This is a genomic window from Apilactobacillus waqarii (genome assembly GCF_019061205.1).
GTDB lineage: Bacteria > Bacillota > Bacilli > Lactobacillales > Lactobacillaceae > Apilactobacillus > Apilactobacillus waqarii.
Genome location: NZ_JAHQYH010000002.1, coordinates 1 through 230,686 on the forward strand (window position 1 = coordinate 1; position 230,686 = coordinate 230,686).

Sequence of the window (230,686 nt, forward strand, 5' to 3'; positions counted from 1 at the left end):
GTGCGGTCATCGGTAAAAAAGAAATTATCGAATCACTTCAAGCACCAGCAAACGTGTACACAACCGCCGGAAACCCTGTTACCACAGCGGCTGCCATGGCCACAATCGACGTCATCGAAGACGAACATCTACTAGAACGTAGTGAGCGTTTAGGCGTTAAATCCAAAGTATTCTTTGATAGAATGAAAGAGAAGTACAGTTTTGTCGGTGACGTTAGAATGTACGGACTTGACGGTGGAATTGATATCATTAATCCTAAGACCGGAAAAGCTGACGTTAAAGTAGCGACAAAACTAATCTATCGTATGTTCGAACTAGGGGTAATCATGATTACCGTTAAGGGAAACGTACTTAGATTCCAACCACCTTTGGTAATTACCGAAGAACAACTAGAAAAGGCCTTTGACGTTATCGACCAAGCGATGGATGATGAAGAAAATGGTCGCATTCAATTCGATAAGACTATCGGTTGGAGTACTGATTAATAAGCTAATTAGGGGTGTAATTAATGGCTCATACTAAGTTAACGCAAGAGTTCTTTGATGCAATGCGCGAAAAATATGACAATGATCCAAAAAACAAGGTATTACAACGTTCCGTTATGAAGAACGGCATTAACAATACCGCCAAAGATAACCGAGTAGTGGCTAAATTAAACCACACATACTCCGTAGAAATCGATACTGGTAAGGTATCAAACCAAAAACGTTCTGGTCGTTGCTGGCTATTCTCATTGTTAAACGTTTTAAAACATGACTTTGCGAAACGCTACGACGTAAAGGACTTTGAACTATCACAAAGCTACCTATTCTTCTGGGATAAGGTAGAACGTGCCAACATCTTTTACGACCGCATTATCGATACTGCTGACAAGCCTTTCGACGATCGTGAACTTCGCTGCTACTTAGCTGCACCGGGTGCAGATGGTGGTGAATGGGGCATGGCAGTTGCGCTAGTTCAAAAGTACGGTGTAATGCCAACTTCTGCCTTTCCCGAAAGCAATGTAACCGAAGATACCTCCGATTTAAAGGAAGTATTGAACCGTAAGTTACGTCGTGACGCAATGGTGTTACGTGACATGATTCATGCCGGAAAAAGTGATGCCGAAATCGCCGAAAAACGTAAGGAAATGCTAAAAGAAGTTTACAAAATTGCTGGTTTCGCATGTGGTGTTCCACGTGAAACATTTACCTTTGAATACCGTGATGACAAGCAAAACTACCATGTAGATGCAGACATTACACCTAAACAATTCTTTGATAAATACTTCGAAATTGATTTAGATGATTACGTCGTTTTAGGTAATTATCCTAACCGTAAGATGGAACAATTATTCCGTAACAAGGCCGGTCAAAACGTCGTTGGCGGTCGCCAAGTTGAATTCTTAAACATGCCAATGGATGTGTTAAAGGATGCTGCGATTGCACAATTAAAGGATGGTGAAACTGTCTGGTTTGCCAACACCGTGACTGAACAATCAGACCGCCAAAACGGTCTATTAGACGACGATTTATACCGTCGTGCTGAATTATTTGATATCGACATGAACATGGATAAGGCCCAACGTTTGGATTACTACGACAACATTCCTAACCACGCGATGACACTTACTGGTGTCGACATTGTCGACGACAAACCAACTAAGTGGAAGGTCGAAAACTCTTGGGGTGAAAAGGTCGGCGAAAAGGGTTACTTCGTAATGGCAGATAACTGGATGGACAATAACGTCTTCGAAGTAATCGTCAACAAGAAGTACCTAACCGATTCACAAAGACAATTATTAGAACAAACCCCAGTCGATTTAGAACCTTGGGCAGCAGTATAAGGAGGACGTAGATAATGACTGAAACAAAAATTACCGAACAAAATCTAAAAGAATTACGTGCGGCCTACGAAAAAAATCCTACCAATGCAATTTTGGAAAGAACCGTAACACAAAATGGAATTGGCAATGTTTCATACGATGAAACAGCCACTGAAAAACTAAATCCCGTCTTTTCTGTTGAAGTGAAGACGGGTAAGGTGTCAAACCAAAAACAATCAGGTCGTTGCTGGATGTTTGCGTTATTAAACACCTTAAAGCACCAATTTGGCGCTAAATACAACGTTAAAGATTTCGAATTATCCCAAAACTATCTATTTTTCTGGGATAAGATTGAACGTGCTAACATCTTTTACGACCGCATCGTAAACACTGCGGACAAGCCACTAGATGACCGTACCGTTCAATACTTCCTAGAAGTTGGACCAGGTGCAGATGGTGGTCAATGGGCAATGGCCGTAGCATTAGTCCAAAAATACGGGGTTGTGCCAACCACTGCGTTTAGTGAAACCAACGTTTCTGAAAGTACCGGTGATTTGAAATCAATTTTGAATTACAAACTAAGAAACGATGCGTTCAAATTACGTAACATGGTAAACGACGGTGTGTCTGAAGAAGACGTCCATGACGCTAGAGAACAAATGCTAGCTGAAGTTTACAAGATTGCTGCGTACTCACTTGGCGTGCCGCCAAAGACCTTTGACTTTGAATACAGGGATGATAACGACAACTATCATATTGATCGTGACTTGACCCCTAAGGCATTCTATGAAAAGTACCTATCAGATGCTGATTTAGACGATTACGTCGTCCTAAGTAACTCTCCTGACAAGGAATACGACAAGATGTATCGCTTATCAGCGCAAGAAAACGTGGTTGATGGAAGAAAGATTGAATTCTTGAATCTACCAATGGAAGACCTAAAAAATGCTGCAATTGCGCAATTAAAAGATGGTCAAGCTGTTTGGTTTGCTAACGACATTGCTCGTCAATCTGACCGTAAAAAAGGCTTTCTAGCTGAAAACCTATACCATTACGATGAACTTTTTGATGTTGACTTATCAATGAGTAAAAAAGAACGTCTACAATACCATGAAGCTAACGTTTCACATGCCACTGCATTAACCGGTGTCGATTTAGTTGATGATAAACCAACTAAATGGAAAGTGGAAAATTCATGGGGATCAAAGAATGGTGTCAACGGATATTTCATCATGGATGATGGTTGGATGAACGAATATGTATACGAAATTGTAATAAATAAAAAATATTTATCTAATGATAAAACCGCGCTATTAAGCCAATCTCCGGTCGAATTAGACCCTTGGGATTCATTAGAATAAAATTAAAGCATTGCAATTTTTCTGAGAAGGTATTAACATAAGTGACAATCAAATAAGACGTTGAACAGGAATTTTAATTATTGAGTGTTTCACAGGGAGCTCACGGTTATGAGAGTGAGTAACACGGTAGTTAAATCGTACCTGAGAGTCATTTTTCGAAATGAGTAGAAAAAATCGTAGGCGGCGTTAACGCTGAAGTTATTATAACTTCTCGAGCTAGTATTCGTGAGAATACTAGGAATTGAGGTGGCACCGCGATTTTATTCGTCCTCTTGGATATCTTATCCAAGAGGATTTTTTTATACCCAAAAATAAATATCAATTTTAAAAACAGTGATTAGGAATTTTAGTTAATTCAGCCATTTACAGAGAACTTAGCAAAGCCGGGTGAGAGCTAAGGATGACATTAATTAAATCGTACCTATGAGTTTGAATTCGAAATGAGTAGAATTCACCGTTAACGCGTTATCGTTAAAGTTTGTATGAACTTTATGAGCTGATGTTCGTGAGAATGTCAGAAACTGAGGTGGAACCACGATTAGTCGTCCTCTAGGATTTATTCCTAGGGGACTTTTTTTATATAAATATTTGCATGATGATCAAGAATTTAATCAAACCAATCATTTACAGAGAAATTAACGTTGATGAGAGTTAATAATGACATTTGATTAATCGTACTTGTGAGTGAGCTTCGAAACGAGTAGAAGCACACGTTGGCGGCGTTAACGCGGAAGTCATTGACTTTATGAGCTAGCATTCGCGAGGGTGTTAGAAAGTGAGGTGGTACCGCGAATACATCGTCCTCTATAGAAATTAAAATTTCATTGTTTATATACAAAAAAGGAGGATGTTTCACATGAAACAATCAAAGAAAATCGTTTTAGCATATTCCGGAGGATTAGATACATCAGTTTCAATCGCATGGTTAATCGAACAAGGTTTTGACGTAATTGCCTGCTGCATTAACGTAGGTGAAGATTACGGGGAACATAAAGATTTAAACCAAATTAAAGAAAAAGCATTAAAGGTTGGTGCCATCAAGTCATACGTTGTTGATGCACTAGACGAATTCGCTGAAGACTTCCTACTAACTGCATTAGACGCTAACGCAATGTATGAAGGGCAATACCCATTGAGCTCAGCGCTATCTCGTCCTTTAATGAGTCAAAAGCTAGTTGAAATTGCTCACCAAGAAGGTGCCGAATACATCTGTCATGGTTGTACCGGTAAAGGAAACGACCAAGTTCGTTTCGACGTAGCTATCCATTCTCTAGATCCAAAATTGACAGTGGTTACTCCAGTTCGTCAATGGCACTGGAACAGAGAAGAAGAAATCGAATTTGCTAAGAAACACAACATCGATATTCCAATTGATTTAGATTCTCCATATTCAATCGACGCCAACATCTGGGGACGTGCTAATGAATGTGGTGTCCTAGAAAATCCATGGAACCAAGCTCCAGAAGACGCCTTCGATATTACTAAACCAATCGAAGAAACTCCAGACCAACCAGAATTTATGGACATCACCTTTAAACAAGGTAAGCCAGTCGCAGTTAACGGCGTTGAAATGAACTTCGTTGACGTTATCAAAAAGGTTAATATCGTTGCCGGCGAACACGGCGTCGGTCGTATCGATCACATCGAAAACCGTCTAGTAGGAATCAAATCCAGAGAAGTATACGAAGCACCAGGTGCTACCGTATTACTAAAGGCCCACAAGGCAATGGAAGACCTAACTATGGAAAGAGATTTAGCTCACTTCAAGCCAATGATTGAACAACAAATCGCTAACCTTACCTACAACGGTTTATAGTTCTCACCATTGATGAAGTCACTAAAGGCATTTATCCAATCATCACAAGACACTGTGAGTGGAACAGTTAAAGTGAAGTTGTTCAAGGGTAACGTTTACGTAGTCGCTTCTAAGTCAGAAGAATCACTATACGACGAAGACCTAGCTACTTACACTGCAGCCGATTCATTCGATCAAAATGCTTCAGTTGGTTTCATCAAACTATGGGGACTACCTACTCAAGTTGCATCACAAGTAAAACAAAAGAATTTACAAAAGAATTTTATGAAAGATGTTATGAAGACTCAAACAAAGGAAAAGGTTCTAGTTGAAAACAAGTTAGAAGGTGAATCTGATGAGTGAGAAACTATGGGGCGGTCGTTTTAATGGCGATGCCAATGACTTATTCTTGAGGCTCGGCGCCTCAATCAATGTTGATATCAAGATGGCAAACGAAGACATCGAGGGATCAATTGCTCATGCCACAATGTTAAGCCACGTTGGTATCATCACAGAGGCCGAAAAAGACCAAATCGTGAATGGTTTAAAAGCAATTAAGGAAGAATTTAATGAAGGAAACCTTCATTTTAGCTACCAAAACGAAGACATTCATATGAATGTCGAAACAGTGCTAACCGAAAAAATCGGTGCTGTCGCTGGAAAACTCCACACCGCACGTTCAAGAAACGATCAAGTGGCACTAGACTTTCATTTATACCTAAAGAAACGTCTACCACAAATCATGGCACTAATTAGGAGTTTTCAAAGTGAATTGGTTAACCTAGCCGATGAAAATTTAGAAACCATTATGCCAGGATATACCCATTTACAACACGCTCAACCAATCTCATTTGCCCATTACCTAATGGCCTACTACGAAATGTTAGACCGTGATTACGACAGGTTCGAATTCAACCAAAAGCATACCAATATGTCACCAATTGGTGCTGCCGCTCTTGCGGGAACAACGTTTCCAATCGATCCTCATTTCACCGCCGACGAGTTAGGTTTAGATGCACCTTACAACAACTCCATCGATGCTGTATCAGATAGGGACTTCGCCATTGAATTTCTAAGTAATGCTTCCATTCTAATGATGCACTTATCAAGACTCTGCGAAGAAATTTGCTTATGGTCTAGCTACGAATTCAAGTACGTCGAACTATCAGACGCATTCAGTACTGGAAGCTCAATCATGCCACAAAAAAAGAACCCTGACATGTGTGAACTAATTAGAGGTAAAACCGGAGTGGTATACGGTCACCTAAATGCATTACTAGCAACGATGAAATCATTGCCACTGGCATACAACAAGGATTTACAAGAAGACAAGGCTGGCGTGTTTGATACAGTCGAAAATATCGAACCCATCCTACAATTAATGACCGAAATGATTGCGACAATGCAGGTCAATAAAGACCTGATTCTACAAGCGGTCGAAAAGGACTTTTCAAACGCAACTGAATTAGCTGATTACCTATCAGCCAAAGGATTACCATTTAGGCAAGCTCACCGTATCGCCGGTGAATTAGTTGCCAAATGCATAACCGAAAATTGTTACTTACAGGATCTATCATTAGAACAACTACATAACTATTCAGACTTGTTTGAAGAAGACATCTACGAAGATTTGAAACCACATGTCGCAATTCAAAGAAGAAAGAGTTATGGGTCAACTGGTTTTAATGAAGTCAATAAACAGATTGAAAAAGCGAAAGAAAAACTAAAGGGAGAAATGAATCATGAAGAATAAAATGAAACATTCCGTGTTAATTACCATGTTGCTAATGATTGCAACACTATTCGTAACAGCATTCACTGTTCCAAGTGTTCAAGCATCAGCTTCTGATAACTCACTACAACAAATTAAGCAAAAAGGTTACATCGTAATGGGAACTGCACCAGATTATCCTCCATACGAATTTATTGGAAAAGATAACGGTGGTTCAAAGGTTTACGGTGCCGATATCGAATTAGGTAAGGCCATCGCCAAGGACTTAGGAGTAAAACTAAAGGTTAAATCAATGGGATTTGACTCACTACTAGTTGCGCTTCAAACTAAAAAAGTTGATATGGTTATTGCAGGGATGAACGAAACCCCTGAAAGAGCCAAGAGTGTCGACTTCAGTAAGACTTATTACTCATCTGGATTGAGTTTGGTATTAAACAGTGCCGACGACAAGAAAATCAAGTCATACAAGGACTTACAAGGTAAGACTATCGGTGCTCAAATCGGATCAGTACAATACGACGCTGTGAAGAAGGGTATCAAGAACATTAACCTAAAGGGAATGGAAAACATCAACGATTTAATTCTTGCTTTGAAGTCGGGAAAAATTCAAGCCATTCCACTAGATACTGCTGTAGCTCAAGCTTACGCAGCCCACAACCCAGGTCTAAAGATTATTGACGCTAAGATGCCTGGTCAAGAAAGCTCAAACAAGATTGCATTCTTCAAGGGTGCTACTAGCCTAGAAAACGCTGCTAACAAGACAATTGATAAGGTTAACAAGGATAACCTATACACCAAGAAATTCGTTCCAGCAGCCGCAAAACACATTACTAACAACAAGTCACAATCACAATTTGAAACAATGTGGCAATACAAGAACTTCTTTATCTCAGGTATTGAATACACAATGATCATCTCAGTAGTATCAGTATTCTTCGGTATCATCTTAGGAATTATATTTGCGCTAATGAGATTAAGTCATAACTGGCTATTACATTCAATCGCCGTTTGCTACATCGAATTCATTCGTGGAACACCTCAATTAGTACAAATTATGTTCATCTACTTTGGTCTAGGTACCATCGTTAACGTTCCAGCCTTAACTTCAGGAATCATCGCTATTTCCATTAACTCTGGGGCCTACGTCGCCGAAATCATTAGAGGGGGAATTAATTCTATCTCTGATGGTCAAAGCGAAGCCGCATTATCACTTGGTCTATCCAAGAAACAATCAATGCAATACATCGTGTTACCACAAGCCTTCAAGAATATCTGGCCTGCACTTGGTAACGAACTAGTAACATTGATCAAGGATAGTTCACTAGCATCCGTAATTGGGGTTGGAGAACTAATGTATCAAATGAGAGCTGTTCAAGCTGATACCTACCTAGGTGTCGCACCAATCGCTGTCATTATGGTCATTTACTTCGTAATCACATTTACAATTTCTAGAATCATGAAACACTTAGAAGGGAAGATTAGCCATGGAACCAATGATTAAAATTGAAAATTTAACCAAAAAATTTAAAAATAATACCATCTTTTCTGACATCAATGCTGAAGTCCACAAGGGTGAAGTAATCTCACTTTTAGGTCCTTCTGGTGCCGGTAAGAGTACTTTCCTTCGTTGCATTAACATGCTAGGTGAACCAACTTCTGGAAAGATTCTATTGGATGGTAAAGACCTAGTAAGCAGTTCTGAAAAGGAACTAATTCAATTAAGAACCCACATCGGAATGGTGTTCCAAAGCTTTAACTTGTTTGAAAACAAGACAGTCATCGATAACATCACACTAGCACCCATCAAGGTTAAGGGTATTAGTAAGGAAGACGCTGAAGATAAGGCTCACGAATTACTTAAGACCGTTGGCCTAGATGACAAGGCAAACGTTTACCCAGATAGCCTATCAGGTGGACAAGCCCAACGTATCGCAATCGTACGTGCGCTAGCCATGGATCCTGAAGTAATCCTATTCGATGAACCAACTTCAGCATTGGACCCTGAAAAGGTCGGTGAAGTACTAAGCGTTATGCAAGACTTAGCTAAGAAGGACATGACCATGATTATCGTTACTCATGAAATGGAATTCGCTAAGAATGTTTCAGACGAAATTTGGTTTATGGATGAAGGAAAGATTCAAGAAAAACAAGCTCCACAAGACTTCTTCGCAAATCCTAAAACCCCTAACGCCCAACGTTTTTTAAGTAAAATGATTTAATCTGTTTATAAATACGTAAAAAGGCCAACATAAATGTTGGTCTTTTTGATTATTCTCATTTTATTTTGTACAATAAAGCTAAACATGACACTTTTTGAATTAATCCGAGGAGGAAATCAATTGTCTAAACGTTTTAAACTAGTAGAAGAATCATTTACAGGAGTATCCATTTACATCGATCAAAGAACCGGTGTTGAATACGGTGGATACGGAAGTACATTAACTCCACTACGCAACCCTGACGGAACTTTGTTTGTTGATGAATCTGAAATTGATCAAGATTACGAACACAAAGAAAAATAAACGGGGGAATATGAAACCATGTTTTTATGGATACACTTAATTTTTGCGGTACTACTAATCGCTTTGGTGATTACCGCGCTATGCAAAAAGAATAACTTTAAGCCTTACATGATGGCCACTAGAGTGTCTTATCTAGTCTTCATCGTGACGGGAATTGTACTATTTAGCAAAGCCTTTGAACGCGATGCCATGTTCACGATTTTGAAGGTTTTATCAGCCATCTTCTTAATTGGCTTGATTGAAATGGCCTATGCCCAAAAGACTAAAAAGTCGTTAACTGTTGGATTGGTGATGAGCCTAATCCTAGTTTTCGCACTAGTGATTGTGATTGGATTAATCGTTGCTGGCGGTCGTCCTTTCATTCATTTTATTTAAATATTATTATCGCAGATTCTGCGTATCTAAAAAGAGAGTGAACAAATATGTTCGCTCTCTTTTTTGCTGATTTAGAGCAAGCTTTTGCTAAAGCGAAAAAATTAACCGCGGTAGAATCTGCGAAATAAGATATAATAAAGCCAAAGCAAAAAAGGAGGCTTGCACTATGAAAATTGCAATCTTAGGTCACGGTACCGTCGGAAGTGGAGTCTTAAAGATTATTCAAGACAGCGCTTTGCATCCATTTGAAAAAGATTTATCAGTTAAATATGTATTTGTTCGTCCAGAAAAAGTTGATCAAAACGAATTATTTGTGGATGATTACGCAACGATTTTAAATGATGAAGAAGTCGATGTAGTCGTGGAAGTACTAGGTGGACTAGAACCAGCTAAGACAATGATCATCGATGCATTAAAACATGGCAAGAACGTTGTGACAGCTAACAAAGCGGTCGTGGCGAGAAACTTGAAGGAATTTGATGAAATCGCTGAAGAAAATGGTGTAAAGTTCTACTTTGAATCAGCCGTTGGTGGTGGAATTCCTTGGATTATTAATTTGGAAAGAGCACTTCGCATCGACCAAATCGATTCAATTCACGGAATCCTAAACGGAACTAGTAACTACATTTTGGATACTATGACTAAGACTGGTCAAAGTTTCGATAAAGTCCTAAAAGATGCTCAAGACTTAGGATACGCAGAAGCCGATCCGAGTGCAGATATCGATGGATACGACATTGAAAATAAATTATGTATTAGTGTGGACATTGCCTACAACACCTTTGTGAAACCAGGTGACCACCTATTAAAATTTGGGATTAGAAATATTACCGATGAAGATATTAAGTACTTCAAAAAACACAATTTAATCGTGAAATTACTAGGTCGTAGTTTTATGAAAAACAACAGTTTTAACTTTGTGGTTGAACCAACTTTATATACTCCCGGACAAATTGAATCCGGAATCCATGATAACTACAATTTCGTTGGGTTACGTGGAACTACCATCGGTAAACTAACCTTTAATGGCCAAGGTGCGGGTGAATTCCCAACTGCCCACGCGTTAGTGCAAGATATCTTAGATTTAAAGGCCAACAATGTGCACTTAAAACGTGATTTTAACGAAGAATTTTCTTTGGATAATACTACCAAGCAAAAGAATTATGTCGTTAGAACTAGTGCAGATCTAGAATCAAAACTACCAGAATATGACATTCAAAAAGACGGTAATTACTACCATATTGCCGCAATTGATACTCAAAAGATTCATGATGTTGTTAACGAATTATCCAGTAAAGATAAGGGCATTTTCTTTGCCTGTATCAGTGGTGGAGCATACAATCCATGGATTGAAAAATAAAAAGAGCGCCTATATTAGGCGCTCTTATTTGTTTTCTTATTCAAAATCTTGTAATGCAAGTTCTGCATATGTTAGACGGGCGAAAGTATCATCAGTTGATACACCAGCGTTTTCGAACATGTTTGCGAATAAAACATATTTTGGTTGATCGCTGTATTCACCAGTAATTTCAATCAAACGTTGTAGTTGATTGGTACGGTTTGCTAAATCATCGATGTGGTTTAGTTCCAAATCGTTCTTAGCTGCATCGTAAATAATCTTGTAAGCTTCGGTATTAGTTAATAAATCTAATGCCTTAACTTGTTTCATAAAGTTATCAAATTGTGCATCTGATAATTGTTCTTTAACGTAATGTAAATCAACGATTTCATCGCTAAAGTCTTTTGCCCATTCGTTAATAATAGGTCTTAGTTGTATGTCTGACATTGTTAAAAAATCCTCTCCTAATTCAGATAATGCGTTTAGATTATTCTAGTACAAACATCTAAAAACGTGTGTAGTTTTTTCATTTATAATGTCATTAAATGGGGGTTACCGAAAAAATTCATGTAACACCTATGATAGTATCTCACATAAGGGATACTAATTGCAAAAATATAGAAATATTTACGAAAAATTAGACATTTAGTTTGACAATCATTATAAAAAGATTAGAATACGATTAAAGATAAATACAAAAGCGAAGAATAGAAAGAGTAATTTCGGACCACGTTTTTAGAGAGATCCCGTTTGGTGAAAGGGATTAACAATGTTTGAAACGAAAATCATCTATGAGCTGCCAGGCAAATAAAGTAGTCTCGGCTGGGAATTCCCATTACAGAATCTGCAAATCAACGGGTTTGTTTGAGATATATCGTTTATCTTTATGAAATTAATTTTGAATCGGTATAACAAAAAGGTGGTACCGCGCGCAAGCGCCCTTTATTTCGTGTATGCGAAATTGGGGCGCTTTTTTATTTGCTCAATTTAAGGAGGTGATGGAAATGAAATCAGACATTAGTGGCATTTTAAATGCGAATCGTAACTAGTTTAAATTTTTACAATAACGCCAATATTAGGCGGTAAACCTACATAGTTTTAAGAAAACTGCAGTTGCTATCTATGATTTATCCCTTGAGGTGTTAACTTTAGGAGGATTTAATCATGAGTAAAACTCTATATACAAACTTCAATTTATTTAATGGTTTTGAAGATAAGACATACCCAAACACATCAATGTTAGTTGATGAAGACACCGGAAAGTTTTTAGCATTCGGTGAAGACGCGACAAAACAAGACAGTGACAAACAAGTTGATCTAAAAGGTCAATTTGTAATGCCAGGATTGGTAAATTGTCACACCCACATCACTTTAGATTCTGATACAGCCGACGGAAATCCTGATGCTGATCAAACTACCGCAACAGTGCGCGCGGTAGACAGTCTAAGAGCGCTACTTAAATCAGGGGTTACATATGTAAGAGAATGCGGTAGCCTTTATGGTTTAGATGCAACATTAGCTAAACTACAAAGAGAAAATAAATTGACTAAGGTGCCTGAAATGATGGCATCTGGTCGCGCTTTGACTATGACTGGTGGACACGGGGATGCACCTCATAGTGGAGTGACCGTCGATTCTCCAGACGAAATGAGAAAAGCAGTTAGAAATAATTTTAAAAATGGTGCTCAATGTACCAAGGTCATGGCTACCGGTGGTGTGATGTCACCAGGAGACTACATGGATGAAGCCCAATTAACCTTAGAAGAACTAAAGGTTGCTGTATACGAAAGCCATAACAAGCATGCTGTAGTTGCAGCTCATGCCGAAGGAAATCCTGGAATCATGAACGCCATCAAGGCGGGAGTTGATTCAGTGGAACATGGTTTTTATGTTAATGATGAAGAAATCGCATTGATGAAAGAACACAATACCTACTTAACACCTACACTAGTTTCTGCTTGGTGCATTGCCGAATACGGTAAGGACACACTACCAAAATGGGAACTAAACAAACTTTTGAAAGCCCTAAACGACATCTACAAAAATGTTCGCCATGCTAAGGAAAGTGGTGTAAAGGTTACCTTAGGGACAGACGCTGGTACACCTTACAACGATTTTTCTAAGACACCGGTTGAATTCCAATTGATGGTAGAAAAAGAAGGTTTCACTAATTTTGAAGCATTATCTACTTCAAGACATTCAGCTGAACTAATGCACTTGGATGATTACGGAACATTGGAAGCTGGTAAATATGCCGATTTCTTAGTGTTAGAAGACGATCCATTGGCAGACGTTAAAGCCGTTCAACAAGTTGATAAATCAGTATATAAACTTGGTCAAAAGGTGTACTAGGGGGAATTAAATATGAAAAAATCAAAATTATTACTACTACCATTTTTAGCAACCGTCACATTATCACTTGCAGCATGTGGTAATTCATCAACCCAATCAAAGGGTGCGAAAACTCAATCACTAAACTGGATGCAAAACGCAAATCTAATTACTTTGGATCCATCTAAATGTATTGATACTATTAGTTCTACGACACTAAACAATGTTGATAGGGGCCTTTTTTTTAGCCCATCATCCAGCAAATATGAATATGGCGTGGCTAAGAGCATGAAGGTATCAAAGGATGGAAAAACATATACATTCGATTTGAGAAAATCAAAGTGGAGCAATGGCGACCCTGTTACTGCTTCCGACTTCGTCTATGGTTTCCAAAGAACTGTCGATCCAAAAACTGCTTCTCAAGATGCATATCTAATGGATCACTTACTTAACTACAAAGAAGTTAGCACCGGCAAACTAAGTCCCGACAAACTAGGGGTGAGTGCACCAAACAAATACACTTTCGTGGTTAAACTATCATCACCACAATCATACTTTAAGAGCCTTCTAACCGACTCTGCCTTCTTACCACAAGATAAAAAGGTTGCCGTTAAGTACGGTAAGAAATATGGTACTTCAAGCAGCACACAAGTATACAACGGACCATTTACCGTTACTGGCTGGACCGGAACCAATGATTCTTGGACATTAGCTAAGAATAAAAATTATTACGATGCCTCAACTGTTCGTTTGAACAAGGTAAACATGAAGGTTGTTAAGGACCAACAAACCGGATTAAATGAATATCAAACTGGTTCATTGGACGAACTTTCACTTTCTGGAAAACAACAAGTAAAGAACTTTAAGGGTTCTAAAGAATTACATACGTACAAAACGATGTATTCAAACTATTTAGAACTAAATGAACAAAAAGATCCTGAATTTAAGAATTTAAAACTAAGAGAAGCGCTATCATTAGCTATCGATAGAAAAGACTATGTAACCGATGTATTAGGGGATGGCTCAAACCCAACCAAAGGCTTTGTTGCTGATGGTCTAGCTAACTACAAGGGCAAGGATTTTGCTGCGGCAACTTATGTAAAAGGAACTGCTGATTACAACTTAGACAAAGCTAAGAAGCTATGGAAGGAAGGACTAAAAGAAGTCGGTAAGAAGTCTTTGAACCTAACCTTAACTTATGACGATACTGATGTTGCTAAGGCAACAACTGAATACTTACAAGCTGAATTCCAAAAATTACCAGGATTGAAAGTAAGTAATGTTAACCTTCCTCGTCAACAAAGAATCTCACGATTATTTAGCGGTAACTTTGACTTAGTAGTAACCGGATGGGACCCAGGCTATGCTGATCCAATCTCAGCTTTGAACATCAGAACATCAAATAGTTCAATCAACTTTAGTAAGTGGCAAAATTCTGAATTTGATAACTACATCAACAAGTCAAACACTGTAGATGCTAATAACCCAGCTAAGAGATGGGATGATTTAGTTAAAGCAGGTAAGCTAGTAAATAAAGAATTAGGTGCGGTACCTTTCTATCAAACATCTAACCCAGTTGCATTAAAGACCAACGTTAAGGGTGTTACCTTTAACCCAGTTGGTAGTTGGGACTTCTCACATGGTTATGTAGAATAACCAAACAAAAAAAGGCCTAGAAATCTAGGTCTTTTTTTATTGCATTAAAACTTCAATGTGATTGCAGCGTAGTCCAAGTTCATTGGCATTTGGCTCTTTGGAAGTAGTAGAACGTTTCCTGCGAAACCAATGGTAGTGATTGCTAAATCATTTAAAGTCTTGTTGTAACTTTCTTCGCTAATGTATAGAGTATCAATCTTACCGGATAGTGCGTTTGAAATAATATCGCGTAAATCGGTTGCGACTAAACGGTGATCACTAGCTTTTTCGTATTTAATTTTGTTGTCGTTTGCTAACTTATCGAAGAATTGTTGGTTCAATTCATCAATCATTTCAGAAATTTTATCGGGACCAAGATCGTCCATATCAACCTTGCTTACGATGTCCTTCGCAAATGTCTTTTGGTCAGCTAATTCGTTGAATAACTTACGGTTTTCTTCACTGGCAACCACCACAGTTTGTAAGTAGTCATCGTCATCAAATAAATCGCTTAGGTATTCTTTAACCAACATGAAGTACTTATTCTTGTCGTTGTTTACAAGGACCGGAATTGGCTTGTTCACAAGGTTTAAGATGCTAAAGTGACCATTATCAACTCTTAGTAGCTTAAAGTCGGTATCGCGTAGGATTAAAACGCGGTAGTGAAGTTGACTTTCGATTTCCTTGATTAGTTGCGCCACATTCATGGTGTCATCGATTGAGATTTGGGTCTTAACTGGTTGAGTTAAGTCAAATGAATGGATAGCTTTAAAACTAACGTATAGTGCGACACCAGAACCATTTCCGATGTGTTTTGCGCGATCAAAGTTGAATCTTCTTAATTTTCTTTCGTATCTTGGCCAGATATTTTCGTCGTGTTTTTGAATGAATTCTTCTTTAACAGTTTCGATTAAATTTAAATAATCATTTTTGTTACTAATTTCGTTAAATGAAACAATTAGTGAGATGAATGGCCCTACTTCGTAATCCAAAGTTAGGGTATTTCTAAGCTCGATTGTCGACGTCATAGTCTAACCTCCTTAGATTTATATGTTTATAGTATATCATGATGAGCTAAAAGCGAAATATATTGTGCTATAATTATGCTATATTAAGCTTAAAGGAGGGATAATTATGCTTTTAAACATCCTGTATTACATTATTATAATTAATGAAATTTTGGCATTGATTACAGTCTTTAGAGAAGAACGTGATATTGCTGCAACATGGGCATGGTTATTAGTGCTTTCATTCCTACCTGTGCTGGGATTTTTGATTTATGCATTCGTCGGAAGAAAACTACCTAAAAAACGTTTATTCCGTTTCCAATACAAAGACAATAAATTGATGTATGACATCCTAAAAGAACAGAGCAAGATACATAACAATCCGGAAAAAATCAGAGCTGATGAGGTCTCATACTCATACAGAACACTTGTTAAGCTGTTCAAAACCTCAGACGTTACTGACTTATCTAGAAGAAACCACGTTAAGGTCTTCACCGAAGGTAATCATTTATTTGATTGCATTATTTCTGATATTAAAAACGCCAAAAGTTCAATTAACATCGAATTTTATACCTTCTACGATGACAGAATTGGTCATCGCGTCTTAAAAGAACTAATTAAAAAGGCCAAAGAAGGCGTCAAAATCCACGTTATCTACGATAGTTGGGGTTCAATGGGAAACAAGCATCATTTCTTCGACCCATTGCGTGAAGCCGGTGGATTCGTAGAACCATTCCTACACACCCACTCAGCCGTGATGGACTTCCGTTTGAACTTTAGAGATCACAGAAAGATTGTAGTTATCGATGGTAAGTACGGATACATCGGTGGTTTTAACATTGGTGACCAATACCTAGGTCGTAAGAAGAAGTTTGGTAACTGGCGTGATACTCACTTGAGAATCTCAGGTTCTGCCGTTCATCATCTACAAGCCCAATTCATCTTGGACTGGAATGTTACCGACATGGAACACAAGATTGATGTTGAAGAAACCAAGGGCTTCTACTTCCCCAAGGTATACCAAGAAGGTTCTACCAATATCCAAGTGGTATCCAGTGGTCCTAACTCTGATTTACAACAAATCAAATTGGGTTACATCAAGATGATTCAAAATGCCAAGAACTACTGCTGGATTCAATCACCATATTTGATTCCAGACGATAGTGCTTTGGATGCTATCAGAACAGCTGCCATGTCAGGTGTTGATATTAGAATCATGGTGCCATGCATGCCCGATCACCCATTTGTATATCGTGCAACGCAATACTATGCAAAACAATTATCAAAATATGGTGTCAAAATTTACTTCTACGAAGATGGATTTATTCACGCCAAGACCGTCTTAGTCGATGGTAAAATCGCGTCTGTTGGTTCCGCCAACATGGACTTTAGAAGTTTCAAACTAAACTTCGAAATTAACGCGTTTATCTACGATGAAGGATTGGCTGAACAATTACATTCAATCTACGTTAACGACATTAGAAGCAGTAAATTAATGACCTATGCGGACTTTGACAAACAATCACGTTGGTTGAAATTCAAACAAGTATTCAGTCGTTTATTCTCACCAATTCTATAAACTAAAAAAATCCCACATTTTGTGGGATTTTTTGTTTACATCCAGTGCCATGGATCGTCACGCCACTTACGTAGGACGACTAATTCATCGTCTGAAATACTGTTTTCTGCTTTGGCTTGTTCGATAATTGTTGAGTAGTTGGTTAGTGTATCAAATTCGATACCAGCTTCCTTGAAGTTCTTAGTGCTGTCGGGAAGTTCGTATGAGAAGATGGCCATGACACCAATCACGTTGTAGCCTTCGTTCTTAAGTGCTTGCGCAGCGTTTAACACGCTCTTTCCGGTAGAAAGTAGATCATCAATTAAAACGATTGGAGCGTTTTCATCGATGCTTCCTTCCATTTGTTTACCACGACCGTGATCCTTTGGTTTTGAACGCACGTAAATCATTGGGAGGTCCATCTTGTCGGCAACAATCGCAGCATGGGGGATACCGGCGGTTGCGACACCACCGATTACTTTGACTTCTGGAAACTTGTTGCGGATTAATTTGGCTAAACCGTCTGCGATGTGGGTACGGACTTCTGGGAAACTAATGGTGATTCTGTTGTCGGTGTAGATTGGCGCCTTGATACCAGATGCCCAAGTGAATGGTTCGTTTGGTGATAGGGTTACTGCATTAATTTTTAAAAGGTCTGAAGCGATTAATTGGTTAGTATTCATTATTTGATTCCTCCATTAACTGCGTTGTAGATGTCTTTATATGTTTGAACCGGATCCTCTGATTGGGTGATGCTTCTACCCACGACGATTCCGCTGGTGTTTAATTCGAAAGCCTTTGTTGGTGTCACGACTCTCTTTTGGTCGTCGACACTGTTGCTGGGAAGGCGAATGCCGGGATTGATGCACTTAAATTCGTCAGAAACGGCTTGATGAATCATGTTGTTTTCTAGTGCAGAGGAGATGACGCCGTCGGCACCGCTTTGACTGGCCATTTTAGCCAAGTGGGATACTGATTTTTCCATTGAAACGGGGACTAGTTCTTCATCGTGGAGTTGTTCTTCAGATGTTGATGTTAGTTGCGTCACTGCAAGTAGTTGTGGTGAATCGACGCCTGCTTGGTCAGCACCTTCTTCTAGTCCACGTCTGGCCGCCTTAATCATTTCGCTTCCACCAAGTGAATGAACGGTAGCGAATTGAACATCTAATTGGCCGATTTGCTTGGCTGCTTGTTGTACAGTGTGTGGAATATCGTGTAGTTTTAAATCCAAAAAGACATCGATATTTTGATTGCGCAGCGCTCTAATGATACTTGCTCCTTCTCGATAGAATAGTTCCATTCCAACCTTTACCGCTAAAGGTTTGACATCCTTAAACGGCTCCAAAAATTTTAAAGCATTGGGTGCATCGACAAAATCTAGTGCAATGAATACTGGTTTCATACGTTTCCCTCCAACAAAAAAGTCGTATAGCCTCAGAGACTATACGACAAATTAGGGTCCACTTATTCCGTTCGTCGATTTACTAGCCTCTCTGGACTAATTTAAAATCATATGTTGAGTACAATATACGCTTTTCTCAGAATAAAGCAACCAAAAAATGAAACTTGCATTAGAAAAAATTAAAGCGTATAGTTTTATAAAATATCTAAAACAGATATTTCAAAAAAATAAGGAACGACAGTGAGCGTTCATTTTGGAGGAATTGAATAATGGAAAACACGCAAGACCACACTTCAACGACTAAGGCTCAAAAATGGGTTTTAGCATCGACATCGATTGGACAAATGCTAGAAAGTATGGATATCTCATTCATCTCATTTGCAATGTCTTCAATCATTATCGGTTTACACATTAGTACTGCAGCTGCTGGAATGCTTTCAACAGTTACTACTTTTGGATCGTTGTTGGGTGGTATTTTATTTGGTCTTTTAGCTGACCGTTTCGGTCGAGTACGTATTTTGACCTACACCATCTTCATTTTCGCCATCTCAACTGCCGGAATTATGTTCGCCCAGAATTTTATTACTTTTGCTATTTTACGTTTTTGTGTCGGCCTAGGTGCCGGGGGTGAATATGGTTCAGGTGTTGCCATGGTGGCTGAATCATTCAAGAAAAAGCAATTAGGAAAGTCAGTATCAATCACCACAATCGGTGGTCAAGTTGGATCAATGATGGCAGCCGTATTAGCCGCAATCATGATTCCAGCATTTGGTTGGCGTTCACTTTTCCTAATCGGAATTATTCCAATATTCTTTGCCTTCGTAATTAGAAAGAACCTAACCGAAAGCCAAGATTTCATCGATACAATGGAAACAGGCAAGCGTCCTAAGGTTTCTGTAAAGAAATTATTCGCAACACCAAGATTGGCATACCAAACTATGGCGCTAATCGTAATGGTAATTGTGCAAATCGCCGGATACTACGGTCTAATTAACTGGTTACCTTCAATCATGCAAAAGAAACTTGGTTTAAGTGTTGCCGGTTCATCACTATGGACAATCGTTACCATCATCGGTATGAGTGCCGGGATGTTAACATTCGGTACCATCCTAGATAAGATTGGACCTAGAAAGGCCTTTGGATTATTCCTACTAGTCGCTTCTGTAGCGGTATACGGAATTACATTCTCATTCAATGGTTTCACATTGCTACTAGCATCAACAGTACTAGGTTTCTTCTCAAACGGTATGTACGGAGGATACGGTGCCATCATCAGTCGTCTATACCCAACCGAAGTTCGTTCAACTGCAAACAACTTCATCATGGGATTTGGACGTGCAATCGGTGGATTCTCACCAGCCATTATCGGTTTATTGATGGAAAGCCATTCATTACTAGTAATCATGGCAATGCTATCAGTACTATACCTAATCAGTTTCATCACTATGATGACTATTCCTGCATTGAAGGGACTAGCTACTGAAGAATAAGCATTTATTCTGACGAATTAGGTTTTACATGTAATAATAATATATAAACTAAAAACCTCCCGTGCCGGGAGGTTTTATTGTACATAATTAAGGGGGCATTTTAATGTTATACGGACTTGGTATTTTAGCCGGATTGGTCTTACCCATTCAGACTTCGGTCAATACAAACTTGAAGAATCGAGCTGGTGGATCACCATTTCTAGCTTCAATGCTATCGTTTACGATTGGAACCATCGCGTTACTTTTCGCCACTTTATTGAGTGGTCAGTCGTTATTTTTTTCTAGTCACTTGTTTACAAGCCAACCAGCATGGATTTGGTTGGGCGGATTGTTTGGTGTGATTGGGTTAACCACTAACGTTTTAATCTTCCCTTATCTAGGGGCGGTGCAAACGGTGATTATGCCAATTACCGGTCAAATCATCATGGGGATGATTATCGATAACTTCTCCTTGTTTGACGCTGACCACCATGCTTTTACCATCATCAGATTAATCGGAGTCATTCTACTAGTTGTTGGTATCTTGATGGTTGTCCTAGACAAGAAGGCAAGCGATGGTTCCGATAAGGCCAAACAATTACCTTGGCAGATTTTAGGAATCGTCGCAGGGATGTTTCAAGCTTCCCAAGCACCAGTTAACGGTCACCTAGGAGTAGTGCTTCACTCGCCAATTCATGCGGCCTTTATCTCATTTTTAGTCGGTACCATCATCTTATTTGTGATTACCGGACTAGTTGATCGTTCTTACGTTCACGCCAAAGATGCGATTGGAAAGGGCAATCCTTGGTGGATTTGGCTCGGTGGTGTCTTGGGTGCCATCTTTGTTTTATCAAACGCATTCCTAAGCCCACAAATCGGAGCAGGAACAACTGTCGTTTTAGTCCTATTGGGTAACTTATTCGGAAGTGTAATGGTCGATAAATATGGCCTATTGAATTCACCGAAAAAACCGGTTGGCATTATGAAATATATTGGTTTAGTCGTGATGTTAATCGCCGTTGCTATTATAAAATTGTATTAAAAAAAGAGACCTCGATGGGTCTCTTTTTTTATATTAATATAATAATTAAATCAATTATAGTTTTAGCAAGAAATATACCAACGAAAAATGCAACTTCAAATATTAATAAGTTTTTTTGATATTGCCAATCCGTTAGCGGATAAAATTTCTTGTTGGATTCGTAGAAAATGATTAATGACAATATAATCGCAATTACTCCAAATATGATTTCAAACAGATTTGCTCCTTCGGGATCCAATAATATATATTGAGTTAAATCACCCAGTACTAATAAACTGACCCCAGTTTCGAATCCAGTTAAAGCCATATTGACTAATTGAGACAAATGTTGCTTCTTCATTAAAAAATACTCCTATAAATTATTATTTTAGGTTATTGATAATTAGCGTCAGTATAACCTTACCCAGAGATCCACCAATTAGTATTGATACATCGTATACTGCAAAATGTAGCAAGTAACGAAAATTTGATCCTAAAGGATATACCATAATTATTCTCAGGAACATGTATATGATTAGAAGGCCAATCGAAACCATTAATATAATGGAAAGGCCAAAATATATATATGAAGATTTAATAAAATCAATTTGCCATGAATATAGAATTGTTAGTGCTAATTCCGCTGTAAACCCTAGGACAATTCCAATACTGGCTAATTTGATTAGTCTATTTTTTGTCTTATTATCCACTATATTTCCCCCATAATTAGAATAGTTAAGTAATATTCTAATTATAGTGTAGGAAAAACATCTTACTATGGAATCCGTTTAAACTTATATAAAATTTTAATATCATAGAAATAAATTAATAAAGTAGAACATTTTTAATCATTAATTGATAAACAATTGTAGGATGAACTTACCAAACATTCCACCCAAAATAACCATGACATCATAAAAGACAAATGATGTGAAGTAGCCTTTAATAGGCCACTTTTCGTCACTTTTTACGATACCAAGATAAGAAAAAAGAAAAACGACACCACAAATAGCAATTCCGCAGATGGAAAAGAAAACATCTATTGTTGATGAGCTAATTATTCTTGATGTCCAGTTATCAAAAATGGTTAAAAATACTTCTGCTAAAAATCCTAATGAGAGACCGACCAAAATGAGAAAGGAAAGTCGTAACTTAGTAGATTTTTTCATGATAGTATTTTTCCTCCATTGATGTTACTTAATATGTATTTTATAGCCTAAATGTATTATAACTAAAAAATATAAAAAAGTTATAAATGTTGTCTTATTAACGTTTTGAGCACAAAAAAGGCGTCTAAATTTAGACGCAATGTATAATTTTTCATCTAATTGAAGTACTTATCGAGTGATTTTGCGACATCTTTTGCGACGTGTTCTTGGTAAGTAGAACTTTGAATATATGGAAGATCGTGTGAGCTATCCATGAATCCCATTTCACACAAGATTGCCGGACGTTTGTTTTCACGTAAAACGTAGTAGTCACCAAATGAGACCCCACGATTTGAAACGGGGAGGTTGTCTAAACCGTCTGCGACTTGGTCAGCCACCTTGACCGCATTCTTGTGGTAGTTGTAGATCCCGTAACCGTTGGCTCTACCGTATCCGTTATCGGAATTGAAATGGAAACTAACGAAGAGGTCGGCGTGGTAATCACTGGCCATATCTGTTCGTTTTTTCAATGTCACGTAAGTATCAACGGTACGAGTCATCACGACATTGACATGGCGTCTTCTTAACTCGGCGGCCACTTTTTTAGCTGTTTGTAAGGTATACGTTTTTTCCATGTATTTTTGGTTGGCTGAAAGGGTCCCTGAATCGCCACCTCCGTGACCAGGATCAATAATGATTGTTTTTTGGGCTAACTTATCGCCGGTTTTGACGTCGTAATCATCGACGCCGACTAACCATGAAGGCACCCAACCCTTTTGACCGTTATATTTGGTGTACCACCAATTATTTTTGGACTTGATGATACTCAAATGACGACCATGTGGAATTGTTTCGACAACTTTTGATTCGTCATTGGGTTGTTCGCGTAGATATAAAGTAGTGGCATCAACCTTAGGTAATGATAAAAATCTGGCTAATTCGATTATTAAAATTACTAAGAGGATAAAAGTTACGACACCGCGGTAAATCAGCTTGTTGTTTTGTGTTTCCCTGAATCTAGTTATAAAACGATTAACCAAATTATCACCCCGATTGTATTATGTATGTTAAAATCAATTATATAACAAAAATTAATATATATCAGATGTTTGATTGTTTTCATAATCAGACTACAATGATATATAAATAATTGAGACAGTGAGGATTAATGATGAATACAGAATCCAATTTAATCTTATCAGTACGCGATTTAGACGTAGCTGTTAAGAACCGTAAATTAATTAACGATTTGTCTTTTGATATCTTCGCCAAGACCTTAACCTGCGTTACCGGTGAAAATGGTGTTGGGAAGACAACATTAATAAAGACTATTTTAAAACAATTTAATAAAAATGAACACGTTCAATCCAAAATCAAACGATCAGACATGCAATACATTCCTCAATTAAGAAATATTGATGATGACTATCCATTGACCGTCTTTGATTTTATCGGATTAGGTTTACAACATTCAATATTGCCATGGTTGAGCAAAAAAGAAAAACAAAGTGTCCAAAAAGTTATCGAAATGACCAAGTTACAAGATTTGGCCAACACACCTTTGGGTAGCTGTTCCGGTGGGGAACAACAACGTGTCTATCTAGCTCAAGCATTGGTATCTCAACCTAAGTTACTAATCTTGGATGAAAGTACCGCCAGTTTGGATAAAGAAGCCAAATTCATGCTATTAGACGTGGTTAAAAGCGTCATCGCTGAAACCGGAGCTTCCGTACTATTCATCACCCACGATCCGGTTTTAGTACAACAATATGGTGACTATGATTTAAATATTGCCAATCAATCCGGCACCATTAAACCAGTGAAGGAGGCCCAATAATGTTAGAAATGTTAAGTTATCCATTTATGCAATACGCCTTCGTCGCTAGTTTCTTCATCTCCATTCTATGTGGATTGATGGGGGTGTTCGTGGTTGCTAGAAAGACTGCTTTCTTCACCCACACACTTTCCGAAATTAGTTTCTCAGGTGCATCATTTGGTGTCTTCTTGGGAACCAATCCAATTTTAGGAATGCTATTATTCACCGTTTTAAGTTCATTGATGATTGGTACCGTTGGTTCAAGGGTGAGCCGTCGTGAATCATCAATCAGTGTCTTTTCGGTATTCTTTATCGGATTAGGAATTTTATTCCTATCGTTGGCCGATACTCAATCCAGTTATGCTACGAACATCTTATTTGGTAGTATCGTCGGAATTAGTTACAGCAATGTACAAACATTGGTAGGCTTAAGTATCGCCATCATTGTAATTACTACTTTGATTTACAGAAAACTAAAATACAACTCATTTGATAACGTTGGTGCTAGTTTTAACTCCCGTGCCAACACCTTAGTATCAGTGATTTTCTTGATTCTATTGGCATGTACTGTCAGCGTGACAGCTCAAATTGTCGGATCACTTCTAATCTTTGCTCTATTGACCATTCCAGCCTCATCAGCACGCTACTTCGTGCACAGTATCTGGTCAATGACCATTTTGACATTTGTCTTTTCTTTAATTGGGACTTGGTTTGGTCTATACTTAAGCTTTGTAACGAACCTACCAGTGAGTTTCTTTATCGCAACAATCGAAACAATCATTTATATTATTGCGGTAATCTATGATAAAGTAACAAGAATTTAATACAAACTTTATTAACGTAACACTGATGTTTTGTTATACTGTTCTCAAATAGTTTTTTAAGGAGATGTCCTACATTATGAAAGCATGGAAGAAAATTTTACCTGCAGTTGCAGTTTTAGGATTAGTTTTAACTGCTTGTGGACAAAAGAAAAGCGACAATAGTGATGCATCAAGTTCAACTTCAACTACTCAAACTAGCAAGATGAGCTCATCATCATCATCAAGCAATGACAAAATTGCAAACAAATTAGGAAATGAAAAGCTACCACAAAGCAATGGTTTGGATTCAAACCAAAGCGTAAATGCTAAGTTGGACGGAAACAAGACCAACTTTACAATTAGCTACTTAAACAATGGTTCAACATACGCTACCTACACTAAGCACACTTATGAAAGTGATTCATCTGCAATGCAACAAGTGGGCTACCAAGCTGCTGCAAACGTTGCTGGTCTACCATCAGTTAACTTAGGTTACAACGTTGTTGGTCACTCAGATAAGGGTGCCGGACAAGAATACATTCAAGCAAACTTTGGTAACTGGTCACTATTAACACACGGTAGTAACTTCGGTAAGTATAAGGGTGCCGCAACTACTAAGGGTAAGACCGTAGTAAGCTACATCCAAAACCACAACCTACCAGTTCCAGAAAGCAAGGGTAGCATTACCGCTGAAATTGACGGTTCAGCAACTATTACTTGGCAAATGGGTAATGACGTTTACTCAATTAAAGCTAACTCTCTAAACACAGCATTAGAAATGGTAACTTCACTTAAGTAAATGCATTAAAAAAAACCAGGTTATTTTGACCTGGTTTTATTGTGACAAAAAATATTCGAAATGAAGGTATTGGAAAATGTATGATTCTAAAAAAATAAAACATTTATTATTTTCCGCGGCGTTAGGATCAACAATGGCCTTATCTTTGAATGGTATCAAGTCTCACGCTGATACAACTCAATCATTTAAACCATACACACCAGTGGCCTATGATATTTCTGAATTTCAGGGGCAATTAAATGATCAACAAGTAATGAATTTAAAGAATGAAGTTAAATTCGTTGTTTTAAGAATTCAAGATGGTCAATATCATGATCAACAGGTAAATAATAATATCAGTTTGATGGACAAGTATGGGATTCCATACGGTGTATACAGCTATAGCCGTTACACTAATTCCGCTCAAGCTCAAGAAGAAGCACAACGTCTACATTCACTAGCACCAAACGCTAGATTCTATGTAAACGACTTTGAAACTGGTTTTACCAACACATCCGATCAAAATGCGGTCAGTTGGGCAAACGCGATGAAACAACTAACCAAACAACCGGTTATCTTGTACAGTTCACAATCAATCTTGGATCAATTCCAACAAAGTACTTTGAACGCATACAGTGCGGTTTGGTTGGCTAATTACACCAACTACACCCCAAATCCAAAGTACAACTATGATTTGTGGCAATACACTGACAAGTACCAAAGTAAGGCACTAGGTGAAGCTTTAGATGCCGACACTATTCCGGTTGGTGGTCGTAAGTTAGCATTCTGGACCACCGAAAAGACTGCTAACGGTCACAAGCGTACTGTTGCTAAGACAGGAACCGCTAGACACATTAAAAAGCATGCTACAGCCAATGTTTTACATAAGGCCGCTAAGACACAAGTGATTACTAAGACTACCTCTGCAAAGGCTAAAAAGGTCCAATACACACCACTTGTTAATAAAGTAAGTCATCACACCAAGAAGCATGTAAAACGTGCATATCGCATGAAAAAACAAGCTACAAAGAAGATTGCAACTGCTAACAATACTTACCAATATGCAAGTGCTACTACTAAAAAGGTGAGCCACAAGAAGGCTTACAAGAAGCACGCTAAAAAGCATAGTAAGTACACCTACAAGCTAAACCATGCTACAAAGAAACGTATTGCAAAAAAACATGCTAAGAAGTACAAGAAGCATACTAAGAAGAAATATACTTACAAGTTAGCTAAGAAGAAGACTCGTAAGCATGCTAAGTACAAATACGCAAAGAAGCTTACTTACAAGGTTAAGAAGAACCTAAAGCATAAAAAGCTACATCATTCTTATAAAACTAAGAAGCATAACAAGGCTAAAAGACACTACAAATACAGTGTGAAGAAGATTCATCATAAGCACACCAAGAAAATGGTTTACCGTGCAGCTTAAAATAAAAACGTCTGATTATTTCGATCAGGCGTTTTTTTGTTGTATTAATTTTCTTCTTCGTATACAATAATGACCAACGGTCAATTTAGAAGAGGAGCCAATCATGAATATTAAAACTGCTGATGAAAAGCAACAAAAACAAGCATTGATTGCAGAAACTGCACTCAAGATGTTTGAAGAAAATGATTTTTATGATATCTCCATCAACGCGATTGCGCAAAGAAGCCACGTCGCAAAGGGAACGGTCTTTAACTACTTCAAGACCAAGGAAAATATATTCATGCACCTACTTTTGGTGGGATATCAGGAATTCTTTTTACAAACACTAAACCAATTACAACAAGCCAAGTTAACAACCACAGATGAACTAAAATCGTTTTTACTAACTAACACCAAGGACTTAATTGAAAACCACCTAACATTAATTAAGTTAAACGCATTGCGTGGACCTGTTTTAGAGGGGAAAGCATCTAGAGAAGAGACGATTGAAGGTCGCAAGAAGTTATATGAAGTCCATGAACAACTAGCGCAATTCATTCATGATTCATTTCCATCAATCGACGTCAAAACTGCCAATAAAATCTTCATTATCCAAAGCAGCATTGCCAGTGGATTGATTAATTTATCGAATTTGGATTCGTTCAATCAAGAACCGATTCCGGGAAATATGGATGACTTCAAGGTTAGTATCCTAAACGACTCAATGGAAACTTTCGACTTTTATCTAACAGGGTTACTTGGCAAATAAAGGAGTAACTATGATGAAACAAGCAAATATTCGCAACTTCTCGATTGTTGCCCACATCGACCATGGAAAATCGACGTTGTCAGATCAAATCATGAAGATGACTGACACCTTTAGTTTCCGTGGCAATGAAGAACAGGTCTTAGACGACATGAAGGTCGAACAAGACCACGGGGTAACCGTTCGATCAAGAACCGTCCGTAATATTTATCGTGCCAATGACGGTCAAGAATACGAATTAAACTTAATTGATACACCGGGTCACGTCGACTTTAACTACGAGGTCGAAAAGAGTGTGTCAGCCAGTGACGGGGTCATCTTGTTGGTGGATGCAACCAAAGGAGTCCAAGCCCAAACGGTTGCCAACTACCGGATTGCTAAAAACAACAACCTAGTGATTATTCCAGTCATCAATAAGGTCGACAACCAAAGCGCCCAAGTCGATATGTGTGAACAACAACTTTACGAATTAGACGAATCATTTTTAGAACACGACATTATCCATATCTCAGCCAAAACCGGTTTGAATGTCAATCAAGTCCTAGAGGCAATCGTCAATCGCATTCCAAGCCCCAAGGGTGATGAAACTAAACCATTAAAGGTGATGATCTTTGATTCTCACTACGATTCATATCAAGGAGTCGTCGCATATGTGAAGGTTATTGATGGTGTGATTAAGGCCAACGATAAACTAATGTCGATGAACCAAAAGGTGAAGTTTGAAACCCCAGAAGTGGGAATTTTCAGCCCACAATTACTACCATTAAAGGAATTAAAGTCGGGTGACATTGGTTATGTCATTACCGGAATCAAGGACCCAGCAGATGTGCGAGTCGGGGACACCATCACCGGTCAAGCTCGTCAAACCAAGCAAGCGGTGGCTGGATATCAACCCGCTCACAGTGTTGTCTTTGCCGGAATTTATCCCAAGGATGCCGACTTTGATGATTTAAAGGTAGCGATGGAAAAGTTGAAACTAAACGATTCTTCGATTGAATTCGTTGAACACGTCTCAAATTCACTGGGCCCGGGTTATCGATGTGGCTTTTTGGGGATGTTTCATCTCCAAATCGTCCGTGAGCGCCTAATTAATGAGTTTGGGATGTCCGTGATTATCACGTCACCAAACGTTAACTATCGCTATACCACTAAGAATGACACGACACTAAAGACGATTAATAATCCGTCTGATTTACCGGACTTTTCGGTCTTAAAGACAATTGAAGAACCATTCAATAAGGTTGTCATTGAAACACCAAGTGAGACGGTTAACGACGTGATGACTCTATTAAGTAAGAGTCGTGGATTCCTATTGGACATGAATAACACTGATCAATTGGTGAAGATGACCTACAGTGTTCCGTTAGCCGAAATCGCGTTTAACTTCTTCAATCAGTTGAAGTCAATTACCCATGGTTTTGCGACTTATGATAGTCAATTCATGGAGTATGTCGAATCAGATATCGTTAAAATCACGATTGATGTTAACTATGCGCCAGTGGATGAACTAACATTTATCGTTCATCGCTTGAATGCCGAAAAATTGGCTCAATAAATCGTTCATAAATTAAAATATGTAATTCCCCGCAAACTATATCCAATGCCTGTACAGGGATATATTGAGGGAAGAGTGGTGTCCAGAGTTGATGTACCACCATTGAGAAAGAATGCGGCAGTTAGTGGCGACAAGAAGAGTGTTTCAAAGAAACAAGCGCTATTGCGTCGTCAAAGTTTGAACAAGTCAAAGAGTGCTAGCGAAGCCATTCAACTACCACAATCGGTATTCGATGCCATCTTAAATATTGAATAAAAAAAGCACCCAAGCATAAGCTTGGGTGCTTTTTATGATCGAAAGATATTATTTTACAATTTGGCAAAATTCGATCTTTTCGTGATTAGGACCTTGAATGTTGAAGAAACGGATTCCGTTGTCCCAGAAAGTTGGGATTGATTGGATTTCGTCATCTAAAACATCGAAGCCTTGTTCTTTAGCGGCTGCGAATGCTTTATCAACATCAGTACAGTTCATTGAAATATGGTTGATAGCACCATTTTCCATTGCAACTGGATCGCCTTCCCATGTTTCAACGGTTAGGTTACCGTATCTCATGAAGGCACAACGGTTTTCACCATTGTGGAATAAACCAGCTTGGTCAAAACCAAGTGATTTGTAGAATTCGATTGTTTTATCTAAGTCTTTTGATGGGATACCTACGTGTTGTAGACCATCAAAGTAATCGTTTAAAGCCATAATTTAAGCCTCCAAAAATTAGTCAGAAACTTTAACAACACATTTACCAGTTAGGTTTGAAGTACCGTTTAGGACACTTTCAACGTCTTCTAGTGAGATGATGTTGTCAATAATCTTTTCAACATTAACTTTACCACTTTGTAGTAGGGCAATAGCATCTTCGAATGAGTTAGGGTTGATGAATGCACCTTGGATAGTTAATTGTTTCTTGAATACTTCGTAAGTGTTCATGCTGAATTTTTGATCTGGAGCACCAACACCGAACATCAATACTTGAGCACCCTTAACAGTTGCTTCGATTGCTTGTTCTTGAGTAGCTGGTTGACCAACGGCTTCAATAACAACGTCATATTCGGCTGGAATTTCTTCCTTAGTAGTGTTGATAACACGGTCGATGTTTAGCTTTTCTTTTTCAGCAGCTAATTTGTCATCATGACGACCAGTTAAGTCAACTTCTTTAACACCGTATGAACGTAGTAATTGTGCAAAGATTAGACCCATGTAACCATCACCAATAACTAGAGCTTTTTGGTAAGGTTTGATGTTTAATAAGTCCATACCGTGAACGGCACATGAGATTGGTTCACAAGTAGCAGCTGACTTCAAGTCAACGTTGTCTGGTAACTTGTAAACAACTTGAGTTGGGGCAGTGAAGTATTCTTCTAGACCACCATTTCTAGTAACACCAACGGCTGATAGGTTGTCACATAGTTCTGGACGAGCTGTACGACAGTAGTCACATTTACCACAGTAGATGTTAGGGTCAACAGTTACACGGTCACCAACTTTAAGATCAGTAACGTCTGAACCTACAGCTGAGATAACACCTGAATTTTCGTGGCCTAATACGATTGGAGGAACAGCGTCAGCTGAACCTGGTAGACCATTGTATAGTGCGTAGTCAGTACCACAGATACCAGCGTATTTTGCGTTGATAACAACTTCGTTTGCCTTTGGTTCTGGCATTTCAGTGTTTTGGATTTCTAATTGTTTCTTGCCTGTTAAAACTAATGCTTTCATAATTCAAGATCCTTTCCAAATTGAATTTTAAGTATTATTTTTTTACGCAGTTGTGAATTAATTAAGACTTTCACAAACTTACAAGTATTATAATAACTCATTTTTAAAAAAATGAAAGTGTTTTGATGAAATTTAATTCTTAAGTTTATTTAAAAGGTACGAAAAAACGGCGTATAACGTTGATATAATAACGTTTTACACCGTGTAACTTTTTTTATAAAAATATTCGATCAATTCAATTTTAGATTGTGTAAAACTGAACTTATTTAACTTCGTGCTTAATCAAAGCATCTGCCAAAGCGAAGTTTCCGTAGGTTGCAGAGCCGTTTCCATCAAGGGTTGGAGTTGAAATGTATTCTTCTAGGTTCTTAATGTCAATATAGCCATTTAATAGCTTAGAAAATTCAAATCTAACCTTTTTGAGAAATTTTTCACTAACTACGCCACCACCAAAAATAATTTTGGCTGGTCTGAAGGTTAGTGTGGTTTGCAACGCAGCTTGTGCTACGTAGTAGGCCATGATGTCCCAAACGTGGTTAGTTTGCGCAACTTCTTGCCCCTTCATACCTAGACGAGCTTCGAATGTAGGTCCGCAGACTAATCCTTCAAGACAGTCCTTGTGGTATGGACAGATTCCATCGAAATCTAGATCGTCTTCGTGACGTTTTAATTTCACGTGACCCATTTCAGGATGGCCCATGTCTCCTACAAATTGTCCGTTAATGATGATTCCAGCACCGACACCGGTACCGATAGTGTAATAAACCAAAGAATCTAATCTGTGGCCACTATTTTTAAGGTTAACGTATTCTCCGAACACTGATCCGTTAACGTCAGTTGTCCAATACATTGGAATATCGAATTCCTCTTTAAATACTCCCAAAAAGTTTTCATTTGACCAACCAGGCTTGGGAGTTTCGGTAATATAACCGTACTTGGTGGAATCTTTTCTAATTTCAATTGGGCCGAATGATGAAATACTTAGTGCGGCTAAATCTTCAAATTGTTTGAAGAAGTCGATAGCCTTACTAAAAGTTTCAGCAGGGGTAGTGGTAGGAATTACCAAACTATCTAACACTTGGTAGTCAGTGTTACCCACAGCACAAACGAATTTTGTGCCTCCAGCCTCTATGCTTCCCAGTAACATAAAGTTATTGCTCCTTATTTATATCTTCTTATTCTTATCTATAAATCGGTTTTAAAATACTTTTAAAAATTTTTTATCTAAGATTTTAAGTTTTGTTTTTAATGTTTTTTAATTTTAGTTATCACTCTCTAATTATGATAAGTTTTCACAGACTAAATGTCAAAGTAAAAATGCTAATTGGTATAGTAAATAACGGACGTATGATAATATTTATTATTATGAATGTTTATAAATAGAAAGGGTAATTTTAGATGAGAAGAGTACTATACATATTCCTTCTAGCCTTTATTGGCGGTCTTTTGCGCGGTTACTTCACGCTTTTAGCTGGTGATGATCACTTTATCGCAACCATCATAATTAACTTAATTGGTGCGTTTGTCTTAGCGTTTATTACTGGTGCACTTCCATATTTAATTGAGATATCTAATGATTTAATGACTGGACTAAGCGTTGGCTTAGTTGGTGGGTTTACCACTTTTTCAACATTTTCATTCGACAGTATCAATTTATTTTTAAACCACAAAATTGGTATAGGTCTTTTATACGTATTAGTGAGTCTAATCGGAGGTTTAATATTAGCTCAGATTGGAACTAAATTAGGCCAAAGCTTTGAAAATAAGGAGGATCAACTATGATTGAGAGTGTTTTAATTGTTGGTTTGGGTGCCGCAGTTGGTTCTCTAATCCGTTATGGTGTCACCAATGGACTAAAGAAGATGTTCTCGAAAAACGCCTTTCCGGTAGCGACTTTCTTCATCAATATCACCGGATCGTTTCTGTTAGGATTGGTAAATGGCCAACTACCTAAGAATACTTTTATTCTAGCTTTTTCCATTGCAGTTCTTGGTGGATACACCACTTTTTCTACCTATATGAATGAAACGGTACAATTAGGTACCAAGAAAAAGGTCATGGCATATGCATACTACCTATTAAGTGCATTAATAGGGATTCTAGCAGCATTACTTGGCTATATGATTTAAATTTAATTTAAAAAAGAGACCACTTTGGTGGTCTCTTTTTTTATGTATTCATCTTTGAAACAAAAATGGATTTAGAAATTTTATCATCACAATATAAATTTAAAATAATAATTAGATTAATTATATAATAATGATATTATCGTTAGATAAAATTAATATTTCTAGATTAATTGCTAGGGGGCAATATTATGAAGATCAACAAATCAATTTTAACTGGAATGACTGCTTTGTCATTATTTGCTACAAGTGCAGCTGCTGCAACAAGCGCTGTTACTCCAGTCGTATCAAACGCGGCTGCTAAGAAATCTGAAGCTAAGAAATCTTATACCTATTACTTGATATTTAAAGTTGTAAGTAAAGGCCATGATACACATTATTTCAAGGAAATTGTAAAAACTGAAAAGATTACAAAGGAAAAAATGCAAAAGAAAGGTGATCGAGAAACAGTTTTTATTGGACCTCTTTCTTCAGGTAAAATGCTCTATTCTATTAAAAATGGAGATTTAGTATTTAAACTAAAAGGAAATCGTATTGTGCGTGTACAAAAAGGTACAACTGTTTACACAAGTAAGAAACATAAAGCAACTAAGGATTCTGATTTTACTCTTAAAGGAAGAATATTCCGAATCTCCAAGGCAGAATTCAACAAATTAAACAGGGAACAAACTAGATAATATGGGAATTTTCAGAGATATTTACAATAAGACATTTTCTAAAAATGGAGTTGATAATATGAGCAACTTAGACGTAATTAAAGAAATTCGAGCAAATCACTTAGATCAATATTCATCATGGGCACTTTACGATATCGACGATGCAAGACTTAAAGAATACTTAGATCAAGACAAGAAGATTCCAAATGAAAATTTAGCATTCCCAGCAAAATATCAAAACGATGAAGCATTAGCTAACAAAATTAATACAGACGCCATGTTTTACGGTTTAAACGTTGCTGCTAGAAACATCAAGACTGATTCTGGTGATTGGGAAAACTTCCATGATACTAGAGATAAATCAAAGGACTTGGGAATCTTATTTGACCTTTACAACACCAAGTTTAGAGGGGCATACATGTCTGATGTCTTCAAGGACTTACCAGAAACTGAATCAAAGAACGTTAAAGTAAGCCAATTGGTTAAAGACATGCAAGCAGATGGTGATAATGACGCTAAGAAGAGTTTGAGATTATTACAAAAAGAAATTGATATTATCAAACCAAAGATCATCGTCTTATACGGTGCACCTTCACAAGACGCCTTTGACAAGATGATTAAGGAAAACTTACTTAACTTACCTGAAGGTGTAAAGATTGTTGGTCGTCACCACTACTCAATGGGTGAAAAATACGATGAAAAAGCCACAAAACTAGTTAAAGAATCAAAAGAAATTTACGGTGAATAAAACTGCACAAAAAAAGAGACCTCCACAGAGGTCTCTTTTTATTTGTCTTATTATTCGTTTAATAGCCAGAAGAAGATGATGAAGATTACACCTAGCACATACATTAGTGGGTGAACTTCTTTTCCTCGTTTAGCAGCCAACATTGAGATTGGGTATACGATGAAACCTAAAGCAATACCATCTGAGATACTGTAAGTAAGTGGCATACCTAATACAATCAAGAATGATGGAGCAGCTAATTCGAACTTGTCCCAGTGAATATCACGTAGGGCGTTAGCCATTAGAATACCGATAACGATTAATGCAGGAGCAGTAACTTGATCGGTAATTACACCAAGTAGTGGTGAGAAGAATGTTCCTAGTAAGAAGAAGATACCAGTAACGATTACTGTGAAACCAGAACGACCACCAACGGCGATACCTGCTGATGATTCAACGAAGGCGCCCATTGGGGATGAACCTAGTAGAGAACCACCAACCATTGAAAGTGAGTCAGCACTTAGTGCACGACCAATACGTGGAATCTTGTTGTCTTTGATGAAACCAGCTTGTTTAGCTAAACCAACTAAAGTACCAGTAGTATCGAAGAAGGTAACTAATAGGAAGGTAAATACAACAATCCATAGTTGTAATGTGTTGATATCAGTAACGTGTGAAATTGCAGTTAAGAAGATTGGTTTGATACTTGGAACGCTTGAAACTACGTGAGTTGGTAAACCGATTAATCCGGTAACCATACCTAAGATAGTAGTAGCAACCATACTAATGAAAATAGCTGCAGGAACACGAGCACTCATTAATACAACGGTTAGGATTAAACCAAAGATGGTTAACCAAGTACTACCAACGTGAAGTGATCCAAGAGTTACTAGAGTTGATTTATCAGCAACAACTAGGCCACCTTGATTTAAACCAAGAAAGGCAATGAATAGACCAATACCACCGGCAATGGCACTCTTTAAATCAGCAGGAATTGCGTCGATGATTGTTTCTCTTAGCTTGAACGCTGTTAAAATCATGAAAATAATAGCTGCGATAAATGTACCAGCTAGCGCTGTTTGCCAAGGAACTTTCATACCCACACAGACTGAGTAGGCGAAGAAAGCATTAGTACCCAAACTGGTAGATAAAGCGATTGGGTAGTTAGCGATGATTCCCATTAAGAAACATCCAAGAGCAGTTGCAAGAGCAGTTGCAGTGAACATGGCACCCTTATCGATACCTGAAGCACTCATAACGTTTGGGTTTACGAATAGAATGTAAACCATTGAAACAAAGGTAGTTAAACCAGCGATGAATTCGGTACGATAGTTAGTACCTAGTTCATCAAAATGAAAGAAATTAGCAATTCCCTTTAACATGAAACATTCTCCTTTAATGTTCGTATTTATTAATATTATACGTATATATTACCATAATTAGAACATAAGTCCACTAAAAAGCGAACTATTTTAGACAAATTTAAACAAAAATTGACGTTTTATGATAAAAAAACTCCAATGTTGGAGCAAAATCCGAACATTGGAGTCGAAATCAATTAGATGTTTCTAAAGTCATTATCAATTTGTGCATATTCTTCGTCACTTAGTGAAACGTTCAATGCCTTTGCATTGCTTTGTACTTGTTCTGGACGCTTTGCACCTGGGATAACAACAGTAACGTCTGGGTTCTTGATGTACCATGCTAATACTAATTGAGCAGTGGTAATACCATGTTTATCAGCAAGTGGCTTTAGGTTGTTAACCTTTTCAACGATCTTTTCGAAACGTTCACCGGTGAAGTCAGGGTTTCCGTGTCTGATATCATTTTCAGGGAAGTCGACCACTTCTGAGTACTTACCAGTTAATAGACCAGATGCTAATGGGAAGAATGGTACGAATGAAATGTTGTTTTCACGTAAGTAATCGAACAATTCAGTTTCAGCATCACGGTGCAATAGACTGTATTGATCTTCAACAACATCAACTAAGCCGTCTTTGTTAGCTTCCTTGATTTGATCTAGTGAGAAGTTTGAAACACCGATTGCCTTAATCTTACCTTCTTGCTTCATTTCGTTTAATGCAGCAACCGCTTCATCTTTTGGAGTTTGGTCGTCTGGAAAGTGAATGTAGAAGATATCGATGTAGTCAGTTTGTAGACGCTTCAATGCATCATCTACTGATTTCTTTAAGAATTGTGGATTATTGTTAATTGTAACATCGCCGTCTGATGTGTCTTGAGCTGCCTTTGTAGCAATAACGAACTTGCTTCTGTCGTAGCCCTTAATGGCTTGACCGATTAGTTCTTCTGAATGACCCATACCGTATGCAAATGCAGTATCTAATAGGGTGATTCCAGAATCTAGACCGGTCTTTACGATTTGAATACCAGTTTCATCTTTTAAGTTTGGAAATAAGTTGTTACCACCAACCGCATTGGTTCCTAAACCAAGTGGGGTTGATTCTACGTTTGATTTACCAATTTTTACCATGTAAAAAGGCCTCCTCAAATTTTTTATACGTACAAATTAATTATGAACCCTAATCGCCGATTTTTAAACCATTTGGCGTTAACTTAACCATTAATTTTTGATAAAATAAATTTAATGAATGAAGGAGGGTTAACCATGAAGAAGGTTTTGATCATTGGTAATTTTCATCAATTAGGCCAGAAAGTTTATGATAAGTTATCAAATCAATATGAAGTAAACTTACTGGATGGCATTGATTTTGAGGATGTTAGTGCTTACGCCGACAACTTGGAAGGCGTAAACGTTATCTATACATTCTTGGGACCACATGATGTTGATTTACAAATCAGTGCAGTCATTCAAGCATTGGACCGCGTTAACCCACCACTTGAACAGTTTATTATGCTATCAACAGCAGGTATTGATAATGAATTAACCGAAGAAGTGACTTATCCAGATGTGGATAATATTAGGGAATACTTGAATCAACAAAGATACGCCGTTAAGCTGGTTGACGAATACGAAATTCCATACACCATCTTAAGACCAGTTAAAATTATTGATGATCTATCAGGTGAATTGGACATAATTGATGAAGGAATATCGATGCAATACGGCCACGTTTCTGCTGATAATGTTGCAAATACTGCTGCTAAAGTAGTAGAATATGGTCAATTTATTAATCAATCCATTGGACTGATTGAAAGATAAGCGAGGTGCTTAAAATGGCATTACAATTAACCAAAGAACAATTGAAAGAAATTAAACAACAACTAACTGATACTCAAAAGGAATCACACTTGGTAATCTTTAAGAGTGTTTCACCAAAGTCTGGCGGTGAAATCCATATGATCACTAACTATGGAACTTTTGAAACTCTTCAACAACAACGTCCTGAATTAAAAATGGAAATTGTTAGAGATATCGTTCCAGTTACCGATAGTTTGGCATACTGGGCAGTTGCACAAGATACTGCCAGTCATTTACAACCAAATGATCCAAAGGCTGCTGATGTTGCGCTACAAGTGGAACAATACACTAACGATGTGTTAGCGGATAACAAGTTGCCACAAAACAAATAAAAATGTTTCACATGAAACGAAGCCACACCAATAAATGGTGTGGCTTTTTTGTATGATTCTACAAGTCGTATGTATAAGGTTACAAATTTGCGTGGATTTGCTTATTAAATATTCGATAAATGCTAGTATTATCAACAATTATATGGGATAAAGTTAAATTATGAAAAATGGGAAAGCCATATTGGAGGCATTTATATGCATGAGAAAAACAAGAAAAACGCCGATGGAACGGTGCGTTCACTAAGTAATCGTCATGTTCAAATGATAGCGATTGGTGGAACCATCGGAACAGGACTATTTTTAGGGTCAGGTAGTACCATTTCAAAGACCGGTCCTTCCGTACTATTGGTATATCTAGTGATTGGTTGTCTATTCTTCTTGATGATGAGAGGAATTGGAGAAATGTTTTATTCTGATCCAAACCAACATACATTCGTTGCATTTATTACTAAATATCTAGGTCACACCGCCGGATACTTCACTGGATGGAGTTACTGGATTGGTTTGCTATTTGCCAGCATGGCCGAATTATCAGCAATTGCTACATATGTGAACTTTTGGTTCCCACACATTCCGGCATGGTTAATCGAAGTCGTCTTTTTAGCCGTCTTAGCGACATTGAATATCATTGCCGTTAAGGTATTCGGTGAAGCCGAATTCTGGTTTGCCATGATTAAGGTGATTGCCATTGTTGCGTTGATTGTGACCGGGATTTTCATGGCGTTCTTCCACGCCTCAACCCCAGTTGGTCATGCTTCATTTGGTAACATTTTTGACCACTTTACAATGTTCCCACACGGATTCTTTAACTTCTTCGCCGCATTCCCAATGGTATTCTTTGCCTTCCAAGGAATTGAATTCGTCAGCATCACGCTTGGTGAATCCAAAGATCCAAAGACTGTCGTTAAGAAGGCCGTTAATGAGACTCTATGGAGGATTTTGATTTTTTACATTGGAGCACTATCAGTAATTATGGTGGTAATTCCATGGACCAAACTATCTCCAACTAATAGTCCATTCGTGCAAGTCTTTTCAATTGCAGGGTTACCTGCAGCCGCTGCTGTTATTAACTTCGTGGTATTAACATCAGCTGCTTCTTCATTGAACAGTATCATCTTCTCAGCTGGTCGTCATTTGTACCAACTAGCTAAGGATACTCACACCGATGGATTCATTCATAAAAACCTAACTCACGTTTCTAAAAACGGAATTCCAATCGCAAGTATTGGTTTGACCGCTGCTTTAATTTTGATTAACCCAATCCTAACGGTTACTCATAGCGTTTCATTCATGTTCACCTTAGTTGCCGGTGCAACTAGTGACATGTGTATTATCGTTTACCTATTTACCATGTTTGCACATCGTAAATACAGAAAGTCAGCCGACTTCTTGGACCATGGATTCAAGATGCCGGCTTACCAATTTACCAGTCCACTAACCATTGCATTTTTCGTCTTCATTTTCGTTAGTTTGTTCTTCATTCCAGGGGACGAAGTCGGCGCAATTAGTGCAGTAATTTGGACAGTTGCATTCTATGCAGGTATCGGTATAAAGCGTCTTATTTCCCGTTCTAAAGCATAATTGAGTGCTTTTGTAGGATGATACAATCACCTTGTTAGGTATTCCAAAAATCTCCCAAGTCTATTGTCATCGCAAAAAATGATGATAGTATTTTCATCAATCCAAGTGAAATTGATAAACGAATAAATCAATTAACTTAAAAGGGGGAATCTTTATGCAAGAAAAGATAACGAAAAATGTGGATGGTACACTTCGCTCACTAAGCAACCGTCATGTTCAGATGATTGCAATTGGTGGAACCATCGGGACCGGGTTATTCTTAGGTTCCGGAAGTACCATTTCAAAGACTGGACCGTCAGTAATGATAGTCTACCTAGTATTAGGATGTTTCTTCTTTCTAATGATGAGAGCCATCGGTGAAATGTTTTACGCCGATCCATCTCAACACACTTTCGTATCATTTATCTCTAAATACCTCGGACCAACTGCTGGATACTTCACCGGTTGGAGCTACTGGTTAGGACTTTTGTTTGCCAGCATGGCTGAACTAACCGCCATTGCTACATACTTTGCCTTCTGGTTCCCACACATTCCATCGTGGATTGTCGAAGTTGCCTTCTTGGTGGTATTGGCAGGAATTAACTTAATTGCCGCAAAACTGTTTGGTGAAGCAGAGTTTTGGTTTGCAATGATCAAAATTGTGGCAATCGTGGCTTTAATCTTTACTGGTATTATCATGGTATTAGCGCACACACCAACACCTTTGGGACATGCATCAATTAGCAATATTACTAATCATTTTACTTTATTCCCACATGGTTCATTTAACTTCATCTCAGCTTTTCCAATGGTATTCTTCGCATTCCAAGGGATTGAATTCGTAAGTATTACCCTAGGTGAATCAAAGAACCCGCACAAAGTTGTTAAGAAGGCTGTTAACGAAACTCTATGGAGAATCATGATCTTCTACATTGGTGCACTTGCTGTTATCATGGCAGTTATTCCATGGACATCAATCACTCCAGATAAGAGTCCATTCGTTCAAGTATTTACACTTGCTGGACTACCTGCAGCCGCTGCTATTATTAATTTCGTTGTATTAACATCAGCTGCATCTTCTCTAAACAGTATTATCTTCTCTGCCGGACGTCACTTCTACCAACTAGCTACTGAAGGACGTAAGGAAGGGTTCATGAACAGACACTTCGGTAAGGTTTCTAAAAACGGAATCCCAAGTGCCGCAATTCTAATCTCGGCTGCTCTAATCTTCATTACTCCAATCATGAGTGTAAGTAACAGTATTAGTTCTGTATTTACAATCGTGGCTGGATCATCAAGTGACATGTACATCATTGTTTACCTACTAACAATGGTTGCTCACAGAAAGTACCGCGCATCAAACGACTTCCTAAGCGATGGGTTCAAGATGCCTGGATACGCAATTACTAGTCCTTTAACAATCCTATTCTTCTTCGTCATCTTCGCGAGTCTATTCTTTATCCCAGGTGACGTCGTTGGAGCAATTGGTGCAATTATTTGGTCAATCGTCTTCTGCGGATTGGTTTACTTAAAGGAAAGAAACTCAAAAGCATACGCCTAAATAAAAAAGGAGTTAGCTAAATTTAGCTAGCTCTTTTTTGACGTTTAATTTATAATCATTGATATCAAATAATAAACATAATCAATGGGGGAGTGCTTATTATGAGAGAAATTTATAAATACAGATATTGGTTTTTATTTACCGCTATTGTAATTATTGGCTTTTTAGCAGGTATTGCAGTCGGATTAAATGCCGTTAATGGATAAAATAAAAAAGAGTTAACCATTTTGGTTAGCTCTTTTTTTAGTGACTATTTAAATATTCTTCGTATAGTTTATTTTCCTTACTTACCAAGTCAAAAGCAGTTATAGTATCTAATTTTATTAAATTATTTTTTTCTTGTATTTCACTTTCAAAAGTTTGTTGATACCTTTCTTCATCTAAAACGATGTGATTCTTGTCATATGCGATTATGTTTCCTTTATGGAAGTTTTCATCAACACTTGTACAAAGTGATATAACTTTTCTTTTACTCAAGAAAGTATGAATAATATCATCCAGTTTTTTATTACGCATACTGCTCATTTCTTTTTTCAACTTAAAAGGATCGTATATATCATTCTTTTTATTGCTGTTGACGTAATGAGTAAAAACATTTGTATAATTGGTATTTGAAGATATTTTAGAAATATCGTTTTTTAGTAATAATGTATATGAATCTAAGAGTCCGGAATCATCTATTGTTTCAACCAATAGATAATTATCTTTTTCTGACACAATAATCCCCAGAATAAAATCTTCAAACTCAAAGTTATCTCTTGATTTTGAGTATATCTCTAAAACATCATTATTATCGATATACTTGTTTATATTGCTATCAATCAAATAAATTAGCTCCTTTATTTAGTGGTGAATTAAGTATAGTTTGGTAGCCATTCTGAGTTGTTCACTATCTGAAACATCGTTTAGGCTCATGTTAAGTAGTTTTTCTAACTTCTTTAATCTATAAACGGCGGTATTTCTATGAATAAATAAATCGTTGGCCGCCATTGAAATCGATTGATTATCGGCATAGTAGTAGGAAAGTAATTCGATTAGTTCATCTTTTTCGTCATCCTTTAAGTTTAAAACAGGTCCTAAGATGGCGTCGACAAACATGTCGGCTTCTTTCTTTGGTACTAGGCTCAAAATATCTTCAACTTGTTGCGGGATGAACTTATTTGGCTTCAATATGTTTTCGCGTTTAGCGACATCCAAGGCTTCATCGGCTTCACGAAGTAACTTCTTGAATTGAATCAGTGGTTTGGCATCGTCGGTGTATCCGATTTGCGTCTTTGATCCAACAAAGTTTTCGTGGATAAACTTACTTAGTTCGTTTAATAATGTCAATAAACTCTTTTTAGTTTCGACCAAAATGAATGGCTTGAAATGCCATGATATCAATATAATTGGAATTTGTAGTTTTTCAAAATACCAGTAGATATAGTCGTTAACACGGTGCATATCTTCTTGGTGGTGTCCGGTGTCGACGGAATTGATTTCATCGATTTCAAACGCCTTATACATTGAATTGGAGTCTAGTCCGTTTAGTTTTAAAGTATCTTCGAAAGCATTTTCCGGTAGATTTTGTGCCAAAATGGTGTCGAACAATTCGTTGCGACGTTGTCTAACTTGGTTCAAATTAATGCTGACCTGCATGCTTTCTAGACTTAGGAGGTTGACCATGTTTTCAATCAATAATTGGGAACTTAGGTCTTCTGGCATCTTCATTGAAAAAACCACAAATCTGCGGGTCAACTTGTCCATTGTCTTTAGCGGATAGATGCTGTACTTGTCTAAAAGGTTGACCGGTTCGGTTAGTTCGATAAGTTTTAAATCATGAATTACGGATTCAAAGAGGGATGCATCCATCTTTGCGTTTTCACTGTATGAACGAAGACGACCGAAAACATCCATAATATATGCGTCACAATTTATTAGTTTGGCAATATGGGTAAGAATTTCGTCATCGTCTTTGCTGGCTAATATGTATTTTGATATGTCTAAAGTATCGTTCATGATTTTCTTTAACTGTTTAGCTTCATTATTTGATGGCATGGACATTCCCCCTAATTTATGTTTTTATTGTGCCTAATATTACCACAATGAATTGGATTTTAAAAAAAAGGCACTCCATATTGATGTCATTTACATTGATGTGTGAAAGTGATACGGTTAAGTCTAACATTAATTTTGGATTAGAGAGGGGTTATATAAGATGAAAAAAGCAGTTCTCGTAATTGTGGCAGCGATTGTTGTCTTGGTAGTGGCAGTTCTTGCCTTTAACATTTATAAACAATCTGATTTCAGTGTGGAAAATGAATACTACGGCATCGTTCAAAACGATAAAAGTTTGAAGAAATATTGTAAGGAACCAGAGGTTATTAAGTTCATTCAAAAACATCGTAAAGAACATCCGGAATTTACTGATAACCAGGGGTCGGGAAACATTTTATACTACGTTGTTACATATAGAGACAAATCTTTATCAATCGGTGTTGACGGAAAAGTCGATAGTAGTGGAACTAAAATCACCAAAATTTTTAATGATAATGATTTAAGCAAATAAACAAAAAACACTCCTAAACAGGAGTGTCTTTTTGATCTATCTAATAAAGTTAACGATTGATTGAATAATGTGGGGAAGCTTCAAAAAGATGTTTGAAGGTTCGATATGTAATAGGGTTAAGTGAAAAGCAATTGAGTTAGAAATCATTTCGGCGATTCCATGAAGTAAAGCGAAAATAAATTGCACGACAAACACTCCTATAAATTTTATTAATCTAATTCTAATTCTATTGTGAAAAAATAACAAGTTAAGAAAATATAAAAAAACTCCAACCGAAGTTGGAGTTTTTGTTTGGATTAATAAGTTGAATTGTCGTATTTCGAAAATTGTAGGAGTAAGGGCAGAAATTAACCTTGGTCGTTGTGTAAACGAGGATCAGCTGGCTTAACTTCTGGAATACCACCCATAGCTTCTGGGTTTTCTTGGAAAGTGAACTTTTGACCGTCTTTAGCAACTTGGCCATCGAATGCACGTGAGCCGTCACCATCAGAGAAGTTCATTAGAACGTGAGCGTATTCGCTGTGTTCAATATCGTGCATGTTACCAGGAACGATAACACCATATTTTTCTTCTAGTTCTTCTTGAGCCTTCATGAATTGTAGTTGGTGTTGAGTTTCACGAGCTAATAGGAACTTCAACATGTCACGAACACCTTCGTCATCGGTCATGTCGTATAGACGACTAACTTGTAGACGAGCTTGTGATTCACGAACAACGTTGAAACGCATGTCAGCAACTAGGTTACCTGATGAAGTAACGTAACCAGCGTTCCATGCAGCACCGTTAGGGTTGTTTAGACCAGCATTTAGACCATGAACTAATGCATGTTCTGGGTCCATACCTGAAAGTAGGGCAGCCTTAGCTGGGTCATTCTTCATTTCTTCAGTAGTCATAGTAGTTGGTGCACCTTCTAATAGGTAACCAATCATAGTTGAAATCATTTCAACGTGACCAATTTCTTCAGTACCAGTGTCTAATAGTAAGTCTTTGTACTTTTCGTCACCAGTTGATGACCAACCTTGTGATAGGTATGACATCATACCAGTAGTTTCACCCCATTGACCACCTAGGGCTTCTTGTAGACGACGAGCCATAATTGGATCTGGACGATCTGGCTTAGCGTTGTATTGTAATTTACGAGTATGTCTGAACATAAACTGTACCTCTTTCTTTGATGCTCAAGGCGGTAGACGATTTTTAAAACCCAAGTTAGAGCTTTATCCCAATAAATAAAAATCGATCCTATATTACATCATAATTATTTTTTATTTGCCAAAATATCCATACGTTTTGTATTAATATTTTGTGTACGATTTAATATACCACAACCAAATAATTGAACCAAAGATTATGACTCGAAAAGTTCAAATTTTTTTCGGTTAAAAAATTATCGTTTGCATAAACGCCGACTTAATCATCTTTTTGGAGAATAATTAAATGTTTGAAAAGTCTGACACAGGTTTTCACGTATTATATAATTAAACTATTAATTCATGAAAAAGGGGTAATGAAATGTCTTTACAATTTATTTTGGGAACCGCCAGCTATGATCATGAAGAAGTCATCGTTGATTCTCTAAAAGAATCAATCAACAATCACCCTGATGATGAATTCTTCTATCTAGTGCCTAACCACATTAAGTTTGAATCCGAAGTGCAAGCCTTAAAGGATTTAAACACCGACAACGAACCAATTTATGCCGAAAGTAAGTTCCAGACTTTCTCCATTACCCGACTTGTCTGGTATTACATGAAGAATAACCAAGAATACCAAAAGACAAGACTAAGCGACTCTGGTATTAGCATGCTGATCTACCAAATCTTAATCGATCACCAGGATGAATTGACCGTCTTTAGGGGTGAAACTGGCCAACCTGGCTTTATTCAAAAATTGGCTCAACAAATCAGCGAAATGCAAGCCGGCCAAATTTCTGCCGACAACCTTGAAAAAATTGTCGACAATAACGATAAACTAAACGCTGGACTACGTGATAAAATGCATGATTTCATCATCATTTATCGCGCTTTTGAGGAACAAACTCAAGGAATCTATCTATATAAATCAGACGTTTTAAACCTTTTCTGTCGTTTTATCGAAAATGACGAACTAGACCTATCCCACAGTCATTTTTACTTCAATGGCTTTAACCAGTTTACCGCCCAAGAAGCTAAGCTAGTTGAACTACTAATCAAGCGTTCCGCTGGTGTGACTATTGGTTTGAACTTGGATCGTAAGTACCCCGATGAACTACCACAAGGTCCAAACTTATTCTTCCAATCAGCCAAGTGGTACAATCGTTTTTACAACGTTGCCCGTGCCAATAATGTTCCCGTATTGGTCGATAAAATGGCTAAGAATCTTCGCGTGTCAGATGATTTACACAAACTAGATACATACTGGGCACAATCCACTGGACTAGGTGATATCGACAAGAGTGCACTAAGTAATCCTGACAGCATTCAGGTCTACCGTGCCGACAGTCCGTTTGCTGAAGTAGAAAATATCGCGGTCAAGATTCGCCAAATGGTCGCTCATGGTGGCTACAAATACTCCGACTTCTTAATCTTGACTCGTCACTTGGACAAGTATCAAAACGTAATCAAACCGGTATTTAAACTACTCGACATTCCTGCATTTAACGACGTTACCAAATCAATGGAAGACCATCCATTGGTGGAATTAATCGATGCACTTTTTAGTCTGGAAAATGGTTCTCGTAAGTACCAATACCAAGACGTCATGCGTTTACTAAAGACCGAATTAATGGTCCCAGGTGATGGTAATGGTAATTTCATTGAAGGCGATGATTACCGTCAATACGTGGCCTTAACCGAAAACTTGGTACTAAAGAATGGGTATGAAGGCTCTCGCTGGACTCAAAAGGAAGACTGGCAATACGCATGGCTATCCGATAGTGATTTTGGTGTTCAAGCAGATAGAATGCGTAACATTTCCGGTAAAATTAATGTGATCAGACACTTTATTGGTGATAACTTCCCACCATTCTTCAAGAAGATGCGAAACGCCAAGACCGGCAAAGAGGCTGCTGCCACATTATTCCAATTCCTAGTGGACATGGGAGTGGTTAGACGACTAAAAGAATGGCGTAACGACTCCATCTTAAAAGACAACCTATTGGATGCGGCGCAACCCGAACAGGTATGGCAGACATTCTGTAACCTATTGGACGACTATGTTTCAATCCTAGGAAATCGTGAATTTGTTCCTGACGACTTTTTGAGTCTTCTTCAAAGTGGATTCTCAGGTGCCAACTACTCACAAATTCCATCAACATTGGACCAAGTTACTATTTCTGAAAGTGGAATCGTTCAAATGAACAACCGTAAAGTGGTCTTTATGATGGGTGCCACCGACGAAGTAATGCCAGATAAAATTACCAACGAAGCACTATTTAGTGACGCGGACCGTGGTGATTTGCGTGACTTCTTTGACGACGACCAATACTTGCGTGAAACATCTGAAAACCAAATGGCCAATGATCCATTCCTAAACTATCTAGCATTCCTATCAGGTAGTGAAAAGCTAATCTTTTCCTATAGTTTAGGCGATAGTGACGAATCATCAGTCGCCATTTCCCCATACGTTTCCAGAATTGCTGAACACTTCGGCATTGATATCCAACACATTTCCAGTCATCCAACCGCTGATGCCAAGGATATCTACGAATATGTCGGAACTTATCGTTCAACGCTTCGTCACCTGGTTCAAGCTAGCCAAGACGCCAAACTGAACAATTCTAATTTGGCCCCTGCCTGGCAATATGTATACAACAAACTAGATCAAAACCTAAACTACCGTGATTTAACCAACAAACTATTGGGTGGTTTGGACTACAACAACACACCAACGCAATTGTTGCCAGAAATCGTTACTGGTTTATATGGCGATAAAATCAATACTTCCATCTCTAAGTTGGAACAATTTTACAGCAACCCATACGAATACTTCTTGCGCTATGGTTTGAAGCTAAAAGAACGTGATGTCTTTGACTTATCTCCAGCAAGTACCGGTCAGTTCTATCACGAATCAATGGACCACTTGATGCGCATCGTAAATTCAGAACACATCGACTTGGAAAACTTGGACAAACAAGCAATCAATGAATTGGTTGATACTGTTGTTGCCAAGATGTTAGAAGATCCAAATGACTTCCAATACACCATCTTGAGCAGTTCTAGTCGAATGAATTACATCAAGAACCAATTGATTAAGACCGTTAAACACACAATCGAAACCATTCAAAAACAAAGTAAGTACACACCAATGCGTGCGAAAAAGACCGAAATCTCATTCGGTCAAGTTGGTCATAAGGATGATTTGAAACCACTTAGTTTTGAATTGCCTAAGAGCAACGAACTAACCACCGCGAAGTTGGTTAACGTCCGTGGTCGAATCGATAGAATTGATTCAATGAACGTCGACGGCAAGAACTACCTAGGAATTGTCGATTACAAGTCCAGTGAACGTAAGTTGGACTTCTCCCGTGTATACGACGGCACTTCCATGCAAATGATGACCTACATCGATGTGTTAGCGCACAACCTAGGCATCATCGATGAAGAAGAAAAGGCCGCCTTGGCCGGTGCCGTATACATGCACATCTACAATCCTAAGTACACCAAGGATGATTTGAAGAAATCATTTGAAGAAGCGGTATTAAGCAAACAAAAATACCAAGGAATTCTAGTTAACGACGGAGAACTATTGGATAAGATTGATAAGACCATCGCCGATGACAAGTACGGTTCATCCAATGTTTACCCATTGAGAAAGAAAAAGGACGGTAGTTTTTACAAGTCCAGTCCAATCGTGCAACCAGAAGACTTAGACCTATTGCTATCTCACAACGAGGACCTAATTAAGAAGGCCGGATTGGAAATCTTTACTGGAAACGTCGACTTGAAACCAGCGCGCTTTGGTCAAAACCAAGACGCAATGCAATTTACACCTTATCGTTCAATCATGCAGTTCGATCCGCTATTGAATGAAAACAACTATAGAGACGTGCCTAACTACTCGTTAGAAGACGTCTTGAAAATGTTAAGGGGGGACAATCAATAATGGAATACACAAAGCCACAAAAAGAAGCTGTTACCGGACATTTTGATGAAAATGTCCTCGTTTCCGCCTCAGCCGGTTCTGGTAAGACCCGTGTCTTAGTTGATCGTGTGATTAACAAGTTATTAAACGACCGCGTCAACATTGATGAAATGCTAATCGTTACCTTTACTAAGGCCGCTGCTAAGGAAATGCGTGACCGTATTCAAAAGGCGTTACAACAAGAATTGAAAAAGGCCACCGACTCAGACGTTAAGGCATTTTTAGTGCGTCAATTACGTCGTTTGCCGGTCGCTGATATTTCAACAATGGACTCATTCTGTCAAAAAATCGTCCAAAGCTACTACTACATTATTGATTTGGACCCTAACTTTAGATTGTTGGCGGACCAAACTGAAAGCCAAATGCTAAAAGAACAGGTTTGGGATTCAGTTAGAGAAGACTTATACGCCAACGATAGTGATGGGCTATTTGCGCAATTGACTGAAAACTTCTCCAATGACCGTTCCGACGATGGTTTAACCGATTTAGTATTTAGAATTTACGATTACGCCAACGTAAATCGTGACCCGGTCGATTGGTTGAAGAATACCACCAAGATTTACGACATCGATGGGGATGACCTGGTTCATTCCGACTTTTACCAAAACAATCTATTACCCTTCATTCAAAACGATTTGACCCAACAACGTCTATCTTTTGAATCAGCTAAACGCATTGCCGATGAAAACTTGATGGAAAAAGAAGCGGCTGCCGTTCAAGTCGATATTGATAATATCAATGGCCTATATGACATGTTGCCTGATTCCGATTGGAATGACATTAAGCAAGCCTTTGAAGACATTAAGTTCAAGGCTTTCCCACGTGTTACCAAGGACTATGACGACATTGCTAAGGGACTTCACGACCGTATCAAAGACATTCGAGACAACGCCAAGAAGGCGGTTCAAAAACTACCCGATAAGTACTTTGCGTTAAACGAAGAAGAAAACCTTTCAGTAATGAAGGCTTCCAAGCAATTAATCGAAAAATTGATACAAGTTGTCCTAGCATTCACCGATAGCTATCAAAAGGCTAAATTGAAGCGCCATTGTCTAGAATTCATTGATGTGGAACATTATGCCTACGATATTCTATCTGGCTCAGACGGCGAATCTAAGGCGGTCAGAGTGAACCTCCAAAATCAATATAATGAAATCATGGTCGATGAATACCAAGATAATAATCGTCTCCAAGACGCGATTTTATCAACATTATCGAACCCAGAACACAGTAACATGTTCATGGTGGGAGACGTTAAGCAATCCATCTACCGTTTCCGTCTAGCCGATCCATCAATGTTTATCGAACGCATGGATAGCGAAGATGGACACACCATTGTCTTACCAGATAACTTCCGTTCTGCAGAAAACATCGATGATTTCATCAACTTAGTTTTCACTCAAACAATGGATAAACGAGTCGGAGAAATTGACTACACCGGGGATGCCAAACTAAAGGCCGGTGCGAAATACTATCCAGACGAATTACAATCCAACGTTGATGTGATGATTTACGAAAGTAAGGATGACGAAGAAGAACCAATTGATGACCAATTCCAAGTCCAAGACAGTGCGCATGGCCAAGTTGAAATGGTCGCTCAAAAGATTAACGAAATGATTGAAAAGCAGCTACCAGTGTTTGACCGTGACAAGCAAGTGATGCGTCCAATCCAATACTCTGATATCTCAATTATTTCTTCGACTAGAAATAACAACTTAATCATTTCCGATATCTTTGGTTCATACAACATTCCGGTCCTAATCAACGGGGCACAAAGTTACTTCAAGACCACCGAAATTCAAATCATGATGTCGATGTTATCAATCATTGATAATCCATACCAAGACATTCCATTGGTTGCGGTATTGCGTTCTCCAATGGTTGGACTAAATGAAAACCAATTGGCATACTTGAGAATTAATCAAAAGACCGGGGATTACTTCAATGCCGTAATTAACTTCTATGATAATTACGAAAACATGGATCACTCCGAATTTGGTGACCAAGTATTTTCACGTGTGAAGACATTTGTCGAACAATTAAAACACTTTAGAGATGTTGCCCAACAACATCCGATTGTTGATTTAATCTGGGACATCTATGAAACTACTGGATTCTTGGATTATGTCGGTGGGATGCCTGCCGGAAGACAACGCCAAGCCAACCTACATGCCTTATACGAACGTGCATATGACTACGAACAAACTAGTTTTAAGGGATTGTTCCAATTCGTTCGATTTGTGCGTCTCATGCAAGAAAGAAACGAAGACTTGGATGAAGCCAATGCTGATGACAACCAAGATGCAGTATCAGTAATGACCATTCACGGAAGTAAGGGACTGGAATTCCCAGTCGTCTTCCTAATGGATGCCTCACATGGTTTCAACAGGCAAGACAGCAACAAGGCCTACATCCTAAATGACCACCTAGGATTAGGAATTACCTACACCGACCCAGAAACTCGAATCAAACAAGATTCATTGCAACGCCAAGTGGTTGGTGCAATCGAAAACCAAGGATTGTTGGCCGAAGAAATGCGTAAACTATACGTTGCGCTAACCCGTGCTGAACAACAACTATTCATCGTTGGTGCCAGCAAGAATGAAAACGACAGAACCAAGGTCATCGATGCCTGGAACAAGGCCGCCAGTGGTGACACCTTACTAGTCGATGCCGCTTTAAGAAGTGGTGCCAAGAGTTACCTAGACTGGATTGGCCCCGCATTGGTCCGTCATCCTAACTTTAGAAATAAGTTCGGTGACGACGTTACCTACAAAGGTTTAGATGATGATCAAACCAACTTTGACGTCGAATTCGTGAATGCCAACGACCTAGCTCAACACAGTCCATCAGGAGACAGTGCGGTTAGTGCTAAGTGGTTAAATCACATTGTTGAAAGTGCCAAGAAGATGGTACCAAAGGACATCAATGTTGATGATGTCGACCAAGTATTGGACTTCACTTATCAAAATCAAGTTGCGACTCATACTACTGCTTATCAATCAGTTTCCGAAATTAAACGACTATTTGAAGATCCAGATAGCATTCAATTGGGCAACTATGATGAACATTGGCAAGAAAATAATAAGCAAAAGAATATGTATGTCAGCTCTAACTTTACGGTGCCTAAGTTCATGCAATCAGTCGTAAAACCAAGTGCTGCTGAAGTCGGTACTGCCACCCACTTGTTGCTACAAGAGGTTTCATTGGACCACAAGCCAGAAGTTGGTGACGTGGTAGGGATGCTACAACGTTTAGTTGCCGATAAGGTCGTTACCCCAGAAATTGCTGACTTAATTCAAACACAAGAAGTTATCAATGTGTTTGACAGTGAATTGGGACTACAAATGTTGGCTCATCCAGAACGAATTCATCGTGAAGCACCATTCTCGATGTTAATGGATGCCAACCTAGTATTCCCTGGATTTAATGCTGATTCACCTGAAAAAATCCTAATTCACGGGATTATTGATGGTTACATCGAACTAGACGATGAGGTCATCTTGTTTGATTACAAGACTGACTACGTTCCAAACGATAGCGATAGAAGTATCGAAAAGGCCGTTAAGAAGTACAAAGGTCAAATTAACCTATATGCCAAGGCGTTGGAAAACATCTTGCATAAACCGGTTACCGATAAATTTATCTACCTACTATCAATCAATAAACCAGTCAAAATTAAGTAAAAAAATAACCCTGAACATATTCGTTCAGGGTTATTTTTATTTGCTTATTTATTGTTTAAAGCTGATTTAATCCGTTTGAAGAAGCTACCTTCTTCACTGTTTAGCATGAATAGCTTGTAAACATTTGAGAACTTGTAAGTCACAAAGGCGATGAAGGCAATCGCAATCAATAGTGAAATGATGCCTTCAAAGAAGCTTGCATCATGATTAATTAATCTGATTGGCATCAAGAATGATGAGAATAGTGGGATGTATGATCCAACTTGTGAAAAGATTGAATCGGAAGCACCATCATTAACAAAATTAAATGAAAGTACAAAGATAAATAAAATCAAGAATACAAGTGGTTGTGCTGATTTGGATGCCCCCTCAACATTGGCTGAAAGAGAACCACAAATCGCTGCAAGCACGATTGCGATTACGAAACCAACTAAGATGAATAGTAGGTTAATGCTGAAGATGTTACCGATAAACGTACTGATTAATACGTGTTGGGATGAGAATAGTGAGTTGAAGAATGGATACATATTCAAGATGAAGTATGCAATCACGCCAACGCCACTGTAAATTACCATTTGTGTTGCCATCAAGGCAATCACGGCACCCACTTTACCACTAAAGTATGTGCTAGGTGAGACACTACTGAAGATAACTTCTGAAATCTTGGTGCCTTTTTCCTTGGCGATAGTAGTGGACATGATGGAAGCGTAAATTAGGGTAAAGAAGTAGGAAATAAAGATTAATACATAGATTGATGCGGTATTAGCATTGGATGTTTGATCCGATTTTTGCTTCTTTTCCTTATCGGTGACTGATGACTTGAATGCTGGTTTTACAGATAATTGTTTGTATTGTTCGCTAGTCACATTGCTAGTCTTAACATTAATGGCAGCTTGCTTTTGGTTCACAATTGCTAATAAGTCAGTCTTAACGTCGCTATCTAAGGAGCTACTTCCAACAAAGTTAATTTTGTATTGGTTGTTTTCCTTGGAAACCTTGATGTAACCATCAATGTTGTCCTTCTTAAGTTCCTTTTTAGCGGTACTTTCGGACTTGATGCTGGTATCAATGGAATCTTTATCCTTGGATACTAGTTCGCTTTTGACGCTTGAATCCCCGACAACGGCGACTTGGTAGTTGTCAAAGTTGCTGGTTGAACTGGCAACTAATCCACCGATTCCAGCACTAATTAAGACTGAAATAATTGGAGTGACTAGTAAAGCGATGAAACTCTTTGATTTTAAGTGAAGTAGGTAGTTTCTCATGAAAACAATATTGAATTTATGCATGCTTTGCCACCGCCTTTTCTCTAAAGATTTCATCTAATGTAGGTGGTTGTTGGCTGAATTCTTCGATGTATTCGCCACGACTGACGGCGTTGAATAGTGCCTTACCGTATTCTTCATCGGTAAGGATAATCTTGTAACGGTTATGGCCACGTGCAACAACTTCACTGACACCATCAAGTGCAGCTAGTTCGTTTACGGACATGTCAGTTGTCACAAAGACGTGCTTTTTACCGAATTGGGTTCGGATTTCATCAACGCTACCGTTTAAAACGACGTTTCCGTTTCTAAGCATTACGACGTGATCACAAAGTTCTTCAACGTTGTTCATGTCGTGACTTGAGAAGATGATGGCTGCACCATTTTCCTTAGTTCTGATGATTTCTTTCTTTAAAAGATCTGCGTTAACGGGGTCCAAACCACTAAATGGTTCATCTAAGATTACCAACTTTGGTTCATGAATTAAGGTACAGATTAATTGGACCTTTTGTTGATTACCTTTAGATAGTGATTTAATTTTGTCCTTAGCTTCACCTTTGACTTCGAAGCGTTTTAACCATGAGTCGATGCGTTCCTTGACCCATTTTTTATCGCGGCCCTTTAGTTCCGCAAAATATGTAATTTGACTTTCAATTGTTAGGTCTTCGAATAGACTACGTTCTTCTGGAAGGTATCCCACTTCGTTGAAGTCCTTAACAGTGATTTCGTGATTGTTTAATGTAATTTTTCCATCGAATTCGATAAAACGAAGAATGCTGTGAAAGGTTGTTGATTTACCAGCACCATTTTGTCCGATTAGACCTAGAATTTGTCCGTCTTTAGCTTCAAATGAAAGGTTGTTTAAAGCTTGGACTTTGGAAAATGATTTCGAAATGTTTTCAATCTTTAAGATAAGCTCATCTCCTCTGTTTTGATAAGCCTAATAATATCATAACGATATTCAAATTAAAATTTAATTTTTATCGATAAAAACTAGACATCGAGTATGTTTATCATTACTGAAATTTGCGGAAATCAAAAGGCTTAAATATAGCGCTTTTAACTTGTGATTAGGTGAACAAAGCTGACCTATTTTTTAATCAAAAATGGATATTTTCTTCAAAAAAACATAGTGAAAATTAATTATTTTCTGGTGATCAATGGGTTGAAACCCTTTATTGACACTGATACAATCAAATTGAAAACGTTAGTAGTATCTAAATTAAAGGAGGGCGTTTTTGATGGTTCAAGTTGATGAAATGATTAACAATTTAGTAAGTAATGCACATACTGCATTAGCTGAATTAGAAGGTTTAGATCAATCACAGGTAGACTCAATTGTAGATGCAATGGTCCAAGCTGGTTTAGATAACAGTGCGGAACTGGCAAAATTAGCTCATGAAGAAACTGGTCGTGGAAATACTCACGACAAGACAATGAAGAACATTTTTGCCAGTGGTCAAATTGGTAACTTCATTAAGAATCATAAGACTGTTGGAATTATCGATGAAGACGATGAAGCAAAGACAGTTACAATTGCAGAACCATTAGGGGTGTTAGCTGGTGTTACTCCAGTTACCAACCCAACTTCAACTACTTTATTTAAGGCAATCATTGCGATGAAGACTAGAAACCCAATCGTATTTAGTTTCCATCCACAAGCTTTGAAGTCCTCAATAAAAGCAGCTGAAATTGTATTAGATGCAGCCGTTAAAGCAGGGGCACCAATGAATTCAATTCAATGGATTAGCGAACCAAGCATTGACGCAACCAATGCTTTGATTCACCACCCTGGTGTTGCAACGATTTTAGCGACTGGTGGACCTGCCATGGTCAAAGCCGCTTACTCAAGTGGTAAACCCGCATTAGGTGTGGGTCCTGGTAACGCACCATTATATGTTGAAAAGTCCGCAGATTTAGATGCAGCAGTTAAAGACATCGTATTATCAAAGACCTTTGATAATGGTATGATTTGTGCTACCGAAAACAGTCTGGTAATCGATTCATCCATCTATGATGACATGAAGAAACGTTTAAGTGATGCTGGTGTATACTTCATCGCTGAATCAGATCAAGACAAGCTAGCACAAACTATGTTTAACCCTGAAACTGGTGGAGTTAACGGACCAATCGCCGGTCGTTCAGCTAAGCAAATCGCTGACATGGCCGGAATTGAAGTTCCGGAAGACACCAAAGTATTGGCCGCTGAACTAACTGAAGTTGGTCTTGACCACTTACTTTCAGGTGAAAAGCTTTCACCAGTTGTATCAGTATACAAGGTAGCTGATTCAAATCATGCATACGAAACTCTAGAAGCAATCCTAAACTATGGTGGATTAGGTCACACTGCTGGAATTAGATCAACTAATTCTGATGTGATTACTCAATTCGGTATTAAGATGAAGGCCTGCCGTATCCTAGTCAATACTCCTTGCTGTCTAGGTGGGGTTGGTAGCATCGTGAACGGATTGGAACCTTCATTAACTCTAGGAACTGGTTCATGGGGCTTTAACTCCATTTCACATAACGTTACAGACTTTGATTTACTCAACCTTAAGAAAATTGCTTACCCACGTAAGAATAGTAACTTTGAAGAACTTATTAAAAAGTATATGTAATTAAAAAAGACTAGGCATTTGCCTAGTCTTTTTATTATGCGTGAATTAATAGTTTGATTAAGATTAGTGCCACGATGGTTTGAATTAGACCAACTGAAACACTGTAAATCGCAAAACGCTTTCCGGCCTTTAGGAACGCCTTTAAGTTTAGACGTAAACCGATAGCGGCTAGCGCGATGATTTCACACCATGAGCTCAATAGGTGAGCGGTGTTGCCGATGAAAGCTGGAAGGTGGAAGAAACTGTTTAGGATACAGAAGATTAAGAACCATAGAACGTACCATGGTAAGAAATCAATCTTACCTTTCTTTACTTCTTCCTCAACTTCTTTTTCGGCGTTAGCTAATGCTTCGTTTTTAGCATGGATGCGTGCAAACACAGTAACCACAACTACTAGCATGATGATTCGCATAATCTTGAATAAAGTAGCGAATTGGACTGTTGTTTGGTTAACCATTGTTGCACTGGCGATAACTTGTCCAACTGATTGGACGGTACCACCAATCAAGGCACCACGTAGCATGTCAACGTGACCGAACACCATGGTACCAATGACAGGAAGAGCTAGCATCATCACGGTTCCCATTAAGTTCACCAATGTGATACTCATACCGGCATCTTCGTCGGAAGCGTTAATGACTGGTTTGATGGAAGCAATTGCTGATGATCCACAAACCGCGTTTCCACCAGCCATGCAAAGGTAGATTCCTTCACCGAAGTGAAGCCACTTACCAATCATGATGGCAGCGATAATGGTGATGGCCATTTGGATGATGATGAATAGTAATCCTGACCAGTGTAATTGAAGAATAGTTTGGAAAGTGATGGTAAGACCAAGTAGCATTACTGAGTATTCTAGTAATCGTTTTTCAGCAAACTTGGTACCAGCGCTTAGAACTGGTTGTTTTAAAACGGTGTTACCCAACACAATCCCGATTAGGATTGCGATGGTGGCTCCACCGATGTTTGGAATAATAGCTGTAAGAAATTGACTAATAATTGCAATAATAGCTGCAGCTAGAAATCCAATGGTACGTTTTTTAATCGTATCAATCATATGAATTTCTCCTTTATTTATAATATTTAAATTATATCACGTGTGACAACCCTTTTAAACCGTTGAATTGTTAAGCTTTAGTTAATATGATTTTGATAATGTCGATATATCACGTATAATTATAAGTAATAGGAGTGATAATTTATATATGTGGAATATAATTGCGATTCTTTTATTTATTTTTGCAATTTATGAAGTGGTCAAGAGTATTAAAGACCGTGGTGTCGTTAGAGACATCTTGAACAATTATGACAACGTCGTTAAAATACGTGCCATGATTGAAGAACATAATGATGATAGCGAGATTGTTAACGCTATTAAGGATGAATTTAATGTTAGATTTTATCCTGCAACTAGAATTTTTATGAGTGTCAAAAAAATGAAGTAAAACAAAAAGCCTAACGTTTAACACGTTAGACTTTTTTATTTGTTATTTGCGTTTTACAACGGCGTTTAAGATTAGACTAGCAATCACGATTAATACTAGTAATAAAATCAACGCATGAAGTGATCCAACCGCAGTTCCGTTGGCTTCGTTACTACTACTCAATTGACTGATAGTAATGATAGCTGAAGTTACCGATGTTCCGATTGCTCCAGCAATTTGTTGAGTTGTGTTAAATACGGCATTACCGTCTGTTCGTTGATTGTTATTTAGGTTACTTAATCCACTTGTCATAATATTTCCGAATGATAGACCAATACATAGCATGAATATGATATAAAATCCTAAAATCATAGCATTACTTAGATGTGTTCCAAAGATGGTGAATAGAATCATTCCAATCATTCCAAATGACATACCAAAAGCGATTGGCTTATAAGCACCAAATTTATCATATAAACTACCTGATACAGGGGCAAATAAAGCACCAACGATAGCCCCTGGTAGTACTAACAAACCAGCGATAAAAGCTGAAGAGTGATTTACCAATTGAACATAATTGGGCAAAATGAATGATAAACCTAATGTAATAAATTGAATAATGAAAAAACTAATTACATGTCCAGAGAACTTGTGATTTTGTAGTACAGATAAGTCCAAGATAGCATTTTTACTATTAACGCAGTGCTTGTATAGGGTGATTAAAGCAATTATACCCACAATAATTGGTAACAGTACAAGTGCATTTAAAATGTTTCCAGAACTCATATTTGAGAACCCAAAGACTAGACCAATAAAAGTAATTACAATTAAAATTAGTCCAACAAAATCCAAACGAGTCTTTTTAATTTCACGCTTCTGTTCGATGTTTAATACACCTAATAATAATGAAATCACGAGAACTGGCAATAGAATGGCGAAAATATAGCGCCAACCAATTGTAGATACGATAAACCCACCAAAAGTAGGACCAACAGCTGGTGCAACGGCTGTGATTAAATTACCTACACCCATCATTACACCAAGTTTTTCAGCGGGTACTTGATCTAAGATGATGTTAAACATCAATGGTAGTGCAATCCCAGTTCCAAATCCTTGGATAACACGACCTAGTAGCAATACAGTGAATGATGGGGCTAATAAGTCGCACACAACCCCTAGAATAAATAGTAAATTGGCAACGATAAATAATTGCTTGGTTTTAAAATTACGGTTCAATATTGCAGAAAGTGGTACAACGATTGAAACGATTAGTAAATAGATTGTAGTCATCCATTGAACAGTACTGGTACCGACGTTAAAGTCGTGCATCAAAGTCGGAAATGTGATGTTCATTGAAGTTTCAATGACAACACCACTAAAGGACATGATTCCAGCTGCGATGACTGATAGTAATGTCTTTAATGAAATTTTGCTATCCATTATTAATCCCCCATGTGTTTAATGATTTTATCTAAGCTACTCTCTAGGGCAGCGTATTCTTCATCAGACAAGAAACTATGGATTTGTTGTTGCGTTTCAACCATGAACTTTTGAATGTCGTCTTCGTATTGAACAGCTAAATCGGTTAGGATAACCTGCTTTTGACGAGCATCCTTGTTCGATTCAACACGGCGTACTAATCCCTTATCTTCCATTCTCTTCAATAGCGTTGAAGCGGTGGAACGACGGATGTTAAATTCGTGTTCGATGTCTTTTTGAAATATTTCTTGATCGTAAAACAGGGTCAAGAAGTCGATTACGGACATCTGCATACTTGTTAAATCGTATTGAATTGCGAACTTATCAAATTGTTTGGTAAGTTGGGTTGATGCAATTTTTAGTTGTCTTCCAATATTTTCTGTCATGAATATCACTTCCTAGATTTTGTTAGCATGCTAACAATTATAAAAGGGACAAAATAAAAATGCAAGCAAAAAATGCACAAAAAAAGAACCCCGCATAAGCGAGGCTCTTTAATACTAGACCTCCAAAATCTTTGATAGGAATGATTTTAGACGATCGTTCTTAGGGTGGTTGAAGATTTCATCTGGAGTACCTTCTTCTTGGATAATACCGTCATCAACGAATACCACACGGTCAGCAACTTCTTTGGCAAAGCCCATTTCGTGGGTAACAACAACCATTGTCATACCTTTTTCTTTAGCTAACTTCTTCATAACGTTTAAAACGTCACCGACCATTTCAGGGTCAAGAGCAGAAGTAGGTTCATCGAATAGCATGATGTCTGGGTTCATTGCTAAAGCACGGGCGATAGCAACACGTTGTTTTTGACCACCAGATAGTGAATTTACTGAAGCATCGAATTTATTTTCTAGCCCAACAACTTCTAGTAACTTCTTAGCTTGTTTTACAGCATCTTCTTTTGATAGCTTACCTAATTCAACAGGTGCTAACATGATGTTTTTACCAACTGATAGGTTGTTAAATAGGTTAAAGTGTTGGAACACCATACCGATTTGTTCACGAACCTTATCGATATCAACACCTTTTTTGGCGATGTCAGTACCGTGAACAACAACTGAACCTGAAGTTGGTTCTTCTAACTTGTTTAAAGTTCTTAATAGAGTTGACTTACCAGAACCAGAAGGGCCGATAATAACAACTACTTCGTTATCTTTAACTTCTAGATCTACACCACGTAAGACATGGTTGTCTGCGTATTGTTTGTGTAAATCAGTTACTTTAATTTTGCTCATATCTTAGCTCTCCTTTTTACCCAGTTTGATAGCCAAGTTAATAGGGTAATTACAATTAGGTAGATAATTGCAACCATTGCCCAAACTTTGAATCCTTCAAGGTTTCTAGCGATGATAATCTTACCGGTTTGAGTAAGTTCTAGAATACCGATAATTGATAGGATTGAAGTATCCTTCAAGGTAATGATGAATTGGTTAATGAATGATGGAACCATTAACTTAACACCTTGAGGTAGGATAACCTTTCTCATCGACTTACCGAATGGTAAACCGAGTGATCTAGCGGCTTCCATTTGACCTTTATCAACTGATTCAATACCACCCTTAACAAAGGCAGCAATGTATGCACCTTCATCTAACATTAACGTGATAACCCCAGCTACGAAAGCAGGGATTCTAGTACCAGTTAATGTAGGGATACCAGTGTAGATGAATAATGCTAAAACTAGTAGAGGCATACCTCTAAATAAGTAGATAACAGTTGATGACAACCAACGGAAGAACTTGATTGGTAGAACCCCAAATAGTCCAAAGATTACACCAAAAATGGTAGCGAAGAAGATTGAAACAATTGTTAACCATAGGGTTTGTAAGAAACCTTGCCATAGGAAAGTCTTGTTTTGCTTCAAGATACCAAAGAATGAGTGAGTGTCAGCATTGTTTTTCTTAGCATTTAAGTATCTATCAATAATCTTTTTGTATTCACCATTTTTCTTTAGGTGAGCTAGACCAACGTTGAACTTCTTTAGTAGTTCTTGGTTAGTACCTTTTTTAACACCAAATGCAACTGGAGTACCAGCGGCTGGTTTAGTAACGATTTTTAGTTTAGTACCTTGGTTGATGCCGTATCTTAATACTGGTTCGTCATCGAAACATGCAACAGAGTTACCTGTTAAAACATCTTCGTAGACGTTACTTGAATCATCGAAAGTACTAATCTTAAATCCATATTTCTTTTGAATTGATTGTGCATATTGAGCACCAGTAGTACCAGTCTTAACTGCAACTGTCTTACCACGTAGGTCCTCTAAACCTTTAATGTTGTCACTGTTTTGAGATACTGCCATAACAACACCTGAATTGTAGTAAGGATCAGAGAAGTCAAATGATCCCTTACGTTCAGGGGTTACGGACATACCAGCAACCATACCATTTAGTTGCCCTGCTTGAACGGATTGAATCAATCCACTAAAGCTGGATGCTTTCCAGTTAATTTTGAAGTGTTGATCTTTTGCAATCGCGTTGAATAAATCAATATCAATACCAACATATTTATTGTTGTCGTTTGCAAATTCAAATGGTGGGAATGTAACATCCATACCAATTTGGTAGGTCTTTTCTGCAGCATGTGTTTTTGTAGGTGCTGAGAATAAACCGAATGCAACGACGAATCCAACGGCTAATGTCATTAACCATCGGATTACAGATGAATGTCGCTTCATTAGTAAAACCCCTTTTCAAAGTAGTATTTCTTTTCCACGTTATATTTCATAACATTGTATGTACTTATCATATCAGAACCGTCAAGCATTGTATATCTGAAAAATCGATTTTTTTAAAAAAATTAAGTTTTAATGTTATAAAATATAACATATGAATAGATGTATAAGTTAAATATCAAAACTTTACCAAAAATTAATCTTTGTCAAAATCCTTATTTATCAAGGGTTAGCGGCTCTCATGTTAGAAAATGGTCAAAAAAGGTCAAAAACAGTATTGAATTATGTATTTTAGGTGGTATTATATTCAGTAGATAAGGAAACAAAGGAAAAACTAAAAGCCTTATCTAATACATGCCGTGTTTGGCTAATGTATTTGAAAATAAAAAATTATATGAAATGTGAGGGATGTACTATGGCAAGAAGTCCATTTGATCCATTTAACGATGATTTTGACAGAATTTTTAATCAATTTTTAGGCGACGAAGGAAGTCCAAATACTCAACGTCGATACATGATTAATGGTCAAGAAGTTACCCCAGAACAACTAGAACAATTAAGAAAAAGTGGTCAATTGCAAGGTGGCCAACCTAATACCCAACAAAAAGCTGCATCTAATAAAGGAGGAATTCTTGAAAAGTTAGGTCGAAACTTAACTCAAGAAGCTAGAGATAATAAGCTAGACCCAGTAATTGGAAGAGACAAGGAAATCCAAGAAACTGCTGAAGTATTATCTAGAAGAATCAAGAATAACCCCGTATTAGTTGGTGACGCCGGTGTCGGTAAGACTGCTGTTGTTGAAGGTTTAGCTCAAGCAATTGTTAAGGGTGATGTACCTGCATCAATTAAGAATAAGGAAGTTATCAGTATTGATATTTCCGGTCTAGAAGCTGGAACACAATACCGTGGTAGTTTCGAAGAAAATATTCAAAACTTAATTAAGGAAGTCCAAGAAAAGGGAAACGTTATCTTATTCTTCGACGAAATTCACCAAATTTTAGGTGCTGGTAATGCCGGTGACGAAAGTGGATCCAAGGGATTAGCAGATATTATCAAACCTGCGTTATCTCGTGGTGAAATTACTGTTATTGGTGCTACTACCCAAGATGAATACAGAAATACAATTCTAAAGGATGCTGCTTTGTCACGTCGTTTCAACGAAGTGCAAATTAAGGCTCCAAATGAAGAAACTACTTTAGAAATCTTGAAGGGCATTCGTCCACTATATGAAGAACACCACAATGTGATTTTACCTGACGAAGTGTTGAAAGCTGCTGTAGATTACTCAGTTCAATACATTCCACAAAGAAGTCTACCTGACAAGGCCATTGACTTAGTAGATATGACTGCTGCACATTTGGCTGCGCAACACCCAGTCGTAGATCAAAAGCAAATCGAAGACGAAATTGAAGCTGAAAAGAAAGCGCAAGAAGATGCGGCATCTAAGGAAGATTATGAATCAGCATTAAATCACAAGAATAAGATTGAAGAACTACAAAAGCAAATCGACAACAAGAGTGACGAAAAGAAAGTTACTGCAACCGTCAACGATGTTGCTGAGTCAGTTGAAAGATTGACTGGTGTTCCGGTTGCTAAGATGAGCAGCACTGACATCGAAAGATTAAAGACAATGGGCGACCGTCTAAAGGGCAAGGTAATTGGTCAAGACGAAGCTGTTGCCGCAGTTGCTCGTGCTATTCGTAGAAACCGCGCTGGTTTTGACGAAGGTAACCGTCCAATCGGTTCATTCTTATTTGTAGGTCCTACTGGTGTGGGTAAGACTGAACTTGCTAAGCAATTAGCTAAAGACATGTTTGGTAACAAGAACAACATTATTCGTCTAGATATGTCAGAATACTCCGACCCAACTGCTGTTTCCAAGTTGATTGGTGCTTCAGCTGGATACGTTGGATACAACGACAACAACAATACTTTGACTGAAAAGGTTCGTAGAAACCCATATTCAATCGTATTATTAGATGAAATTGAAAAGGCTAACCCACAAGTGCTAACACTTCTATTACAAGTGTTAGACGATGGTCGTTTAACAGACGGACAAGGAAATGTGGTTAACTTCAAGAACACCGTTGTAATTGCTACTTCAAACGCCGGATTTGGTAACGAAGCACTTACTGGTGATGACGATAAGGATAAGAAGTTAATGGATCGTTTAGCTCCATACTTCCGTCCAGAATTCTTAAACAGATTCAATGCAATCGTTGAATTCTCCCACTTAACAAAGGATGACTTGAAAGAAATTGTCGACTTAATGTTAGCAGACGTAAATGCTACATTAGCTAAGAAAGACATGGATGTTGTCGTATCAGATGACGTTAAGAATCACCTAATCGAACAAGGATACGACGAAGCCATGGGGGCTCGTCCACTACGTCGTGTAGTTGAACAAGAAATCAGAGACAAGATTACTGACTTCTACTTAGACCATGAAGACATTAAGCACTTAAAGGCTGAAATGGAAGATGGTACTGTCGTAATTAGTGAAAACAAGTAATCTGAATAATAAAAAGAGACCATTCGCTAGGAACGGTCTCTTTTTTTATTTGAACACCCATAGTTTGCTTAATACAAAGTTAACTGGAACGGTCACAATTAATGTTAGTAACGGGACAATTTGTTCGTTAATAGATGTATAGACAGATAATAGGTAGGTTAATAGAACTGTTAAACACCATGTGAACACGTAGGTAGAATAATATTTAATTGCGGTTCTAGTAACGTTTCCGCTGGTCTTGAATACCCACTTTTTATTGATGGTTAAACCGATCAAAGTGGTGGTTCCATATCCGATTGCCATGGCAATGGTAGGAGATGTAATCCGCCATAAACATGTATAAATTAAATAGGTTAGTACTGTGTTAATGAATCCAACGATACCAAATTTGAAAAATTGCTTAATTATATTAATCATTTATCTTCTCCATGTGAAATCATGTGAACTTATATAGTAGTATATAATTAAATTAACAATTCATCAAAAAGGAGATTCGCATGCCCTTACAATATTCTTTTGAGATTACACCCAACATCGATCGAGTTAATCTGGATGGTTTATTAAACCTAAATCCGGAATTTATCTCGATTACCGATAGAAATCACGACATGGATAACCTGCTTCAAAGCATTCAAATTGCCGACTACATCCATGCTAATTCATCGATTGATGTCGTCATTCATCTGACCGGAATTGATAAGGATGAAAAACGAGTCCAAGAGATGATTGATTTGATGCAACAACACGATATCCACAGTGTACTGGCGTTGCGTGGGGATAAGTTATCGCAAAATGATACGGCGGTGACATTTCCACATGCAGATATACTAATTGAATTTATCAATCAAAAGTATCCACATGTGAATATCACAGGCACGTGCTACTTAAATAGTAGTGACGAAGAAATGAAATGGTTGAGACAAAAGATTGAAAAGGGATGCACGAATCTGATTTCACAGTTTAGCTTTGACGCAAATGATTACTTCGACTATTTAAACCAAATCCAAATCGATACGCCAATCTGGTTTGGAATCATGCCGGTAATCGGAAAATCACAGACACAAAAGATGCTGGAATTAACTCATTCGACTGCTCCAGATGAACTGAATGCTTTGATGAATCAGCATGACGATGAGTTCGGTGAGGATGGTGTGCAATACACCGCGGGGATGATTAATAAAATCAGACAAGTCGGTGCTAATCACATTCATTTATATTCATTAAATAATGCGGAAAATACGAAAAGAATCATTAATAAAATTTAGCACACAAAAAAAGACGCCCTTCGGCGTCTTTTTTATACACACATCATCTAAAAGAGAGATTAATACTTAGGTTCCCACTTAGTGTCTTCGATAGCTTTGTCAACATCCTTGATGTCTTCACGTGTAAGACCACGTTTTACAGCGCTATCGGCAACGGCCTTAGCTACAGTAGTTGAGAATTGATCTAACTTAGAAACTGGAGGTAAGACAGCAGCACCTGGTTTGTCAGTGTCGACAATACCACCAAGTGAGTGGGCAGCTGCGGAAATCATTTCATCATCTAGAACAGTTGCTGTAGCAGCAATTGCACCTAGACCTAGACCTGGGTATACAAGGGCGTTGTTAGCTTGACCGATTTGGTAAGTAGTGCCGTTGTATTCAATATCGTTAACTGGGATACCAGTACCGATAAGAGCTTTACCGTCAGTCCATTTTAGTAGGTCTTCAGCCTTAGCTTCTGCCAACTTAGTTGGGTTTGAGATAGGGAAGATGATTGGACGTTCAGTATGAGCAGCCATATCCTTAATGATTTCTTCAGTGAAAGTGTTTGGTTGAGTTGAAGTACCAACTAAGATAGTTGGGTGAACTTCTTTAACAACTGCTTCTAGAGTAGTTAGTGAATCTGCATTTTCAAATTCGCTACGGCTTCTAGCAAATGGTTTTTGTTGAGGAGTCAAAGTATCGTCGTCATCGAACAATAGACCTTGCTTATCAACTAGGTAGAAGTGCTTCTTAGCTTCTTCTGGGTCCATACCTTGTTGTACGAATTCATCGTATACACGAGAAACGATACCAGTACCGGCTGAACCTGCACCAAATGATACGTAAGTTTGGTCCTTCATTTCTTCACCAGAAATGTTTAAGGCACCTAAGATACCTGCTAGAACGATGATACCAGTACCTTGGATATCATCATTGAATACAGTGTACTTGTCTTTGTATCTGTCTAGAATTTCAGCAGCGTTGCTACGACCGAAGTCTTCGAAATGTAGGTACATTTCTGGGAACATTTCTTCAGCGTCTTCTACGAAAGTATCAACGAACTTGTGGTATTTTTCACCGTAAACACGTTCGTGTCTGTTACCTAAGTACATTGGGTCCTTAAGTAATTCTTCGTTGTTAGTACCAGCATCTAGCACAACAGGTAGAACTTGGCTAGGATCGATACCAGCAGCTGCAGTGTAAACCATTAGTTTACCAACAGCGATATCAACACCGTTAGTAGCCCAGTCACCAATACCTAAGATACCTTCAGCATCTGTAACTACGATTAGACGAATGTCTCTGCCTTCAGCAGCATTCTTTAATGAAGTCTTGATTGAATCTAGATCATCATCGATTGATAAGAATGTAGCGTTTTGTGGTTGAACAAATAGTTCACTGTAGTTTTCAATAGTTTCAGCGATTGTTGGATCGTATACGATTGGCATAAATTCAACAACGTGTTGTGAGAATAACTTGTAGAATAGAACACGGTTTTCGTTAAATAGAGTCATTAAGAAAACACGTTTTTCTAAATCTGATGGCTTGCTTTGGAATTGAGCGTAAGCTTGATCCACTTGTTCTTGTAAAGTTTGAACGTATGGTGGAAGCATTCCTTCTAAACCAAGTTTTTTTCTTTCTTCTTTAGTAAATGCAGTACCCTTATTCTTGAAAGGATTGTTTAAAATATCATATCCAAAAGACATAGTACTTACCTCTTTTCATAATTTATACATAGATAATAATACATGGGTATTTTTATAGTCAAAACTTAGTGTTATAATAAATATAATTTATATCTAAAAATAAAACCTTTTTATATCAACGCTGGGAGGCGTTTTTTATGAACACCAGAGACCTAGAATATTTTATAAGCTTAACAGAATTAAAAGTTTTTTCGAAAGTTGCTGAAGAATTTAAAGTAAGTCAACCTACTATTACTTTTGCACTGCAACGATTGGAAAAAGAGATGGACGCTAAGTTGATTATTAGACATCGTACCCATGGCGAACTCATTGTAACCGATAGTGGGAAACAATTGTTGAACCACGCTCGCGCAATCATTCGTCATTTTGACGTTGCTAAGCGAAATATCGCCAACTTGAAGGCCAAAAAAGTTTCAATTGGGCTACCACCAATTATTGAAACTAGATACTTTCCTACAATTGCTCAGCATTTAAAGGAAAGAAAATTATTAAACAGTATTATTACATATGAATATGGATCTGAAACGACCAAGTCTGCCCTGAAAAATGGTGAATTGGATTTAGCGTTGTTAGGTTCTAACAACCCGTTGGAAGATCCAGACATTGAAACAGAAGAAATTGAAAGAATTCCATTCTGTGCGTATGTTTCAAAAGACCATCCACTAGCTAATGAAGGAAAGATTCACTTTGCTGACCTAGCCAAGGAAGACTTTGTACTATTCAAACAAGGTTTTACCCAAAACGAATCCTTTAACCAATTAGCTAAGCGCAATTCATTCCATCCAAATGTGATTTTCAGATCAAATGAAACCAACAACATCATGAGTCTGATTTCCAACAACGTTGGTGTTGGATTCTTTAACTCATTGGTTCAAGTACCCGATGGGGTAGTTAAATTGGACTTCTTAGATGAAGATATGCCAATGTTTGTTACCAACTTGGTCTACTTAAAGTCCCATTATTTCAATGATTTCCAAAAGGAAGTTTTGGATGTCATCAGAGAATCACTTAAGAGATAAATAAAAAAGCCTAAGTTCAAACTTGGGCTTTTTTTGTACATTTTTTCCAATAAATCTTTAAGAATTCTTAAGCTTATAAATACTGAAATAATAGTACTTTTCGTCTAAAATTAAAGTAATATTAGAGAAGGTGGAAGATGCCATGATGAATAAGGAAAACAAACAAAAAAAGATTTTGCATAAAATAAAAAAGAACTGGGTCGTTATTGGAATGGCTTCAGTTTCATTATTAGGTGCAGGATATGTCACGGTACAAGGTACTAACATTGTATCTTCATCTGTGGTTGCCCATGCCGACACGTTAAACAACCAGGGCCCTGTAACTATTAATATTGATAAAAACAACTTTTTGGATAACTTCCAATTATTAAAGGATGCTTCATATAACCAAAATAATGGTGTTATTACACTAACAACTGATAATGAATCCCAAAGTGGTGGGGTTTCCTTAAAAAACAAAATTTCAATGAATAGAAGTTTTGACCTTAAGGGTTCAATTTATCTTGGAGATAAGCTAGATTCACAAGGTGGGGCAGATGGTTTAGCAATTTTCTTACATCCAAATTCTGTTGACACTCAAATTACTTCCGGTGCATCTGTTGGAATGTGGAATATTCCAAACGCGTTTGGGTTTAAATTAGATACATTCTATAACCATGGCGATGATCCATTGCCAGATGGAGATAATGTAAAGCTTGATGGACAAGGAAATGCACCATTTGGGGCATTTACCAACACCGATGCAACTGGTAATTCAGAACAACTAAAGAATGAATCAACAGTCCAATTTATCAAAGATAAATCTAGCATTTTAAATAAAGATGCTACATTGCTACCATTTGATTTCTCTTACGATGCATCAACTAAGCAATTTACCGTTACATTTGATAACCAAACATGGACAAAAAAATATGATGGTGATAGTGAAAACATGGTATTGGTAATTAGTGCCGCTACTGGAACTAGCCATAACTTACAACAAGTTCAATTAGATAGCTTTTCTTACTCAGCTGATCCGATTTACTTGTCCCAACAAAAGGCGATGGATGATCTTAAAAACACTGCAAATAATACCACTACTAAAATTAATGGTGATGATAAATTAACCAGTGATCAAAAGAATGACCAAAACAAGAATGTTGCTGACGAATTACAAAAAGCATTAGATAGTGTTCAACAACAAACTACATCTGACAAAGTAATTGATGCTGAAAATACTGGAAAAGAAAATATTGAAAAGCAATATGTTCCTGGATCTCAATTAAACCCAGGTAGTTCCAGCGCAAGCACTCAAAGCTCAGCGCAAAGCAGTAGTGCAGAAAGTTCAGCGCAAAGCAGTAGTGCGGAAAGTTCAGCGCAAAGTAACAGTGCAGGAAGCTCAGCGCAAAGCAGTAGTGCAGAAAGCTCAGCGCAAAGCAGTAGTGCAGAAAGCTCAGCGCAAAGCAGTAGTGCGGAAAGTTCAGCGCAAAGCAGTAGTGCGGAAAGTTCAGCGCAAAGTAGCAGTGCAAAAAGCTCAGCGCAAAGCAGTAGTGCGGAAAGTTCAGCGCAAAGCAGTAGTGCGGAAAGTTCAGCGCAAAGCAGTAGTGCAGAAAGCTCAGCCCAAAGCAGTAGTGCGGAAAGTTCAGCGCAAAGCAGTAGTGCGGAAAGTTCAGCTCAAAGTAGAAGTGCTTCTGAAAATACATTCGTTACTAACCACGAATTTAAACATGAGGAAAACAAATCCAGCAAACAATCTGTAGCTCACAATGATGCAAAACGGTTACCACAAACTGGTGATCAAACACATGAGAATGCGATTGTCGCTATTGGTACAAGTTTAATTGCTGTGGCATTAGGATTGGCATTCTTCGCATCAAGAAGACGTAAGTAAGCCTTTTTACTCAATTGAATTTTTATCCAATTACAGTAATTAGCAGGATGTTTGGAAATGCGTACATTTTGAACAAATAATCTACCAACATTTGTCACAAGATTTGGTCATAGATGGCATTGATGACAATAGTTAGCAAGTTAGATAATGCTTTTTAGAAAAACAATTTGTATAAAAAAGAAAACGCCTACTTCATTTGGAAGCAGGCGTTTTTATATATGTGTAATAAAATGTTTAAAAAAACGTCCAGGTACCTTAAATACTCCAATAAAATTTTAAACTTATCATAGCAAGCTTAAGCTTATAAAGGCTGTTTTCACAATCTTTTTAGCCTAAAATACTTAATGAATTTTAGAGAAAAAGGAGTGAATATTATGAACAAAGAAGTCAAAGCAAAAAAGATCTTACATAAGGTCAAAAAGAACTGGGTCGTAATCGGTATGACCTCAGTTGCTTTATTAGGTACCGGATTTGTGGTATCTCAAACTTCAAACGTACTACCAACTGGAATCGTTGCGCATGCGGATGAATCTACTCAAGCAAGTGCTGCACCATCGTCGGCAAGCGGAGCCAGTTCAGCTGCGGATAACAATAGTTCATCAGCTTCACAAAGCAATGAATCAACTCAATCAAGCAGTGCAAGTCAATCTACCAGCACTGACTCAGCTAAATCAGGTGACTACACAGCACCCCAAAGTGCAGTAAGTGCCGCAATTAGTAACTTGGGTTCACAAACTACCAATATTAAGAAGAACTCATCAATTAACTATGCGATTGCATTGAACAACAATGACAACCTAGGACGAGTAATTCCTAAGGGAACTCAAATCAAGATTAATGTGAATACCCCAGAACAAACTAGTTTGAAGGGTGTATTCTCATACTCAGTATATTCAAAGTATTCAAGTCAAAATAACTTTGACGACAGCATTTCAGGCAACACCATCACACTAACTACTAAGAAGGATTTCTATCCTGGAACAGTTAACATGAACCTTTCACTAGTTGTTGATGGTCCTAAGTACAACTGGGATGGTGATAATGAAGAACATGAAACTAACCCAGATCCAGTGAATGTAAATATCACTTCAACCCTTCAACTACCAGGTCAAAGTGATCAAAACGTTACTGTTGAAGGTGGCCAATTATCAATCCTTCCAAATACTAAGAAGGAAGATGACGACGTTATTTACAACAGTGCTGAAACTCCAGGATACGTGCAACCATATCTTTCAAAGGATTATCCAGACGATGTAGCTGACTATCCAAAGAGCAACACCAAAAGTAACTATGTTACTACTGACAGTAAAAACGTGGCTCACTATGCACCAGCTTACACTAACGCAGAAGGTAAACCATACTTCGTAGCAACTGGTGAATTCAACAAGGGTAACATTACAGGTTACTCTGGTGCTAGAATTTCATTTACCGATGGAAATAGTTTTGATCTAAAGAACCTGAAACTATACGCATCAAAAGATGGTAAGACTTTCGAAGATGTATCTGATAAACCAGGAGTATCATTTGGTGTCGACGGTAATGGTGCCGTATACGCAGACTTCTCTAAGTCAGAATACAACAAGGACTTTGTTGATTTCGTAGCCTACAGACCATACACTGATTTATCATCAAAATATTTCGTTAGAGGATATGGTAGTTACTACAAGGAAGGTACTTCCGAAGAACTAAGTTTGCCAATTGGTGACTTGAACTACCAAATCGTTCCCGTAACTGGTGACTACGGTAGTTCATGGGTAGTTGCTCCAAATCAAACAGTCTACACTCAACCAGATGGAACATATGTATATAAAGCTGACAACCTAAAAGATGGCGTTAATGTATACAAAACTGTTGATGGTGAACCAGCCGGATACGAAAAACTAGACAACGCTACTGTTGATATTAACAACGACGCTAACATTGTCGAAGGTGGCACTATCAAGGTTGCTCAACAATCATCACAACAACTTCATTTAACTTACACATCTGCTGATTCACACAGTGCTCAAGCAACACTTACTGTTATTAACCCATACGTTTCAGTACCTGACCAAAATGTTACTAGAACTGCAACAGTTAACTATGTAGATGTAACCAATAACAGAGTATTAAAAACTGACAGTAGTTCAGTTGAATTTACTTCAACTGGTGTGAAGGATACCAGAGATAACTCAATCATCTGGGACCCATGGGAGGTTATGAGTGGGGATGCTTCATATAAGTTCACAGTTCCTACTATTGATGGATACGTTGCAGAAGATAAAAGCGATATCACTGGTACTCTAAAACCACTTGGTGATGACTTCGTTAAGACTGTCTACATGGATCCAGTAGAAACCGTTTCTAAGACTAGAGTATTAGTTGCTGACGTTATTGCTAATGATAAATCTAAATGGGTTTCCCTTCCAAATAATAGTGGTCATTATGCCAAAATTGAAGGATACGATCAATATATCAATGTTCCGTTTACCAAGACAGGTATTAAGAATCTAAAGACAGGTGAAATTACATGGGGTAGTTATGGGCCAGCTACTAAGACGGTTACTGCTCATGCGATTGAGATTCCTAACTACACATTATCTAGCAAATCAACCAAAACTTATAATGTAACTGCTCCTACTTCAGACGACGGTGAAGTGACTATCCAAATTCCATTCGGATATGATCCTGATCCAATGTCTGATGTAACTCGAAGTGTTAAGAGTAATCTTCAAATCAATTACATTGATGAAGATACTAATAAGGCAGTTCATGCTCCATACTCACAAGACTTTGAATTCACTCAAACTGGTAAGAAGAACGACAAGACTGGTGTGGTAACTTGGAATGATGGGTTTACTCCAATCTCACAAGATTACTCAGTAGAAAGCCCAGTCGTTGAAGGATACGAACTAGTTAACCCAGCGCAAGCCATTGTTAAAGACAATATCGCAGCTGATGCTGACGGAATCATTGAAACTGTACTATATAAGAAGGTTGCTACTCCAAGCTCAAGTTCCAATGAAAGTAGTGCGGCAAGTTCTGCCGAAAGCTCAGCAGCCAGCAGTGCAGTAAGCTCTGCCGAAAGCTCAGCAGCCAGCAGTGCAGTAAGCTCTGCCGAAAGCTCAGCTCAAAGTAGCAGTGCTCAAAGTTCATCTGAAAGCAGTAGTGCACAAAGCAGCTCAGCTTCAAGCCATGTAGTTGTACCAAGTTCATCATCAAGTCATGGTAACAACAATGGTAATCCATCTACTGATAAGCATGAAATTTCAACACCAAATACTGAAAACCACAAGAACAATGGTGTAACACCTTCAGTAGAAAATAATACTTCTGCTAACAATGATGCAAAACGTTTACCACAAACTGGTGATCAAACACATGAAAATGTTCTTGTCGCTATTGGTACAGCACTAATCGCAATGGCATTAGGACTAGTATTCTTCGAATCAAGAAGAAGACGCAAGTAATAACAAAAAGACTCCGCTAAGCGGGGCCTTTTTTATTGCCTTAATACATTTAAAACAATAAAAAAAGCACTCAAGAATGAGTGCTTTTTTCGTATCTATATAAGGACTAGTTGTTCTTAGTAGTGATGTCTGAACCGAAGTACTTCATTGAAAGTTTCTTCATAGTACCATCCTTACGTAGTTCAGCTAGTGCTTGGTTAATCTTCTTAGTTAGAGCTTTTGAGTTCTTGTTTAACATGATTGAAGTTTCAGCTGGAGCTTGTAGCTTAGTTGGAACATCAATTTCTTTTAGACCCTTAGTTGAGTTGTGCTTTGCAAAGTACTTCCATGCAGGAACTGAGTTAACAGTACCATCGGCACGACCTTGTTGGATCAATTGGTAACCAGTTGAGTTGTCAGGAGTTGATGAAACCATTGCACCGAACTTCTTAGCAACAACAGAATTATCAGTACCAGCACCGTCAACAATGTTCATACCCTTAATGTCTTTGATGCTCATCATCTTGCTGTCACTCTTAGTAATCAATGTGTAGTATGAGTAAGCATATGGGTCAGAGAATGAGTATAGTTTTTCTCTTTGAGGAGTAACAGTCATGTTGTTCATAACAGCATCGTATCTGTTGCTACCTAGACCGGCAATTAGGCTGTCCCATTTTGTTTGGACAAAGTTAGCTTTTAAATCTAATTTCTTAGCAACAGCTTTAGCTAGGTCAACTTCGAAACCTTGTAGCTTACCATCTTTTCTGTATGAGTAAGGTGCGTATGTACCTTCTAGACCGATAGTTAACTTACCACTGTTAGTTACTTCTGATTTGTAGTTCTTTGAGCTTGAGCTGTTACCACATGAAGCTAAGATAGCACCAGTACCGAATACGGCTAAAGTAACTGCTAGAGACTTGAATAATTTGTTAAATTTCATGATATTGAATCTCCTTAAATGTTTTGTAGAGTCATTGCTGCAAGAAAATCTTTGATTCTTTGATCATCTGATTCAAAGAAGTCTTTTGTATCACCATCGAAACCAACTTTACCATCTTCAATGAAGACAATCTTGTCGGCAACGCGTTGAGCAAAAGTAAGATTATGAGTAACAATAACTAATGATTGTTTTTCTTTGGCTAAATCTAGTAACACTTTTAGAACTTCTAGTTCAATTTCAGGATCCAAGGCGCTGGTTGGTTCATCCAATAGGATGTATTCGGGATGCATTGCTAATGATCTAGCAATTGCAACACGTTGGGCTTGTCCACCTGATAGTTGACTTGGGTATGAGTCAGCTTTGTCTAGCATTCCAACCTTATCCAAGAGCTTTTCAGCAACGTCCTTGGCTTCTTCTTTACTCTTGTTTAGAACTTGAACTTGTCCTTCCATAACGTTCTTTAGAACGGTTAGGTGAGGGAATAAGTTAAAGCTTTGGAATACCATACTAGTTTTTCTACGAATATTTAGAATAGTTTTTGAACTTAATTTCTTTGAGAAATCAATCTTTTCATCATTGAATTCGTATTCACCAGATTCTGGTGTTTCCAAAAGATTTAAAGATCTAAGTAGAGTTGATTTACCGGAACCAGAAGGTCCGACAATCACTGAAGTCTTGTTTTTAGGAAATTGAAGGGAGATATTATCTAATGCATGTTGTTTGCCAAATGTTTTAGATACGTTTTTTAAATTAATCATTAACGTACTCCTTTCTAGTTGCTTACAGAATAACGAGAAACTCGTTTTTCTAGGTAACTTTGTAAGATTGTAAGAACACTACAGATGACTGCATAGATTGCAGCTACCAGAATGTACATAATTAATGGTTGATAGTTTTCAGCCGCAATTTGTTGACTGACTTCAAACATTTCAACGATAGTAATTGAAGCAGCTAGTGAAGTATCTTTAACCAAACCAATGAACTCATTGGATAAAGGTGGTAGTGACACACGACTAGCTTGTGGCAAGATAATTCTCCATAGTACCTTGCGTTTGGTCATACCTAGTGAGTAGGCAGCTTCCCATTGACCATCTGGAATTGATAGGATGGCACCACGAATGGTTTCTGAAGCGTAAGCACCAGTGTTCAATGAGAAAGTGATAATACCAGCAACAACTGGTGTTAATCTGATTCCATCTGGTAAAATTCCAGCGATTCTTAGGTATGGAAGACCAAAGAATACAATGAATAATTGAACCAATAGTGGTGTACTTCTGAATAGCCATACGTAGAAGTAAAAGAATGCTTTTACGATATTGAATAGGCCACCACGATGTGAGATTTTAACTAAAGCAGTAATAACGGCGATAGTTAAACCGATGATAAATGATACGATTGCAATTGGAATCGTGTAAGCAATACATGCCGAGACCAATTGAGGAGTCGCATCACGAATGATATCCCATGCGCTCATATCTCTTCTCCTTTATTTTTTAACTATAATTATGGAAATACGTAATTTAATCCAACCACCATTTTACACTATTTACATTTAGTTACAAATAATTAGTACACAAATTAATCTAAAATAGGTATGTTTTATAAAAAAATTAAAAAACATACCTATATAATAACTATTTTTGTGGAATTGGGGTGATTAGTTTGTTGTTTGGAAGGATAATTCCAGCATCTTTAATTGCTTCAAGATATAATTGTAGGAACTTGAATTGGACGTTGAATTTTTCAGTATCTGAACATGGAATCCATTCCTTTACGGCGATGGTTCCGTCACCTAGATCAACAGTTCCTAGCAATTGAGGTTCGTCGATGATTCCTTTGGTGTTTGGAATGTTCTTAGCGTTGACGTCCTTAACAATATCGATAATTTGTTGAATTGGACTGTCAGGGTTAACACGAATGTTAATTTCAGCCTTTAGACGATCCTTGGACATGTTACAGATGTTAGTGATGTATCTGTTAGGGACAAAGTTAAGTGAGTCGTCGACACCACGAATTTGAGTTGAACGAAGACCAATTTCAGATACTGTACCTGTGATGGTGTCTAATACGACGAAGTCGCCGACATCAATTTGGTGTTCAAATAGGATGAAGAAACCAGTGATGATGTCGTTTGCTAGTCCTTGGGCACCTAAACCTAAAGCCACGGTTACAAGACCAGCGCCGGCTAGAAGTGAACCAACTGGAATGCCGATGATGCTTAGGATTGAGTATAACCAGAAGAAGATTAAGATGTAGTTGTATGTGTTGGCAGAAATTGATTTCAAAGTACCTTCACGTTTGGGACCAATCTTCTTTTGTTTTTGTAGGTATCGACCAAACAAACGATTGATGATTATTTGACCGATAGCCTTAATAATAAGGAAGAAAATAGAAATTAAAAGAATATTAATAACGGCAAAAGTTAGATTATGAAGCATGTCGCTCCATTTAAAACTATCTACATATTGCTTTAGAATACTTGGATTTTTTGCAACTAAACTAAACATAATAATGACTTCCTTTCGTATTTATATATGATAGTAAAAAACGCCCCGAAACGGGCGTTGAAACTCTATTTTGAAATATCAGCGATTACCTTGTTGTTTGGTAACTTAATACCAGATGCGGTAATGGCTTCAAGGTATAGTTGTAAGAATTTAAATTGAACATCAAATCTTGCTTCATCCGTAGTTGGGATGAATTCCTTAACGGCAATGGTTCCATCACCCATATCAACAGTACCTAGGATATCTGGATCACCAATGATTCCTTCAGTGCTTGGAATGTTTTTAGCATTAATGTCTTTCATAATATTAATAACTTCAGTGATAGGGGTATCTGGGTTAACGCGGATGTCGATATCTGCTTTCATGCGTTCCTTAGACATGTTACAGATGTTAGTAATATATCTGTTAGGGATGAAGTTTAAAGCATCGTTGTTACTTCTAATCTTAGTGGTTCTAAGACCGATTTCAGATACTGTACCTGTAACATCACCAATGGTAACGTAGTCACCAATGCTAATTTGTTTTTCAAATAGAATGAAGAAACCATTGATGATATCACTGGCTAATCCTTGGGCACCTAGACCAATGGCAACTGAGAATAGACCAGCACCAGCAAGTAGTGTTCCGATTGGTACACCGATAAAAGTTAGCACAGAGTAGATCCAGAAGAATACTAGGATATACATGTATGAGTTAACTGATAATGAGTGTAAAGTCTTCAATCTGTTTTCAGGGATACCACGTTCTCTCTTAGCGTAGTTCTTAAATAGATGGTTAATGATTCTTTTACCAATTCCCTTTAAGATTAAGAAAAAGATTGAAATCAATACGATATCGATTACAATATTTGTTAAATTATGTAGGATCTCGTCCCAATTAAAACTTTTAAAATATCTGGCTATGAAACTAGGGTTGGTTGCAACCTTTAGCATATAGTTCACTCCTTAAACAATTATCACATATAATATCGTAACATCAGAATTATTAAGATGACAGTTAAACCGTCTAACTTAAGAAAATGTTAATCTATTGCGACTTACATCGGTGTTAGAATAAAGTTAATGAACGATTTATCCATATCATATGTGGTGATGCTGACCGCTAAGGCTAAGATTAAAAATACTAGGTTGTTTTTGATTGTTCTGTGCAAATAGACCTTGCAACTGATAACAAATACGAGTGTGATAACAGCCAATACAGCTATCAAGAAGACGATGAGTCCGCTCATTAGACCAAATTTGTACATATTATGCATCTCTTTTCTATTTAACAAGTTAATCATAACACCAACCATACATATTTAAGTGAACAATAACTTGATGGAGGAATTAAAAGTGAAATATGAACACAAGCGCCAACTTACCAGAGATAAAATTGAGGGCGCTTTAATCAAAGTTGCAAAAAACAAGGGAATTGCTGATGTAACGGTGAGTGATATTATCAAGACCGCAAACATTAACAGAAGTACATTTTATCGTCACTATATTGATAAACCAGATTTGATTGATAGCATCGAAGATCGTGTCATTACTGATATCAAAGAGGCCAACGTTGAGTTAAAAAGCACCGAATTAGAACATATTAATACCGCTGCCGGTAAGTTTGTTTATAAATTTTTGACTGTCATTGAAGAAAATCAACCAATTCTAGAACTATTACTAAGCGAAAAGGGCGACATTCGTTTTACATTGAAGCTAATTGCCTTCTTTAATCAAATGGTGGATTCTACTACCGAAGTATTTACCGACACCATGGACGAAAAGAAACGAAAGCTCTTTGCCGCGTACAACTCTTCTACCGCCATGGGCGTTGTTACCTTTTGGGTTCATCATTTTGATCAATACGATAAGGACTATGTCTATGATTTCTTAATGCATCGAGGATACTAAAAAAACACGCTATGAATTTCATAGCGTGTTTTTTGTTAGGGGGAAGGATAATTACTAGCTATTCAGCGCTTAAACTTTCGATTGGATCTAGTTTAGCACCCTTATTTGAAGGAAGGATTGAAGCTAGTAGGTTGATGATAACGGCAACTACAATACCGAAGATGGCGTTACCAACAGAGATTTGGATGATTGAGTAGTCAATCAATCCGTGAACAGCTGAGTTAATTCCTAATTGAATTAGGTATGAAATAACGACAGCTGATACTGATGAGAAGATTCCTAGGAATAGTGCTTGGCTAACGAATAGCATTCTGATGTTACCCTTGGTAGCACCTAGGGCACGTAGAATACCAATTTCCTTAGTTCTTTCAGCAACACTAATGTATAGGACAACGATAATCATGATTGCTGATACTAATAGTGAAATACCAGCAATGGCAGCTAATACGTATACAGCAAGGTTAATGTAAGTGTTTAGAGTTGATACAATCGCACCTGCACCTTGGATGCTGTATGCTTTTTTACCATTAACTTCGATGGCCTTGATTCTGTTTTGAACAGGGTCAACGTTGTTTACGCCACCCTTAATGTTTACGTTTAAGAAGTTTGGTTCAATCTTGATACCGTTCTCAGCTAGAGCTTCTCTAACAGTAGCGTAGTTAATGATAGTAAGTGGGCTTTGTGAGTCGATAATACCAGAAATCTTAAGTTTCTTGGTTACTGGATATGGAGTACCGTTCTTCATGGCAGTGAATGAAACTTGAATTTCTTTTCCTACCATTGAGTTAGGGTTCTTCTTGTTTAATGCTTTAGCAGCGGCAGTGTTAATTAGGATTTCGCCATCCTTAGGAGTTGTACCGTGCTTGATGTTGTCTTTGTTGATAGTAGCTAAACTAGTAGTCATGTATGAAGATTGAGCAGTCTTATTGCCATCCTTCATTTGAATACCAGTTGATGCGTAAGCTTTTTCAACGGATTTAACACCCTTAACGTCTTCTAAACGGCTAACGTCAGCGTCCTTAAATGATGAATGATCATTGGTGTTTTTATGGGAAACTTGGACACTATTTGGATTTACTTGAGAGTAAATTTCGTGGTTAATGTATCCTCTAACACCGTTTCCTAGTCCTAGCATGAATACAACTGAGAAGATACCAATCAATCCACCAAAGATAATTAGTAAATTACGTTTGGAGTTGTACTTGATGTTATCCCAAGTCATCTTAACGATTGATTTTAATGATAGTGATTTTGATTCTAGTGATGGTTCGTCGCTTTCTGTGTACTTGTCACGAAGAGTTCTGTCTTCGTCGATACGACCATCAGTCATGTGAACGATACGAGTACCGTAATCAGCAACCTTTTGGGAGTGGGTAACAGTTAGGACTAGTTTTCCTTCCTTAGCAATGTTATCCAAGATTTGTAGAATTTCAGTTGTGTTTTCTGGATCTAATGCACCGGTTGGCTCATCGGCAATTAGCATTTCAGGGTCACCTGCTAAAGCACGGGCGATGGAAACACGTTGCTTTTGACCACCAGATAGTTGGTTAGGGTACTTGTTGATATGATCGCTTAGACCAACCTTAGCAAGTAATTCCTTAGCACGAGCAACTTGTTCCTTCTTTGAAAGGTTAGTCATTTCAAGTGGAACCAATACGTTATCTAAAATAGTTAAGTGACTAATTAGATTGAAGCTTTGGAAGATAAAACCGATAGTCTTACGACGGTATTCGTCTAGTTGTTTGTCAGTATCATGTTTTAATGAACTGCCGTTTAGTAAAACGTCACCTTCGTACTTACTATCCAATCCACCAATGATGTTCATTAATGTAGATTTACCACCACCGGATTCACCAAGGATTGATACCATTTCGCCTTTTTCGAATGATAAATCAATTCCTTTTAAGACTTTGAATTCGTCTTTGCCTAGGTAGTATGATTTTTGAATGTTTTTTAATTCTAAGAATGACATTATTTTCACTCCTTGTTGTTATTTAATTTGTAATGACTATTATAGGCGGAAATATATGCAAAACAATCATCAAAATGAAAGAAAGTGTTGCATTTTGAGAGGAAAATGAAAAATTGTCACATTTTGTAATATTACTATATCATTCCTGCAACATTAGGCGTCTATAATGCAAATCAAAGATTCATTTAGAGAAATAGGAGTGAGTATATTGATTAAGTTTAGTTTTAAATCAATATTGATGACAATGGTCGCTTCTCTTGCTTTAACAACGGGGGTTGGAGCAATTGGAAGCTTTAATACACAAGCAAGCGCAAGTAGTAAAACCGTATATGACTTGTCTGAATGGCAAGGTCGTTTAACCAATAAGAAAGCAAAGAACTTAAGTAAAGAAGTTCCATTCGCAATTCTTAGAGTTCAATACGGATCAAGCTACAGTGATAAAACATTCAAACACAACAAAGCACTATTAGATAAGTACAAAGTACCATACGGTGTGTACTCATTTAGTAGATATAACTCATCATCAGCTGCTGCTAGAGAAGCTCGTGACTTATACCACAGAGCACCAAATGCCAAGTTCTATGTAAACGATTTTGAAGCCGCTTCAATCAGTCGTCGTCATTCAAATGCTGCGACTGCAAAATGGGTAGACACTTTACGTCCACTAGTTGGTTCTAGAAAGATTCTATTCTACTCATACTTAAGTTTCATGAAGACCTACGCATCTCAAGCATTAAGTAAGTACGATGGATACTGGTTAGCTTCTTACACTAAGAACGAACCATCAATTGCCCACGTATTATGGCAATACACGGATCGTCACTACTCATCTGCATTAAATAAGAAGGTAGATGCAAGTAAGTTACGTGAACAAAAGTCTTGGTTCTTAGGTACAGTTGCTAAGAAGGTAGCTAATAAGGGTCAAAAGGTGGAAAATAAGCAAGGTAACACTGAAGTGAAGCCAGCTGCCACATCAAATGAAAAGACCGCTAAAGTTGTTAACCTAGCTGCTAAGAAGGCAAAGGCCAAGAAAGCGACTGTTAAGAAGACAACAGCTAAAAAGCACGTTAAAAAAGCTAAGAAACATGTAAAAAAAGTGACTCATCACAAAAAGAAACATGTAAAAAAGTCAGTTAAGAAACACCACAAGAAAAAGCATGTTAAAAAGGCTCACCACAAGAAGAAACATCATAAGAAACATTTAGCATAAAGAAAAAGGCGATAGTCAAATGACTATCGCCTTTTTTGATCTAAAAACAAATAAAAAAACCTAGTCAAAGGGCTAAGTCTTCTTATTATGTGGAATTATAGATAATTATGAATAAAAATATGGAAAAGCAATTTGCTTTATTAGTTAACATTGGGATAAAGCTAACTTGGGATTTCTCCCAACTGCTCCGGCTGGACTCGAACCAGCAACCATCGCATTAACAGTGCGCTATTCTACCATTGAACCACGGAGCAAAAATGAGGTGAAAAATTATCTTTTTAATGAGTAGGATTCCACTCAACTGCTCTAACTGGACTCGAACCAGTAACCTTCGCATTAACAGTGCGCCGTTCTACCATTGAACCATAGAGCAATAATATGTAGTTAGATAAAAGATCTAAGTCTTTTGGATGAGTAGGGATACTACTCGACTGCTCTAACTGGACTCGAACCAGTAACCTTCGCATTAACAGTGCGCCGTTCTACCATTGAACCATAGAGCAAGAATGAAATATGTGCTTGGAATTCAATCCAACTACTCAAAAGAGCATAAATATGTCTGCATGTGATGTTTAAATGAGAGAAAAATGTGAAAGATTTTTCTATTAAACATATCCAATAACAACGATAATTTTTAACCTAAACATCTTACAAACCCAATAAAGACGGTAATCTTACGTTTTGCTTATGTAGTTATCATATCTCTGTCGTTGTTTATAATAATACACCATTATTAAAAGAATGCAACTGTTTTTTCATTAAAAATTAATAAAAAGAAAAGGCCGCCAATAAAATACTGATATAACAACGTTTCATTGGCGACTTTTTTCAATTATTCTAACATTTGATCTAATTCTTTGACGAAAATAGGGGTCCAACCGTAACGGTATCCCGCACAGGTTGGATGGGTGTCGTCTAGCATGAAGCAAGGGTTTTCTTCGTTCATTTTCTTTAATGCCTTGTTATTCCAAATGTCGATGATGGCAAAATGCCATTTTCTTTGTAATTCGAATAGCTTCTCACGTAGGAATTCATACTCAGGTTCTGGCTTTCTTAGACAGGTATAAAAGACCAATGGACAATCCCAAGTATCTTGAACGGTAGCGGCTATGTATTCAATCGCACCGATGGTAGTTTGGGTATCGAAATCCTCAGCGTCGTATGACTTACTGATTCTGCCCATTTCGACACCGTTTCGTTGATCATTAGTTGATAGTTGGCATGCAAACAAATCGTAATGAGAATCAAAGTTAAGATTCTTCTTCATTCTACTAATGTAGGATTTTTCATTAATATCTGCCAATGTAGTTCCACTAACGGCTTCCTTGATGGCGTGAACTCCGTGTTCGACTCTTAAAAAGTCGACAAATGAAATACCCTTAGCAGCAAGACCTGCTGTTACTGAAGAACCAAGGAAGACGATTTTCTTACCGTTTAGGTTGTCATCTACAAAGAAATCTCTAGATGGTTGATATATTTCGCTGTTAGCTCTTCTAATATCAATGCTTTTTTTTGATAACTTTACAAGCGCAGCGCCGGCTGCAGTGAATAGTGCAGTTTTAATCAACCCGTATTTCATTGTAATTAACCCCTCATAGTATTTTTATTATTGCCTTTAATTTTACTAGCATTTAAGGGCCACTACAATTAATAGTGGGAAACTTAATTAATATTTAAACATTTGTACAGATACTTTGTGATAAAAATATCATTTATTTAATGAAATGATCGCTTTTTTGCCCATTAATATTAGAGAAAACATTAAAAGACGGGCGTTTTATAGCGGTTTTAATTGCAAATGTGACTAATTCTTAATTTTTACCAAAATTATTTCATCTTTTTTTCACTTTTTTACTAATATTGCTTGCTATATAATCGCACAAAAGGTAAAATAACTCTTGTAAATTAAATGTGATATTTATCACAAAGTAAAGTTATATAAATATTAATTAAAAATTATTAGGAGGCCACACACTAATGAAAGTTATCGTAGTTGGTTCTTCACACGGTGGATATGAAGCCGTTCGTGGAATGCTTTTAGAAAACCCTGACGCAGAAATTCAATGGTATGAAAGAGGAAACTTCATCTCATTTCTATCATGTGGTATGGAATTATACCTTGAAGGTACTGTTAAGGATGTAAACACAGTTGCTTACGAAACTGTAGACAACGCAGAAAAAGATGGTGTACACGTATTTGTACAACAAGAAATCGCAAGTATTGATGAAAAGAACAAGTCAGTTCATGTTAAGAACTTAGCTGATGGTTCAGAACGTGATGAAAGCTACGATAAGCTAATCTTAGCTATTGGTGCTACTCCTCGTCGTTTAGACGTTCCTGGTAAGGATTTAGAAAACCTATACGCAATGCGTGGCCGTGACTGGGCAATCAAACTAAAACAAAAGATGGTAGATCCTGACCTAAAACATGTTTTTGTTATCGGTTCAGGTTACATTGGAATCGAAGCTGCTGAAGCTTTTGCTAAAGCAGGTAAGGAAGTTACTATCGTAGACCATAACCCTCGTCTATTAGGTAACTACCTAGATTCAGAATTCACTGAAAAACTAACTCAAGAATTCAAGGAAAACGGCGTTAACTTTGTTGGTAGCGTAAACGTTTCTGAATTTGTTGGAAAAGACGGTAAGGTTTCAAGCGTTAAGACTGATCAAGGTACTTTTGATGCTGAATTAGTTGTAGAAACTGCCGGTGTTATTCCAAATACTTCATTAGTAGATGGTCTATTAGACTTAGACGAACGTGGCCGTATCAAGATTGACGAACATCAAGAAACTAGTGTTAAAGATATTTACGCTGTTGGTGACGCAACTAAGGTTCCATACGCACCAACTGGTGAATTATCATCAATTGCATTAGCATCAAACGCTCGTCGTCAAGGACGTACTGCTGCTGCTAATGCTGCTGGAAGAGAATTAAAGATGACTGCTGTTTCAGGTTCATCAGCACTTTCAGTATTCAATTACCACTTCGCTTCAACTGGTGTTAAGCAAGATACTCAAGAAAAATGTGGTGTTAAGGGTGCTGAATCAGTACTAATTGAAGACTGGGCAGTTCCTCCATTCGTATCAGAAGAAGCTGGAAATGCTAAGGTTTACTTCAAGATTACTTTTGACCCAACTGATGGTCGTATCTTAGGTGGCCAAATCATGTCAACTAGAGATGTCACTGCAAACATCAACACTATCTCATTTGCAATTCAACAACATGCAACTGTATACGACTTAGCTTATGCTGACTTCTTCTTCCAACCAGGATTTGATCGTCCTTGGAACATCATGAACGAAGCTGCACAAGCTGCCGTACGAAAGATCAACAAGTAAGAATAAAAAGGACACTGAAATTTTTCAGTGTTCTTTTTATGCTAATTAGTTGACACCGTGTCACTATAAAAGTAAGATATTCAAAAATGACACAATGTCACCATAAAAAAGGAGTAGTTACAAATGCCTACACAAACTTTTTTAAATTTAAATGAAGACAAACAAAACCAAATTTTTACTGCATTGATTAACGAATTCTCAAATCATCGTTTAATGGATGCACAAGTAGCGAGAATTATTAAAGATTGTTCAATCGCGCGCGGTTCTTTCTACAAGTACTTCGATGATATTAATGATAGTTATCAATACGCTTTAAAGAGGGTTTTAAGAGAAATTCATTTTGATGTATTTGCACAGTTGAAGGCAGAACCAACTGATTCACTTCATGCTTTTTATGTGGCTACTGAGTCTTTTATCAATGAATTGGAAGATTCTGATTATGAACAGTTTTATCGTCAATACGTTTTATTTAATCAATACGAATTAAAGCATGTCGAATATGATTACAACAATCTACCTGATGACAAACTAATTTTGATGGTCAACGGTCAAAAGATTACGGATATAAAAACAATCGTTTTGACTTACAAATGGGCGAGTCGAGCAGCTCATCAAACTATTCGAACCGTATTGAGCGGTGGCGACGATAAACAAGCGCTATCAGATTTTTCTGATTTGTTAAAACTAATTAATAAGGGTTTAGTTAACTAGGAGGGACAATCGTGTTTTTATCACTTCGCGAAATTAAGAAGAGCAAGTTTAGATATAGTCTAATTTGTTTGGTAATCGTGATGATTGCATACTTGATTTTCATTTTAACCGCATTAGCTAACGGTCTAAGCGAAGCTAATCGTCAAGCAATCGATTCATGGAATGCTGAAAAAATTGTTTTAAATTCTGATGCCAATGGTTCATTGGATCAATCTACCATTACTGCACAACAAGCCAAGAAGGCCAGTGCGGACAAGCGCGCCGACATCACTCAAATGAGTGCCAATGTGCAAACTGTTTCTGAAGGTAACAAGGTGGGATCACAAGTAATTGGTTTGAATAAGAACCAATTCATCTATCGCGACTTAAAAATTGTCAGTGGCCACAAATTGACAAAGGATAATGAAGTTGTAGTCGACCAAAGCCTATTGGAAACTGACGGATATCACCTCGGGGAAAAGGTGAAGTTTAGCAGAAACGGTCACGTCTTTAAGATTGTCGGAACCGTTAAGAACAACCAATTAAACGTGGCACCGGTAATCTACGCTACTAATGATGCTGTGCAAACCGAAAAATTTGGAACTGATGTGAACCATACCATTAGTGCCATGATTTATAGAAGCGACGTCAAAAAGGCGGTCGCCGGAACTCAAATCATGAATATCGAAGACTTCATTCAAGACATTCCTGGATACAGTGCTCAAAACAGCACCTTTGAATTCATGATTGCGTTTCTACTATTAATTACTCTAGTGGTAATCTCAATCTTCTTGTACGTCTTAACCATGCAAAAGATTCCATATTTTGCTGTGCTAAAGGTGCAAGGGGTATCAAACGGATATTTAGCCATGAACGTGGTTTCAAACGCGTTAATCCTAGCGATTGTCGGAGTGGCAATCAGTGGATTATTAACTTTCTTAACTGCCATTTCAATGCCAGCAGCAGTACCAATGACCTTCGATATTACATTGATGGGTGCGGTTGCTGTGATGGTAATTGTGATGTCGATTATTGGTGGATTAATTCCAATGCGCACCGTTGCAAAGATTGATCCAGCCAAAGCAATGGGAGGTTCATAATGGGAAAAATTGAATTAACTAACGTCAACAAAGTCTTTGGCGACAAGATGGCCGCCACTACTGCTCTTGAAGATATCAATTTCACCGCCGATTCAGGCGAAGTGATTGCCATTACCGGACCTTCTGGTTCAGGGAAGAGTACCTTCATGAAGATTTTGGGAGGCATTCTTTCAGCCACATCCGGGGATATTAGTATTGACGGTAGCGACTACGGTAATATGAGTAAAAAAGAACAAAGTAAGTTTAGACTGGAACACATCGGTTTCATTCTTCAAGCCTACAATCTATTGCCTTACCTAAAGGTATCTGATCAATTCAGACTTGCCGATAAGGTTAAGAAGAGTGCAAACATTGATACGGAAACATTCTCAAAGTGGGCTCAAGCGCTCAAAATCGATGACCTAATGAATAACTATCCTGATGAATTATCTGGTGGACAACAACAACGTGTCGCAATTTTGCGTGCGCTATACACCAATCCAGATATCATCTTGGCGGATGAACCAACCGCAGCTTTGGATGGGAACATTGCGGTTAAGTCGATGCAAATGCTACAAGAATTGGCACACCGTGAAAACAAGACAGTTATCATCATTACCCATGATGCTAGATTATTGAAGTATGTTGATAAGAACTATCGCATCGTTGATGGTAAAGGTCAATTTATTGATGTAAATAATGCAGAATTAGTATAGAAAAAAGCAGCTAAGAAATATTTCTTAGCTGCTTTTTTGATTACTTTTGGTGTTTCTTTTCAACGTGGTTAGTGATGTCACTGTAGAAACGTTGTTCTAGTTTGGAAGAACCAGAACTCTTGAATGCTTGCCAACTACCGACTAAATCGATACTAAACAAGCTAATCTTGTCTTCGATTAAGAATTCTTTTTCAAGGGTTTGCTTTAAGTCTTTCACAATTTCCTTGGTACGATCTAGAACTTCGAATTCCTTTTCGTTGATGAATGATGACTCGAATTCCTTTTGGTACTTGTTCAAGAAGTTACTCATCACTTCTTGTAATTCCTCGTCATATTTGGGAATGAATTTGCGCTTACCATCTTCAAATTTGTGGTAACCGTCATCCACTAGAAATGATAATTTAAACCATTCAGTGTATCCATCTCTGGAATCCTTGTAACTTAAGTCAGGATCGTTAAATTCGTTAAACATTTCATTTACTAGTGCAATTGCCATAATGGTTCAAACTCCTTCATCCAAATATAATTTCTAACTACATTATATACTAATATTTTCTGTTTTTTACTTCAAATTATTTAGTTTTTTGGATTGATTGAATTTCTTTGTATTGGTTTTGCATCCATGAAATGTAGTTAGGTTCATTACTTGGCTTAGTTTCAGTCACGTAGACGATTGGTAGATTGTTTTCCTTAGCTAGTTTTACTAAATTGTTAACGGTCTTGCTGTTAACTTGCTTGTTAACAACGAAGAATGAAAGCTTGTGGTTCTTGATATCTTCTTGAAGTGAACGAATTGATTTTGGACTTGGATCGTTGTCCTTTTCAGTTGCTTCTTCAAATGAAGTGTCTGATACCTTGTAGCCCATGTTGGCTAGTGAGTAATCAAAAACGGGTTCTGAAACTGCGACGGGTTTGCTCATCTTGTTCTTCTTAATGTCTTCAAGCTGAGTGTTTAAAACCTTAAGTTTTGCGATGTATGCCTTAGCGTTAGCTTCAAATTGCTTCTTATGTTTTGGCTGTAGTTTAGCGAACTTGTCAGCTAGGGTGTTGGCTAGTTTTTCCATTGTGGCAACGTTGTACCAGATGTGTGGATTGTCATCAGTCTTTTTACCCATTAGACTACCAACGTTGATTGAATCAACATCGTTGTTACTACTGGTAAGTTTTTGTGCCCATGAATCATAACCTAGACCGTTGTAAATTACTAGGTTAGCCTTATAAACGTTCTTGGCGTCTGAACTAGAAGGGTTGAAATCATGAGGATCGATGTTTGGGTTGTTGATGATGGATGTTACTTTACCATATTTACCCAATACGTTCTTAGCGACTTCACCGTAGAAGTTGACTGAAGAAGTAACGTTGATGCTTTTCTTGGGGTCGTTTGCCTTGGTGGAAGAACAACCAGCAAGGACTACTAAGAACATGCTGATAAAAGCAATTAGACCGACTACTTTAAATTTTTTCATTGTTTGCCTCCAAATAAAAAATATACCGAATTCTGTTATATAACAAATATAGTTATATATCTAAATTCGGTATATGTCAAGAATGATGTTTCTTAATCATTAATATGGGTTTTCAAAGTTCCTAATAGTTGAGAAACGTGGTTATCACTTAATTGATAGATTCTTTCCTGGCCATCCTTTTCGCTGTAGACTAGGTTAGCGTCCGCTAATATCTTCAAATGGCGAGAAATATTTGGTTGGGAAGTTTCAAAGTAATTCATTAAGTTGGACACATTACTTTGATTGTTGGCTTCTAAATAATACAAAATCTTAATTCGAAGTGAATTATCCAAAGCTTTGGTAATCATATGTAGTTTTTTGTCGTTTATGATCATAATTTCCTCCGCGAGTTGTGATATTTAAATTATAACGTTAAATGGCATAAAAACAAAACGACATCACGCAATTATTGCTTTTTTAGTCGATTAATTTTGGCTCCGATTTTTTCCTTCCGATCATCGGATACGCGATACATGACCTGAGCATATCCTACGATGATAATAAGTAGTGATAAAAGAATGAAGACTGGAATTGATAGGTGCCATCTAAAGGCGTCGAATAGTGTTTTAATCGAAACAATCGAGTCTAGCATGCAGGCAAATGAGATGTAGGCCCATGCAGTCGATTGGTTGGAAACGTTGTAAAACGTTCTGAATTTTTTGATATCTGTATCGGATTTAGCGTTTAACAAAATCTTTTTCAAACGATTGCGTTCCAGCATGATTTTTAGTGGCGGAATCATCCATAGTCCGGCTCTCATTGGATGGTATTTTTTTGCAGAGTGTTCTGCTTTATGTAATTCGTTGATTTGGCCGGACATGTCTAAAACGCCTTGAAATAGGCAAAAGACAAACATTATGTAACTGGCTGAGAAACTGATAATTGCGTAGATCATGGCACACCTCTTATCTTTAGATAAGTTTATTGTAACATTTAAATAAACTTTGGTTGCAAAATAAAAAAATAGCATTATTATTGATTAGGGAAAAGAAAAATGAGGGGGGCTTTCAAATGAAAACTGTAATTTATGGTCATCGTGGTGTACCAGATTTATACCCAGAAAATTCGCTACAAGGATTTCGTTATGCACTGCATAATCATATTGAAGGGTTAGAATTTGATGTTCATTTAACCAAGGACAACGTCCCCGTCGTGATTCATGATGAACGAATTGATCGCACAACTGATGGTAGAGGATACGTAAAGGATTATACATATGAAGAATTATCACGTTTTTCATTGTCTAATTACGAACCAATTCCAAAGCTACAGGAGGTCTTAGAATTAGTCGAAGGCAGAGACGTTTACGTTAATTTAGAATTCAAGACCAATAAGATTCACTACAAAAACATTGAAGAAATCGTTATTAAAATGGTGGATGAATACGAATTACTTCACCCAATCATTTACTCGTCTTTTAACTTGTCATCAATTAAGATTGCCCAAACCATTACCCATGATGCTAAATTTGCATTCTTGACCGGTAATCGTATCGACAATCCAAAGGAATTCATGGCTACTAATAACCTAGATGCATTACACCTTCGTTTTTACCAACCAGATATTGAAGACGTTGAACGCATCTGGACCGTTAACGGCAATCTTCGATTACGTTTTATTATGAAACGTAACGTCGCAGGTGTGTTCACCAATAATTTTGAACGAGCGATTAAGATTAGAAACGAAGTCGAAAGAAAAAATGGTAACAAAAAAGACAAATAAGTGTTAGAATACTTTTATTCTACTCATGGAGGCTATATTATGGCACTTACAACTGCTGAAATGTATTTTTTAATTACTAGTAAGTCCAAAGATAGCCGCGTAATGCTAAAAAATGTTCGTCTACGTGCTTATTTAGTAGACAGCTGTTTGTTAGACTTAGCGGCTGCAGGTGTAATTAAATTAGGTGAAGATAACCGAATCGAGATAATCGACAATTTACCACACAAGTTATACTTCTTGAACTCTTTTATGGATTTAATCATCCGTAACAAGAACGAAGACGTGGATACAATCATGGCAAAACTTTTGCAAAACATTGATGTAATGAAACACACTTACATGGCGTTAGGCGAACAGTTCTATGAAGGTGGCCACGTCTTGGAAAAAAAGAAGGGCTTAGTGCACAAGGTGAGAACCTTTGTACCAAAGAACCAAACTAACCAAGAAATTATCGATGCCATCTATGATCAAATGATGGGTTCAGCTCCAATGACAGTTAACGTTTATTGCTTAGCTAAGATGCTAACCGTTAGCCGTCAATTAAAGCTATGTTTTAAGAGTCGTGAACGTCGCGTGATTTGCACAAGACTAAAGAGACTATCTGAACATCCTGAATACAATCATATTCAAGAATTAATCGATACTTTCGGGGAACATATGAGAAACGTTGCTGCTTTGGTAGCCAAAGAGCAACCAGCCTCATACATGACCAAGACAAAGACAAGCACAATCTAAAAAAAGACTCAGCGATAGCTGAGTCTTTTTTATTATCCTTTGAAGTCTAAAATGAATTCTTTATCATTAGTTTGCTTAATTTTGATGTTCCAAAGCGGTGTAAATACGATACCATCATCGTATTCAATGGTTAGTTGAGCATCATCGTAAGCCTTGCCACCATCGTTTTCGGCCAAATATCTTACAAATAAGATGGCGTCTCTTTTTTGATCAAAGAAGGGTAGCATATGGTCTTGGTAGAAAATGGTGTAATCATGAAAAGTTATTTGAGGCATTGCAGTCTCCTATTTTAAAAGTCAGATTTTAGTTCATAGTGGGTAGCATCGATTTCTTCGATTGAAACGTATTCGCCACCATTTGGATGAAACGTTAATTGGTCGTTATCGACATCAACGACTAGTAATAAGTCGCTTCCGGCGTTGAATGCCAGTCTTTCGTTATTTTCGTCGAAATAACCGTCGATTTTATCGTCGTCGTATCTCAAATGATACTGTCTGATTTGAACTTCTCTCATTTAAATCTCCTTGCCCTATACGGGTTGGTATTCGTTGGCGATGATTCTATATGTCTTATCATCGACTTTTTTAATGGTAACGCCTGATTGTGGTAGCAATACTAGGCGTTCATTTTTGAATCTAATCTTGATTCTGACTTCACCATCTAAATTAAAAAAGGTTAACCCTTCGTCGTTGTTGGTGTAAGTAGAATGGGCAGGATTAAACATGAAAGTGTAATCCATAAATTGCAATTTATCCATTGTAATTTCCTTTCTATGTATTAGACAGAATGTTAACATTTTGTGTCTAATTACTCAACAGCGACTAGGTTAACCTTGTTTGTGCCATCAATTGCACTGATATCTGCGATTAATTCATCGATTGTGCCATCCATTTGACTCAAGTCCAGTGAAATCACGACACTGGCTGAATCATTGATGGGGATGTTTTGGTTGATTGTTAAGATGTTGGCATCACGGTTTGAAATGGAATTTAAAACCTTGGATAAGATACCACTTTTATGACTTAATAAAAATGAAATAACGGCTTTTCGTTGCCATGATGATTGTTGGGCTTCGTAAACGTAGTCCTTGTACTTGTAGTAGCTAGCACGACTGATGCCGACTTTTTTCACGGCTTCACTGACGTTTTTAACTTCCCCGTTATCAATCATTTTTCTTGCTTCAATGACCTTCCCGAATGCTTCTGGTAGAAGCGAGTCATCGACAATATAATACTTACTGATTGTTCTCACCACCGTTAGTTCATAATTTCAACATTTTTGATGCTGAATTTTTCGAATCGTTTTTGCAACGCTTCTATTATTTTATCACGTCTATCAGCTGAATTACTAATGATTATTAGTGTCGATCCACTTCCACTGATATATACGACGGAATCGTTTGTTTCAACGATTTTTTTGACCTCGTCAAAGCCGTTGATTAGTTTTTTACGGTAGGGTTCATGCAAACGGTCATCGATGGCGTCGTCTAGTTGTTTGATGTCACCAGTTGATAGGGCGTTTAACATCGCTAAACAATGTGATAGTTGATGGGCTACCGTTGTTGTTTTGACTTCCTTTGGAACAATCTTTCTGGCTTCGTTGGTTGAGACCTTGAAGTCGGGGATGACGGCAGTGAAGTAGTAAGAATCATCTACGGGGTACTTGATGACGTCGTAGTGACCATTACTATCTTCAAAGGCCATACATAATCCACCGTAGATGGCGGGAGCGACGTTGTCGGGATGACCTTCCATGGCGGTGGCGATTTGGAGGATGACATCCTTATCGACGTCTTCTTTGAAGTATTCAAACGCACCGATGATTCCAGCGACGATACAAGCGGACGAACTACCTAAGCCGCGGGATTCCGGAATTTCACTTTGAATATCGATTGAGATGGTAGGAACTTCTCGTTTTAAATGTTTACATCCTTGGATGAAACCTTGATAGACCAGATTGTCTTTATTTTGGAATGCTTCATCACAACCAGTAATGCTAAATTTGTTAGCTTCGTCAATTTTGACCGCTGTAAACAGGTTGACGGCCATACCGAGACAGTCGTACCCCATCGCGATGTTGGCACTAGTTGCGGGAACTATTACTTTTATCATTTTTAAACACATCCTTTATTGTGTCGACTACCAAGTCTTCCATTTCGTTAGGGTTGATTTTGGCAGGGACAACAGCTTCATCATGCCAGATTTGTCTTAGTTGTTTGGGCATTTCAATACCAGTCTTTTCAACTAATAAATCACTAGTTTCAATTGGGCTTTGACGATGTTCGCCGATGATGGCATCGGCAACCGCATCGACAAACTTGTATGGACTAGCTGTACTGAGCATTACGACAGGAGTATCTGGATACTTAGATTGTGTTTCACGTGTAACACGGTATCCGGAAGCGGTATGTGGATCCATTAGGTAATGATATTTTTCAAAGACTTCCTTGATGGATGCCTTGATTTCATCGTCATCGCTGTAGCCACAGATGAAGTCTTCTTTGATTGATTCTAGAATTTCAGGAAGGACTTCGTATTTACCATCGTGTTCCAAATCATCCATTAATGATTTGACGTAGTCGACTTTTTCGCCGCTCTTGTAGTACAAAAGACGTTCGAAGTTACTAGAGATTTGGATGTCCATACTTGGTGCGATTGTCTTAAAGAATGGACGGTTTCTGTCATAGACACCATTTTCGAAGAAGTCGGCAAGAACTTTGTTGGAGTTACATGCAATCACTAGCTTCTTTACTGGTAGGCCTAATAGTTTGGCGTAGTAACCGGCTAAAACGTCACCGAAGTTTCCGGTAGGGACAGTGAAGATAATTTCGTCTCCGACGTTAATTTTGCCGTTCTTTACCATTTGCTTGTAAGCGTCAAAGTAGTAAACGATTTGTGGCACCAAACGGCCAATGTTAATCGAGTTGGCACTTGATAGTGAGTTGTCGTCACCTAGTTTTTCTTTTAGCGCTTGGTTGTTAAAGATTTTTTTGACGTTAGTTTGCGCGTCATCAAAATTACCATTGATAGCAGCTACTTTGGTGTTGTAACCCTTAGTAGTTAGCATTTGTTGTTGTTGGACCATGCTGACTCCGTTTTGAGGGTAGAAGACCATTGCGCCCATCTTGTCGACATCTTTGAAACCAGCAAGGGCAGCAGTACCAGTGTCACCACTGGTAGCGGCTAAGACCATCACGTGCTTGTTTTCAGGGAGACATTGTTGCATTAATTTTGGTAATAATTGAAGACCGACGTCTTTGAACGCACAGGTAGGACCATGGAATAATTCTAGAACTGAGAAATTATCGACATCTTTGATAGGAGTGACTTCGTAATCATCGAAACCATCATCATATGCTTCATGGATGCTGTTAGCGATTTGGAAATCTGAAAAATCAGGTAGCAATGTTTTAACAACATCGAAAGCAATTTCTTGGTAACTTTGGTCGATAACTTTATCGATATTAATATTATGATCGGCTAAATCTGGTAGAACGAATAAGCCGCCGTCGTCTGAAAATCCTTTGATAATCGCATCAAAAGAACTAATTTCGACATCTTTGTCTCTTGTACTAGTATATTTTTCCATAATTTATATCCTCCTGTGTGGTTGAAAAAGATTTGATTACATGATAATCTGTTTATTAATAAAAAACAAGTGTTTATTATATACATACAAAAGAAAAGATGTGATCGGATTGAATATCGCAATTTTAGGACTTGGAATAGTCGGTGGTGGGGTCAAAGACATCATCGATAAAAGCCCGCGCCTAAAGGAAAAGTTAAATGTAGCATCCATCTGGGTGAGAAAAGAAAAGGTGGACGCAACACAAAACAAGACGAATGATTATCAATCAATTTTGGATAATGATGACATTAAGGTCATTGTCGAAACCTTGGGTGGCATTCATCCAGCCTACGAGATGATTATGGATGCTTTTAAGGCGGGCAAAAATGTGGTCACTGCCAATAAGGCGGTCGTGGCAAAATATATGGAAGAATTTATCTATGAGGCCAAACAAAACAACGTGTCATTTCGATTTGAACCCAGCGTTGCCGGCGGAATTCCATGGATTCAAAATCTAAAACGGGTCCTTAGAATTGATGATGTTCAATCAATCGGTGGAATTCTAAATGGGACCAGTAACTTCATTATCGATGCAATTGTGAACCAACACGTCAGTTTTGACGAAGCACTGAAGCAGGCACAAGATTTAGGTTACGCTGAAGCTGATCCGACAGCTGATATCGACGGTTATGATGTTGAAAATAAGTTATGCATTTCGACTGATTTAGCGTTTAATACACTTGTTAAACCGGGGGATGCAATCAAAAAAGTCGGTATAAGAAACCTATTAAAGGAAGATGTTGATTTCTTCTTGGGTCGTAATATGAATATCAAATTGATTGGGCAGGCTAGATTGTACAATCAAGACAAACTAGCGATTTCCATCGAACCAACATTACTACCGGTTGATAACACTATTGCGACCGTTAACGGTAACTTAAACTACGTCCAACTAACTGGGGATACCATCGGACCACTTGGTTTTCTAGGTCAAGGGGCCGGAAGAAAGCCAACTGCCAACGCTTTGTTACAAGATGTCGTTGATATTTTAGAAAGTAATCCGTACTACGACATTGACGGTAGTCATCATTTAGTAATCGATAACAATAACTTTTCGGCGGAATACATCCTAAGAACTGAACTTGATCTTAGTGAATTACAAGATGTTAGTAACCTAGAAGGTAAGTATTGGCGCCTAGCTAACCAAACAATCGAATCCGCCCACATGTTATACCAAGAAATCCTTCAAAGAGATAATAAAGCAATCATGTTTAGACAATAAAAAAACAGCTTAGCGATTAGCTAGGCTGCTTTTTTATTTTAGTACCAGTGGTGTCTTTGCCAGAATTTCTTGGCGTTAACCCATGAACCGTAACGACTAGCAACATATCTGTTGGCAGTTAATTCTTGGTTCTTCTTTGATTTGTCACCGTGTAGGTAGCTGATATCTAATTGGAACTTACCGTAACAAACACCGTTTCTTGCGTAGTATCTGTTAGTTGATTCGTGGAATGAAATCCAACGTCTAGCGGCAATGTTCTTTTTGCTTAGGTGCTTTTCAGCAACATGTTGCCAGTTAACTGAAGCATCAGCGTGAACGTCGTTTTTAGCGAAGTTGATTGCAAATAAAATTAATAGTGATGTAAATGCGATTACTGTGAATTTGATAAAAGATTTTGTAACGTTATTCAAGAAACATAACTCCTTTATATAAACCTTAAAAATTTTTTCTTTCGATTTCTTATGATGTTTTATACTATATCGGAGTTATATATCAGTAACGTTATTACATGGTTACAGTTATATTATTAATTGTTACAAACTGAAATAAAAGTACGAAAAACGCCGCCATGACAGCAATCATAGCGGCGCATTTTTTATCAATTATTCAGTGATTTCATCCATATTTAGGCCTAAAGCGTCAGCAACTCGCTTACCATAGTCATGATCTGCACGATAGAACAACTTAGTTTGACGTACTTTTGTGTCATGGCTCTTAACGCTACCTAAGTGCTTCTTGATAGCTTGAATTAAGCGGTCTTTTTCATCGTCTGAGTAGACGTGGTATAAGGCACCCGCTTGTGAGTAAGGGTCTTCGTCATAGGTCTTGTAGCTGTTGGCTTCGCCTTTAACTGCAAATGGCTTAATCTTTGCATGAGGATCTTCGCGTGGAGCATCTTCATATTGGTTTGGTTCGTAGTTAACGTCACCATTTTGACCTTGTGACATGTAACCATCACGAGCGTAGTTGTGAACTTCAGTCTTTGAACTATTAACAGGAAGGTGTTCGTAGTTGGCACCTAAACGGTATCTAGCGGCGTCTTTGTATGCGAATAAACGACCTTGTAATAGTTTATCCATTGATGGTTCGATTCCTGGAACTAGGTTTGCAGGAGAGAATGATGCTTCTTCAACATCATTGAAGTAGTTTTCAGGATTTTCGTTTAATACGAATTCACCGATTTCTTGTAGTGGGTAGTCCTTGTGAGAAACGGTCTTGGTAACATCAAAGATGTCGTACTTGTAGTTTAATCCTTCTTCGTAAGGAATTAATTGAACGCATACTTTCCACTTTGGATAGTCACCATTCTTAATGCGATCGTATAAATCTTGAATTAAGTAGTCAGTGTTTTCAGAAGCAACCTTGGCTGCTTGGTCTTCGGTCATGTTCTTAACACCTTGTTCTGAGATGAAGTGGTACTTAACCCAGTATACTTCTCCTTTGGCGTTAACCCACTTGAATGTGTGTGAACCGTAACCGTTCATGTTAGCGTAGCTAGCTGGGTTACCACGGTCACCCATTAGATAGGTAACTTGGTGAAGTGATTCAGGTGAGTGTGACCAGAAGTCCCATTGCATATCTTCTGAACGAAGATGAGTAGCAGGATCACGTTTTTGTGAGTGAATGAAGTCTGGGAACTTCAAAGGATCGTTAACAAAGAAGATAGGTGTGTTGTTACCAACGATGTCGTAGTTTCCTTCATTTGTGTAGAACTTCATTGCGAAACCACGCACATCTCTGATGGTATCAGGGTAACCTAATTCACCAGCAACTTCTGAGAAACGAATAGTAAGTGGTGTTTGCTTACCCTTACCATTGAATAAGTCGGCTTTGGTGTAGTCGCTCATATCGCGGGTAAGAGTGAAGACACCCTTAGCACCGGCACCCTTAGCGTGAACAACTCTTTCTGGGATACGTTCACGGTTAAAGTGAGCTAATTTTTCAATTAATTGGTAGTCTTGTAATAAAACAGGGCCACGGTTTCCAGCAGTTAGTGAATGATTATTATCTGCCCATGGTTGACCTTCATCAGTAGTTAATTTGGTCATGAATAATCCCCCTTTTATGTTTATACACCAATATTGTAATGCTAAATAAAAACTTATGATAATATATGCTCAAGATTTTAATAATTTTTTAAAAATTTTATCGTTCATGATGGGTCAAAAAGGGTTATAATAAGATTGATTATTAGTTTATAATCATTATAAATAACGAAAGAAGGTACTACCATGCCATTCGATCCTACAGACGCACAAGATGTATATAAAGATGCGGGAAAAAATGTATTATTTACAACTCTAACTATTAATAGAAGTAACGCTGACGATGACCGTGAGAAAATCGCAGAACTAGTATCTAGAGAACAAGCGATTTTACGCTCAATGAATATCAGATATCCAGAAGAACATTTAAAGGTTGCTTTTGGTTTTTCAAACTCGATTTGGGACTACTTATTCGCTGATGCTAAGAAACCACAAGAATTAGAAGATTTTAAACCGGTGAAGGGACCTAAATACACTTCACCAGCAACCCCAGCCGATTTATTTATCCACATTCGCGCTGATTCAGAAGCCGTTGTATATGAAGTAGCCAGTCAAATCAGAAACTACTACCGCGACTTTGCTACCGTTGAAGATGAAACTAAGGGATTCAGATACTTTGAAGGACGTGCCATTATTGGTTTCGTTGATGGTACTGAAAACCCTGAAATTCAAAAGGCTTCAGGATACGCCATCATTGGGGATGAAGATCCCGACTTTGAAAATGGTTCATACGCATTCGCACAAAAATACATCCATAATATGGATGCTTGGAATGCACTAAAGACCGAAGACCAAGAAAAGGCAATCGGTAGAAAGAAATACTCCGACTTGGAACTGGAAGATGACGAAAAACTAGAAAACTCACACAACGTCGCATCTCAAGATAACGACGACGGTGTGGAACACAAGATTGTCAGAATGAATGTCCCATTCTCAGATCCTAGTTCAGGCAAGACTGGAACATACTTCATTGGATATGCTAGACATTGGACGGTTACTAAGCGCATGTTAGAAAACATGTTTGGACAATCTGACCGCTTGTTAGATTTCTCTGATCCAGTGACCGGTAACATGTTCTTTATCCCTTCTATGACAACGTTAGACCAAATTGTGGAAGGCGAACTACCAACTAAATAACTACCAGCTATTTATGAGAGCGTTGATTAAATTCAACGCTTTTTTTATATAAAATTTTACGAACGATTACTTAATTTTGTATAATAATCTTTGTGAAATTTTAATCCAAAACTTTTCACAAAGAAAAAAACATACATTCGGTGTATAACTAGAAAAAATAAAATTTTTTAGATCTATATATATGCCCGAAAAATCAACAATTATCGCTATTTTTTAGTTTTCCACCTCATGTGGATAACTCTGTGGATAACATTGTGGAAAAGAAAGTTACACGGAAAATGTATTATTGTGAAACGCCTGTGTGACAGTATTTCTTGAGTGTTACACGGGTCAAAATGACATATACACAGATGTGGATAACTCGTGAAAATCCTTGACAATCTGTGGACAATATTAGTAGTAGTTAACAACATTTCCACATACTAAATATAGTGGTTCAAAAACTCAAAAAGGAGATTTCACAAATGAATATTAAACTAGTTGTGGTTGGAAAATTAAAAGAAAAATATTTTAAGGCCGGAATTGATGAGTATAGCAAGCGTTTATCACGTTTTTGTAAGTTTCGGATTATCGAAGTCCCAGATGAGAAAGCTCCTGAATCCCTTAGTGAATCAGAGATGCAAGACGTTATGGATAAGGAAGGAACTAGAATCCTAGACAAGATTGCTGACAAGGAATATGTATATGCACTAGCCATTCTTGGAAAAGAACGTGCATCCGAAGAATTCGCTAAAGAAATCGATAAGTTGGCCACATATGGTCATTCAGATATCACTTTTGTGATTGGTGGATCCCTTGGTCTAGCACCAAAGGTATTAAAACGTGCCGATACCCAAATTTCCTTTGGTCGTTTTACCTTGCCACATCAATTGATGCGTTTGGTACTAACCGAACAAATTTATCGTGCCTTCATGATTAACGAAGGTAGTCCATATCATAAATAAGATACGCAAAAAGACGCCAGAAATTGGTGCCTTTTTTATTTGAAATAATTGCTTGTTTTTTAATTCTATGTAATATATAGTTTACATATGGAATATATATATTACTTTTATAACGAAAAAAAGGAAGTGAACTTTAGTGAAAAAACTATTACTTAAAGTCATTAAATACGAATTTGGATTGCCATCTAAAATGGATGAATATCAACAAGCAGAACTTTATAAATCAGGATTTTATGCATTTGCGTATTATTTTATTTTTAGCTTTATAGAAGTTCTTGCAATGTCTATCGTCATTATTTCATCGTTTCCCGATGATCTAAAAATTAATATATTCTCAATTTTAATAATGGTTAATCTTTTTTTGATCCTGCTTGTAGGATTTTATCTAACTCACAGGATTAAAATGAGTAGAATTGATTTAGTTGATGCAAATGATAAATTATCATATCAAGATTTAATAAGAAGAGCGAGACGCCAAGGAATAATTTCCGGAATACTTTTTTTGTTGTTTACAAGATTATATGAGGTTATCGGAATTGCATTGAGCGATGATGTATCCTTTATTTCGGCTTTTTTAAATCCAAGACTTAATATTATTTCTATAGTTTTCTCAATTGTTGTTGGTATGGCGACATATTTTAGACAAAAAAAGAAAATTCAAAAATAACAGAAAGATTGAGGGAGTTATTTTGGAAAATCGTGTTAGAGAAATACGCACAAAGGAAAATGTGCAGCAAAAGGATTTGGCTAAATCTGTTGGTATCTCCCGCCAAACGTTAAGTTTGATTGAAAAGGGCGAATACAATCCGAGCTTGAAGCTATGTTTCAACATTGCCAAAGCACTAAAAACAGATTTAAATACTTTATTTTGGAATGAAGGAGTGGAATAGCCGATGAAAGAATCATTGTTTATAAAACTAGTTAAATATTTTTATGGAATTAGCAAACCGTTTGACGAGTTTGCCAGGGATGTTATTAACGACGCTGGAAATAAAATCGCCATTGGGTTAATGGTATATCTTCTTATGTCAGCATATGCATTGATGGTATTGATAAGTTGGTTCAGTCCTATGAATGTAGTAAATGGTTTAATCATTGCTGACACCTTTGTGTATTTCATTGCAAGTGCATATATGGGTAGAATCGTTAAAAAAAATAAATTGGATCGCTATGAATTTGATAATGAAGAAGAACGAAAGATTTATGGTAAAAGATTTATTATCAGTAGAATATTCACGACGGTAGTGACTTTGTCACTTGCTATGTATCCAATTTCGGTTTGGTTTAGATATTTGGGAATGTCCGAAAGTATTTGGCCAACGTTTATAGGTTGTTTTATTGGTATTTTGGTGGCAATCTATACTCAGTATTGTCGTCAATTTAAAAAATGAGGTGAATGAATATGAATGAATCTTTGTTCATAAGACTAGTTAAATATTTTTATGGAATTAATAAGCCATTTGATGAATTTACCAAGAAGGTAATATATGAAGCAGCAAACAAGGTGGCATTTGGCCTGATTATTTTTCTGTTTGTTTCGATTTTTTTATCACTGGGAATAGTCAATTTATATGCTACTCCCAATATCGACAATATCGCGATTGGTATGATCTTTGCAGATGGAATAGCTGTTTTAATTGCATTGACATATATTGAAATCGTAGTTAAACGATTTGGACTAGGTGAATATGATTATAGTAACGAAAGTGAACGAAAAAAAGCTGTCAGAAGCTACATCGTTAGAAATATAATTACATTAATACTTATAGTGATTTTAATTATTTATGTAGATTTATGTTTACACGGAGACAGCAGTGTTATTGTTTTTGTTGTATATGCAATATTGTTTGTTATTTCAAGATATTTAGATTACCGTCGTAAATTTAAATAATAAAAAAAGCTTAGAGCAATCGCTCTAAGCTTTTTTAGTCTTATCCACAATGTAATTAAATAGGTTAATCAATTGACCAACGAATAGCACTGCTAAAACAGTTCCAATCCCAATTGAAGTAATGTGATGTAAGAATACTAATCCTAAAATGATTGTGATGACGATCATTGATGCATCGAAACAAAACTTCATTTGGCCAAAAGGTTTATGTAGTTTTTCACTGATGACGTTAACGAAGCCATCTGCCGGAATTAACACGAAAGCGGCCTTTACCATCATAAAGATACCTAGTGCGGTACATAAAATGGCTAATAAGGTGACCGGAATTCTTTCCGCGTATCCGTTTAGTGGGATGCGTTTCAAACCAACAGTTAAACCGTAGAAGTCAACCAGCCAGCCAAACACAAATGCTAGGACCAATTGTAGAACGATTTTTAATTCAAATCTTCTAACGATAATCAGTTGGATTAATACCAAGATGATGAAGAAAATGGTCGTGGCATGACCCAGTGTGGTGTGAATAATAAATGACAATGTTTGTGGAACAGAGACTAATGAACTTACCCCGAGTTTTCCGCAAGCAAATAGTGTTGTACCAAGGGCTAAGACATTCAGTCCAATTATGTACAAGATGATTCTAAACAACATCTTTGCTTTCAATATAAACATCTCCTAAAATAAAACAATATTAAGTAATATTTCATTTATCCGCGGATTAAGCAAGAAAAAAGCTCTTTTGTGGTAAAATTAACATCATAATATGAAACTAGGAGTGCTTATAATGAAAAAAGGACAGCTGAGTTTCTTACGAAAAAAATTACTACTGTCGATTGCGACATGCGCGGTTGTAGTAGCGACTTTATTTGGAATTGGATTGATTCTATCTATCTCTAATTCCAAGGCGGAAACTTCAGGGATTGTAAAACCACCGTATAATCCTAGCAACGATTATTCAGTTAACAATGCGTTTTACAAGATTGATAAACAAAACATCTCCACTGTAGATGGATATTTAACGTTTAACACCTGGTATCGACCAAAGATGATTCTAAGAAATGGTCAAAAGTGGGAAAAATCCACAGAACATGATCGTCGACCAATCTTGATGGCATGGTGGCCAAGCAAACGTTTAGAAACCCAATACATCAATTTTATGAACGAATATTTTGATTACGGTGATGATACATACGATATCACTAGTTCACAAAGTGATTTAAATGCTGCGACTCAGGTTATTCAAAAAGAAATCGAAATGCGCATTACCCAAACTAAGAGTACTAAATGGTTAAAAGCAATTATTCAAGAATTTATTCAAGATCAATCTCAATACAGTTTGGTAAAACGTGACGAAAAGAGCAATAAACTAGTCGACGGACAACATAAACACTTTAAGATTGACGATGTTAAACGACTTAATAAAATATTCTAAACAAAAAGACCTCGAAATTATTTCGAGGTCTTTTTTATTATTAACTATTTATTTTTACGACGTAGAGCAAATGCTGCTAATCCTAGTGCTGTAGCAATGGCTACGACACCAAGAGAAACTAGTACGTTTTGTTCAGTCTTGTCACCAGTTTGAGGTAACTTATTTTTGTTTTCAGTAGCAGGGTGTGAAGCGTTGTTCTTGTGACCAGGAACAGCTGGATCTACATGCTTGATAGTAACTTCCTTGTTTGGCTTACCAGAGTTGTTACCAGTTGATGGTGTAGTAGCTGGTGTAGTAGGGGTAGCACTGTTTTCTGAAGTAGGTTTACCAGCATTGTTACCGTTGTTGCTTACCGCAGAAGATTGAGCGCTTGAACTTTCAACGCTAGAACTTTGAGTTGGGTTACTTGCGTTGTTGCTGTGTTCGTTAGTTACTGATGATTGAGCACTTGAGCTGTTAGCTTCTGAACTTGAAGCAGAAGATTGAGCACTTGAGCTGCTAGATTCTGAGCTTGAAGCAGAAGATTGAGCACTTGAGCTATTAGCTTCTGAACTTTGAGCAGAAGATTGAGTACTTGAGCTGTTAGCTTCTGAACTTGAAGCAGAAGATTGAGCACTTGAGCTGTTAGCTTCTGAGCTTGAAGCAGAAGATTGAGCGCTTGAATCAGCTGGTTTTGAAGCGTTACTGTCAGCACTTGAACTAGGAGCGACAGTCTTGTAAACAACGTTTTCAGTGATGTCACTTGAGTCGTTGTTTACGTTTCCGCTTACAGTTGATTGGGCATTGTTTGCTAATTCGTAGCCTTTAACTTCAGGACTTGAGAATGAGTAACTGTTATCGCCTAAAGCTTTCCAGTCGTTGTTCCAAATTTGTTGACCTGTTGCGTCGACTTTCTTACCAGTTTCAACAAAGTTAACTGTCTGAGTTTGAGGTGCGCTGATTTTCTTACCGTCTTGATCAACGTAGTTAACTGTTACCTTAACAGTCTTGCTTTGACTGTTAGCAGTTGCCCAGTTAACGTTAAGTGTGTATCTACCACCGAAGTAACCAGGTTGGCTAATTCCAAAGTTTGAACCAAAGTCAAATGATACAGTTGATGTGTTAGCGCCAGTGTAGTTTAACTTAACGCCCTTAATACCGTTTGATTGGGTGTTTTGACCTTCTTCAGTTGGTTTTACAAGTTTGAATGGAAGACCGTCGTTTCCAATGATGGTTGCGCTGGAATCTGAAATATTTGATGCTTCAAGGTTAGTACCGGCGTTGTCGTCAGCTGCTAGGTATGTCCAGTTAACACCATCTGTTAGGGTAACGTCTTTAATGGTTACAGGAACTAGAATACTTTGACCGTTTTCTGGTTTCACAACTACTTGAGTGTCATTAACTGTTTGGTCGGTAGCAAGTGAATCAGAGTTGAATTTAAAACCGCTCATCCAAGAAATGTCGTTAATGTTGTTGTTGTTAACAATGAATGTTTGTAGGTTCTTGTAGTTACCAGCCTTACCAGCTAAAGCGTTAACGTTTTGAATCTTGTTACCAGCTGCTGAAATAACTTTTAGGTTGTGCCAGTTAGTGGTTGCAAAAGCATTGATGTCTGAAATGTTGTTGTTGTCAGCATTCAATGTTTGTAGGTTTGGCCAGTTTGCTGAAGCAATTACTGAAATGTCAGAGATTTGGTTGCTTTCAACGATTAGATTTTGTAGGCTTGGCCAGTTAACTTTAGCGATTGGTGAGATGTCGGTAATCTTGTTAAAACCGGCGTTTAGATCAGTTAGACTGTTCCATTGTTGAGTAACTACCGGTGTAAAATCAGAGATTTGGTTATGGTTTACATCGATTGATTGGACGTTTGGAATTTGAATGTTCTTTAAGAAGTCCAAGTTACTGATGTTGTTGTGTGATAAGTCTAGGTAGGTCAATGAATCATCTGACCATTTACCTAATGTAGAGAATTGTTCACTAGTGATGTTGTCGCCACTTAATGAAACGCTTGATAGCTTGTTCCATTGAACAAATGGGCTTAGGTCTTTGATGCCGCTGACGTCAACATTATCAATAGAAAATGAAGTAATATTTGGTAGGATGCTAGTGTTGAAGTTATCTAATGATGAAACTTTTTCTGATCCATTACCGTTGTAATTAATGGAAGTTAGTTTTGCTAAATCATCGTTTGTAATTTGGCTAGCATCGGAGTAGTTGGTGTGTTCTTGACTGTTAACAGAACTTAATAAAATCTTTCTGATTGTGTTGTCTTTGATTGTTGCAATGTTAGTGGTAGAAGTATCAACATTGCTACTGTCAGCGTGAGCTACAATTGAGTAGTTGTTAGATTGGTTAATTAGAGCATTGGCTTGAACTGTACCAAATACTAAAGTAGAAAAAAGTAAAGCTGTTTTTAAAGATGTTTTTTTCATAAATGTCCGCTTCCCTCTGATTTATTATTTTATGATTAAAATAATAAACTATTTATCTAAAACTCTCTATACTTATAAAGTTAAGTTTTTTTCAATTTTGTAAAGAAAAGCTAAAGAAGATTATATAAGTATTAACATGTGCATGTGATAATTATTACTACTACAATATATTTGTGGCATTTTGTATTTAGATAGCGTACAATTAAAAAATAATGAGAAAATGATGATAAAAGGAGTGTTATTAATGGCTGAATTAGTCAGATTATTTAATCGATTTCAACCAGATCACTACGATATCTATTTAGATGTTAGCCGTAGTGAAAAGAAATTTAGTGGAAAGACCACGATTTACGGTAATGCAAGTGAAGCAGAAATCGGCATTCACGAAAAAGACTTTGATGTTACCAGTGTTTCAGTAGACGGAACTCCCGTTGACTTTAACGTTGATAATGACGACGAAGTAATTAACGTATCTTTAGGTAAGACCGGTGAAGTGGCCGTAACTATTGAATACTCCGCCAAGTTGACTGATACGATGATGGGGATTTACCCTTCATACTACCAAGTTAATGGTGAACAAAAACAATTAGTAGGAACTCAATTTGAAACCAACTTTGCTAGACAAGCTTTCCCATGTATTGATGAACCAGAGGCAAAGGCTAAGTTTAAGCTAGCACTTAAGTTTGACGAACAACCTGGTGAATCTGCTTTAGCAAATATGCCAGAAGTAAAAGTTGAAAACGGTGTTCATTATTTCGATGAAACTGTCAAAATGTCTACTTATCTAGTTGCATTTGCCTTTGGTGACATGCAAAGTAAGATGACTGAAACTAAGAGTGGTGTTAAAGTCGGTGTCTTCGGTACTAAAGCACACGATGCCAAAGAATTAGACTTTGCCTTAGATATTGCTAAGCGCTCAATCGAATTCTTCGAAGACTTTTATCAAACTCCATACCCACTTCCACATTCATGGCAATTAGCGCTACCTGACTTCTCAGCAGGTGCGATGGAAAACTGGGGACTAGTAACTTATCGTGAAGCATACCTATTATTAGATCCTGACAACACTTCATTTGAAGTAAAACAACGTGTTGCTACAGTTATTGCCCACGAATTAGCTCACCAATGGTTCGGTGATTTAGTAACCATGAGATGGTGGGATGACCTATGGTTGAACGAAAGTTTTGCCAACATGATGGAATACGTTGCAATCGATGCAATCGAACCTTCATGGAACATTTGGGAAGTATTCCAAACTACTGATGTTCCTGCAGCATTAAAACGTGATGCCGTTGACGGTGTTCAATCAGTTCACGTTGAAGTTCATCACCCAGCCGAAATCGATGCTTTATTTGATGGAGCCATCGTTTACGCCAAGGGTGCCAGAATGTTAGTAATGGTTCGTGCCTTAATCGGTGACGACGCACTACGTGAAGGTCTAAAGAACTACTTTGCTGCTCACAAGTACGGTAACGCCGCCGGTGCTGACCTATGGGATGCGCTTGGTAAGGCCGCTGGAATGGATCTAGGCAAGATTATGAAATCGTGGCTAGAACAACCAGGTTACCCAGTTGTGAACGCATACGTTGAAGACAACCGTTTGAAGTTAGCTCAAAAGCAATTCTTCACCGGTGAAGGTAAGGATGAAGGCCGTCGCTGGCAAATTCCTTTAAACGCAAATTATGACCAAGCTCCTGACATCTTTAGTGAAGAAACTGTCGATTTAGGTGACTATCAAGAATTACGTAAACTAAATGGCAAACCATTTAGAGTAAATGTTGGTAACAACTCACACTTTATCGTTAAATACGATGACACATTACAAGAAGATATCTTAAACGATGCAGATAACCTATCTCCAATCGATAAGATGCAACTATTACAAGACCTTCGTTTATTAGCCGAAGCAAAACAAGTATCATACGCTGACGTTGTTCCGGTATTAAAACAATCTGCTGATAGTGAATCTAATGTGATTAACGACTCCGTTTACACACTAGCCAACAACTTGAAGAAGTTCGTGGAACCAGGAACTGAAGACGAAGATAATTTGAAGAACCTATTCAGACAACTAAGTGACAAACAACTAGAACGTTTAGGTCTAGTAAGTGTCGATGGCGAAAGTAACAACGATAAGTTGACTCGTCCATACATCTTAGGTGCTGCACTATACGATGATAACAAGGACTTCGCCGAAGCTGCTCACGCAATCTTCCAAGATCATCAAACAAACTTGTTATCATTACCTGCTGACACCCGTGTATACATCTTAGCTAATGAAATGAAGAACTACTCAAACGCTGAAGAATTCGATTCATTGGTTGAAGAATACAAACAATCAACTGACCCAAGTTATAAGCAAGATATCTGCGCTGCGGTAACTCTTACAAAGGATGCTAAGCTACTAGGTAAGTTAGTTGCTAACTTTGAAGACAGTAGCGTTGTAAAACCTCAAGACTTACGTGCTTGGTTCTCAGGTGTATTGAGAAACCCAGCTGGTCAACAATTCGCATGGGACTGGATCAGAAACGAATGGCAATGGCTAGAAGATACTGTTGGTGGTGACATGGAATTCGCTACATTTATTACAGTTATCGCAAACATCTTCCATACCAGAACTCGTCTAGACGAATTCAAAGCATTCTTTGAACCAAAACTAGACACTCCAGGTTTAACCCGTGAAATCAAGATGGATACTAGAGCAATCACAAGTACCGTTGAATTGGTTGAATCAGAAAAAGACGCTGTTAGATCAGCAATCAAATAACAATAAAGAAAAGAGACCTAATCATTAGGTCTCTTTTTTAATATTCATAATATAAATGTAATAATTTGTAAACTAAAATCTCGCCGAAACGTTGTAATATATAGCTATTGATTTCGTTAAGGGGGATAAATTTTAATGAGCAAAATCAAAAACATGATGGTAGCTTTTTTAGCTATCTTTATGCTTGGATCATCATTTGTTACTGTGAGTGCAAGTGCCGATGCCAACAGTAATTACACTAAAACCATGAATAAGTACAACAAGACAAGTAGTGCTACTTATGTCATGAACATGGATACTAATCAGGTTTATTACCAAAAGAATGCCACATCCAAACGTGCCGTTGCTTCGACCGCTAAGATTATGACATTATACTTAGCGATTCAAAAGGCACAAACTACCAAAAATGGATGGAACCAAAAGGTTAAAATCTCACCTAGTTTGGCAAGAATGAGTAGACACCATTCTCTAGGTAGCTACGTATTAAAGGCTAACAAGAAGTACACCGTTAGAAACTTATACAAGGCGTCATTGATTGCCTCATCTAACAGTGCAACCATCGCGCTTGGTCAATGGGTATCTGGAACTAATAACAAGTTTATCAAGAAGATGAACAGCCAAGTGAAGGCATGGGGCATTGCTTCTCAAGCACGCTTCGTTTCTTCATCTGGTTTGGAAAATTCCGATTTATATCCATACTACATTCGTTATGGTTCACACTATGACTATAACCGCGTATCTGCTAAAGCGTTAGCTGTGATTGCTTCACACCTATTGAAGTTATATCCAGCAATCGTCAACGATGCCAAGATGTATCGTTACCACCAAAGTGGTCAAACCCTAAAGAATGCTAATGAACTATTAGCGGGTGGGTTAAGATACGATGCAGCATTACACGTGGATGGTCTAAAGACCGGATACACACCATTGGCAGGTAACTGTCTGGTAAGTACTAGTCAATTGCCAAACAAGAACCGTGTGATTATCGTTTCATTGCACGACAGATTTAATGCCTACGATCAATCTCGCATGTACAAAATGATTTACAAGACATTTCCAGAATTTAAATAGTTAAAAATGGCCAACTTTTGCTAAGTTGGTCTTTTTTTGTGCCAACATTCTAATTTTTCACGAACTATAATATATTATTTTAAAATATTGTTCGTTTTTTAGTTGACGAATGTTAAACCGATTGTTATGATGAATTTAACCATTTAGAGGGGAGACTTTAAAAAATGGATGTAGCAGTTGTAATGGGTTCTATCTCTGACTTCCCTAAAATACAGGGAACTATTGATACTTTAGATAGTTTGGAAATTAGTTATAACACTAAAATCATCTCAGCTCATCGGATGCCAAACGAATTACAAGCTTTTGGCCGTTCAGCAAAATACGAACAATACAAGGTGATTATTGCTGCGGCTGGTGGAGCAGCACATTTGCCAGGGATGTTAGCGGCAAATACAACCTTACCGGTCATCGGAATTCCGGTTAAGACCAGCACCTTAAACGGGGTCGATTCACTACTATCAATCGTTCAAATGCCTTCAGGAGTACCAGTTGCGACCGTCGCAATTGGTGATGCTGGTGCTAAGAACGCTGCATTGTTAGCAGCTCAGATTCTAGCAATCAGCGATGATAAAATCGCACAAAGCCTAGATGACTTCCGAGAAAGACAAACAAAGGAGGCAATTGATAGTAATGAACAATTACACTAAGCCAATTTTGCCACCAGCTACCATCGGAATTTTGGGTGGTGGTCAACTAGGCCAGATGATGGCGCTAGTTGCCAAGGAAATGGGCTACAAGGTTGGGGTCTTAGATCCAACACCTGACGCTCCAGCAGCTCAAGTTGCTGACTTTCAAATTATCGCCGACTACGATGACGAATCAGCTATGAAGAAGCTAGCTGAAAAGTCAGATGTTTTAACCTATGAGTTTGAAAACGTCGATCAAAAAGCAATTAAAAAGGTTTCGGATACTACATATATCCCGCAGCCAATTAGTGAACTAGAAATCACTAGCAACCGAAACAAGGAAAAAGGCTTTTTACAAAGCATTGGAGCACCTGTTACTGACTACTCGCCAGTAAATAACGCCGATGATTTATTGAAGGCGTACCAAAAAATCTCTACTCCTGCGATTTTAAAAACCGCTGAGGGTGGATATGATGGTCATGGTCAATTCGATATTAATAATGAAGATGACCTAAAGGAAGCCATTAAACACTTGGACGGCATTGAGTGGATCTACGAAAGAAAGCAGCCTTTTGTACAGGAAGTTTCCATAATGGTAGACCGAGATGTTTCCGGCAAGGTGATTGTCTTCCCACTTAGCGAAAATATTCATAAGGACCACATCTTACACACTAGCATCGTGCCAGCCAGAATCGACGAAAGTGTTCATAAGAACGCCGAACAGATTGCTGAAAACATCGCCTCAGAAATGAAACTAGTCGGTGTTTTAGGAATCGAATTCTTCTTGATGGAAGATGGCAGACTATTGGTTAACGAGCTAGCACCAAGACCACATAATTCGGGCCACTACACCATTGAGGCCTGCAACGTTTCTCAATTTAAAGCACATATTTTAAGTATTTGTAATCTATCCTTACCAGATATCAAGTTAATTGATAACGCCGTTATGGTGAACCTATTGGGTGACAATTTAACACTCGGTCGAAACGAGTTGTTTAACCATCCAAACTGGAATTTCCATGATTATGGTAAGGCTAAAATTAAGCATCAAAGAAAAATGGGTCACATCACCGTGACCGGTTCATCAATCGATCAATTATTGCAAGACGTTAAATTATTTAGATGAGGAGAATTAAAATGACTACATTAGTTGCATCAGGTAAGACTAAAGAACTTTACACCACCGATGACTCAAGTGTATTGCGTGTGCACTACACAGACCACACCACTGCGGGGGATGGTTTGCGTAATGAATTAATCGAAAACAAGGGTGCGGTTAACAACGAAATTTCAAGTATGATTTTCACATACCTAAACGAAAATGGTGTTGCTACGCACTTTATTGAACGTGTTAACGAAACAGATCAATTAAATAAAAAAGTTGAAATGATTCCGCTGGAAGTTGTAATTAGAAACTTTGCGGCCGGACATTTCCAAAAAAGATTCGGCACTGATTATCTTCAAACATTGAAAGAACCAGTTGTCGAATTTTTTTATAAAGACAATGATTTACACGATCCTATCGTTACTAAGTCTGATGCAATTGGTTTGGATTTAATCCAAGCAGACAAGTTAACTCAATTAGAAGAAGACGGTCTAAAGGTGAACCAAATCCTAAAGAAATTATTCGACAAGATGAACGTTACATTAGTTGATTTCAAACTTGAATTTGGGATTAACGAAGACGGTGAAATCATCCTAGCTGATGAAATCTCACCTGATTCATGTCGTTTATTAGATAAAGACACTAATGAATCACTAGACAAGGATGTCTTTAGAAAAGAAGCCGGCGACATGATGCCAGGTTACCTAGAAATTCTAAATCGTTTACGAGCAGCCATTTAGGGAGGAAGAAAACATGTATTTAGCACAAATTTATGTCCATCACAAAGCATCAATTTTAGATCCTCAAGGTGAAGCAGTATTGAACGCCTTACAACGTTTGGGTTACGACAAGGTCGATTCAGTCAAACAAGGTAAGTACTTTGAAGTCAACATCAAAGCCAACAGCGAAGATGAAGCATCAAAGGTAGTTAACGACATTGCCAAAGATTTATTAGTGAACCACAACATGGAATCATGCGAATTTGAACTAAAGGAAGTGGCGAAATGAAATTTGCAGTAATTAGTTTTCCCGGCTCCAACTGTGACATGGATATGTATTATGCAGTGCGCGACTCACTAAATGAAGACGTTGACCTAGTTACTTCAGATGCTACCAACCTAGATGGATACGATGGTGTCTTAATCCCCGGAGGTTTCTCATACGGTGATTACTTAAGGAGTGGCGCAGTTGCTCGTTTTGCACCGGTTATGGAATCAGTTAAAGAAATGGCCGCTGAAGGCAAACCAGTATTGGGTGTCTGCAATGGTTTCCAAATCCTAACAGAAGCTAACCTATTACCGGGCTCACTTCAACACAACACCAGCATGGAATTCATCTCTGATTGGTCAAAACTACGCGTGCAAAATAACGACACAATGTTTACCGACCAATACGAAGAATCAGAAGTCATCGATATTCCAATCGCTCACGGTGAAGGTAACTACTACTGTGACGACGAAACCTTAGCCCAATTAAAGGCTAACAATCAAATCGTCTTCACTTATGAAGATAATCCCAACGGTAGTTCCGACAATATCGCAGGTGTCGTGAACGAACAAGGCAATGTTTTAGGGATGATGCCTCATCCAGAACGTGCCGTTGAAAGTATTTTAGGTGGAACCGACGGCTTGAAGCTGTTCAAGTCATTATTAAATCACGTTAGGAGCTAACAAGATGGAAAAGCCAAAGACAATTACACCCCAAGACATTAAAGATCAAAAGATTTATCAAGACTGGGGTTTGACTGATTTTGAATATAAATTAATCTCAAATGACATTTTGCACCGCTTACCTAACTACACCGAAACTGGTTTGTACTCAGGAATGTGGAGCGAACACTGTTCATACAAGAACTCAAAGCCAGTGCTTAGAAAGTTCTGGTCGGATGGTTCTCGTGTCCTACAAGGACCTGGTGAAGGTGCCGGGGTTCTAGACATCGGTGATGGCCAAGCGGTCGTATTCAAAGCCGAAAGTCACAACCACCCAAGTTACGTTGAACCTTACGAAGGTGCTGCTACCGGTGTCGGTGGAATCATCAGAGACATCTTCTCAATGGGTGCCAAACCTGTTGCTTCGCTCGATAGTCTTCGTTTCGGTGAACTAACTAATGACAAGAATCGTTTCCTATTGGATAAGGTTGTAGCCGGAATCGCCGGTTACGGTAACTGTATCGGGGTGCCGACAGTCGGTGGTGAAATTAGTTTTGACCCATGCTACGACGGAAACCCATTGGTAAATGTTATGTGTGTCGGTTTGATGGATCAAGCAGACATCGAAGCTGGACGTGCCTCAGGTGCGGGCAACTCAATCATCTACGTTGGAGCCAAGACCGGACGTGACGGAATTAACGGTGCGACTTTTGCATCAAGTCAATTCAGTACCGATGAAGAATCAGACCGTTCAGCCGTTCAAGTTGGTGATCCATTCATGGAAAAACTACTTGTTGACGCTTGTCTAGAAGTTACTCACAACCACAAGGATATCCTAGTCGGAATTCAGGACATGGGTGCCGCTGGATTAGTATCCTCATCAGCTGAAATGGCAGACAAGGCTAACAGTGGAGTCGATTTAGATTTAGATTTAGTTCCACAAAGAGAAATCGGTATGACTCCATATGAAATCATGCTTTCAGAATCTCAAGAAAGAATGTTGCTATGTGTTAAGTCAGGCCATGAAGACAAAGTTTTAGAAGTGTTTGAAAAACATCATCTAGACGCTGTCGTAATTGGTCACGTTAACGACGACAAACAATACCGTTTATACCAACACGGTGAACTGGTTTGTGACATTCCAACTTCAAGCTTGGTTAACGACGTTCCTGAATACCAACACGATGTTGTAAAACCAGACCGTTTGAAGAAAGTCGACGAAGCCAAAACACCAGTTATTAATGATGTAAACGACATGGTGAAGACAATTATCGGTCAACCTACCATTGCTTCTAAAGAGTCCGTTTACCGCCAATACGACTGCCGTGTTCAAGCCAACACCGTTGTTCAACCCGGTAGTGACTCAGGAGTAATTCGTGTGCGTGGCACTAACAAGTCACTTGCCATGACTACTGATGCCAATGGTCGATACATTTACTTAGATCCAAAACTAGGTGGTCAAATTTCCGTATCAGAAGCAGCTAGAAACATCGTCGCAAGCGGTGCAGTACCAATCGGAATTACCGACTGTTTGAACTTCGGTAACCCTGACGATTCAGAAAGTTACTTCGAAATGGATCAATCAGTTGAAGGAATTTCAAAGGCCTGTGAAAAATTTGATACACCAGTCATTGCCGGAAACGTTTCACTATACAACGAAACTGACAACGAAGCGATTTACCCAACTCCAATGATTGGAATGGTTGGTCTAATCGAAGATAACCAATACATTACTCAATCAGATATCAAGGCAGAGGGCGAATTGGTTTACGTTATCGGAGACACTAACGATGACTTTGCCGGTTCAGAAATTCAAAAACACCTAGAAGGTCAAATCTCAGGAAAAATCCACTTTGACTTAGAAGAAGAATTTAGCAACCAACACTTAATCCTAGATTTAATTCACAACCACCTAATCGAATCTGCTCACGATGTTAGTGAAGGTGGCATTATCGTTTCAATCCTTGAGTCATTATTCGAACACAACCTTGGTTTAAAGGGTGAAATCGATATTACTAAAGCACAATTATTCTCAGAAACTCAATCAAGATACGTCGTATCAGTTAGCCAAGAAGACCAAGCTGCCTTTGAAAAGCTAGCTGGTAAGAAAGCCCACTTGATTGGTGCAACTGACGACAGCCAACAAATCAACTTACAACTACAAGATGGTCAATACGTTGATGACGTGACTGCTCTAAAAACCATCTGGAAGGAAAGTTTATCATGCCAAATGAAGTCAAAAGCTTAAACGATGAATGTGGTGTCTTTGGTGTCTGGGGCGTTGAAGGTCCAGCTGCTAAGGTCGCTTACAGTGGTCTCCACGCTTTACAACATCGTGGTCAAGAAGGTGCTGGAATTCTTGCCATTGATGCTAACAAACGACTAAACCGATATCGCGGACAAGGTTTACTTGGAGCTATTTTTGATGACCCGCATGCCTTTGATCGACTACATGGGAATGCTGCACTAGGGCACATTCGTTACGCAACAGCTGGAAGCCATACCATCAACAATGTGCAACCATTTATGTTTGAAAACACCGAAACTCATTTCGCGCTATCGCACAACGGAAACCTAACTAATGCCGACACTCTAAAAGAAATGCTTAGAAAAACTGGAACCATCTTCCAATCCGATTCCGATAGTGAAATCTTCGGTGACTTAATTGAAATCAGTAACCAAGACACCTTCCTAGGTCGTATCAAAGAAGCTGCCAACCAAATGCACGGTGGCTTTGCCTACGTCCTACTTAGTCCTGACGCAATGTATGCAGTATGTGACCCCAACGGATTACGCCCATTAGTTGTCGGAAGAAGAAAAGACGGTGCCGTGGTTATCTGTAGTGAAACTTGTGCATTGGATCAGGTCCAAGCCGAATATGTAAGGGATGTTCAACCGGGAGAATTGGTCATTGTCGATGATTCTGGTATCAAGATTGACCACTTCACCGAAGATACCGAATTAACCATTTGTTCAATGGAATATGTCTACTTCGCTCGTCCCGATTCAGTTATCCATGGAGTATCAGTTCATGAAGCTAGAAAACGCATGGGGGCTTTAGTCGCTCGTGAAAACCCAACTAAGGCTGATGTCGTGATTGGTGTTCCTAACTCATCACTATCAGCAGCAATGGGATATGCGATTGAAAGTGGCATTCCATACGAAATGGGATTGATTAAGAACCAATACGTTGCCAGAACATTTATCGAACCAACGCAAGAACGACGTGAACGTGGGGTTTCAATGAAACTATCCGTGGTGAAATCAGTCATCAAGGACAAGGACGTCATCTTAGTTGATGACTCAATCGTTCGCGGAACCACCAGTCGTTTTATCGTCAAAATGCTAAAGGATGCTGGTGCTAAATCAGTCCACGTCAGAATTGCTTCACCTGATTTAAAGTACCCATGTTTCTACGGAATTGATATTCAAAAACCAAGTGAACTAATTGGTGCTAACCACAGTGTTGAAGAAATCAAGGACATCATCGAAGCGGACTCATTGAAGTACCTAAGTGTTGAAGGTTTAATTGAAGCAATCGATTTAGATTGTGACAATCAATACCACGGTCTATGTACAGCTTACTTCGATGGTAAGTACCCAACGCCTTTGTATGACTACCAAGCAACATATGATGCAGAAGCAAAGAGATTACACCTATACGAGGAGGATGAAGTGAATGGCTAACCAATATAAAGAAGCTGGTGTCGATGTTGAAAGCGGCGAAAAAGCGGTAAATTCAATCAAAGATATGGTCGCTTCTACTTATGACCAAAGCGTTGTCGACGGTCTGGGTGGATTCGGCGCAATGTATTCACTTCAATCTCATTTTGCGAAATACGACGATCCGGTTCTAATTTCTGGGACCGATGGTGTCGGAACTAAATTGATGTTGGCCATTCAGGCTAAACGTCATACCACAATCGGAATCGACTTGGTTGCAATGTGTGCCAATGACATCCTAGCGCAAGGTGCTAAACCACTATTCTTTTTAGACTACATCGGAATTGGTAAGTTACTTCCAGAAGAAGTAAAGGAAATCGTTTCAGGTGTTGTGATGGGATGTAAGCAAGCTGGTCTTTCATTAATTGGTGGTGAAATGGCCGAAATGCCCGGCATCTACAAGCAAGACGACTACGACTTAAGTGGTTTTGCGGTTGGAATTGCCGACAAGAAACGTTTACTGGGGGCGCAAAACGTTAAGGAGGGTGACAAACTAATTGGTTTGAAATCATCCGGAATTCATTCCAATGGTTACTCACTAGTTCGAAAGATTATCAAGGATGCGGAAATTGATTTAAACGCCACATACCAAGGATTATCACAACCATTAATTGACGAACTACTAACCCCAACACGTTTGTACTACCACTACGTTAAGGGCATCGTCGAATCCGGTGCGATTCATGCGATTGCCAACATCACCGGTGGTGGAATTGCCGATAACCTATCAAGAGTAATTCCAAACGACTTAACCGCTAAGATTGACCGTTCATCATGGACGGTGCCGAACATCTTCAAGTGCCTACAAGACTGGGGTAACTTGGATCAAAGCGACATGGATCTTGTGTTTAACCAAGGAATCGGCATGGTGTTAGTCGCTCCAGAAGAATACGTTCAAGCAGTGACAAATTACCTTTCCGATAATGGCCTAGAATATTTTGAGATTGGTGAGGTGGTAAAACGTGAGCAACAAGCAGTTGAAATCAGATAAACTCCCCGTTGCAATTTTTGCATCGGGAAACGGAACTAACTTTGACGCGATTGCTGAAGCGGACCTACCCATCGATATTAAATTGTTGGTATGTGATCACCATGATGCGTTTGTGGTGCAAAGAGCCGAAAGAAAGAACGTTGAAGTCTTGATTGCGGAACTGCATAAGGGTGAAAAAAGAGCGATTCGTGAGGGTCGCATTCTAGAAGAACTCAAGAAAAAAGGTGTCCAAGTTATTATCTTGGCCGGCTACATGAGAATCGTTGGGGAAACGTTACTAAACGCCTATCCCAACAAGATTATCAACATTCATCCAGCGCTTTTGCCGAGTTTTCCCGGCAAACAGGGCATCTTAGATGCCTACAACGCTGGAGTTGATAAGACAGGAGTCACAATTCACTTTGTGGATTCGGGGATCGACTCCGGTCAGATTATTGCTCAAGAGGAAGTTTTTAGAAAAGAAGGTGATTCGTTAGCGGATTTGGAAAATCGAATTCATGATGTTGAACATCAGTTGTACCCACGCACGATTTTACAATTAATTGAAAAGGGAGTTATTTAAATTGAAGAAGTTAGCATTGTTAAGTGTCTCAGATAAGAATGGAATTGTTGAATTTGCCAAGCAACTAGAACAACGTGATTACGATATTGTCTCAACCGGTGGAACATTGAAGACTTTATTAGACAACGGTGTCGACGCGATTGCCGTTGAAGAAATTACTAATTTCTCTGAAATGTTAGACGGTCGTGTGAAGACATTACATCCACGCATTCATGCTGGGATTCTTGCTCGTCGCGACAATGAAGAACACATGCAACAACTAAAGGAACAAAACATTGGTCTAATCGATCTAGTTTGTGTCAACCTATACCCATTTAAAGAAACCATTGAAAAGCCGGACGTTACATATGCCGATGCAATTGAAAATATTGATATCGGTGGTCCTTCAATGCTAAGAGCCGCTGCTAAAAACAGCCAAGACGTAATCGTAATTACCGATGTAGCAGACTACGACGACTACATCTCTAGATACGACGCTAACGAAATTGACGCTGAATACAGAAGCGGTTTGGCAGCGAAGGTCTTTAGACATACTGCAGCTTACGACGCATTAATCGCCAACTACCTAACCAAAGAAGAATTCCCAGAAAAGCTAACTTTCACATATGAAAAGGTAGAAGCAATGCGTTACGGTGAAAATAGTCACCAAAAGGCTGCATACTACAAGGAACCAATTCCTGAAACATACTCATTAGCTAATGCCAAACAATTACATGGTAAGAAGCTATCATACAACAACGTAAGGGATGCCGACGCTGCACTTCGTATCGTCGCAGAATTTCCAGATCAAGCTACTGTTGTGGCATTAAAACACATGAATCCATGTGGTATCGGTACTGCAGACGACTTATTAACTGCATGGAACCTAGCTTACGAATCAGATTCAACTTCAATCTTTGGTGGAATCATCGCCCTAAACCGTGAAGTTGACTTAGCAACTGCCGAAAAGATGCACGCTATCTTCTTGGAAATCGTAATCGCTCCATCATTCACCGATGAAGCTTACGACGTATTAGCTAAGAAGAAAAACATCCGCCTACTAACTGTTGACTTCGACAAGATTAACCCAGACAAGGAAGATCTAGTTTCTGTCCTAGGTGGGATGTTAGTTCAAGAACGTGACCTACTTCATGAAGAACCAACTGAATACAAGGTCGTTTCAAAGAAACAACCAACTGAAAAACAAATGAAGGCTTTAGCATTCGCCCAAAACGTCGTTAAACACGTTAAAAGTAATGCGATTGTTGTTACCTCTGACCATCAAACTTTAGGGGTTGGTTCGGGTCAACCAAACCGTATCGACTCAACTAAGATTGCTATCAAGAAGGCTGAAACTAAGTCAGATTACGCAAACGCGGTATTAGGTTCAGACGCATACTTCCCAATGGATGACTGTGTGGAATTCGCCGCTAAACACGGTATCACAGCAATCGTTGAACCAGGTGGAAGTATCCGTGATCAAGATTCAATTGATAAAGCTGACGAATTAGGCATTGCCCTTGTATTTAGTGGCAACCGTCATTTCAAACACTAGAGTGAGGTTACGAAGAAGATGGAAAAATGGTTATTGATTGGTTCAGGCGGTCGCGAATATGCGATGGCACAAAGTTTAGCTAAAAATTTCAATCGAGAAGTTTTTGTAGCACCAGGCAATCCAATGATGAATATGATCGACAGGGTTCAAACCGTTGATATCGAAGAGTTGGATTTCGATGGTCTAATCGAATTTGCCTTGGATAATCAGATTGATTGGACAGTGGTTGGTCCCGAAAAACCACTTAGTGACGGTATTGTTGACCGTTTTACTGATGCTGGTTTGAAGGTCTTTGGTCCCAACAAGGAAGCTGCTCAATTAGAAAGTTCCAAGGAGTTTGCCAAAGAAGTGATGCAATCAGCCAGTGTTCCAACTGCCGCATATGCGACTTTTAGTAATTACGACGACGCGCTTTCATACATGGAAGAACACGATTTTCCAATCGTTGTGAAACTAAACGGTTTGGCCGCTGGAAAGGGTGTTTTCATTATCAAAGACCTGGCAGAGGCTAAGGAAACTTTGGCTAAAATCTTTGATAATGATGCCGACCAAGAAATTCTGATTGAAGAATATCTGGACGGTCAAGAATTCTCGATGATTGTGATGGTAAACGGATTGGATGTCATAACCATGCCATTAGCTCAAGATCATAAACGTATCTACGACGGTGATAAGGGTCCAAATACCGGTGGGATGGGCGCTTACAGTCCACTTCCTCAATTTGGAGACGACGTCTTAAACGAGGGGTTAGTGAAGGTGATTAGACCCGTGTTGGCTGAAATGCACAAACGAGGCATTTTATTCCAAGGTTTTCTATACGCTGGATTAATCCTGACTAAAGACGGTGTTAAAGTCATCGAATTCAATGTTCGAATGGGTGACCCTGAAACTCAAGTCATCTTGCCACAGTTACAAGGCGATTTGGGAAATGTGATTGTTCAACTAATGAACCACCAAGAACAAACCGTTGATTGGCAAACTGACCGATACTTCCTCGGCAATGTTCTAGCTGCTAAGGGTTATCCTGGTAACCATAAAAACGGTCTTACACTTCCTCAATTCATCAATGAGAAACTTTCATTGGCATACGCGGGCGTCGAAGAACAAGACGAAAAATTAGTCAGCTCTGGTGGACGCATAATGATGGTGATTTCCTCAGACAAGGACTTAAAGGCTGCTCAAGCAAACGTTAATCAAGCAATTAAGGATAACGTTGACTCAAACGACTACGCTTATCGAACCGACATCGGTGACAAGGCGTTTAGATAAAACAATAAGCTATGGTTGATGCCATAGCTTTTTTGCTGCAAGTTTTTATCTTTGTATATTGGACTAATAAAGTATAGACTTTTGTTTATACATATTTTAGGGAGTTGAAACAATGGAAAATTACGCACAACAATATGCTGATATTAAAAAATCGATGCGCAAAGACGAGGCGGCTTTTAACAAAATTGACCGTCGTTTAACCCAAAAAATTAACAACGAAGATTTTAAAGTAATCGATGCAGACCAGGCACTACAAGAAAACTATACATTTGGGAAACGCCTAGCCGATAAGGTTGCCAAAGTCGGTGGATCATGGGGATTCGTAATATCTTTCGTCGTCTTTTTAGTAGGTTGGATGATTATTAACGTCATGCAACTATTTGGTTGGCATTTTGATCCATACCCATTCATTCTTTTGAACTTAGCACTTTCTTGTATTTCCGCCATTCAAGCACCCATCATCATGATGAGCCAAAACCGTGCCGGGGAAAAGGATGACCTAGACCGTCGAAACGACTACCACGTTAACCTCCGTTCCGAAGAAGAATTGAAGCTATTGCATGCTAAGGTTGATTTACAAACTAAGTACAATAAGCACCAAAGCCAGTTGAATCAATTACAAATGGAAATGTTGATCCGTATCGAAGCTTCACAACGTGAGAAGAACATCGAAGATAATTTACAAAACGAAAAGGATGATTAATTAGTTAATCATCCTTTTTTTGTTTTCCGAACGTTATTAAGAGGAAGTAGTGTTTTTATCGTAAATATTGATTAAAAATATAAAAATGTTGCCATTTTTGTGATGAAGTAGCATAATATACGTATATTATAAAAATAAATCGAATTAATGTTCGTGATTATGCGAAAAGAGGAACTTATAGATGGATGTCATTAATGAATCAAAGCACTTCAGTTTTGATCAAAAAAAGACGCTTGCCTCCACGACGGTTGGTTTTGCACTAGAAAATATGGATAGCATGTTCTTATCATTCGCTCTATCATCAATGATTTTGAGTTTACATATCAGTCCCGCAGCGGCAGGACTTACTTCGACAATCACCAATTTAGGAAAACTATTTGGTGGATTATTATTCGGAATTTTGGCCGATCGATTCGGTCGTGTCAAAATCTTCTCACATACGATTTTCTTGTTCGCGATTGCGACAGGATTACTATTCTTTGCTCACAATATTTATGAAATCTATCTACTAAGATTTCTAGCCGGAGTTGGTTCCGGTGGTGAATTTGGGGCAGGGGTGTCACTTATTTCTGAACACTTCCAAGGCTTTAAGGTCGGAAAAATCATTTCCTTCTCAGCCGCCGGTGGTCAAATGGGTGGAATCATGGCAGCGATTATCGCTTCCATTGTTCTTCCAATGTTTGGCTGGAACACATTATTCTTATTCGGATTAATTCCGGTTGCCTTGGCTTACTTCATTCGTCGTCATCTAAAGGAAAGTCCGGTTTATGAAGCGGAAGTAAAGAAGAACAACAAGCTTCCACATGTTTCCTTTTCTGAACTATTTAAGACACCACAATTGGCATGGCAAACTATCGTCATCACCATCATGGTGATTGTTGAAAACGCCGGTTATTACGGTCTAATGATCTGGTTACCAACCATCATGCAAAAGCAACTGCATGTATCAATTTCAAAGTCATCACTATGGATGATTGTCACAATCGTCGGTATTAGTTTGGGAATGATTAGCTTTGGTTACATCATGGACAAGATTGGTCCTAGGGTGGCATTCGCATTCTTCATGCTATCAGCTGCCGTTGCCATTTATGGAATTGCGATTGCGCACAGTGCAATGATGTTACTAGTATTTAGCGCATTCGCCGGCTTCTTCGCTGCTGGTTTCTATGGTGGATTTGGTGCCATCATCAGTCGCCTATATCCTACCAACATTAGAACCACTGCCAACAACATGATCATGGCAATTGGTAAGTCAGTTGGTGGTTTTTCACCGGTATTAATGGGATTATTAATGGCTAAATTCTCATTGATTCAAATCATGGTCTTTATGTCACTAATGTATCTAGTTGCTGTTATCGCCATGTTGACACTAAAGAAGCTTAGAAACTTTAACCATGGTTACATGTAAAATAAATAAAAAGTGAATTTGATATAAGTAAAAATTGACCTTGTGTCTATTTTTAGTTATTATTAAGTTAAGAAATAATTATAAAATGATTAGACATGATTATTTTCATTCATATTTAGGGGGATTTTCATAATGGATAACGGTTCAAACAACCAACAACCAGATTTTCAACAACAAAATGGTCAACCAAACGGTGGTAACCAATCAATCTACATCAACCAAGCTAAGGCTAATGGTATCGGTACTGCCGGTTTCGTATTATCATTAATTGCTTTGTTGGTTACTTCATGGATTCCATTTGTTGACTTCGTTGTATGGCTACTAGGTGCCATCTTCTCAATTATTGGTTTATTCAAGCAACCTAAGGGACTTGCAATTGCAGGTACTATCATTTCATTTATTGGTATTATCTTCATCTTGTTCGTACTATCATTTATCGGTGCAGCATTAGCTTAATACTAGTAAGATAAAGGTGCTTGATTTGATCGATGATTAAAACAAGTACATAAATAAAAAAGCACTATCCATTAGGATAGTGCTTTTTTATTGCCGTCAACGACATCTTTGACGATATCGGCGAGGGTGATTTTGCTCATTTCGACTTCGGCTTGTTGTTGCACTTCATCGTATGCCTTATGCAAAGCAGATTGAATGTTGGCCCCAACAGGACATTGTTGATTAGTTTCTTCATCAACGTGGAATAAGTCGGGTTCATCGATTGCTTTGTAGACATCGAGAAGGGTGATTTCAAAAGTTGGTTTGCTTAATGATACGGCAGCACGGCCGGGTTCGCTCCTGATTAATCCAGCATTTTTGAGTGAAGACATTAGACGACGCACAAGACTAGGATTGGAATTAATGCTACCAGCAATTGCACGACTTGATAAATCATCTTCGACGATCTCAGTTGCTCCAATGTAGGTCAAAATATGAACAGCATCACTTAAACGGTGTGAATACTTCATTATTTGATAACCTTCTTGATTGCGTCTTCGATTGGAGTAAGTGAATGGCTAATTACAGCAGTTAAGTCATTTGTTTCTTCATCCAATTGGCCATCGGCGATTAATTCTTGAATGTCTGAAACAATTCCAACAGTGGCATCATCTAGTCCAGATTCTCTTAGACCATTCTTATAGTCTTCAGCTGATGCTGAGATAACAGGGAAGTCCTTGCCGGTTGCCTTCTTTAATGCTTCTGCTAAGTCAGCATAAGTACGACGTTGACCGGCAAATTCGTAGATTTCTTTTGGTGACTTGCTTAATAGGACACGAACTGCACCTTCAGCGTATTCTGCTTCTAGTGCCCAACCAACATGACCGTCACCAGCACCGTAAACAAATGGTTGGCCTTCACTGGCAGGCTTTAGCACAGTCACTTCGTTTTCTAGATACCAGTTGTTACGAACGAATGCATGCGCGATGCCGCTTTCCTTGATGGCTGCTTCTGTTTGAGTGTGATCATGTGATAGGAAGTTATCGGCAGTTTCTGCGTGGGGGAAACTAGTGTAAACGATGAATTCAACACCAGCTTTCTTAGCGGCATCAATCACATTTTGGTGTTGAGTCATACGAGGTAGGACAGGGCTTGGTTGTGATGAGACAAACAATAGCTTGTCGATTCCTTCAAGTGATTCTGCCATTTGATCAGGGTTACCGTAATCGAAAGGACGAACATCGAGACCAGCTGGAAGTTGTTTTTCAGCCTTTTCAACGTTTCTTGCTAATGCGACGATATCTGTTCTGTGGACGTTTTTCATTAAAACTTTAATTGCTTCTTTACCAAAATTACCGGTAACAGCACTAATTGCGTATTTCATAATTTCATCAACCCTTCTAGTTGTTACTTTATAATTAACATGTTACATATAAGATAACAGGTGGTTAAAAATAATGCAACAAAAAAGCTCCCATTTTTTGGAAGCTTTCAAAATTTTATTCTTTTGGTTTGCTGAAGTCAGTAAAGTCACCATCTATATCATTTACAGATTGAGCACTTGATGAATCACTAGTTTGTTGTGGTTCAACGTTGGCTGATGATGATTGATTGTTGACTGATTCGCTGTTGATAGGTTGACCATTCTTAGGATCAAAGTTGTTTTGTTGTTGACCTTGAGTTGGTTGTTGGGGGTGTTGTGTTTGATTGCTGTAATTTACAAATGAAGCACCATTGAATGAAGCGTAGTTAATCCCACTTAACTCTTCAACTGATTTACCAGTAATTTGGTTAATTCCCCTGTAAGCGGCTTGTAGACGGCTTTCCTTTAACCATGATTGGATTGAGAATGCATCAACAATCCACCAAATCCAAACAGCACTTAGGAATCCAAAACCGATTATCAGGATGAGTGTGACCCATCCTATAATTTCTAGAGTTAGCATTAAAGCAGCATATGGCTTCTTAAATAGGAAACGGTGGGCACCTAATTGTCCTAAAAATACCCATAGTAACCATGCGGCAACAGGACTAACGGAATTATTTTCAACATAATCATTAACCATTAGTTGTTCTTGGGTAGATAATTTCTTACGTGCAGCGAAAACTTGTTGTTCTAAAATATCGACATTGTTCATATAAAAATCCCCCTAAATATCTTATGCAACTTTGATTATACCATCATTAGATATGGCAAAGCATTCTTAATAATTTCTTAGATTGATTTTTTGTGAATGATTAATTAATATGTACATAGAATAAAAAAAGGGGAAATATAATTATGATTAAAGCATACAAACAATTTTGGAAAAACTATTTTAACTTCACTGGAGTAAGTACCAGATCAGAATTCTGGTGGGTATTCTTAATTAACACCATTATCTACGCAATCTTTGCACTAGCATTCGGTGGTGTTGCAGTTGTTACTTCATTCGCAACCGGCCATGCTGACAAGTCATTCGGTATTGCAGCTCTAATTGGTGTCGCAGTATGTATCTTATACTTACTAGCATCAATAATTCCTACTATTTCACTATACTTCCGTCGTTACCGTGATGCAGGTGTAACACCATGGTTCCTACTAATTACTTACGGTGTTCCTGCTGTATTAAAGGGTTCAAACATTTACGATAAATATGTACTAGTTCAAACCCTAGTTCTAATTATTTCAATCATTGGTTTCATTATTCTTGTAATGCCAAGCAAAGATAGAAAATAATTAAAAAAAAGGGCGGTGAACCGCTCTTTTTTTGTGTCATAGTATAAGAAATGTTGATACAAATTTATTATACTGTAACTCTATCTGTAAAAAAATTTGGATGTGATGAAATGCTTAACTTTCTTAAAGGTTTCTCAATGTATTGGACTAGATACTTTGATTTTAAAGGTCGTAGTACCAGATCAGAGTTTTGGTGGAGTTTTTTAGGATTAACAATTATAACAGGAATTATTGCAGGAATTGAACAAGTTGATATTAAGTTAGGTCTGTTTATTTATCTTATTTTTTCTATTTTTACCATTATTCCAAACATTTCTCAATATGTGAGGCGTTTCAGAGATATCGGGATAAGTCCATATTGGGTGATTATTACATTTATCATACCCTCTTTACTGGTTTATACCATTAAACATCTACCTTGGTATTTACAAGTGATTGATATCGTATTAATCCTTTCGGATATTGTTTTATCAATTCTACCAAGTAAAGAAGAATAAAAAAGAGCTAGAAAAATCTAGCTCTTTTTTTATTTAGTTTAGTTCGTTTGGAATTAATTTAGTCTTTAGTTCGATGTTGTCTTTGTAATCGACTGGAATTTCGATGATTACTGGGCCATTGATGTCCTTGGCGCGGTTTAAAGCACTGTTTAAATCATCAACGCTGTTGGCACGGATACCGGTAGCTCCAAAACTTTCAGCGTATTTAACATAGTCAACGTAACCGAATTTAACTCCGGCATCGTGACCATATTTCGCAACTTCTTGGAACTTAACCATGTCGTAGTAACCATCGACCCAAATCAATTGAATGATGTTTAGGTTTAGACGAACGGCGGTTTCTAGTTCTTGTCCCGAGAATAGGAATCCACCATCTCCAGAAATTGAGATGACTGGTTCGTTTGGATGAGTTAAGGCAGCACCGATGGCCCATGGAAGTGATACCCCAAGTGTTTGCATACCGTTACTGAATAGTAAATGACGTGGCTTGTAAGTCTTGAAGTATCGTCCCATCCAGATGTAGTGACTGCCGATATCGACAGTTACGATGGTATTTTCACTGACGAATTTTTGAAGCGATTGAATCACTGAAATAGGGTGCAAACCGTTTTCGGTGGTTTCGTGAACTTCTTCGATGGTTTCGGTGAAGTGGTCACGTAACTTATGGAGATGATCGGTAACTTCCTTGGAAAGTTCCATTGAATCATCGATGTATTCGGTTAATGCGTCGATACTTTCTGCAATGTCGGCATTAACAATGATACTTGGTTGGTATTCAGCAGTGATTTCTGGGGAAACTGTATCGATGTTAATTACTTGGGTGTGAGCTTGGTTCCAGTTTCTGGCTTCGTATTCGACTGGATCGTAACCAATGGCAATCACTAAGTCACTATTCTTCAAGATGGTGTCACCAATTTGGTTATCAAACAAACTCACACGACCGTAGTAATTATCAACAAGTTCTTTTGAAATGACACCAGCACCTTGGTAGGTTTCAACGACTGGAATGGAGAACTTATGTAGCAATTTGTGGAGAGCAGCACTGACTTCAGGAGTGGATGCGCGCATACCTGCTAAAATAACTGGTTGTTTGGAGTTTTCGATTAAATGAGCAATTTCTTTCATGCGTGTCTTATCAACACTACCGTTGGTAATCTTAGGTAGTTTATCGATTACTGGGCGGGATACTTCGTCGCCTAAGACATCTTGAGGAACCGAGATGAAGGCAGCACCTTTCTTAGGTGATTGGGCGGTGATGTATGCGTTTGAAAAGGTTTCTGAGATGTTGTTGGCATCTTGGACTTCAACGCTAGTCTTGGTAGCACTTTTTAGTAAGTCGGCAGAGTTAATACTTTGGTGGGTAAGACGTAATAAATCATCTCGTTTTACTTGGCCACCAATGGCAATAATCGGGTCACCTTCAGAGGTAGCGGTGATTAATCCGGTTGCTAGGTTGGAAACGCCGGGTCCAGAGGTAACGGCAACGACGCCGGGTTCTCCGGTTAAACGACCGATTGAAGCGGCGATGAATGCGGCATTTTGTTCATGACGAGTAACGATTAGTTTAGGTGTTCTTTCGTCATCGAAATCTTGTAGGTCTTCGAATAGTTGATCGACTTTGGCGCCGGGAATACCGAAGACGTATTTAATGTTTTGATTGATCATGCTTTGAATCAAAGCTTTTGATCCGGTAGTGGGTTTATCCATAATATCACCTCAAATATGATAAATAATTCTGACAGATTGAATGAATTCTGATACTCTAGAATAGTAAATAACATTATAGGTCAATTTAATTGACCTTTCTATAATAATAGCACTATTCTATATAAGGTCAACTTAATTGACCTAAAGGAGAATAAAATGATCGATAAAAAGAAATTAATGGTCTTTTACTTTGCGTATCAAGAAATCAATCGAATCGTCGATTTATCAAAGTATAACCTAACTTCAAATCAACAAAAAATGTTATTCTCAATTGATACAATTGATGAGATTACAATCAAACAATTACTACAAATCTTAGATATTTCAAAACAGGCGTTAAACGTGGCGTGCCGAGATTTGCGAGAACGTAATCTGGTTTATACTGGACCAGCCAAATCTGATAAGAGAAAAAAAGTCGTGTATTTAACAGATGATGGACGAAAATTAATCGAAAAGATTGAAGCTGAACAGTTGAACTTTATCAACGCCATTTGTAATAGTACTAACTACAACTGGGAAGATACGATGAAGAAGTTAACCAATAGCTATCTAGAAGACATTCAAAAATAAAAAACGTTGCTTAGTAGCAACGTTTTTATTTTGTCTCTATAACGACATAGTAGTTATTTGATTGGTTGGTTTGACCGTTTAAGATGGTGGTATTCTTGGCAGAAACACCAATCTTGGTGATATTACCATCGGTTAATAACTTGGTGTAGTTTTCATCTGAACTATTTGAGACATCGGAATACAAAATCCAACTTAGTGAGGTTCCGCGGTAGTTATTTTCATCACTGAATTGCCAGTAGGAAACACTATCGGAATTAGATGGAATTGGACTGTTTTGGATTGAAGTAATTTTGTTGTTGGCATCTTTTTCCAGATCAAAGTCTAATTGAAGAGGAGCCAGGCCATTATAGTTTCTAGCTGTATTAATAACACCAATTGTATTAACAGCCATTTGATGGTTAAATGATGCGGTCTTATTCAACTGAATGGCACCATGCCAAGCGTATCCGATTAGTTGATGATTTTGGTAAAGGGCTTGGTAGATTGCTTGGATTTTTTTGCCTTTTTTGTATTTTTGAACGTGGTAACTGGTACCAACGGTTACTGGTTGATCTTGTAATTTGGATAATCGTTTGGCATGCTTAGTAAACGTTAAATCAGTGTATAAATATTCATAGTGTTTTGAATTGATGACCCCGACACCATGATTGTTCTCGTCTGATACACTGTAAATATATGGTTTAGTATTTTTAGCCTTAGCGAAAGCTTCATAACCGTTTGTCGATACCGCCAGGGTAGAGAAAAAGGTTAATAAAATTAAGAATTTTTTCATTGATACACCTTCTTTGTTGATAATAGTATAGCAGTAATAATATAGAATAAATGTTAAACTATGGTTACAAAAAAGAGGTAAGAATATGAAACAAGATAAACTATTGGTAGCCGCAATGGTATTCGTGGGAATTATCCTGTTAGCGTGTGTTGTGGCTTATGTAGCATAAATAAAAAAGCATCGAAAAAAACGATGCTTTTTTATTATATTTTATTAACTATAGAAATTACGACAAACAATAGGATGACTAATAGGTTAGCAAGCTTGTGTCTCATTAAAATGGCAATGAATTCTCTGATAATGGCATTTGGTAGAAAAAATCCGCTGGTCTTTGATCCGATTCCATTAATTTTCATGCCGGCATTCTTAGCGTAAGCTGTGGCACGGTAGATGTGATAGTTGTTGGAAACGAAGATACCGTTATTTGAATCTAGTTTGTATCTGTCGACAATCTTCTTGGAAAACGCGAAGTTTTGAATCGTGTTGACTGACTTATCTTCCGCGACAACGTCATCTGGATTGATGCCTTTTTGAAGCACATAGTCTCTCATGGCCACACCCTCTGGAATCTTTTCGTCGCCACCTTGACCACCGGAACAGATGATTAGGGGATGCTTGTCAGAAACACTGATTTGGTTTTGATAGAAATCAATCGCACGGTCGATTCGAGATGCCAGTAGTGGTGAGACCTCGTTTCCGTTTAGCAAACCAGCTCCCAAGACAATGATGAAGTCCTTGTCTGGTTTGGGACGATAGAAGTTACAAATCCAAACGGAAAGGGAAAAAATCAAGAAAATACTAATGATGTAAAATGAACTCATTTCAGTAAAGTGTTCAATCATTAAGTTGTACGGCTTGGGAATTAGTTTTCTTAAGAATAGAAAACTTAATAGTGGATAAATCAACAAGAATACACCAATTATTAATGTTAGTAGGTTGGCTAATGAATGGTTTTCTCTTCTCCAAACAATAATTCCATTCCAAATCAATAGAACTGCATGAAGAGCATATATTAGCGTTAATACAATCATAATTAGCAAAGTAAGTATTAAAAATACGGAGTGTAGTATTTTGCTGTTGCTTATGAGAGAGAAAAACATGACGTTTCCAGTTAGAGCGAATAGTGTCATTAAAAATAAGAATCCGTTCCAAAAAGAAGCCTTATTTTTATAAAACGACCAACATAGTAGTCCAATGCAAATTATTAATGTTAGTGGTATAAAATACATATATATCATCCTCATCTATTAGGATAAAAAAGCTCACAAATTATTTGTGAGCTTTTTGTTTATCTCCATTCTACACTATACAAGTGCTCCTGGAACATATTTCTTATTAACTAATTTGTTGTGTGGCACCATCACAAAGTGAATACCACCAAACTTATCGAAAGAAACGGCAAAGTAGTTTGGTTGATACTTTTTATGGATGTCTAAATTCATTAGAGCAGTTGCATGACCCCAATATGAAGGACCATCTTCAAATAATTGAAGAGCAATTGAATTGTATACGGCATGCTTTAAAGCAGCCATAGTTACTACACGTTTCTTAAGCTTAGTGCTAGTTAAAGCAAATGATGGGTTATCACTGTAATTTTCTTCTGCAACGTCAGAAATGTTATATTTCTTAGATGCGACGGATCTTGTTCTTAAGTCATGGCCAGTTTTTTTACCGGTGTTGTTCCAGTTGTCCTTGCTATAAACATCGGCGAATGTTTGAGCAACAGCAATGGTATTCTTAGAAGATTTGTACTGAATTCCCTTAGCTTGCTTGATTGCAGGATTTAGAATACTTAGGGCGAATTGAGTAAGTTCTTTTCTTTGACTGTAAGTCATTTTATTTAGGTTAACATTTCTACTTAAATCTTTCTTACTTGGTGTAAATGAGTTAATTGCTAGCCCCTTTAGACCAATTTTACCCATTGCCACTTGCAACTTGTAGTTACCGATTGATTTTTCGCTAGCTGCTTTTTTTAGTGTAGCGTTAGTATAACCCTTTGGTAATTTGATTACGTTTTTAGGATTCTTTTTAGCGTTATAGTTAATTTTAGTTACAAAATTAGCATCAGAACCAGGATCGGTAACTTGATTGCCAGAAACCTTCATTGCTTGAGTTGGAATGAAGTTATTCAAGTCAGCGGTAGTTAGCTTACTGATTGATTTAGTAGTTGCGATTTTGGCATCATCAGTAGTTTGTTGTTTAAATTTTTTAATTAATGTAGATTCTTTTTTAGTAGAGCTTGCGTGAGTAGTTACAGCTGGTGCTGATGAAGCAATCACAGAACCGATTAACGCAGCAGCAGCGATCATTTTAATTGTCTTTTTCATATTTTTTCACCTATTTAATTCCTAATAAATATACAGCTAATCCAACCAGGATTACCCCAATTACAACAATAAATAAACCAAATTTAATTAGTTTACCACCGATTCCATCCCAAGCAGGTTGATTTGACATCGCGCGAAGCTTGAAGAAGAACCATCCAATTCCCATACAAATGGCGCCAAATAGAAAAACACCATACGCAAAAAGCATAAAAAAGCTTTGAGTTTGTTGCATTACCTTCACCCCTTATTGAAAGTTTTGTTTAGAATATATTATCATAGTTTACATTTAGCTCAAATATATAGATACAATCTTAAAAATTACTTAATAATTACAGAAAATATCCTTAAGTGTTATAATTTTTAATTATGTATTCAAGATTTCAATAATAAGGAGATGAGTTCACCCTTGGGTGATCGAGCGATAAATTGGAAACAAAACCTAAATGTCTTGTGGTTTGGGACATTTGTAGCTGGAATCGGATTTAGTAGTATTAGTCCTTTCATTGCATTATTTATAGGTCAACTGGGCGATTACAACGCCACTCAAACATCCATTTACAGTGGGATGGCATTTGCAGCACCATTTCTTGTTAAGATGATTGTTTCACCATTGTGGGGAATCCTAGCTGATAAGTATGGTCGAAAGCCAATGTTACTTAGAGCATCCTTGGGAATGGCCGTCGTAATTGGTGCAATGAGTCTTGTAACTAGTGCATGGCAATTAATTATCCTACGTCTTTTACAAGGTGTCTTTTCAGGATTCATCAGTAACGCCAATGCCTTAGTGGCTGCCGAAACACCAAAGAGTCATGTGGGGCAGGCTTCTGGAAAACTATCGACAGGAAACGTATCTGGAACATTAATCGGACCAATGATTGGTGGATTAATCGCCGATACATTTGGCTACCGTTATACATTTTTGATTACCGGTCTAGCAATGTTGGTTGCATTTATCCTAAGTATCTTTTTTGTTCATGAAAACTTTAAACCAGTGCCACACGAAAAAGGGGAAAAGCAACCCCATTTCTTATCTGGAATTCCAACTAAGCAAATCTTATTTGGAATGTTCTTAACCACCTTATTTATTCAAGCAACTAATAACTCAATCTCACCAATCTTGAGTTTGTACGTTAAACAATTGGATCCGACATCGACCAACATTGCGTTGACCGCCGGAATTATACAAGCCATCAACGGGGTGGCGATGATATCAGTCGCTCCATTCTTTGGCCGTTTGGGTGATAAGATTGGTTCACATCAAATATTGAAATTTGGGCTAGTATTTTCAATGGGTGTCTTCTTCCTAACAACATTCGTGCAAAACGTCTGGCAACTAGGGACCTTGCGTTTTCTAATCGGGATTTCCGATGCGGCATTGTTGCCGACGGTTCAGGCAATCCTAGCTAAGTACAGTCCACATGACCGAATCAGTCAGGTCTTTAGTTGGAACCAAAGCTTCCAAGCAGCTGGAAACGTCACTGGACCAATGATTGGTTCAGCAGTTGTTTTAATCGGCGGATATCGTGGTGTGTTCATTGCTACCACTATTCTAGCAGGGATTAACTTGTTCCTAGTTCGTAAGAATATTAAGTCAATTGAAACTGACAAGAACTAAATATTTGTTAATTGATGAAACATCATTATAATTAATAAGATAGTATTTGGAGGTGGATTGCGATGACTAGAGAAGAAATTGACAACAATTTACTAACATTAAAAAGAACGCGTTCACACATCATAAACGCACTAGATGGTACCAATAGGGACAGTAATGTTATTCGAGATATCGACCATTTGGTGGAATACTTAAATGAAACAGATGAACGTGAAATAACACAAGAATATGTTGATCGTAAGTTTAGAATCATCAAAGGTGAAATTAACTGTTCACTTGATTGTTTCAATAACGCGATGAAAGCATTGATTAAGTAGACATCCGAGAGGGTGTCTTTTTTCTTTTATTTTAATAATTATCCGAGTATAATAGCTTACATTAAGTAAGCGAAAGGAAGATGAATATGTCAAAATTACTTGCACCGGCAAATGTTGGTGGACTATCTCTTAAGAATCGAGTAGTGATGTCACCAATGTGTACATATGAAGTGATTCGTGAAAATGGAATTGCTACACCATTTCACTTTGCTCACTATGGGATGCGTGCAATTAGTGGTGTTGGTTTAATCATTACCGAATCAACTGCCGTGGATCCAAGAGGGCGTATTAGTAACAACGACCTAGGGTTATGGAATGACGAACAAGTTAGTGAATTCAGTCGTTTGGTTGACTCTCTTCACTACCTAGGTTCAAAGGTAGGGGTTCAATTGAACCATGCTGGTAGAAAGGCTGCCGATGAAGATGTTCCGGTTGCACCAAGCGCAATCGCATTTAGCGACGACAGCAATACACCTGTTGAACTAAGTAAGGAAGATATCGCAAATATAGTTAACGAATTCGGTCAAGCTGCTAAACGAGCTAGCGATGCTGGAGTTGACATGGTCGAAATTCATGGTGCCCACGGTTACTTGCTGAACCAATTCTTATCAGCCGTTTCCAACAAGCGTGATGACGAATACGGTGGTAGTCTAGAAAATCGTTTCCGCATTGTTTCTGAAGTCATTGATGCTGTGAAGGCTAACTTTGCTGGTCCTGTCTGGATTCGTTTATCACTAACCGATTACGATGACAGTGGACTACAAAACACTATGGCTGACTGGCAACAAATCGGTAAGTGGTTAGAAGAAGCCGGCATAAAACTAATCGACGTTTCAACCGGTGGATTACTTCCAAAAGGACCTAACTTCCCAGTTCATGACGGATATCAAACTCCATTTGCCACTGAACTTAAAAAAGCGGTAAATATTGATGTCTCAACTGTTGGTTTGCTAGACAACCCTGGTTTAGCCGAATACATTCTACAAAACGACCAAGCCGATTTGATTATGGAAGGACGCGCATTGCTAAGAAACACTAACTGGTTGGCAGATGCTGCAAAAGAACTACATGATCATGATTTTAAGGTCTTTGATGCGTCATACGAACGTGGCCAAAAGTAAAAATAAAAAGATATCCAGATGGATATCTTTTTTTATTGGTAAAATTTTGTCATCTAATTTTAATTTGTTATATAATTATTCTATTACAGCGAATAAAATGAGGTGATTATATGTATTGGACAGACGAAAGAATTATGACATACCGTGCGAAGATTAAGGGGGCATGGTACGTTCAAAAATTCCAACAATACTATCAATTCGACCTTCGTAAACCAGAAGATAAGATGAGAATGTATCGTCAATTGGAACCCAAAACAATTAAGTCCTATTTTGATGATTTAATCGACACCTACGAAAAGCAATTCCTGGAACAACTAGATAACATGAGCACCGATGATCTATTGGAAACACTAGATTCATTAAGGGATGAAGGATATATTGATATCATGTAAAAAAGAACCGATATAATATCGGTTCTTTTTTTATTAGTTATTAGTATTTAGACTAACAGATTGCTTTTCGCTAAGCTTTTTGTCCTTAAAGGTAAGGTTGTAGGCGTGTGAATTGTCATATTGGTAGGTCATAAATGACATTCCATCAGCTTCTTGTTGTGAAAGAGGTGAGCCTAGAGTTGCTTGAGCGTCAGAGAATGAAGTGTTTTTAGCAAGTTTTTCAATCTTTGCCTTCTTGACGATTTTAGCAGCGGTGTTTTGTTGATAACCCTTGCTTAAAACCTTGTCCTTGTAAACAATTACAAATATGTATTGTAGTTGTGCATTGCCACCCATTTGCCAAGTGTATTGCTTTGCTTGAGCATTGTTGGTAAGGGTAGTGTCGGTAGTCTTGGAAGGGTTTCCTAGTAGGCTAACGACCTTCTTATAACTTGAACCACCGTGTAATTGTTGATCGGTGTACTTGATTTGTTGGTACTTTTCTAATGAGATGCCTGAAGTGTTTAGGGCATCTGACAGGGAAGGCTTTGGACCGGAAATGGTTTGGTTGGTATCTTCAGCCTTCTTCTTACCACAAGCACTTAATACTAGTAGGCACGTAAAAAGCGCAAGGAAAATCTTAAAAGTTTTATTCATACTATATCTCCTCAATATGTTCTATTAGTATTTTAATCAAATTAGGGGCTAAATATCAATAATTTAAATTATTTATTCATAATTTAATCATGATTTTTTTACAAACCAAAAACTTGTAATAAATGCTTTTCCCTAATACCATGGATGGTGAAGAAAGAAAAAAGGAGGTTGTATCTATGAGTAAGATTGCTGCAATTGTTACCAGCGGATACGAAGATTCTGAATTAACTTCACCTATGAAGGCATTAAAGGATGCAGGTCATGAAGTTGAAATCATCGAAGACATGGCCGGAAACACAATTACCGGTGAACATGGCGATACACAAAAGGTTGATCTGGGTATCGACGACGCCAACTTCGATGATTATGACGCATTGCTATTACCCGGCGGAGGCTCTCCAGATGCATTGAGAGCAGATGATCGTTTCAATGATTTTGTAAAACGTTTCCTATTGGCTAATAAGCCTGTGTTTGCAATTTGTCACGGTCCTCAATTCTTTATTCAAACCGGTTTGGCAAGTGAATTGAAGTTGACTGCATACACAACAATCAGATATGACCTATTCTATGCCGGTGCTGAAGTTCATGACGAACCAGTCGTAGTAGATGAAAAACACAAACTAGTCACAAGCAGAACTCCTGACGATTTAGATGCATTCAATGCTGAAATCGTTAAGTTCGTAAAATAATATGTAAAAAAAGAAGCCTTTTGGGCTTCTTTTTTATCTTCTGATGACAATTCCACAAATTTCAGTCATTGAAGTGTTGATTAGGCGGTAGAATACTTTCTTGAATTCTTCAACTGACAATGGAATTGGTTGTGAAATCCATGACATAATCGCGTCTAAAATGACTCTGAAGAAGAAAGTTAACACATAGTACTTAGGGATGCCATATTTTTTTTCATCGTAGTTCTCGAAGTAAGGAACTAGGAATTTGGAATAATGACTGCTTAAAAATGAGAATAGTTGAGGTTCGTAGAATTCGTATAGAACCTTGATGTATTCACGATCATCGTAGACGATTGGGAATACCTTTTCGCTTAGAATATAGAAAAAGTTATCATAGTTTTTATCAACGTTAACAAATTGTTCATCTAAAGAATGACTGATGCTAGTTTCGATGAAGTTAACGATGTCGATTTTATTCTTGAAGTGATTGTAAAAAGTACCACGAGAAATATTTGCGTTTTCGATGATGTCGTTTGTACTAATTGTGTTAATGTCTTGGTGAGCCGATAAATTTAGAAAAGACATTACGATTCTTTTCTTGGATTTGCTTTTAATAAACATTCTGATTAAATCCCCCTTATAAATTTTTACTATTCAGGGCTGAGTAATGTGAACTACATTAAATCTTTGCCATGCTTATAATTATAATCTTATCTAGCGAGATAAATACTTAAGTTTTTACAAATTTAATTAAGTTTATGCAAAAAAGTTTAAAATATATTTTAGTTAAGATTGATATAAAAAGTTTTTATAAAAGGGGCGTTTTTTATAAGCTAAGCTTAACTTAAAATTGTTGAATTATAAGTAACCATTAAATGCTTATAAAAAGTGGTTAAATAATCTTTATTAGTTATTGAAAAACGGCAGTGTGGGTCATATAATTATTTTTGCTGGGTTGTTAGCAAAATGTTGGCTTGATTATTTAAAATCTTAAGAAAATAACAATAATCAAAAAGTTATACACGCTGTCTAATAACTCGTTTCAACAAGATTATCGATATACTGTTATGGTTTAACATACTATCAACAAATTACTACATATGAATTTGGAAAAGAAATTATGGCGAGAGTTATAAGGTCGATTCGAATTTTACAACTCTTTTTTATGCCGCCAGATTGGTTTGTAGAAGCGTTGCCGTTTAAAAACGGATGGAAGAACTTGAGCAAGATAAAGATGATGGAGTAAATACTGTGTAGTTTATATAAAGGAGAAGAAAATTTTGGATCATTACACGCTATTAACTAGATGCATCGCTGAATTTATTGGAACAGCCATCATGGTCGCATTGGGTAACGGATCAGTTGCCAATGTCGAATTGAAGGGAACTAAAGGTTTCCATGGTGGATGGGTATTAATTGGCTTTGGTTACGGAATCGGGGTTATGATTCCAGCAATGATGTTTGCGACAATTTCCGGAGCCCAAATTAATCCAGCAATGACACTTGCTTTGGCTTTTACAAACCAATTCCCATGGCATGAAGTATTACCATATATTGTTGCTCAATTGTTAGGGGCAACGGTTGGTCAAATTGCGGTGGTACTTACTTACAAGCCATACTATGACAATACTACTAACTGTGAATGTGTTTTAGGAACTTTTGCAACCATTGACTCCGCTCACAGTTACCTAAATGGGTTCATTAACGAATTAATCGGAACCTTCCTGTTGGTATTAGGTGCCTTGGCAATGACTGCCGACAAACTAGATCCACGTGCTGACTTTATCGCGCTAGGTTTTCTAGTAATGTGTTTGGTTGTTTCATTCGGTGGCCCAACCGGACCAGCATTGAATCCAGCTAGAGATATTATGCCCAGAATTGTTCACGCCTTTTGTCCATTTAAGAACAAGGGTGGGTCACACTGGAAATATAGTTGGGTACCAATCATAGCTCCAATCATTGGAGCCACCCTAGCTGCAATCTTATACAAGGCCGTATTTTAAGCATTAAAAAATAAAAGAGAGGAAAATGTTAAGATTTTCTTCTCTTTTTTATTTTTGGTTAAGTTTTGAATGTATCAAATGGACCGGGTGTCCAATTGAAAAATTAAAAGCCTATTTTATAGCGGATTTTGCAAAGATTAATTTGATAAAAGTCTAGCAATTGCCGTTTTGACAGTGTTTTGTCAAAATTATATTATTGTCTTCGAAGAGTTGGTTAACGGATTAATCGTTAATTTTAACTGTTAAGATTGTTAGCTTTCTCTTTGTTTAATCTTTTTGGTTAAACTCTTGATGTTTATTTATTAGAATATGATTACTTGATTTAGATACCCCTAAATTTGTCTATCAAGTGATTTATGCACCTTCAGAATTGCTTAAAAATCGTGGAATTGTAGCATAACATAACACCAATAATAATAAATTTTGGAGGCGCATCGACTCACTAGGAACCACAACAAATTACTATCATGAAATCGTGTAACCTTAGTCTAACTTTCTTTGAGAACTTTATTCATACACTTTCTTATAAAACTATCTCTAGTTCTGTTACTTATCAAGTCGCGCTGGTAAGTAGTAGATCAAAAATCCGTTAATTTATGAATTTCCCCGAGTTTATAAATTAATTCTCTCGTCCAAAAGTAGATAAATAAAGTTAAAACATTTATTACGTTTGCATGTGTTCATATAAATATTATTATGCACTTTCATGGTATGCTCACTCCAGAAAAACGATTATGAATTCTTCCCTGAATATAATTAGTAAACAAAGAGCAAACCAGTTCTTACGTGAATCGATATTCCATAAATAAGCTGATCGTAAATTAAAATTATTCAAGGCACTGGGTGATTTTAATTTTTCCATCAATAACCGATACTGTCGTAGGTATCGGTTATTTTTTTATCCATTTTTAAGTGGTTGTGATAAACTTGAATAAATTAATTAGGAGATGAAAAGTAATGAATAATGCTAATTCCTTGTACCAATACGGTACATTAGCAATGTTAGTTCCCGGATTATTCGAAGGAACTCTACCACTAAAAGAACTATTAAAGCATGGTGACACTGGTATCGGTACTGGTGACGGTTTAGATGGTGAATTAGTTATCTTAAACGGTGTTGCTTATCAAATTAATGGTGACGGCAAGGTCAACGAATTAGACGACGACTTTATGGTGCCATTCGGTGACGTTCATTTTGCTAGCTTTGAACACTTAGCTAACGTGCATGCATTAGTTAAGATGGAAGACTTAGAAGAAAAAGTATCTTCTAAGCTAGACTGGAACAACGTTTTCTACGCTGTTAAGGCCCACGGAACTTTCAAGTCTGTTAAGACTAGATCAGTTCATAAGCAAGATAAACCTTACCCAACACTCGTTGAATGTGCTCACAAACAAAACGAATTCGAAGCTGAAGATGTTGAAGGAACTGTGATTGGATACTTCTCACCACAAATCTTCAATGGTGCAGCCGTTGGTGGATTCCATCTTCATTTCTTGGCTGACGACAAATCAGTAGGGGGCCATTTACTAGATTTTGAAATGGTTTCTGGTGACATTAAGGTTCAAAAACTTGATGAATTAGTGCAAAAACTACCATCATCAAATGATGACTTTATGAAACACGATTTCTCAAATGATGACATTGCCGGTGCCATCGGAGAAGCTGAATAAAAATAAAGAGGACTGACATATTGTCAGTCCTCTTTTTATTACTTAGCAGTAGTGGTATTGGTGTTGGTGTTGGTAGTACCAGTTGATTGGTTTGTGTTAGTAGTGTTTGAAGTGGTGGTGTTAGTTGAAGTAGTTTGCTTTGGTGTATATATTTCGCGGAATAACCATCCTTCTAATGAAGAAGCATAAACGTAAACCTTGTAGTTACCTTGTTTTTGGTTGTATTCGAACCATTGATCACCATTTGATGGGGTGTAAGTCTTTGGAAGAATTACACGACTGTCACCAGGGTTGTATAGAGATTGTAGTCCAGTGTTTCCATTAGCTAGTTTCAATACTAATGTGTTTGAAGTGATGGCGTAAGGTTGGTTGTTGTTGATGGCAACCTTGTAGCTCTTACCATCGATTACCAACATATCGTTTGAATCGTCGATTTTCATTGCCTTAACGGGGTCACCGAACTTAAGAACAGTCTTACCAGTGCCGATTGGGGCGTTTAATGCGTAGTATGCATCTTTTGCTTCCTTAGTGCTTAAATCATTGGTAGGAACAGTCTTCTTGCTGGTAGTGTAAACGGGAACACGTTTAATCCAGTTTGACTTAGTGGTCTTAGTAATCCAGATACCGTTCTTGATTTCAGGAACGCTTCCACCGATTAACATCCATTGACCGTTGTTTAATTTTCTAACTAAAATAACTTGGTTTTTAGCAATGGTACTCTTTTTGATAATCTTCTTGGATTGGATGGTGTTGTTCTTAACAGCGTATCCGTAAACGGTGGTCTTCTTGGTAACAGCGTATAAAGGAACGTTCTTGTTAGTGTTAGTAGTTACCTTGGTAGTCTTCTTAGCTGCAGTCTTTTTAACAACTTGTTTCATCCAAGTGGTTTTAGCTTGGCTAGTTGTTAGAACAGTATTTTTAGGAGTCTTAACACCGGTAATCTTCCAAGTGTTTCCCTTCAAGTGAGCGACAGAGATTTTGGCTCCCTTTTTGATGTTAACCTTCTTTAGAACTTTCTTAGAGATATTTTTCTTAACTACCTTGTGTTCAGTTGCCACAATTTTCTTAGTGGTGGTAACGACACGTGCTTGGTTCCAGTAGCTGGAAGATTTACTTGGTAGTGAGCTGGCATTGACAGCAACGGCTGGTGTGGAGATTAAGACAGCACCGGTTAGAGCGGTCATGATGCTTTTTTGAAACTTCATGTATGAATCCTTCTTTCATAATAAATATTATGACTATCTTAACTTATAATTAGATATTTTTCTACATTTTCATAGGAATGTAATCTTTTTTAATCATTTCGGGTTACATTTGTAGACAATGAGATATCAATTTGATATATTCTTAATCAAGCAAGATTAATTAATGCAAAACATATTTTTATAAGGGGTGCCAAATAATGAAGAAAAGAAACATTATGACTTCACTTTCAGTTGCTGCTTTATCACTATCATTACTATCAGGTGTAGCTGCAAGTGCTGATTCAATGAGCAACATGCACGACATGTCATCAATGAAGATGGAAAAGAAGACTACCAAGAAATCATCAATGAAGATGACTAAGAAGTCAGCAAAGAAGAATACTGCCAAGAAATCAACTATGAAGATGACTAAAAAATCTTCAAAGAAGATGAACATGAAACACTCAATGATGGGTGGCATGATGATGGATGGTTTAGAAATGAACATGAATTCTAAACTACCAAAGGGCTTGAAGAAAGCTACTCATGCTAAATTCCACGTTGGCCAAAAGGTAACATTAAAGGCTAAGCACATGGAAGGTATGTACAACGCTAAGGCAACTGTTGCCGGTGTATACAAGACCAATCTATACGAAATTGACTTCATGCCAACAAACGGTGGCAAGATGGTTAAAAACCACAAGTGGGTAGTAGCTAGCGAACTAAAAGCAAAGGGTGCCCTAAAAGCTGGTAAAAAGGTTACTGTTTTAGCTGATCATATGTACGATATGAAGGGTGCTAAGGGTAAGATTGTTAAGGTTCACAAAGGACCTGCTTACGTGGTAACTTTCAAGGATACTAAGACTAAGATGGTTATCAAGAACCACAAGTGGTTAACTCAACAAGAACTAAAAGCAATTAAATAATAATCAAAAAAAGACCTGATAAACGTCAGGTCTTGTTTTAAACAATAGATTTAATTTAAAAAATCAATTTATTTTTTAAGTAATTTGGATTATATTTGTTATTATATATTCAGAGTGTTTTTTAGAAAGGATACATAATAATGAAAAAAATTACCGGTTGGGTAAAACATTGGTACAGATATAAGACTGATGAACCATACATCATTGCTGCTGCAATCATTGGTGCACTATGTCTTTTAGGATCAATTTCTTTAGACCACAAAAAAAGATTTTACATGTACGTTTTAATCCTAATTTTAATTGCTATTTGGGCACTATTTAGAAGTGTTACTTTTAAGAAGAACTTTGTTCGTCAATTCGTTGATGAAAACAAGTTTGAAGGCAAGAATAAGGGATTAGATTTAGGTACAGGAACTGGCTACGCTTTAATCAAGCTAGCTCGTGATACTAAACTAAACAAAGTTTATGGTGTTGAAGACAAGTATCAATACACCATCAAAAGACTTGAAAAAAATGCATACCTAGAAAATGTTAAAGACCGTATTGAAATTACTACTGCAGATATTGAAAATTTACCGTTTGATGATAATGAATTTGATGCTATCACTGCAATTTCCGCAAATGGTAATCAATTGAGCACACCTAAGAGGGCAGTGTATAAGGATATTGCTTTTGAAATCGCTCGTGTAATTGCTGATAAGGGAATAATCTTTATGGTAAATACTCCACGTATGACAAAGAAGTATGCTGTTGAATTTGAAAACAAAGGATTAAAAGTTGAATACATGCACAGAAGATTCGAACGTTTCTTCTTCCTACGTGCAATCAAAGTCTCCAACAAATAAAAAGCCGACCTGATTAGGTCGACTTTTTATTTTGTCTAGAAGTGGTGAACACGGTTGAAGAAATCAACGAAAAGTTGGTTTTCTTCATCGTATTGGTCCCACATGTTTTCTGGATGCCATTGCACACATTGAATTGACTTGTCGTCATTTTCTAGTCCTTCAATCATACCATCGTCGGCACGGGCTACGACATGTAGTCCTTCGGCTACATCCTTAGCTGCTTCGTGGTGGAATGAGTTAACGAACGCACGTGTACCAAATGTCTTGGCTAGTAATGAATCTTCATCAATACTGATGTGGTGTACTGGTGAGTATCCGATTGCTTTTTGTTCGTGTTGTAATTGTGGTAATCCGTTTTGTGGGGTGAATTGAGCACCAATGTCTTGGTATAAAGTTCCGCCCATTGCAACGTTTACGATTTGTAATCCACGACAAATTGCTAGGATTGGTTTGTGCATTCTAATTGCTTGTTTAACTAACGCTAATTCGAATTCATCTCTGGTTTCAAATGTACGACCAATTTGGGCAATTGGTTCTTCGCCATAATATTTAGGTAATACATCTGGACCACCAGTAAAGATTACTCCATCGACAGTTTCTAATAGTTCTGCAGCCATGCTTGGCTTTCCAACTGGAAAGATAACTGGAGTAATATTATTTTCTAGTAAACAGTTCATCAATGTTCTTTGGGCAAAATGACCTTCTCTTTGACGAAATGGTTCGTCTTGGCTAAAAATGATGTCTGACGTAACTCCAATACGCATATGAATCAGTCCCCTTTAAAATTATATACAATATAGCTATTCTATCATTTTACATAATAATTACCACTGATAATCATTAGCGTACGATATTTTCAATTGCATTGGCTTTTTAGATGTGCTATTTTTGATAACATATTGTGGAAGATTATAATTGAATAATCTTAAAATAGGGGGATGAAGTTTTATGAAGTTCAAGTCAATTGCGAAACTAGGTGTAGTGGCGTTTGCCGCAACAATAGTGCTTGCCGCTTGTGGTAAATCATCAGATAAAACATCTAGAACAGATTCATTGAATTGGATGAGTAATACAACATTGACCACCCTAGATCCTTCTAAGGCAGTCGATGTTACTAGTGATCAAGTGCTATACAATGCAATGCGTGGTTTGGTAACTCCCGACAAGGGAAACAAAATCGACCTAGCAATTGCTAAGAGCTACAAGATTACTAATGGTGGAAAGACTTACACTTTCACCTTAAGAAACACAAAGTGGAGCAATGGTAAGAAGGTTACTGCAGGTGATTTCGAATACGGAATCAAACGTAGCGCCGACCCTAAGACCGCTTCACAAATGGCATATTACATGGCCAATATTATGAATTACGATAAGGTTAAGACAGGTTCAATGTCATCTGACAAGTTGGGTGTTAAGGCAATGGGCAACAAAAAGTTGCAAATTACTTTGACCAAGCCACAAGCAGACTTCCTAAATGTTTTAGCATTACCTGTCTTTTACCCACAACAAAAGTCATTTGTTGAAAAGTACGGCACTGCCTACGGAACAACATCAGACAAGATGGTATATAATGGACCATTTGCTGTTACTAACTGGAAGGGTAGTAATGACGCTTGGACATTATCCAAGAACAACGATTACTATGACAGCCAAAATGTGAAGTTAAAGAATATCAACTACTCAGTGATTAAGGATCCACAAACTGCATTGGATGAATACCAATCAGGTAAGCTGGATCAAACACTATTGGCTGGTAAACAACAAGTTAACACTTACAAGAACAACAAGGACTTTGTGAACCACAAGCAATTTATGGTTCAATACCTTTCAATCAACCAAAGCAAGGTTCCTGCATTAAAGAACAAGAACCTAAGAAAGGCATTATCATTAGCAATTAATCGTGAAGAACTAACTCAAAACGTCCTAGGTGACGGTTCATTTGCTGCTAGAGGATTGGTTCCAGATACTTTAGCTTACATGAACGGTAAGGACTTCAACGACTACGCTACTGTTAAGGATGCCACTACCGGTGACATGACAAAGGCTAAGCAACTATGGGCCAAGGGATTAAAGGAAATTGGCAAGAAGTCAGTGTCAATTTCAATCATGAACAACAACGACCAAACAAGTCGTGCTGTCACAGAATTCTTACAAACTGAATTAGACAGACTTCCAGGACTAAAGGTAACCGCACAAATCTTACCTAACAACGTTGCTTCTGGTCGTTCACTAAAATCAGACTATGAACTATCTGTTTCTGGTTGGGACCCATCAATTAGTGACCCAATTTCACCGCTACAAACTAAGGTATCAACTAGTCCAATTAACACTTCTAAGTGGGGTAACTCAATGTATGACATGTACGTTGACCGTTCCAACAATGAAGATGCTAACAACAAAACTAAGCGTTTCTTTGACCTAGTTAACGCTCAAAAGGTAATCCTAAATGATCAAGGAATTATTCCATTGATTCAAAAGGCACAACCTGAACTAATGAAGACAAACATTCATGGCGTTAAGTATCTAGGAAATGGTCCAGTTTGGGACTTCTCTCACGCTTACATTAAATAAATCATAAAAACCACCAAATTTTTTGGTGGCTTTTTATTTGGCCAAAAAGACTGCTGTCATGGGCTTTTTTATACTTTAATGAATAAAGTTCGGCTTTTACGGATGAAAAGGCGAGTAATTAGAGTTGCTAAAAATTTCATTCGGATGTATTATGCTTATAAATTGTAAGGAGGGGGTTCATTATGAAGATGTCTAACGAAGAACAAATGTGTTGTTGTCAGTATCGAAGCATGAACTCTATTCTTATTTTCTAATCAAGAAAACGTTTTTTAATTAGATTATAACAGGGTGTCATGGTTCGGCTTTTTAGCGTAGAATCATGACGCCCTTTTTCTTTTTTTAGATGGCCATCTATGTAAAGAAGTACTTATTGAACAAAGGAGTATGGATATGAAGAAGTCACGGATATTATCAATTGTTTTAACCACAGCGTTATTAGGTTTGGTATTAACTGCTTGTGGTAAGAGTCAATCAAGCAACAAGAAACATTTAAATTGGACAACCAATGCATCAATTTCATCACTTGATCCATCAAAAGCTGTTGACACTAACACTCAACAAGCTGTTTATAATGCTTTTTCTGGTTTAGTATCGCCAGATGGTAGTAATAAGGTGCGTTTAGCAACCGCTAAGAGCTACCACGTTTCAAAAGATGGTAAGACATACACATTTGAATTGAAACACACTAAGTGGAGTAACGGCCAAGAATTAACTGCTAAGGATTTCGAATACGGAATCAAACGTAGTGCTGATCCAAAGACTGCCTCACAAGAAGCTTATTACATGGCAAATATTGAAAATTATACAGCCATCTCTAAGTCACAACTATCACCAGATAAGTTGGGTGTAAAAGCAACTGGCAAGTACAAACTACAAATTAAGTTAACTAAGCCACAACCATACTTCTTAAACCTATTAGTATTACCAATCTTCTACCCACAATCAGAAAGTGTTGTTAAGAAATACGGCAAGAGCTACGGTACTACAAGTAGCAAAATGCTATACAATGGTGCATTTAAGATTACTAACTGGACTGGTACTAATGATTCATGGACTTTAACCAAGAACAAGGAATACTACAATGCTGACAAGACAAAACTAGACAGCGTTAAGTACACAGTTATCAAGGACCCACAAACTGCTCTAAACGAATATCAAAGCGGTAAACTAGACCAAACTACTTTAGTTGGTAAACAACAATACAGTAGTTACAAGAACTCAAAGGACTTTCATTTGAGAAAGATTTACAGTGTAAGATACTTAACACTAAGTAACAAGAACGAACCAGCCTTTAGAAACGTTAACATCAGAAAAGCGCTATCATTAATCATCGATAGAAAAGAATTACTAAACGATGTTTTAGGTAACGGTTCCACTCAAGCACGTGGAATTGTGCCAGATACTTTGGCATCACGTAACGCTAAGGACTTTAACGACTACGCTAGTGTTCCCGATGCAGTTAACGGTAACGTTGAACAAGCTAAGAAGCTATGGAATAAGGGGCTAAGTGAAATCGGTAAGAAGAACTTAACCATCTCCATCAACAGTAACAACGGTGAAGATGCTAAGCCAATCGTCGAATTCATTCAAAACCAATTCTCCAAGTTACCTGGTCTAAAGGTTAACCTAACATTACTTCCAAACACAGTTGCGACTGCTCGTTTCCTAAGTGGTCAATACCAAGTTGCTGTGACAGGTTGGAGCCCATCAATCAGTGATCCAATCTCACCTCTAAACATTAGATATTCAACTAATGCAATGAACACAGCTAAGTGGAGCAATGCTGAATACGACAAGTTGATTGATAAATCAAATGACGACGATGCATTGAACCCAGCAAAACGCTGGAACGATTTAGTCGACGCCCAAAAGGTATTATTAAATGACCAAGGTCTAATTCCTCTATTCCAACCAGCACAAGCTGAACTAATTAAGAGCGATATTCACAATGTGCGTTTCTACGGAAATGGCCCAATCTGGGACTTCTCTGAAACTTACGTTAAATAATTAATAAAAAGGTCATCTTATATCGGATGACCTTTTTATTTTTTAAATTCTAGTTTTTTATAATAATGGTATAATTAGGAGATATTAAAGAACGATTAGGGGAATTTAATTATAATGAATCAAAAAAGTAGACTGCATGACTTCTGGCGCAATCATGGAATTGTCATCCTAATTTTTATGGTCATGTCATTATTAAGTGTCTCAATCATGTGGCACTACAAGTTTATTGTCATGGGATCCGACATGCATTTCCACTGGGAACGCATTTGGGACTTGCGTGAATCATTAGTTAACAAGAGTCCGTTTCCACTTGTTGCATTAAACCAATATAACCAAACCGGTTCTGCCGTGATGGCGTTATACCCACAGCTAGGGATGCTACCAATTGCGGTCCTTTCTCTGGTCATCAAGTCATTTATTCCGTTGGTTTATACCGTCTTGATGCTAAGAAACTTCTTCGCGTTGTTGGTGGCTTACTTTGCGAGTTACAGTTACAACCACAACAAAAAGATTAGTTTTGTTTTCGCTTCCGGATACACATTGGCTGCTACCATTTTGTTCCACGCCGTCATCAGTTATGATATCGGTCGCTCATCATCAATGATTTACCTACCACTAATTCTGTTTGGTTTCTTAAACCTATTAGAAAAAAGTGACTGGATTGAATTGAGTCTTGGAATGAGTGCCATCATTATGTGTCACGTGGTAAATACCGCGATTGCGATTTTCTTCTTAATCGTCATGGCATTGATTAACATCGTTAAACTACTACACAAGGATAAGTTAATTGCGCTTGTGAAGGCGGTTGTATTAACCGTGTTACTGACAGCACTATACTGGATTCCGTTTATCATTATCGTCGGAAATAATTCGATTAGCTTCCCACCATCGTATTGGAAAGTGACTGGTACCAGTACTTACATCTGGTATCTATCGATTATTCAAAACAGTGTTGGACCATTCTTCAATGTGATTAATCTATTGGGATTGGTGTTTGGAATTATCTGCTTCAGACGTTTAGGCAAATACTCAAAGCAATTATTATTCGTGGGAATTGGTTTTCTAGTCCTATGCAGTAACTTATTCCCATGGGATTTAATCGCTAAGACTGGGATTAACGATTCACTTCAATTCACTTGGCGTCTAAACATCATTCCACAACTAATCTTCTGCTACATCTTCGCCGAAATTGTCGTGAAGATGTTTAAAAAAGAGACGTTCTCTTGGGCTGCAATCGTTGTCGCAACAATTGCAATTGTCCTACTTCAACTCCAAGCACAAACTTCAGTGGTGAACCAAACCAAGAACAGCTTTGAATTGAACCATAAGTTCGTCGAAGATGGTAAGACCTATCGATTGAATAACAATCAGGATTTCCACAACATGATCTTCAGTAATGTCGGGGTGGTCGATTACTACCCAAGTGCTGCAGTGAAGTACTATGACAACACCAATAATCACATTGCAACCTATAACGGGAATCAACGACTAAAGGTGAAGTTATTAGGCGATGGAAAATACTCATTTAAAGCCCCGGTTGCAATTAAGAAGATGACCTTGCCATTTTTACACTACAAGGGTATTGCATATGAAGTACTTGTCGATGGTAAGACTGTTAAGACAACCGCCGACAAGCACGCATTACTAACAATTTCCCATCTTTCAGCTGGTATTCATCACGTCCAAATCATCGTTCATCGAACAAAGAAAGAACTACTTTCATACTTGTTTGCGATTATCGGAATTGTTTTATTAATTGCCGCAGTTGCTAAGAAATATTTATTAAGAAGAGTTTAAAAAAGCAGCCGCTAATGGCTGCTTTTATTTTGTTTTAACTTAGTATGATAGAATGAACCTATAATTAATTTAACGGATGTGATTAAATGTTAAACCAAAAGATTAAGGATAATTGGAAATGGATCTTGATTCCAATCATCTTGATTGCAGAATTGATGATTGATGATTATGTAATGCCACATGTTTATAAATTTGTGTTTCATTTACTTTCCTTTAACCTAGTCGAACATTTCTATACTTATCTAAACATCTACAAGATTGTTTCAATTCTGGTGATTTGTTTATTGAACTACTGGATTATCAAACAAAAGATATTCTTCAAACCCAGTGAGACCAAGGTAGGGTGGTTAGTATTTTTAGTAATCTGTTTTACTATCGTGCTTACATGCTTCACACACAAGAACTTCTGGATTGCTTTAGACGTCGGAACAATTGCTGCCTTGCCAGAAGAATTAATGTTTAGGGGAATCATTTTAGCGTTTGTATTAAAACTAATGACGAGAAAATCGACTAATCAATGGAGAGTCATTACCAGCTTGGTTATCTCTGCGTTGATTTTTGGTGGTTTCCACTACATTAACCTTACCAGCCAATCATTTGGCTTTACCTCACTTCAAGTAGTCAATGCAGCCGCATTAGGGATGCTATTAGGTGCTGTGTATATTAAGAGCGGGACCATCATTGTCCCAATAGCACTTCATTTTATCTATGACTTCTTGGTTACTTTGATTAAGGGAATGTCAGCAACCAACTATACAAGTGTCCAAAGTAATCAGTGGATTGGACTATCTATCTATGTCTTGGTTTATTCAATTGTGGCTGTTGAAATTATTAATCACAAGCCATATGATAACAAGATTTTACGAAAGATTAATAATGCCTAGTACAGTTTATTATTGTAGCAATTTTTTATGTTTAATCGGGTTCATCAAATACATTAAATCATTAAACGTAAACAAAAAATTAAGAACATTAAGAATGATTAAAAAAAGCCGCTTTTAACGGCTTTTTTTATTTAGTAGTAAATTATTATGGTACAATTTGAAAGATTTATTATTCTATTAAATAAATGGATGTGGTTAAATGTTAAATCAAAAAATTGAAGAAAAATGGAAATGGATCTTAATTCCAATGTTTATTGTTTTTGAAGTGGTTATTGATAATTTTGTGATGCAACATATTTATAGATTATTTTTTAATCCTACTGATCATTTTTTACTTTACATTAACTTGTACAAAATTGTATCAATTATTGTAATATGCTTTCTTAACTATTTGCTTATCAAACAAAAAATATTTTTTAAACCGAGTGATAAAAAAATAGGTTTGGTATCACTTTTAGTAGTTTGTTTGATTGTTGTAGCTTTTTGTATAACTAGTAAAAATTTCTGGATAGCTTTGAACATTGGATCACTTGCTGCGTTATCTGAAGAATTGATGTTTAGAGGGGTTATTTTAGCATTTACCTTAAAATTAATGATAAACAAATCAAGTAGTCAATGGAGAACGATACTTGCTTTAATCATTTCTTCATTGTTATTTGGTGCTGTCCACTATTCTAACTTGTCGTTGCAATCATTTAGTGCTACAACATTTCAAGTGATTCACGCGGCAGCATTTGGAATGATTTTAGGCGCTGTATATATTAAGAGTGGAACCATTATTGCCCCAATGGCACTTCATTTCGTTTTTGATTTCTTTTTTGCTATTATTGGTGGCTTGCCCAAAGCAGATTATACACCTCTTCCAAATAGCGAATGGATTGAACTGATTATATATGTCTTAGTATACGGAATCATTGCCTTATCAATCGTTATTCACAAGCCATCTAATAACAAACTTTTACCAAAACTTAAGAAAATATAGCACAGTTAAATGGTAAAATATCTTTTGATTATTATATAAGTGTATAAAAATCAAGAGTATAAAAATATTTTTTCATTGATAATATCTAGAAAGAAGGATGAATGGTGCGTAACAGTGACACTTGGAGAACGGACCACCTCTTAAAACGTGGTTTCATTGGTTTTTGCCTAATCTGCATGGTTGCTAGCTCGATTCAGTTTATTCCCGTTCAATATATTAAATCTAACCAGTTAAACACTAATAATGTTGCTTTAACAATTGAATTCTTTGGTGCTTATATTATTATGTTAAACTTTGCAGTTTATGCGTATAGAAGGTATGGCAACGGGAATCTGTTTAAGATGTTAAGTCTAAAGGACTATCAACTAACAGCGTTTGCAACTGTGATGGCATTTTTAATTGCCCAAGCTTATATTTTCATGTTCGATATTTTCTTTCAAGATCGATTTAAAATCGAAGCAACCCAATTCCCTAAAAATTTGTATGACAATACATGGTCGTTATTTTTGTTAATTATTGGATTCGTTTTATTGTCACCGGTTCTTGAAGAATTGGTATTTCGAGCTTACATCCTAGACGTGGCGTTCTCCGATAATTGGAGATGGTTAGGCGAGATTGTTTCAGCTTTATTCTATGGTCTGTTCCATATGAGATACCATAATTTATTCTCGTTTATCTTTTTTGCCCAATACGGTTTTTGGATGGCATGGTTATATAACCAGACTAGAAACGCTAGGTCATCAATTCTCATGCACATAGTTGTAAATGCGATGACAATATCGATTATTGGATATTATTATTATCATTAAAAAAGCAATGCTTCTTTGAGGCATTGCTTTTTGTGTACATTCTTTTATTTATTGGGGTGAGTCATGTTTGAAACGTTAACCCACTTATCAAAATCTTTTTCATCAATATTAAAGTGTTGAGCGGATTCCTTTAGTGTCGTGTTATTTTGTTCAGCCCATTGGGCGATTTTGGCACTCTTTTCGTAACCGATGTGAGGGCTTAATGCAGTCACTAACATTAGTGAGTTGTTCAATAGTTCGTTGATACGATCGACGTTTACGGTTAGGCCATCGACTAGTTTTTCGGTGAATGACTTGATTGATTCGTTCAACAACTCGGTGCTTTCCAAGAAGCTGTCGATGATGATTGGTTTGTAGACGTTCATCTCGAAGTTTCCTTGGCTGTTAGCAAATGTGATGGTGGCGTCATTTCCAAAGACCTTTGCGGAGACCATCGTCAATGCTTCGATTTGAGTCGGGTTGACCTTACCTGGCATGATTGATGATCCAGGTTCGTTGCTTGGAATGTCTAGTTCGTTGTATCCAGCACGAGGTCCGGAAGATAGAAAACGGATGTCGTTTCCAATCTTGATTAAATCAGACGCCAAGGTCTTAAAAATACCATGAACTGAGGTGATTTCGGAATGGTCGGCTAGACCGTGGAACTTATTTTCCGCCACCTTATAGTTGGTGTTTTCGTTATGATTGATTGTGTCGACTACGTCTTGGTCAAAACCATTCTTGGTGTTAAGTCCAGTTCCGACGGCGGTTCCACCAATTGGTAGTTCAAGTAGCGATTCTTTGATGGCGTTTAGAGTGACAACGTCATGTTCTAGAGTTGATTTCCAACCACTGATTTCTTGGCCGACTGTAATGGGGGTAGCATCTTGTAGGTGGGTACGACCAATCTTGATGATTGATGCAAACTCAGTTTGCTTCTTATCAAACGATGTGATTAAATCTTCGACGGTCTTAATGACACTATTGGTGGCTTGATATGCTGCCATCATCATGGCAGTAGGGAAAGTGTCATTTGAGCTCTGTGACTGATTAACGTGATCATTTGGATGAACATGGGCATTTGGATGTAGTTGGTTGGCCAGATTTGCGACTACTTCGTTGACGTTCATGTTAGTCTGGGTTCCACTTCCGGTTTGGTAAACATGAAGTGGGAAGGCATCCTGATAGTCACCATTGATTAATTTATCGATTGCTTCGTTGATGGCGATATACTTTTCATCATCTAGTGTCTGATTATTGTGATTAACAAAAGCGACGGCTTTTTTAATCTTCAAAAGTGCATAGATGACTTCCATTGGCATGGTGCGACCAATGTTAAAATTATGTAGACTACGTTGCGTTTGGGGGCCAAATAAAGCGTCTTTAGGGACTTTGACCTCACCTAATGAATCGTGTTCAATGCGAAATTCCATCATATCAAGTCCTTTTATTAGAATATACGATAATTATAGCCATTTTCCTTAGCTCTTACTACCGAAAACATTACCCAAATGATACAATAGAATATACATATTATGTAGGAGTAGCAATATATCATGCATATTGACTTAAGATTTTTTATCGCAGAACTACTTGTCTTATGGGTGCCACTATCCATTGTAGTTTTGGCATCAGAATTGCTGAAATTCAACTGGTTGCTAACTGGATTGTTGTTGCTATTGGTATACTTCTTGGTAGTCTTGCTTAACAGGACCAACAAGGTGATTTACTTTCTTTTTCACGTGCAAAAGCAATCAAGTAACCAATTGTTAGAATCAATCGTCTTCTTTTTGGTGCTGTTAATATCAGTGGTTCTGTCAGTAAAACTGTTTGACGATTCTGCGGTCGGAATTATTGTGTTTATGTTGATCAGCATTCTAGCTGGTTCTGTCGTTATCGACGCAAAAATAACCACAGATAGTTTCAAAAATAAAAATAAAAAAATTTAATATTTAATTATTACCGTAATTTCGGTAATTTGACCCTTATCTCGACTTTTGGGACCCTTGCAAAAAATATTGAGCATGGTAGTATATATAGTGTTGTTTTTAAGAACGAACACTATATATTGTATGCATACATATTTTAGGTTCCAAATATAGAGATAGGGGTTTTTCATTGTGTCAGCTTATTTTAAATTTTTGGCCCACCAACTAAAGGGTTGGCCACAACAAAATTACTACTTATTCTTCTTTAGTTTAGGTGCTCAAGTTATGACATTGGTAAATGCACCAATTACATGGCTTTCAATTTTAACTTTCATCGGTACTACTTTAGGGGTACTATGTGTTCTTGCAATTAACGCTGCTAAGTCAGTTAACGGGGTGTTGGGAATTCTATCAGCAATCTGTTTCATCATTGTTGGTTTCTCAGCAAAGAACTACTTAAGTATCGGTGAACAATTAGCATACGTTATTACATTAGATATTCCAGTTCTATTAAGTACTGACTGGAACGTTAACATGGTTTCTAAGATCAGAAAGTTCACTGCTAAGAGTTGGGCAATTTCAATTATCTTCACTCTAGCCGTTTACTTAATTTCTGGTTTCGCAATCAAAGCACTTACTAACGAACCACGTCCATTCTACGATGCCTTTAGTTTTGCTGTTTGTTTAACTGCCGGAATCATCTGTTTCCTACGTTACAACAACCAATACTTCTGGTGGTTAGCTTCAGGTCTAGCCCAAGTTGTTTTATGGTTCATCACTTTCAGAGAAGGATCAGCAACTCTTGCTATGTTTGTTAACTCAGCAATTTACGTTGCCAACGATATCTTAGCCTTCACTGTTTCACCATGGTTCAATGAACGCGAAAAGAAACGTTTAATGAAGGAAGAACAAGCTTACGCTGAAAAAGTGGAAGCTGACGCTTAATAATCACATAAAAAAAGCTACCAATAATTGGTAGCTTTTTTATTATGCTTTGATATCTGTATCGATGATAATTCGAACACGTGAATCGTTGATATTGAAGTCATCATGGATTTCTAGTAATTGGTTGAATGTTTCATCCTTAACACCGCTAATGGACTTGTTTTCGATGTTATCCAATGTAATATCATCGTTAAAGTAGTCCTTGGCTAGTGCAAGGGAGAACTTAATCATATTGTCTGAATCAAAGAAGATTTTGTTCTTGTAGACGTCAAAAATACGGGTGTCGTATTCCAAACTGTCGTCATTGCTTAGTTGCCTGTCCTTTAATTCCAATGGACTCTTACCGGCTAATAATAGGTATGAGTGGCAGTTTGTTTCATTATTAATCAGTTTGTAGAATGTGAACGTCAATTGAGGTTCGATGTTTAGACCACAAACGTCATAGATTTCTGCTCCCATATCGATTAAAGTGTAGCCTTCACCTAGCATCAATGAAAGTTGATTGTGTTCTTCAAATAATGGTAGGTGAGCGGGTAGGAATTCTTCGAAACTGGTTTGTTCAAAACCATGGTTAGAGTTGAATTCACGAATGCCGTTTAGCTTTTCGGTAGTGTCATCGGTTGGAAACATTTGTACATTGGCATCGTACTTATTTTCAATCTTATCGAAACTCATCTTCTTAAATGTTCCAATGGGACTATCGATTAGAGCATGGGACATTGATTGGCCAATTAAGTAGTCGGTAGCAAATATTGGATCCTTGCTATCTATTAAATCATTCATTTCTTCAATGGCCTTTTTAGCTGGCCCATAGAAACGGTCACCTTCAGTACTATTGTTTAAAGCTCGTTCCATTAATTCATTTGCTTCAGCAATGTTACCATTATTCATTAGAATTTTACCTAAGTAGTAATTAGCGGCAACGTATTTACGATCGTATAAGATGGCTTGTTGAAATAGATGTACTCCGGTAGGATCTAGTGTTGCTCCGGATTCTGTAAAAATAATTCCTAGTTTAGTTAAGATTTCAGAACGACTTGGGATTTTCCCTTCGATTTCTTCAGTAGTCATAACTCCTGCTGGATATTGTGAAATAGCAGAGCTTAGTAAAGAAATGGCGTCGTCTCGTTTATTATCATCGATACTTTGTGTAGCTAATTCGATGAATTTATTCAACTGTTGGGCTTTGTCTTTTCCCAATTCAATAGCGTCCATTTTAAAACTCCTGACTTAAATTTATATATACATTATAATCATTTTTGCAAAAATAAAAAACTTTACTATTAATATGGATTTATGTAATATTGAAGCTAATCAAATGGGGAAGTGAGGAGATAGATTGAAAAATATAAAATGGCTGGCTGCGATTGTCTTGCCATTGGTTGCTATAATGTGGTTTGTGCCAATTACAACACACGCAGAAAGCACCAATCCAACACCTACCAAAGAGTATGTTGTTGATGATTATGCCAATATATTGACTGATAAGACAAAACAATTGGTAATTAATAAAGAAAAAGAATATCAAAAAACTAAAACACAACCTCAGATTGTCATGATGACCGTGAAAAGTACCGGGAATCAAGATATCGACGGTTACTCCGATAGCTTGCTAGACAATGCTAGATGGAAGTTTGGTAAAAAGGGCTTGGACAATGGGGTATTAATCCTATTTGCCCAAAACGGTGGTAAGAACAATGTCCGTATCTCCACCGGATACGGTGTTGAAGACATCCTACCAGATGCTACCACCAATCAAATCCTACAGGCTAATAAGTCGTTATTGAAATCAAGCAACAACGACGAGATTAACCAAGGATTGGAAAATACTTTTAACCAAGTCGCATCGATTTTAGATAAACGCTATGCCAATAAGTCTATAAGCTATGCCAAAGCAGAGGCTGAAAAAAATCATAATAATTCATTGGCCGGAATTTTATTGATAATCGTTATTATCGTTATCGTTGGGACAGCTATTTGGATTGTAAAGAGCAATGGCGATGATGACGATAACCACCGCAACGGCGGTGGTGGCGGTGGTCGCTATGATTCAGGAGATGCCTTCTTATTAGGGGCATTGCTTGGTGGCTTAGGCGGCTCCGGTAGAGGCGGTTCATTTGGTGGGGGCTCATCAGGTGGATTTAGCTCGTCTGGAGGCGGCGGAAACTTTGGGGGCGGAGGTTCCTCAATTTAAATTAAGGAGATAAATTATGATTGAAAATAAACCATTTTACAAAAAGGGCTGGTTCATATCACTAGCAGTTGTTATCGTTTTACTATTCGCTTTAATTGGTGGATTTATCAAGTCTGCTAACAGCATGGCTACCAGCGAACAAGGCGTTGAAGAACAATTAGGACAAGTTCAAACAGTCCTACAACGCCGTGCTGATTTAATCCCTAACTTGGTTAACGCCGTTAAGGGTCAACAAAAACAAGAAAAATCAGTATATAGCGACATCACAAAGGCGCGTACTCAATACTACAATGCCAAGAACCAATACAATAATGCTAGTTCAACTTCTGACAAGGTAAATGCCCTAAATACTCAAGAACGTTCATTGAACATCTTGGTTGGATCAATTAAGGAAGCATACCCAAATCTTGCATCTAACTCAAACATGCAAACATTGATGGTTCAACTAGAAGGTAGTGAAAACCGCATCAGTGTTGAAAGAAACAGATACAACCAAGCTGCTAGAGCATACAACGACAAGATTGTTAAGTTCCCAGGTTCAATCGTTGCTGGTATGACTGGTCACAAGAAGGTTAACTACTTCACAGCTGATTCAAACGCTCAAAACGCACCATCAGTTAACTTCTAATTATATATACGCAAAAATAAAAAACGTTGAGATAAATTTCTCAACGTTTTTTTATTACTTCACGATATCGATAGCTTGATTAACTTTCTTAGCGTGAATTTGTGATAGTGATAGTTTGTTGTGTTTTTGACTGATAACGGACTTCTTAGTGTAGTTATCTTGAGTAACTACCAACAAGTCTTCGTTGTTGCCGTTATCGACTAATTGAAAGGCGTCCGGACTAGTTACAATAATTGTTTGATGTGGGCGAATTGGTTCGTTTTCCCAACTTTGTTCATAGCGATTCAATTTAGCTTGTTCATTCGCATTTTTGTTGGTGTAAGCAGATGAGTAGGCAAGTGGTTGATCTAGTTTCTTGTCCTTACCATCGATTTTAGCCGAAGCAAGTAGTTTTGTGTTGTTTACGATTTGGCCAGCGGTCAACATCTTGTCTGAATTGTTAGTGGCTTTGAAACTGTATAGAGCCATGTCGAAACGTTTCTTACCATTGTTATCATAGCTAGTACCGCGGTAGGTCTTATAGAAAGTAATGCTACCCTTTTTAGTAACCAATTTGGTTTGGTTGTTTTCGTTTACTAGTTTGACGTACTTAGTGGGTTTAGTTGATTGATCCGCTTTTTGATTAGTCTTGGAATTTGAACATGCGCTAAGTGTTACAACTGCTAATAAAGCAAATCCAATAATTGATAATTTTTTCATATTGCGCCTCCACGTAATTTATACAACTTTATTTTAGCACTTTTCACCACAAATAAAACGGCTACCCCCTGCGGATAGCCGTTAAGTTTTTATTAAATTTAAGCTTTTTTATGACCGGAAGTCTTGTAAATGATTAATCCGATGATGGCACCAACGATAGCTGGAATTACCCAGTCCATACCAATTGAGGCAAACGGTAAAATTTTTTGTTCCGCATTAATTAAATTGCGGATGAAAGAGATGTTTGAGATAACTGGTGGGAAGGCTGCCAACATATCGAAGAATGCTGGGATTAGAGTGAAGATAATGGTGAATAGGTAAACATTTCTATCTTTTTTAAATAGTGGTGAGCATAGTGCTAGGATGATTAATACAATCGCAAATGGGTATAGGAACATCAATACTGGAGTTGACCAAGTAATTATAAGTGATAATCCTTCGTTTGCGATGATAAATGATACGAAACAGTTAAATGCTAACCATTGGTGGTATGAGAAACGAGGGAAGTGTTCGTGGAAATCTTGAGCGAATGCGGCAACTAAACCAACGGCTGTGGTAACACAGGTTAGAGTCATTAGTGTTGCTAGTAAGGCGTGTCCGGTGATTCCCAAGTAGTGACCCATGAATTGATTAAAAGTAGTTCCACCGTCATCAGTGCTAATCTTAAATAGGTTCAATGAAGTGGCACCAATCCAGATTAGAATGATGTAGATGATTCCAACTAATGCTTCTGAGATTAGACCAGCTCTGGCTGTTACCTTGGCATTGGATTTAGGGGATGTCTTACCCAGTTGGTTAACAGCGGAAACAACGGTAACCCCAAAGGCTAAACCAGCCAATGCATCCATGGTGTTGTAACCTTGTAAGAAACCATTGAAGAATGATTGATTTTGGTAAGCTTGAGTAACTGGTTGTGCTGAAGCAGCACCCATTGGATGTAAAAATGCCAATAGGAATGCTAGGAATAATAGTGCTAAGAATAATGGATTTAAAATCTTACCTAGGTTATCGATGATGCTTGAAGTTCGATATGATAGGTAGAATGTAGCAATGAAGAATAGTGCGGTAAAGATAAACATTGCTAGTTTGATGTAGTGATTGGGGATGAATGGTTGAATCCCAACGGTAAAGTTAACGCTAGCAGTTCTAGGTGTGGCAAACAATGGTCCCAATGTTGAATGAACTAATACTAAGAAAATAATTGCAAATACTGGTCCCAGTGGTTTGGCAATGTCGTATACTCCCTTTGCACGAGAGATACTTATGGATAGAACTGAAAGTAGTGGTAATAATACCCCGGATGCTAGAAAACCTAGCATGGCAGGTACCCAGTTGGCACCTGATAATTGACCCAAGTGAATTGGGAAGATTAGGTTACCCGCACCGAAGAATAGTGCGAATAACATTGAACCGATGATTAGATATTGTTTGATCGACAATGGTTTTGTATTAATGTCTTTGATTTCGTTTTGCATAATAAGTGCTCCTTTAATAATTGTGTTCTTGATTTGTTATATGTGCTAACTACTCACAACGTTTTTCATAACCATCATCTCCTTTTTTAAAGCAATAAAAAAGCACCCTTAGTTCGTATTGAACCAAGGGTGCTTTGTGCACGGTACCACCTTTAATTGCTAGACAAATAGTCTAGCCACTTCACGTACTAACATACGCTAACACTGTAATGGGTGTACCCAATATACGTTACTCTCCAACAGATTTCGGTATATAGCTCCAAAGATACTTTCGCAATTTAGTAGTTATCCCGTTTCCAGAAAGTAGGGACTCTCTTGAACTAGCTGAATTGTTACTCTGCTTTTTCATCGCTTTTTTAAACTGATTTATTGAATATAAAAAATATATCAGCAAAATTTATTAAAGTCAAATTTTATTTTAGAGAATCTAATTCATCGGTAGAAATGAATTTCTTGTCTACTAATTCGGGATGACTTTGTTTATAGACATATTCCTTAATTGGTTGTTTGGTAGGAACTGATGTGTAAATCTTGAAATCAGTGAACTTGTCGGCGTTACTTGTGACCATCACGTTGTAACTTTCATCGCCGTTGACCTTAAGTGTTGCAGGCCAGTATGTGTTAATTTCGTATAATGATCTGATGTACACGGCGTTAGTTGTACGATATCTTTCCATTACCAATGGACCGGGGCCAGATACTGGGTCGGTAGGGTGATCACCTCTAAAGATGTAGTCACCGACTTGAATCTTGGCTTGATTACCGTAGTACCAATTACCGTAGAAATCGTGGGTGATTGGTTTGTAAATTGGACTAGCGGGAATTGGAATAGTGTATTGCTTTGGTTGCTCTTTTGACTTAGCAGTTTCTTTTTTGCTGCTTGAACTAGATGACATAGAAGATGAACTACTGTTAGTTGATACAGTAGAAGTTGTTGCTTTTGAACTGCTTGATTCAGCAGTTTTATGGGTTTGATCGTTATGCTTAACGGATGCAAACGCCACTGTTCCTAGGATTAAAACAGCAACAATTGATATAATAGAAATGATTACTTTTTTACTTTTCAAAATAGCACTTCCCTTCTTACTTAAGTATGTTATCACTCTTGGCCAATAAAAAAAGAGTTGAACATTTCGCTCAACTCTGATTGTTTGTTTAAACGTTATTCTGTAACGGTTTGTAAATATTTTTTATTTGTGTACCAGTGACACATTAGGCCAAGTAGTAAACCAACGACCGCAAATGGAACCCAATCCATTCCGATTGATGCCAATGGAAGATAACTTTGTTGGAAGTTGCCGACCATCTTAGCGAATGCGCTTTGTGATACGACTGGTGGAAATGATGCTAACATGTCCATTAATGCAGGCACAGTAGTTAATAATACGACCCAGAAGTAGACGACTGAATCACGTTTGAATAGTGGGGAGAATACTGATAGTAGGATTAATACTATTGCGAATGGGTATAGGAACATTAGCATTGGAGTTGACCATTGGATGATGGTATCTAGCCCGAAGTTAGCAGTTAGAAATGATGCGACACACATTAGTCCTAACCATTGAACGTAGCTTAATGCTGGGAAATGTTTGTGGAAATCTTGCGCGAATGCGGCAACTAATCCCATAGCAGTAGTTAGACATGTAAGGGTTAGTAATGTTGCTAGTAGGGCGTGGCCAGTTGCACCTAGGTAGTAGGTCATTAGTTGGTTGAAGGCAACACCGCCATCTGCTGATGCCTTGAATTGACCAAGGGTAGTTGCACCCAACCAGATTAGGACAACGTAGATTAATCCAACCAATGCTTCGGCTAGAAAACCAGCTTTGGCAGTGACCTTGGCGTTGCTAAGTGGGTTAGTCTTACCAAGTTGGTTAACGGCGGTTACGACAGTAACACCAAAGGCAAGTCCGGCTAGGGCATCCATGGTGTTGTAACCTTCCAAGAAACCATTGAAAAATGATCCACTTTGATAAGTGGCAGTGACTGGTTGGCTGCCCGCTGAACTCATTGGATGTAGGAATGCCAAGAAGAATACGACGAATAGTAATACTAAAAAGATGGGATTCAATAATTTACCGACACTAGCCATGATTGATGATTCCTTGTATGAAAGAAGGAATGCGGCTAGAAAGAATAGAAATGAGAATACTAGCAAACCATAGTGCATAAAGTGACTTGGTAGTAATGGTTGAACACCGACTGCAAAAGGAACAGTAGCGGTACGAGGGGTACCAAATAGTGGTCCGATGGTGGCGTGGATTAATACCATGAATGCTAGTGCAAAGGTAGGTCCTAATGGTTTACCAACATCATAGACACCTTTTGAACGAGTCACACTGATGGCTAGAACTGATAGTAAGGGTAATACCACTCCTGTGCACAAGAAACCAAGCATGGCGGTAAACCAATGAGCACCCGCTAGTTGGCCTAAGTGAAGTGGGAAAATTAAGTTACCAGCACCAAAGAATAGTGCGAATAAAAGTGAACTGACGACTAAGTATTGTTTTACTGATAATGGCTTTTTGTTTAAGTCTTCCATAATAAATCTCCTTTAAAAATTGTATGTGTTTGAATTGAATCGCTATGTGTAAAATATCAATCGGACTATCCACGCCATCATCTCCTTTTTTATGTATTAATTAACTGATTGTGGGGCACAAAAAAACGCCCTTAATCTAACTTTACAATTAGACTAAGGGCGTCATTCGACACGGTACCACCTTACATTCATAGCTTAAAAAAGCTACCTTGACGTACTAACATACGCTGACGCTGTAAGGGGCGCTCCCCATGCACTTTACTTTTTGTTCAGTACATCGCTCGAAAGGGATTTTCATAACCTGATCAACGCTTCCTTTCACCAGTCGAAGCTCGCTTTGGTTGATGGCAGTTATTACTCAACTTTCTCATCGCAATCGTTTATTTGTCATTATATTAAAACTGGATTAGAAAAAAGTCAAATAAAATTGGTAAAGAAGTTTAACCAATTTTATACTTTTCTTAAGAAACCACTTGAAACGACAGTGATATAATATTAATATACTATAAACCAAATAATAGCTGTCAATTTTTCAGTATGCATAGAGGAGATATATACAATGAAGATTGATAATTATGTTCCAAAGAATCAACGAAGAGAAGTTTCTGACAAACGAATTCGTAATCTAAAAATTATGAGTAAAGTGGCTATCTTTACTTCATCACTAATGTACATTGCTTACATTCCAGAAATTATGCAAAACTTTTCTGGTAACCCAGTTAGCCCAATTCAACCATTTGTTGCCACTATTAACGCTACCTTGTGGACACTATATGGTTGGTTTAAGACCTACAAAGATTGGCCTTTAATTATTTCAAATGTTCCGGGAGTTATTTTTGGTTTAATAACACTTGTTACAGTGTTTATTCATTAAAAAAGGCTTATGACGACAGATCGAAAAAACGGTCTGTTTTTTTGTTTGCAAAAAAGAACGTTTGTTCGTATAATATATTTTACTGAAAGGAGGAACCCAAAATGGATTATTCAAATGAACCCAAAGGGGTCTTTATGGTCATTGATAATAAGTCGTTTTATGCCAGTGTTGAGTGTGTTCAATTAGGCTTGAATCCACTAACTGCCAGTCTCGTAGTGATGTCTGATCAAGATAATACGAACGGTGGACTAATTTTGGCATCATCTCCGACGGCTAAGAAAAGATTTCACATTACAAACGTGACTAGAAAGCGTGATTTGCCCTGGGATGATTCATTAATTGTGGTTCCTCCAAGGATGAATTTGTACATTCAAAAGAATTTAGCAATCAATAAAATCTTTCACGAGTTCGCTGATGAAGAACACTGCTTTCCATACTCAATCGACGAGACCATCCTGGATTTGACCCACACATGGCAATTGTTCGGTGACAGTCCCGCTCAAGTAGCCAGAAAAATCCAAAAGACGGTCAGACAACGACTTGGTCTATATACGACCGTGGGAATTGGTGATAATCCCGTGCAAGCTAAGCTAGCGTTGGACTTGTTCGCTAAACACAATAAGGACCTAGTCGGCCAATTAAGTTATGACACTTTTGCCAAGAATGTTTGGCCAATTGAACCCATCGATAAGATTTGGAGTATTGGTAAGCATACCGCTGAAAACCTAGCCAAACTGGGCATTCATAACCTGGGTGAATTGGCTAGAACCGACCCATATCAATTAAAGGCGCACCTCGGTGTCATGGGATACCAATTGTTTGCGATTGCGTGGGGAATTGATCGTGCTCAATTAGATCAAAAGGTACCAATCAAGGATAAGGGATTATCCAATTCACAGGTGCTACCAAGGGACTACAAGGACCAACACGAACTAGAAGTCGTTATTACCGAAATCGCCGAACAGGTGGCATCTCGTTTGCGCCACAGAAAGAAACAAACTAGCTGTGTTCATCTTTACCTTGGTTTCTCATACGCGGAAAGCGAAGGTAGCGACAGAACAAGTATTTCACACGAACAAAAAATTACCACAACTTCGGACAACCGTGAATTAGTTGGAGCGGTCATGGATTTATTTCATAAGTATTGGCATGGTGAAAGAGTTAGAAATGTCGGAGTCTCATACACCAGACTAAGCAGCAGTAATGCGCAACAGTTAGACATTTTTGCCGACCCAGAAGTGCAAATTAAAAAATCAAAAGTCGATAAAGTAGCAGATGAAATCAGGGACAAGTTTGGTGCCACGGCCATCTTTAAAGGTCACAGCCTCGAAAAGGGTGGCACAATGTTGAAACGTTCCGGATTAGTAGGTGGTCACAATGGAGGAAATGCATATGACTAATCAACAAACAGCAAAGTTAATACTAGATAGAGCAAAACCATTATTTAAGCGTGAATATAACGTTCAATACAGAATTAAGGTCGTTTATGATCACTACGACCGTCAATTTAATTTCTACATGATTAGATACAAACCGGGTCACATCACCAGAGTGACACCACTTCATCACGTTAAAAGTACATGGATTGCTGACTTGGAAGAAATCCTAAACCTAATCGAAAAGGACCTAAAGTTAACCATTGTTTTCGCTGGGTTTGAAGGAATTAAATGGGACAGTCGTAATTCTTACATTCAACGCCCCAAAAGAAAGGTTGGATAAAGTTGTTAAATCATCACATTGACGACAAGACAGTTCAAAACTTCTTTGACTATTATTATCACGACAGAGGGATGCTAAAGTGGCAAGGCTTCATGCTTTCTGATCACGTCAGTGCCCTTAGAAAAGAGAACAAGGAAACCTTTGATGATAGCTTTATGTATATGGATTTTCAAAGTGTGAATGAGGAACTAGAACACAAGGGCGAAAACCACGTCAAAACAGAGGTTACCTATGTTAATGATGATGGAAATAAGAGTGTAATAAACGGGATTGTAATTAACTTGCAGCCCAACCAGGTCACAATTATGACCGAAGACGGCGAAATGGTATTATCCATTCAACAGATTTTGATTGTGCAATAATTCTGTAGCAAAAAAGACACACCTTCTAAGCTCTGATATAATTAGTAGTAATAAATAAAGAGGTGTGATCGTCTGATGAATAAGAAGGCCAAACTTACATTGGGTCTATTTTTAATATCAATTGCATATATGTTATTTTTCATGCACCCAACAATTTGGCGTGACGAAAGTTTCACGATGGCATTGGTAGGACATAATTACGGGGATATAATCAGACTGGATTCGATGGATGTGCATCCACCGTTTTACTATATAGCATTAAGATTCTTCTTGAGTATCACCGCTTTTTGGACGAATTCGTTATTCACTAAGGTCATTATTGCGCGATTATTTTCATACATATTAGCTATCTTAACGTTTTTAACACTGTCCAAGACTGTGAAGAACTTGGGTGTTCCGGGCGCCAATGCCATTCAATGGGCGGGCTTTTTCTTAGCACCAAGTATTATGAGATACTCTACGCAGATTAGAATGTACGCTCTAGCTGCACTGTTCTTAGCGTTGGTATTGAACCAATTGCAGCACTATGATAATTCGCAAAAGATTGGTCATATTTTCTTAGCAGTTATCTTTGCTTCGTTTGCATCGTATACTCATTACTTTGCAGCCGTTGCAGCGGGATGGATGCTGTTCTTATACTTCGTTAAATTCCAATTTAATAGATACGATGGGAACGCCATCCTACGTGGGATTATCGTATTTTTGGTAATGTTTGTTCCATGGGGAGTTGTCGCATTTGCACAAGCCCAACAGGTGTCATCTTCCTACTGGATTCCACCGGTCAACGTTGATAACATTATCAATAATTTTGTAAACTTGTTTGCGGATGTCTTTACCGATAACGGTGGCCAATACTATGCGATTGCCTTTATGGTATTACTAATCTATCCAACGATTTGGGCATATCTAAACATGTCGAAGAAGTTTAAATCCACCCTCACCATTGTACTTTTGGTCTTCGTATTAACCACTTTGACTGGGATTGCAATTTCCGTAGCGGTAAGACCAATTTACATTGCTAGATACGCTTATCCAGCATATGCTGTGGTTATCTTTTTCATGATGACGATTGTGTCACAAATGATGAAAAAGCCACTGAGTCGTTTGTCCAATTACTTTATGACATCTATATTGGCGGTGGGACTAACCATCATTATCGGAATGAACGTTGGTTTTCTAGGCAGTAATCAATTTAATAATTACATCATGCCAAGTTACAATTTAGCTGATTCAGTTGAACAATATAAGGAAAATCCAAATAATGTAATCCATCTAAATCCAAACCAAAGTCCAAATTCAATTGTTGAAAAAACGGTCTACATTAAATCAATTAATAAACGTGTTTATATAAAAAATTTCAATGTTGCAAGAATTCTTGGGAAAGATAATCAAAAGCTATTCTACGGGTTATTTGATAACGTTGATCAAAGTTCAAGTAAATAGATAAAGGGGTTGTTATGAAAAATAACAACCCTTTTTTATTGGAAAATTTTTTTGTACAATTGAATACCCTGACTGTTGAGAGAGATAAATAAATTGAAAGGATACTTATTGATGAAAGAAATAATAGATTCAGAAATTAACGACACTTCGAGCAACCGTCTGAAAGGGTTCTGGTTGGAGTTGAAAAAGTGGTTAATCGTGATTGGCCCGGGGCTGATTGTTATGCTTGCCGATACCGATGCAGGGTGCTTAATTACGGCAGCACAGTCTGGTGCTAGTTATGGTTATTCTATGATTTTACCTCAGTTGTTGTTAATTCCAATTCTATTTATGGTTCAAGAAATGACGGTTCGCTTAGGAATCGTCACAAAGAAAGGTCACGGTGAATTAATCCGCGAATACTTTGGTAAATTCTGGGCATATGTATCAGCAATTACCTTGATGATTTCAACGATTGGAGCGCTTTTGACCGAGTTTATCGGAATTGCCGGAGTCGGAGAATTGTTTGGAATTTCCAAATGGATTACCGTACCAATAAGTACGTTTGTCCTAATCCTAATTGCCTTCTTAGGTAGTTACCGTCGTGTTGAAAAGATTGGGATTATCTTTGGTTTGTTTGAATTAACATTTATCATCGGGATTTTCATGGTTCATCCAAACATGGATTCTATCATGACCGGGATTCAATCGATTCCAATCCATGACGATGGATATGTATATTTGGTAGCCGCAAACGTTGGTGCGGTTATTATGCCGTGGATGATTTTTTACCAACAAAGTGCGGTAGTTGATAAGGGCTTGAAACGTCATATGATTAAAAAGGAACAGACAGATACAATGGTGGGAACATTCATTACCCAAGGGATTATGATTGGTTTCATTGTTTTGTTTGCTGCGACCGTGTTTCATAGTAAACTTAATGCCACCGAAGAAACTGTTGGTGATTTGGTAACATCAATCGGTAGATATATCGGGATGGCTCCAGCCAAAGCGATTATGGGATCAAGTATCCTAGGTGGAGCACTTGTTGCTGCCATCGTTATTGTTTTAGCCGGGACATGGGGCATGACTGAAGTGTTGGATTGGAAACACAGTTTAAACGAACGCATTAATCGTTCCAATCTAGGTTTTTATTCAATGTATTCATTGGTGTTAATAGTTAGTGCCTTATTGGTATTGTTCAATGAGGACTTAGTTTCAATCGCAATCACCGTCGAAGTAATCAATGCCTTGATGGTACCGATTGTGCTTGGATTCTTATTAATGCTTGAAACCAAAGCGTTACCAGATCGATATAAGATGAAGGGGATTTACAAAAAAATCGTAATTATTCTTTCATTAATTGTTATGGTTTTTGGTATCTACATGATTTTTCCAGTCTTGAATTTGTAATTATAGGAATATAGAATTAGGAGTTAAGTGGATTATGCAAAATTTATTGATGTATAATTGTTCACGGAAATTATGAATATTAATTATGAAAGAAAAGAGTGAGTGTTTTGAATAACGACGAAAACATGAGTCGAAGAAACAACAAAAACACATCCAAGAAACACATGAAGACTTGGAAAAAAGTTGTTTTATGGATTATTGCGTTATTGATTGTGTTAGTGGGAGTAGGTGCATTTGCCGCTTACCATAACGTGAAAAAGACTGCTGATGCAGTATATCAACCTTCTGGAGCGAAAACTGTTAGGGATGCCGATTCCCTTTTGAAGTCTGAAAAACCAGTATCATTACTATTTATGGGTACCGATACTGATTTCGATGGTAGAAGTGACAAGGGTCGTACAGATAGTATGATGATTGTGACCTTAAATCCAAAGACCAATACAACCACAATGGTAAGTATCCCACGTGATATGAAGGTTAATTTACCTGATTTTCCACAATACTCACCATCAAAAATCAATGCTGCCTACACTTACGGTGGTTCCAAAGAAGCAATTAATGCCATCGAAAGTCACTTCAGCATTCCAGTCGACTACTACGTTACTTTGAGTCTAGGTGGACTTAAGAAGGCCATCGATCAAGTTGGCGGAGTCGATGTTGTTTCTCCACTAACATTTAGTTATGAAGGCCAACACTACACTAAGGGCAAGTTAGAACATATGGATGGAAACAAAGCAATGTGGTTCTCCAACATGAGATACCAAGATCCACAAGGTGATTACGGTCGTCAATACAGACAAAGATTAGTATTGGAAGCCCTAATGAAGAAGGCCATTTCATACAAAACTGTGATTAATTCTGACTTTTTGAACTCAATTTCTCATAACTTGAAAACTAATTTGACCATGAGCGACATGCTTCAATTAGCATTACATTACAGAGGAACTAATAAAAACATTAAGAGTGATTATGCACACGGAACTGGTGAAATGCTTGACGGTGTATCATTCCAAGATGTTTCTGGTACTGAACAAAACCGAATTTCTAGCCTAATCAACGAAAGTTTGAAAGATTAAGTAAAAAAATAAAAAAGATACGACATTTTTGTCGTATCTTTTTTTATACATCTGTTCAAAAAGGGAAAATTTAAATTGAGTTATAAAATGTTTAAATCTTAATTAGACTACAGTTATATTTGTCTAGTTCCCTTTTCTAGCGTTTTTAAGATGATATAATGAACAATTGTTTATAGTTTAATTAATACAGCTATTTAAAATAACTAATAGAAGGGTGCTTTACAGTGGAGAAACAAGAAACTAATTCTTTAGAAGAATTAAACAAAATCTTTCGCATTTTGTCTAAACATATCAAATTGATAATTTCTACGGTTGTAATTACAGTATTAGTTTTTGCAATCGGAGTATTTTTTGTCGTAAAACCAAAATACCAAGCGACATCAGAAATTATTGTTAGTCAAAGATTGGATCGTGATGCTCAAGCAGCAGAACAACAACAAATTCAATCTACCGACTTGCAACTGGTTAATACATATAAAAGTATTTTAGGTAGTCAAACAGTTGGTAATTCAGTAAAGCATAAAGTTGGTAACAAGATTTATAAGGATAGTGAATTAAACGTTTCAACCGATACAAATTCACAAGTTATTAATATCAATGTTACTTCTCATGATGCAAAGCAAGCGGCTAGAATCGCTAATATTACTGCTACTACCTTTAAATCCAAAATCAAGAACATTATGAACGTAAATAACGTTTCAATTATTTCAAAGGCAAGAGAAATTAAAAAACCAATCTTCCCTAAGAAGGGGATTAGTTTACTAGCTGGTGCACTGGTTGGTATTATCTTAGGAATGTTCTTAGCACTATTAAGTGAATTTAACGATAAAACGATATCTACCACTGACTTTATCGAGGAGGACTTAGGCCTAATTAACCTAGGAACAATTAGTGATATTGATATGCAAACCATCAGTAAACAAATTAAGAAATAAAGGAAGAGTGTAATGGGATTATTTAATAAGAGTCCAAAGAAAAAACTAAATGACGACAGTTCCAAATTTGGGGTTAATTTAGTCGCTGAATTGTACCCAACATCATCAGTATCTGAACAATTCAGAACCGTAATGACTAACATTTCATTCGCAAACATCAATGGTGATCTAAAGAGCGTTATGGTGACCTCAAGTGATCCTTCAGAAGGTAAGTCTACTTTCAGTGCCAACTTAGCCGTTACTTATGCTAAGCAAGGTCGAAACGTGGTGTTAGTAGATGCTGATATGAGAAGACCAACTGTTCACAAGAGTTTTAACGTCAGCAATCAAAAGGGGTTATCAACAATCCTATCTGGTAACTCAACAATTGAAGACACTATCAAATACACTTCGATAGATAACCTAAACGTAATTACCAGTGGTCCAATTCCACCAAATGCATCTGCATTATTAGGAAACCGTAAGATTATTGACATTATCAATAAGTTCAACAAGCCCAATGACTTGGTAATCGTTGACGTCCCACCAGTTAACACAATGACTGATGCATCAATCGTATCTACTACAGTTGACGGCACCATTTTCGTATTACCACAAGGTGTGGCAGAAAAGAAGCGTGCCAAGATGGCCGTAGAACAATTAAAGAAGGTTAACGCCAACATCCTAGGTGGTGTGATGAACATGTCTAAGGACAACATCACCAACGATTACTATTACTATTATTCAAAGTAGGAGTTATTAAATGATTGATTTACATTGTCACATGTTGCCATCTGTAGATGATGGGGCAAAGACTATTAGTATGGCTCTGGATATGGCACGAGAAGCCGAAGCAGAGGGAATCAATAAAATCCTACTAACTCCCCATCACATGGATGGCGAATATATAAATCATAGAAATGACATCGAAATAGCGGTTGAAAACCTACAAAAGACCTTTAACGATAATAATATCGGTATTGAATTACGCCCGGGGCAAGAAGTTCACATCAACGGGGATATTTTAAAAGACATTGATGAAGACGATGTGTTGTATGCGGACGGCACTCACAAGAAGTATATGATGCTTGAATTTCCACACAGTGGGGTTCCTGAATATGCCGAAGACATGATTTTTGAATTGAAGGTAAAAGGAATTATTCCAATTATTGTTCATCCAGAACGTAATCACGGCATTCAACAAGATCCTGACATCCTATTTGATTTAGTCAGTCAGGGATGCCTAACCCAAATCACGGCCACCAGTTATGTTGGTGGATTTGGTTCAACCATTCAACGCTTTACAGATAAAATCGTTGATGCAGGCCTTGGTTTCATGTTTTCATCTGATGCCCATAACATGGAGGGCCGTCGTTTTAGGATGAAGGAAGCCTTTGACCGCTTGGCAGAGAAGAAGGGCAAAGACGTTGCCTTGCAATATGAACAAAACGCCGAAAAGGTATGGAACAGCGAAACAATTGAAATTGGAAATATAGATAGAGTTAAGAAAGAAAGCACAGCTTCTAAATTCTTTAAGAAGCTTTTGGGGAAATAGAGAAGGTAGGTTAAATAGAAATGGAAAAGCATTCAAATATTTATAGTAATTTTTACCTTACTGTTAAAAGATTATTTGATATTGCTGCTAGTTTATTTGCGTTACTAATTACGTTACCACTAACTTTGGTGGTATCACTTTGTATTTATTTAGATGATAGAGGTCCCATTTTTTACACCCAAGAAAGAATTGGTAAGGATGGCAAACCCTTTAGAATCTACAAATTCAGATCAATGTGTCAGAATGCTGATGCTAAGAAAAAAGAATTAACCGAACAAAATGAAGTTAATGGGGCCATGTTTAAGATGAGCAATGACCCTCGAGTAACTAGGGTAGGGTGCTTCATTAGACGGCATAGTATCGATGAATTACCACAATTAATCAACGTGTTATTGGGTAATATGACAGTCGTTGGTCCCAGACCACCTTTGCCAGAAGAAGTCGATCAATACAGTCAACACGATAAGGAACGTTTAAAGGTTAAACCTGGTTGCACCGGTCTATGGCAAGTCAGTGGAAGAAATTCCTTAGACTTCGATGAAATGGTAGAACTAGATATTGATTACATTGAACATGCGAGTCTTTTGTTAGATGTGAAGATTTGTTTTAAGACGGTTTGGATTATGATTTATCCAAACGAAGCGTATTAGTAACAGGGAGATTTTATGCCAAGAGAGAAAGAAAAACTGAAAATTATGTATGTTGTAGAGTCACTCGGAGGAGGAGTGATCTCATACCTACTACTTTTATGCAATGAACTAGCTAAAAATGGTAATGATATTACCTTGCTTTATGGGGTTAGAAAACAAACTCCTGATAACTTGAGAGAACTATTTGATAACAGAGTTAACTTAATCGAAGTAAATAATTTCCAACGTGCTGTTAGTCCTAGTGCCGATTACAGGGCATACTGTGAAGTTAAGCAGCAAATAATGGATATCAGACCAGATATCGTGCACTTGAATTCATCAAAAGCAGGGGCCATTGGTAGAATGATCAAACTATTTAATTCCCGTAGCTTGAAGAATACCCAATTCTTCTATACACCACATGGTTACTCATTTTTGATGGGAAACGAATCACCTGTAAAAAGAAATATATACTACGCTATTGAAGCGATACTAAGCAAGCTCAATACCACAACCATTGCGTGTGGGATTGGTGAATACAAGTATGCCAAAAAAATCGATAAGGATTCTAAGTATGTAAATAATTGCGTTGATTTGGATTACATTGATTCATTTGTGAATAGTGATTCGAACACTTTGACAAACGTTTTCTACACTGTCGGTAGAATTAACGAACAAAAGAATCCAAAATTGTTTAATCAAATCGCTTTAAGACACCCTGAATGGCAATTTGTTTGGATTGGTGATGGACCAATGAGAGATGAACTATCAGCATCCAATATCAAGGTGACAGGATGGCTTACCAACCAAGAAGTGATGAAAAACATTCAAGAATATGACAACTTTATTTTGACATCTAAGTGGGAAGGCCTTCCAATCGTGTTATTGGAAGCGATGGCCTTACGAAAGAAATGTTTCGTCACAAATGTTAGCGGTAATTCAGAAGTGATTAATGACACTAATGGATTTAAATTTAACACCGTTGATGAATTTGATAAACAATACGCAAGCATCAAAAAGGATGAAAACTTGTGTAAGGGTGTAATGGCACGTAAAGACGTTGAATGTCTATATTCAAAGGACTCATTTGTGCAAGGATACAGCAGAATTTATGAGGGATAGTTTTAAGGAGAACGAAATGATTTCAGTAATTATGTCTACCTATAATCGTGGTAAGAAGATTAGTCGATCAGTTGAATCAATCTTGCAACAAACAGTCAGAGATATCGAATTTATCATTTGCGATGATTGTTCAACCGATGACACTTACTCCACATTACAAAAGATTGCCAAGTCAGATAATCGTGTGAAGTTAATCAAAAACGAACATAACATGGGACTACAAAAGTCTCTAAACAGATGCCTTAGTCAATGTAATGGTGATTATATCGCTAGAATGGATGATGATGATTTTTCATTGCCAGATCGATTTGAAACACAATTGAAGTTTTTACAAGACAACCCGGAATATAGTTTTGTTGGTTCAAATGCCGATGAAGTGTTTGATGATCATAGCCTAGTCACTGATTTACCAAGTCATCCAGACAAATTCGACTTGATTAAGAGAAATCCCTATGTACATCCATCTATTATGATGCGAGCATCAGTAATCAAGGCAGTCGGTGGTTATTCTGAAGCTATCAATCACCTAAGAGTGGAAGATTATGAACTATGGATGCGTCTATACAAGAATGGCTATAAGGGTGCCAACATCAAGAGACCGCTAGTGGAATATAGTAAGTCATTTACTAACACTAAATTTTTAGACCGCAAGAATACCATTAGATTAGTACATCAATATATTTTTGCTTTTAACCTACCAATTTTCTATGAATACATTAATGTACTAACTGCTGCCAAGTTATTGGTGCCAGCTAAATTAAAGAGATTAATAAGACTTATATAGTAAGAGGGATTTGATTAAGAAATGAGACAAGCAATTCTCGTTATGAACAATGGTGGATTTGATACTTTACAACAAACAATCAATCTACTGGATGATAAAGATATTGATTTTTATATTTACGCTGAAGATGACGGTAGTTTAACTGCCAAGAACTCAAAGCTAAACTTTGTGGGATGCAATAAGAAGGTACATGCCCAAACCTTTGCTGAACTAGTAGAAGAAAAACTACTAATTAACCAAGCATTGAAGGGTGATTATGAATACTTCCATTTAATTTCATCCAACGATTTTCCATTGATGACCAAGCAATACTTCAAAGATTACTTTGCAAGTAAACCGGTTAAATTAGGATTTGTAGAATTCTCTGATTCTCAAGATCAACATTCATTGGCTTTCTACTACCCATTTAACAACTTTAACTACCAAAGAGTATGGACTGCTTTCCCATTCGTTAAAGTGTGCATGTTATTAAACCACCTTTTAGGTGTTGAAAGAATTTCTAGTGATGATGTTGTAAAGGGATGTCCTTACTTTTCACTACCAAGAGAATATGTAACCGAATTAGACGAACAAAAGATTGATAATTATCGTCACACCATTAATCCAAAGAACTTCTTTGCCCAAACCGTATTGAAGAATTTAAAGACTAATAATCCTGAATACACAATGAACTCTAACCGTTTTAACTTGATGAAAGCTTATGGTGATTCAGCTAGATATGCCAACTATGTCAAAACTAAAAAGATTAATTGGTTCGATGAAAATGCTTATCAATTCTCTGACGATGACAAAGACGAACTAGGCAAAGTTGTTAATTCTGACTATGCCTTTGCACACAATGTAACCGACGGTGACGACTTAGCGTCATTATTGAAAGATTAAGATTGGGAGGAAACTATGAAACACGCAGTTATGATTATGGGATACGGAGACGGCAAGATTGTTCAAAATACCATCGATGTATTAGATGATCCAGAAATTGATTTTTTTATTCATTGGGATAAGAAATTTGATATTCCAGAATTTAAGAGTGTGCACTCTCAAATCTACTTCACTAAAAATCGTCGTAAGGTTTATTGGGGTACCGATACCCAAACAATGGTTGAACGCATGATGTTAGAAGAAGTCTATAACACTCATCGTTATGGTTATGTCCACCTAATCTCATCAAACGACATGCCATTAATGACCCCTGATTATTTCAAGTCATACTTTGAAAAGAAACCATATGCAATTGGTTTTCTAGATTATATCGACAGACAAATTTATAACCGTGCCAAGTACTACTATCCAATTAGATACATGAAGCTAAAGACCGGTGTTAGATTCTACATGATCATTAAGAATCTGGAATACCTAAACACAATTTTGGGTGTTAATAGATTGAAGCACAAGATACTGGAAAAGGGATGTAACTGGTTCTCAATGGACATTAAATACGTCAAAAGAGTGCTTGATTTTAAGGACTTCAAGATGTTTAAGAACACATTTACTGGTGATGAATTTTTTATTCAAACCATCTTGCGTGATTTGAAGCCAAAGGGACTTACTAAAAAGTATGATTACTATTCCGATGATTACAGAATGACCAAATCAAGTGCGATGGCAAGTCGTTATATCGATTGGCTTAATGGTCATGGTAAACCATATGTCTTTACTACCGATGACGTGGATCGTCTAAAGACAGTCGTTAATACCGATTATGCATTTGGTAGAAAGATTGATGATGAAGCAGTAATCACAGATACCTTTAAAGACTACTTATCTAATAAAGGAGAATAAACGTGGATACGATAGACATAATAAAACAACGATTATATCTTTTTTCGTATATAGTTTTAATGGCTACATCAATGCTATATATGTACAGTGAATTTAATAGTGTTGATCAACTTCCAAAACCTGGATATGTAAAAATGATTTGGTGGGCTGGAATTACCGTATTTCTTGTATCACAAGCCACGCTTTTATTGTTAAACATCAACGATCGACTTAAGATGAGTTGCTTAATCATTTTAGCTGGTTTGTTTTTGCTTGATTTAATAGGATTTAAATCGATTAATTTTCCAATTATTTGCTTGTCGTTTTTAATCATGAACAGCGAATCGGTTAGCTTTAAGAAATTTATTAAGGTCGATTTTGCTACCAGACTTGTCTGTATTGCTTCAGTTTTAATAATGTTTTTCTGTGGTATTTTTCCTAGCCAATATGATGTATACGTTCCAAGAGGGGACACCATCCGAAGTTCATTAGGATTTAACCATCCTAATTCATTTGGTGGGTACTGTTTATACATTCTGATTTCATTTTTACTTTTCTTATATAGTACGGGACGTCTACAAAACTTAAAGAAAATCAGCAATCTATTCTGGTTATTACTAATGTTTATCACAGGATTCTTTATTGAATTCGTATATGCAGATTCAAGAAGTTCACAAGTGGCATTTATCTTAATGGTACTACTAATTATTCCACTCGTATTTAACAAAAATATCAAATCATTTAAGCCGTTACTGGGAATTTTTCTCCTATTAATTATGACTTTAACATCGGTCATGGTCGTTTTCTACTATGATCAATTCAGTACCTTTTTTGTGAAGTTAAACGATTTAACTTCCAACCGCTTATTCCTTCAAAATGAGGCTTTCAAGGTATTTGGTTTTAATCTATTCAACGTTAGTGATTTCGCACAAGGTAATCCAATTTGGGTAGATAACCAATACGTTTATAACCTGATTTCGACTGGAATTATCGGTTCTCTAATTTATACATATATATACGCAAAGTCATTTGTTAACGCACATAAGGCTAATTGCTATATTTTGTATATTGTTTTAATTGCGCTAATCTTCAAGGGTAGCTTTGAATCAACATTAATTGATTACTATGCATTGCTACCAATTATCTGTTCATTTTTCATGGTAAATAAAATTAGCATGAAACAATAATCGGGTATTATTTTTTCTTTGGGTATATGTTATTATAGACAATTGCTTTAAACAGAGGAGGAATAATTTTGGACGATAATAAACATTGGCGTAAGAATCTTTGGATATTGCTATTTGGTACTTTTCTAACAGGAATTGCCTTTAGTGAAGTTATTCCATTTCAACCGCTATATATTTCTGAATTAGGCGATTTTAGTAAGAGTCAACTTTCACTACTTAGTGGAATTGTGTATGCTTCTTCTTTTATTGTCGTAATTTTTACATCGGCCATGTGGGGACGATTTGCGGATCGTCATGGACGAAAGAGAATGGTGCTACAAACATCATTCGGTTCAGCTGTAACGTTATTCTTAATGGCTTTTTGTACCAATGTTTGGGAACTTCTAATCCTAAAGTGTTTACAAGGATTCTTTGACGGAGTTATCCCTAACTCAATCGCATTGGTTGCAACCAGTACGCCCAGAAATAAGACTGGATATGCATTAAGTTGGCTATCAACTGGATACACAAGTGGATTCTTAGTTGGACCTATTTTTGGTGGGTTATTAGTACGACTATTGAGTATTCGTGTTTCATTCATGGTAACGGGATTACTACTATTTTCGTTCTTTTTACTAACTTACTTCTTCGTAGAAGAACACTTCAAGCCAGATCCAGCTAAGCTAAAAGAAAAGAAGGAATCGTTTGTTAAAATCATCAAGCGTTTCCCAAACACACACTTTGTTGTGTGGATTTTAATTATCTCAATTGCGCTTCAAATTATGAACAACTCTATCAATCCATTGATTACCTTATACGTTAAGGAGTTAATGAATAACTCTGGAAATGTATCAGTTGTATCAGGGATTGTGGCAGCCATGCCTGGTATTGGGATGGTACTTGTTTCTCCTTGGTTCGGAAGACTAGGGGACAGATACGGTACCAACAAAATCCTAACACTTGGTTTTATCTTGGCAATCCTATTTATTTTCCCTCAAGGATTTGCACCAACCGTACTATTCTTTGGTGTCTTCAGATTCTTAACCGGGGTTTCAAATGCGGCAATTTTTCCATCTGTTCAAACATTGCTGGCAAAGGGAACACCATCAGAATCTACAGGGATGGCATTTAGTCTAAACCAAGGTGCACAAGCTGTTGGTATTTGTATTGGTTCATTAATGGGAAGTATTATTTCATCTATCTGGGATTATAATGTGGTCTTCTACGTTAGTGCCTTAGTGGTATTAGTCACATTCATTCTAGTTAAGATAAAAGTGCCGGAATTGAGAGATTCGAAAGCAGAATAAGTATTTTTCATTAAGAATGTAGGTGTAAAAGGATAAATGAATAAGGGATTTGTTAAAAATATAATCAATCTAATGGTCAGTAACTTAATATCGCTGATGATTAGTGTCTTATCATCATTTATTACGCCTGTGATCTTGGGCCATGATGGATATGGTTACTATAAAATATTCTCACTATATACGACTTATGTACCATTGCTTCACATTGGATTTATCGATGGAATTTTAATTCGAAATGCTGGTAAAAAACTAGAGAATATCTCGTTTAAGAAGTTTAGAACCTATACGTTATTCTTGTTAATATTTGAGCTATTCTTAAGCATTGTAATGAGTATCTTTGCATGCTTAATCAATATCCCGCAAATTAATCGAGAAATCATTATTGCGATTGCTATATATTCATTCTTATTGAACGCACTAACATACTTTCAGTTTTTCTCTAAGTGTATTATGCGTTTTAGTGAATTGGCATCAATAGCAAGACTTCAATCATTTATAAATCTATTCTTTTTACTATTAGCTTTGTACCTATATAAATTTACAGCTTTCAATGTAAACGTTACTTACTACATGTTTTACATGAACTTTGCTGTGTTTATATTGCTTTGCTACTACCTCGTCAGATATAAAAAAATTATATTAGGTGAACGAAAAACGATTGCTAGCCAATTCCAAAATATCCGGGTATTTTTCAGAGTTGGTTTCGCAATTATGATCTCGTATCAAATTACAATGGTGATGGTTAACGCTGATAATCAATTTATCTCAATGTTCTTTAAGGTTAGCGAGTATGGTAAGTATGCATTTGCTTACTCGTTAGCTGCATTGTTATTAACGGTATTTAATGCCGTTTCTTCGGTAATGTTACCGTACATGAAAAAGGCCGGCAAATCAGCGGTTGTATCTAATCATGATTCAAACATGGCAGTCATGAATGCAATTGTCTTTTTCGTCATTGCTTCATACTATCCAATCGCTTGGATAGTTAACAACTTTATTGCTAGTTATAGTGAATCTGTACAATATTTAAGTATCGTCTTTCCGGGAGTCGGGATTACTTGTATTGTGCAGTCTTATATATTCAATGACTACATCATGGCAAAGAAAATTAAGGACTTCTGCTATATCTCATTAGCAAACTTGGTATTTGATTTTGCCGTTTACTACGTTGGATTTAGATTGAGCCATAGTACGCTTAAGATAGCGCTATTATCAATTCCATTGTTAATGATATGGTATCTAACACTTGAATGGTTTATGAACGCTGACTCTGGAGTAAAGTTTATTAAGAACTTTTATTACTTGATGATTATGGCATTTGCATTCATTGTCATTAGCCACATCAGTAATATCTGGATCAGTCTGATTGCATACGTCATTACGTATGTTGCTGTTACATTAGCGTTTTATTTTAAAACATTTAAAACTATTATCTTAAATTTATAAAGTAGCATTAAAAACTAATCTTAAAATAATCGTCGTTTTTTAGGGAATTAATCAACGGATGCTATATTAAATGATGAATAGGTAAGAGAAGATAGATTACTTTATTCCAGGGACTTTGTCCCACGTTTATTAATCCATAATTAAAAAAAGAGGCCTCTTCAGAGGTCTCTTTTTATTTATACAGTTGTATAAATAGTTGGTGTGAAATTTAAAAAAATTTAAAATGACAATACCTAATTAGACATTGATTACAAAACATTAATACTATATAATGATTTTGTTATGAAAAAGTAATTTTTAGGGGGATTTGTTGTCCCTTTTTGGAGAAATTCATAAATTACATTCAAAAATTGGTGTATTGTTAGTTTCAATACATATATAGGATGAGTAATGCCGTGGGGGAATTATTCATCCAAATCTTTTTGATTATTGGATTATCAATAAGATTTTTTACAGAAATAAGTATTTGTATAAATATTTACTTCTGTTTATTGTTCGTTTAATTTGTTTAATTTGTTTAATTTTTTAAGGGAATAGATAGGAGTTTAGTAATGGAAAATAGAAAACTACATTATAAAATGTATAAATCTGGAAAAACATGGGTAGTTGCAGGTATTTGTACTGTTTCTTTTGGACTAGCTGTATTAAATAATCATGTTCAAGCAAGTGCAAATGAAACTGACGAAAATGTACAAATTGTACAATCTGCTGAATCTAATAGTGTAACAGTTTCGGGTGCATCTGGAACTGCTACTCAAGCTAGCTCTGCTTCAGCACAACAATCTAATGTAGCTTCACAATCTAGTTCAAGCGTGAGCTCATCAGCATCAGTTCAACAAAGTAGTAGTGCAAGCACATCTTCATCAGCACAACAATCAGTTGGCTCAAATGCAGTAACTGTTGCTCAACAATCAAACAGCTCTAATGCTGCTTCAACAATTGTAAGCGATCCTAACGATCCTAACTATGATTTTAATTATGCACCAACATTTAATTCTAAATTTAACCAAAATTATCACTACAATAATCCACAAGGTTTCTCTAATGATATCCAAAGTATCGTTCCACAATACGATGAAAATGGAAAAGTTAAATATTGGGAAGTATATTATTTAGGTACCCAATACCCAAATAACTTTAAATATTCCAGTCATTGGTACGGAGTGAAAACAACAGATTTTGTTACATTTACACCACTTGTGAATGAAGCAAATCCAACATCAAAAGACAATGTTGCAATTCCTGACGCTGTATACAAAGATAAGAATGGAAATGCTGTTGAAGTTGCAGATAATAATAAGAATGGTATTCCATGGGATTATGTTGCTACTGGTAGTGTTGTTTTAAACAATGCGATTAATAACAAACCACTTGTAACAAAAGATCAATGGGGAAATGCTATTGATGCAAATGCTAAGTTATCTTATTTCTCAACATTCTCAAACACTGGTGGATCAAAAGGTATTTATTTAGCATACAGTAATAATGGATCACAATTCCATCCATACAGTGATGCACCAGCAGTTACTTCTGATATTGTTGGAAAACAACCAAGTACAGACTTTAGAGATCCATTCGTTACTAATAATGGTAAACAACTAATCATGTATGTTGCTGGTGGACTTAACCACAAGATGTTCACATTAACTAGTACCGATGGTGTTAACTGGAGTCATAATCCAAATGATGATGTTCAATTAGACGGATTGGTTGAAACTCCAAGTATTCAAACTATTAAAGGACAAACAATCATGTTCTTTAGTGCTCAAGCAGGAATTGTTGGAGACCAAAAAATTGGATACACTAAATATATTACTGGTAACTTAGACAAGAATGGTATTTTTAAACCCACTGGTAAAGTTCAAGTTCTTGATAATGGAACTGATCTATACGCTGGAAACTACGTAAAAATTGACAATGATACAGTCGCATATGTAGGTTGGATTAGTGATTGGGTTTATTCACCAACTATATGGACACAATCAGCATTCCCTGGTAATCAACATGCTGGTGGTTTCTCTTTACCAAGAGTTCTTCAATATGAAAACCAAAAGGTTCTTACTACACCAATTGAACCAGGACAAACTAAGCTTGATTCTAAGACTAAAGTTAAGTCAACTAAGAACGTTGTTAAGGTTCCATCTTCAAAGAAGGTTGAAATTCAATACGACGCTGGATCAAATAAAAAGATTTATCTAGTTCGTAACGCTCATAACAGCATTACTATCACTTTTGCTAACAACAAAATGACTGTAACTAGAAAAGAAGACAAAAACGTATTCAAGGGTATGAACGTTACTACATCCACTAGTTTAGAAAACACTAAGATTAAACGTGTTGTACTTTATGTTGATAATTCATCTGTTGAAATTTATCTACCACAACTAAAGAAGATGTTCACTGTTCAAGATATTCCAAATGAACACGCTAACCAAGCTTACTCACTAAAGACTGATAAATCTGGAAAGGTTAATGTATATTCATTCACTGGATCTGTTGATAGTAACTATGTGAATGGACTATATTCAAGTGCGCAAGATAAATTAAACAAGATGAAGAGTCGTTTTGGATCAGAAGCTTCTCACTTATCATCTGTTTACTATGCAAACAAGAATCTAAAGACAGCAATGAGCTACATTAACAAAGCTAAGAATGTTAGTGGTGATGCTACAGCTAATATTTACTTAGCAATGGCTAACTACTATCTATCAAACGCAAACTACTGGAATGATGTATCAAGTGATTTAAAGGTTGATGCTAACTCTGTAGCCGATAGATATGTAACTCGTTTAGGACAAGCTAAAGCATCATACAATAAAGCTACAAAAGCTTTAAATGCAGCTAGGAGTAAGATGAATAAGAAGCACTCACGTGCGAATGTTAATGCATACAACAAGGCGCTAACAGCTTATCGTGCATCTCAAAAGACTTATGATGCATTTGTTAATGATGTGTATAGTCAAACTTCAGGTGCATTAAAGGACACTAAACGTCAAGCTGCAGCAGCTAAACGTAAGGTAAGTTCAGATAATGCTCAATTAAGCAAGCTTAAGAAAGCTATGAAGAAACATCATAGTAAGAAACAAGCTAAGAAGTTAGCTGCACAATACAAGAAGTTAACTAAGCAAGCTAAGTCAAACAAGAATGCATACTCAAAACTTATTAACAAGGAAAAGGCAATTGTTAGATTTTCAAAAGAAATCTCAACAATTAACCGTGATAACAAGGCTTTAAAGACTGCTAAGTCAAAGGCTTCAAAAGCCAAATCAGCTGTAAAGAAGCACAATACTCGTAAAAACAAGGCAGCATACGCTAAGTTAGCTAAGCAAGTTAAGAGTTTAACTAAAGCTATTAAGAATGCTGAAAGTTACATTAGCAAAAACAGTGCTACTTTTAGATAATGATTATCATTATCAATAAAAAAAGAGACCTTCACAGAGGTCTCTTTTCTTTTATTTAACGTCTACATCAGAAGATAACACGTAAGTATTATCATTAATCTTGTAGAAGTTTGTTTGTTCATCCTGGACTAACTTGGTAGATGTTAGCTTAGTTCCTTTTTTGTATGTGTCCTTCTTCAACGAATCAAGACGAGGGAAACTGTATTGACTGGTTTGATCTTTTTTGACAACTAGTTCGTATTTACCATCATGTTTTTGCTTTGTTACAGCAACCGTTTGGTTAACTGCCTTCAATGTGGAATCAACGTTACTATTCTTGGTAGCAATACTAATAGCAGCGATGATGGCGATGAATAACAAGATAATGACAATTACAATTTTTGAAAATGTACTTTTCATTTTTTTCATTCCTTCTCATGTTTACTTTGCTACTTCATAGTATACAACTTTTATTGATAGGGCAACGAAAAAGTGGTCACTTTTACTTTATATTAAAATATAATGAGAATTAATCATTGACTTCTCATTTGTAAGCATGTATTATTCAAGGTAATCAATCTGTACGAAAGAAGGTTATCCATTTGAAGAACGTAATTTTAATTTCATGTTGTTGTCAAACTGTCGTTAGCACAAATGTGGTAACCTTTTTAATCGTGTAACTCGAGATAGTTTGACAGAAATTAATAAAAATTGAGTTATACGAATAAGAGACCACTGTTTGAGGCTAACGTTATTGTTGGCATCAGGCAGTGGTCTTTTTCTTTTGATTGAGCACATACAAACAAATAGGAGTGAAAAATATGAAAAAGTTATTATTAGCAACAGCAATGACGGCGTTAGCAGGGGTAACGCTGGCAGCATGTGGTAATAATTCAGGCAGCAATGATGCCAAGACACAAACATTGAATTTAGCAGCCACATCACAATTAAGTACTTTAGACATTTCAACATCTACTGGATACGGATCAACAGGAAATGCGTTTAGTAGTTTTTACAAGCTTGGTGATGATGGGAAACCAACACTAGATTTAGCGCAAAGTGCTAATACTAGTAAGGATGGTAAGACATGGACATTTAAGTTAAGGGATGCCAAGTGGAGTAACGGTAAGGACATTACTGCCAATGACTTTGTATATTCATGGCGTCGTACTGTAAAACCAGCAACTAAGGCGGAATACTCATACTTATTCAACGATGTTGAAAATGGTGAAGCCATTACTAATGGTAAGATGAGCCCTGATAAGTTAGGGATTAAGGCGCTTAACAAGAATACAGTTCAAATTAAGTTAACTAAACCAATCGCATACTTCAAGACTTTAATGGCATATCCATTATTTGGACCACAAGATCAAGCCATTGTTAAGAAGTACGGTGACAAGTATGGAACTAATGCTAAGTACATGGTTTACTCGGGACCATTCTCAATTGAGGGATGGAACGGAACTAATGATACTTGGTCATATGTAAAGAACAATAATTATTGGGATGCCAAGGACATCAAATTAAAGAAGATTAACTACACTGTTGTAGCTAACTCAACCACCAGTTTGAACCTTTACAACCAAGGTAAGATTGACGTGACTGCATTATCATCAGAACAATTAAAGAACTACAAGAATAATTCGGAATTGCATGATTACTCATACTCAATGACTACATTCTTGCGTTACAACTTTAACGACCCTGATGAACAAAACAGAAAGATTATTAACAACAAAAACATTCGTAAGGCAATCTCTTTAGCAATCGATAGAGACCAATTAAACGAAAGTATTCTAGGTTTTAACACTAAGAAGATTACTGGATTCGTTCCTTACGGATTAGCTAGTGATCCAAAGACAGGAAAGGACTTTGCTGACCAACAAGGCGATAAAGACTCACTAGCTTACAACAAGAAGTTAGCTAAGCAATACTACGAAAAGGGATTAAAGGAATTAGGTATCAAGAACGTGTCATTATCATTAATGGCTTCAACTGATGATGCCAACACTCCAGTTGCGACTCAATACTTAAAGGCACAACTGGAATCAGTTCTTCCTGGTTTCACTTTAAACCTAAGAACCATTCCTGGTAAGTTAGCAAACGATAATTTAACCAAAGGTAATTTTGAAATTTCACTATCATCATGGGGTGGAGACTTCAAAGACCCAATCACTTTCCTACAAATTCCTGAACAAAACACACCTTATAACTTCGGTAAGTACAACGATACAAAGTTCAATGCACTATTGAAGAAGGCCGGCACTACAGATGCAAATGATGCAAGCAAACGTTGGCAAGACCTAATTTATGCAAGTAAGGAACTAAACGATGACCAAGGAATTTCTCCACTATATCAAGTAAGAACTTACTACCTACAAAAGAGCTACGTTAAAGATGTTATTCACAACACTGCTGGTCCACAATGGAACTATACGAAAACTTTCATTAAAAAATAATTAAAAAAGTGTTGACTTTTCTAATTGAGCTCTTATAATAAGGGTCAATTAGATAAATAAATAGCGATTATAAGAACAACTAATCAGAATCGTTTCAAGAGAGTGCTGGGTTGATGTGACAGTATAACGAATTTGATCAAAAGTTATCATTCTTTAGTTAGCCCACTGAAACAACAGTAAGTGGCGCCGGTAGCAACCGTTAAGTTGACAGCGTATCGATTTTTATCCGTACGTAGAGGATAGTCTTTTTAGACTATTAAATTAAAGGTGGTAACACGCGGAAGCGTCCTTAGACCCATATTAAGTATGGGTTTGAGGACGCTTTTTTATTTATCAATTTGGATTAGGAAAGGAAGTGGTGACAATGCAATTACCGATTAGTGAATTAGATGATGGACAGATTAATATTTTATTTTGGATTGCAGCGTCACCAGTTAAGGTACGCTGCTAGAAAAGGAGCGTATTATTATGACAACTACAACATTAGAATTAACCGCAACCGAAGAAAAATTAGCAAACGCATTATTTGAAGCATACAAGACCAAGAAGCCATTAAAAATGGATGAATGGGAAGACATGGTGTCTGACGAAGAGGCATCATACAGAGTTCAAAGAAGATTAATGGAACTAAAAGGTGAGGATCTGGGAGGATACAAGGTCAGTTTGACTAGCAAGCAAACACAAGACATGTTTAATTCAAACGAACCATTATACGGAGCTCAAGTTAAATCACACTTCGTCCAATCACCGGTATCATTATCACTGAAAAGTGAACTAATGGATCCTCTGGCGGAAGTAGAGTTGGTCTTTAAGGCCAAAGAGCCATTATTACCAACCGATAGCCTAGAGGACCTTGCCAATAAGACCACTGTAGCCTCAGGAGTTGAGGTCCCAGACTCAAGATTTTCTGACTGGTTCCCATCACTGTCTAAGTACATGGTCATGTCAGACGCCGCGGTCGGCGGATACGTAGTCTATGGAGAGGAATTCGATACCAACAGTTTCTCACTGGAAAACTTAGAGAACGTGACAACTACACTTACCCATGATGGAAAAGAGGTGGCAACTGGAACTTCTTCAGAAGTTTTAAGTAATCCACTGAATTCACTTCAATGGTTGGTCAAAAAACTAGATGAGCAAGATCTAAGACTAGAGGCAGGCCAAAGGGTATCTTCAGGAACCTTCCTGTTACCTCCACACCTAACCAAAGGAAAGTGGCGAGCAACCTTTAATCAAGGCTTTAGCGATGTAAACTTAGACGTTAAATAAAAAGCAAAAAAGAGAATTCCCAAAAGGGAATTCTCTTTTTGTTTTTTGTAATATTTGTAATGTTACTCTTGATTTTGTTTAAGAAAAAGTAAAGGATGTAAACGTTGATATGACAGTACTTTTTAACAAAAATATCATTTGAGCCTTAAATAAATATTAAAATTTCCTTAACTTTTTTATGTGTTTTTGTTACAATAATGTTGCAAAAATAATAATTTTATCATTGAATTAGGTGGTATTTATGGACAATAATCAAGAGAAAAAATTACATTATAAGATGTACAAAAGCGGTAAGCAATGGATTATAGCGGGTATTTTATCAGCGACAATGTCAGTTGTATTTGCTGAAAACGTTAATAACACAGATGTTACTGCTAAAGCTGATCAAAATAACGTTACATACACAGGTAGTTACGCATCCAGCAATTCCGATAACGGGAAAAGTGCGTACTCAGCATCATCATACATAAGTGGAACTGATTCACTACCAGATTCCGCAAAATCTTCTTTTGCATCCAGTGCAAGCTCATCCAATAGCGTAAGCTCTTCTGCTTCTTCATTATCAAGTTCATCACAAACAGATACATCATCATCTAGCTCCAAAAACTCTGAACAATCAGTGAGTTCAAGTTCTTCATCTCAAAATGAAAGTTCACAAGCTAGCAATTCAAGTGAATCATCAAGCGTAAGTAATAGTTCATCACAAGCTAGTAATTCATCACAATCTTCAAATGCAGGTGACAGTTCAGCACAATCATCATTTGCATCTGTTTCTTTGAGTGTGCAATTGGCTTCAAATTCTTCCGATAGTTTGAAAGCACATACAAAGGAAATTGATGGAAAAACATACTTCTACGATTCAAACAATAATCAAGTGAAATCAGCATTAATTGAAGACAATGACACATATTATTATTTTGGCGCTAATGGTTACTTAACTACATTCAATTCTAAATTCTCAGATGGATCAATCAATTCATCAGATAAGTTATCTATTTACACTCCGGACGGAAAATCAATCACAAACATTGATGGATTTTTAACTGCCAACTCTTGGTACCGTCCAAAGAAAATTCAAGTTAGCGACACACAATGGAGAGATTCTACTAGCTCAGATTTTCGACCATTATTAAGTGTATGGTGGCCTAACAAGACTGTTGAAATTAATTACTTGAATTACATGAGTAAAAACGGTTTAGTTAGTGGTCAATTCGACAGTAATAGTTCTGCTAATGACATCAATAACGCATCTGCCACTGTTAGATTAAACATTGAAAATAAGATTAAAGCTGATAACGGTAGCTTAGAAGAAATAAAATCTTTATTTACTACTTTTGTTAACTCTCAAGATGAATGGAATATTAATAGTGAAGACTATAATTCCGGTGATAGTTTACAAGGTGGGGCTCTTCTTTACGGAAACAACAGTCAAACGAAAGATGCCAATTCAAATTACAGATTACTTAATAGAAACCCAACGCAACAAGATGGAAAAGTAGATTATACACACACAACGGATCCAGGTTTTGAATTCTTATTGGCAAATGATGTTGATAATTCCAATCCTGTTGTACAAGCTGAAACATTAAACTGGTTACATTACTTAATGAATTTCGGTTCAATAGTTAACAATGATAGTTCAGCTAACTTTGACGGTGTACGTGTGGATGCCGTTGATAATATGGATGCTGACGTTTTAAATATTATCAGTCAATACTTTAGAGATGCATACAAGATTAATGCAAATGACGTTAACTCAGACAATCATCTTTCTATTCTAGAAGACTGGAGTGGAAATGATCCATACTATCAAAAAGATCATGGTACAAATCAAATGACCATTGATAGTGGTTACTTGAACTCATTGCGTTCAATTTTAATGTATAACCCTGCAGTAAGATCTGATATGTCCACAATTATTAATGCCGGTGTTGTAAATAGACAAGATGATAATACAACTAACCAAGCAATTCCTAACTATGAAATTGTTAGAGCCCATGATGCCGGTGTTCAAGACATCATTTCACAAATTATCATTGATAATATTGATCCTCACGCATCAGCTTCTAACCCTACATGGGAACAAATGAGAGAAGCGTTCAAGATATATGATGCTGATGAAAATAGTGCTGTTAAGAAATATACACAATACAACATTCCAGCATCATATGCTTTGACTTTAACCAACAAAGACACAACTCCAAGAGTTTACTATGGTGACATGTATACAGATGGTGGCCAATTTATGGCCGAAAAGACACCATATTATGATTCAATTGCTGAAATGCTTAAATCAAGAGTTAAATACGTTGCCGGTGGTCAACACATGGAAGCAGTTAAGGTTAACAATGGCGAAGATACTATTCTTACTTCCGTTAGATATGGTAAGGATGCATTAAACGCGGATGATTTAGGTGACAGTTTAACCAGAACATCAGGAATTGCTGTTGTTGAAAGCAACAATCCTACTTTGACCCTTTCTGCTAAAGATAAGGTTGTTATTCACATGGGTGCCGCTCACAAGAATCAAGAATACCGTCAACTATTAACAGCCTCAAATTCAGGTATTGATACTTTTGATAGTGACAGCTCTACTGGATATGCAGTTGTCCGTACTGATGACAATGGTGACTTAACATTGGATGGAAGTACCATTAAGGGTTACTCAACTCCACAAGTATCCGGATATCTATCAATGTGGGTTCCTTTAGGAGCTGCAGATAACCAAGACATTAGAACTGCACCAAGTTCAACTCCAACAACTGATGGCCAATCAATTCATTCTAATGAGGCATCAGACTCAAATGTTATCTTAGAAGCATTTTCTAACTTCCAAGATTTTTCCCAAACACCTGACCAATATGAAAATGTTGTTATTCAAAAGAATGCAGAAGATTTTAAGAATCTAGGATTTACCTATCTAGAATTGCCACCACAATATCGTTCAACAACTGATGGTTCATTTATTGATTCAGTGGTACAAAATGGTTATTCATTTAACGATAGATATGATCTAGGATTTGGCACACCAACTAAATACGGTACTGCTGAACAATTAATGGACGCCATTAAGGCATTACATGCACAAGGTATTAAAGTGTTAGCAGATATTGTTCCTGATCAAATATATTCATTACCTAACCAACAAATTGTTAATGCAACTAGAACAAATGCTTATGGGAATGCGGATGCTAATTCAAATCTTATTAATAGTTTGTATGATGCATTCAGTAAGGGTTCCGGAACTGACTATCAATATAAGTATGGTGGGGAATTCCTAGAACAACTACAAAAACTATATCCTGATTTATTTACTACAAAACAAATTTCAACAGGTCAGCCAATTGATGCTTCTAAGAAACTGAAAGTTTGGACCGCTGAATACTTAAACGGTTCTAACATTCAAGGCCGTGGAGCTGGATATGTATTAAGTAGTACACCAAATTCAAACTACTTTACTGTTACAGATGACGGAAATACCAATATCAAGACTTCTAATTTACCAAATGAATTATTAGGTAATAATGTCGAATACGGTTTGAAAGTTATTGATGGTAAGAGTAAATATGTATCAACTAGTGGTTACATTGCTAAAAATACCTTTATCCAAGATGATAATGGTAATTGGTACTATGTAGATAATGACGGTGACTTTGCTACTTCTCCACAAGTAATCAATGGGAATAAGTATTTCTTCCTATCAAACGGTGTTAACTTAAGAGATTTTGTTTCGGTTAATAGTGATGGAACAATGAACTACTACCAAAATAATGGTTACATGGCTCAAACCTCAGCATATTACTTCAGTAAGAACATAAATCAAATGCTACACGTAAATGATAAGGGAACATTGGATACTGGAATTGTTAATATTCATGGAAATACTCAATATTTTGATGAAAATGGATATCAAATTAAAGGTGACATCGTTAACTTTAATGGTACAAGTATGTATTTTGACGATGGATCTGGAAACTTAGTTACCGATAGATTCATTTCATTCAACAATGGTTGGTATTATGCAGATTCAAATGGTGCCTTGGTAAAAGGATTACAACGTGTAAGACATGAGAACCTTTACTTTGACGACACTGGTATGCAAGTCAAGGGAGCAATAGTAACATTGAACGGTCACAAAATGTACTTTGATGAAAATAATGGGGAACTATCTCAAGGCAAGTTTGTATTATTCGATGGAAATGTATACTATGCTGACGACAATGGCTACCTTGTTACTGGCTACCAAAACATTAATGGTAAAAACTTATACTTCAATTCCGATGGAGTACAAGTGAAAGATCAATTTATTAATGTTTCCGGTGAAAATGTTTACTTCAACGGAAAAGATGGTTCAGAGGTTATGAATGACTTTATTATTCATGATGGTAAAGAATACTATGCTGATAACCAAGGACATCTTGTAACTGGATATCAGTTAATTAATGGTCAACACATGTACTTTAATGAAGATGGATCACAAATCAAGGATGTTATCGTTAATCTTAATGGAAACCTAATGTACTTTGATAAAGATACAGGAGCTCAAGTTAGCAACCGTTATGTTTTATATAATGGAAACGTATTTTATGCGAATAACGACGGTACTTTAGTAACTGGATATCAACATATTGGTGACAATTACCTATACTTCAATTCTGATGGAACTCAAGTGAAGGGACAATTTGTCAAAATTAACAATGAAGACAAGTACTTCAATGAATCAGACGGATACCAAGTTACAAATAACTTTGTATTTAACGATGGTAATATTTATTATCTAGATGCAGAAGGACTTAAAGTAACTGGATACCAACAAATCGATGGACAAGAAATGTACTTTGATAATGACGGTATTCAAGAAAAAGGTAAGTTTGTAAACATCAACGGTAAGAACCTTTATCTAGACGGACAATCAGGTGCGGTTGTATCTGATAGATTCATTATTAATGATGGAAATGTTTACTACGCCGGGGATGATGGACAACTTGTTAAAGGTGTGCAACGTATCCAAAATCACCAATTACTATTTGATCAAAATGGAGTTCAAGAAAAAGGTAAATATGTATTTAATGATGATGGAACCATTTCATACTATGATGCTAAAGATGGTTATTTAGTTACATCTGACATGACTGTTGATGGAAGAACAATTCACTTTAATGAAAATGGCCAAATGAACATGCCACAATACTTCATAACAATAAATGGAAAGACTTATCATTTGGATGGCAATAACAAGACAACTAAGGGCCTTATTGTTATTAACGATAATAAATATTTCTTTGATGAAAATGGGGTTATGAAACAAAGCCAAGACGTTGTAGTAGGCGGCATTACTTACCATGCTGACAATGATGGTGTATTGACAACTATTAGCAACGAAACCAATGGATCATCAACTGGTAATGGAACACAAAAAAGTTCATCTGCTAATAGCAACGCAGCAAGTGACAACGAACAAGCAAGTCCAAGTGCACAAAGTAGCTCAGTGAGTCATGAAACACAAGCAAGCTCAAGTGCACAAAGTAGCTCTGCAAGCCACGAAGAACAAGCAAGCTCAAGTGCACAAAGTAGCTCTGCAAGCCACGAAGAACAAGCAAGTTCAAGTACCCAAAGCAGTACTTCAAGTCATGAACAACAAAGTAGTTCAAGCGCCCAAAGCAGTTCATTAAGCCACGACGAACAAGCAAGCTCAAGTGCTCAAAGTAGCTCAGCAAGTCATGAAGAACAAGCAAGCTCAAGTGCTCAAAATAGCTCAGCAAGTCATGAAGAACAAGCAAGCTCAAACGCACAAAGCAGTGCTTCAAGTCATGAACAACAAAGTAGTTCAAGTGCGCAAAGCAGCTCAGCAAGTCATGAAGAACAAGCAAGTTCAAGTGCTCAAAGTAGTTCAGCAAGTCATGAAGAACAAAACAGTTCAAATGTAAAAAGTAGTGCTTCAAGTCATGGTGAACAAGGTAAGACAAGCGCTCATGAGAACGGAAATGGTGTTAGCCAAAACAAACCATCTCAATCTCATGCTAATGATGATTCTGATAAAGTATTGAGTAATAGGGAATTAACAACTAATAATCGAGTTTCCAACGATCATAGCGTTAATAATCAAACTACTCAACGCGTAAGCAATGTAAATACTCTATCAAGAACTCAAACTCGTGAAAATCAAAAGATTCAAAGCAAGATGTTAACCACTAAGAGTTTGAAACAGGTTAATAAACAAGCTTCTTCACAAGAAAAACTAGTGAAGAAAGAGTTGAAGCAATTAGATAAACTAAAAGCTGAACTTAAGAAACATAGTTCAAAGAAACTTAAAAAAGAATACAATGCTTTGTTACAAAAATATAAGGCTAATAAGAAGTACTACTTAGCTCTTGTTGCTGAACAAAACACTGTTGAAAAATATCTAAAGAGTGCCAAGAATCTTAAAAAAGATCAAAAGGCATTGAATAGCTTGAACAAAAAGCTAGCTAAGGATAAGAAAGAATTAAAACACCATAGCAGCAAAAAGTTTAAGAAAGCTTACGAAAAGGATATGAAGGACGAAAAGAAACTTACCAAAGCCATCAAGAAATATAAGGGTGACGAAGCTAAGTTGAAGAAGTCCATTGTTAATAACTTTAAGAAAGCTTCATCAATGAAAAGTAAGAAAAGATAATCATTTTTTATCTGTTTAGATATTAAAAAAGAGAATGCCAAAAAAGCATTCTCTTTTATTTTGTTAAAATTACGTTTCATAATCGTTACATTTATTATTCATTCCTTATTATGATAAGCTTTCCAGCCCGTTTAAATATTAAAAAACTGTTTCATCGTTCTTATGTTAAGTAAGTTAACATTTTTGCTGGTATAATTGCTCATTAATTAAGAAAAATGAAGAGAATTCGGGGAGGGCTTTATCATGAATTCTATGAATAATGATAAGAAAATACATTACAAAATGTATAAATCTGGTAAACACTGGATTACTGCCGGTATTTTAACCGGTGCAATTGCATTAACTTTAATTAACATCGATAACCACAGCTTAACAGCAAGGGCTGACGAGCAAACTACTGTTACAACAACATCTACCAATAATTCAAATACAAATGACAATAAAAGCAATGTTCAAGAAGAAGGAGCCACTCAACAATCTACTTCATCATCAACAGCTTCTTCAAGTGCGTCTGCTTCTCAAAGTGCTAGCTCATCATCCGCTAGTTCATCTGCCGAATCAAGTGTTGCTGCTGCCAAGAGTGTGTCAGCTTCTTCAACATCAAGTTCAAGTGCTACAAACTCAGCAGCAGCTACTACCGCAACCGCAGCTACTACCGCAACCGCTTCTGAAAAGACTGATAGTGCTGTTAATCCACAACTTTCAGCCAATGTATCTGATGCATTTAAAGCACATACAAAATACATTGATGGCAAGACTTACTACTACAACGACAATGTGATGCTAAAATCACAAGTTATTGAAGATAACGGAACTAAATACTACTTTGGTGACAACGGGGCTTTAACTAACTACACCAACAACTTCGCTGCTGGAACAATCGCTGCATCTGATAAGACAGCTATCTATTCAGCTGATGATAAAAATATCACTAACGTTAATGGCTTCATCACCGCCGATTCTTGGTACCGTCCAAAACAAATTCAAGTTAACGACGGTCAATGGAGAGATTCTACTGAAAATGATTTCAGACCACTACTAAGTGTATGGTGGCCATCTCAAAAAGTGCAAATTGATTACTTGAATTACATGAGCAAACAAGGACTAGTTTCAGGTACTTTCAGTTCAAGCAATACTTCTGATCAATTAAATACTGCATCAGCTACTGTAAGATTGAATATTGAAAAGAATATTCAAGCAAGTAATGGTAGCGTTGATAAGATTAAGACCATTTTTACTAACTTCGTAAATTCTCAATCACAATGGAACATGACTAGTGAAAACTACGATTTAAATGACGGATTCCAAGGTGGATCATTAATTTATGGAAATAATGACCTTACTCCAAACGCCAATTCAGAATACCGTGTTATTAACAGAAATCCATCTCAACAAAATGGTGTCTTAAACTACAACAAGACTAGTTACATTGGTTATGAATTCTTATTGGCAAATGACGTTGATAACTCAAATCCAACTGTTCAAGCTGAAACTCTTAACTGGTTATACTACATGATGAATTTTGGTACTATCACTCAAGACGATAAGAATGCTAACTTTGATGGAATTCGTGTCGATGCCGTTGATAATATGGACGCCGATATCTTAGACATCATTGCCGGATACTTTAAAGACGCCTACGGTATCAACAAGAATGATAAAAACGCTAATGATCATTTAGCAATCCTAGAAGATTGGAGTGCCAACGACGCCCAATATCTAAAGGATAAAGGTTCTAACCAAATGACCATCGATGGTGGTTACAAGGATGCACTAGCTAATGTATTAACTAACGATCCTAAAAAGCGTTCGGACATTGCTAAGCTAATTACTGCAGGTGTGGTTAACAGAAGAAAAGACAGTACTTACAATACTGCTATTCCTAACTACTCAATCGTAAGAGCCCATGATGCGGGTGTTCAAACAGTGATTGCTCAAATTATTCAAGACAAGATCAATCCAACTGCAAATGGGTTAAACCCAACATGGGATGAAATTAATAAGGCATTCAAGATTTACAATGCCGATGAAAAGAGTACTAACAAGAAATATACTCAATACAACATTCCTGCAGCTTATGCTTTAATGTTGACTAACAAGGATACAACACCACGTGTATACTACGGTGATTTGTACACTGATAATGGTCAATTTATGGCAACAAAGACTCCTTACTACAACTCAATTAGTGCAATGCTAAAGGGTAGAGTGAAGTATGTTGCCGGTGGACAAGCTATGAAGACTGTTGCTGTTAACAATGGTAAGGATAAAGTTTTGGTTTCAGTTCGTTTTGGTAAGGGTGCTAATGCCGTTACATCAAAGGGAACTAAGCAAACTAGAAAATCAGGAATTGCAGTTATTGAAAGTAACAATCCTAAACTTAAGTTAGGTAAGAAGGATAAGGTTGTTATTTACATGGGTGCTGCCCACAAGAACCAAGCATATCGTCCATTATTGAAGACTACTAAGAACGGTATCGCAACATATGCAACTGATAAGAGTGCCAAGAAGAGTGTTGTTTACACAGATTCAAAAGGTCGCTTAATTCTTACTGGTTCAGCAATCAAGGGATACGCTAACCCACAAGTATCAGGATACCTATCAATGTGGGTACCAGTTGGCGCATCTGCAAAACAAGATGTTAGAACTGCTGCAAGTACAAAGGCAACTAAGGATGGTAAGTCATACCACTCAAACGCTGCTTTAGACTCAAACGTTATCTTTGAAGCTTTCTCTAACTTCCAAAGCATGCCAACTAAGCAATCACAATACTCAAACGTTGTAATTGCTAAGAATGCAAAACTATTTGCTAATTTAGGATTCACAAACATTGAGTTGCCACCACAATATCGTTCAACAAACGATGGAACATTCTTGGACTCTACAGTTCAAAATGGATACTCATTTAATGATAGATATGACCTAGGATTTAACACACCAACTAAGTACGGTACTGCAGAACAACTAACTACTGCGATTAAGGCATTGCATGCTCAAAACCTAAAGGTATTGATGGACTTTGTTCCAGATCAACTTTACATGTTGCCAAAACAACAAGTTGTTTCCGCAACTCGTGTAAATCAATTGGGTGTTCTTAATGCTAAGACTAACCTAATCAACATGCTATATGATGCTTACAGTCAAGGTTCAGGTACTGATTACCAAGCTAAGTACGGTGGAGAATTCTTGAGTGATTTACAAAAGATGTACCCAGACTTGTTCACAACAAAACAAGTATCAACTGGTAAGACAATCGATCCCTCAACTAAGATTAAGGTATGGGATGCTAAGTACTTAAATGGTTCTAACATCCAAGGGCGTGGTGCTGAATATGTTCTAAGTAATTCATATGGTGCCGGATACTTTACTGTCCCTACATCAGATAACCCTGGAATTCAAGCAACTGTATTGCCTAAGGAACTATTAGGACAAACTGTTAACTATGGTTTGACTACTATTGATGGTCAACAAAGATACATCACTCCTAGTGGATATATTGCAACCAACTCATTCTTAAAGGATGAAAGTGGTAACTGGTACTACGTTGATGCTCAAGGTAACTTTGTAACTACACCAACAATCATTAATGGTGCTAACTACTACTTCCTACCAAATGGTGTGAATGTAAGGGATGCACTAGTTAAAAATGATGATGGTACATTGAGTTACTACCAATCAAATGGTATTTTGGCTCAATCTACCGGTTACTACCTAAGTAACGGTTTTGGCCAATTTATCTACATTGATAAGAATGGTTATGCTCACAAAGGAGTTCTTAAGTTCGGTAACACTACTCAATACTTTGATACTAACGGATACCAAGTTAAGAATAAGATTGTTACTGTAAATGGCAAGAAGCAATACTTTGCAGCAGGATCAGGTAACCTTGTTAAGAATAGCTTCTTCAGTTACAAGAACAATTACTACTATGCTGATAAGAACGGAAACGTTGTTACTGGGGCAAAGACTATTAATAAGAAGAAATATTACTTCAATAGCAATGGTACTCAAGTTAAGGGAACCTATGTAGTAAACAAGAAGACTGGAGCTCTAACTTATTACAACAAGAACAACGGTCAACTAGTTACCAAGTCATTTAAGAGCAAAAATAATAAGATTACCGTAAACAAAGACGGTAGAGTGATCGCTCCTAACAAGTTAGTAGTTACTGGTAGTGGTAAATATGTACTTAATGCTAAGAATCAAGTTAGATATGGAATCATTAAAGTATCTGGTAAGTACTACTTCTTCGGTTCAGATGGTAATATGAAGAAGTCTGGTAATGTGAAGACTAAATCAATTACTTACACCCTAAGAAAGAACGGTACAGTTAACTTTAATACTGCCAGAATTACTTCTGATGACGATCTAAAGAACGTGCAAGCTCAAATTCAAAATTATAAGAAAGATTTAAAACTAGCTGAAAAGAAATTGAAAGGCATTAAGAAACACACCAATGCTTACACAACAATTTCTAAGCAAGTTACAAGTCTGAAGGCTGAAATCAAAAAGTACAATAATTACGTAAACAATTATTTGTCATAATAAAAAAATACCGATAAGTTATATATACTTATCGGTATTTTTATTAATATTATTAAATCGTGCAAAAGACTCTTAAAAAAACATTTTAATTTTGTTATAATTTTATTAAAAAATAGTTAGTTTAAAATCCATGGGGGAAATTATGAATTTCGGTAATCAAGAAACAAAGGTTCATTTCAAAAGTTACAAAGCCGGTAAGCAATGGGTAGTAGCTGGAATTGCTACATCCGCAGTGTTAGGTATGTTTGCTCTTGCTGGTGCTTCAAATGGAGTGAAAGTAAACGCTGATGTGAACGATAATGCAGTTACTGTTTTACAAAATAACAACACATCGATTGCTTCCAAAGACGAAAACAAGAATGATGCCAATGCAGATCAAGTAAAAAATAACGAGAATAATGAAACTTCTACTAATAACACATCAAGTAATAAAGTAGCTACAAAGAAAGTTGCTAAGAAGACAACAAAGAAAACAACCAAAAAAGTTGTTAAGAAAACAACTAAGAAGTCAGCTAAAAAAGCTTCTAAGAAAGTTGTCAAAGGAAAGTCTGGTTACAAATACACTAAATCAGGTGTTAGATATTTAACTGACAAGGGTACATACGCTAAAGGATTAGTAACCATTAAGGGTGTTAAAAAATTCTTTAACGAAAAGGGATACCTAGTTAAAAACAAGTCCTTCACATATAAGAAGTCTACATATCTAGCTAAAAAAGATGGTGAACTTGCCACAGGACTTCAAACATTAAACAATCAAAAGGTTTACTTCTCAAACAGTGGTAAGTTAATCAAAGGGTTAATTGAAAACATTAACGGTAAGCAAATGTTTTTTGATCCTTCAACTGGATACTTAATTACTGATAAATACATTACAGTAAACAAGGTAAACTACCATGCTGATTTGAACGGTTACTTATCAAAAGATGATTCACATACTGATGAAGCATTAATGACTAACGCAGCATTCAGCCAAAACTTCCATTACAACGTTCCGCGTGGATACTCAAATGATATTCAATCAATTATTCCACATGATGGAACTGATGGTAAGGTAGACTACTACGACGTATATTACCTATACAATCCATATCCAAACCAAAAGAAGTTCTCAAACGAATGGTACCATGCCACTACAAAAGACTTTAAGACATTTACATCATATGATCAAAGCAACCCAACTTCATTAAAGAACGTTGCTATTCCTTTTGGTGGATACACTGGTTCAGCTAATCAAGTAGTATCAGGAAATAAAACTTTCTGGAAATATGTAGCAACAGGTGCCATTGTTTCAAATGATGGAAGAATCAAAAAAGATCAATGGGGTAACAAGATTGACGCTAACGCTAAATTAGCTTACTTCACCGATATTGAAGATAAACAATATATTGACTTGGTATACAGTAACAATGGAGAACAATTTAAACCAGTTACTGACAAGCCAGTGCTAAGCGCTGCAATGTTTAAGATTGGTGGAGGAGATTTCCGAGACATTCAAGTTCTACCACAAAGTGATGGTTCATTACTTGCTTACGTTGCCGGTGGATGGTCTAAGAAAATTTTTGTCTTCAGAAGTACCAATGGTATCAAATGGACTTATAACTCTAAAGAAGATATTAATTTAGGTACTATTAAGTCAGTTCCTTTTGAAGTTGAAACTCCATTGATTCGTACAATCAACGGTCAAACATTCATGTTCTTCAGTTGGCATAGTGATACCATCCGTGCAAGTGCTTACGTAAAGGGAAGCCTTGATAAGAACGGTGTATTTAAGCTAGCTCCCGATGCACAATTCGTTAACACCGATGGTGCTGACTTCAAGAGTGATGTTTACGCTGGAAACAGTACTAATCTTGATAGTAACAACCTAATTAACATTAACTGGAGTGGTAACTGGTTCTACTCACCACTAGCCACAGCTATTACCGATTACGATGGTCTTACTAAGCACAGTGGTACAATTACGTTACCTCGTTTGATTCAAAACGTTAATGGAACACTTAAGTACATTCCAATCGAACCTGACAACAAGCTAGTAAGTAGCTACAGAATTAATTCTTCAGCTCAATCAGTTCTTGTAAACACTAACAACAAGTTAGACTTCACTTTCGATAGTGGTCAAGCTAACAAGACTATTACATTTAAACGTAATCAATCAACAATCACTATTACATTGAACAAGAATGGTATTGAAGTTAAACGTCAAAACTCACTATATGACTTGCTTTCAAAGGATGCAGTTACTGCACTAAGCACTACTCACATCACAAAACTAGAAGTATACGTAGATAACACTACTATCGAACTATACCTACCAGAAGCTAACAAGTCATACAACATTGTTAACTTTAGTTCAATTCAAAACGAACCATACTTCATGTCATCAACTGCTGCAGCAACTGTTGACAACTACCAATTCGGTCAATCAGATGGTTCAAAAACTAACGATGGTTTAACCACAAACATTACTAAGCTACAAGGTTACCTACAAGATGACTCTGTATTAATTAACGCTTTAAAGGCACAACCAGATGCTGATCAAAGCAAGATTACTGATGCATTGAACAAGATTAGCCAAGCTCAAAATAGTTTAACTACTGCACAACAAAACATTAAGAATTCTGTCGGTATGGGTACCGATGTACGTGCAAGTCTATACACTGATATTGCAAACGATGCTTACAAGACTGCTAAGGATCTTGAAAACAGCGTTAGTTCAATTGCTATGAACATTTCAAACTCTGTTAATAACAATGGAATTGAAAACCAAAACGGTAGTTACGTAATTAACGGTCACAACACTTGGTTCATTAATGGTAAACGTACTGCTGGTCAAATGATTACAGATGACCAAGGTAACACTCACTACTATGATGCTCAAACTGGTTACGAAGCTATTAATACTTTCTATGTAGACAATGGTGCATACTACTACTTCGACAACAACGGAAACATGGTTAAGAACCAATTTGTTGAAGTTAACCCAGGTACTGGATACCAATACTACTTTGGAAACGATGGTAAGGCGCTATTAGGTAAGAAAGTTGTAAACGGCGCTCAATATGACTTTGGTGATAATGGTATCGTAGTTAAGAACTCAATTGTTAAGAACTCTGATGGTACAGTATCTTACTATGGAACTGACGGAAAGATGGCAACTTCAGATGTAACTGTTGGTAGCCAAACATTCAAGATTTCTTCAGATGGTACTATCCAAGGAAACAACACATTTGTTCAATCACCATCAAACAATAGCGTTTTCTACTACTTAAAGAAGAACAAGGTAACCACTGGAATTATCAATAATGCCGGTAATGTATACAAGTTTGACAGTAATGGTGAAGCAACAGGAAATACATTCATCAAGGATTACAAAGGAAAGAAGATTTACTACATTTCCTTTGATAACCATCCAGCTCAACAGGGAATAGGTATTAACAACCAAAGATTTAACTTTAATAAATATGGACAATTGGTTGCACCTAACCAAGTTATCACTTTACCTTATGGATCAAAGTTTTTCTTAGATAAGAATAACAATATTCAGGGGGGAATCCATGAATATGACGGTTACTTCTATGCATTCACTAAGGATGGAAAACTACGTAAGTCAGGAACTGCCGAATACAAGGGTAAGAAGTACAAGATTACTAAGGGTGGAACTCTTAAGGGACTTAAGGGTCGTAAGATTCCTAGACAATCAGATCTTAATAATCTTAAAACCAAAGTTACTAAATTAAAAAAATCGTTGGATAAAGAAAAATCCAAGCTTTCAAAATTAAAGAATAAGCATAGTGCTCATTACAAAAAGCTTCTTAAGAAGTACAACAGTGATAAGAAGTCTTACGACAGACTTAACAATAGAAAGAATGGTTTAGCTGGTTACTTCAAGAATGTTGGATTAGTAAACAAGGCAAAAGCTGAATTAACTAATGTTAATGCTCAAGAAGCAAAGGTTAAGAAGAACCTAAAGAAACATAACGCTAAGAAGAACCGCGCTGCTTTGAAGAAGTTAAAGGCAAAGGCTTCAAAGATTAATAAGACTATGTCTAAGTACTACAAAGAAATGAACGCGTTTAAGAACAGCTACAAATAACCTAAAAAAGAATGCCACTTTGGTATTCTTTTTTTGTGTGTTATGATGTTTTCATCAATTAAAGCGAGGAAATAATATGAAATTAAGAAAGATGTGGGCAATCACTTTTTGGGTATTGCTGGTCGATTTTATTGCGTTGAATCTTGTGGGGATGACCTCCATGAACTTCAACATTTATACCACTGCTCATAAGTTGCTCGGCCAAATGGATCCGGGAATCCTAAGAGCGGTATTCGCAGTTGCACTATTGATATATGCTAAACGTGAATGGAAGATTGACGTCATGCATCAAAAGGGTGGCTACATGCACATGTTCAAGGATGGATGGCTAATGATTGTCCTAACCATTATGAACATCACAGTGGCCAGTGACACAATTGTCTGGAAGAGTCTTTTGTACCACATGAATGCGTTCAACATTGGCCTAGCATTTGGTGTCGGACTAATTGAAGCGTTATTCGTAGGGATGTTTGAAGAAATCTCCATTCGCGGTGTCATGATGGGGGCGATGTTGAAGGGCTTCAAGAAATACCCAGTTATGAAGAGCATTTTCTTTTCTAGCATCGTCTTCGGTTCTCTTCATATGTTGAATTACTTCGTAGCACCATTTTGGGATACTACCAACCAAGTGATCTACGCAGCCGGATTAGGTTTTGTATTAGCAACCGTCTACTATGTAAGTAAGAATATCTGGGTTTCCATCATATTGCACACATTGATGGACTATTCGGCATTTGTATTTTCAATGCATTCAACACTTTTGAATTCAGCAACTACCAATACAGTTGATATTATGTCGATTACCATTTTTGTAATTGGATTGGTATCTTCATACCTATCATTACTTATCTACAATCGTAAGCAAGGCAAGAAGGATCTACTATTTTAAACGCTTAAGCAACGGAATGATTCCGTTGCTTTTTTTATACTTTTGTGAAACTCAGTGAGATGTTACACAAAGTTAAAAAGCGCTATAACTACTGTTAATATATCAAATGTTAAATTTATCTTAAGGACAAATAAAATTATTGTGTTTTTATTCACAATACATATAATTAGAGTTGTAGAGAAAATATAAATGAAAAAATACAGAATAGAGAAGGTATTACAATATGAAAGTTATTGTTATTGGTTGTACACATGCAGGTACATTCGCTGTTAAACAAATTTTAAAAGAACACCCAGATGCAGAAGTTACTGTATACGAAAGAAATGACAACATTTCATTCCTATCATGTGGTATCGCTTTATACCTAGATGGTAAAGTTAAGGATCCTCAAGGTTTATTCTACTCAAATCCTAAGGAATTATCCGATTTAGGTGCAAACGTTAAAATGCTACACAGTGTAAAGTCTGTAGATACTGACGCTAAGACAATCGAAGTTGAAAACTTAGATTCACATGACGTATTTACTGATAAGTACGACAAGCTAGTTATGACAACAGGTTCACGTCCTGTTCTTCCTCCAATCGAAGGTCGCGATAACAAGAACGTCTTCTTCTGCAAGAACTGGCACGATGCTCAAATCCTATTTGAAAAGGCTAAGGACCACAAGCGTATCGCCGTTGTTGGTGCTGGTTACATCGGTGCTGAATTAGCAGAAGCATTCTCAAACCACGGTCACGAAACTACTTTAATCAACAGTGACAGTCACGTACTATCAAAGTACTTCGATAAGAAGTTCACTGACAAGATTGAAGAACTATACGCTGACCACAACGTAAAACTAGAACTAGGTGTTCGTGTTCAAAAGTTCTCAGGTGATGATGAATTAACATTATCAACTGGTGATCACGACATTAAGGCTGACATGGCTATCCTATGTGTTGGTTTCCAACCAAACACTGAACTATTAACTGGCAAGGTTGATATGATGGATAACGGTGCCATCATCACTAACGAATACATGCAATCATCAAACCCAGATATCTTTGCTGCCGGTGACAGTGCTGCTGTGCACTTCAACCCAAGTGAAACTAATGAATACATTCCACTAGCAACTAATGCTGTTCGCCAAGGTATTCTAGTTGGTCAAAACATCGAAAAGCCAACAACTAAGTACATGGGTACCCAATCATCATCAGGTTTACAACTATATGATTACTCATTGGTTTCTACTGGAATGACAGTTGGTATGGCTGAAAGAAAGAATATGAAAGCAAGCTCAGTAGTTGTTGAAGATAACTACCGTCCAGAATTCATGCCAACAACTGAAAAGGTATTAATGGAACTAGTATACGACCCAAGCACTCGTCGTATCTTAGGTGGATCATTAATGAGTCGTTATGACATTTCTCAATCAGCTAACACATTATCTGTTCTTATCCAAAACAAGAACACAATCGATGACTTAGCTATGGTTGATATGTTATTCCAACCAAACTTTGACCGTCCATTCCACTACCTAAACATTTTGGGTCAAGCTGCTCAAGCGCAAGAAGAAAAGTAAAATTCTTAACTAAATTTGAAAAATTCCCTAAAAATTTCATTTTAGGGAATTTTTTTATAGCTATTTTAATTTTATTGGATTATTATTACAAGATGAGGTGAGAAAATGAAAAAAATTATAAATAGACTAACCGCTAAGAACATTTTGATGTTAGTGATTAGTTTTGTTTGTATGTTCTTTTTAACAACAGCTTCGCCGTTCTACGCATTTAACAAATCAGTAGACGCGAATACAATGTATACTGTTGGAAAAGGATTACTACACGGATTACTTCCCTACAAGGATTTATTCGATAATAGGGGACCATTAATTTACTTAATTCATTCCGCGAATGCGATCTTTTCATACAACTCTTTTACATTTATCTATGTAATTGAATCATTGTTGTTGTTCCTAGATATCGCGTACATTAACAGAATTCTATCAATGAAATTAAGTGCAAGAACAGCAATGTTCTGCAGTTTCTTATTTATCCCATTGGCATTTACCAGCCGTATCTTCTACTATGGTGATTTACCAGAGGAATACGCAATGACCTTTGTATTAATCTTGCTATACTCATGTATTAAATACAACTGGTTTGATATGCCACGTCGTTACTACATAGTTAATGGATGCTTTGTTGCAATTCTATTTTGGATTAAATATTCATTAGTTATTCCATGGGTAATTTTCTTTATTTATGTTGGTTTAGCATGTCTATTCACTAAACGCTTTAAAAAGTTATTTGTGATCATCTTAGACGCGTTAATCGGATTTTTATCCATTACATTACCAATCATCATTCTATATTGGGCCACAGGAGCCTTAAAATTCCTATTTAACGACTACTTCTACCTAAACTTGACACATTACCATGTGCAAAACGCATCGTTCGCATACACGCTATTTAAGATGGAATACCCAACATTTGGTTTTTCACATCACTTAGTGATTATCCGAACTGTTTACTACCTAATGATTGCACTATTCATTTGTGCGGTTGTTAGATACATGCGTGAAGCTAAGATGCACGATAGTAACAAGATTCTACTTGTTCTAATCGTCTTTATCGACATTCTAGCAACTTATGAAGTTGGTGGCGCTAGTTTTTCATACTACCTATTCGCGTGTGAACCATTCATCATCTTCTACTTGTTCGAATTAGGATTACTTGTCGATAAGTATCTATATAACAAGAAGTATTTAATCTGGGGATTGTCAGTAATTGCTTTATTGGGAATCTTTGTAACAAACAGGAATTACCGTACAAGCTTACATTACTTAAAACCTAGTGAATCATATCAATATGAATATTCGAAGATTATTAACAAGTCTAAGGATAAGTCATTATTGAACTACCGTTTCCTAGATGTTGGTCTATACACATACACAGGAACCCATGCTGATAATCGTTTCTTTATCAGAAATAACATCCAATACAAGCCAATGTATGATGCACAACGTGATTACTTACATTCACTAAAATACAAGTTCGTAGTTACTAAGTACCGTAAGGGCTGGAAACTATGGAAGGTTGATACTAGATTCCTAAAGGAACACTACATCAGACTTCGTCATATGAGATTTAACTATCAAGATCATAGCGAAGGTTGGATTGACCTATACGTAAGAAAATAGCATAAAAAAAGAGGACTCATTCGAGTCCTCTTTTTATTTGGTTTTAATTATTCATTATCATTTGATTTAACTTCGGCTTGTTGGTTTCTAGTGTTATGGTGCATACCATATACAAAGTAGATAACCATACCGATGATGAACCATACAAGCGCATAAATCTTAGCGTCGTTGTCTAGACCCCAGAATACTGCAAGTGATGCAATGAAACCTAAAGCAGGCATAACAGGGAAGAATGGTTCTTTGAAGCCAGGCATGTTGATGTCTTTTCCTTCACGTTTTCTAAGTGGGTAAATACCAATTGAAACGAACATGAAGGCGATTAATGTACCGGCTGAAATTAGTTGTGATAGGAAAGTAAATGTTAAGAAGGCACCGATAACAACTGAGATAACAGTCATAGTAATGATTGCATTTAGTGGAAGGTGACTCTTCTTGTTAATCTTACCCAGGAACTTAGGTAGCATTCCATCTCTACCGAATGAGTATAGTAGACGTGAACCTGCCATCATCATACCGATTAGGGCAGTGAACATACCTACAACGGCGATGATTTGAACTACTGAAGCAACAATTGGGTGACCAGCTTGACGTAGGGCCCAACCAACTGGTTCAGCATTACCAGCGTAGTTAGTGTACTTGAACATACCAACTAGAACTAGTGATACGGCAACGAATAGTGTAACGGCAATTACTAGAGAACCAATGATACCTCTAGGCATTGTCTTTTGAGGGTTCTTTGCTTCTGCTGAGTTAGCAGCAATTGAATCAAAACCAATGTATGATAGGAAAATTACTGAAACACCAGCGTAGATTCCGCTGAAGCCACCGAAGTTAGTCCCATCGGCATTAACATGGTGAGCAGGAATAAATGGAACGTAATTGGCGAAGTGAATGGCAGTAGCACCGACAACGATAAATACTAATACGGCAGCTACCTTTAAAATTACTAATACATTTTCAACACGAGAAGTTTGCTTGTCACCACGTGTAATTAAGAACATTACGATCAAAATTACAACAACGGTACAAATATCAACTAATCCGCCTTTTGCACTGACAGGGTTAGCTAAGTATGTAGGAAAATTAATTCCAAGTGGTGCAATTAGACCTCGGAAGTTAGCCGATAATCCAGCTGCAACGAAGGAAACAGCGATGAAGTATTCTGCTAGAAGTGCCCATCCGGCAACCCAGCCCCAGAATTCTCCAAAAACGACGTTAATCCATGAATATGCAGATCCGGCAAACGGCATGGCTGAAGCCATTTCTGCGTAAGATAAAGCAACCAACCCAGCAACAATCGCTGCAAGTAAGAAAGAAATAGTTACCGCAGGACCTGCATTGTTTGCAGCCACGATACCAGGAAGGGTGAAGATAGCAGTAGAAACAATTGTTCCAACTCCTAAAGCTAAGAAATCCTTTGTAGTCAATGATCTGACCAAGTTAGAATCCTTTTGCTCATAGACACTAGGGTCTTCTTTTCGATTCATTCGTTTGAATAGATTCGCCATAAAAATTACCTCTTTTCGTATGTATAAACAAGATGGCATCTCGTTTATTAAAAAATGATTAGAAATTGATTATATTTTAATCGTTTTTGTTAATTTGTCAAATACTGTTTGTAAATAATAAACAAACGTAACTACTATTCTAACATGAAAATAGCCACCCTTGAATAGTAAAAGGGTGGCTACATTAGTTTTAATATGAATTACTTGGCTTTCTTATTAAATCTAACAAAGTATAGGATTGTCATTAATGCTAAGAAGACGATCCCTACAATCAATGGAATTCTTGTATCATCATTGAAGAACATAAATACTAAAGTAACGAATAGTACTAGTAATGTTAGATAGTTTGAGAAAGGTGCTAGTGGCATCTTGAATGGATGACCAACTAGTTTTTCAGGATGTTGCTTTCTAAACTTAAGTTCTGACATGATAATTACAAACCATGGAACCATACCTGGAAGAACAGATGAACTGTATACGTATACGAATACTTGGTTTGCTCCTTTGTAGAATAGAGGAAGAATTACGTTTAAAATAACTCCCAATAAAATACCAGTAGCAATTGAGATAACAGAGATGTATGGAACACCGTGCTTGTTAATCTTGTTGTATCTGTCAGGTAATTGGCCTTGTTGTGCTAATAGGTATGACATACGGCTTGAACTGTAAATTGCTGAGTTAGAACCTGATAGAGCGGCTGTTAAAACAACAAAGTTAATGATTGAAGCTGCAGCTGTAATACCTACTTGTGAGAATGTTTCTACGAAAGGTGAACCAATGTTTGCAATCTTATCCCATGGGTAGATTGATAGCATTACGAAGATTGATCCGATGTAGAAGATTAAGATACGACCAATAGTGTCTTGGATAGCTTTAACTAAAGTCTTCTTAGGGTTTTCAGCTTCACCAGCAGTAACACCAATTAATTCGATTCCTTGGTAAGAAGCGAATACGATTGATAGTGCAAAGAAGAATCCTTTGAAACCACCAGTAAAGAATCCGTGTGACCATAGGTTAGAAATACCAGTAGGGCCGACACCATTGAAACCTAACACAATGATTACTAAACCAACAATAATCATTGCAATGATTGTGACAACCTTAATTAAAGCAAACCAGTATTCCAATTCACCAAAGGCACTAACTGAGATTAAGTTGGCAATACATAAGAATACTACCGCGATAATACCAGGTACCCAAGATGGAATTGATGGCCACCAGAATTGCATATAAGTACCAATAGCAATCATTTCTGAAATACCAACAACAACCCATTGGAAAATGTTAGACCAAGCGGTTAAGTAACCAAAAACGGGGTGCATGTATTCAGAAGCGAAATGTGAGAATGAACCACTAATTGGGTTATCGTATAACATTTCACCCAAAGCTCTCATAATTAGATATAAGAACACACCAGCAATTGCATATGCTAGCAATACAGAAGGACCAGTCCATTCAATTGTGGACTTGGCACCCATAAATAGACCAACCCCGATTGTTCCCCCAAGGGCGATCATTTGCATCTGTCTAGAACTTAATTTACGTTCTAGTTTCTTTTCTTGCTTTTCTTCTGCCAATATATTTCACCATCCTGTAAGAAATTATGTAATAAAAAACCTAGTACTACATTATCTATTGTACTAGGGTTTTTATAAAAATGCATAACCAATACAATATATTTAAATAATCCTTAAATAATCGTTAAAATTGCTGGTATATTGCACTGGTTTTACTTCACGACGATCTTGCTGACAATCGTTAAAAATTCCCCAGTAAGATTTTTTACTTACATAATTCTAATGTTTATTATTTAAGAAATGTTATTACATATTAAAATTAATGTCAAGGAATTTAACAATTGATGAATTTTATTCAACAAACGTCGCACTACCTATTTGTTGTTTTGATTGAATTTTACGAAGTATAGAATTGTCATGATTAATAGGAAGAAGATTCCAATAATCAAAGGAATTCTAGTAGAAGGGTTAATGAACATGAACACCAAGGTAATTGCTAAGAAGATTAGCGTAATGTAATTACTGATAGGTGATAGTGGCATCTTGAATGGATGGTTCACTAATTCTTCTGGGTGTTGCTTTCTGAAACGGATTTGAGATACCAAGATAACAACCCATGGCACCATACCTGGTAGTACAGATGAACTGTAGACGTACACGAAGATTTGGTTCGCTGATGGGAAGAAGATTGGTAGTAAGACGTTTAGGAATAGTCCAATTAGGATACCAGCTGAGATACTGATTACTGAAACGTATGGGACACCGTGGCGGTTTAACTTCTTGAATACCTTTGGAAGTTGACCTTCTTCAGATAATAAGAATTCCATACGACTAGCACTGTAAATTCCAGAGTTAGATCCTGATAATGCAGCAGTTACCACAACGAAGTTAATGATTGAAGCAGCTGCAGTGATACCTACTTGTGAGAATGTTTCTACGAAAGGTGAACCGATTTGGCTAATCTTGTCCCAAGGGTAAATACTTAGGATAACGAAAATGGCACCGATATAGAAGATTAGGATACGACCAATGGTATCTTGGATAGCCTTCACTAATGTTTGCTTAGGATTTTCAGCTTCACCGGCAGTCACACCAATTAATTCGATTCCTTGATATGATGCAATTACGATTGCTAGGGCAAAGAAGAAACCTTTAAAGCCGTTTGCGAAGAAACCATGGCTCCAAATGTTTGAAATACCAGTAGGGTGAATACCATTAAAACCAAAGACGATGATGACTAAACCAATGATAATCATCGCAATGATGGTGACGACTTTTACTAAGGCGAACCAGTATTCTAATTCACCAAAGGCACTTACTGATACTAAGTTGGCGATACATAGGAAGACAATAGCGACAATTCCTGGCAACCAGGTTGGTAAATGAGGCCACCAGAATTGCATGTATGTACCAATCGCGATTACTTCTGAAATTCCAACAACGATGTATTGGAAGACATTACTCCACGCGGTTAAATAACCAAAAACGGGGTGTAGGTATTCTGAGGCGAATTGTGAGAATGATCCAGTAACTGGATGAACATACAACATTTCACCTAGCGCACGCATGATTAGGTATAGGAATAATCCTGCAATTGCGTAGTCTAGTAACACGGAAGGACCAGTCCAACCGATTGTGGACTTAGCACCCATGAATAGGCCGACCCCGATAGTTCCACCTAGCGCAATCATCTTCATGTGACGGGCGCTAAGCTTTCTTTCTAACTTATCATTATTTTCTGACAATACTTCCACCTTCTTGAATTTATTTGAGGTGGGGGAAATAAAAAAAACGCCTCTGACACTTATGTGTCAGGGACGTTAGTATTAACGTGGTTCCACCCATCTTTAGCACTACGGTTAAGCCCATAATGCCCTCATATTAGTCATTAAAAATAATATCGATTTAATAGAAGAGAAAAGTGGTAACTATTTGGATGCAATAGATTACTTACAGAAAAATGTAATCCTCTCTGGAAAGCATCATCAAATAGACATGTCTTTTCTTAACAACTAATATTGTATACTCATAAAAGACAGGTGTCAATTAAATAGTGACAAAGTTATTTGTCGTTTTCGTTAGTTTTTTCCAAACGGTGTTGTAAATCAACGATGGTATCCATTGCATCGGCGAATTCATCATCGCTGTAGTTTAGACGGTTTAAGCAACCTTGAACTGATTCCAAAATTGGTTCTTTATTGTCCTTACCTAATTGTGTTAAGTGAATTAGGACGCGACGTTCATCAGCTTTATCACGGTTTCTGGTGATCCAGCCAGCTTTTTCAAGACGCTTTAATAGCGGAGTCAAAGTACCGTTAGAAAGACCTAGCTTTTGGCTTAGGTAGTTAACAGTTACTCCATCGTTTTCCCATAGTGATAATAGTGTAATGTATTGAACGTATGTTAAGTTGAATTTTTCTAAAGGTTCTTGATAGAACTTGTTGAATAGTTGATGTGCACGAGAAATTTGGAAACAAATTTGATCGTTTAGAGTTACTTCTTTTGGCATAATGCAAAACTCCTTTCTTTAGTTCGGTGGATTTTGTCTAGCAAATGATTATATTGTATACAATATTATAGAATATCACTAAATTGAAATTGGTCAACAAAATAGGCACTGTGACTTTACTCACGGTGCCTATTTGAGTGCAATATATAAAGGATATTATGCAGTTTGTAATTTTTGCTTTTTATTTTTCTTAGCTTGGCGCTTTGCGATTAGTTCATCATCTGTCTTGAACTTTCTGATGAAGACAAAGATGATAAATCCAATTACGAAGAAGATTCCGGCATAAACAATTGAACCGGCAATGATTTGGTTCAATGTTAAACGGGTCATCATGTGCTTCATACCATCTTGAATTTGTTTTTCAACGAAGAAAAAGTTGAATGGGTTCCAAATTAGTTGACGGTTGTTATAGATGAAGATCATGAAGATTCCGGCAATAATTTCTGTGATGTAGTTTAATGCAACACCGAAAGCAATGGCACCGTACCAAGTCTTACAAAAACCAATAACCATGATTACGAATGATTCAAAAATGAACACGTAAGCAATGTTACCTAATGTAGCCCATTGTAATTCTTGAGCTAGCTTACCAGCAAAGGCACTTTCAGGGAATACTAGGTATTTCATGAAAATGATAGTTAGAACAGAAAGAGCAAGTAGAATGAAGTATCCAATCATGCAAGTGAAAATCTTTGAGAAGAAGATTGTAATCTTGCTGTGTCTTTCCATATTTTGTCTAACTTGTTTATTACTGTCGACACCAGCAAATCTGGTTGCAGTAATGATAGTAGCAAGTAATTCGATTACAGGAGTAATTCCACCAAATGTGTTCATTAGCTTGTAACCATCTAGAGTTCTAGTGTCTTTACCAATAACAGCCATTAGGATAGTAACGATAACTAAGAAAACTGCCATTGCAAGAAAAATAAAACGGTTTTTCTTGTTCATTTCTTGTTTTAATAAATCAACCAATACGTTGGCCTCCAAATCTTTATTCGAAATTAATCAATAACAAGAGTTTATCACTTTTATGCCGTTCATTCCAATAAAAAAAGCGACTAAACAATAATTAAGTCGCTTTTTTCTACTATATTATTATTAGACATTACGACGGTTGTAAACAACGTAAGTAATTAATAGGAAGACAATTCCCCAAATAATTGATCCAACTCTCATTTCAGTCAATGATAGCTTAGTCATTTCTGACATCATTGGGCTGATTGTTTGTGAGTAAACATTTAGGAATGTTAGTGGAATGTATTTAACCCATGAGTGATAGTAAATAAAGATGCTTAAGAATGGGTTAATGATGTTAACTACGAAGTAGAAAACAATTCCGATGGCGATTGCTACGGCGTTACTCTTGAATAGGCAACTAATTAGTAATACAAGAGATAACATCAAGAATAGGTAGAAACTCATACCACTAATTCTGTTACCAAATACATCAAAAGGAATTGAGCGCATCTTATTGAATAATGCATTTGCGATTAAAGTTGAAACAAATGAAACAACTAGTAGGTATACGTACATAACAACGATTGTTACTAGTTTTGATAGGAAAATCTTTCCACGTGAGAATTGACGAGCAAACAAGTACTTAACAGTATTGTTTGAGAAGTCAGTAGTAAGAATTGAACTAGCAAAAACGATCATAGCAACCAAGACAACGATGATGGCTGATGAGAAGATTGGGCCGTTTGCGTTGATTTGGCTTAATTCTTTAGATGAGTGATATACAAATCCAGCAAATAGTGCCATTACTAGTGTAACGATACCCCATCCAATGTAAAACTTACCGTGTAATTGTTTATATAGTTCTTGTCTGATTAAAGTTAACATTATTTAGCCTCCTTGTTGTTATCACTTGATAGAAGCTTCAATAGTGATTCTTCTAGGTCAGTTTGGTTTCTTGAAACATTTTCAATTTCAATTCCTGCTTGGTTCAATGCTGATAGACCAGCGTTCATTGCAGTTGAATCGTTGTTGTCTTCGATTTCAACAGTCTTGTCGTAAATAGTGGCAGTGAAACCGGCTGCGTCAAGAGCACTCTTAGCTGCTTCAGTGTCTTGAACTTCGAACTTAATGGTCTTAGGACCTTCTGATAGGAATGACTTAGCGTCTGACTTCTTGATTACCTTACCGTGGTTAATCACTACATAGTAATCAGCGATACGTGATAGTTCATCAAGTAAGTGACTTGATATAAGGATACTAATGCCACGTTTTGATAGTTTTACAAGTAGGTCACGTAAATCATGAGTTGATTGTGGATCTAGACCGTTCATAGGTTCATCTAGGATTAGTAGCTTAGGGTGGTTAAGCAATGAAATGGCAATTCCTAAACGCTGCTTCATACCTAATGAGTACTTCTTAGCCTTACGATCGGCAAATTCAGTGATTTGAGTTTCTTCCATAATTTCTTGCATTTCTTCTTCGGTGGTAGAACCGTCATTGAAAAGCTTTAGGTTTTGACGACCAGTTAGATTCAAGTATGGAGCAGGTGATTCAATCATTGAACCAACGTTTTCTAGACTGCTACGCTTGTTTTTAGTTAATTCTTTTCCATCAATTTTAATGCTACCTGAGTTGTAGTCGGTTAGACCCACAATACTCTTCATAATAGTAGACTTACCAGCACCGTTTGGTCCGATTAGGCCAAGAATAGTACCTGGTTCGATATCAAATGAAACATCGAATAGAGCTTGTTTTCTTCCGAAGAACTTGTTTAAGCTTTGAACTTCAAGAGTTTTCATAGTGCATCTCCTTATAATAATAGTTAATTACTTATGTAACTAACTGTATACATTTTTCTTTTAAAAGTCAATTCTTTTTCTTGAAACTTAAGAAAGTCTTAAGAGCTTTCAAATCAGACTTAAGAATAGTTTTGTTTCACGACTGAAATAAAATGTAACATTCCTGTAACATAACTCTAACAAGATAGTAAAACTGGTTCGTTATGTTATTCAAGTAATTTTAAGGAGGGAAAACATTATATGCATTCGAATAATAAGATGATTACCTTTGCAGTATTGGTATCATTATTGATTGCGACATTGTTTTTAATACCACAAACCGCAAAAGCTGATTCAGTGGCTACACCAACCACATCAGCTCAAACAAAGACCGTTCAAGGAACCGCTAAGAAAAAAGCTGCTAAACATGTTAAAAAGGTACGTAAGCACAAGAAAGTATCTAAGAAAGCTAAGAAAGTAGCAAGAACTCACAAAAAGGCAGCTAAGAAACACACTGTAAAACGTGTTAAGAAGCATGCAGTAAAGAAAATTGTTAGTTCAAGACGTATCAAGAAACACTCAACTTACAAAGTAAGAAAACATTTATCAAGAGCAAACGCTGCTGCTAAAGCATGGATTGCTTACCATGAATCAGGTGGTTCGTACACCGCATCAAACGGTTCATGTTACGGTAAATACCAATTATCAATCAGTTACTACGGTGGTAACTTTTCTCATAAGAACCAAGAACGTACTGCTAACAAATATGTTAAGAGCCGTTACGGATCATGGGTAAAGGCCAAAGCATTCTGGTTATCACATAACTGGTACTAATAAAAAGAACCCCAAAGAGGGTTCTTTTTTTATACTCTTTAACATCTAGTGTTGAAAACTAGATTACATAGTTATATAATTAAATAAACATTAATTGAGGTACTTTATTTATGAACAACGACTTAAAACAAAAGACTACCGACTCAGTTAAGCAAAAGTTTAACTGGATTAAGGATAAAACATACTACCTATTAAACGAAATCTTTAGTGCAATCACCCACGGAATTGGAGAATTACTTGCAATCATCGGTGCAATCGCATTGATTATTCATGGTGTTCACGTAGGTGGTGCAATGAGAATTACCAGTTTTGTGATTTATTCAATCACGTTAGTAGTTTTCTACATTGCTTCTACCATGTTTCATAGCCTATATTTCACGCGTGTTGAAAAGTTATTCCAAATCTTTGATCACTCAGCAATCTACCTACTAATTGCTGGAAGTTACACACCTTACTGTCTAATCGCAATTGGTGGTTGGCTAGGTTGGGTCATCCTAACTGTAATCTGGATTATGACCGTGCTAGGAATCATCTACAAGGTATTGTGGATGGGTAAATTAAAGACACTTTCTACTATTATCTACGTTGTAATGGGGTGGATGTGTCTACTAGGCATCGTCAAACTATATGATTACTTAGGAATTCACGGTTTCTTATTACTACTATTTGGTGGAATTGCATTTACTGTAGGTGCATTAATCTACAGTTTTCCAAGAATTCCATTTGGCCACGTCATTTGGCACGTCTTTGTAATGATTGGGACCATTTTGATGTACTTCTCAATTTATTTCTATGTATAAAAAATAACGCTAGGTTAGATATTCTAACTTAGCGTTTTTATTTTGCACTGAATAAGTTTAACAAAACGACACCGATGATGATAAAGACGATACCAATCATACTCATGACGTTAATTTGTTCCTTGTACACCAAAGATGCGATTGCGGTAGTGGCAAGAATTCCTAGTGCGCTCCAATTAGCGTAGGCAATGTTTAGCGGAATCTTAACCATCGCAATTGATAAAAAGTAAAAACATAGTGCGAATGAAATTAGCGATCCGATTGTTGGAAGTATCTTAGTAAAACCCATCGACATCTTTAATAGGTTTGTACCGATGAGTTCTCCAATAATAGCGAGCGCTAAAAATAAGTAATAAAACATATTAATTTACCTCATCGAAAAATAATATTATGCTGATACTTAAATCATATCACTTAACTTTTTATTTGTTCATTAAAAAAATTATGCAAAAAGGTTTACTAACTAAAAGTAAGTGATATAATATAAGTTAATCAATCAGATATGACAAAAGGAGAGATTTAACATGAAAACAGAACTACTAGGTTTACAAAAGAACCGTCGTACTATTTACGCTTTAGGTCGTAACGTTGAACAAAGCCAAGATGAATTAGCAAACTTCATCAAAGCTTCAATCAAGGAAGCTCCATCAGCTTTCAACAGTCAATCAACTCGTGCCGTTATCTTATTCAATGACAACCAAGACAAAGTATGGGACATTACTTTAGACAACTTAAAGCCACACTTAAAGGATGACGATGCTTTAAAGGCAACTACTGACAAGATCAACGGTTTCAAGAATGGTTACGCTACTATCCTATTCTTCACTGACATGGATGTTGTTCATGGACTAGAAAAGAACTTCCCATCATACGCTGACAACTTCTACGATTGGTCAGAACAAGCTCAAGGTAACGCACAATACGCTGTATGGACTGGATTAGCTGAAAACGGTCTAGGTGCTAACCTACAACATTACAACCCACTGATCGACGAAGACGTTGCTAAGGAATTCGATATTCCATCTAGCTGGAGACTACGTGGTGAAATGGTATTCGGCTCAATCGAAGCACCAGCACAATCAAAGGATTACATGAACGTCGAAGATCGTTTCAAGGTATTCAAGTAAGAACAATCCCAATAAATAAAAAGATAGGTCAAACGACCTATCTTTTTTTTATTGTTGTTTTGTTCCTTTTGTACCACGTTGGTTAGTGGGCTTCTTGTCATCTTTATTAGATTTATCACCTAAATGACGTTTCTTAGAAAGTTCCTTAAGTTGTTGTAATGCTTTTGCATTCTTAATACTTTCAGGTGTTAGCTTGTGGTTGTGGGAGAAGTTTTCAACCCGTTCGCCCAATTCATAGTACCAAGGTCGTTTTTTATGAGTAGGATATGGGATGATTACTAAATGATCATCGACATATTGACCTAGGTAGATTTGAGCAATTTCTTTGTGTGAATCCTTCGCTAACTGTTCAATCCAGTCCATGTCGTGGCCCATCTTTTCTAGGACTTCGGCATTAACTGTCCCATCAGTAATGATAGGGTAGCTTAATGATTCATCACCAAAGGTGGTAACAGTAAGTTGTCCATTTTGTTCTAAGACAGCAGACTTAACGTCTTGGAAGTTACTAATCCCCTTAGTTCTTAGCTTGAATGATAAATCAGCTGCTGACATACCGTTTTTTAGGGCTGTATCAACATTAACAATTCCATTAGTAATGATGTTTTGAGGTTCACCATTGAAGATCCGATGGAATATCGAGAACTGACGACTAAGGATACGACTAGTAAAGATAACCAATGACCAGATTAACAATACGATGAAGAATTGTAGTGTGGTGATTTGTTGGTTGTAAATCATACCCCCGATGATACCCCCAAGAACGTAGTTTTGAATTTGATCAACCGCGTTAGAAGGTGCCAAGTTACCTTTACCAGAAATGTTAATTTGAATTACCAATACGACGAATCCGATTAAGAACTTAAATAGGATTACCAAGTATTCCTTGTTCAAGTCACCAATTTGAAGTGATGGTTTGTCGTGATAAGTAATATTGGTAGGAATCAATTGAATAGGTTGAAGTTGATAACTGTTAAAACTTGTATTAAAAGTAGCTTGGTAGAACTTATCGCCAACCTTTACAGTCATACCATTAGTTAATTGAGGGGAGCTAACGTAAATCTTTGATGTAGAAATATGTTTGCTTCTGCTAATGGCCTTAACCATTTCAGTAGTTTGGGAATTTTGCGACGAAGAGTTGCGTTGTTGCAGAATATTACTGAAGCCGATACTAATTGATAGTATGGCAATCAAAATCATGGTAATAAATATGTCACGGTATTTTAAATTTGTTCTATCGCGCATGTATTTAAAACCGTTAAAAATAATCATTAATCCAACAATTACCGCTAATGCTAATAGTAAATATGTAACGATAGTATTTGGATGGATTAAGTAGTCATATGAATATAAATCCATGAAATCACCTTATTCTTAAAAGTTGTTAAGTATAGTTCTCATTATAGAACGATTTATATTATAAAACCATTGGATGTAACATTTAGGTAATATTTTTTTATATTTTTGAAATACTTTTGTTCCTGTTATGTAGCATTTTGTAGCTATACTTTAGTCATAAGTTAAGAAAGTATAAAATTTTTAAAAGCGGGGAATAAAGTGCTATGAACAAAACAAAAACGAAAAAGACAATCATGTTAATAATGTTGACTGTTTTGGCGATGGCTACATTGTTTGCAACCGATGTTACCAACGCAAGCGCTAACAAAGTTCATCATAAAAAAACTCATAAGGTTTACAAAAAGAAAAAAGCTAAAAAGCGTCATGTGGTAAAGAAACATATCCATAAGAAAAAGGCCAAAAAAGTTGCCTACAAGAAACCAGCTGCTAAGAAAAAAGCACGTAAGGTTGTTAAGAAGGTTACACATAAGAAGGCTCGTAAGTCAGGATTCTCGAGTGTATATAAAGCAGCTTCAAGCAAATTAGGACACCCATATGTATATGGAGCTGTTGGTCCATATAGTTTTGACTGTTCTGGATTTACCCAATATGCATATCGTCGTGGAGCCCGCAAATACTTGGCAAGAACAGCCCAAATGCAATACAACACCAATAGACATGTAAGCAGAAAGCATGTTAAGAAAGGTGATCTAGTATTCTTTGGTAGTAGCCGCAGTAACATTTACCACGTAGGTATTTACATTGGTCATGACAGAATGATTGATGCACAAAACCGTGGAGTTGTAACAGAAAAAATTCATGTTCCTTGGTGGCATGAAGTTGGATACGCTCGAGTATCTTAATACTTTAAAAGACACGACATTGCGTCGTGTCTTTTTTTGTCTAGAACCAAAACTAAGTTATGGTAAGATATTAATAATACTAGAAATAGGAAGGATACAAATGGAAAAACTATACTGGGATCAAGTCGAATACAAAAAGCAAAAACTCTATTTTACCTGTACCAGAGAGGGGATTAACTTCATTAATAACCCCAATACAGGAATTTCCAATATTTATAACTTTTACCCTAAATTAGATGCAGAATTCGTATTTAATCGTAAGGTGACTGAAGAATTTAAAATTCAACTTCGCGAATACATTGATGGCACCCGCAAACACTTTGCGGTACCGGTCGATTTATCAACTAGCGAATTAAATGAACAAATCTATCAAAAGATTAGTGATATTGATTATGGAGACACCGTGGATATCAAAGAGTTCTGTGATACATATGACTTCAAGGAGGTCGACGTAAGGGATGCAGTTATTACTAATCCATTAATTCTGATTATTCCAACTCACCGCCTTCTAAATGTCGACTATTCAGAAGGCTACCGTAAGTTAGCCGACTTCAACAACTTGTTACTAGATTTAGAGAGAGAATAAAATAGCAACATCGAGGAGAGAATATAAATGAAGAAACTACCTGAGAGCGTCAAAACAGTATGGCTATATTCAGCCGTTATTACCATTATCGTTGAAATCATCATCTTCACCATTGCCACAATTGTCGTGAAGTATCTAGACTGGAAGTATGTTGAATACATCTTGCCGGTCTTAGGTACCATTTTGGTGGTATTGGCACTAGTGGACATGGTTTCAATCCCATACCGTTATGCTTTTCATCAATATGCTATCCATGAAGACCGTGTTGAAATTAAAAAAGGTTTTATCTTTAGAGAACAAGCTACTGTTCCGATTGCCCGTGTGCAAAACGTCGATATCGAACAAGGTCCAATTTTAAGACATAAGAATCTATATAAGATTAGCATTTATACTTCCGCTGACAGTCATGAAATTGCTGCCGTAACTAAGGAAGAATCAGAAAACATTAAGACCCAAGTGATGAGATTAGCAATGGAGGCCAGAAATGCAAGATAAACACCTGAGCCCATTAAACCTAGTGAATCGTCTTGAAGACATATTGATAGCAATTTTTTTAGCTTCTTTTATTGGCAATCCATTACACATTGATAGCTTTAAATTAGGGATTATATTCGTGATTATTACGATAGTATGGGACATCATTTCATATCTTTGTTTTACCTATTCGATTGAAGATAAGCAAATCGTAATTAAAAAGGGTGTTATCTTTAAAAAGATCATCCACGTTCCGTTTGCTAGAATTCAATCGATTGAACACAGTCAGTTCTTTTTGTTTAGACCGTTTGACGTTGAAAAACTACAAATTAACAATGCCAGCAAGAGTGGTTCTCACGATCAAATTATTTTGAGTGCGGTTAAGACATATGTTGGTGCGATTTTAGAAGAAAAGCACAAACAATATCAAACTCAAGATGTGGATGTTAACGATGATGTAGAACAACCTGATGTTGAAAAAATTGAGGATAATAACCAAGAAGAAATTAACCATGGTTATGCTCAATACAAGATTTCTACTAGGGACATTGCGCTATATACCTTTACTAGCTTTAGGGTCTTTATTACGATGTTTTTGATTGCCCACATTACCCATGGAGCAGTCTTGGACTTCGCTATTAGCATCTATCAAAAGGGATTTGGCTCCAACCTGGTTAGCTTGATTGCCTTTTCAATCATGGCGATTATAATCGCGTTATTACTATCGTTTATCTACACGATGTTTCAATTCTATGATTTCACCCTGGTAAAAGAGGGTAAGTATCTGGAATACGAAAAAGGACTATTTACCAGAAACAAGGTTCGATTATCCATCGATAGGATTCAAAGTGTTTTGGTAGAACAAAATGTGATGGGAAAGCTGCTAAAGATTATGACCGTCAAGATTATCATGGCTTCAGATGGTAGCGACGAGGAATCATCACAAGCAGTGGTCTTGCCAATCTTAAACTCACACAAGTATGCTGAAATGATGAATGATTTCTTTGAATGGATACCATTAAAAACGGTCGAAAAATTCAATGTCCGTAAAAGATCAATCTGGTTGTTCTTCAGGAATTTTGATTGGATATTGTTAATCATACCAATCGTGATTTACTTTATTGGGTGGACAACATTATCCTATTCTTTAGTTGTAATCGGTGTTTTTACTTTCTTTTACACTCTGGGTAATGCATACTTTAAATACCGGGTTAGTTCAATTGGATTAACAGGTGATGCTAAAGATGATTATTTGATTGTATCCAACGGCTTTTTATTCAAACAAAGAACTTACTATGTTGGATGGCACGAAATTCAAAGTATACGTTTTGAATCTAGCGTATTCATGAAGAGAAATAACCTGGCCCACATCGTTATCCGGATTAGAAAAGGCGATTCTGCGCAAATCGCTGGAGTTCAATATATTGATTATGACGGTGCTCAAAAGATTTATGATTGGTATCGCCAATAAAAATAGCGTAAAATTTAATTAAATCGTGTACAAACTATTGACACAAGATTTTATCCGAGTATTATAGATACTTGTAATATAAATGAAGGGGGTTCATTTTTATGAAACTAACTATTACAGATGCAGCAAAAGAAAAGATTCAAAACAAAGTTCAAGGCGACGCAAAGTTCTTCTTGAGCCTAGATGATGGTGTTGGAAACTACTCTGACGCAGGTTCATGTGCGATTGATACATCTTTTGACTTGATTGCAGTTGACCCTGATTTAGAAGACAAAGACTTTAACGCAAGTATGGATTCAGACTTAGGACCTATCTACTACAAAGACTACAGTGGATCGTTCCTAGAACAAAACTTGAAATTCGACGTTATGTACAATGCTTTAATCCTATCTGGTGACTCAGGTATGATTGATGGTAACGTTCCAGTTATTGACAAGAGAAAATAAAAACAATTAATTAAAGACAAAACGCTTAATAAAAAACAATTATGGTAAAAGACGACTATCTTAGATGGTCGTCTTTTTTGAGCAAATCGTTTTATGAGCACTGTCATTCTTGATAGAATTACTATTAATAAGTAAGTATGGAAAGGATGGATGTTATGAGCAACATTTTAGTAATCGGGGCCCATGGCCACGTAGGTATTCATATGGTAGAAAAGTTAGGTAAAACAGGTGACAACGTTTTTGCCGGAGTAAGAAGTGACAAGCAATTCGCCGAATACAATGATATGGAAAATGTTTCACCAGTTATCTTTGATTTAAAGGGCACAATTGAAGACATGGCTAAGGTCTACACTGACAACGCCATTGATAAGATTGTCTTCTCAGCTGGGTCAGGTGGTGCTACTGGAGATGATCAAACATTGATTATCGATTTAGACGGTGCCGTAAAGTCAATGCTAGCTGCTAAGCAAGCTGGCATCACTCGCTACGTCATGGTTAGTGCAATGGGCGCTGACGATAGAAGCTTCTGGGCTGATTCTGGTTTGCATGGCTACTACATCGCCAAACACTACGCAGATGTTGAATTAAGAAATAGTGGCCTAGAATACACCATTGTTAGACCATCAGCTTTAACCAACGATGAAGAAACAGGCAAGGTCGATGTAATCGAACAACGTGCAGCTGGCATGAACATTCCTAGAAGAGATGTTGCTAACTTCGTTGTGGCTGTATTACACGACGATAAGGCCATTAACCACATTTATGAAATCACAAGTGGAAGTAGCGACATTAAAGCCGTTCTATAATAATTAACTTGTCTAAGTAGTTTTCATATGATATGGTTATCTGAGTTATTAATAGAATCAATAAATAAAAACGCCCTTGATTCAATTGAGAAACAAGGGCCCTTTTTTATCTTAATTGATTGGATGGAGGTATGAAATGATAACTGTAACTAATATGGGATTACATTTTTCAGGTAAAAAACTATATGAAGATGTAAACCTAAAATTCACACCTGGTAACTGTTATGGTGTTATCGGGGCCAATGGTGCTGGTAAATCAACTTTTCTAAAAATGCTAGAAGGAAAGATTGAACCCACTAGTGGTAGTATCTCAATCGGTAAGAATGAACGAATTTCTAGTTTAAACCAAGATCACTATGGATTTGAAGATTGCGAAGTTCTAGATACTGTAATTCAAGGACACGAAAAGCTATACAAAATCATGAAGGAAAAAGACGCCTTATACGCTAAGGAAGACTTTTCTGATGAAGATGGTGTTAAGGCTGCTGAATTAGAAGGTGAATTCGCCGAAATGGACGGATGGAACGCCGAAGCCGATGCATCACAATTGCTACAAAGCGTGGGAATTGATGAATCACTACACTACGAAAAGATGAGTGAACTTTCTGAAGGACAAAAGGTGAAGGTCTTATTAGCTCAAGCTTTATTCGGTAACCCCGATATCCTACTTCTTGACGAACCTACCAATGGTTTGGATAACCATACTATTGAATGGCTACAAGACTTCTTAGCTGATTACGAGAACATCGCCATCGTTGTATCCCATGATAGATACTTCTTAAACCAAGTATGTACCATGATGTGTGACGTTGACTTCAAGAAGATTTCACTATATGTTGGTAACTACGACTTCTGGTTGAAATCAAGTCAATTAGCCGCTAAGATGCGCCAAGATGCTAACGCTAAGAAGGAAGACCAAATCAAAGAATTGAAAGAATTTATCGCTCGATTCTCTGCCAACGCTTCTAAGTCAAAACAAGCTACATCAAGAAAGAAACAATTAGACAAGATTACCCTAGATGATATCCAACCATCGTCACGTAAATACCCATTCATCAAGTTCGAAAAAGAACGTGATTTAGGAAATGACCTAGTTTCTGTTAAGGGTGTTTCAAAGACAATTGATGGTAAGAAGATCTTAGACAACATTACATTTACACTACGTCCTGGTGAAAAGACTGCCATTATCAGTAGAAGCGACGTTGCTACTACTGTTTTAATGCAAATTTTAGCCGGTAAGATGGAACCTGACGAAGGTGAAGTAGTATGGGGTCAAACTACTCGTACTAGTTATATGCCAAAGAACATCAACTCTGATTTTGAAGACGATTCATTAACTATCATTGATTGGTTAAGACAATTCGCTTCAAAAGAAGAAAGTGATGATCCATTTCTACGTAGTTTCTTAGGTAGAATGCTATTCTCTGGTGATAATATCCAAAAACAAATCAAGGTATTATCAGGGGGAGAAAAGGTTCGTTGTATGTTATCCAAGATGATGCTACAAAAGGGTAACGTATTGATGCTAGATGATCCTACTAACCACTTAGACATGGAATCAATTACTGCACTAAACGATGCTTTAATTCCATTTGATGGATCACTAATCTTTACTTCTCACGATAGAGAGTTTGTTCAAACTATCGCTGATCACATTATTGAAGTGTCTGATAAAGGGATGGTTCAAAGAGCCGATACCCACTATGATGATTTCGTAAATCATCCAGACGTTCAAAAACAAGTCGAAGAATTATACTAATATAGTAAAAAAGACGTGATTATTTTAATAATCACGTCTTTTTTTAATAAAATATCAAAAATGTTACCAAAATGTTAAAACTTATTTACAGAACAGTTTATTCTAAGCATTTAAAATTTGTTTGTATTATATTATTAATATAAATAATAATTCATGGATGGAGTGGAGACATAATGAAGAAAATATTATCTGCACTTGGTGTGGTAATGTTTTTAGGTGTAGTTATCGTCGCATTGGGCGTAGCTCATTCTGATACATCAAACGCAGAAAGTCAGAACTATACTATTAGTTCAGCGCGAAACTATAATGCAAGAATCGTTAACAAAAATAACGTAGATACTTACGTTTCTCCTTACAAAGAAGGAGTTAAGGTGATGAAGAAAATCAATCTTCAAAACCAACTTGTTCAACTAACTCAAGTAGCTAAATTAAAGAAAGCTGTTTACTACAAGATTAGTTACCAAGGAATCAACCAAGGATGGATTAGCTCAAGAGACTTGAGCAAGACTAGTGTCTACGAAATTCCTTTCGTATATACAAGCCAACACTTCCCATTCGATGCACCCAACGGTTGTGAAGGTACTGCCTTAAAGATGGCTCTTTCAACTAGAAGCATTGGTTTAAACAAGGGAATTAAGTACTTCTTAGATAGAATGCCAAGATCTACCAATCAAAACTACGGTTTCGTAGGGAACCCATTCGCTAAGAACAACACCAGCCAAAACTGGACAATCTTCCCAAGAGCTTTAGCTAAGTACGGTCGTACTTACAGAAAGACTGTTTATAATTTCAGTGGTGCATCAAAGAACCAAATCATCAATGAAATTAAACATGGTAACCCAGTGATTGCATACACTGGATACCGTATGAAGAAACCTACAGGACACACTCTAGTTGTTGTTGGATACAAGAACGGATTCTTCAAGATGGCAGATCCATCATCATGGAGATACCAATTCAAGACGGGTAAGAGTAATCCAGTATTCTGGGTTTCAACTTCTCAATTCATGAGTCTATACAACTACGAAGGTAAGATGGCTGTTGTAGTTCGTTAATCAAAAAAAGAAGCACTCGATAAGAGCGCTTCTTTTTTTATACATATTTTTCGGTTAGTTTGATGAATTCATCAACGTCTTTTTCGATTAGTTTAACTCCTGCTTCCCAGAAGTCTGGTTTGGTTAAATCAACACCTAGGTGTTTGCTTGCTAACTCTTCGGTAGTCATGTTAGCAGTATCTCTTAGTAATGAGATGTATTGATCTTCGAAGTCGTCGGTAGTTTGCGCCTTGGCGTAAATTCCTAGACTGAATAGGTAACCAAATGTGTATGGAAAGTTGTAGAAAGGAATGTCGTCGATGTAGAAATGCATCTTACTTGCCCAGAAGTGAGGTGAGTAGGTAGATAGTGATTCACCATAGGCATCCTTTTGAGCTTGTACCATTAAGTCGTTAATTTCGTTAGCAGTTAGAACACCGTCTTGTCTTCTTTCGTAGAAACGAGTTTCAAATAGGAAACGAGCGCGGATGTTTAAAAACATTGCGACAGGGTTATCCATCTTGGCATTTATTAGGCTAATCTTTTCTTCGTCAGTCTTTGCTTCCTTGACGTTGGCGTCTGAAACAATTAATTCACCGAATGTTGATGCGGTTTCGGCAACGTTCATTGCATAGTCCTGGCGGAAGTATGGTAGATCGTTCATCACACTACTGTGGAAGGCATGACCTAGTTCATGGGCGATGGTTGATGCATCGTTTGGTGAACCCGTGAAGGTTAGAAAAATTCGAGCTTCGCCAGTTTCTGGTAGGTCTTGCATGTATCCACCAGGTTCTTTGCCCGGACGGTTTTCTGCTTCAATCCATCTATTTTCAAACGCCTTTTGGGCTAATTTAGCCATCTTAGGTGAGAAACTGTTGAATTGTTTAATGATGAATTCTGCAGCTTCATCGTAAGTAAATGTCTTTGATTTTTCGTTACCGATGTTGATTGGGGCAGCGACATCTTCCCATCCAATCTTATCTTTACCGATTAATTGTGCTTTGCGGTTTAAGAACTTAATCAAGACGTCCTTGTTGTCGTCAACGACCTTCCACATGGTATCAAGAGTTTCTTTTGACATGCGGTTAAGTTCTAATGGGTACTTCAAGAAATCGTCAGTACCATGGAACTTGTAGTCTAGCAGGCGACTACCTGATAGGTGATTTAAGGTATCGGCGAATAGGTTTTGTTTGTTTTCAAAGGCAGCTTCCCATTTTGGCATCAAATCTTGACGATACTTGGCATCGGCATTACCCAAGATTTCGTTATCGGCTTGACCTGCTGATAGTGTCTTAGGGTTGCCGTCTTCGTCTCTAAAGTCGACGTTAACACCAGCGATTAATGTGCTGTAATGGTTGGACCATGAGCTTAAACCTTCTAGATTCATTTCTGAAATGATGGTTTCTTGGGTATCATCCAATAGTTCTTTTCCGAAGTGTCTGTTTTCCTTCAAAGAAAAGGCAATGGTGTCTAGACCAGGTTGTTTGATTAGTTCATTAAAACGATCATCTGATAAATCGGCTAGCTTCTTTTGAAGTAGTTGATCGATTTGGGCAGCCTTAACGTCTAGCGATTGAACTTTATCAATCATTGGTGGAACTTCTTCATTGTTTACATCGTCGGAATGTTTACCGTTTATGTACATTGAGGCTTGAATGATTCCGGCTTGAATTTTTTGTAAGAAGTCGGTTAGTTCTGAAAATCTAGAGAATTGCGCGTCATCATTATCGAATTCGTAGTCGTTAATGGCTTGACGAAATGTTTCGATGGATTCCCTGATAACAGCTAATTTATCGGTTAATTCTTTACCATGTAATCCCCCGGCAAAGATTGAATCTAAATCCCAGTTAAGCGAGTATTTCATATTTCCCCTCCAAAAAACTTAATTGAAACAATTATATCAGTTTATGCAAAAAAGCCACCCAGAAATGTTTAGCTGGGTGACATTTTTTATAACTTTTTGTAGTCGTCTAAGAGACGTTTGCGTAGTTCTTGGTTATGAACAAAGATGTATAAACCTTTAACACCACGTTTTAGTAAAACATTGGCGGAGTTTAATACTAGTTGTTCCTTAATCCTTTCGAACTCGACTGGATCATCCATGTCCTTGCGTTTCTTGAGTGATTCAACATCGGTGAACTTACTCATTTCAACGTGGACGTCATCACCATCTAGATAGATAGGCGGTCCTAGGATGACTCCAACGTAGTTCAAATCAAATCCTTGGCAGGTAAACATGGAACCGACTTCGTTTACGGTTTCTGGAATTTCTGCCCATGGGGTTTGCGTGTAGTTATATTGATCCCATGGCATCTTGAAGTCTGGTTCAGTTACATAGTGTTTACCACCATCTAGTGTTGATGGATATCCAGAAGTTGAAACGATTCGAGAAAGGCCGACTTCTTGGTTTCTAGCAAAGATGGCCTTCCGCATTTCTTCGGCATTATCAAAGATACGAAAATCGTAATCTTT

Annotated in this window: 204 protein-coding genes, 3 tRNA genes, 3 pseudogenes and 6 other annotated features (1 of these 216 cut by a window edge); of the genes and pseudogenes, 131 read left to right on the plus strand and 79 right to left on the minus strand. The window is 37.2% G+C overall.

Going from position 1 to position 230,686, the window contains the following annotated elements; all coding sequences use genetic code 11:
• The 10 genes and pseudogenes from KTJ72_RS01370 to KTJ72_RS01415 form a co-directional block, all read left to right on the plus strand.
• Window positions 1–485 (plus strand): aminotransferase class III-fold pyridoxal phosphate-dependent enzyme (locus KTJ72_RS01370; protein WP_217303946.1); only part of this gene is annotated, 485 nt, incomplete at its 5' end.
• A gap of 23 nt (window positions 486–508) precedes the next feature.
• Window positions 509–1,825 carry a C1 family peptidase gene (locus KTJ72_RS01375; protein WP_217303947.1) on the plus strand — a complete coding sequence of 439 codons (1,317 nt, stop codon included), beginning with the start codon at window positions 509–511 and terminating at the stop codon, window positions 1,823–1,825.
• A gap of 14 nt (window positions 1,826–1,839) precedes the next feature.
• Window positions 1,840–3,165 carry a C1 family peptidase gene (locus KTJ72_RS01380; RefSeq protein ID WP_217303948.1) on the plus strand — a complete coding sequence of 442 codons (1,326 nt, stop codon included), beginning with the start codon at window positions 1,840–1,842 and terminating at the stop codon, window positions 3,163–3,165.
• Window positions 3,166–3,216: 51 nt separating this feature from the next.
• Window positions 3,217–3,440, plus strand: a binding site (T-box leader).
• A gap of 49 nt (window positions 3,441–3,489) precedes the next feature.
• Window positions 3,490–3,718: a binding site (T-box leader), on the plus strand.
• Window positions 3,719–3,751: 33 nt separating this feature from the next.
• Window positions 3,752–3,973: a binding site (T-box leader), on the plus strand.
• Between the two features lie 48 nt (window positions 3,974–4,021).
• A pseudogene (locus tag KTJ72_RS01385) lies at window positions 4,022–5,323 on the plus strand (argininosuccinate synthase).
• The gene (gene argH / locus KTJ72_RS01390) at window positions 5,313–6,713 is read left to right on the plus strand and encodes an argininosuccinate lyase (protein ID WP_249419538.1); all 1,401 of its coding nucleotides are present in this window, start codon (window positions 5,313–5,315) and stop codon (window positions 6,711–6,713) included. Before KTJ72_RS01385 ends, argH begins: the two are co-directional and overlap by 11 nt.
• The gene (locus tag KTJ72_RS01395) at window positions 6,703–8,193 is read left to right on the plus strand and encodes an ABC transporter substrate-binding protein/permease (RefSeq protein ID WP_232347942.1); all 1,491 of its coding nucleotides are present in this window, start codon (window positions 6,703–6,705) and stop codon (window positions 8,191–8,193) included. Before argH ends, KTJ72_RS01395 begins: the two co-directional genes overlap by 11 nt.
• Entirely contained in the window at window positions 8,177–8,911 is a 735-nt protein-coding gene (locus KTJ72_RS01400; RefSeq protein ID WP_041152688.1) for an amino acid ABC transporter ATP-binding protein, read from the plus strand. The genes KTJ72_RS01395 and KTJ72_RS01400 overlap by 17 nt, the downstream gene beginning before the upstream one ends.
• 120 nt (window positions 8,912–9,031) lie before the next feature.
• Window positions 9,032–9,214, plus strand: coding sequence for a DUF6440 family protein (locus KTJ72_RS01405; protein WP_034530593.1), 183 nt, complete (start codon window positions 9,032–9,034; stop codon window positions 9,212–9,214).
• A gap of 18 nt (window positions 9,215–9,232) precedes the next feature.
• Window positions 9,233–9,589, plus strand: coding sequence for a YisL family protein (locus tag KTJ72_RS01410; protein ID WP_041152689.1), 357 nt, complete (start codon window positions 9,233–9,235; stop codon window positions 9,587–9,589).
• A gap of 166 nt (window positions 9,590–9,755) precedes the next feature.
• A complete protein-coding gene (locus KTJ72_RS01415; protein ID WP_217303950.1) occupies window positions 9,756–10,949 on the plus strand; it encodes a homoserine dehydrogenase in 1,194 nt (397 codons plus the stop codon).
• Window positions 10,950–10,985: 36 nt separating this feature from the next.
• Here KTJ72_RS01415 and KTJ72_RS01420 read toward each other — a convergent pair whose 3' ends face one another.
• The gene (locus tag KTJ72_RS01420) at window positions 10,986–11,375 is read right to left on the minus strand and encodes a hypothetical protein (protein ID WP_034530580.1); all 390 of its coding nucleotides are present in this window, start codon (window positions 11,373–11,375) and stop codon (window positions 10,986–10,988) included.
• A 247-nt stretch (window positions 11,376–11,622) separates the two neighbouring features.
• Window positions 11,623–11,874 (plus strand) — a binding site (T-box leader).
• A 218-nt stretch (window positions 11,875–12,092) separates the two neighbouring features.
• Between KTJ72_RS01420 and KTJ72_RS01425 the strand changes: the two genes are divergently transcribed.
• Both KTJ72_RS01425 and KTJ72_RS01430 read left to right on the plus strand, forming a co-directional pair.
• Entirely contained in the window at window positions 12,093–13,280 is a 1,188-nt protein-coding gene (locus tag KTJ72_RS01425; RefSeq protein ID WP_217303951.1) for a metal-dependent hydrolase family protein, read from the plus strand.
• 12 nt (window positions 13,281–13,292) lie between these two features.
• Window positions 13,293–14,915, plus strand: a complete 1,623-nt coding sequence (locus KTJ72_RS01430; protein WP_217303952.1) for a peptide ABC transporter substrate-binding protein — start codon at window positions 13,293–13,295, stop codon at window positions 14,913–14,915.
• Window positions 14,916–14,959: 44 nt separating this feature from the next.
• Here KTJ72_RS01430 and KTJ72_RS01435 read toward each other — a convergent pair whose 3' ends face one another.
• A complete protein-coding gene (locus KTJ72_RS01435; protein ID WP_041153222.1) occupies window positions 14,960–15,922 on the minus strand; it encodes a baeRF3 domain-containing protein in 963 nt (320 codons plus the stop codon).
• A gap of 106 nt (window positions 15,923–16,028) precedes the next feature.
• Here KTJ72_RS01435 and cls point away from each other — a divergent pair, with 106 nt between their 5' ends.
• Window positions 16,029–17,480, plus strand: coding sequence for a cardiolipin synthase (gene cls, locus KTJ72_RS01440; RefSeq protein ID WP_041153221.1), 1,452 nt, complete (start codon window positions 16,029–16,031; stop codon window positions 17,478–17,480).
• 35 nt (window positions 17,481–17,515) lie between these two features.
• Here the strand turns inward: cls and pyrE are convergent, their stop codons facing one another.
• Together pyrE and pyrF are read right to left on the minus strand one after the other, a co-directional pair.
• Window positions 17,516–18,142, minus strand: a complete 627-nt coding sequence (gene pyrE, locus KTJ72_RS01445) for an orotate phosphoribosyltransferase (protein WP_217303953.1) — start codon at window positions 18,140–18,142, stop codon at window positions 17,516–17,518.
• Entirely contained in the window at window positions 18,142–18,861 is a 720-nt protein-coding gene (pyrF, locus tag KTJ72_RS01450) for an orotidine-5'-phosphate decarboxylase (protein WP_217303954.1), read from the minus strand. The genes pyrE and pyrF overlap by 1 nt, the downstream gene beginning before the upstream one ends.
• A 269-nt stretch (window positions 18,862–19,130) precedes the next feature.
• Here pyrF and KTJ72_RS01455 point away from each other — a divergent pair, with 269 nt between their 5' ends.
• Both KTJ72_RS01455 and KTJ72_RS01460 read left to right on the plus strand, forming a co-directional pair.
• Window positions 19,131–20,351, plus strand: a complete 1,221-nt coding sequence (locus tag KTJ72_RS01455; RefSeq protein WP_217303955.1) for an MFS transporter — start codon at window positions 19,131–19,133, stop codon at window positions 20,349–20,351.
• 103 nt (window positions 20,352–20,454) lie between these two features.
• A complete protein-coding gene (locus tag KTJ72_RS01460) occupies window positions 20,455–21,372 on the plus strand; it encodes a DMT family transporter (RefSeq protein WP_041153217.1) in 918 nt (305 codons plus the stop codon).
• 28 nt (window positions 21,373–21,400) lie between these two features.
• On the opposite strand, the gene KTJ72_RS01465 is transcribed toward KTJ72_RS01460, so the two are convergent.
• The 3 genes from KTJ72_RS01465 to KTJ72_RS01475 form a co-directional block, all read right to left on the minus strand.
• Window positions 21,401–21,712, minus strand: a complete 312-nt coding sequence (locus tag KTJ72_RS01465) for a hypothetical protein (RefSeq protein ID WP_217303956.1) — start codon at window positions 21,710–21,712, stop codon at window positions 21,401–21,403.
• Window positions 21,713–22,202: 490 nt separating this feature from the next.
• A complete protein-coding gene (locus KTJ72_RS01470; protein ID WP_217303957.1) occupies window positions 22,203–22,520 on the minus strand; it encodes a hypothetical protein in 318 nt (105 codons plus the stop codon).
• Window positions 22,521–22,675: 155 nt separating this feature from the next.
• Complete coding sequence (locus KTJ72_RS01475) at window positions 22,676–23,539, minus strand: N-acetylmuramoyl-L-alanine amidase family protein (RefSeq protein WP_217303958.1); 864 nt, start codon at window positions 23,537–23,539, stop codon at window positions 22,676–22,678.
• 128 nt (window positions 23,540–23,667) lie between these two features.
• On the opposite strand from KTJ72_RS01475, the gene KTJ72_RS01480 reads away from it, so the two are divergent.
• From KTJ72_RS01480 to lepA, 6 genes and pseudogenes are all read left to right on the plus strand, one after another.
• Window positions 23,668–24,336, plus strand: coding sequence for a metal ABC transporter ATP-binding protein (locus tag KTJ72_RS01480; RefSeq protein WP_241772204.1), 669 nt, complete (start codon window positions 23,668–23,670; stop codon window positions 24,334–24,336).
• 8 nt (window positions 24,337–24,344) lie between these two features.
• Window positions 24,345–25,139: a metal ABC transporter permease gene (locus tag KTJ72_RS01485; protein ID WP_034534243.1), complete on the plus strand. Its 795-nt coding sequence runs from the start codon at window positions 24,345–24,347 to the stop codon at window positions 25,137–25,139.
• A gap of 76 nt (window positions 25,140–25,215) precedes the next feature.
• Window positions 25,216–25,917 (plus strand): hypothetical protein, encoded by a 702-nt coding sequence (locus KTJ72_RS01490; RefSeq protein WP_217303959.1) that lies wholly within the window; start codon window positions 25,216–25,218, stop codon window positions 25,915–25,917.
• Between the two features lie 133 nt (window positions 25,918–26,050).
• Window positions 26,051–27,328 carry a GH25 family lysozyme gene (locus KTJ72_RS01495; RefSeq protein ID WP_217303960.1) on the plus strand — a complete coding sequence of 426 codons (1,278 nt, stop codon included), beginning with the start codon at window positions 26,051–26,053 and terminating at the stop codon, window positions 27,326–27,328.
• Window positions 27,329–27,431: 103 nt separating this feature from the next.
• Entirely contained in the window at window positions 27,432–28,076 is a 645-nt protein-coding gene (locus tag KTJ72_RS01500) for a TetR/AcrR family transcriptional regulator (protein ID WP_217303961.1), read from the plus strand.
• 13 nt (window positions 28,077–28,089) lie between these two features.
• A pseudogene (lepA, locus tag KTJ72_RS01505) lies at window positions 28,090–29,883 on the plus strand (translation elongation factor 4).
• Between the two features lie 48 nt (window positions 29,884–29,931).
• Here the strand turns inward: lepA and KTJ72_RS01510 are convergent.
• From KTJ72_RS01510 to scrK, 3 genes are all read right to left on the minus strand, one after another.
• The gene (locus KTJ72_RS01510; protein ID WP_034532358.1) at window positions 29,932–30,324 is read right to left on the minus strand and encodes a VOC family protein; all 393 of its coding nucleotides are present in this window, start codon (window positions 30,322–30,324) and stop codon (window positions 29,932–29,934) included.
• An 18-nt stretch (window positions 30,325–30,342) separates the two neighbouring features.
• A complete protein-coding gene (locus KTJ72_RS01515) occupies window positions 30,343–31,344 on the minus strand; it encodes a zinc-dependent alcohol dehydrogenase family protein (protein ID WP_034532357.1) in 1,002 nt (333 codons plus the stop codon).
• Between the two features lie 262 nt (window positions 31,345–31,606).
• Window positions 31,607–32,491: a fructokinase ScrK gene (gene scrK / locus KTJ72_RS01520; RefSeq protein WP_057198665.1), complete on the minus strand. Its 885-nt coding sequence runs from the start codon at window positions 32,489–32,491 to the stop codon at window positions 31,607–31,609.
• Window positions 32,492–32,742: 251 nt separating this feature from the next.
• Between scrK and KTJ72_RS01525 the strand changes: the two genes are divergently transcribed.
• The 4 genes from KTJ72_RS01525 (at window position 32,743) to KTJ72_RS01540 (ending at window position 34,874) form a co-directional block, all read left to right on the plus strand.
• Window positions 32,743–33,126 carry a fluoride efflux transporter FluC gene (locus KTJ72_RS01525; protein WP_041153209.1) on the plus strand — a complete coding sequence of 128 codons (384 nt, stop codon included), beginning with the start codon at window positions 32,743–32,745 and terminating at the stop codon, window positions 33,124–33,126.
• Window positions 33,123–33,473: a fluoride efflux transporter FluC gene (locus KTJ72_RS01530; RefSeq protein WP_217303962.1), complete on the plus strand. Its 351-nt coding sequence runs from the start codon at window positions 33,123–33,125 to the stop codon at window positions 33,471–33,473. The genes KTJ72_RS01525 and KTJ72_RS01530 overlap by 4 nt, the downstream gene beginning before the upstream one ends.
• Window positions 33,474–33,661: 188 nt before the next feature.
• Window positions 33,662–34,147 (plus strand): hypothetical protein, encoded by a 486-nt coding sequence (locus KTJ72_RS01535; RefSeq protein WP_217303963.1) that lies wholly within the window; start codon window positions 33,662–33,664, stop codon window positions 34,145–34,147.
• 58 nt (window positions 34,148–34,205) lie between these two features.
• A complete protein-coding gene (locus tag KTJ72_RS01540) occupies window positions 34,206–34,874 on the plus strand; it encodes a hypothetical protein (protein WP_217303964.1) in 669 nt (222 codons plus the stop codon).
• A gap of 50 nt (window positions 34,875–34,924) precedes the next feature.
• Here the strand turns inward: KTJ72_RS01540 and KTJ72_RS01545 are convergent, their stop codons facing one another.
• Both KTJ72_RS01545 and KTJ72_RS01550 read right to left on the minus strand, forming a co-directional pair.
• Entirely contained in the window at window positions 34,925–36,235 is a 1,311-nt protein-coding gene (locus KTJ72_RS01545; RefSeq protein ID WP_053797063.1) for an NCS2 family permease, read from the minus strand.
• Between the two features lie 176 nt (window positions 36,236–36,411).
• Window positions 36,412–37,344: an aldo/keto reductase gene (locus KTJ72_RS01550; RefSeq protein ID WP_217303965.1), complete on the minus strand. Its 933-nt coding sequence runs from the start codon at window positions 37,342–37,344 to the stop codon at window positions 36,412–36,414.
• Window positions 37,345–37,479: 135 nt separating this feature from the next.
• On the opposite strand from KTJ72_RS01550, the gene KTJ72_RS01555 reads away from it, so the two are divergent.
• The 4 genes from KTJ72_RS01555 to KTJ72_RS01570 all read left to right on the plus strand — a co-directional run bounded on the left by KTJ72_RS01555 (window position 37,480) and on the right by KTJ72_RS01570 (window position 41,526).
• A complete protein-coding gene (locus tag KTJ72_RS01555; protein ID WP_178391583.1) occupies window positions 37,480–38,034 on the plus strand; it encodes an SDR family oxidoreductase in 555 nt (184 codons plus the stop codon).
• 14 nt (window positions 38,035–38,048) lie between these two features.
• On the plus strand, window positions 38,049–38,405 hold the full coding sequence (locus tag KTJ72_RS01560; RefSeq protein ID WP_053797060.1) for a hypothetical protein: 357 nt from the start codon (window positions 38,049–38,051) through the stop codon (window positions 38,403–38,405).
• Between the two features lie 195 nt (window positions 38,406–38,600).
• Window positions 38,601–39,986: an amino acid permease gene (locus tag KTJ72_RS01565; protein WP_057198641.1), complete on the plus strand. Its 1,386-nt coding sequence runs from the start codon at window positions 38,601–38,603 to the stop codon at window positions 39,984–39,986.
• Window positions 39,987–40,140: 154 nt separating this feature from the next.
• The gene (locus KTJ72_RS01570) at window positions 40,141–41,526 is read left to right on the plus strand and encodes an amino acid permease (protein WP_217303966.1); all 1,386 of its coding nucleotides are present in this window, start codon (window positions 40,141–40,143) and stop codon (window positions 41,524–41,526) included.
• Between the two features lie 243 nt (window positions 41,527–41,769).
• On the opposite strand, the gene KTJ72_RS01575 is transcribed toward KTJ72_RS01570, so the two are convergent.
• Window positions 41,770–42,351, minus strand: coding sequence for a hypothetical protein (locus KTJ72_RS01575; RefSeq protein WP_217303967.1), 582 nt, complete (start codon window positions 42,349–42,351; stop codon window positions 41,770–41,772).
• An 18-nt stretch (window positions 42,352–42,369) separates the two neighbouring features.
• Complete coding sequence (locus KTJ72_RS01580; protein WP_217303968.1) at window positions 42,370–43,563, minus strand: PucR family transcriptional regulator; 1,194 nt, start codon at window positions 43,561–43,563, stop codon at window positions 42,370–42,372.
• A gap of 160 nt (window positions 43,564–43,723) precedes the next feature.
• On the opposite strand from KTJ72_RS01580, the gene KTJ72_RS01585 reads away from it, so the two are divergent.
• On the plus strand, window positions 43,724–44,074 hold the full coding sequence (locus KTJ72_RS01585; protein ID WP_217303969.1) for a hypothetical protein: 351 nt from the start codon (window positions 43,724–43,726) through the stop codon (window positions 44,072–44,074).
• A gap of 36 nt (window positions 44,075–44,110) precedes the next feature.
• On the opposite strand, the gene KTJ72_RS01590 is transcribed toward KTJ72_RS01585, so the two are convergent.
• Both KTJ72_RS01590 and KTJ72_RS01595 read right to left on the minus strand, forming a co-directional pair.
• Entirely contained in the window at window positions 44,111–44,260 is a 150-nt protein-coding gene (locus KTJ72_RS01590; protein WP_155443317.1) for a hypothetical protein, read from the minus strand.
• Between the two features lie 161 nt (window positions 44,261–44,421).
• Window positions 44,422–45,228, minus strand: coding sequence for a manganese catalase (locus KTJ72_RS01595; RefSeq protein WP_034532316.1), 807 nt, complete (start codon window positions 45,226–45,228; stop codon window positions 44,422–44,424).
• 358 nt (window positions 45,229–45,586) lie between these two features.
• Here KTJ72_RS01595 and KTJ72_RS01600 point away from each other — a divergent pair, with 358 nt between their 5' ends.
• Together KTJ72_RS01600 and addA are read left to right on the plus strand one after the other, a co-directional pair.
• Window positions 45,587–49,156, plus strand: coding sequence for a PD-(D/E)XK nuclease family protein (locus KTJ72_RS01600; RefSeq protein ID WP_217303970.1), 3,570 nt, complete (start codon window positions 45,587–45,589; stop codon window positions 49,154–49,156).
• Entirely contained in the window at window positions 49,156–52,881 is a 3,726-nt protein-coding gene (addA, locus tag KTJ72_RS01605; RefSeq protein ID WP_217303971.1) for a helicase-exonuclease AddAB subunit AddA, read from the plus strand. The genes KTJ72_RS01600 and addA overlap by 1 nt, the downstream gene beginning before the upstream one ends.
• Window positions 52,882–52,925: 44 nt before the next feature.
• On the opposite strand, the gene KTJ72_RS01610 is transcribed toward addA, so the two are convergent.
• Window positions 52,926–54,170, minus strand: coding sequence for an ABC transporter permease (locus KTJ72_RS01610; RefSeq protein WP_178391581.1), 1,245 nt, complete (start codon window positions 54,168–54,170; stop codon window positions 52,926–52,928).
• Complete coding sequence (locus KTJ72_RS01615; RefSeq protein WP_217304064.1) at window positions 54,163–55,059, minus strand: ABC transporter ATP-binding protein; 897 nt, start codon at window positions 55,057–55,059, stop codon at window positions 54,163–54,165. The genes KTJ72_RS01610 and KTJ72_RS01615 overlap by 8 nt, the downstream gene beginning before the upstream one ends.
• A gap of 328 nt (window positions 55,060–55,387) precedes the next feature.
• On the opposite strand from KTJ72_RS01615, the pseudogene KTJ72_RS01620 reads away from it, so the two are divergent.
• Window positions 55,388–56,758: pseudogene (locus tag KTJ72_RS01620) on the plus strand (aldehyde dehydrogenase family protein); the annotation flags it as partial.
• A gap of 40 nt (window positions 56,759–56,798) precedes the next feature.
• Here the strand turns inward: KTJ72_RS01620 and KTJ72_RS01625 are convergent.
• A complete protein-coding gene (locus KTJ72_RS01625) occupies window positions 56,799–57,821 on the minus strand; it encodes a YeiH family protein (protein ID WP_052471571.1) in 1,023 nt (340 codons plus the stop codon).
• 196 nt (window positions 57,822–58,017) lie between these two features.
• On the opposite strand from KTJ72_RS01625, the gene KTJ72_RS01630 reads away from it, so the two are divergent.
• Window positions 58,018–58,209, plus strand: coding sequence for a hypothetical protein (locus tag KTJ72_RS01630; protein WP_217303973.1), 192 nt, complete (start codon window positions 58,018–58,020; stop codon window positions 58,207–58,209).
• Window positions 58,210–58,251: 42 nt separating this feature from the next.
• Here KTJ72_RS01630 and KTJ72_RS01635 read toward each other — a convergent pair whose 3' ends face one another.
• From KTJ72_RS01635 to KTJ72_RS01650, 4 genes are all read right to left on the minus strand, one after another.
• On the minus strand, window positions 58,252–59,628 hold the full coding sequence (locus tag KTJ72_RS01635) for a DHA2 family efflux MFS transporter permease subunit (protein ID WP_249419530.1): 1,377 nt from the start codon (window positions 59,626–59,628) through the stop codon (window positions 58,252–58,254).
• 2 nt (window positions 59,629–59,630) lie between these two features.
• Entirely contained in the window at window positions 59,631–60,053 is a 423-nt protein-coding gene (locus tag KTJ72_RS01640) for a MarR family winged helix-turn-helix transcriptional regulator (protein WP_034532305.1), read from the minus strand.
• A 114-nt stretch (window positions 60,054–60,167) separates the two neighbouring features.
• Window positions 60,168–60,905, minus strand: a complete 738-nt coding sequence (locus KTJ72_RS01645; protein WP_041153188.1) for an amino acid ABC transporter ATP-binding protein — start codon at window positions 60,903–60,905, stop codon at window positions 60,168–60,170.
• Window positions 60,902–62,347: an amino acid ABC transporter substrate-binding protein/permease gene (locus KTJ72_RS01650; protein ID WP_094750724.1), complete on the minus strand. Its 1,446-nt coding sequence runs from the start codon at window positions 62,345–62,347 to the stop codon at window positions 60,902–60,904. The genes KTJ72_RS01645 and KTJ72_RS01650 overlap by 4 nt, the downstream gene beginning before the upstream one ends.
• A 412-nt stretch (window positions 62,348–62,759) precedes the next feature.
• Here KTJ72_RS01650 and KTJ72_RS01655 point away from each other — a divergent pair, with 412 nt between their 5' ends.
• Window positions 62,760–64,856 carry an AAA family ATPase gene (locus KTJ72_RS01655; protein ID WP_217303974.1) on the plus strand — a complete coding sequence of 699 codons (2,097 nt, stop codon included), beginning with the start codon at window positions 62,760–62,762 and terminating at the stop codon, window positions 64,854–64,856.
• A 45-nt stretch (window positions 64,857–64,901) separates the two neighbouring features.
• On the opposite strand, the gene KTJ72_RS01660 is transcribed toward KTJ72_RS01655, so the two are convergent.
• Window positions 64,902–65,273: a GtrA family protein gene (locus tag KTJ72_RS01660; RefSeq protein ID WP_217303975.1), complete on the minus strand. Its 372-nt coding sequence runs from the start codon at window positions 65,271–65,273 to the stop codon at window positions 64,902–64,904.
• Between the two features lie 80 nt (window positions 65,274–65,353).
• On the opposite strand from KTJ72_RS01660, the gene KTJ72_RS01665 reads away from it, so the two are divergent.
• Window positions 65,354–66,121 (plus strand): methylenetetrahydrofolate reductase, encoded by a 768-nt coding sequence (locus KTJ72_RS01665; protein ID WP_217303976.1) that lies wholly within the window; start codon window positions 65,354–65,356, stop codon window positions 66,119–66,121.
• 59 nt (window positions 66,122–66,180) lie between these two features.
• Here the strand turns inward: KTJ72_RS01665 and KTJ72_RS01670 are convergent, their stop codons facing one another.
• A complete protein-coding gene (locus tag KTJ72_RS01670; protein WP_217303977.1) occupies window positions 66,181–67,809 on the minus strand; it encodes a malolactic enzyme in 1,629 nt (542 codons plus the stop codon).
• A 137-nt stretch (window positions 67,810–67,946) separates the two neighbouring features.
• Here KTJ72_RS01670 and KTJ72_RS01675 point away from each other — a divergent pair, with 137 nt between their 5' ends.
• From KTJ72_RS01675 to KTJ72_RS01685, 3 genes are all read left to right on the plus strand, one after another.
• The gene (locus tag KTJ72_RS01675; protein WP_057198611.1) at window positions 67,947–68,828 is read left to right on the plus strand and encodes a LysR substrate-binding domain-containing protein; all 882 of its coding nucleotides are present in this window, start codon (window positions 67,947–67,949) and stop codon (window positions 68,826–68,828) included.
• Between the two features lie 142 nt (window positions 68,829–68,970).
• Complete coding sequence (locus tag KTJ72_RS01680; RefSeq protein ID WP_217303978.1) at window positions 68,971–70,698, plus strand: lectin-like domain-containing protein; 1,728 nt, start codon at window positions 68,971–68,973, stop codon at window positions 70,696–70,698.
• Window positions 70,699–71,072: 374 nt separating this feature from the next.
• Window positions 71,073–74,147, plus strand: coding sequence for a mucin-binding protein (locus KTJ72_RS01685; RefSeq protein ID WP_217303979.1), 3,075 nt, complete (start codon window positions 71,073–71,075; stop codon window positions 74,145–74,147).
• Between the two features lie 106 nt (window positions 74,148–74,253).
• Here the strand turns inward: KTJ72_RS01685 and KTJ72_RS01690 are convergent, their stop codons facing one another.
• From KTJ72_RS01690 to KTJ72_RS01710, 5 genes are all read right to left on the minus strand, one after another.
• A complete protein-coding gene (locus KTJ72_RS01690; RefSeq protein ID WP_217303980.1) occupies window positions 74,254–75,066 on the minus strand; it encodes a transporter substrate-binding domain-containing protein in 813 nt (270 codons plus the stop codon).
• Window positions 75,067–75,080: 14 nt separating this feature from the next.
• Complete coding sequence (locus KTJ72_RS01695) at window positions 75,081–75,824, minus strand: amino acid ABC transporter ATP-binding protein (RefSeq protein WP_217303981.1); 744 nt, start codon at window positions 75,822–75,824, stop codon at window positions 75,081–75,083.
• A gap of 14 nt (window positions 75,825–75,838) precedes the next feature.
• Entirely contained in the window at window positions 75,839–76,540 is a 702-nt protein-coding gene (locus KTJ72_RS01700; RefSeq protein WP_034531334.1) for an amino acid ABC transporter permease, read from the minus strand.
• Between the two features lie 160 nt (window positions 76,541–76,700).
• Window positions 76,701–77,573, minus strand: coding sequence for a mechanosensitive ion channel family protein (locus KTJ72_RS01705; RefSeq protein ID WP_217303982.1), 873 nt, complete (start codon window positions 77,571–77,573; stop codon window positions 76,701–76,703).
• A gap of 65 nt (window positions 77,574–77,638) precedes the next feature.
• Window positions 77,639–78,505 carry a mechanosensitive ion channel family protein gene (locus KTJ72_RS01710; RefSeq protein WP_217303983.1) on the minus strand — a complete coding sequence of 289 codons (867 nt, stop codon included), beginning with the start codon at window positions 78,503–78,505 and terminating at the stop codon, window positions 77,639–77,641.
• 402 nt (window positions 78,506–78,907) lie between these two features.
• Between KTJ72_RS01710 and KTJ72_RS01715 the strand changes: the two genes are divergently transcribed.
• Window positions 78,908–79,462 carry a TetR/AcrR family transcriptional regulator gene (locus tag KTJ72_RS01715; RefSeq protein WP_041153176.1) on the plus strand — a complete coding sequence of 185 codons (555 nt, stop codon included), beginning with the start codon at window positions 78,908–78,910 and terminating at the stop codon, window positions 79,460–79,462.
• Between the two features lie 58 nt (window positions 79,463–79,520).
• Here KTJ72_RS01715 and KTJ72_RS01720 read toward each other — a convergent pair whose 3' ends face one another.
• Window positions 79,521–81,434: an ABC transporter ATP-binding protein/permease gene (locus tag KTJ72_RS01720; RefSeq protein ID WP_217303984.1), complete on the minus strand. Its 1,914-nt coding sequence runs from the start codon at window positions 81,432–81,434 to the stop codon at window positions 79,521–79,523.
• Between the two features lie 208 nt (window positions 81,435–81,642).
• Here KTJ72_RS01720 and KTJ72_RS01725 point away from each other — a divergent pair, with 208 nt between their 5' ends.
• Window positions 81,643–82,644, plus strand: a complete 1,002-nt coding sequence (locus tag KTJ72_RS01725; protein ID WP_217303985.1) for a GH25 family lysozyme — start codon at window positions 81,643–81,645, stop codon at window positions 82,642–82,644.
• A gap of 182 nt (window positions 82,645–82,826) precedes the next feature.
• On the opposite strand, the gene KTJ72_RS01730 is transcribed toward KTJ72_RS01725, so the two are convergent.
• From KTJ72_RS01730 to KTJ72_RS01745, 4 genes are all read right to left on the minus strand, one after another.
• Window positions 82,827–82,898: transfer RNA gene (locus KTJ72_RS01730), tRNA-Asn, on the minus strand.
• Window positions 82,899–82,945: 47 nt separating this feature from the next.
• Window positions 82,946–83,017, minus strand: a tRNA-Asn gene (locus KTJ72_RS01735).
• 58 nt (window positions 83,018–83,075) lie between these two features.
• A tRNA-Asn gene (locus KTJ72_RS01740) sits at window positions 83,076–83,147 on the minus strand.
• Between the two features lie 329 nt (window positions 83,148–83,476).
• Window positions 83,477–84,223: an SGNH/GDSL hydrolase family protein gene (locus tag KTJ72_RS01745; protein ID WP_053792167.1), complete on the minus strand. Its 747-nt coding sequence runs from the start codon at window positions 84,221–84,223 to the stop codon at window positions 83,477–83,479.
• A gap of 398 nt (window positions 84,224–84,621) precedes the next feature.
• Here KTJ72_RS01745 and KTJ72_RS01750 point away from each other — a divergent pair, with 398 nt between their 5' ends.
• The 4 genes from KTJ72_RS01750 (at window position 84,622) to KTJ72_RS01765 (ending at window position 88,468) form a co-directional block, all read left to right on the plus strand.
• Window positions 84,622–85,983 carry an FAD-dependent oxidoreductase gene (locus tag KTJ72_RS01750; RefSeq protein ID WP_198178054.1) on the plus strand — a complete coding sequence of 454 codons (1,362 nt, stop codon included), beginning with the start codon at window positions 84,622–84,624 and terminating at the stop codon, window positions 85,981–85,983.
• A 123-nt stretch (window positions 85,984–86,106) separates the two neighbouring features.
• Window positions 86,107–86,694: a TetR/AcrR family transcriptional regulator gene (locus KTJ72_RS01755; RefSeq protein WP_057198592.1), complete on the plus strand. Its 588-nt coding sequence runs from the start codon at window positions 86,107–86,109 to the stop codon at window positions 86,692–86,694.
• 11 nt (window positions 86,695–86,705) lie between these two features.
• Window positions 86,706–87,773 (plus strand): ABC transporter permease, encoded by a 1,068-nt coding sequence (locus tag KTJ72_RS01760; protein WP_041153173.1) that lies wholly within the window; start codon window positions 86,706–86,708, stop codon window positions 87,771–87,773.
• Entirely contained in the window at window positions 87,773–88,468 is a 696-nt protein-coding gene (locus KTJ72_RS01765; protein WP_217303986.1) for an ABC transporter ATP-binding protein, read from the plus strand. The genes KTJ72_RS01760 and KTJ72_RS01765 overlap by 1 nt, the downstream gene beginning before the upstream one ends.
• Window positions 88,469–88,508: 40 nt before the next feature.
• Here the strand turns inward: KTJ72_RS01765 and KTJ72_RS01770 are convergent, their stop codons facing one another.
• The 4 genes from KTJ72_RS01770 to KTJ72_RS01785 form a co-directional block, all read right to left on the minus strand.
• Window positions 88,509–88,964 (minus strand): hypothetical protein, encoded by a 456-nt coding sequence (locus KTJ72_RS01770; RefSeq protein WP_034534941.1) that lies wholly within the window; start codon window positions 88,962–88,964, stop codon window positions 88,509–88,511.
• A gap of 76 nt (window positions 88,965–89,040) precedes the next feature.
• Window positions 89,041–89,934, minus strand: coding sequence for a metal ABC transporter solute-binding protein, Zn/Mn family (locus KTJ72_RS01775; protein ID WP_217303987.1), 894 nt, complete (start codon window positions 89,932–89,934; stop codon window positions 89,041–89,043).
• A 92-nt stretch (window positions 89,935–90,026) separates the two neighbouring features.
• On the minus strand, window positions 90,027–90,308 hold the full coding sequence (locus KTJ72_RS01780; protein WP_176589783.1) for an ArsR/SmtB family transcription factor: 282 nt from the start codon (window positions 90,306–90,308) through the stop codon (window positions 90,027–90,029).
• Window positions 90,309–90,379: 71 nt separating this feature from the next.
• On the minus strand, window positions 90,380–90,868 hold the full coding sequence (locus KTJ72_RS01785) for a hypothetical protein (RefSeq protein WP_057198582.1): 489 nt from the start codon (window positions 90,866–90,868) through the stop codon (window positions 90,380–90,382).
• Between the two features lie 116 nt (window positions 90,869–90,984).
• Here KTJ72_RS01785 and KTJ72_RS01790 point away from each other — a divergent pair, with 116 nt between their 5' ends.
• Window positions 90,985–91,695: a glycerophosphodiester phosphodiesterase family protein gene (locus KTJ72_RS01790; RefSeq protein ID WP_217303988.1), complete on the plus strand. Its 711-nt coding sequence runs from the start codon at window positions 90,985–90,987 to the stop codon at window positions 91,693–91,695.
• Between the two features lie 39 nt (window positions 91,696–91,734).
• Window positions 91,735–92,430: a GPP34 family phosphoprotein gene (locus KTJ72_RS01795; protein WP_041153168.1), complete on the plus strand. Its 696-nt coding sequence runs from the start codon at window positions 91,735–91,737 to the stop codon at window positions 92,428–92,430.
• Window positions 92,431–92,462: 32 nt separating this feature from the next.
• On the opposite strand, the gene KTJ72_RS01800 is transcribed toward KTJ72_RS01795, so the two are convergent.
• The 6 genes from KTJ72_RS01800 to thrC are packed head-to-tail and all read right to left on the minus strand — an operon-like array spanning window position 92,463 to window position 96,018.
• Entirely contained in the window at window positions 92,463–92,705 is a 243-nt protein-coding gene (locus KTJ72_RS01800; RefSeq protein ID WP_217303989.1) for a hypothetical protein, read from the minus strand.
• Window positions 92,706–92,719: 14 nt separating this feature from the next.
• Complete coding sequence (locus KTJ72_RS01805) at window positions 92,720–92,944, minus strand: hypothetical protein (RefSeq protein ID WP_217303990.1); 225 nt, start codon at window positions 92,942–92,944, stop codon at window positions 92,720–92,722.
• Window positions 92,945–92,959: 15 nt separating this feature from the next.
• Window positions 92,960–93,187, minus strand: coding sequence for a hypothetical protein (locus KTJ72_RS01810; protein WP_217303991.1), 228 nt, complete (start codon window positions 93,185–93,187; stop codon window positions 92,960–92,962).
• Window positions 93,188–93,237: 50 nt separating this feature from the next.
• Entirely contained in the window at window positions 93,238–93,672 is a 435-nt protein-coding gene (locus KTJ72_RS01815; RefSeq protein ID WP_034530904.1) for an ACT domain-containing protein, read from the minus strand.
• A gap of 14 nt (window positions 93,673–93,686) precedes the next feature.
• Window positions 93,687–94,541, minus strand: coding sequence for a homoserine kinase (gene thrB / locus KTJ72_RS01820; RefSeq protein ID WP_217303992.1), 855 nt, complete (start codon window positions 94,539–94,541; stop codon window positions 93,687–93,689).
• Window positions 94,513–96,018, minus strand: a complete 1,506-nt coding sequence (gene thrC, locus KTJ72_RS01825; RefSeq protein WP_249419531.1) for a threonine synthase — start codon at window positions 96,016–96,018, stop codon at window positions 94,513–94,515. The genes thrB and thrC overlap by 29 nt, the downstream gene beginning before the upstream one ends.
• Before the next feature lie 109 nt (window positions 96,019–96,127).
• On the opposite strand from thrC, the gene KTJ72_RS01830 reads away from it, so the two are divergent.
• Entirely contained in the window at window positions 96,128–97,279 is a 1,152-nt protein-coding gene (locus KTJ72_RS01830; RefSeq protein WP_217303993.1) for a homoserine dehydrogenase, read from the plus strand.
• A gap of 38 nt (window positions 97,280–97,317) precedes the next feature.
• On the opposite strand, the gene KTJ72_RS01835 is transcribed toward KTJ72_RS01830, so the two are convergent.
• Both KTJ72_RS01835 and KTJ72_RS01840 read right to left on the minus strand, forming a co-directional pair.
• Window positions 97,318–97,689 carry an aggregation-promoting factor C-terminal-like domain-containing protein gene (locus tag KTJ72_RS01835; protein WP_249419532.1) on the minus strand — a complete coding sequence of 124 codons (372 nt, stop codon included), beginning with the start codon at window positions 97,687–97,689 and terminating at the stop codon, window positions 97,318–97,320.
• Between the two features lie 192 nt (window positions 97,690–97,881).
• Window positions 97,882–99,327 carry a catalase gene (locus tag KTJ72_RS01840; protein WP_217303994.1) on the minus strand — a complete coding sequence of 482 codons (1,446 nt, stop codon included), beginning with the start codon at window positions 99,325–99,327 and terminating at the stop codon, window positions 97,882–97,884.
• Window positions 99,328–99,510: 183 nt separating this feature from the next.
• On the opposite strand from KTJ72_RS01840, the gene KTJ72_RS01845 reads away from it, so the two are divergent.
• The 6 genes from KTJ72_RS01845 to KTJ72_RS01870 all read left to right on the plus strand — a co-directional run bounded on the left by KTJ72_RS01845 (window position 99,511) and on the right by KTJ72_RS01870 (window position 103,296).
• Window positions 99,511–100,461, plus strand: coding sequence for a Dyp-type peroxidase (locus tag KTJ72_RS01845; protein ID WP_217303995.1), 951 nt, complete (start codon window positions 99,511–99,513; stop codon window positions 100,459–100,461).
• Between the two features lie 464 nt (window positions 100,462–100,925).
• The gene (gene rlmH / locus KTJ72_RS01850) at window positions 100,926–101,405 is read left to right on the plus strand and encodes a 23S rRNA (pseudouridine(1915)-N(3))-methyltransferase RlmH (protein WP_053792152.1); all 480 of its coding nucleotides are present in this window, start codon (window positions 100,926–100,928) and stop codon (window positions 101,403–101,405) included.
• 136 nt (window positions 101,406–101,541) lie between these two features.
• Window positions 101,542–102,072 (plus strand): DUF3278 domain-containing protein, encoded by a 531-nt coding sequence (locus tag KTJ72_RS01855; RefSeq protein ID WP_217303996.1) that lies wholly within the window; start codon window positions 101,542–101,544, stop codon window positions 102,070–102,072.
• A gap of 22 nt (window positions 102,073–102,094) precedes the next feature.
• Window positions 102,095–102,295, plus strand: coding sequence for a helix-turn-helix transcriptional regulator (locus KTJ72_RS01860; RefSeq protein ID WP_034531309.1), 201 nt, complete (start codon window positions 102,095–102,097; stop codon window positions 102,293–102,295).
• A gap of 3 nt (window positions 102,296–102,298) precedes the next feature.
• Window positions 102,299–102,796 (plus strand): DUF3278 domain-containing protein, encoded by a 498-nt coding sequence (locus tag KTJ72_RS01865; RefSeq protein ID WP_217303997.1) that lies wholly within the window; start codon window positions 102,299–102,301, stop codon window positions 102,794–102,796.
• Window positions 102,797–102,807: 11 nt separating this feature from the next.
• A complete protein-coding gene (locus KTJ72_RS01870) occupies window positions 102,808–103,296 on the plus strand; it encodes a DUF3278 domain-containing protein (protein WP_217303998.1) in 489 nt (162 codons plus the stop codon).
• Between the two features lie 24 nt (window positions 103,297–103,320).
• On the opposite strand, the gene KTJ72_RS01875 is transcribed toward KTJ72_RS01870, so the two are convergent.
• Window positions 103,321–103,956 (minus strand): YczE/YyaS/YitT family protein, encoded by a 636-nt coding sequence (locus KTJ72_RS01875; protein WP_217303999.1) that lies wholly within the window; start codon window positions 103,954–103,956, stop codon window positions 103,321–103,323.
• A gap of 121 nt (window positions 103,957–104,077) precedes the next feature.
• Between KTJ72_RS01875 and KTJ72_RS01880 the strand changes: the two genes are divergently transcribed.
• Entirely contained in the window at window positions 104,078–104,725 is a 648-nt protein-coding gene (locus KTJ72_RS01880; protein ID WP_217304000.1) for a glycoside hydrolase family 70 protein, read from the plus strand.
• Window positions 104,726–104,769: 44 nt separating this feature from the next.
• Here KTJ72_RS01880 and KTJ72_RS01885 read toward each other — a convergent pair whose 3' ends face one another.
• Window positions 104,770–107,136, minus strand: coding sequence for a leucine-rich repeat domain-containing protein (locus tag KTJ72_RS01885; protein ID WP_217304001.1), 2,367 nt, complete (start codon window positions 107,134–107,136; stop codon window positions 104,770–104,772).
• Window positions 107,137–107,380: 244 nt separating this feature from the next.
• Here KTJ72_RS01885 and KTJ72_RS01890 point away from each other — a divergent pair, with 244 nt between their 5' ends.
• The 16 genes from KTJ72_RS01890 to KTJ72_RS01965 all read left to right on the plus strand — a co-directional run bounded on the left by KTJ72_RS01890 (window position 107,381) and on the right by KTJ72_RS01965 (window position 125,000).
• Window positions 107,381–109,903 (plus strand): M1 family metallopeptidase, encoded by a 2,523-nt coding sequence (locus KTJ72_RS01890; protein WP_217304002.1) that lies wholly within the window; start codon window positions 107,381–107,383, stop codon window positions 109,901–109,903.
• A 135-nt stretch (window positions 109,904–110,038) separates the two neighbouring features.
• Window positions 110,039–110,974: a D-alanyl-D-alanine carboxypeptidase family protein gene (locus tag KTJ72_RS01895; RefSeq protein ID WP_217304003.1), complete on the plus strand. Its 936-nt coding sequence runs from the start codon at window positions 110,039–110,041 to the stop codon at window positions 110,972–110,974.
• A 164-nt stretch (window positions 110,975–111,138) separates the two neighbouring features.
• Window positions 111,139–111,621, plus strand: coding sequence for a 5-(carboxyamino)imidazole ribonucleotide mutase (gene purE, locus KTJ72_RS01900; protein WP_217304004.1), 483 nt, complete (start codon window positions 111,139–111,141; stop codon window positions 111,619–111,621).
• Window positions 111,605–112,726 (plus strand): 5-(carboxyamino)imidazole ribonucleotide synthase, encoded by a 1,122-nt coding sequence (gene purK / locus KTJ72_RS01905; RefSeq protein ID WP_198178078.1) that lies wholly within the window; start codon window positions 111,605–111,607, stop codon window positions 112,724–112,726. The genes purE and purK overlap by 17 nt, the downstream gene beginning before the upstream one ends.
• 11 nt (window positions 112,727–112,737) lie before the next feature.
• Window positions 112,738–113,445 (plus strand): phosphoribosylaminoimidazolesuccinocarboxamide synthase, encoded by a 708-nt coding sequence (purC, locus tag KTJ72_RS01910; protein ID WP_094750685.1) that lies wholly within the window; start codon window positions 112,738–112,740, stop codon window positions 113,443–113,445.
• A 13-nt stretch (window positions 113,446–113,458) separates the two neighbouring features.
• Entirely contained in the window at window positions 113,459–113,713 is a 255-nt protein-coding gene (purS, locus tag KTJ72_RS01915; RefSeq protein ID WP_217304005.1) for a phosphoribosylformylglycinamidine synthase subunit PurS, read from the plus strand.
• Window positions 113,710–114,375 carry a phosphoribosylformylglycinamidine synthase subunit PurQ gene (gene purQ, locus KTJ72_RS01920; protein WP_217304006.1) on the plus strand — a complete coding sequence of 222 codons (666 nt, stop codon included), beginning with the start codon at window positions 113,710–113,712 and terminating at the stop codon, window positions 114,373–114,375. The genes purS and purQ overlap by 4 nt, the downstream gene beginning before the upstream one ends.
• A 4-nt stretch (window positions 114,376–114,379) precedes the next feature.
• Window positions 114,380–116,602 (plus strand): phosphoribosylformylglycinamidine synthase subunit PurL, encoded by a 2,223-nt coding sequence (gene purL / locus KTJ72_RS01925; RefSeq protein WP_217304007.1) that lies wholly within the window; start codon window positions 114,380–114,382, stop codon window positions 116,600–116,602.
• Window positions 116,578–118,041 carry an amidophosphoribosyltransferase gene (gene purF, locus KTJ72_RS01930; protein WP_217304008.1) on the plus strand — a complete coding sequence of 488 codons (1,464 nt, stop codon included), beginning with the start codon at window positions 116,578–116,580 and terminating at the stop codon, window positions 118,039–118,041. The genes purL and purF overlap by 25 nt, the downstream gene beginning before the upstream one ends.
• Window positions 118,034–119,068: a phosphoribosylformylglycinamidine cyclo-ligase gene (purM, locus tag KTJ72_RS01935; protein WP_217304009.1), complete on the plus strand. Its 1,035-nt coding sequence runs from the start codon at window positions 118,034–118,036 to the stop codon at window positions 119,066–119,068. The genes purF and purM overlap by 8 nt, the downstream gene beginning before the upstream one ends.
• Entirely contained in the window at window positions 119,055–119,630 is a 576-nt protein-coding gene (gene purN, locus KTJ72_RS01940; RefSeq protein ID WP_041153248.1) for a phosphoribosylglycinamide formyltransferase, read from the plus strand. Before purM ends, purN begins: the two co-directional genes overlap by 14 nt.
• 1 nt (window position 119,631) lies before the next feature.
• A complete protein-coding gene (purH, locus tag KTJ72_RS01945) occupies window positions 119,632–121,164 on the plus strand; it encodes a bifunctional phosphoribosylaminoimidazolecarboxamide formyltransferase/IMP cyclohydrolase (RefSeq protein ID WP_217304010.1) in 1,533 nt (510 codons plus the stop codon).
• A gap of 18 nt (window positions 121,165–121,182) precedes the next feature.
• Window positions 121,183–122,433, plus strand: a complete 1,251-nt coding sequence (purD, locus tag KTJ72_RS01950) for a phosphoribosylamine--glycine ligase (protein ID WP_217304011.1) — start codon at window positions 121,183–121,185, stop codon at window positions 122,431–122,433.
• Between the two features lie 112 nt (window positions 122,434–122,545).
• Window positions 122,546–123,136 carry a DUF1003 domain-containing protein gene (locus KTJ72_RS01955; protein WP_217304012.1) on the plus strand — a complete coding sequence of 197 codons (591 nt, stop codon included), beginning with the start codon at window positions 122,546–122,548 and terminating at the stop codon, window positions 123,134–123,136.
• A gap of 181 nt (window positions 123,137–123,317) precedes the next feature.
• On the plus strand, window positions 123,318–124,544 hold the full coding sequence (locus tag KTJ72_RS01960; protein ID WP_217304013.1) for an MFS transporter: 1,227 nt from the start codon (window positions 123,318–123,320) through the stop codon (window positions 124,542–124,544).
• Window positions 124,545–124,676: 132 nt separating this feature from the next.
• A complete protein-coding gene (locus KTJ72_RS01965; RefSeq protein ID WP_041153142.1) occupies window positions 124,677–125,000 on the plus strand; it encodes a hypothetical protein in 324 nt (107 codons plus the stop codon).
• A 71-nt stretch (window positions 125,001–125,071) separates the two neighbouring features.
• Here the strand turns inward: KTJ72_RS01965 and KTJ72_RS01970 are convergent, their stop codons facing one another.
• From KTJ72_RS01970 to KTJ72_RS01980, 3 genes are all read right to left on the minus strand, one after another.
• The gene (locus KTJ72_RS01970; protein ID WP_217304014.1) at window positions 125,072–125,509 is read right to left on the minus strand and encodes an Rrf2 family transcriptional regulator; all 438 of its coding nucleotides are present in this window, start codon (window positions 125,507–125,509) and stop codon (window positions 125,072–125,074) included.
• Window positions 125,509–126,363 carry an NAD(P)H-binding protein gene (locus tag KTJ72_RS01975; protein WP_217304015.1) on the minus strand — a complete coding sequence of 285 codons (855 nt, stop codon included), beginning with the start codon at window positions 126,361–126,363 and terminating at the stop codon, window positions 125,509–125,511. Before KTJ72_RS01975 ends, KTJ72_RS01970 begins: the two co-directional genes overlap by 1 nt.
• Before the next feature lie 115 nt (window positions 126,364–126,478).
• Window positions 126,479–127,117: a TM2 domain-containing protein gene (locus KTJ72_RS01980; protein WP_094750675.1), complete on the minus strand. Its 639-nt coding sequence runs from the start codon at window positions 127,115–127,117 to the stop codon at window positions 126,479–126,481.
• 143 nt (window positions 127,118–127,260) lie between these two features.
• Here KTJ72_RS01980 and KTJ72_RS01985 point away from each other — a divergent pair, with 143 nt between their 5' ends.
• Both KTJ72_RS01985 and KTJ72_RS01990 read left to right on the plus strand, forming a co-directional pair.
• Window positions 127,261–127,698, plus strand: a complete 438-nt coding sequence (locus KTJ72_RS01985; RefSeq protein ID WP_057198520.1) for a DUF805 domain-containing protein — start codon at window positions 127,261–127,263, stop codon at window positions 127,696–127,698.
• Window positions 127,699–127,748: 50 nt separating this feature from the next.
• Entirely contained in the window at window positions 127,749–128,195 is a 447-nt protein-coding gene (locus tag KTJ72_RS01990) for a DUF805 domain-containing protein (RefSeq protein WP_080768550.1), read from the plus strand.
• A gap of 33 nt (window positions 128,196–128,228) precedes the next feature.
• Here the strand turns inward: KTJ72_RS01990 and alsS are convergent, their stop codons facing one another.
• On the minus strand, window positions 128,229–129,902 hold the full coding sequence (gene alsS, locus KTJ72_RS01995; protein ID WP_217304016.1) for an acetolactate synthase AlsS: 1,674 nt from the start codon (window positions 129,900–129,902) through the stop codon (window positions 128,229–128,231).
• Window positions 129,903–130,058: 156 nt separating this feature from the next.
• Between alsS and KTJ72_RS02000 the strand changes: the two genes are divergently transcribed.
• Entirely contained in the window at window positions 130,059–130,472 is a 414-nt protein-coding gene (locus KTJ72_RS02000; protein ID WP_041153137.1) for a MarR family winged helix-turn-helix transcriptional regulator, read from the plus strand.
• Window positions 130,473–130,497: 25 nt separating this feature from the next.
• Here KTJ72_RS02000 and KTJ72_RS02005 read toward each other — a convergent pair whose 3' ends face one another.
• The 4 genes from KTJ72_RS02005 to KTJ72_RS02020 all read right to left on the minus strand — a co-directional run bounded on the left by KTJ72_RS02005 (window position 130,498) and on the right by KTJ72_RS02020 (window position 133,737).
• Window positions 130,498–131,244 (minus strand): CAP domain-containing protein, encoded by a 747-nt coding sequence (locus KTJ72_RS02005; protein ID WP_217304017.1) that lies wholly within the window; start codon window positions 131,242–131,244, stop codon window positions 130,498–130,500.
• Between the two features lie 203 nt (window positions 131,245–131,447).
• The gene (locus KTJ72_RS02010; RefSeq protein ID WP_191976494.1) at window positions 131,448–132,275 is read right to left on the minus strand and encodes a YdcF family protein; all 828 of its coding nucleotides are present in this window, start codon (window positions 132,273–132,275) and stop codon (window positions 131,448–131,450) included.
• Window positions 132,276–132,548: 273 nt separating this feature from the next.
• Window positions 132,549–133,571, minus strand: coding sequence for an SEC10/PgrA surface exclusion domain-containing protein (locus tag KTJ72_RS02015; protein WP_057198514.1), 1,023 nt, complete (start codon window positions 133,569–133,571; stop codon window positions 132,549–132,551).
• A 10-nt stretch (window positions 133,572–133,581) separates the two neighbouring features.
• The gene (locus KTJ72_RS02020; protein ID WP_198178084.1) at window positions 133,582–133,737 is read right to left on the minus strand and encodes a hypothetical protein; all 156 of its coding nucleotides are present in this window, start codon (window positions 133,735–133,737) and stop codon (window positions 133,582–133,584) included.
• Between the two features lie 228 nt (window positions 133,738–133,965).
• Here KTJ72_RS02020 and KTJ72_RS02025 point away from each other — a divergent pair, with 228 nt between their 5' ends.
• From KTJ72_RS02025 to KTJ72_RS02040, 4 genes are all read left to right on the plus strand, one after another.
• Window positions 133,966–135,186 (plus strand): MFS transporter, encoded by a 1,221-nt coding sequence (locus tag KTJ72_RS02025; RefSeq protein ID WP_094750499.1) that lies wholly within the window; start codon window positions 133,966–133,968, stop codon window positions 135,184–135,186.
• A 62-nt stretch (window positions 135,187–135,248) separates the two neighbouring features.
• Entirely contained in the window at window positions 135,249–135,503 is a 255-nt protein-coding gene (locus tag KTJ72_RS02030; RefSeq protein ID WP_041153131.1) for a hypothetical protein, read from the plus strand.
• 86 nt (window positions 135,504–135,589) lie between these two features.
• A complete protein-coding gene (locus tag KTJ72_RS02035) occupies window positions 135,590–136,624 on the plus strand; it encodes an NADH:flavin oxidoreductase/NADH oxidase (protein ID WP_057198510.1) in 1,035 nt (344 codons plus the stop codon).
• A 110-nt stretch (window positions 136,625–136,734) separates the two neighbouring features.
• The gene (locus tag KTJ72_RS02040; RefSeq protein ID WP_041153129.1) at window positions 136,735–137,016 is read left to right on the plus strand and encodes a hypothetical protein; all 282 of its coding nucleotides are present in this window, start codon (window positions 136,735–136,737) and stop codon (window positions 137,014–137,016) included.
• 33 nt (window positions 137,017–137,049) lie between these two features.
• On the opposite strand, the gene KTJ72_RS02045 is transcribed toward KTJ72_RS02040, so the two are convergent.
• A complete protein-coding gene (locus KTJ72_RS02045) occupies window positions 137,050–137,652 on the minus strand; it encodes a DUF3862 domain-containing protein (RefSeq protein ID WP_041153128.1) in 603 nt (200 codons plus the stop codon).
• Window positions 137,653–137,828: 176 nt separating this feature from the next.
• On the opposite strand from KTJ72_RS02045, the gene KTJ72_RS02050 reads away from it, so the two are divergent.
• Window positions 137,829–138,341 (plus strand): type 1 glutamine amidotransferase domain-containing protein, encoded by a 513-nt coding sequence (locus KTJ72_RS02050; RefSeq protein ID WP_053792116.1) that lies wholly within the window; start codon window positions 137,829–137,831, stop codon window positions 138,339–138,341.
• A 33-nt stretch (window positions 138,342–138,374) separates the two neighbouring features.
• Here the strand turns inward: KTJ72_RS02050 and KTJ72_RS02055 are convergent, their stop codons facing one another.
• A complete protein-coding gene (locus KTJ72_RS02055) occupies window positions 138,375–138,944 on the minus strand; it encodes a TetR/AcrR family transcriptional regulator (RefSeq protein WP_034535314.1) in 570 nt (189 codons plus the stop codon).
• A gap of 659 nt (window positions 138,945–139,603) precedes the next feature.
• Between KTJ72_RS02055 and KTJ72_RS02060 the strand changes: the two genes are divergently transcribed.
• Both KTJ72_RS02060 and budA read left to right on the plus strand, forming a co-directional pair.
• Window positions 139,604–140,326, plus strand: a complete 723-nt coding sequence (locus tag KTJ72_RS02060) for an MIP/aquaporin family protein (RefSeq protein ID WP_217304018.1) — start codon at window positions 139,604–139,606, stop codon at window positions 140,324–140,326.
• 957 nt (window positions 140,327–141,283) lie between these two features.
• Window positions 141,284–141,997, plus strand: a complete 714-nt coding sequence (gene budA / locus KTJ72_RS02065; protein ID WP_217304019.1) for an acetolactate decarboxylase — start codon at window positions 141,284–141,286, stop codon at window positions 141,995–141,997.
• Window positions 141,998–142,035: 38 nt separating this feature from the next.
• Here budA and KTJ72_RS02070 read toward each other — a convergent pair whose 3' ends face one another.
• Window positions 142,036–143,202 (minus strand): hypothetical protein, encoded by a 1,167-nt coding sequence (locus KTJ72_RS02070; protein ID WP_217304020.1) that lies wholly within the window; start codon window positions 143,200–143,202, stop codon window positions 142,036–142,038.
• A 197-nt stretch (window positions 143,203–143,399) separates the two neighbouring features.
• On the opposite strand from KTJ72_RS02070, the gene KTJ72_RS02075 reads away from it, so the two are divergent.
• On the plus strand, window positions 143,400–144,107 hold the full coding sequence (locus KTJ72_RS02075) for a YdhK family protein (protein WP_249419533.1): 708 nt from the start codon (window positions 143,400–143,402) through the stop codon (window positions 144,105–144,107).
• Window positions 144,108–144,247: 140 nt separating this feature from the next.
• A complete protein-coding gene (locus KTJ72_RS02080; protein ID WP_217304021.1) occupies window positions 144,248–144,952 on the plus strand; it encodes a class I SAM-dependent methyltransferase in 705 nt (234 codons plus the stop codon).
• 35 nt (window positions 144,953–144,987) lie between these two features.
• On the opposite strand, the gene KTJ72_RS02085 is transcribed toward KTJ72_RS02080, so the two are convergent.
• Window positions 144,988–145,716 carry a gamma-glutamyl-gamma-aminobutyrate hydrolase family protein gene (locus KTJ72_RS02085; RefSeq protein ID WP_217304022.1) on the minus strand — a complete coding sequence of 243 codons (729 nt, stop codon included), beginning with the start codon at window positions 145,714–145,716 and terminating at the stop codon, window positions 144,988–144,990.
• Between the two features lie 184 nt (window positions 145,717–145,900).
• On the opposite strand from KTJ72_RS02085, the gene KTJ72_RS02090 reads away from it, so the two are divergent.
• The 6 genes from KTJ72_RS02090 to KTJ72_RS02115 all read left to right on the plus strand — a co-directional run bounded on the left by KTJ72_RS02090 (window position 145,901) and on the right by KTJ72_RS02115 (window position 154,002).
• Entirely contained in the window at window positions 145,901–147,523 is a 1,623-nt protein-coding gene (locus KTJ72_RS02090; RefSeq protein WP_217304023.1) for a peptide ABC transporter substrate-binding protein, read from the plus strand.
• A gap of 390 nt (window positions 147,524–147,913) precedes the next feature.
• Window positions 147,914–149,530, plus strand: coding sequence for a peptide ABC transporter substrate-binding protein (locus KTJ72_RS02095; protein ID WP_217304024.1), 1,617 nt, complete (start codon window positions 147,914–147,916; stop codon window positions 149,528–149,530).
• A 114-nt stretch (window positions 149,531–149,644) separates the two neighbouring features.
• Entirely contained in the window at window positions 149,645–151,327 is a 1,683-nt protein-coding gene (locus KTJ72_RS02100; protein WP_217304025.1) for a hypothetical protein, read from the plus strand.
• Window positions 151,328–151,413: 86 nt separating this feature from the next.
• Entirely contained in the window at window positions 151,414–152,211 is a 798-nt protein-coding gene (locus tag KTJ72_RS02105) for a CPBP family intramembrane glutamic endopeptidase (RefSeq protein ID WP_217304026.1), read from the plus strand.
• 199 nt (window positions 152,212–152,410) lie between these two features.
• Entirely contained in the window at window positions 152,411–153,193 is a 783-nt protein-coding gene (locus KTJ72_RS02110; RefSeq protein ID WP_217304027.1) for a CPBP family intramembrane glutamic endopeptidase, read from the plus strand.
• Between the two features lie 101 nt (window positions 153,194–153,294).
• A complete protein-coding gene (locus KTJ72_RS02115) occupies window positions 153,295–154,002 on the plus strand; it encodes a CPBP family intramembrane glutamic endopeptidase (RefSeq protein WP_217304028.1) in 708 nt (235 codons plus the stop codon).
• 44 nt (window positions 154,003–154,046) lie between these two features.
• Here the strand turns inward: KTJ72_RS02115 and KTJ72_RS02120 are convergent, their stop codons facing one another.
• Window positions 154,047–155,417 carry a class II fumarate hydratase gene (locus tag KTJ72_RS02120; RefSeq protein WP_217304029.1) on the minus strand — a complete coding sequence of 457 codons (1,371 nt, stop codon included), beginning with the start codon at window positions 155,415–155,417 and terminating at the stop codon, window positions 154,047–154,049.
• A gap of 120 nt (window positions 155,418–155,537) precedes the next feature.
• On the opposite strand from KTJ72_RS02120, the gene KTJ72_RS02125 reads away from it, so the two are divergent.
• The gene (locus KTJ72_RS02125; protein ID WP_217304030.1) at window positions 155,538–155,930 is read left to right on the plus strand and encodes a hypothetical protein; all 393 of its coding nucleotides are present in this window, start codon (window positions 155,538–155,540) and stop codon (window positions 155,928–155,930) included.
• Between the two features lie 171 nt (window positions 155,931–156,101).
• A complete protein-coding gene (gene pnuC, locus KTJ72_RS02130) occupies window positions 156,102–156,854 on the plus strand; it encodes a nicotinamide riboside transporter PnuC (RefSeq protein WP_034532248.1) in 753 nt (250 codons plus the stop codon).
• Between the two features lie 42 nt (window positions 156,855–156,896).
• Here the strand turns inward: pnuC and KTJ72_RS02135 are convergent, their stop codons facing one another.
• Complete coding sequence (locus KTJ72_RS02135; RefSeq protein WP_217304031.1) at window positions 156,897–158,069, minus strand: tetratricopeptide repeat protein; 1,173 nt, start codon at window positions 158,067–158,069, stop codon at window positions 156,897–156,899.
• A 124-nt stretch (window positions 158,070–158,193) separates the two neighbouring features.
• Here KTJ72_RS02135 and KTJ72_RS02140 point away from each other — a divergent pair, with 124 nt between their 5' ends.
• Both KTJ72_RS02140 and KTJ72_RS02145 read left to right on the plus strand, forming a co-directional pair.
• Window positions 158,194–159,048: a TPM domain-containing protein gene (locus KTJ72_RS02140; RefSeq protein ID WP_217304032.1), complete on the plus strand. Its 855-nt coding sequence runs from the start codon at window positions 158,194–158,196 to the stop codon at window positions 159,046–159,048.
• A gap of 16 nt (window positions 159,049–159,064) precedes the next feature.
• Entirely contained in the window at window positions 159,065–159,676 is a 612-nt protein-coding gene (locus tag KTJ72_RS02145; RefSeq protein WP_053796950.1) for a LemA family protein, read from the plus strand.
• A gap of 54 nt (window positions 159,677–159,730) precedes the next feature.
• On the opposite strand, the gene KTJ72_RS02150 is transcribed toward KTJ72_RS02145, so the two are convergent.
• From KTJ72_RS02150 to brnQ (KTJ72_RS02165), 4 genes are all read right to left on the minus strand, one after another.
• Window positions 159,731–160,375, minus strand: coding sequence for a hypothetical protein (locus KTJ72_RS02150; protein ID WP_217304033.1), 645 nt, complete (start codon window positions 160,373–160,375; stop codon window positions 159,731–159,733).
• 98 nt (window positions 160,376–160,473) lie between these two features.
• Window positions 160,474–161,850, minus strand: coding sequence for a branched-chain amino acid transport system II carrier protein (brnQ, locus tag KTJ72_RS02155; RefSeq protein ID WP_249419534.1), 1,377 nt, complete (start codon window positions 161,848–161,850; stop codon window positions 160,474–160,476).
• 122 nt (window positions 161,851–161,972) lie between these two features.
• Window positions 161,973–162,208: a binding site (T-box leader), on the minus strand.
• Between the two features lie 55 nt (window positions 162,209–162,263).
• Window positions 162,264–162,917 carry a hypothetical protein gene (locus KTJ72_RS02160; protein WP_217304034.1) on the minus strand — a complete coding sequence of 218 codons (654 nt, stop codon included), beginning with the start codon at window positions 162,915–162,917 and terminating at the stop codon, window positions 162,264–162,266.
• A 95-nt stretch (window positions 162,918–163,012) separates the two neighbouring features.
• On the minus strand, window positions 163,013–164,389 hold the full coding sequence (gene brnQ / locus KTJ72_RS02165) for a branched-chain amino acid transport system II carrier protein (protein ID WP_094750834.1): 1,377 nt from the start codon (window positions 164,387–164,389) through the stop codon (window positions 163,013–163,015).
• A gap of 152 nt (window positions 164,390–164,541) precedes the next feature.
• Window positions 164,542–164,769, minus strand: a binding site (T-box leader).
• A gap of 254 nt (window positions 164,770–165,023) precedes the next feature.
• On the opposite strand from brnQ (KTJ72_RS02165), the gene KTJ72_RS02170 reads away from it, so the two are divergent.
• The 19 genes from KTJ72_RS02170 to KTJ72_RS02260 all read left to right on the plus strand — a co-directional run bounded on the left by KTJ72_RS02170 (window position 165,024) and on the right by KTJ72_RS02260 (window position 185,340).
• Window positions 165,024–165,263 carry a SemiSWEET family transporter gene (locus KTJ72_RS02170; RefSeq protein ID WP_250232887.1) on the plus strand — a complete coding sequence of 80 codons (240 nt, stop codon included), beginning with the start codon at window positions 165,024–165,026 and terminating at the stop codon, window positions 165,261–165,263.
• 101 nt (window positions 165,264–165,364) lie between these two features.
• Window positions 165,365–166,663: a Y-family DNA polymerase gene (locus tag KTJ72_RS02175; RefSeq protein ID WP_217304035.1), complete on the plus strand. Its 1,299-nt coding sequence runs from the start codon at window positions 165,365–165,367 to the stop codon at window positions 166,661–166,663.
• Window positions 166,656–166,982, plus strand: a complete 327-nt coding sequence (locus KTJ72_RS02180) for a hypothetical protein (RefSeq protein ID WP_217304036.1) — start codon at window positions 166,656–166,658, stop codon at window positions 166,980–166,982. Before KTJ72_RS02175 ends, KTJ72_RS02180 begins: the two co-directional genes overlap by 8 nt.
• Before the next feature lie 2 nt (window positions 166,983–166,984).
• The gene (locus KTJ72_RS02185; protein WP_217304037.1) at window positions 166,985–167,344 is read left to right on the plus strand and encodes a hypothetical protein; all 360 of its coding nucleotides are present in this window, start codon (window positions 166,985–166,987) and stop codon (window positions 167,342–167,344) included.
• Window positions 167,345–167,419: 75 nt separating this feature from the next.
• Entirely contained in the window at window positions 167,420–168,787 is a 1,368-nt protein-coding gene (locus tag KTJ72_RS02190) for a hypothetical protein (protein ID WP_217304038.1), read from the plus strand.
• A 111-nt stretch (window positions 168,788–168,898) separates the two neighbouring features.
• Entirely contained in the window at window positions 168,899–170,179 is a 1,281-nt protein-coding gene (locus KTJ72_RS02195; RefSeq protein WP_249419535.1) for an NRAMP family divalent metal transporter, read from the plus strand.
• 125 nt (window positions 170,180–170,304) lie between these two features.
• Entirely contained in the window at window positions 170,305–171,255 is a 951-nt protein-coding gene (locus KTJ72_RS02200; RefSeq protein ID WP_051592224.1) for an LCP family glycopolymer transferase, read from the plus strand.
• 224 nt (window positions 171,256–171,479) lie between these two features.
• A complete protein-coding gene (locus KTJ72_RS02205) occupies window positions 171,480–172,190 on the plus strand; it encodes a YveK family protein (protein WP_057198466.1) in 711 nt (236 codons plus the stop codon).
• Window positions 172,191–172,202: 12 nt separating this feature from the next.
• Window positions 172,203–172,922 carry a CpsD/CapB family tyrosine-protein kinase gene (locus tag KTJ72_RS02210; RefSeq protein WP_217304039.1) on the plus strand — a complete coding sequence of 240 codons (720 nt, stop codon included), beginning with the start codon at window positions 172,203–172,205 and terminating at the stop codon, window positions 172,920–172,922.
• Between the two features lie 10 nt (window positions 172,923–172,932).
• On the plus strand, window positions 172,933–173,724 hold the full coding sequence (locus KTJ72_RS02215; protein WP_217304040.1) for a tyrosine-protein phosphatase: 792 nt from the start codon (window positions 172,933–172,935) through the stop codon (window positions 173,722–173,724).
• Window positions 173,725–173,744: 20 nt separating this feature from the next.
• Entirely contained in the window at window positions 173,745–174,374 is a 630-nt protein-coding gene (locus KTJ72_RS02220) for a sugar transferase (protein ID WP_057198462.1), read from the plus strand.
• A 15-nt stretch (window positions 174,375–174,389) separates the two neighbouring features.
• On the plus strand, window positions 174,390–175,475 hold the full coding sequence (locus KTJ72_RS02225; RefSeq protein WP_217304041.1) for a glycosyltransferase: 1,086 nt from the start codon (window positions 174,390–174,392) through the stop codon (window positions 175,473–175,475).
• A gap of 16 nt (window positions 175,476–175,491) precedes the next feature.
• Window positions 175,492–176,259: a glycosyltransferase gene (locus KTJ72_RS02230; protein WP_057198458.1), complete on the plus strand. Its 768-nt coding sequence runs from the start codon at window positions 175,492–175,494 to the stop codon at window positions 176,257–176,259.
• A gap of 21 nt (window positions 176,260–176,280) precedes the next feature.
• A complete protein-coding gene (locus tag KTJ72_RS02235) occupies window positions 176,281–177,141 on the plus strand; it encodes a hypothetical protein (protein ID WP_217304042.1) in 861 nt (286 codons plus the stop codon).
• 15 nt (window positions 177,142–177,156) lie between these two features.
• Window positions 177,157–178,041, plus strand: coding sequence for a beta-1,6-N-acetylglucosaminyltransferase (locus KTJ72_RS02240; protein ID WP_041153099.1), 885 nt, complete (start codon window positions 177,157–177,159; stop codon window positions 178,039–178,041).
• 59 nt (window positions 178,042–178,100) lie between these two features.
• The gene (locus tag KTJ72_RS02245; RefSeq protein WP_217304043.1) at window positions 178,101–179,207 is read left to right on the plus strand and encodes an O-antigen ligase family protein; all 1,107 of its coding nucleotides are present in this window, start codon (window positions 178,101–178,103) and stop codon (window positions 179,205–179,207) included.
• Window positions 179,208–179,275: 68 nt separating this feature from the next.
• Complete coding sequence (locus KTJ72_RS02250; protein ID WP_217304044.1) at window positions 179,276–180,493, plus strand: MFS transporter; 1,218 nt, start codon at window positions 179,276–179,278, stop codon at window positions 180,491–180,493.
• Window positions 180,494–180,529: 36 nt separating this feature from the next.
• Window positions 180,530–181,939: an oligosaccharide flippase family protein gene (locus KTJ72_RS02255; RefSeq protein ID WP_217304045.1), complete on the plus strand. Its 1,410-nt coding sequence runs from the start codon at window positions 180,530–180,532 to the stop codon at window positions 181,937–181,939.
• Window positions 181,940–182,490: 551 nt separating this feature from the next.
• A complete protein-coding gene (locus KTJ72_RS02260; protein WP_217304046.1) occupies window positions 182,491–185,340 on the plus strand; it encodes a KxYKxGKxW signal peptide domain-containing protein in 2,850 nt (949 codons plus the stop codon).
• A gap of 51 nt (window positions 185,341–185,391) precedes the next feature.
• Here KTJ72_RS02260 and KTJ72_RS02265 read toward each other — a convergent pair whose 3' ends face one another.
• Complete coding sequence (locus tag KTJ72_RS02265; protein ID WP_053796929.1) at window positions 185,392–185,739, minus strand: hypothetical protein; 348 nt, start codon at window positions 185,737–185,739, stop codon at window positions 185,392–185,394.
• Between the two features lie 401 nt (window positions 185,740–186,140).
• Between KTJ72_RS02265 and KTJ72_RS02270 the strand changes: the two genes are divergently transcribed.
• The 8 genes from KTJ72_RS02270 to KTJ72_RS02305 all read left to right on the plus strand — a co-directional run bounded on the left by KTJ72_RS02270 (window position 186,141) and on the right by KTJ72_RS02305 (window position 208,410).
• Entirely contained in the window at window positions 186,141–187,778 is a 1,638-nt protein-coding gene (locus tag KTJ72_RS02270; RefSeq protein ID WP_217304047.1) for a peptide ABC transporter substrate-binding protein, read from the plus strand.
• A 468-nt stretch (window positions 187,779–188,246) separates the two neighbouring features.
• Window positions 188,247–189,047: a 2-keto-4-pentenoate hydratase gene (locus KTJ72_RS02275; RefSeq protein WP_217304048.1), complete on the plus strand. Its 801-nt coding sequence runs from the start codon at window positions 188,247–188,249 to the stop codon at window positions 189,045–189,047.
• A 241-nt stretch (window positions 189,048–189,288) separates the two neighbouring features.
• Window positions 189,289–195,702 carry a glycoside hydrolase family 70 protein gene (locus KTJ72_RS02280; RefSeq protein ID WP_217304049.1) on the plus strand — a complete coding sequence of 2,138 codons (6,414 nt, stop codon included), beginning with the start codon at window positions 189,289–189,291 and terminating at the stop codon, window positions 195,700–195,702.
• A gap of 243 nt (window positions 195,703–195,945) precedes the next feature.
• Window positions 195,946–200,247, plus strand: coding sequence for a glycoside hydrolase family 70 protein (locus KTJ72_RS02285; protein ID WP_217304050.1), 4,302 nt, complete (start codon window positions 195,946–195,948; stop codon window positions 200,245–200,247).
• Between the two features lie 142 nt (window positions 200,248–200,389).
• Window positions 200,390–204,340: a KxYKxGKxW signal peptide domain-containing protein gene (locus KTJ72_RS02290; RefSeq protein WP_217304051.1), complete on the plus strand. Its 3,951-nt coding sequence runs from the start codon at window positions 200,390–200,392 to the stop codon at window positions 204,338–204,340.
• Between the two features lie 76 nt (window positions 204,341–204,416).
• A complete protein-coding gene (locus KTJ72_RS02295; protein ID WP_217304052.1) occupies window positions 204,417–205,229 on the plus strand; it encodes a CPBP family intramembrane glutamic endopeptidase in 813 nt (270 codons plus the stop codon).
• 223 nt (window positions 205,230–205,452) lie between these two features.
• Complete coding sequence (locus KTJ72_RS02300) at window positions 205,453–206,790, plus strand: FAD-dependent oxidoreductase (RefSeq protein ID WP_041153088.1); 1,338 nt, start codon at window positions 205,453–205,455, stop codon at window positions 206,788–206,790.
• A gap of 105 nt (window positions 206,791–206,895) precedes the next feature.
• Window positions 206,896–208,410 carry a hypothetical protein gene (locus KTJ72_RS02305; RefSeq protein ID WP_057198438.1) on the plus strand — a complete coding sequence of 505 codons (1,515 nt, stop codon included), beginning with the start codon at window positions 206,896–206,898 and terminating at the stop codon, window positions 208,408–208,410.
• A gap of 47 nt (window positions 208,411–208,457) precedes the next feature.
• On the opposite strand, the gene KTJ72_RS02310 is transcribed toward KTJ72_RS02305, so the two are convergent.
• The 7 genes from KTJ72_RS02310 to KTJ72_RS02340 all read right to left on the minus strand — a co-directional run bounded on the left by KTJ72_RS02310 (window position 208,458) and on the right by KTJ72_RS02340 (window position 216,700).
• Entirely contained in the window at window positions 208,458–209,918 is a 1,461-nt protein-coding gene (locus tag KTJ72_RS02310) for an APC family permease (RefSeq protein WP_217304053.1), read from the minus strand.
• Window positions 209,919–210,118: 200 nt separating this feature from the next.
• Window positions 210,119–211,441, minus strand: coding sequence for an amino acid permease (locus KTJ72_RS02315; protein WP_057198436.1), 1,323 nt, complete (start codon window positions 211,439–211,441; stop codon window positions 210,119–210,121).
• Between the two features lie 368 nt (window positions 211,442–211,809).
• The gene (locus tag KTJ72_RS02320; protein WP_160185007.1) at window positions 211,810–213,132 is read right to left on the minus strand and encodes an amino acid permease; all 1,323 of its coding nucleotides are present in this window, start codon (window positions 213,130–213,132) and stop codon (window positions 211,810–211,812) included.
• Between the two features lie 365 nt (window positions 213,133–213,497).
• Window positions 213,498–213,944 carry a MarR family winged helix-turn-helix transcriptional regulator gene (locus tag KTJ72_RS02325; protein WP_041153085.1) on the minus strand — a complete coding sequence of 149 codons (447 nt, stop codon included), beginning with the start codon at window positions 213,942–213,944 and terminating at the stop codon, window positions 213,498–213,500.
• 156 nt (window positions 213,945–214,100) lie between these two features.
• Entirely contained in the window at window positions 214,101–214,916 is an 816-nt protein-coding gene (locus tag KTJ72_RS02330; RefSeq protein ID WP_057198415.1) for an ABC transporter permease, read from the minus strand.
• 126 nt (window positions 214,917–215,042) lie between these two features.
• Complete coding sequence (locus KTJ72_RS02335) at window positions 215,043–215,786, minus strand: DUF2705 family protein (protein WP_041153083.1); 744 nt, start codon at window positions 215,784–215,786, stop codon at window positions 215,043–215,045.
• A complete protein-coding gene (locus KTJ72_RS02340) occupies window positions 215,786–216,700 on the minus strand; it encodes an ABC transporter ATP-binding protein (protein ID WP_041153082.1) in 915 nt (304 codons plus the stop codon). Before KTJ72_RS02340 ends, KTJ72_RS02335 begins: the two co-directional genes overlap by 1 nt.
• Window positions 216,701–216,940: 240 nt before the next feature.
• Here KTJ72_RS02340 and KTJ72_RS02345 point away from each other — a divergent pair, with 240 nt between their 5' ends.
• Window positions 216,941–217,513, plus strand: coding sequence for an aggregation-promoting factor C-terminal-like domain-containing protein (locus tag KTJ72_RS02345; RefSeq protein WP_057198413.1), 573 nt, complete (start codon window positions 216,941–216,943; stop codon window positions 217,511–217,513).
• Between the two features lie 110 nt (window positions 217,514–217,623).
• Window positions 217,624–218,313, plus strand: a complete 690-nt coding sequence (trhA, locus tag KTJ72_RS02350) for a PAQR family membrane homeostasis protein TrhA (protein ID WP_217304054.1) — start codon at window positions 217,624–217,626, stop codon at window positions 218,311–218,313.
• A 37-nt stretch (window positions 218,314–218,350) separates the two neighbouring features.
• Here trhA and KTJ72_RS02355 read toward each other — a convergent pair whose 3' ends face one another.
• Window positions 218,351–218,674, minus strand: coding sequence for a DMT family transporter (locus tag KTJ72_RS02355; protein ID WP_041153081.1), 324 nt, complete (start codon window positions 218,672–218,674; stop codon window positions 218,351–218,353).
• 163 nt (window positions 218,675–218,837) lie between these two features.
• On the opposite strand from KTJ72_RS02355, the gene KTJ72_RS02360 reads away from it, so the two are divergent.
• The gene (locus tag KTJ72_RS02360) at window positions 218,838–219,440 is read left to right on the plus strand and encodes a nitroreductase family protein (RefSeq protein WP_217304055.1); all 603 of its coding nucleotides are present in this window, start codon (window positions 218,838–218,840) and stop codon (window positions 219,438–219,440) included.
• A gap of 48 nt (window positions 219,441–219,488) precedes the next feature.
• Here the strand turns inward: KTJ72_RS02360 and KTJ72_RS02365 are convergent, their stop codons facing one another.
• A complete protein-coding gene (locus tag KTJ72_RS02365) occupies window positions 219,489–220,796 on the minus strand; it encodes a DUF3290 family protein (protein ID WP_094751090.1) in 1,308 nt (435 codons plus the stop codon).
• Between the two features lie 203 nt (window positions 220,797–220,999).
• Here KTJ72_RS02365 and KTJ72_RS07165 point away from each other — a divergent pair, with 203 nt between their 5' ends.
• The 8 genes from KTJ72_RS07165 to KTJ72_RS02405 all read left to right on the plus strand — a co-directional run bounded on the left by KTJ72_RS07165 (window position 221,000) and on the right by KTJ72_RS02405 (window position 228,235).
• The gene (locus KTJ72_RS07165) at window positions 221,000–221,638 is read left to right on the plus strand and encodes a C40 family peptidase (protein WP_346726676.1); all 639 of its coding nucleotides are present in this window, start codon (window positions 221,000–221,002) and stop codon (window positions 221,636–221,638) included.
• A gap of 100 nt (window positions 221,639–221,738) precedes the next feature.
• The gene (locus tag KTJ72_RS02375; protein WP_217304056.1) at window positions 221,739–222,224 is read left to right on the plus strand and encodes a hypothetical protein; all 486 of its coding nucleotides are present in this window, start codon (window positions 221,739–221,741) and stop codon (window positions 222,222–222,224) included.
• Window positions 222,225–222,251: 27 nt separating this feature from the next.
• Window positions 222,252–222,719 carry a PH domain-containing protein gene (locus tag KTJ72_RS02380; RefSeq protein ID WP_217304057.1) on the plus strand — a complete coding sequence of 156 codons (468 nt, stop codon included), beginning with the start codon at window positions 222,252–222,254 and terminating at the stop codon, window positions 222,717–222,719.
• On the plus strand, window positions 222,709–224,169 hold the full coding sequence (locus KTJ72_RS02385; RefSeq protein ID WP_217304058.1) for a PH domain-containing protein: 1,461 nt from the start codon (window positions 222,709–222,711) through the stop codon (window positions 224,167–224,169). The genes KTJ72_RS02380 and KTJ72_RS02385 overlap by 11 nt, the downstream gene beginning before the upstream one ends.
• A 101-nt stretch (window positions 224,170–224,270) precedes the next feature.
• Window positions 224,271–224,615 (plus strand): iron-sulfur cluster biosynthesis family protein, encoded by a 345-nt coding sequence (locus KTJ72_RS02390; protein WP_034532401.1) that lies wholly within the window; start codon window positions 224,271–224,273, stop codon window positions 224,613–224,615.
• Window positions 224,616–224,770: 155 nt separating this feature from the next.
• Window positions 224,771–225,421 carry an SDR family oxidoreductase gene (locus KTJ72_RS02395; protein WP_178391610.1) on the plus strand — a complete coding sequence of 217 codons (651 nt, stop codon included), beginning with the start codon at window positions 224,771–224,773 and terminating at the stop codon, window positions 225,419–225,421.
• A 136-nt stretch (window positions 225,422–225,557) separates the two neighbouring features.
• A complete protein-coding gene (locus KTJ72_RS02400) occupies window positions 225,558–227,180 on the plus strand; it encodes an ABC-F family ATP-binding cassette domain-containing protein (RefSeq protein ID WP_034532404.1) in 1,623 nt (540 codons plus the stop codon).
• A gap of 173 nt (window positions 227,181–227,353) precedes the next feature.
• Complete coding sequence (locus KTJ72_RS02405; RefSeq protein WP_041153075.1) at window positions 227,354–228,235, plus strand: C39 family peptidase; 882 nt, start codon at window positions 227,354–227,356, stop codon at window positions 228,233–228,235.
• A gap of 37 nt (window positions 228,236–228,272) precedes the next feature.
• Here the strand turns inward: KTJ72_RS02405 and KTJ72_RS02410 are convergent, their stop codons facing one another.
• Together KTJ72_RS02410 and KTJ72_RS02415 are read right to left on the minus strand one after the other, a co-directional pair.
• Window positions 228,273–230,078 (minus strand): M3 family oligoendopeptidase, encoded by a 1,806-nt coding sequence (locus KTJ72_RS02410; protein ID WP_217304059.1) that lies wholly within the window; start codon window positions 230,076–230,078, stop codon window positions 228,273–228,275.
• An 86-nt stretch (window positions 230,079–230,164) separates the two neighbouring features.
• A protein-coding gene (locus KTJ72_RS02415) for a DUF2075 domain-containing protein (protein ID WP_217304060.1) crosses the window boundary here: on the minus strand, window positions 230,165–230,686 show its 3' end. 690 nt of this gene lie beyond the right edge of the window; only the last 522 of its 1,212 coding nucleotides appear in the window; the start codon falls outside the window, past its right edge; the stop codon is at window positions 230,165–230,167.

Bases quoted from the DNA above. Each gene is read 5' to 3' on its own strand.
- KTJ72_RS01975 (WP_217304015.1), bottom strand. From the start codon at position 126,363: ATGAAATACGCAATTAGTGCTGTTACCGGTAATTTTGGTAAAGAAGCA.
- KTJ72_RS02230 (WP_057198458.1), top strand. From the start codon at position 175,492: ATGATTTCAGTAATTATGTCTACCTATAATCGTGGTAAGAAGATTAGT.
- KTJ72_RS01635 (WP_249419530.1), bottom strand. From the start codon at position 59,628: ATGGATAGCAAAATTTCATTAAAGACATTACTATCAGTCATCGCAGCT.
- KTJ72_RS02265 (WP_053796929.1), bottom strand. From the start codon at position 185,739: ATGAAAAGTACATTTTCAAAAATTGTAATTGTCATTATCTTGTTATTC.
- KTJ72_RS01685 (WP_217303979.1), top strand. From the start codon at position 71,073: ATGAACAAAGAAGTCAAAGCAAAAAAGATCTTACATAAGGTCAAAAAG.
- KTJ72_RS01380 (WP_217303948.1), top strand. From the start codon at position 1,840: ATGACTGAAACAAAAATTACCGAACAAAATCTAAAAGAATTACGTGCG.
- KTJ72_RS01495 (WP_217303960.1), top strand. From the start codon at position 26,051: ATGGCCTTATCTTTGAATGGTATCAAGTCTCACGCTGATACAACTCAA.
- KTJ72_RS01425 (WP_217303951.1), top strand. From the start codon at position 12,093: ATGAGTAAAACTCTATATACAAACTTCAATTTATTTAATGGTTTTGAA.
- KTJ72_RS02175 (WP_217304035.1), top strand. From the start codon at position 165,365: ATGGATTATTCAAATGAACCCAAAGGGGTCTTTATGGTCATTGATAAT.
- KTJ72_RS02110 (WP_217304027.1), top strand. From the start codon at position 152,411: ATGTTAAATCAAAAAATTGAAGAAAAATGGAAATGGATCTTAATTCCA.
- KTJ72_RS01600 (WP_217303970.1), top strand. From the start codon at position 45,587: ATGTCTTTACAATTTATTTTGGGAACCGCCAGCTATGATCATGAAGAA.
- KTJ72_RS02050 (WP_053792116.1), top strand. From the start codon at position 137,829: ATGAGTAAGATTGCTGCAATTGTTACCAGCGGATACGAAGATTCTGAA.
- KTJ72_RS02240 (WP_041153099.1), top strand. From the start codon at position 177,157: ATGAAACACGCAGTTATGATTATGGGATACGGAGACGGCAAGATTGTT.
- KTJ72_RS01980 (WP_094750675.1), bottom strand. From the start codon at position 127,117: ATGAACAATGTCGATATTTTAGAACAACAAGTTTTCGCTGCACGTAAG.
- KTJ72_RS02380 (WP_217304057.1), top strand. From the start codon at position 222,252: ATGAAGAAACTACCTGAGAGCGTCAAAACAGTATGGCTATATTCAGCC.
- KTJ72_RS01700 (WP_034531334.1), bottom strand. From the start codon at position 76,540: ATGAGCGCATGGGATATCATTCGTGATGCGACTCCTCAATTGGTCTCG.
- KTJ72_RS02115 (WP_217304028.1), top strand. From the start codon at position 153,295: ATGGTGCGTAACAGTGACACTTGGAGAACGGACCACCTCTTAAAACGT.
- KTJ72_RS02035 (WP_057198510.1), top strand. From the start codon at position 135,590: ATGTCAAAATTACTTGCACCGGCAAATGTTGGTGGACTATCTCTTAAG.
- KTJ72_RS02255 (WP_217304045.1), top strand. From the start codon at position 180,530: ATGAATAAGGGATTTGTTAAAAATATAATCAATCTAATGGTCAGTAAC.
- cls (WP_041153221.1), top strand. From the start codon at position 16,029: ATGCTTTTAAACATCCTGTATTACATTATTATAATTAATGAAATTTTG.
- KTJ72_RS01810 (WP_217303991.1), bottom strand. From the start codon at position 93,187: ATGGATAAATTGCAATTTATGGATTACACTTTCATGTTTAATCCTGCC.
- KTJ72_RS01570 (WP_217303966.1), top strand. From the start codon at position 40,141: ATGCAAGAAAAGATAACGAAAAATGTGGATGGTACACTTCGCTCACTA.
- KTJ72_RS01550 (WP_217303965.1), bottom strand. From the start codon at position 37,344: ATGGTAAAAATTGGTAAATCAAACGTAGAATCAACCCCACTTGGTTTA.
- KTJ72_RS01895 (WP_217304003.1), top strand. From the start codon at position 110,039: ATGAGCAAAATCAAAAACATGATGGTAGCTTTTTTAGCTATCTTTATG.
- addA (WP_217303971.1), top strand. From the start codon at position 49,156: ATGGAATACACAAAGCCACAAAAAGAAGCTGTTACCGGACATTTTGAT.
- KTJ72_RS02010 (WP_191976494.1), bottom strand. From the start codon at position 132,275: ATGATTGTATTAACGCTAATATATGCTCTTCATGCAGTTCTATTGATT.
- KTJ72_RS01510 (WP_034532358.1), bottom strand. From the start codon at position 30,324: ATGGCTTTAAACGATTACTTTGATGGTCTACAACACGTAGGTATCCCA.
- KTJ72_RS01585 (WP_217303969.1), top strand. From the start codon at position 43,724: ATGAAAAAAGCAGTTCTCGTAATTGTGGCAGCGATTGTTGTCTTGGTA.
- purD (WP_217304011.1), top strand. From the start codon at position 121,183: ATGGAAAAATGGTTATTGATTGGTTCAGGCGGTCGCGAATATGCGATG.
- KTJ72_RS01755 (WP_057198592.1), top strand. From the start codon at position 86,107: ATGCCTACACAAACTTTTTTAAATTTAAATGAAGACAAACAAAACCAA.
- pyrE (WP_217303953.1), bottom strand. From the start codon at position 18,142: ATGAATACTAACCAATTAATCGCTTCAGACCTTTTAAAAATTAATGCA.
- KTJ72_RS02030 (WP_041153131.1), top strand. From the start codon at position 135,249: ATGACTAGAGAAGAAATTGACAACAATTTACTAACATTAAAAAGAACG.
- KTJ72_RS02300 (WP_041153088.1), top strand. From the start codon at position 205,453: ATGAAAGTTATTGTTATTGGTTGTACACATGCAGGTACATTCGCTGTT.
- KTJ72_RS01805 (WP_217303990.1), bottom strand. From the start codon at position 92,944: ATGAGAGAAGTTCAAATCAGACAGTATCATTTGAGATACGACGACGAT.
- KTJ72_RS02080 (WP_217304021.1), top strand. From the start codon at position 144,248: ATGAAAAAAATTACCGGTTGGGTAAAACATTGGTACAGATATAAGACT.
- KTJ72_RS01540 (WP_217303964.1), top strand. From the start codon at position 34,206: ATGAGCAACTTAGACGTAATTAAAGAAATTCGAGCAAATCACTTAGAT.
- KTJ72_RS02015 (WP_057198514.1), bottom strand. From the start codon at position 133,571: ATGAAAAAGACAATTAAAATGATCGCTGCTGCTGCGTTAATCGGTTCT.
- KTJ72_RS01985 (WP_057198520.1), top strand. From the start codon at position 127,261: ATGATTAAAGCATACAAACAATTTTGGAAAAACTATTTTAACTTCACT.
- brnQ (WP_094750834.1), bottom strand. From the start codon at position 164,389: ATGGAAGACTTAAACAAAAAGCCATTATCAGTAAAACAATACTTAGTC.
- KTJ72_RS02305 (WP_057198438.1), top strand. From the start codon at position 206,896: ATGAAAAAAATTATAAATAGACTAACCGCTAAGAACATTTTGATGTTA.
- KTJ72_RS01845 (WP_217303995.1), top strand. From the start codon at position 99,511: ATGCCATTCGATCCTACAGACGCACAAGATGTATATAAAGATGCGGGA.
- KTJ72_RS01490 (WP_217303959.1), top strand. From the start codon at position 25,216: ATGAAAGCATGGAAGAAAATTTTACCTGCAGTTGCAGTTTTAGGATTA.
- KTJ72_RS01655 (WP_217303974.1), top strand. From the start codon at position 62,760: ATGGCAAGAAGTCCATTTGATCCATTTAACGATGATTTTGACAGAATT.
- KTJ72_RS02145 (WP_053796950.1), top strand. From the start codon at position 159,065: ATGATTGAAAATAAACCATTTTACAAAAAGGGCTGGTTCATATCACTA.
- KTJ72_RS01545 (WP_053797063.1), bottom strand. From the start codon at position 36,235: ATGTTAAAGGGAATTGCTAATTTCTTTCATTTTGATGAACTAGGTACT.
- KTJ72_RS01780 (WP_176589783.1), bottom strand. From the start codon at position 90,308: ATGATCATAAACGACAAAAAACTACATATGATTACCAAAGCTTTGGAT.
- KTJ72_RS01525 (WP_041153209.1), top strand. From the start codon at position 32,743: ATGAGAAGAGTACTATACATATTCCTTCTAGCCTTTATTGGCGGTCTT.
- thrB (WP_217303992.1), bottom strand. From the start codon at position 94,541: ATGATAAAAGTAATAGTTCCCGCAACTAGTGCCAACATCGCGATGGGG.
- KTJ72_RS01955 (WP_217304012.1), top strand. From the start codon at position 122,546: ATGGAAAATTACGCACAACAATATGCTGATATTAAAAAATCGATGCGC.
- KTJ72_RS01480 (WP_241772204.1), top strand. From the start codon at position 23,668: ATGATGAATACAGAATCCAATTTAATCTTATCAGTACGCGATTTAGAC.
- KTJ72_RS02260 (WP_217304046.1), top strand. From the start codon at position 182,491: ATGGAAAATAGAAAACTACATTATAAAATGTATAAATCTGGAAAAACA.
- KTJ72_RS02085 (WP_217304022.1), bottom strand. From the start codon at position 145,716: ATGCGTATTGGAGTTACGTCAGACATCATTTTTAGCCAAGACGAACCA.
- KTJ72_RS01455 (WP_217303955.1), top strand. From the start codon at position 19,131: ATGGAAAACACGCAAGACCACACTTCAACGACTAAGGCTCAAAAATGG.
- KTJ72_RS02290 (WP_217304051.1), top strand. From the start codon at position 200,390: ATGAATTTCGGTAATCAAGAAACAAAGGTTCATTTCAAAAGTTACAAA.
- purM (WP_217304009.1), top strand. From the start codon at position 118,034: ATGGCTAACCAATATAAAGAAGCTGGTGTCGATGTTGAAAGCGGCGAA.
- KTJ72_RS02225 (WP_217304041.1), top strand. From the start codon at position 174,390: ATGCCAAGAGAGAAAGAAAAACTGAAAATTATGTATGTTGTAGAGTCA.
- KTJ72_RS02295 (WP_217304052.1), top strand. From the start codon at position 204,417: ATGAAATTAAGAAAGATGTGGGCAATCACTTTTTGGGTATTGCTGGTC.
- KTJ72_RS01565 (WP_057198641.1), top strand. From the start codon at position 38,601: ATGCATGAGAAAAACAAGAAAAACGCCGATGGAACGGTGCGTTCACTA.
- KTJ72_RS02040 (WP_041153129.1), top strand. From the start codon at position 136,735: ATGTATTGGACAGACGAAAGAATTATGACATACCGTGCGAAGATTAAG.
- KTJ72_RS02280 (WP_217304049.1), top strand. From the start codon at position 189,289: ATGGACAATAATCAAGAGAAAAAATTACATTATAAGATGTACAAAAGC.
- KTJ72_RS01680 (WP_217303978.1), top strand. From the start codon at position 68,971: ATGATGAATAAGGAAAACAAACAAAAAAAGATTTTGCATAAAATAAAA.
- KTJ72_RS02310 (WP_217304053.1), bottom strand. From the start codon at position 209,918: ATGGCGAATCTATTCAAACGAATGAATCGAAAAGAAGACCCTAGTGTC.
- KTJ72_RS02345 (WP_057198413.1), top strand. From the start codon at position 216,941: ATGCATTCGAATAATAAGATGATTACCTTTGCAGTATTGGTATCATTA.
- KTJ72_RS01625 (WP_052471571.1), bottom strand. From the start codon at position 57,821: ATGATTGATACGATTAAAAAACGTACCATTGGATTTCTAGCTGCAGCT.
- KTJ72_RS02215 (WP_217304040.1), top strand. From the start codon at position 172,933: ATGATTGATTTACATTGTCACATGTTGCCATCTGTAGATGATGGGGCA.
- KTJ72_RS01670 (WP_217303977.1), bottom strand. From the start codon at position 67,809: ATGTCTTTTGGATATGATATTTTAAACAATCCTTTCAAGAATAAGGGT.
- KTJ72_RS01415 (WP_217303950.1), top strand. From the start codon at position 9,756: ATGAAAATTGCAATCTTAGGTCACGGTACCGTCGGAAGTGGAGTCTTA.
- KTJ72_RS02400 (WP_034532404.1), top strand. From the start codon at position 225,558: ATGATAACTGTAACTAATATGGGATTACATTTTTCAGGTAAAAAACTA.
- KTJ72_RS01960 (WP_217304013.1), top strand. From the start codon at position 123,318: ATGGATGTCATTAATGAATCAAAGCACTTCAGTTTTGATCAAAAAAAG.
- KTJ72_RS01750 (WP_198178054.1), top strand. From the start codon at position 84,622: ATGAAAGTTATCGTAGTTGGTTCTTCACACGGTGGATATGAAGCCGTT.
- KTJ72_RS02025 (WP_094750499.1), top strand. From the start codon at position 133,966: ATGAGTTCACCCTTGGGTGATCGAGCGATAAATTGGAAACAAAACCTA.
- trhA (WP_217304054.1), top strand. From the start codon at position 217,624: ATGAACAACGACTTAAAACAAAAGACTACCGACTCAGTTAAGCAAAAG.
- KTJ72_RS02000 (WP_041153137.1), top strand. From the start codon at position 130,059: ATGATCGATAAAAAGAAATTAATGGTCTTTTACTTTGCGTATCAAGAA.
- thrC (WP_249419531.1), bottom strand. From the start codon at position 96,018: ATGGAAAAATATACTAGTACAAGAGACAAAGATGTCGAAATTAGTTCT.
- KTJ72_RS01395 (WP_232347942.1), top strand. From the start codon at position 6,703: ATGAAGAATAAAATGAAACATTCCGTGTTAATTACCATGTTGCTAATG.
- KTJ72_RS01965 (WP_041153142.1), top strand. From the start codon at position 124,677: ATGGATAACGGTTCAAACAACCAACAACCAGATTTTCAACAACAAAAT.
- KTJ72_RS01675 (WP_057198611.1), top strand. From the start codon at position 67,947: ATGAACACCAGAGACCTAGAATATTTTATAAGCTTAACAGAATTAAAA.
- KTJ72_RS02220 (WP_057198462.1), top strand. From the start codon at position 173,745: ATGGAAAAGCATTCAAATATTTATAGTAATTTTTACCTTACTGTTAAA.
- purQ (WP_217304006.1), top strand. From the start codon at position 113,710: ATGAAATTTGCAGTAATTAGTTTTCCCGGCTCCAACTGTGACATGGAT.
- KTJ72_RS02405 (WP_041153075.1), top strand. From the start codon at position 227,354: ATGAAGAAAATATTATCTGCACTTGGTGTGGTAATGTTTTTAGGTGTA.
- KTJ72_RS01530 (WP_217303962.1), top strand. From the start codon at position 33,123: ATGATTGAGAGTGTTTTAATTGTTGGTTTGGGTGCCGCAGTTGGTTCT.
- KTJ72_RS01465 (WP_217303956.1), bottom strand. From the start codon at position 21,712: ATGAAGAAGCAACATTTGTCTCAATTAGTCAATATGGCTTTAACTGGA.
- KTJ72_RS01435 (WP_041153222.1), bottom strand. From the start codon at position 15,922: ATGACGTCGACAATCGAGCTTAGAAATACCCTAACTTTGGATTACGAA.
- KTJ72_RS01745 (WP_053792167.1), bottom strand. From the start codon at position 84,223: ATGAAATACGGGTTGATTAAAACTGCACTATTCACTGCAGCCGGCGCT.
- KTJ72_RS01660 (WP_217303975.1), bottom strand. From the start codon at position 65,273: ATGATTAATATAATTAAGCAATTTTTCAAATTTGGTATCGTTGGATTC.
- purE (WP_217304004.1), top strand. From the start codon at position 111,139: ATGGATGTAGCAGTTGTAATGGGTTCTATCTCTGACTTCCCTAAAATA.
- KTJ72_RS02335 (WP_041153083.1), bottom strand. From the start codon at position 215,786: ATGTTAACTTTAATCAGACAAGAACTATATAAACAATTACACGGTAAG.
- budA (WP_217304019.1), top strand. From the start codon at position 141,284: ATGAATAATGCTAATTCCTTGTACCAATACGGTACATTAGCAATGTTA.
- alsS (WP_217304016.1), bottom strand. From the start codon at position 129,902: ATGGATAAACCCACTACCGGATCAAAAGCTTTGATTCAAAGCATGATC.
- KTJ72_RS02090 (WP_217304023.1), top strand. From the start codon at position 145,901: ATGAAGTTCAAGTCAATTGCGAAACTAGGTGTAGTGGCGTTTGCCGCA.
- KTJ72_RS01460 (WP_041153217.1), top strand. From the start codon at position 20,455: ATGTTATACGGACTTGGTATTTTAGCCGGATTGGTCTTACCCATTCAG.
- KTJ72_RS01500 (WP_217303961.1), top strand. From the start codon at position 27,432: ATGAATATTAAAACTGCTGATGAAAAGCAACAAAAACAAGCATTGATT.
- KTJ72_RS01535 (WP_217303963.1), top strand. From the start codon at position 33,662: ATGAAGATCAACAAATCAATTTTAACTGGAATGACTGCTTTGTCATTA.
- KTJ72_RS01665 (WP_217303976.1), top strand. From the start codon at position 65,354: ATGCCCTTACAATATTCTTTTGAGATTACACCCAACATCGATCGAGTT.
- KTJ72_RS02100 (WP_217304025.1), top strand. From the start codon at position 149,645: ATGAATCAAAAAAGTAGACTGCATGACTTCTGGCGCAATCATGGAATT.
- KTJ72_RS02360 (WP_217304055.1), top strand. From the start codon at position 218,838: ATGAAAACAGAACTACTAGGTTTACAAAAGAACCGTCGTACTATTTAC.
- KTJ72_RS02070 (WP_217304020.1), bottom strand. From the start codon at position 143,202: ATGAAGTTTCAAAAAAGCATCATGACCGCTCTAACCGGTGCTGTCTTA.
- KTJ72_RS01610 (WP_178391581.1), bottom strand. From the start codon at position 54,170: ATGCATAAATTCAATATTGTTTTCATGAGAAACTACCTACTTCACTTA.
- KTJ72_RS01690 (WP_217303980.1), bottom strand. From the start codon at position 75,066: ATGAAATTTAACAAATTATTCAAGTCTCTAGCAGTTACTTTAGCCGTA.
- KTJ72_RS02105 (WP_217304026.1), top strand. From the start codon at position 151,414: ATGTTAAACCAAAAGATTAAGGATAATTGGAAATGGATCTTGATTCCA.
- KTJ72_RS02075 (WP_249419533.1), top strand. From the start codon at position 143,400: ATGAAGAAAAGAAACATTATGACTTCACTTTCAGTTGCTGCTTTATCA.
- KTJ72_RS02210 (WP_217304039.1), top strand. From the start codon at position 172,203: ATGGGATTATTTAATAAGAGTCCAAAGAAAAAACTAAATGACGACAGT.
- KTJ72_RS01865 (WP_217303997.1), top strand. From the start codon at position 102,299: ATGAAAGAATCATTGTTTATAAAACTAGTTAAATATTTTTATGGAATT.
- KTJ72_RS02125 (WP_217304030.1), top strand. From the start codon at position 155,538: ATGCATATTGACTTAAGATTTTTTATCGCAGAACTACTTGTCTTATGG.
- KTJ72_RS02020 (WP_198178084.1), bottom strand. From the start codon at position 133,737: ATGGGAATTGGATGGTTCTTCTTCAAGCTTCGCGCGATGTCAAATCAA.
- KTJ72_RS01560 (WP_053797060.1), top strand. From the start codon at position 38,049: ATGGCATTACAATTAACCAAAGAACAATTGAAAGAAATTAAACAACAA.
- KTJ72_RS02355 (WP_041153081.1), bottom strand. From the start codon at position 218,674: ATGTTTTATTACTTATTTTTAGCGCTCGCTATTATTGGAGAACTCATC.
- KTJ72_RS02365 (WP_094751090.1), bottom strand. From the start codon at position 220,796: ATGGATTTATATTCATATGACTACTTAATCCATCCAAATACTATCGTT.
- KTJ72_RS02195 (WP_249419535.1), top strand. From the start codon at position 168,899: ATGAAAGAAATAATAGATTCAGAAATTAACGACACTTCGAGCAACCGT.
- KTJ72_RS02325 (WP_041153085.1), bottom strand. From the start codon at position 213,944: ATGCCAAAAGAAGTAACTCTAAACGATCAAATTTGTTTCCAAATTTCT.
- purC (WP_094750685.1), top strand. From the start codon at position 112,738: ATGACTACATTAGTTGCATCAGGTAAGACTAAAGAACTTTACACCACC.
- KTJ72_RS02390 (WP_034532401.1), top strand. From the start codon at position 224,271: ATGAAACTAACTATTACAGATGCAGCAAAAGAAAAGATTCAAAACAAA.
- KTJ72_RS02245 (WP_217304043.1), top strand. From the start codon at position 178,101: ATGGCTACATCAATGCTATATATGTACAGTGAATTTAATAGTGTTGAT.
- KTJ72_RS01420 (WP_034530580.1), bottom strand. From the start codon at position 11,375: ATGTCAGACATACAACTAAGACCTATTATTAACGAATGGGCAAAAGAC.
- KTJ72_RS01765 (WP_217303986.1), top strand. From the start codon at position 87,773: ATGGGAAAAATTGAATTAACTAACGTCAACAAAGTCTTTGGCGACAAG.
- KTJ72_RS02120 (WP_217304029.1), bottom strand. From the start codon at position 155,417: ATGATGGAATTTCGCATTGAACACGATTCATTAGGTGAGGTCAAAGTC.
- KTJ72_RS02190 (WP_217304038.1), top strand. From the start codon at position 167,420: ATGAATAAGAAGGCCAAACTTACATTGGGTCTATTTTTAATATCAATT.
- KTJ72_RS02005 (WP_217304017.1), bottom strand. From the start codon at position 131,244: ATGAAAAAATTCTTAATTTTATTAACCTTTTTCTCTACCCTGGCGGTA.
- KTJ72_RS01720 (WP_217303984.1), bottom strand. From the start codon at position 81,434: ATGTCATTCTTAGAATTAAAAAACATTCAAAAATCATACTACCTAGGC.
- KTJ72_RS01470 (WP_217303957.1), bottom strand. From the start codon at position 22,520: ATGAAAAAATCTACTAAGTTACGACTTTCCTTTCTCATTTTGGTCGGT.
- brnQ (WP_249419534.1), bottom strand. From the start codon at position 161,850: ATGCAAAACGAAATCAAAGACATTAATACAAAACCATTGTCGATCAAA.
- KTJ72_RS01400 (WP_041152688.1), top strand. From the start codon at position 8,177: ATGGAACCAATGATTAAAATTGAAAATTTAACCAAAAAATTTAAAAAT.
- KTJ72_RS02270 (WP_217304047.1), top strand. From the start codon at position 186,141: ATGAAAAAGTTATTATTAGCAACAGCAATGACGGCGTTAGCAGGGGTA.
- KTJ72_RS01485 (WP_034534243.1), top strand. From the start codon at position 24,345: ATGTTAAGTTATCCATTTATGCAATACGCCTTCGTCGCTAGTTTCTTC.
- KTJ72_RS02410 (WP_217304059.1), bottom strand. From the start codon at position 230,078: ATGAAATACTCGCTTAACTGGGATTTAGATTCAATCTTTGCCGGGGGA.
- KTJ72_RS02315 (WP_057198436.1), bottom strand. From the start codon at position 211,441: ATGCAAATGATCGCCCTTGGGGGAACAATCGGGGTTGGTCTATTTATG.
- KTJ72_RS02375 (WP_217304056.1), top strand. From the start codon at position 221,739: ATGGAAAAACTATACTGGGATCAAGTCGAATACAAAAAGCAAAAACTC.
- purK (WP_198178078.1), top strand. From the start codon at position 111,605: ATGAACAATTACACTAAGCCAATTTTGCCACCAGCTACCATCGGAATT.
- KTJ72_RS02235 (WP_217304042.1), top strand. From the start codon at position 176,281: ATGAGACAAGCAATTCTCGTTATGAACAATGGTGGATTTGATACTTTA.
- KTJ72_RS02340 (WP_041153082.1), bottom strand. From the start codon at position 216,700: ATGAAAACTCTTGAAGTTCAAAGCTTAAACAAGTTCTTCGGAAGAAAA.
- KTJ72_RS01595 (WP_034532316.1), bottom strand. From the start codon at position 45,228: ATGTTCAGACATACTCGTAAATTACAATACAACGCTAAGCCAGATCGT.
- KTJ72_RS02200 (WP_051592224.1), top strand. From the start codon at position 170,305: ATGAGTCGAAGAAACAACAAAAACACATCCAAGAAACACATGAAGACT.
- KTJ72_RS02150 (WP_217304033.1), bottom strand. From the start codon at position 160,375: ATGAAAAAATTATCAATTATTGGATTTGCTTTATTAGCAGTTGTAACA.
- KTJ72_RS02285 (WP_217304050.1), top strand. From the start codon at position 195,946: ATGAATTCTATGAATAATGATAAGAAAATACATTACAAAATGTATAAA.
- KTJ72_RS01770 (WP_034534941.1), bottom strand. From the start codon at position 88,964: ATGGCAATTGCACTAGTAAATGAAATGTTTAACGAATTTAACGATCCT.
- purF (WP_217304008.1), top strand. From the start codon at position 116,578: ATGCCAAATGAAGTCAAAAGCTTAAACGATGAATGTGGTGTCTTTGGT.
- KTJ72_RS02135 (WP_217304031.1), bottom strand. From the start codon at position 158,069: ATGGACGCTATTGAATTGGGAAAAGACAAAGCCCAACAGTTGAATAAA.
- KTJ72_RS01705 (WP_217303982.1), bottom strand. From the start codon at position 77,573: ATGTTTAGTTTAGTTGCAAAAAATCCAAGTATTCTAAAGCAATATGTA.
- rlmH (WP_053792152.1), top strand. From the start codon at position 100,926: ATGAATATTAAACTAGTTGTGGTTGGAAAATTAAAAGAAAAATATTTT.
- KTJ72_RS01695 (WP_217303981.1), bottom strand. From the start codon at position 75,824: ATGATTAATTTAAAAAACGTATCTAAAACATTTGGCAAACAACATGCA.
- KTJ72_RS01430 (WP_217303952.1), top strand. From the start codon at position 13,293: ATGAAAAAATCAAAATTATTACTACTACCATTTTTAGCAACCGTCACA.
- KTJ72_RS01580 (WP_217303968.1), bottom strand. From the start codon at position 43,563: ATGCCATCAAATAATGAAGCTAAACAGTTAAAGAAAATCATGAACGAT.
- pyrF (WP_217303954.1), bottom strand. From the start codon at position 18,861: ATGAAACCAGTATTCATTGCACTAGATTTTGTCGATGCACCCAATGCT.
- KTJ72_RS01800 (WP_217303989.1), bottom strand. From the start codon at position 92,705: ATGCCTCAAATAACTTTTCATGATTACACCATTTTCTACCAAGACCAT.
- KTJ72_RS01375 (WP_217303947.1), top strand. From the start codon at position 509: ATGGCTCATACTAAGTTAACGCAAGAGTTCTTTGATGCAATGCGCGAA.
- KTJ72_RS07165 (WP_346726676.1), top strand. From the start codon at position 221,000: ATGAACAAAACAAAAACGAAAAAGACAATCATGTTAATAATGTTGACT.
- KTJ72_RS01890 (WP_217304002.1), top strand. From the start codon at position 107,381: ATGGCTGAATTAGTCAGATTATTTAATCGATTTCAACCAGATCACTAC.
- KTJ72_RS02320 (WP_160185007.1), bottom strand. From the start codon at position 213,132: ATGAAGATGATTGCGCTAGGTGGAACTATCGGGGTCGGCCTATTCATG.
- KTJ72_RS01990 (WP_080768550.1), top strand. From the start codon at position 127,749: ATGTTGATACAAATTTATTATACTGTAACTCTATCTGTAAAAAAATTT.
- KTJ72_RS01775 (WP_217303987.1), bottom strand. From the start codon at position 89,934: ATGAAAAAATTTAAAGTAGTCGGTCTAATTGCTTTTATCAGCATGTTC.
- KTJ72_RS01880 (WP_217304000.1), top strand. From the start codon at position 104,078: ATGAAAAAAGGACAGCTGAGTTTCTTACGAAAAAAATTACTACTGTCG.
- KTJ72_RS01555 (WP_178391583.1), top strand. From the start codon at position 37,480: ATGAAGAAGGTTTTGATCATTGGTAATTTTCATCAATTAGGCCAGAAA.
- KTJ72_RS02385 (WP_217304058.1), top strand. From the start codon at position 222,709: ATGCAAGATAAACACCTGAGCCCATTAAACCTAGTGAATCGTCTTGAA.
- scrK (WP_057198665.1), bottom strand. From the start codon at position 32,491: ATGTTACTGGGAAGCATAGAGGCTGGAGGCACAAAATTCGTTTGTGCT.
- purS (WP_217304005.1), top strand. From the start codon at position 113,459: ATGTATTTAGCACAAATTTATGTCCATCACAAAGCATCAATTTTAGAT.
- KTJ72_RS01645 (WP_041153188.1), bottom strand. From the start codon at position 60,905: ATGAGCAAAATTAAAGTAACTGATTTACACAAACAATACGCAGACAAC.
- purL (WP_217304007.1), top strand. From the start codon at position 114,380: ATGGAAAAGCCAAAGACAATTACACCCCAAGACATTAAAGATCAAAAG.
- KTJ72_RS01640 (WP_034532305.1), bottom strand. From the start codon at position 60,053: ATGACAGAAAATATTGGAAGACAACTAAAAATTGCATCAACCCAACTT.
- KTJ72_RS02170 (WP_250232887.1), top strand. From the start codon at position 165,024: ATGAGTAAAGTGGCTATCTTTACTTCATCACTAATGTACATTGCTTAC.
- KTJ72_RS01410 (WP_041152689.1), top strand. From the start codon at position 9,233: ATGTTTTTATGGATACACTTAATTTTTGCGGTACTACTAATCGCTTTG.
- KTJ72_RS01710 (WP_217303983.1), bottom strand. From the start codon at position 78,505: ATGCTAAAGGTTGCAACCAACCCTAGTTTCATAGCCAGATATTTTAAA.
- KTJ72_RS02180 (WP_217304036.1), top strand. From the start codon at position 166,656: ATGACTAATCAACAAACAGCAAAGTTAATACTAGATAGAGCAAAACCA.
- KTJ72_RS01650 (WP_094750724.1), bottom strand. From the start codon at position 62,347: ATGAAGCGACATTCATCTGTAATCCGATGGTTAATGACATTAGCCGTT.
- KTJ72_RS01885 (WP_217304001.1), bottom strand. From the start codon at position 107,136: ATGAAAAAAACATCTTTAAAAACAGCTTTACTTTTTTCTACTTTAGTA.
- KTJ72_RS01870 (WP_217303998.1), top strand. From the start codon at position 102,808: ATGAATGAATCTTTGTTCATAAGACTAGTTAAATATTTTTATGGAATT.
- KTJ72_RS01970 (WP_217304014.1), bottom strand. From the start codon at position 125,509: ATGAAGTATTCACACCGTTTAAGTGATGCTGTTCATATTTTGACCTAC.
- KTJ72_RS02045 (WP_041153128.1), bottom strand. From the start codon at position 137,652: ATGAATAAAACTTTTAAGATTTTCCTTGCGCTTTTTACGTGCCTACTA.
- KTJ72_RS01795 (WP_041153168.1), top strand. From the start codon at position 91,735: ATGGCACTTACAACTGCTGAAATGTATTTTTTAATTACTAGTAAGTCC.
- KTJ72_RS02095 (WP_217304024.1), top strand. From the start codon at position 147,914: ATGAAGAAGTCACGGATATTATCAATTGTTTTAACCACAGCGTTATTA.
- KTJ72_RS01840 (WP_217303994.1), bottom strand. From the start codon at position 99,327: ATGACCAAATTAACTACTGATGAAGGTCAACCATGGGCAGATAATAAT.
- KTJ72_RS02275 (WP_217304048.1), top strand. From the start codon at position 188,247: ATGACAACTACAACATTAGAATTAACCGCAACCGAAGAAAAATTAGCA.
- KTJ72_RS02395 (WP_178391610.1), top strand. From the start codon at position 224,771: ATGAGCAACATTTTAGTAATCGGGGCCCATGGCCACGTAGGTATTCAT.
- KTJ72_RS01785 (WP_057198582.1), bottom strand. From the start codon at position 90,868: ATGATCTACGCAATTATCAGTTTCTCAGCCAGTTACATAATGTTTGTC.
- KTJ72_RS02055 (WP_034535314.1), bottom strand. From the start codon at position 138,944: ATGTTTATTAAAAGCAAATCCAAGAAAAGAATCGTAATGTCTTTTCTA.
- KTJ72_RS01790 (WP_217303988.1), top strand. From the start codon at position 90,985: ATGAAAACTGTAATTTATGGTCATCGTGGTGTACCAGATTTATACCCA.
- KTJ72_RS01515 (WP_034532357.1), bottom strand. From the start codon at position 31,344: ATGAAAGCATTAGTTTTAACAGGCAAGAAACAATTAGAAATCCAAAAC.